We start from the raw sequence: 230,686 nt of genomic DNA on the forward strand, positions 1-230,686 counted from the left end.
AGCAGATCCTCGGCAAGATCGTTCCCGACGACGCCGGTGTGATCATCCGCACGGCGTCCGAAGGTGTCTCGGCCGAAGAGCTGACGGCCGACATCGAACGTCTGCAACAGCAGTGGGAAACCATCAACGCGGCCACCTCGGCGGCCGGTAGCTCGAAATCCGGTGCGCCGCAGACGTTATACGAAGAGCCGGACCTTCTCGTGAAGGTGGTCCGTGACCTCTTCAACGAAGACTTCAAGAAGCTCATCGTCGAGGGCAACGGTGCCTGGAACCAGGTGGAGAACTACGTCCGTGGCGTCGCACCCGACCTGCTCGACCGCACCGAGCGCTTCGAGAAGGCCCACGCCGATGCGCCGGACGTGTTCGACGTGCACCGGATCGACGAGCAGCTGGCAAAGGCATTGGACCGCAAGGTGTGGTTGCCCTCCGGCGGAACGCTGATCATCGAGCACACCGAGGCGATGACCGTCGTCGACGTGAACACCGGCAAGTTCACCGGCTCGGGTGGAAACCTCGAAGAGACGGTGACCCGCAACAACCTCGAGGCTGCCGAAGAGATCGTCCGGCAGATGAGGTTGCGCGACATCGGCGGCATGATTGTCGTCGACTTCATCGACATGGTCCTCGAATCGAATCGTGACCTGGTCTTGCGCAGGCTCACCGAGGCACTGGGCCGCGATCGCACGCGCCATCAGGTGTCCGAGGTGACGTCGCTCGGCTTGGTGCAGATGACGCGAAAGCGCCTCGGAACCGGTTTGCTCGAAGCATTCTCGACCACCTGCACCTGCTGTAACGGTCGCGGCATCGTCGTGCACGCAAACCCGGTCGAGATCTCGTCCGGCGATGATCAGGCGGGCCGCGGAGACAACACCAAGCGGGCGCGGCGCAACCGTCGCAGTGGCAAAGCGGATCAGCCTGCAGCTGTCGAGAGCAAACCGGCTGCCCACAGTCCCGCCGAGCACCCGATGTTCCGGGCGATGGCCAGCCACACCCCCGATTCCGAGACACCCGAAACCGAGACCGATTTCGAGGTCACGGAGACGGGTTCGGAGGAGCCCGGCAACGATGCTGCCCGCAACGTGACCGACACGGAGGACACCACGTCCACGGTGTCCGCGTCTGCGGCCGTCGAGGACACGGCTGCAGGGTCGGCGAAGGTTCACGGTGATCCCGCTCCGGCCATCACGTCATCGGACGCAGACCGGTCGGCGTCGGTTGCCTCCAAGAGATCCCAGAAGTCCGAGAAATTCCAGAAGCCCGAGAAGTCCGGAACATCCGAGACCACGACCCCTGTGGACGACACGGCGCACAGCCCGGCAACCCCGGCGTCCGGCGACACGCAGCAGAGCACCGCTGATGAACCCGGACAAACGCCGCCGAGTGCCCCGCCGAAACGGCGACGCGCAGTGCGGCGCAAGCCGGCGGCTCCCACCACGGCAACCGATCCCGCTGTCATCGCCGAGGTCATCGCCTCGCCGGTGACCACCTCGGGCCCGGTCGGCACCTCCACGTCCACCGAGCCGGCTGTGGCGGTACGACGCACGCCGCGACGGCGCGCAGCCGGGCGACCTGCAGGTCCGCCGGTGGAGGAGTGAGGATCGCTGGTCGTACCGGGTCAGTTTGACCCGGCCCGCCACACTCCCGTAACCTGGATCAGTCGCCATTCGGCGGACGGATTGCGCTGTGCTCGGAAAGACGGCGCCCGGCCGGATCGGCAACGGGCAAGAGCCCGAACAACACACGACAGACAGTAAGAGGTAGCTCTCCGATGGCAACGTACGCGATCGTCAAGACCGGCGGTAAGCAGTACAAGGTCGCTGAAGGCGATCTGGTGAAGGTCGAGAAGATCGACAGTGAACTCGGCGCGACCGTCTCACTTCCCGTGACGCTTGTCGTCGACGGTGCAGATCTGACCACGGACGCCGACAAGTTGGCGAAGATCTCGGTGACCGGTGAGGTCGTCGAGCACGTCAAGGGTCCCAAGATCCGCATCCACAAGTTCAAGAACAAGACCGGCTACCACAAGCGTCAGGGTCACCGTCAGAAGTTGACGGTCCTCAAGGTCACCGGCATCAAGTAAGCACGCCCCCACACTTTTCAGGAGAACTGTCATGGCACATAAGAAGGGTGCATCCAGCTCGCGCAACGGGCGCGACTCGAATGCTCAGCGACTCGGTGTGAAGCGCTTCGGCGGCCAGCAGGTGAGCGCCGGTGAGATCCTGGTCCGCCAGCGCGGCACACACTTTCACCCCGGCGTGAATGTCGGACGTGGCGGCGACGACACGCTGTTCGCTCTGGCTCCCGGTGCTGTGCTGTTCGGCAGCAAGCGTGGCCGCAAGACCGTGAACATCGTTCCGGAGCCTGCGCAGGCCTGATCCGGCGCAATGCAATCCAGCTCCTAAGGGGCGGGCAGGATCACCAGATCCCGCCCGCCCCTTAGAAAATTCCAAACTCTCTCACAGGTGGTTCCATGTCCAGATTTGTTGACCGCGTGACGATTCACGCAACGGCGGGCAACGGTGGTCATGGCTGCTCATCGGTGCACCGCGAGAAGTTCAAACCCCTCGGCGGACCCGACGGCGGCAACGGTGGCAACGGTGGCGATGTCACCCTCGTGGTCGACCCGCAGGTTCACACCCTGCTCGACTTCCACTTCCATCCGCACGCGAAGGCCGGTAACGGCCGGCCCGGTGCGGGTGCCAACCGTGACGGCGCAAACGGGGAACCACTGGTGCTCCCTGTCCCTGACGGCACCATGGTGCTCGACCGCGACGGCCGGCTCCTGGCCGACATGGTCGGTGCGGGAACCACTTTCGCTGCAGCGTCCGGTGGACGCGGTGGTCTCGGCAACGCCTCGCTGGCGTCCAAGGCGCGTAAGGCGCCGGGCTTCGCTCTGCTGGGGGAGGAAGGCGAGGTCCGCGAACTCGTCCTCGAACTCAAATCCGTCGCCGATGTCGGCCTCGTGGGTTTCCCGTCGGCAGGCAAATCGTCACTCGTCTCGGTGCTCTCGGCGGCCAAGCCGAAGATCGCCGATTATCCTTTCACCACTCTCCAGCCGAACCTCGGTGTTGTGAACAGCGGTTCGGACATCTTCACCGTCGCGGACGTACCCGGGCTGATTCCGGGAGCGTCTGCCGGCCGCGGTCTGGGGTTGGAGTTCCTACGTCACCTCGAACGCTGTGCAGTGCTTGCGCACGTGGTCGATTGCGCCACTCTCGAGCCCGGTCGGGACCCGGTGTCGGACATCGATGCGCTGGAGGCCGAGTTGGCCGCCTATCAACCCGCCCTGCAGGCAGACACCGGTCTCGGACATCTCGCCGACCGCCCTCGCGTGGTCATCCTGAACAAGACCGACGTGCCCGATGCGGCCGAACTGGCCGAGATGGTCACCCCTGAACTGCAAGAACGTGGCTGGCCCGTGTACGCGATCTCCGCCGTCTCCCACAAGGGCCTCAAGGAACTCACCTACGCGCTGGCCGACATGGTGCGCCAGTACCGCATCGACCATCCGAAACCGGTTGCCAGGCGCCCGGTGATCCGCCCCATCGCCACCGACGACAACGGTTTCTCGGTAATCGCCGATCCCGATCAACCCGGTGGTTTCATCGTGCGCGGTACGCGGCCGGAGCGCTGGATCAAGCAGACGCAGTTCGAGAACGACGAAGCAGTCGGATATCTCGCCGATCGACTCAACCGGCTCGGTGTCGAGGCGGAACTGGTCAAGCAAGGCGCCGAGCCCGGCTGCCCGGTCACCATCGGTGACGTGTCCTTCGAGTGGGAACCGCAGACGCCTGTCGCGGAGGATTTCCCCATGAGCGGTCGCGGCACCGATATCCGTCTGGATCGGCCGGAGCGTATCGGCGCCTCCGAGCGCAAGATCGCACGACGGCTGCGGCGCGGCCTCGATGTGGATGCCGAGGATCCGGACGAACGTGGCTAGTGTTACCCGGCAACAGATTTCGGGAGCCCGCAGTGTTGTGGTGAAGATCGGCTCCTCGGCTCTGACCGAGTTGGCGACCGGCCTGGACTCAGGTCGTCTCGATGCTCTTGCCGACGCGATCGAAGCGCGGATGCAGGCCGGGTCCGACGTCATCGTGGTGTCGTCCGGCGCAATCGGAGCGGGTATCGCGCCGTTGGGTCTCAAGAGCCGGCCGAAGGATCTGGCCACCAAGCAGGCTGCGGCCAGCGTCGGTCAGCTGGCCCTCGCGCACGCGTGGAACACGTCGTTCGCCCGATACGGTCGCACCGTCGGACAAGTTCTGCTGACGGCCCACGACATCTCGCTGCGAGCACACCACGCCAATGCGCAGCGCACCCTCGATCGATTGCGGTCTCTCGGCGCGGTCGCGATCGTCAACGAGAACGACACCGTGGCAACCAACGAGATCCGCTTCGGCGACAACGATCGGCTCGCGGCTCTGGTCGCCCACCTGGCAGGCGCCGATGCGCTGATCCTTCTGTCCGATGTCGACGGCCTCTACGACGGGGATCCCCGTAAGGGCAACGCCTCCATGATCTCTGAGGTCGACGGCCCCGAGGACCTCGACGGTGTGATCGCCGGCACCGGTGGCGCCCTGGGAACCGGCGGCATGGCATCGAAGTTGTCGGCTGCCCGCCTCGCCGCGGATGCCGGGTTGCCGGTGCTGCTGGCAGCGGCGGCCGACGCTGCCGCAGCGTTGACCGATGCCTCGGTCGGCACTGCGTTTGCGCCTCGACCCCAACGACTTTCGGCGCGCAAGTTCTGGGTGCGGCACGCCGCAGAAGCCAGTGGACGTCTGGTGCTCGACGATGGGGCGGTGCAGGCGGTTGCCACCGCCCGCCGATCGCTGCTGTCGGCAGGTATCACCGCGGTGTCGGGCCGGTTCTACGGTGGCGATGTGGTCGATCTGACGGATCAGTCCGGCCACACGATGGCCAGGGGAGTCGTGGCGTACGACGCCGGCGAGGTGGCCCAGATGGTGGGCAAGTCGAAGGCCGATCTGCCCCCGGATCTACGACGGCCGGTGGTTCACGCCGACGATCTTGTCGCGGTCTGACTCCAGCCACCCGGTCAGCACCTCCGAGCACGAACCGTCGATCTTCATGGTCGCGCACTCGTCGCCGCGGGTGTGTCCGCGGTTGACGATTGCGATCGGTTTGCCGGTACGTCTGGCGTGCCGAACGAATCTCAGCCCACTCATCACCGTCAGGGATGACCCCAGGACGAGTACCGCATCGGCGTCATCAACCATGGAATAGCCCTGCTGCACAACCGTTTTAGGGACGCTTTCGCCGAAGTAGACGATGTCTGGTTTGAGTATTCCACCGCAGTCCGGACAGTCGAGCATCGCGAAGTCGGTGGTGTCCTCGACAACCACATCGGCGTCGGGGGCCACCTCGATGGCGCCGCGGCCGCGAATCCTGCTGACGAACTCGGCGTTTGCCGGCTCCAGGAGTTCGGCAAGCCGGTGCCGGGAGACCCGGTGTTCGCAGTCGAGGCAACGAACACGCCCGTAGCTGCCGTGGAGTTCGAGCACGGCGCGGTTGCCGGCCTTGAGGTGGAGCATGTCGACGTTCTGAGTGATCACGCCGCTCACCTTGCCCTGGCGTTCCAAGGCGGCGAGGGCGCGGTGGCCCGCGTTGGGAACTGCCGCGTCCATGTGGCGCCAGCCGAGGTGATTACGTGCCCAGTAGTGCCGGCGGAAGTCGCTCGAACTCAAGAACATCTCGATGGTCATCGGTGTCCGTGGGGGAGTTCCGGGACTGCGGTAGTCCGGTATCCCTGAATCGGTCGACATGCCGGCCCCGGTCAGCGCGAGCACACGACGTCCCTGGAGCAACTGTGCCAGCTCGTCGATCCGATGGGGCAGATCGGGGTCCGGTGCGGTGGGCTGGGCCGGTGTCCAGCGGATGGGGCGGGTTCGCACCTCGTCCAGAATACCCCGACCGCGACAGCGCCCCGGCGACGAGAACTCGGCACCCCCGTCGGGGTGCCGAGTTTCTTGCTGGTTCGCGTCGGGTGACGGTCGGAGGGCCCGGGCATCTGGCGCAATCGCACAAGCGCCAGCACAACGCTACCCAGCGAAGCCCGGGTTCAGGGCCCGCCATCCGGCGAACCGGTCAGGTGCCGACGGTGACCAGCGGGTAGACGCCGTTCTCGTCGTGGGTTTCGGTTCCGACCACCGGCGGATTGAACACACAGAGCATGCGAAGCTCGGTGTCGGCGGTGACCGTGTGCCGTTCGTGCCCGTTGAGGAGATACATCGTGCCGGGCCCGAGCGGGTAGACCTCGCCGGTCTCGCGATCGGTGAGGGTGCCGGTGCCTTCCACAAGCCACACCGCTTCGACATGATTGGCGTAGTGGAACTCGTTGACCGAACCGGCCTTGATGGTCGTCTCGTGGAACGAGAACCCCACTTTGTCGCCGCCGAGGACGATGCGCTTGGAACGCCAGTTGCCGTTCTCCGCCTCGACATCGCGTTCGGTGCCGGTGATTTCCTTGGTGGTACGTACGATCACGTGTAGTCCTTTCGCGCGCTTGAGTTTTCGTCGAGTCGAGTTTGCTCAGGCGCTGAGCACCTCGGCCGTGGCCTGGCCGAGGATCGCCAGACCCTGATCGAGCTCTTCGACGGTGATGGTCAGCGGCGGCAGCAATTTGACGACCTGGTCTGACGGGCCGGACGTCTCGACGAGCAGTCCGCGATCGTACGCGAGTGCGCACACCTTGCCCGCCTTTTCGGCGTCGTCGAACACCAGTCCCTGGACCATGCCCCGACCGCGGGTCGTGATGCCCTGGTGCGCGCTGCACAGTGAGATGAACGAGTCGCGGATCCGCTCGCCCTTGGCGATGACCTCGTTCTCGAACTTGTCGTCCGACCAGTAGGTGTCGATCGCTTTCTTGGCGGTGACGAAGGCGGGATTGTTACCGCGGAACGTGCCGTTGTGCTCGCCCGGTGCCCACACGTCCAGGTGGGGCTTGAACAGGGTCAGCGCCATGGGCATTCCGTAGCCGCTGATCGACTTCGACATGGTGACGATGTCGGGCTCGATGCCGGCGATCTCGAACGAGAAGAACGGTCCGGTCCGGCCACAGCCCATCTGGACGTCGTCGACGATCAAGAGGATCTCGCGCCGCTTGCAGAGTTCGGCGAGGGCCCTGAGCCATTCTGGCCGGGCCACATTGACGCCGCCTTCACCCTGCACGGTCTCCACGATCACGGCAGCCGGACGGTTGAGACCGCTACCCGAGTCGTCGAGAACGCGCTCGAACCAGCTGAAGTCCTCCACGACACCGTCGAAGTAGTTGTCGAACGGCATGGGAGTGGCGTGCACCAGGGGAATACCGGCGCCCGCCCGCTTCATCGAGTTGCCGGTGACCGACAGTGCTCCCAGCGTCATACCGTGAAATGCGTTGGTGAAGTTGATGATCGACGTACGACCGGTGACCTTGCGGGCGAGCTTGAGGGCGCTCTCCACGGTGTTGGCACCGGTGGGTCCGGGGAACTGGACCTTGTAGTCGAGTCCGCGCGGCAGCAGGATCTTGTCCTGGAACGCCTGCAGGAACTCGCCTTTGGCGACGGTGGACATGTCCAGGCCGTGGGTGATGCCGTCGTTCTCGATGTACTCGAGCAGAGCCGACTTGAGGATGGGGTTGTTGTGCCCGTAGTTCAGTGCACCGGCGCCGGCGAAGAAGTCGAGGTACTGCTTGCCGTCGCGGTCGGTGAGCCATGCGCCCTTGGCCTTGGTGAAGATTGCCGGCCAGCCGCGGCTGTAACTACGAACTTCGGACTCGCGGGTCTCGAAGATGTTGCTGGAAAACGTTTCTTGGATGGATGCAGTCATGTCTGTCGTGTCCTCCGGGTGTGCCTGAAGCACAGTAGGGTGCGAAAAATACAGCTGTATTCCAACTGGTGAAGATGTGGCGGCCGGGTCGGTCCCGGCTCTGCCGTGAAGTGACCACGGGTAGCGGTGGTCAGATGCGGTATTGCTAACCGCGACAGATCATCTCGGGCGTCGCGGTGCGACGGCGTACAGATCTTCTGGTTCGTGGTCGTCCGGGAAGTCGGCGGGGGAGAAGAAGCTCTCCTTGGTGATACTCATGCCGCGACGTTCGGCGAGGGCGGTGAACAGGGCCACCGATGCCTCGTTGTCCGGACTGATCGTTGTGTGCAGGGTGGTGATGCCGCGCGGCTCCAGTCGATCCATCAACTGGGACAGCATTTTTCCGGCCAGACCGAGCCCCCGTTGGTCGGCGTCGACAGCGACCTGCCACACCATCACCACATCGGGGAGTTCGGGGCGGAGATAACCGGTGACAAAGCCGACGACGCGTCCGTCCACTTCGGCGACCACCGATGTCTCGGCGTAATCCTTGCACCACAGGAGGTAGGCGTAACTCGAGTTGAGGTCGAGAACTTGCGAGTCACGGGCGATTTCCCAGAGCCGGACTCCGTCGGAAACCTTTGGCGAACGAAATGCCACCGCGTCCGGCGCGGTGGTTAGGGTAGCGCTGATCTGAGTTGGGCTCATATCGAATTTGAAGTTAACAACGTGTCACACGAAAGTCACCCGGTTGTCGAAATTGGTCGCAAAAGCGCCGGTATAAGCCCTGTTCAACTGTGGTTTGTGAGGTGGCTCACAAAAACTTGCAGGCTGCAAGTAGTTGGGCCGCCGGACCCTGGTCCCAGAGCCGGGCCGGACACCCGAAACAATGGACGCATGACCCGCATCATCGCCGGCTCGGCCCGTGGTCGCCGACTGTCGGTGCCCGCCGCCGGCACCCGGCCGACCACCGACCGGGTGCGGGAATCGATGTTCAACATCTTGGCGGCCCGCATCGACTTCGACGGGCTGATCGTGCTCGATCTATTCGCCGGAAGTGGCGCGCTGGGGCTCGAGGCGTTGTCGCGGGGGGCCGAATCGGTGACGTTCGTGGAGGCCGACGCCAAGGCGGTGAAGATCATCGAGGCGAATGTCAGGGCCTCGGGGTTGTCGGGTGGGCGAGTGATCCGCCGCCGAGCGGCTGAACATCTCGAGCGCAGCGGCGGCGCGTACGACCTCGTGCTCGCCGATCCGCCCTACGATCTGCCCGACGATGAGGTTGCGCACCTGGTTCGGCAGCTCGCGGACGGGGCGGTCTCCGAGGAGGGACTGGTCGTGCTGGAGCGGGCTACGCGCGCGGCCGAAACCCGGTGGCCGGTCGAGTTCGACGACGTCCTGATCCGCCGGTACGGGGAAACCCGGGTCGAGGTTGCTGTGTATCGCCCGCCACATGGGTGAGAGGGCTGCCCGCAGGCTGATAACTTGACTCCCATGTCGGGAGCTGTCTGTCCGGGTTCATTCGACCCGGTGACCTCGGGTCATCTGTTCGTCTTCGAGCGGGCTGCCGCCCGGTTCGATGAATTGGTGATCACCGTGATGGTCAACCCGAAGAAGAGTGGGCTCTTCACGGTCGCCGAACGCATTGCTCTCCTGAAGGAGACCACGTCCCATCTGCCCAACGTTCGGGTCGACAGCTGGCAGGGATTGCTTGTGGACTATGTGCGTTCGCAGGGGATGGACACGATCGTGAAGGGCCTGCGCGGCGCCGTGGACTTCGAATACGAGCTGCCGATGGCGCAGATGAACCGCGATCTGACCGGGGCCGAGACCATTTTCATGCTCACCGACCCGCGTCTGGCCCATGTCTCGAGCTCGCTGGTGAAGGAAGTCGCCACCCTCGGGGGACCGGTCACCGAGTTCCTGCCGCCGGTGGTCCACGAACAACTGCTCGCCAAACTCGCCGCTCGTTGACCGGCCGGTCCGGCAGGCCGCTGCGCGGGACAGATCCTGGTTTGGTATCACGACACGCCCCGCAGGTTGACGAGTCTCAGGCGTACCAGTGGGCACAATAGTCACAGAATTAACACCAACCACTGTTTGCACGCGGGTGGGGACTTGATGGTCACCGGCCGATGTCGCGACGAGGAGTGAGGTAGCTGTGTACCGGGTATTCGAAGCGCTGGATGAATTGGGCGCCATCGTCGAAGAAGCGCGCAGTGTGCCGATGACTGCGGGTTGCGTGGTCCCCAGAGGCGACGTGCTCGAATTGCTCGACGACGTCAAGGACGCCATCCCCGGCGACCTCGACGACGCGCAGGACGTCCTCGATCAGCGCGACAAGTTGATCGGCGACGCGCGAATGCGCGCCGACACCCTCGTCGGTGAGGCCACCGCGGAGTCCGATTCGTTGCTGGCGCATTCGCGTGCAGAGGCCGATCGTCTCCTGTCGGAGGCAAAGGCGCAGGCCGACCGCATGGTTGCCGAGGCACAGTCGCACTCGGGACAACTGCTCGCGGACGCCACTGCCGAAGCCGAACGGGTGGCATCGGCGGCCCATCGTGAATACGAGTCCGTGACCGGGCGTGCGCACGCCGAGGCCGAACGCATGATCGCCTCGGGCAACGCGAACTACGAGCGCTCGGTGGCCGAGGGCATCGCCGAGCAGCAACGGCTCGTCTCCGAGACCGAGGTGGTCCAGGCTGCCCGTGCCGAGTCCGAGCGGGTCATCGACGCGGCACACGTCGAGTCCGATCGTCTGCGCGGCGAATGCGACATCTACGTGGACAACAAATTGGCCGAGTTCGAGGAACTCCTCACCGGGACGATCCGCTCGGTCAACCGTGGTCGGCAACAGCTTCGGACGGGCGCAGGCGTGCACGACTACGCCGAGCATGTTCACCGTGGGGATTTCGGCACCGGAATGGCGGTCTGACCACCGCGTCTTGATCGGGGACACGGCGCGGCGTCAGGATTGTCGCATGCGGTGATCAGGGGCGTATCGTGGTTCCCTGTGTCGCAGCGTGAGAGTAATTCAACCCGCCACGATCGCCCCGCCACCGGCCCGTTCAGTCTGGACATTCGCAGTCTCGGACGACGTGCCGGTTCGATGCAGGAGGTGCATCGTGCCATCACCTCTGCCCCTCGCATCGGGTTGGACATGATCGCAATCCCGGCCGGTAGTGACATCGACCTCGACTTGCGGCTGGAAGCCGTGTCCGAGGGTGTTCTGGTCACCGGGTGCGTGAGTGGAGAAACCGAAGGGCAATGTGTTCGCTGCCTGGAGCCGATCGCGGGAACGTCGAGCGTCTATCTGACCGAACTGTTCGCCTATCCGGACAGTGTGACCGACGAGACCACCGACGCCGACGAGGTACATCGCATCGTCGATGACACCATCGATCTCGAGCAGGCCATCGTCGACGCGGTGGCGCTCGACCTCCCCAATGCGCCGCTGTGCTCACCTGACTGCCCCGGGCTGTGTCCCGAATGCGGTGTACGCCTGGCCGTTGCGGACCCCGGCCACCACCACGACAAGATCGATCCGCGGTGGGCTGGTCTCGCCGCGAAGTTCGCCGAGGAACCCGAGTCGAAGAAGTGACCGAAACCGACCGTGGTGCCGCGCAAGTGCACTCCGATCATGCCGATCTGCTTGCCGCACTGGATATCTCCCTGTCCGATGAGATGCTCACCTTGGCATTGACCCATCGGTCCTATGCGTACGAACACGGGCGCCTGCCGACCAACGAACGGCTGGAGTTCCTCGGCGATTCGGTGTTGGGGGTGGTGATCACCGAGCAGCTGTACCGCACCCATCCCGATCGCCCCGAAGGCGAGCTGGCCAAGATCCGGGCGAGTGTGGTGAACATGCACGCGCTCGCCGATGTCGCGCGTGGACTCGGCCCCGGCGGGCTGGGAGCTCACCTCCGTCTGGGCCGGGGTGAAGAGATGACCGGTGGCCGGAACAAGGCCAGCATCCTTGCCGACGGTATGGAGGCGCTGATCGGTGCGGTCCACCTCGAGCACGGTCTCGAAACCGCTCGCGCAACCGTCCTGAAGCTTTTCGAGCCGGCACTGAACCGGTCTGCCGCCCTGGGCGCCGGACTCGACTGGAAGACCTCCTTGCAGGAATTGACCGCCGAGAAGGGACTGGGGGTGCCTGCCTACCAGATCACCTCGACCGGACCGGACCATTGCAAGGAGTTCACCGCGACGGTGGTGGTTGCGGGTGACCCGATGGGGTCAGGAATCGGGCGGACAAAGAAAGAAGCCGAGCAACTCGCGGCTTCAACGGCCTGGAAGGCGATCTCCGGATCCGGAGACGATGCCTGAACTGCCCGAGGTGGAGGTCGTTCGGCGCGGTCTGCTCGCCCATGTGGTCGGTAGGCGCATCGTCTCCGTCGACGTCCTGCACCCACGGGCGGTCCGACGGCATCTGGGCGGCCCACTCGATTTGACCGGCCTGCTGTCCGGGGCGACCGTCACGGCTGCGCGTCGTCGCGGCAAGTACCTGTGGCTACAAGCGGACCCGGCCGGTGGCGCCGACGCACTGGCTCTTGTCGTGCACCTGGGAATGAGCGGTCAGATGTTGGTGCAGACCGCCGGTGCCGAGGACGAGAAACACCTCCGAATCCGGGCGACACTCGACGACGGCAGGGAACTCCGCTTCGTCGACCAACGCACATTCGGCGGCTGGATGGTCGACGACCTGGTCGAGCTGCCGTCTCATCGTTCGACCATTGACGGCGGCAGGCACGCTCCGCGTGCGACGGGAGGGCCGGGGCCGGCGTCGATCACGCACATCGCGCCCGATCCTTTTGACCCGGACTACGACCCCGATGCCGTTGTCCGGCTGCTCAAGGCCAAACACACCGAGGTCAAACGTGCGCTGCTGGATCAGACCGTGGTGTCGGGTGTGGGCAACATCTATGCCGACGAGGCATTGTGGCTCAGCAAGATTCACGGCGGGCGACTCACCGACAAGTTGACCGCGAAAGCTATACGGTCGGTGCTCGACAACGCCAAGGATGTGATGGAACGCGCACTCGATCAAGGTGGGACGTCATTCGACGCCTTGTACGTGAACGTCAACGGACAGTCGGGCTACTTTGAACGCTCACTGAACGCATATGGGCGTGAAGGGGAGGCCTGTCGTCGTTGCGGCGCGACGATGCGGCGCGAGGCGTTTATGAACCGCAGCTCGTTCAGTTGTCCACGCTGCCAGGTGCGTCCGCGCATCTAGACCGTGATGGCTAGGGCATCATCGGGGCATGACCCTGGATCTGACACCCGATGAATTGCTCACCACCACCCGAACGGTACGTAAACGCCTGGACCTGACGCGGCCGGTGCCCATCGAACTCGTCCGTGAATGTCTGGAGGTCGCGCTGCAGGCGCCGTCGGGTTCCAACCGTCAGGGCTGGCAGTGGCTGGTGATCACCGACCCGGAGCTGCGCGCGGCTGTCGGCCGGATCTACGGCGAATTGACCGAGGAGTACCTGAACTCTCGCCATTCGGCCGCTGCCCTCTTCGCCGATGACCCGAACCGGGCTCCGGTCCAGCAGCGAGTCGGGGGCAGTGTGGCGTGGCTGGGTGAGCATATGGGCGAGGTGCCCGTTCTTGTCATCCCGTGCATCAAGGCGGGCAAGACCTTGCCGCCGGACAATCAGGCCGGATTGTGGGGCTCCCTGCTGCCGGCCGCGTGGAGCTACTGCCTGGCGGCGCGCGCTCGTGGCCTCGGAACAGCCTGGACCACACTGCATCTGCAACGTGAGGAGGAGGTGGCCGACCTGCTGGGTGTGCCGGCGGGGTTTCACCAGGCGGCATTGATCCCGACGGCGTACTACACGGGTGAGACCTTCAAGCCGGCGCCGCGAGAACCACTCGACAACGTGATCCACTTCGACCGGTGGTGATCCGGTGGTCCGGACCATGGAAGGAAGCCCCATGAACCGGATGCCGTAAAGAACTCGTGAAGACCGCAGGTCGCGGCGTCGAAAGACCGTTAACGCCGTCGATCTGAGTGGGCGGCCGGCACATGCTTGCACCACCAGTCGGACTCGTCGGAGTAGTCCGGCACGTGTGCAGGAGTGGGACGTGGCAGATCTTGCCTTCATGGCAGCGGTTTTCGGGAGTTTTGCGGTGTGCCTCGTCGTGGTGCGGGTGGTCGCGGCGCGAGGTGACCGATGACCGCCGAGGGCGTGACCAATGTGGTGCTCGTGGTCGTCGCGATTGCCGTGGTGCTGTACCTGGCTGTCGCTCTCGTGTGTCCCGAGAGGTTCTGACCCGTGAACTCCACAATGGCCGCAGTCGCCCAGGTGGGCATCGTCATCGTCATCTTGGCGGCCGCGTATGTGCCACTCGGTGACTACATGGCGCGGGTGTTCAGGAGCAGCCGCGACCTCGCTCCTGAACGACTCATTTACCGACTGGCGCGGATCGACTCGGCACGTCAGCAGACCTGGGTCGGCTACGCGGTCGCCGTGCTTGCCTTCTCGTTCATCAGCGTTGTGTTCCTCTATGTCCTGCAACGGGTCCAGGGGATCCTGCCGTTCGGAGACGGCCGGCCGGGTGTCAGCCCGGCGATGGCCTTCAACACAGCCATCTCTTTTGTCGCCAACACCAACTGGCAGTCGTATTCGCCTGAAGTGGTGATGGGCAATCTGGCGCAGATGATCGGTCTGGCCGTTCAAAACTTCCTGTCGGCCGCAGTCGGGCTGGCGGTCGCCATCGCGCTGGTACGCGGCATCGTCGCCGCCGGCGGGGGCAAACTGGGCAACTTCTGGGTTGATCTGGTCCGCGGCACGCTACGGATCCTGTTGCCGTTGGCCGCGCTGATGGCCCTTGTGTTGCTGACCCAGGGAGCGGTCCAGTCGCTGCGGAGCGGCATCGACTTCGTGAGTCTCGACGGCACGAACGGCCACAGCGTGATGGGCCCCTTCGCGTCCCAGGAAGCCATCAAGATGCTGGGCACCAACGGCGGCGGAACCCTCGCGGCCAACTCGGCCCATCCGTTCTCCAATCCGACACCCTTGAGCAATGTCGCCGAGGTGATCGCGATGCTGATCATCCCCGTGTGCCTCACCCGCACCTACTCGACTCTCGTCGGCGACCGCAGGCAGGGTTTGACCATCCTGGGTGTCATGTCGGTCATCTGGGCGTCCATGCTCGCACTCGTGTGGTTCTTCGAGTCGAAGACCAACGGCGTTGCAGCACAGGCGGCCGGCGCGATGATGGAAGGCAAAGAGCAGCGGTTCGGCGTCGCCGGCTCGGCACTGTTCGCCGTCTCCACCACCGGAACCTCCACCGGCGCTGTCGATTCGGCACATGACAGCTTTTCGGCAGCCGGTGGTGGCGCACTGATCTGGAACATGTTGCTCGGCGAGGTCGCTCCGGGCGGTGTCGGCTCCGGGCTCTACGGCATGCTGATCCTGGCCATCATCGCGGTGTTCGTCGGTGGCCTACTGGTGGGCCGCGGTCCGGAGTTCCTAGGGAAGAAGATCGGTCAGGGCGAGATCACCATGGCTGCGTTGTACGTGCTGGTGATGCCCGCTCTGGTGCTCGTCGGAACGTCCATCACCGTGATCCTCGAGTCCACCAGCACTTTTCAGGGCAATGCAGGTGACCCCGGCACCCCGGGTTCGGTACACGGCTTCTCCGAGGTGCTGTACGCCTACGCCTCAGCTGCGAACAACAATGGCAGCGCCTTCGGTGGGCTCACGGTCACCAGCGACTGGTTCCAGACTTCCCTGGGGCTGGCCATGCTGCTCGGCCGCTTCCTTCCGATGATCTTTGTGCTCGCACTCGCCGGCCGCTTCGCGGCTCAACGACGGCCTGCGGCACCCGAGTCCTCTTCCGGGGGCGCAGTCGCGGTTCGGACTCGGGACCGGGTGGCGACGCTGCCCACCCACGGGCTGTTGTTCGGCGGATTACTCACCGGCACGGTACTTCTCGTTGCCGGACTCACATTCTTCCCAGCGATGGCGCTGGGACCGATCGCAGAGGCATTGGCATGAGCACAATCCTTGATGAACCCGTGCCGGACACGGTATCCACCGCCACGGCCGATCTGGTCGGCAGCGGAGCGTTCGATGCACGTCAGCTGATCAGTGCGGTGCCACAAGCCATTCGGAAGTTGCACCCCAAGGACCAAACGCGCAACCCGGTGATGTTCGTCGTGTATCTCGGAGCGATCATCACCACTGTTCTGGCGGTGTGGCAGCCGTCCTGGTTCGCCTTCGGCGTGGTCTTCTGGCTGTGGTTCACGGTGCTGTTCGCGGGCCTGGCAGAGGCTGTTGCAGAGGGAAGGGGTCGGGCGCAGGCGGCGAGCCTGCGAAAGGTGAAACAGGACACCATGGCTCGGCAAATCGGGCCTGACGGAGCGATCACCGAGATCTCCGGGGGTTCACTGGTCATCGGCGACCGGATCCTGGTGACCGCAGGCGAGGTGATCGCCGGTGACGGCGACGTCGTGGAGGGTATCGCCACCGTCGACGAGTCGGCCATCACCGGCGAATCAGCGCCTGTGGTAAGGGAATCCGGAGGTGATCGCTGCGCCGTGACCGGTGGCACCGTCGTGCTCTCGGATCGGATTGTCGTGCAGATCACGACGTCGCCGGGGGAGTCCTTCGTCGACCGGATGATCGCCCTGGTCGAAGGTGCCGAGCGTAAGAAGACCCCGAACGAGATCGCGCTCGACATCCTGCTGTCGAGTCTGACCATCATCTTCTTGCTCGCCGTGGTGGCAGCCGGGCCGATGCAGCAGTACGCAGGCCAGTCTCCGGACCCGATCAAACTCATCGCCTTGCTGGTGTGCCTGATCCCGACAACCATCGGTGCATTGCTCTCGTCCATCGGCATCGCGGGCATGGACCGGTTGGTGCAGCGCAATGTGCTCGCGATGTCGGGCCGCGCCGTCGAGGCCGCCGGCGACATCGACACCTTGTTGATGGACAAGACCGGGACCATCACGTTCGGCAACCGCCGGGCCACCGCGCTGATCCCGGCACCCGGGGTCAGCGACGACGAGATGGCGCGAGAGGCCTGCCGATCGAGCCTGTCCGACGACACTCCCGAGGGACGCAGCATCGTCGATCTCTGCCGCGACGACTTCGGCATCGACCCGGTGTCGATCGACGCCGAGACCCGGCACGATCGTGTGGTGGTGCCGTTCACCGCGCACACCCGGATGTCCGGGGTCGATGTGCCGGAGGCGTCGGGTCTACGGAGCATCCGGAAAGGGGCTGCGGACTCACTCCTCGCCTGGGTCGGTGAGAACGGCGGAACCGTACCGGCCGAAGTGGCCCGCGGGGTCGAGGAGATCGCATCGGCGGGAGGAACCCCGTTGGTGGTCGGAACCACCGCGGACGACCAACCCGCCCGCGTCATCGGGGTCATCGCTCTGTCGGACGTTGTCAAACCCGGTATGGCCCAGCGCTTCGAGCAACTCCGGGCGATGGGGATACGGACGGTCATGGTCACCGGTGACAACCCGTTGACCGCACGGGCCATCGCCGACGAGGCGGGTGTCGACGACTTCGTGGCCGAGGCGACCCCGGAAGACAAACTCGCACTGATCCGTCGCGAGCAGGCGGGCGGCAGGCTGGTCGCGATGACCGGTGATGGAACGAATGACGCACCGGCACTTGCCCAGGCGGATGTCGGACTTGCCATGAACACCGGGACCTCTGCGGCGAAGGAGGCAGGCAACATGGTGGATCTGGACTCCGATCCCACCAAGCTGATCGACGTCGTGGCCATCGGCAAGCAGTTGCTCATCACCCGCGGAGCGTTGACCACGTTCTCGCTGGCCAACGATCTCGCCAAGTATTTTGCGATCCTGCCCGCGATGTTCAGTGGCATCTACCCGCAGCTCGACACCCTCAACGTGATGGGGTTGCATTCAGCCCAGTCGGCCATCACCTCCGCGGTGATCTTCAATGCGCTGATCATCGTCGCGCTGATCCCCCTCTCGCTCAAGGGGGTTCGGTATCGGCCCTCGTCGGCCTCGTCATTGCTGGGCCGCAATCTGCTGGTCTACGGGCTCGGCGGTGTCATCACACCGTTTGTCGGTATCTGGCTGATCGACCTGGTCGTCCGTTTTCTCCCGGGAATGGGGTAGTTGTCATGAAGCTCGGTACGACATGGATCAGACAGAGCGTGGTTGCAGTGGCTGTACTGGTGATGATGACGGTGATACTCGGCGTGGTGTATCCGGCAGTGGTGTGGGGCGTCTCGCGTATCGACCGGACGAGCGCCGAGGGGTCGGTGGTCACCGACAGCGCCGGCTGCAGGGTCGGCTCCGCCCTGATCGGGATCGATCCGCAGGCCGAACCCGGTCGGCCCGACGGTTACCTGCATGCGAGGGTGCTGGGCGCGGCCGATGATCCGATGGCCCCGGGCGACCCTGCTGCGTCTGCGGCGACCAACCAGGGGCCGTCCAGCGTCACATTGGCGGGGTGGATCGAGTCACGGCGCGCGATCATCGCCGAACGCGAGGACGTGCGCCCCGATCAGGTGCCGGTCGACGCCGTGACCGGTTCCGGTTCGAGCCTTGACCCGCACATCAGCCCGGCCTATGCCGATATCCAGGTGCCACGCCTGGCGCGCGTGCACGCGATGTCCCTCGAGCAGGTGCGCGAGGTGATCGACAGTCACACCGAGGGCAGACAGCTCGGAGTCCTCGGGGAACCGCGGGTCAACGTGCTGGAGGTCAACCTCGCGCTGGGGCTGACCGCACCGAACTGCCGCTAGGGTCGAACGATGGCGGCCACCACTCGTAGAGGAACCCTGGAGGTGTTCCTGGGATGTGCCCCCGGCGTGGGCAAGACCTACGAGATGCTGGCGCAGGCGCACACGCTCGCAGACGAAGGCGTCGATGTGGTTGTGGCAGTTGTCGAATCGCATGGCCGAACCGCGACAGAAGCGATGGTCGACGGTCTCGAGGTGATCGCGCGCACAGAGTACGAATACCGCCAGACCACGTTGTCCGAGATGGATCTGTCCGCGGTCCTACAGCGCAGGCCCCAGGTGGTGCTCGTCGACGAGCTCGCACACACCAACGCACCGGGATCGGTGAACGGCAAACGATGGCAGGACATCGAGGCGCTGCGGGACGCGGGGATCGACGTGCTCTCCACCATCAACATCCAGCATCTGGAGAGCCTGAACGATGTGGTCGCACAGATCACCGGCGTCGTCCAGCGCGAGACCGTGCCCGACGACGTGGTTCGCGGCGCCGACCAGATCGAACTGGTGGACATCTCGCCACAGGCTCTGCGACAACGACTTTCGGCCGGCAAGGTGTACCCCACCGATCGTGCCGGGGGTGCGCTGGCCAGCTACTTCCGCCAGGGGAACCTGACGGCGCTGCGTGAACTCGCGTTGCTGTGGCTTGCCGACCAGGTCGACGACTCACTGGCCGCCTACCGGGCGGCGCACGCGATCACCGACACCTGGGAGGCCCGCGAGCGGGTCGTGGTGGCCATCACGGGGGGCCCCGAATCGGCGACACTGCTTCGCCGGGCCAGTCGGATCGCGTCACGGTCTAGCGCCGAACTGCTTGTCGTGCACGTGGTGCGCGGCGACGGGCTGGCCGATCCGGCGTCGGTTGACCTGGCCGGGCTGACCGACCTGGCCAAGGGGTTCGGCGCGCAGGTGCACACCGTTGTCGGAGACGATGTACCGGAAACGCTGCTCGAGTTCGCCCGCGGTGTCAACGCGACCCAGCTGGTCCTGGGTACCTCCCGCAGATCCCGGTGGCAGCGTTTGCTCGACGAGGGTGTCGGAAACACTGTCGTCCGCGAATCGGGCAAGATCGACGTGCACATGGTTACCCATGAGGTGGCGGGCACTCGCAACCGGCTCGACATCCGGCAGTCCCGTTTTCACCATCCACTGAGCTGGGTCGCCGCGGTTGTGGTTCCGGCGATGGCTGCCGGGGTGCTCGCGCTGCTCGACCGGTGGCTGGGACTGGCGAGCGATTCGGCGTTGTTCTTCGTGGTGGTGCTCGCGGTCTCGATGCTGGGGGGTATCGGTCCGGCAGCGCTGTCGGCCATCGTCTGCGGCTTGCTCCTGAACTTCCTGTTCACCAGCCCTCGATACAGCTTCACGATCAATGAGACGGACAACCTCATCACCATTGTCGTTATGTTGGTGATCGCGGTTGCCGTTGCTGCCCTTGTGGATTCGTCCACCGTCCGACGGGCCCAAGCCCGACGCGCGGGCCGCGAGGCGGAGTTGCTCGCCACCTTCGCCGGCGCGGTGCTCAGAGGCGAGGAGCCAGACGGACTCCTCGAACGCGTCCGCGAGACCTACGACCAGCGGGCCGTCAGTGTGGTCCGAACAGACGGCCGTGGGCCAGGTGTGGTGGAGGCCGCGGTGGGAGCAGATCCGCCGGCGCACCCCGACGAGGCCGATACCGTCTGCGCTGTGCCCGGGGGAGAGTTCGCCTTGCTGCTACGAGGTCCCACCCTCGGCGGCGGGGACCGTCGGGTACTCGCCGCCGTCGCCATCCAGGCGGCGGGTGTGGTCAGGCAACGCGCGCTGGCCACCGAGGCGGCTGCAGCCAAGGCGCTTTCGGCCACCGACCAGCTTCGGCGCGCGCTCCTGTCGGCGGTCAGCCACGACCTGCGCACCCCGCTCGCCGCGGTGAAGGCGTCGGCGTCGAGTCTCCGGAGCACCGACGTGGCATTCAGCGCGGACGACACAGCGGAACTACTGGCGACCATCGAGGAGTCGACCGACCAGTTGATCGACGTGGTCGACAACCTCCTCGATTCCTCACGACTGGCGGCAGGTGTGGTCAGCCCCGACATGCGGACGGTGTACGTGACCGAGGCCGTCGAACGTGCGATAGCCGGTATCGCACGATCGGACCGTGTGGGCGCCGAGCGGATCACGTTCAGCGACAACGAACTCTCGGCCCATGCCGATCCGGGACTGCTCGAACGAGTACTGGTGAACGTGATGGACAACGCCTTACGCCACAGCGGGCCCACAGCTCCTGTGTCCGTCGAGGCCGCGCTGACGGGAGATGACCCGGCGCGGTGTGAGATCTCTGTGATCGACCGCGGGCCGGGCGTCGCTGCGCACGACAGAGAGAAGATGTTCACCGCGTTCGGGCGCCTCGGCGACCGGAACACCGGGGGTGGAGTCGGACTCGGGCTCTCGGTTGCCCAAGGATTCGTCCAGGCCATGGACGGAACGATAGATGCCGTCGACACCCCTGGTGGGGGACTCACGATGGTGATCGGGTTGCAGACCGGACCGCCCGGGCAGGTGCGGTCATGAGTGACAAGATCCGGGTGCTCGTGGTCGACGACGAGCCGCAGATATTGCGCGCGCTGCGCATCAATCTCAAGGCGCGAGGGTTCGACGTGACCACCGCCGCAAGCGGTGCGGGCGCGTTGACCGCTGCGGCACAGACCAATCCGCAGGTGGTGATCCTCGACCTGGGCCTACCGGACATGGACGGTTTCGAGGTGCTCGCCGGCCTCCGTGGATGGACCGATGTCCCGGTCATCGTGTTGTCGGCGCGTACCGATTCCTCCGAGAAGGTGCAGGCACTGGACGCCGGCGCCGACGACTATGTGACCAAACCCTTTGGTATGGAAGAGTTCCTGGCCAGGCTTCGGGCCGCTGTGCGCCGAGGCACGTCGCCGGCGCGAGAAGCCGAGCACCCTGTGGTGGAAGCGGCATCGTTCACGGTGGACCTGCGTACCAAGCAGGTCACCCGTGCAGGGCAGGCCGTACACCTGACCCCGACGGAATGGGGCATCCTGGAAATGTTGGTGCGCAACGAGGGAAAACTCGTCGGACAGCCCGAGATCCTCAACGAGGTGTGGGGCCCGGCGTACCGAGGCCAGACGCACTACCTGCGGGTGTATCTGGCGGGGCTGAGGAGAAAACTCGAGCCTGATCCCACCCATCCACGCCACCTGCTCACCGAAGCGGGGATGGGTTACCGCTTCGTCCGCTGACCGGGCCTGATCGGTGGGCGGAATTGCGCGCGGGCGCTCCGTGTTTAATTCGTACATGACCGTCACCGAACCAGTCACCACCGACCAGCAGACCACCGAGTTGTGGGTGGAGCGCACCGGAACACGCCGCTACACAGGGCGCAGCAGTCGCGGGGCCGAGGTCCTGATCGGTTCCGCTGATGTCGATGGCGTCTTCACCCCCGGCGAATTACTCAAGATCGCTCTGGCCGCGTGCACTGGGATGAGCTCGGACAAGCCGCTGTCGCGCCGCCTGGGCGACGACTACGACGCGACCGTCCGCGTTTCCGGAGACGCCGACCGTGACAACGAGGTGTACCCCCGCCTCGAGGAGGTCCTCGAAGTGGACCTGTCCGAACTGGAACCCGAGGCCGCGGAGCGACTCCTTGTTGTTGTGCGACGCGCGGTCGATGCGGTGTGCACGGTGGGGCGCACCCTCAAGGCCGGCACCGAGGTCGAGCTGCGCATCGATACGGAGTAGCCGATGGCTACCGATTCGCGCGGCGACACCACTGGCACCATCAGGCTCACCGCGTGGGTGCACGGGCACGTCCAGGGTGTCGGATTTCGTTGGTGGACCCGGGCCCGGGCTCTCGAATTGGGGCTGGTGGGTTCGGCGACCAATCACTCCGACGGCCGGGTGCTCATCGTCGCCGAAGGGCCGGAGGCTGCTTGTGGGCAGTTGATCAACCTCATCGAGGCAGGTCAGAGTCCCGGTCGCGTCGACACCGTCGTGGTGGATCGGAGCGCGCCGCGAGGCGGGTTGTCCGGTTTCGTGGAACGGTGAACCGGCTCGCGGTCGGGCCTGGACCAGTTGTCGCCGGGTACTGGGTACGCTGAAGCGCTGTGCACCTCAAGAGCCTGACCCTGAAGGGCTTCAAGTCCTTTGCGTCGGCAACCACTCTGCGTTTTGAACCGGGGATCACCTGCGTGGTCGGTCCCAACGGTTCGGGCAAGTCGAACGTCGTCGACGCGCTCACGTGGGTGATGGGGGAGCAGGGCGCGAAGGCGCTGCGCGGCGGCAAGATGGAGGACGTCATCTTCGCCGGCACCTCCGGCCGGGCCCCACTCGGGCGGGCCGAGGTGACCCTCACCATCGACAACTCCGATGGTGCACTGCCCATCGACTACTCCGAGGTGTCGGTGACCCGCCGGATGTTCCGCGACGGGGCCGGTGAGTACGAGATCAATGGCAGCTCGTGCCGACTGATGGACGTGCAGGAGCTCCTCAGTGACTCCGGCATCGGTCGCGAGATGCATGTGATCGTCGGACAGGGACGCCTCGCCGCGATTCTCGAGTCGCGACCGGAGGAACGTCGCGCGTTCATCGAAGAAGCTGCCGGCGTTCTCAAACACCGCAAACGCAAGGAAAAGGCCGTCCGCAAGCTCGACGCGATGCAGGCCAACCTGGCACGGCTCGGTGACCTGACGGCGGAATTGCGCCGCCAACTCAAGCCCCTTGGTCGCCAGGCCGAGGTCGCCCGCCGTGCCCAGACAGTTCAGGCAGACCTGCGTGACGCCCAATTGCGGCTTGCGGCAGACGATCTCGTGACCCGACGCTCCGAACTCGCCGAGCAGAGCACCAGTGAAGCCGAACTGCGCCGTCAGCAGGACGAGTACGCGCACCAACTCGATGAACTGAACGCTCAGGTGAGTGAGAACGAGGAACACCTGGCTCAGATCGTGCCCGCGGCAAATGAGGCCGGGCAGGCATGGTTTGCCTTGTCGGCGTTGACCGAACGCGTCGGCGCCACGTGCCGGATCGCCGATGAGCGCAGCCGGTACCTCAGCGAACCCGTGCAGGCGGACTCTGGTCGCGACCCCGATGAACTCGAGCGCCAGGCAGCTGTCGCAGCGGAAGAAGAGGCGGCACTGGCCGACGCGGTCGACGACGCCGCGCTGGTGCTCGACGAAGCGAAAGAGACTCTCACCGACCGGGAGCAGGCCGCGGCCGCAGCGACGCAGGCCCATCTCGCCGCGGTTCGGGCAGTCGCCGACCGACGCGAAGGTCTGGCCCGACTGGAGGGCCAAGTCGACAATCTACGCACGAAGGTCGAGTCGATCGATGCCGAGACCACACGCCTCGGTGCTGCTATCGACAACGCGGCCGCCAGAGCCGAAGCGGCGCAACAGGAGTTCGAGGCCACCCAGGCCACCATCGCCGAACTCGACGCATCCGAACTCGGCCTTGACGAACATCACGAGCGCAGCGTCGCCGCGCTGAACCAGGCCAACGAGCGGGTGGCAGAACTCCAGGCCGCAGAGCGTGCAGCAGAACAGCAGGTCACCTCGCTCAAGGCGCGCATCGATGCCCTCGCCGTAGGACTCGAACGCAAGGACGGCGGAGCCTGGCTACTGGAGAACCGGGGCGGGTCGCTACTCGGCCCCATGTCGTCGCTCCTCAAGGTCGCCGACGGCTACGAAGCTGCGGTCGCCGCGGCGATGGGTCCGGCCGCCGACGCGGTCGCGACCGCCGATCTGCCCGCTGCCCGCACCGCGTTGTCAGCGTTGCGAGAGAACGAAGGCGGCCGGGCCGCGGTGCTCATCGGCGGTCTGGATCCGGCAGGCCGGGGCACCGGATCGCTGCCGCCAGGTGCCACATGGGCGCTCGATGTGGTCTCGGCACCCGCCGAATTGCGCGGCGCACTGGAACTGCTCCTCGGATACACCGTCATCGCCGACACCATCGACACCGCTGAGCTCGTGCTCGACGCTACCAAAGCTGCTGTGCCACATCTTGGTTCGCTACGAGTTGTTACCGCCGACGGCGACCTCATCGGCGCCGGCTGGCGCAGTGGCGGCACCGGCGACCGGCCGTCGACCATCGAGGTGCAGTCGGCGATCGATTCTGCCGCCGCCGAACTCCAGGGTGCCCAGCGGCGCAGCGAGGAACTGGTGGCGGCACTGGCCGGCGCCCTGACGCAGCAAACCGATCGTCGTGAAACGGCTGAACAGGCGCTGGCAGCTCTGCATGAATCCGACGCCCAGCTCGGTGCGGTCTACGAGCAACTCGCCCGGCTCGGTCAGACCGCGCGGGCAGCCCAGGAAGAGACAACCCGCCTCGTCGGTCAGCGAGCCAAGGCCGAGCAGGGGCGAGCCGAGGCGATGGCCAAACTCGCCGAGTCGGAGGAGAGGCTGAGGCTCGCTCGCGACGACAGTGCTGTCGGCGACGAGGGCGACGACCTTCCTGACAGCGACCGCGACACCACGGCGGCCGCAGTCGCGGCGGCCCGCTCGGTGGAGATGGAAGCGCGACTGGCGCTGCGCAGTGCCGAGGAGCGACTGTCGTCGGTGCGAGGCAAAGCGGATTCGCTACGCCGCGCCGCCCGCGCCGAACGCGAGGCGCGGGCCAGGGCCGAACGCCAGAATCGTGCCCGGCGCCACGCCGCCGACGTAGCCGAGGTGGTTCTCGAACAGGGGAAACTGATCGCCGCGCGGCTCGACATCGCTGTGGCGCAAGCTCAGTCCCATCGCGATCGGCTGGAAGCCGAACGAGCGTCGCGAACGCAGGCTCTCGAGGTCGCCAAGAAGGCTGCGGCAGAGGTCGGGACTCAGCTGGCTGCACTGCGGGACGCGGTGCACCGCGACGAGGTGGCCAAGGCCCAGGTGTCGATGCGTATCGAACAGCTCGAAGAGCAGATCATGTCCGACTTCGCCATCAGTCCCGACGACCTGGTCGCCGAGTACGGTCCCGATGTCGCCCTGCCGCCGACTGATCTCGAGATCGCCGAGTACGAACAGGCCAAGGAACGCGGAGAGATCGTCGTGGCTCCGGCCCCCCTCCCGTACGACCGCGCCACCCAGCAGGCCCGTGCCAAGAAAGCCCAGCGAGACCTGAACACGCTGGGCAAGGTCAATCCGCTGGCACTCGAGGAGTTCGCTGCGCTCGAAGAGCGCTACAACTTCCTCTCGACCCAACTCGAGGACGTCAAGAAGGCCCGCCAGGACCTGCTCGATGTGGTGCAGGACGTCGACAACCGCATCCTGCAGGTGTTCAGCGAGGCCTACGCCGATGTCGAGCGGGAGTTCGTCGAAGTCTTCAAAACCCTCTTCCCCGGCGGCGACGGGCGACTCGTGCTGACCGATCCGTCCAACATGCTGACCACCGGAATCGAGGTGGAGGCACGTCCACCGGGCAAGAAGGTCAAGCGTCTGTCGTTGCTGTCCGGTGGGGAGAAGTCGCTGACGGCGGTGGCGATGCTGGTGGCGATCTTCCGCGCCCGACCGTCTCCCTTCTACGTGATGGACGAGGTCGAAGCCGCGCTGGACGACACAAATCTGCGCCGGCTGATCACCCTGTTCGAGCAGCTACGCGAGAAGTCGCAGCTCATCGTGATCACGCACCAGAAGCCCACGATGGAAGTCGCCGATGCTCTCTATGGCGTGAGCATGCAGGGAGACGGCATCACCACCGTGATCTCGCAACGTATGCGTGGGCAAGATGTGGGTGCCCCGGCCGGCTGATTTCCGGTTGGGCCGGGTTCACCCGACCCTGGCCAGCACCACCGAGAAGTCGCCCGCATGGTCGGTCCAGGTGTGAGTGTGCTCGAGTCCTTGGCGCGCCATTTCCTGGTGCAGCACGTCGAGGTCGAACTTGGTGCTGATCTCGGTGAGGATCTCGGCGCCTGCCGGCAACTCCCACGTTCGCTCGATGGCGCTGAAATGGGCCACGACATCCCGGCGGGCACGCAACCACATCTCGATGCGATGTTCGGGGGGATTCCATCGGGCGATGTGCTCGAAGTCGTCCACGTACAGCCCCTGGGCGTCCAACCCGGTGCGCAACACCTCGATGACGTTGCGATTGAAGTCGGCGGTCACCCCGGCTCGGTCGTTGTAGGCGGCGATGAGCCGACCGGTGTCCTTGATGAGGTCGGCGCCCAGGAGGAAGTAGTCGCCGGACTTCAGGGACCGAGCGATTCGACCGAAGAAGCTTGCCCGTTGGGTCTCGTCGAGATTGCCGATGGTCCCGCCGAGGAAGATGGCCATTCGCGGCCCGGGGTACGTGGACAGAGTCAGGTCGGGGTCGTTGAAGTCGCCGTGCAGCGGCTGTACCGAGATGGAGGGGAACTCGGCGGCGATCTGCTGTGCCGACGACGTGAGCATTTCGACGCTGACATCAAGGGGTACGTAGGTGAAGCCGTCCTCGAGAGACGCGGCGTCATGAGCCCCTGCGAAGGATTGCAGAAGTAGCCGCGTCTTCTCGGACGTTCCCGACCCCAGTTCGATCATCGTGCGGGCGCCGGTTGTCGAGACGATCTCCGACCGATGCCGATCGAGGATCTCGGTTTCTCGGCGCGTCGGGTAGTACTCGGGCAGGCGAGTTATCTCGTCGAACAGTTCGCTGCCCCGTTTGTCGTACAACCAGCGCGCGGGCAGCACGGGTGGCTGCTGCCACAGGCCGGCAACGGCATCTTCGACAAGCCGCGGATTGATGGCCTCGCGTGACTCGGACACTGTCATCTCGCCAACCGCAGTCCGCTGAAGGCCCACCGAGACGCGGCGGGGAAGAAATTTCGGTAGGTGGCTCGCTGATGACCCACGGGTGTCACAGCGCTGGCTCCACGCAGCACGTGCTGGTCGCTCATGAACTTCCCGTTGTATTCGCCGACGGCCCCGTTCGCCGGAACGAAACCGGGGTAGGGGAGATACGCGCTCGCTGTCCATTCCCAGACGTCGCCGATCATCGTGGCGCCTGCGGCGCGTGGATGACACCGACCGGGGTCCAACAGCGTGCCCTGCGGGGGAGCGAGCGTCAACGCGGCTGCCTCCCACTCGAACTCGGTGGGCAGGCGTGCTCCTGCCCACCGCGCAAACGCGTCTGCCTCGTAAAAGGAGACGTGCACAACCGGTTCGGCATCGACGACCGGCCTACGCCCCGACAAAGTGAAGGTGGTCCATGTGCCGTCGTCGAGACTCCAGTAGCCGGGCGCGTTCTGGCCGGTGGCCTGGACGTTGGCCCACCCGTCCGACAGCCACAGCTCCGAGCGCCGGTAGCCGTCGTCGGCCATGAACTCCCGCCAGTCGGCATTGGTGACCAGCCGATTGGCGATCTGGAAGTCCTGGAGGAACACGGTATGTCGTGGACCTTCGTTGTCGTACGCGAAGCCGGATCCGGAGGCGCCGATGTCGGTGAGACCCCCGGACACCGAATGCCACTGCAGGGCAGTTGCTTCAGCAGGCTGTGCGTCGGCCGCCCGCTCGACGTATTGCGGCGCGAACGGATGGGTCGAGAACAGATGCTTGATGTCCATCAGCAGAAGTTCCTGATGCTGCTGTTCATGGTTGCAGCCGAGCTCCACCAGCCGCAGCGCTTCCTCATCGAGTCGGCCATCCCTCATCGCCGACACCACCGCGGCGTCGACGTACTCGCGGTATCTGGTCACTTCCTCCACGCCGGGGCGGGTCACCAGACCTCGGTGCGGGCGAGGGTGCCGCGCGCCGACGGCCTCGTAGTAGCTGTTGAACAGATACCGGAACGTCTCGTCGTACACCGTGTAGCCCGGGTCGGTCCGCAGGATGAACTCTTCGAAGAACCAGGTGACGTGCGCCCGATGCCATTTCGCCGGGCTCGCGTCGGTCATCGACTGCGGTACCTGGTCTTCAGGGGACAACGGATCGGTCAACGCATCGGTGAGGCCTCTGACGTCGAGAAAGTGGGAGGTGAGGGCGGATTGGTCGACCGTGATGCTCATGTTCGTCTCCTGGGAAGGGTCAGGGCGCAATGAGTATGGAGGAGGTGTCTGACAATCACGGTACGCGGTGACGGCGTCGTGGCCGTCGCAATTTCGCCCAGAGACGAAGCGGAGCGGAGCCGGGTTTTGTGGCAGAGGGGATGTGAGACAACGTGGCCCGCATTGGGGGGTGCTGGTCGAACCACTCGGCGCGGTGGCCTGGCAGACTGAGCGCGTGAACACCACCGCCGTTATCGCGATCGTCGTTGTCGTAGTCGTGCTGCTGCTCGCCCTGGTGGCGACCGGTCTGGTGCTGTCGCGGCGACGGCGAATCTCGCTGCGCGACAGTGCCGATCGCACCCCCTCGGACGGGTCGCGGCAGGTCGACAAGTCCGGCGGGTACAAGGCCGGGGGAGGTTTCTCCTTCACCCAGGGCGGGGCGACCGCGCTGGCGGAACCGCCGAAGGCCGGTGACACGCCGACCATCGAGCGCACCGACACCGACGGTCAGCCCGGTGTCGGCGACGATGCCGCGATTCCCCGTGACGCGCCCAAGCGGGGTTACACCAACGTCCCACTTCCCGAACCGAAGGTCGACGAACCACAGTCGCCGGCCGTCGACGAACAGCCCGCGACAGAGGTCGGGGCCACGGAACCGACCGTCATCGAGCCCGACATCATCGACCCGGCGATCGTCGAACCGGAGGTCGTGGAACCGGCGATCGTCGAGGATTCGGTGGTCGAGACGCCTCTGCGCGAGCCTCTCGCGCCCGCGGAGCCGATCTCGGACACAACCGTCGAACCCGCCCCGCCAGGCCGGGTGCTCGACGACATCGCTCCCACCGCCGGCCGTCTGGGTCACCTGCGGGGCCGGCTCTCACGGTCACAGAACGCGTTCGGCAAGAGCATGCTGGGCCTGCTCGGTGCAGGCGACCTCGACGAGGACTCCTGGGAGGAGATCGAGGACACGCTGCTTCTCGCGGACATCGGGACGTCGGTGACCATGGCCGTCGTCGAGGAGCTCAGAACTGCACTGGCCGCCAACCCCGTCAACAACGCTGCCGAGGTCCGTGCGTTGCTCCGCCGAGTGCTGATCGGACAGATCGAGCCCGACCTCGACCGGTCCATTCGTGCGCTTCCCCACGCGGGCACCCCGTCGGTGCTGCTGGTCGTCGGTGTGAACGGCACCGGTAAGACCACCACAACCGGAAAACTCGCGCGTGTTCTCGTCGCAGATGGCCGCCGGGTCCTGCTGGGGGCCGCGGATACGTTCCGCGCCGCCGCAGCCGACCAACTGCAGACCTGGGCCGAACGAGTCGGCGCCGAGGTCGTCAGAGGTAAAGAGGGAGCAGATCCGGCGGCGGTGGCGTTTGATGCCGTTGCCAAGGGCGTGGCCGAAGGCGTCGACGTGGTCATGATCGACACTGCCGGCCGCCTGCACACCAAGACCGGCTTGATGGATGAGCTCGGCAAGGTCAAACGGGTCGTGGAGAAGAAGGCCGCCGTCGACGAGGTCCTGCTGGTCCTCGACGCCACGACAGGTCAGAACGGTCTGGCCCAGGCAAAGGTGTTCGCCGACGTCGTCTCCATCACCGGTGTGGTCCTCACGAAGCTGGACGGCACCGCCAAGGGTGGCATCGTCTTCCACGTGCAGCGCGAACTGGGTGTCCCGGTCAAGCTCGTCGGACTCGGGGAGGGCGCAGACGATCTCGCGCCGTTCGAGCCAGAAGCGTTCGTGGACGCCCTGTTGGGCTGATCGACGAATGGTTCCCGCTTCGTAGACGTCGACACAAGGTTGCCGACTTCTCCGATTTGCGTAGATTTCGGTCGCATCGTTCGGAGAGCCACCTGCGACGACATCTGGACGAAACACGGCTCCCAGCTCCGTTAACACAGCGGCAACGTGCTATCGCCACCACGGAAACATGGAGCAAGCAACCTTCTCGACAGGTCAACGGTGCGGCAAGAATGCCGCGGCGGGAACAGCTCGAGGAGGACTGAAGGTGGCGGATTATCCCGTTATGGATTTGCCGGATACAGGTGATACGGCATGGATGTTGGCGAGCTCCGCGCTCGTATTGCTGATGACGCCTGGTTTGGCGTTCTTCTACGGTGGCATGGTCCGTGCGAAGAGCGTTCTCAACATGCTCATGATGAGCGTGATCTCGATGGGCATCGTCACGGTGCTCTGGTCGTTGTACGGCTTCTCGGTCGCATTCGGCGAGGACAAGGGCAACTTCATCGGTGACCCGACGCAGTACTTCGGACTCGATGGGGTCATCAGCGGGAACGCGGCCCCGGAAGTTCTGGCCGACCCGGCCACCGGCACCGAGCCCGCAGCTGAAGTCGCCATCCCGATGTTCGGCACGATCCCCCTCGCACTGTTTGTTGCCTTCCAGCTGATGTTCGCCATCCTCACCGTGGCCCTGGTTTCCGGCGCGGTCGCCGACCGCATGAAGTTCAGCGCCTGGGCCGCCTTCACCGCCCTGTGGTCGACCTTCGTCTACTTCCCGGTGGCCCACTGGGTGTTCGCGTTCGACGGCTACACCGGTGAGACCGGTGGCTGGATCGCCAACAAGCTCAAGGTGATCGACTTCGCCGGTGGCACCGCGGTCCACATCAACGCCGGTATCGCCGGCCTGGTTCTCGCGGTCATCCTCGGCAGGCGTCAAGGCTGGCCCGGTACCCCGATGCGCCCGCACAACCTGCCGTTCGTGATGCTCGGTGCCGGCCTGCTCTGGTTCGGCTGGTACGGATTCAACGCCGGTTCGGCGGTGTCCGCCAACGGAACTGCGGCGAGCACCTTCTTGACCACAACCATCGCCACGGCAGCGGCAATGCTCTGCTGGTTGCTCGTGGAGCGGATCCGTGACGGTCACGCCACCACACTCGGCGCGGCGTCGGGCATCGTTGCCGGCCTCGTTGCCATCACCCCGGCCTGTAGCGCCGTGAACACCTGGGGCGCCTTGATCATCGGCGCGGTCGCCGGCATCCTCTGTGCGCTGGCCGTCGGCCTCAAGTACAAGCTGGGCTACGACGACTCGCTCGACGTCGTCGGTGTCCACCTCGTCGGTGGCCTTGTCGGCACCATCCTGATCGGGTTCGTCGCGGTTGCCGACACCTACTCCGGTGTCGACGGTCTGTTCTTCGGCGGCGGCGTCGACCAGCTCTGGCGCCAGGTCGTCGGTGCGCTCGCAGTGCTCGCCTACTCGGCGGTTGTCACCGCGATCATCGCGCTCATCTTGAAGTTCACCATCGGTCTCAAACTCGACCCCGAAGCCGAGTCCGAGGGTGCCGACGAATCCGAACATGCTGAATCCGCGTACGATTTTGCATCACTGGGCGGGTCCAGCACGCAATTTGGTCACAGCGTTCCAGTGGCCGCAACGGCCAAGGAGGGATGATCTAAGTGAAGCTCATTACCGCAATCGTGAAGCCATTCACGCTTGAAGACGTCAAGGCGGGACTGGAACAAGCCGGTGTCGTAGGAATGACAGTCAGCGAAGTCCAAGGTTATGGACGCCAGAAAGGCCACACCGAGGTGTACCGCGGTGCGGAGTACTCGGTGGACTTCGTCCCCAAGGTTCGCGTGGAGGTCGTCGTCGACGACGCCGCCGTGGACAAGGTGGTCGACGTGATCGTCGAAGCGGCCCGAACCGGCAAGATCGGTGACGGCAAGGTGTGGGTGTCGCCGGTGGAAGCGGTTGTCCGGGTTCGTACCGGAGAACGCGGCGGCGACGCGCTGTAAGAGACAGTGCCATTCGTACGTGGCGGTCGCGGTCCTGCCTCCGAGGATCCCTCGGGTGCAGGACCGCAGCCGTCTCATCTGACACCTGCTGCGGCGACCGATCTGGTGACGGCCCGCAAGCAACTGCTCAGCCGGGTGGACGGGCACAAGCGCGTCGACGCCCCGGCCCTACGCCGGGTCCTGGTGGACCTGCACGACTTCTGGCTGGCCACAAAGGCTGCCGAGATCGGAATCAAACCGGGTAGCGGCTTCGCCATCGTCGCGGTCGGGGGGCTGGGCAGACAAGAACTACTTCCGCACTCGGATCTGGATCTCATCCTGCTCCACGACGAGATGGATCCTGCGCTGGTCGCCGAGACCGCGGATCAGATCTGGTATCCGCTCTGGGACGCCCACATCAAGCTCGACCACAGTGTGCGCACCGTCCCGCAGGCACTACAGGTCGCCGCGAGTGACATGACCGCGGCACTGGGTCTGCTGGAGGCCCGGCACATCGCCGGCGACGAAGAGCTCTCGAAGCTGTTGATCGGCGGAGTGCGACAGCAGTGGCGCACCGACATCCGCTCGCGATTTCCGGCGCTGGTCGACCAGGCGCGGGAACGGTGGCGGCGCAGTGGCGACATCGCGCACCGCGCAGAACCCGACCTCAAATATGGCCGCGGCGGTCTCCGTGATGTGCACATGCTCGACGCATTGGCGATTGCCCAGCTCACCGACGGTATGGCGACGTTGCGCCCGGACTCACCCGGTGGGGGGCTACGCCAGGCGTACACCCGTTTGCTCGACGTGCGCACCGAACTCCACCGGATCACCGGGCGACCCCGTGAACAGCTCCGCGCTCAGGATGCCGACGAGATCGGCGCCGCACTGCGCATCGGGGACCGGTTTGATCTCGCCCGAACCATCAGCGACAGTGCTCGCACCATCAGTTACGCCGTGGACGTCGGTTTGCGCACCTCGTCCAACTCCCTTCCGCGCAAGGGACTTTCCAAACTCCGCCGATCTCCTATCCGTCGTCCGCTGGACGAGGGGGTGGTCGAACACAACGGTGAGGTGGTCCTCGCCCGCAGCGCATTGCCCAGCAAGGACCCGGGCCTGATCTTGCGGGTTGCCGCAGCGTCCGCCCGGACCGGGCTGCCGATGGCTGCATCCACGCTCGCCCGGCTTGCTGATTTCGCGCCCGAGCTGCGTGAACCGTGGCCCGCCGATGCCCTGTCGGACCTGCTCGTCCTGCTCGGCACGGGGCCGCACATGATCGCCCCCATCGAAGCACTCGACCGAACTGGTTTGTGGGGCAGGCTGATTCCCGAATGGGGGGCCGTTCGAGATCTCCCGCCTCGCGATCCCATCCACACCTGGACAGTGGATCGGCATCTCGTCGAGACCGCCGCCAACGCGGGTTCCATGACGACGCGGGTCTCGCGGCCTGACCTTCTTGTCCTCGGGGCGCTCATCCACGACCTCGGCAAGGGACGTGGCGCCGACCACAGCGTTGTCGGCGCCGAGTTGGCCAACCAGGTGGGCAACCGTATCGGCCTGTGGCCCGACGACGTCATGATCCTGTCGAAGATGGTCCGGTACCACCTGTTGCTACCGGAGGTGGCCACCCGTCGAGATCTTGACGACCCGGCGACGGTCCAGGGTGTGGTCGACACCCTCGGCGGATCGAAGGTGCTGCTGGAATTGCTCGCCGCCCTCGCCGAGGCCGACTCGCTGGCCACCGGACCCGGCGTCTGGGGGGACTGGAAGTCCTCACTCATCGGGGAACTCGTGCGCCGATGCCTGCGCCTGCTCGACCGGGGTGAGCTGCCGGTTCCCGAACCGCTCACCGCCGAGTTGACCGAGCTCGCCGAGGCGGGCGGTGTCAGTGTCGAACTGGTGTCCACCGACAATCCGCACACGTTCTCGGTCACGATGATCGCACCGGAGCAGCCGGGATTGCTGTCGCGGATGTCCGGCGTGCTGGCGTTGCGGGGTCTGCGGCTGCTGAGTGCCTCGGTACAGACCCATGCGGGCAGTGCCGTCAACACCTTCCTGGTGTCACCGCTGTTCGGTGAGCCGCCCGAGGTCGGTCTGTTGCGACAGCAGCTCATCCAGGCGGTCGACGGTGGCATCGACGTGATCGCCCGGCTCGATGTGCGTGAGCGTGAGACACCCGTGCCGACCCCGCCCGAGCAGGTGGGCGGGTCCGAGGACGCATCCGTTCCGGCCGTGCCCGCGCTCTTTGCCCAAGCCCCTCCGAAGGTGCTCTGGTTCGACGGATACGACGACAACAGCGTGATCCTGGAACTGAGGGCCAGTGACCGGCTCGGCCTGCTCGCGCGGGTGAGCGCTGTGCTCGAACACCACGGTGCGAACATCACCTGGGCCAAGGTCGCGACCCTCGGCGGTTCGGTGGTCGACTCGTTCTGCATACGGCTGCCGGGCGACGGACCCACCACACGGGATCGCCTCGAGGAGTCGATCATGGCGGTGGTACCGCCGCCGGCGCCGCCACGCGAACCAGAGGAGGACTCCGGTAAATCCGGGGTGCCGATAGGCTAGGGGGATGTTCGACTCCCTCTCCGGCCGGTTGGCCGATGTACTGACCGATCTGCGCGGCAAGGGCAAGCTGTCCGACGCGGACATCGACCGTACTTGTCGCGAGATCCGTCTCGCCCTGCTCGAAGCAGACGTCTCGCTCCCGGTGGTCCGCGGATTCATCAGCCGCATCAAGGAACGCGCGAAGGGCGCCGAGGTCTCGGGTGCCCTGAACCCGGCACAGCAGGTCGTCAAGATCGTCAACGAGGAACTCGTCACCATCCTCGGCGGCGAGACCCGCCGGATCCGGTACGCGAAGACACCGCCGACGGTCATCATGCTGGCAGGTCTGCAGGGTGCCGGTAAGACGACGCTCGCGGGCAAACTGGCGTCCTGGCTCAAGAAGCAAGGGCACACGCCCATGCTCGTGGCCTGTGACCTCCAACGTCCCGGCGCCGTCACCCAGCTGCAGATCGTCGGTGAGCGGGCCGGGGTACCGGTGTTCGCGCCGCACCCCGGCACCAGTGTCGGCGGTACCGGCGAGCTGGGTGTCTCGTCGGGCGACACGTTGTCCGAGCCGGTCGAGGTGGCCCGCGCGGGTGTCGCGGAGGCCAAGACCAAACTTCACGACGTCGTGATCGTCGACACCGCGGGCCGGCTCGGCATAGACGAAGAGCTGATGCGTCAGGCCAAGGGAATCCGGGACGCCGTACAGCCCGACGAGGTGCTGTTCGTCCTCGACGCGATGATCGGTCAGGACGCGGTGGCGACCGCAGAGGCGTTCGCCGAAGGCGTCGACTTCACCGGCGTGGTGTTGACCAAACTCGACGGCGACGCGCGCGGCGGTGCCGCTCTGTCGGTCCGCGAGATGACCGGCCGCCCCATCATGTTCGCCTCGTCCGGCGAGAAACTCGAAGACTTCGACGTCTTCCATCCCGACCGCATGTCGAGCCGGATCCTCGGCATGGGCGACGTGCTCAGTCTCATCGAGCAGGCCGAAGAGCACTGGGATGCGCAGCAGGCCGAGGCCGCTGCCACCAAGATCACGCAGGGCGAGCTCACGCTCGAGGACTTCCTCGAGCAGATGCTGATGATCCGGAAGATGGGGCCGATCGGCAACCTGCTGGGCATGCTGCCCGGCGCCGGGCAGATGAAAGACGTGTTGTCGCAGGTCGATGACAAACAGCTCGACAAGGTGCAGGCCATCATCCGGGGCATGACGCCCGCCGAGCGCGAGAACCCCAAGATCATCAACGGGTCCCGGCGCGCCCGGATCGCCAACGGTTCGGGTGTCACCGTCAGTGATGTGAACCAACTCGTCGACCGCTTCTTCGATGCACGAAAGATGATGTCGCAGATGGCTGGCCGGATGGGCGGGATGCCGGGCGGGAACCGGAAGGTCAACCGGAAAAAGGGTAAGAAAGGCAAGAAGGGCGGACGGGGCCCGACACCTCCCAAGGTCCGCGGCGGTATGCCCGGGATGGGTGGCATGCCGGCCGGGTTCCCGGACCTGTCGAACATGCCCGCCGGACTTGATCAGTTGCCGCCCGGACTCGAGGGGATCGACGTCAGTCAGTTCCAGCGGCCGAAGAAGAAGTAGCGGTAGCGGGCGCGATGTCATTGCCGCAGTTGCACTTTCGCGGACTTAGCGTCGGCTCGGGCGAGCCCGTCGAGTTCTGGGCCGATGGCGGGGTGATCACACGAACTCCCGTCGCCGGGGCCACCACGATCACCGATGGCGGCTGGATCATGCCGGGGCTCGTGGATGCGCACAACCACGTGGGGATCGCGCCCGGGCTGGGCGTCACCATCGAGCAGGCCCGGTCATTTGCTCACCAGGATCTGCGGGCGGGGGCAACGCTGATCCGGGAGGTCGGCTCGCCGCTGGACACCCACCCACTCGATGACGATCCGACCTGCCCCCGATTCATCCGCGCCGGCAAACACATCGCGCGACCGAAACGGTATCTGCGCGACTACGGCGTCGACCTCGACGACGTGACAGACCTGCCGGCGGAGGTCGCTCGTCAAGCCCGCGCGGGCGATGGGTGGGTCAAACTCGTCGGTGATTGGATCGACCGGGACCTCGGCGACCTCGCGCCGCTGTGGCCCGATGAAGTGCTTCTCGAAGCCGTCTCGGTTGCTCACGATCTCGGCGCGAAGGTCACCGCCCACGTCTTCGGCGCACAGGCGTTGCACGGGTTGATCGATGCCGGGATCGACTGCATCGAACACGGCACAGGACTCGACGACGACCTCATCGCACGCATGGCCGAACGCAACATCGCCTTGGTGCCGACCATGATCCAGGTGGAGAACTTCCCGTCGATCGCCGACGGGGCAGATCGGTTCCCGGCCTATCAGAAGCACATGCGAAAGCTGTACGCCGACGCCCCGGCGACCTTTGCCAAGGCCATCGAGGCCGGGGTTGCCGTGTACGCCGGCACCGATGCAGGCGGGTTTGTCGAACACGGTCGTATCGTCGACGAGATCGTGGCTCTGTCGAAGGTGGGCCTGAGTCCGGCACAGGCCGTCGACGCCGCGTGTTCGGCGGCGCGCACCTGGCTCGATGCCGGCACACTCGCCGATGGTGATCGCGCAGATGTCCTTGTGCTAGAAGCGGATCCGCTCGCCGATCTCGCCGCGCTGCGTGCGCCCGCGGCCATCGTCTGCGGTGGGCACGTGGTCTGATCTCAGGGTTTGCGACCGGGTCACGACGTGGCGCGGACGTGCGCTCGCTCGCCTTGTGTGCCGAAGAGGCACAGCATCTCGGCGGCCTCGGTCCCCGCGGCTCCCATCCAGTGCGGAACGTGGGTGTCGAACTCGGCCGCTTCACCGGCCTTGAGCTCGAGGTCCTGCTCTCCCAGGATCAGCCGGACCCGTCCGGACAACACATATAGCCACTCGTACCCCTCGTGCGTTTGCGGAGTGGGAACCTGGGGGCCGCTAGCCGGCGGGATGATCTGTTTGAAGGCCTGGATACCGCCGGCCCGCCGGGTCAGCGGAATGAAGGTGCGACCATGCCGCTTGATCGGACGCAGATGGATGCGGGGATCACCGGTCGCCGGCGCCCCGACGAGTTCGTCCAGCGGAATGCCGTGGACCTTTGCCAACGGAAGCAGCAACTCGAGTGTGGGCTTGCGGCCGCCGGATTCGAGCCGTGACAGGGTGCTCTCCGAGATGCCGGTGGCCTCGGACAGATCGGCGAGGGTGATGTCACGTTCCTTGCGCAGTGCTCGCAACCGTGGGCCGACTGTTGTGAGGGCTTGTTGGAGTTCGTCTTCCATGCCTCGACATCGTCGTCCTCGTTTGCCGATTCGGCAAGGATTATTGCCGGACGATTCGGGGTAGTCACGGGGCATGAGTACTGGGGAGCGGCTTCTCGACGAATACGAGGTTGTCGTCGTGGGCGGCGGAGCAGCCGGACTGAGTGCCGCGCTGGTGCTGGGTCGCTCCCGGCGGTCGGTCCTCGTCCTCGACTCGGGCCAACCCAGGAATGCTCCCGCTGCCGGGGTGCACGGGCTGCTGACCCGAGACGGGATCTCGCCGGAAGAGTATGTGGCGATCGGGCGGGAAGAGGTCCGGAGCTATGGCGGGCATGTGGTGGATGCGGAGGCACGGGCCGTCAGAGGCGACGTCGATCACGGCTTCGTGGTCGTTCTGGGCGACGGTCGAGAGGTCCGAGCCCGTCGGATGCTCGTCACCACGGGCCTCATCGACGAACTGCCGGACATCCCGGGTGTGTCCGAGCAATGGGGGAGAGGCGTTCTGCACTGTCCCTACTGCCACGGGTGGGAGGTTCGTGACCAGGCGCTCGGCGTGCTGGCGGTCACCGAGCAGGCCGCGCACCAGGCGTTGTTGTTCCGGCAGTGGAGCGCCGACGTCATCTTGTTCGTCAACGAGTCGGTGCGACCGACCGATGAGGAATCGGCGCAGCTCGCAGCGCGGGGGGTGCGCGTGGTCGAGGGCCGGGTTGCGGCCGTCGAGTCGTCCGACGGACGGTTGACCGGGGTGCGGATGGCGGACGGAACTGTCTGGGAGCGGGAGGTGATCGTGGTGATGCCTCGGTTCATCGCCCGTGCCGACTTCCTCGTCGACCTGGGTCTGACTCTGACGGACCACCCCAAGGGGGCCGGGCGGTACATCGAGGCGGATGAGACCGGTCTGACCAACGTCCCCGGGGTGTATGTCGCGGGTAACGTGGCGAACCTGATGGCTCAGGTCGGTGGTGCGGCGGCCGACGGTGCGGTTGCGGCGTCCGCGATCAACATGGAACTCGTCACCGACGACGCTCGCGCAGCCGTCGCGGCTGCGGGCTAGATGACTCACCGTCCGCGTCTTGCCCTGACGGATTTCTTCTGGGGGCCATACCTCTGGCAGAATGGGACGCTGGTTCGCCGGACCCGGCTAGACACCGACCGGCGGTCACACCACCGAACAGCAAAACCGGGCGCCCCAACGAGGGGGCGTCGCCGAATTGCACTGTGACCATAGAAGGAAGTAACTCGTGTCTGTCAAGATCAAGCTCACCCGCCTCGGCAAGATTCGCAATCCCCAGTACCGCATCGTCGTCGCCGACGCCCGCACCCGTCGCAACGGCCGGGCCATCGAGACCATCGGTCGTTACCACCCGAAGGAAGAGCCGAGCCTCATCGAGGTCGACTCCGAGCGTGCGCAGTACTGGCTGGGAGTCGGCGCGCAGCCGACCGAGCCCGTTGCAGCACTGCTGAAGATCACCGGTGACTGGCAGAAGCACAAGGGACTGCCGGGCGCCGAGGGCACGCTTCGTGTTGCCGAGCCCAAGCCCAGCAAGCAGGACCTGTTCAACGCCGCACTCGCCGCCGCTGACAGCGGACCGTCCGCCGAGGCCACCACACCGAAGAAGAAGGCCGCCAAGAAGGCCGACGATTCCTCGAAGGCCGACGCCCCCAAGGCAGAGGCAGCCGCTGCCGACGAGGCCCCAGCCGAGGCCGCTGACAAGTGAGTGTTGTCGTCGCCGACGCCGTCGAACACCTCGTTCGCGGCATCGTTGCCAACCCTGACGACGTCCGCGTCGAACTGGTCACCGGACGGCGAGGACGTTTTGTCGAGGTTCATGTGAACCCCGAGGACCTCGGTAAGGTCATCGGTCGCAATGGCCGCACGGCCACTGCTCTGCGCACTCTGGTCACCGGAATCGGTGGCCGGGGCGTTCGTGTCGACATCGTCGACACCGACCGCTGACGCAGACACCGAAAGCGACGACGATGGACCTGGTAATCGGCCGCGTCACTAAAACGCACGGCGTGCGCGGTGAACTGGTGGTCGACGTCCGCACCGACGATCCGGAAGAGCGCTTTGCCATCGGGCAGAAGCTGCGAGGCCGTCTGTCCACCGGTAAGAACACCTTCGTCGAGAACAGCTATACGGTGACAGCCGCCCGGAACCACTCCGGGCGGCTGTTGCTGTCTGTTGCCGAGGTCGGGGACCGCGACTCGGCCATGGCGCTACGCGGACTGCTGTTCTTGATCGACGCCGACGAGGTTTCGTCCGGTGACGATCCGGACGAGTTCTATGACCATGAACTGCAGGGGGTTCCGGTGCGCACTGTCGATGGCGACGACGTCGGTGTGGTCGCCGATGTGCTGCATCTGCCCGCCGGTGACCTGCTGTCGGTGACCACTGACGAAGGCCGCGAGATCCTGATCCCGTTCGTGACCGCGATCGTGCCGACGGTGAGCCGGAGCCTGATCGAAATCGACCCACCCGACGGTCTGCTGGATCCGGAATGACCGACGAGGCGGGGCCTGCCATCCGTATCGGGGTGGTCTCGATCTTCCCCGACTATCTCGAGCCCATGCGAATGGCATTGCTGGGCAAGGCGATCGACAAAGGGATCGTCGCACTCGACACCTACGATCTGCGCGACTGGACGCACGACGTGCACCGCGCCGTCGACGATTCCCCCTATGGGGGCGGGCCTGGAATGGTCATGAAGCCCACGGTGTGGGGACCGTGTCTCGACGAAGTGTGTCCTGACGACGCGCTTCTCGTGGTGCCCACTCCCGCAGGAGTCCCTTTCACCCAGGGAACCGCGCAGGCGTGGAGTCGCGAGAAGCACATCGTCTTCGCCTGTGGCCGGTATGAGGGCATCGACCAACGGGTGATCGACGACGCCGCCAAACGCGTTCGAGTACAAGAAGTCTCGATCGGCGACTTCGTCCTCATCGGCGGTGAGGTGGCTGTCATGGCGATGGTCGAGGCCACCGTTCGCCTGATCGACGGCGTGCTGGGAAACGCGTCCTCGCATCAGCAGGACTCGTTCTCCGACGGCCTCCTGGAAGGGCCCAGTTACACCAGGCCGCCGGTGTGGCGCGGGCTCGAGGTCCCCAACGTCCTCCGCGGCGGTGACCACGCAAAACAGCAACAGTGGCGCCGCGAACAATCCCTCGCCCGCACAAGGGAACGTCGACCCGATCTCCTACCTCCTGAGCAGTAGGACCACACCGCACTGCCGCCGATCGAGCGTGGGCAACCCGACTCGGGTTAACATCTCCGTCGCGAGGGGGGACGTTGATGGGGATCGAGCCCGGACGGGTGGATATCGGCAACAGCGCGTTGGCGGCTGTACTGATCGAGGTGGATGAGCAGCGCGATCGTCTGCGTGTGCTGGCCGAGGAGATGCGCGGGACAACCGTCGAGGCGACGTCGAAGGACCGCCTCATCACGGTGGTGATCAACGCGCGGGGATTGCTCACCGGGCTTTCGATCGACCCTTTGGCGATGCGACGTTACCGCGCTGGTCAGCTCGCCGATGAGATCGCTCTCCTGGTGCGGCGCGCCGACGACGAGCTCACCGAACGACGGAACCGGCTGGCCGGGGAACTCGTCCAATACCAAGGCCCAGGGTATTCGGATCTTTACTGACGGCGGCTGGGTTGAGGGATGCGGCAGCGGGGGAGCAGGCCAATGCACGGAACCGGATCGTTTCGGCTCGATGACACAGCGGCGCGTGCAGGTGTTGAAGAGTTCGCTTCGCTGATCAGCGAAATCGACTCCATCCGCGAAGAAGTTGCTGCCGTCGACGCCGAGCTGAGGGCGCGCTGCTCGTCCCACGTCGGTGGCGCCGTCTTCATGCTCGGCGCAGCGCACCTCTCGCACGCGACCGCGTCGGTTCTGGATCAGCTCCGAATGCACCTGGCGGACCATGTCGACGGCATCGGTCGCGCATGCGCCGACCTGCAGTCCGCCGATATCGGCCTGCACCTTCCTGCACCCGGAGCTGAGCGGTGCTGACCACGCCGGGTGAGCAGGTAGAACGGCTCCTGCGCGAGGCCTGGCCGGCAATCGACCCAGACATGATCGGTCGGTCAGTCGAACGGTATCGTGTTGTGGCGCAACGTCTTTTCGCCCTGCAGTCCGCCATCGAGGCGGCTACCGCAGGGGTCGCCGACGCGATGGAGGGCCGGACAGGCAGTGCTTTGGCGGCGAAGGCGACCGCCCTCGCGGACCAAACGGCCAGGGCAGCGCATCTGGTCGGCGCCGAATCAGATCTCGCAGGCCGATTCTCCGACTTGGTGGTACTGACCCACGAGCGACTCACCGTGGCCGCGGCGATGGCGGATCGAGACCTGCAGGCGGCCAAAGTGGTGGATGTGACGACGGGAGACATCACCGCGGCCATGGGCGCCGAACACGCCGCTGCCACCGTGCTGGCCGCCGTCGCCGGCGATTTCGAATCCGGTAGTCGGGAACTCGCTGACACCGCTGCGGCCCACGCAGCCGAGCATCGTGACAGCGAACACGGCCAGACAACGGGCAACGCCGCCGGCGCACCGATGATCCCCGGCGCCATGATGGGGGCAGGGTCGGCAATGGCCGCGGCCGGGAAGATGCGCGGCGGCGACCTGCCCGCTGCCACCGATGTCTCGGCCGCAGATCTCTCGATGTTGCAGACTCGGGCCGCGCATCTGTCTTCGATGCAGCCACCCGAGGTGGCGCCATGGATCCGAATCGCCGTGGGACTCGGGCAAGACCACGACGGACGCCGTGTGGTCGTAGTGGGCACCAGTGAACCCGGCGGCTACCTTCGGCCGGGGACGGTGCCCGAACCGAACGAGGTTGTCGTCGGTGACGGCAGATTCCCTGAACTGGTGATCGTCGACTATCTCGCCGCCCGGGACCTCGTGCCGTTGGCGGTCTGCGCCACCACGCCTCCCACTCCCGAGGTCCGCTCCCAGCTCGCGGATGCCGGTGTCACCACATCGTCGGGCGACGAGGGTAACGGCCAGGGGGATGGACAATGAGCCCTCACCGCATCGATGTCCTGGCGTCGGGGGTTGCCGGACTCGTGGATCGGGTGAACCCCCGGCACATCAGTCGAACCGGCCTACTCGCTGCGGTGATGGCCCTCGACGCTGCGTCGGTACGCACCGAGGGTCCGGTCACCGACGCGCTGAGCTGCTGGAGAAACGGCAGACCGCTCAGCCCCGCACAGAAGCTGGCCATCGCATCTCTTCGAGGGCGGTTTGATGCGGCGGCTTTTGCCGCGTCTCATGCAGGCCGGCCAGCCGAGTACCGGACAGAGTTCGCCCGGGCGCGTGCACTGGCAGCAGTGGAGTTCGGCGCCGCGGGCACGGGGCGGGAAGGGCTCCGCGAAGTTGTGTGTGAGGCGGCCGCAGCGATGGGGTCGACATCTTTGGTCGCAAACCTCCTGCGCGACCACGTCGGCGACTAATCTCAGCGGATGGGCCATTGGTTCCAAGAATCGATCATCGACAACGGCCGATTGCCGCTCTTCATGGCGTACATCGGCTTCATCCTCGGGTTTCTCGGAATCCGGATCAGCGTCCGACTGATCCGTGCCGAGGTCAGCTGGTGGTTCAACAACGTCACCCCCGGTGGCATGCACATCCACCACGTCGTCTTCGGGACCGTGCTGACGATGCTGTCGGGGCTCGGGCTGATAGCGCTCGCCATCAACGGGTCACAGACCACTCTTTCCATCTTCGCCGCGCTGTTCGGTGTCGGTGCTGCGCTGGTTCTCGACGAGTTCGCGCTCATCTTCTATCTGCGGGATGTCTACTGGGCCGAAGAGGGCCGCGCATCGATCGACGCGGTCTTCGTGGCGGTCGCGGTGATGGGGCTGGTTCTCCTGGGGTTCCACCCGCTCGACTGGGCGGGTGTGGACACTGCGGACGTGGTGTCGATCGTGGTGGCCGTCCTCTATTCCGCGTTTGTGCTCCTGCTGGCAGGGGTCGTGCTGCTCAAGGGCAAGATCTGGACCGGGCTGATCGGACTGTTCATCTTCCCGCTTCTTCTGGTGGCGTCGATACGACTCGCACGCCCGACGTCGCCGTGGGCACGTTGGCGTTACACAAAACGCCCGAAGAAGATGAACGCCGCGGTGAAACGCGAGCGGCGGGTGCGCAGACCCTTGATCCGCGCGAAAATCTTTCTTCAGGACCTCATGGCAGGCAAACCCGACGTTGCGCACGCGAAGTCCGGCGCCGAGGCGGAACTGGACGCCACCGTGCACGCGGCACCGGCCCCGGGCGAATCGGGGGAGCTGGTGCTCGCCGCCGCGATTTCGTCCGTCGGGGGTGGTTCTGGCACAATTGACCAGTTGCCGTTTGACGGTCAGACGCCGGGCCCGCCCGAGTCGGCTGATTCGTCGCGGAGACCACACGAATCGGAGCACGAACCGGTCGAGCCGCACACCTGAATTGTCCAGGACGAAAGCCGCCAGGTTCCTCTACTCACGCCAACAGCAAGATTGGAACCGACATCATGAACACACTGGATTTCTTGGACAACAAGTCCTTGCGCGACGACATCCCCGACTTCCGCGCCGGAGACACCCTCAACGTCCACGTCAAGGTCATCGAGGGCTCCAAGGAACGTGTCCAGGTGTTCAAGGGCGTTGTGATCCGTCGTCAGGGTGGCGGCGTCCGTGAGACCTTCACCGTTCGCAAGGTGTCGTTCGGTGTCGGTGTGGAGCGCACCTTCCCCGTGCACAGCCCGAACATTGCCAAGCTCGAGGTCGTCACCCGCGGCGATGTCCGCCGGGCGAAGCTGTACTACCTGCGCGACCTGCGCGGCAAGGCAGCCAAGATCAAAGAAAAGCGCTGACCTACTAGGCTTGCGGCGTGGTAAACACCCCCCGCAATCCTGAGGGTTCAGACCCTTACAGCGACGAGCCGTACGACAGTCGGCCTGCAGACCCGGACCGTGCGGCCGACCCCGATCGGCAAGCACGTCCGTGGCGCCGGATAGACGGAACCGCCGATGCTGCACCCAAAAAGAAGGCGTCGCTGCTACGCGAGACCGCGATCATCCTGATCTGTGTGCTCGCGCTGACGTGGGTTCTCCAGACGTTCATCGGTCGGCAGTACGTGATCCCCTCTGAATCGATGGAGAACACGCTGCACGGCTGCACCGGATGCACCAATGACCGGATCGTCATCGACAAGTTGGTGTACCGCTGGAGCGACCCCGAGGCCGGCGACGTCGTGGTGTTCAAAGCGCCCACGTCATCGTGGGACCAGGGCTGGAAATCGCCGCGGTCATCCAACACGGTCATCCGCGGCGCCCAGAATGCCATGTCGTGGTTCGGGTTCGCCCCGCCGGACGAGAACAACCTCGTCAAGCGGATCATCGCCACGGGCGGTCAGCGGGTGGAATGCCGCAACGCAGATCGCACCGGGGTCAAGGTGAACGGTCAGCCCCTCGACGAGCCGTACATCGACCTGAAGCTTCAGGAAGAGAACGCTCAGATGCGTCCCGGCGACCTCAAAGACGATACTGGCCAGCTCAATTCGTGCTTCGGCGCTGACTTCGGCCCGATCGATGTTCCCGAGGGTTTCGTCTGGGTGATGGGTGACAACCGCGGTAATTCGGCGGACTCCCGGTACCACCAGGACGACGAACTGCGGGGCATGGTGCCTGTCGATGACATACGCGGCAAGGTTCGCTACATCATCTACCCGTTCTCGCGTATCGGCGGTGTCGACTCCGTCGACCCCCAGAAGTAGGCAACCGGTGGCGACCACCTGGCCACCTCGTGTGGTGATACGGCGATCCGCCGGCTTGCGAACCCTGGAAGCAGCGCTGTACCGCAGCGGTCTCGGGCCAGTCGCCGGTGTGGACGAGGCAGGGCGTGGAGCGTGTGCCGGACCACTGGTGGTCGCCGCGTGCATCCTCAAGCCGACGCAGCTGATCTCCCTCGCCGATCTCGACGACTCGAAGAAGCTGACTGCGAAGACCCGCGACAAGTTGTACAAGTCCGTGACCCGGCACGCTGTTGCCTGGAGTGCGGTGGTCATCGACGCAGACGAAGTCGACCGGCTGGGTATTCATGTCGTCAACATCGAGGGAATGCGGCGAGCCGTCGCGGGGCTCGGTGTCCAACCGGGCTACGTGCTGTCGGATGGTTTCCGGGTTCCAGGCCTCACCGCGCCCTCCCTGCCGGTGATCGGAGGCGACGGCGCAGCCGCGTGTATCGCCGCCGCCAGCATCATTGCGAAGGTCACCAGGGACAGGATCATGGTCGACATGGACACGTCGCTGCCCGGATATGGGTTCGCCGTCCACAAGGGCTACAGCACCGAGATGCACATGCAGTGTCTCGACGAACTCGGCCCGTCCCCACAGCACAGGATGTCCTATCGCAATGTGCGGCTACGGGTGCGCGTGGGCGAGACCGCAGGACGTTAGGCTGAGGGAATGAGCGCCGAAGATCTCGAGAAGTACGAAACCGAGATGGAACTGTCCCTGTACCGCGAGTACAAGGACATCGTCGGTCAATTCACCTACGTGGTCGAGACAGAACGTCGGTTCTATCTGGCCAACGCGGTCGAGATGGTGCCCCGTAATGCGGACGGCGAGGTCTACTTCGAGGTCCGGATGAGTGACGCGTGGGTCTGGGACATGTATCGCCCTGCTCGGTTCGTGAAACAGGTACGGGTGATCACGTTCAAGGACGTCAACATCGAGGAACTGGAAAAACAGGATCTGCGTCTGCCCGAGGACGGCGTGCTCGGCGACTAGCGGGGGACGGCTACGGCTTCGGTTCGTCGGAGTAGCAGGCTGATCATCGCGAGGGCAAGAGCCGTTGCGGCGATCGCCCACAAGATGATCGACAGTGCAGCGAGAAACGAATGCGCGGCGGCTTCCCGTGCGGCGATCTTGAGTTCTGGTGCGGCAGCAGCGGCCACCGTTGCCCGCATATCGCCCGGTGTCGCCGGCTTCTGAGCGTCGGCTGTGCCGCACCCAGGTGGGGTCTGTTCCGGATGTGCCGATGACAGCTGCAGATTCGCGCACCGAGAGAACTCATCGACGACCACTGGCCGGAACGGGGGAGCCACCGAGGTGGTGTCCAATCCCCGCGACAGCGAGGAGGCGGCCTGATCCACCGCCGACGGCGACTGTGCGGCAACCTGATTGAAGAACGCGATGCTGATCACGGCGAGCCCGATCGAGCACCCGATCTGCTGGATGGTGGGAATGGAACCGGATGCCGAGCCCACATTGGATTCGGTGGTCCCGGACAAGATGGTCGCCTGCAGCGGCGCGACGAACAAACCGGTGCCCACGCCGCCGATCAACAGTGGCGTCACGAGCACCGCGATGTCCAGGGAGCCACCGGCAGGATCGATGATGGTGGCGGTCCAGCCTAGACACACTGCGAACGCGACCATTCCCAGCGCGAGGGTGCGGGCACCGATGCGCCCGACCAAGATGGGGGAGATCAGCGAACCTATTGCGGCACCAACCGCGAATGGGAAGGTCAATACGCCTGTTCGAAGCGCCGAGTAGCCGAGACCGAATTGGGCTGCGATGGACACGGTGAAAAAGAATGCGGCGAAGACGCTGAAGAATGCCAGCGACAACACGGCGCCGACCGTGAAGTTCCGGTTGTGGAACAGATCGAGTCGCAGCAGGGGGCTTCCGCCGCGGCGCTGGAGTCGGCGCTCGTAGAAGACAAACGCCGTCAGGAGCACGATCGATACGACAAGCATCGCGAGAAGCCATATCGGCCAGTCTTTCTCGCGTCCGAGCGCCAAGGGATAGATGAGCAGGAAGAGCCCTGCGCTCGAGAGCACCATCCCCGTGACGTCCAACGGCTCCCGTTCGCCGGTTTTGACATCCGGTAGATAGCGATAGGCGAGGACGCAGGCGATCATGCCGAGCGGGAGGTTGACGAGGAAAATGGTTCGCCAGCCCAGATCGAAGATGTCGGCGGCGATGAGACCGCCCCCGAGCATGGGGCCCAGCATCGCTGCCACCCCCGCGGTGGCGCCGTACATCCCGAACACCACGCCGTGTTTGACGCGCGGGAACAACACGGAGATGATCGCGATCGTCTGTGCCGACGCCGCCGCGGCGCTGACGCCTTGTGCGCCGCGCAGCGCAATCAACTCGGTTGCCCCGGTGGCGGTTCCGCACAGTACCGACGTCACGGTGAAGCCGGCGAGTGCGATCAGGAACACCCGGCGCCTGCCGAACATCTCACCCAGACGCGAACTCGTCATCAGGGTGCAGGCGAACGCAAGCGTGTACACCGTGGCGACGAGGAGTTGCGCCGAATAGGACGCGTCGAGGTCGGTGGCCAGACTCGGCAGCGCGATGTTGACGATGGTGGTGTCGACCATCTGCATGAACACCGCGATCAGGCAGGCTGCAAATGCCAGCCAGGCCCGCCGCGGCGCGATCTCGGCCTGTTGTGGCTGTACCGCAAGAGATTCCGGTAGGGACACTGCTATGTCGCCAGGGCCGCCACCGACGGGCTGTAGTCGCCGTGCGCAGCGATGGTGGTGAAGATCTCCGACAGCCGGTCGACGTACAACTTGATGGAAGCCTGTGCCTCATCGGTGTCCGGGAAGAGCAGACTGATCGTCGTCGCATCGTTGAAGCGGTTGATCCAGAGGAAGACTTCTTCTGAACTTCCCCGGTTACCGAACAGCCCGGTGTTGATGGCGTCGAACAGATCGACGCCCGGCAGCTTCCGGACGTCGATGTACGACACCATCGGCACCGACCACCCAGGGTCGACATTGACCCCGTGGTCTGGTCCGGCAAGTTGCAGCACACGGTGGAACGAGACGTCGGTGAGCTCTTTGCCCGAGTCGTACGAAGCTTGAGCGGCTCCGACGATGGACGTGAAGGTCGAGGACTCGTCCACGGTGACCGGCACTGGGATGAGACTGGTGAACCAGCCGATCGAGCTGAATTCGGCGGGGGTGGAGCGAGTGCTCTTGGGGGTCAGGCCGAAATAGTTCGACGCTCCGGTGAACTCATAGCTGGCCAGTGCGGCAACCGCGAGCACTCCGGGGGTGAACGCGGCGCCGTGGTCACGGCACACCGTGGCGAACTTCTCGGCGTCGGCTTCGCTGAACAACGTCGTCGACAGGTGCGCGGTGCGCGCATAGCCGGCACTGGCGACGCCCAGGTCGAGAGGGAAGGTGGGGAGCCGACCCGCGTTCGAGTGGACCAGATCGATCCAGCGCTGGACGTGAGGCGACTCCAGCGTCAACGAGGCAGAACCCGCGCGTTCTCTGGCGCAATATTCGACATAACTGCCGACGTCGGCCAGACCGCTCGGTGTTCCCTGGCTCTCACTCGAATACAGCTGCAGGAGTTCGACAACGGTGAGTGCGGATGAGATGCCGTCGGTCACCAGGTGGTCGAACGCCGCGTACAAAGTGAAACCGGTCGCGTGTTCGATTGTGCCGAATGTGAGGCAATCCCAGTTGAACGGTCCGGGGGTCTCGGTCTCGACGTGCGCGCGAATTGCGTCGGGGGAGTCGAACTCGCCGTGTGGGGTGGGTCGGAAGTCGATGACGCTGGGGTCGACCACATGCCGAACGATCGATCCGTCGGCTTCGCAGGAGAACCAGCTGTGGAAGGTGTCGTGCCGGCGGAGGAACGTGTTGATCGTCCGGGTCATGGCATCGACGTCAAGCGGAGTCTGAAAGTCGAACGCCACCAGGCACAATCGGGAGAACCGGAAGCCGACCGTCTCGTTCCGGGCGGCGGTCAGCAGATACTCTTCCTGCTGATGTGAGGCCGGGGTGGGATGCACCGGAGCGCCCTTCGCCTCATCCAGCGAGGCAGGGGACGCAACCCAGCTCGTGAGTTGGCCCGTGGCTGGTTCCCACTCGTTGATCAGACCGAAATTGACCATGTTCAGCTCCTGTCGAAGTAGCGCAAAAGCGCACTGGTGGCCGGGGCGAATGGTGAAACGCTGCACTGACTGCGAGCAGGCGGCTTTGTGTGTGCGGCAATTCGCAACACAAATGCCAAATGCATTTCAAGTAATTTGTTCGACATCCGCGCTACGACGTCTAAAAGACGCCTCGGCCCGACCCTTCGTCGCGTTGTCGTGCACCCGTGAAACTACAGCGAAGATTAACGGATGACAACAGCTGTTGAGAAATAAAGATCTAACACAACAAAAAATCTTCCTTAAGATCTAGGCGGGTTGTACCGTCTGCGACCCGTGGCGCAGTGGCGCCGTGGTTGGATGTGCCAAAGTCGTGGCGGCGCCATGGGTTCTGACGTGCCCAACTGTCGGGTGAACCCTGTGATGCCGCACCAGAGAGGATTCTCGTGAAGTGGCGCATCGGTGGTACACCTCGTCTCACACATCGAAATGTAGAAACCACTGTTGTCACATTTGTGGCGGCCGTATTGGTCCTGACAGTATTCGGCTCGGGATCGGCAATTGCCGAGCCTGACGGGCAACCAATTGTCGGCGATACGACCTCGGCCGACGGTTCTCGTGTGGTGAACGTCGTCGAACAGCTCGACGGGGTCGTGGACGTGACCGTGAGGTCGGCCGCGATGCGGGCGGACCTGATGGTCAAGGTGCTTCCGGCGCAGGACCGGTCGACTCCTGCGCCCACGATGTACCTGCTCAACGGAGCAGCTGGTGGCGACGGCGGAAGCAGCTGGTTCGATCAGACCGATATCGCATCCTTCTTCAAGGGCCGCAACGTGAATGTGGTGGTTCCGATGGGTGGAGCGGCGAGTTACTTCGCGGACTGGCGCAATAACGACCCGAAACTCGGTCGCCAGAAGTGGGCCACCTATCTGACCGAGGAGCTACCGCCGCTGATGGATGCGCTCCTGAACGGCAACGGGCGCAACGCCATCGCGGGTATCTCGATGGCCGGGACCTCGGTGTTCCAGCTGGCCCTGAAGTCCCCTGATCTGTACCGCGCCGTCGGCTCGTACAGCGGTTGCGCAATGACCAGCGACCCCGAAGGGCAGGCCTACGTCCGATTGACCGTCGAGATCCGTGGCGGTGGGAACACGGTGAACATGTGGGGCCCGCCGACCGATCCCGAATGGGTTCGCAACGACCCATATGTGAACGCCGAGAAGTTGCGCGGCAAAGCCATCTACATCTCGAACGGTACGGGTCTGCCCGGCCAGTACGACGTGATCGACGGACCCGGCATCAATGGAAACGGATCCAAGCTCGCCGAGCAGATCGCGGTAGGTGCGGTCATCGAGACGGCTACCAACCGCTGCACACTCAAGATGCGGGACCGGTTGCAGCAGTTGGGGATTCCCGCCACAGTCGATCTGCGATCAACCGGTACCCACAGCTGGGGTTACTGGCAGGACGATCTTCACAAGTCCTGGCCGATGATCAACGCGGCCCTGACCCGCTAGCCGGCGTCGGGGCTGACTGTGCGGCCGACTGGCGGTCGACCCGACGTCGTCCATGGTTGCGCAGGGCGAGGGTCAGACCGGCGAGTGCCGCCGAGATCGCCGCCAGGGTCCACAGAACGGCCGTGAAGGCCGCCAGGAAGGTGTGCGAGGCGGCCTGGCGGGCCGCTGCGCTGACGTCAGGTTCGGCTTGGGCTGCGACGGCGGAACGAGGCCCGTCCGCGTACGGCTGGATGACATCGTCTGCGCCGGGGCACCCTGGGCCGGGCGCGTCCGGGTGTGCTGAACCCAGCTGGGCAGCGGCGCAGCGACCGAACTCCTGAACGACGAACGGCCTGGCGGGTGGAGCCACCTGGGACGCACTGAGACTCTGCGAAAGACTGCTTTGCGCCTCGTGCACAGCCCGTTCCGATTGTGCGACAACTGCGGCGAAGAAAAGCAGGCTGATCACCGCCATCCCCACGGATGCTCCGATCTGCTGGACGGTGGGGATGGTCCCCGAAGCGGAGCCGACGGTCCGCTCGGAGGTGTCCGATAGCATCGTCGCCTGTAACGGCGCGACGAAGAGTCCCATGGCCACGCCGCCGACGGCCAACGGGAGCATGATCGACGACACCTCGATGCCGGCGGCGGGGTCGATGATCACGGCGGTGTAGATGAGTGACCCGCTGAACAAGACGGCTCCCGTCGTCAGTGTCAGTGCCCCGATTCTTCTGACGAGCAGCGGAGAGACAACCGAACCGACCGCGGCGCCGATCGCAAAAGGGAGGGTGAGCAGGCCGGTTCGCAACGGTGAGAATCCGAGGCCGAATTGTGCGGTCACCGAGACGGTGAAGAAGAATGCGGCAAACACACCGAAGAACAGCAGCGACAGGACTGATCCGACGGCGAACGACTTGAGGGTGAACAGTTGAAGGTCGAGCAGGGGATGGCCACCCCGTCTGCCGAGGCGGTGCTGGTGAACGATGAAGAGGCATAGCACCACCACCGACCCCACCAGCATCGCCAATTGCCAGGTGGGCCAACCCCGCTCGCGCCCCGTGGCCAGTGGAAGAACGAGCAGGAACAACCCGGTGGTCGACAGCGCGACTCCCGGGAGATCGAGGCCCGGACGGGTGGTGGCATGAAGGGCCGGAAGACATTGATGGCCCACGACGCAGGCGATCAGGCCGAGGGGAAGGTTGACGAGGAAGATCATGCGCCAGCCGAGCCCCCACACGTCTGCTGAGATGAGGAGGCCCCCGAGCGTCGGTCCGAGCATGGCGGCGACTCCGGCCGTCGCGCCATAGATGCCGAACACCGCTGGATGCCGGGACTTGGGAAACGAGGCCGAGATGATCGCGATGGTCTGCGCCGATGCCAGTGCCGCGCAAACGCCCTGAACAGCTCTCAACACTATGAGTTCTGTTGCGCCGGTGGCGGTCCCGCACAGCACGGATGCCACCGTGAACCCCGCGAGAGCTCCGATGAACAGTCGTCGACGGCCCCACCGTTCGCCCAGGCGGGAAGCGGTCAGCAGAAAGCACGCGAAAGCCAGTGTGTACGCGCTGAGTACAAGCAATTGTTCGCCGGAAGAGGCGTGGAGTCCGGACCCGAGGCTGGGTAGGGCAATGTTCACGATCGTCATGTCGACCATCTGCATGGACACTGCGATGAGACAGCAGGCCAGAGCCGGCCACGATGCTCTCCGTGCAGACGCCACCGGTGGATCTTCCCGGGGACAAGAAGTCGTGGTGGGAGCGAGGAGCGGAGCCCGTGGCCTCAAGCTGTCACCTGACGAACACCTGGGCTGGGTGCGTAGTCGCCCTCGGAGATGATCGTCTTGAAGATCTGCCGTACCCGGTCCACGTAGATGTCCACCGATGCCCGGGCCTGCGCGGTGTCAGGGAACAACAGGCTCATCGATGTCTCATCGGCGAATCGGTTGACCCACGTGTACACCTCGTCCGACGTACCGCGGTTACCGTAGAACCTTGCGTTGATGGACTCGAACTCGGAAACGCCCGGTAGTCGACGTGCGTCCATGATCGAGACCATCGGCACCGACCATCCGGGTTCGGTTCTGATGCCGAGGTCTGGTTCGCCGGAGGCGAGTTCGAGCACTCGATGGAACGAGACGTCGGACAGTTTGCGTCCGGCCAGGTAGGCAACCTGTGTTTGGCGAACCAGAGTGCGGAACGTCGACGACTCATCGATGTCGATCGGCACCGGAATCAGACTGGTGAACCAACCGACCGCGCTGAACTCCGCAGGAGTTGTCCGTGTGCTCTTGGGCGTGATCGCCAGATAACGAGGATTGCCGGTGAACTCGTGCGCAGCGAGTCCGGCGACGGCGAGTACCGCCGCGATGAACCCTGCACGACTGTCCCGGCAGATCCGGACCAGTGTCTTCGCGTCCTGTTCGTCGAACAATGTGACCGTCAGGTGTGCGCTCCGCGCGTTTTCTGTACTTTCCTGGCCGAGGTCCAGTGGAAAGGTCGGGAGGCGGCCGCCATTGGCCTGGACGAGTTCGATCCATCGCTGCACAGGCGGGGAGTCCAGTGACAGCTGAGCCGAGGCTGTTCGTTCCCGATGGCAGTATTCGATGTAGCTGCCGGGCGGAGCGAGATCGTTGTCGCGGCCGAGCCGCGCATTGTCATAGAGCGCAATGGCGTCGACAAGTGAGATCGCCTGTGAAATCGGGTCGGAGTGCAGGTGGTCGATGGCGGCGTACATGGTGAAGCCGCAGTCGTGTTCGATGGTGCCGAATGTGAAGCAATCCCACTCGAATGGGCCCGGCGTCTCACGTTGTACCAGTTCCCTTATCTCGTCGGGGTCGCCGATGACATCGTGGTGATGCGGAATGAAATCAATTGTCGCGGGATCGATGACGCGACGGGCGACGGACTCATCGGGTTCGATGGAGAACCAACTGAGGTGAGTGTCGTGCCGCCGCAGGAAGGCGTTGACGGCTGTGGTCATGGCGGCGTGATCAAGCGCGTGATCTTGATCGAAGGTGCCGACATACAGCCGCGACGACCTGATCTGCGAGTTCTGCCGACAAGCTGCAGTCCGCAGATACTCTTCCTGCTGGTGTGAGGGTGGCGTGGGGTGAATGGGCGCCTGCTGTGCCTGTGTGATCGATGCCAAAGACGCCGACCAAATGGTCACTCTGCCGGCAGGCGGCTTCCAATCATCGATGAGACCGAAATTGACCATGTCATCTCCTGGACGTCCTGGGCCGAAAACGCGGAGGCAATCAAAACGGCGCCGACAAATATTGTCGGCTGTAGTGCTGCGTTTTTGGCTCGAGACGTCGTATTGTCCGTAATGTCTACGCCCCCGAAGACAATTCGATGTCATTGTGCTCTGAGTGCCGAACAACGATGCGGCTCTCGTCGATGACGGTACAGATTCCCTGGTGGTCGGGCAACCGGAATGCTCAGAAACTATTGCGTGTGAACGATCCTTTTCTCGCGAATGCATTTTCCAAAAGCGCCGATCTGTTCGAAATTGAACCCGATGGGAATGTTGGGTTCGCTGCCATTCGGTCGGTATTCACGATGCGAAATTGCCTATTCCATTCATGAATTGTCCACAGTGTGTGGGTTGTGCACAGGCTGGTGGTGGTCGGCGTGTTCTGGGGTCTGTGGGTGTGTGTGGGTTTGGGATGTTTTCGGTATGGATCAGTCAGGTGGGGGTGTGCGTCGTTCGCGGCGTGAGGTGGGTCAGTTGGGGGAGGACGCTGCGGCGGAGTATCTCGTGGGTTTGGGGTGGGCCCTCGTGCAGCGGAATTGGCGTTGTCGTTATGGGGAGTTGGATGTGATCGCGGTTGATGGTGATGCGTTGGTGGTGGTGGAGGTCAAGACGCGGACCGGGTCGTTGTACGGCGATGTGGCGGAGGCGGTGACGGTGGCCAAGTATCAGCGGATGCGCCGGTTGGCCGGGGTGTGGCTGCGTGAGCAGGGGCGGCGTTGGCCGGTTGTGCGTTTTGATGTGGTTGCTGTGCAACTCGATTCGAAGGACTGTGTGTCGATTTCGCATTTGCGAGGGGTGTTCTGAGGTGAAGTTGGGGCGGGTGCGGTCGGTGGCGATCAATGGTGTCGAGGGTGTGGTGGTGGAGATCGAGGCGTCGATCGGTCAGGGCCTGCCGGGTGTGCATCTGGTGGGGCTGGGGGATGCGGCGTTGAAGGAGGCGAAAGATCGCGTGCGCGCGGCGATCACCAACACTGCCGCGGCGAGTAAGGGTCCTGACGGGGACGAAAGTGCTGTTGCGAAGTGGCCGGAGGGTCGTATCACGTTGGCGTTGTCGCCTGCGACGTTGCCCAAGTCGGGGTCGATGTACGACTTGGCGTTGGCTTTGGCGGTGCTGGCTGCGGGAAATGATTATGCGCCTAAGTATTTGGAGAAGTCTGTGTTCTTGGGTGAGTTGGCGCTCGATGGGCGGGTTCGGCCGGTGCGTGGGGTGTTGCCTGCGGTGGTGGCGGCTCGGCAGGCGGGTTTCACTCATGCGGTGGTGCCGTTGGGCAATGTTGCCGAGGCGGGGTTGGTGTCGGGGGTAGAGGTGGGTGGGGCGAGTCATCTGCGGGAGGTGCTTGCCTGGCTCAAGGGAACGTTTGTGCTGGACACGGTGGGTCCGCGGGAGCCGGTCCGGTCGGTGGCGGCGGGGCCGGATCTATGTGATGTCGTGGGTCAGGATGAGGCGCGGTATGCGATGGAGGTTGCTGCTGCGGGGGCGCATCATCTGTTGTTGACGGGGCCGCCGGGGATTGGGAAGACGATGTTGGCGCGGCGGTTGCCGGGGATCTTGCCGCCGTTGAACGAGGCTGAGGCGTTGGAGGTCACGGCGATTCATTCGATTGCGGGTGGGTTGCCGGCTGACCAACCGTTGATTCGTGATGCGCCGTTCATCGCTCCGCATCACTCGACGACGGTGACTGCGATGATCGGCGGGGGTACGGGGATGGCCAAACCCGGTGCGGTGTCGCGGGCGCACCGCGGCGTCCTGTTCCTCGACGAGTGCGCGGAGCTTGGTGTCAAGGTGCTCGAGACGCTGCGAACTCCGTTGGAGGACGGCGAAGTTCGAGTGGCGCGACGCGACGGGGTGGCTCGATTCCCTGCTCGCTTCCAGCTGATACTGGCGGCCAACCCATGCCCGTGCGCTCCGGCGAACGACGTGGATTGTGTGTGCTCACCCACTGCACGTCGTCGTTATCTCGGCAAGCTGTCGGGGCCACTCATGGATCGGGTGGACATCCGGGTTCGGATGGATCCTCCCGGGACAGCGGCGCTGGCGGGCGGGCCCGCGGAATCGAGTGCTGTTGTCCGCGAGCGTGTGATGGCGGCGCGGGCCGCTGCTCGCGAGCGCTGGCTGGCACACGGGTGGCAGACGAATGCCGAGGTGCCGGGGTCGGTACTGCGGCGGGGTGACTTTCGCTTGCCGGGTTCGGTGGTCAGGCCGATCGAATTGTTCCTGCGAGACGGGCGGGTGACGGCACGCGGAGCGGACCGGGCACTTCGCCTGGCGTGGACGCTCGCCGATCTCTCCGGAGCCGACCAGCCGACCGAAAACCATGTGGCGCAGGCATTGATGTTCCGCGATCGCGGATACAACTGAGGGGACAACATGCTCGACGACAAGACACGACTCGACTGGGCATACCTCGCCGGTGTGGCCGAGCCACCGAACGCCGCTCTGCACAGGTTGATTGCGGAGGCGGGGGTCACCGAGGCGGCGCGCGCGGTGTCACGGCAGTCGGTGCCGCCCGGGCACGAAGAAGTGCTGCGGGCGACGGCCGCTCGCCACCAGGTCAACACCGCCGAGGAAGATTTGTCCGCGATCGCCCGACTCGGAGGCAGGCTCGTGACCCCCGCGGACGACGAATGGCCCGGCTGGCAGCTTCTCGCCCTGGGCCGGGCGGACACCGCGGCCAAAGGCGGTGAGCCCTTGGCGCTGTGGGCTCGTGGCCCGGCAAGGCTTGATAGCGCCGTCGACCGCTCGGTGGCGTTGGTCGGCTCCCGAGCGGCGTCTGGCTACGGCGAGCACGTCACCTCGTCACTCACCGGCGGTCTCGTCGGCGAAGGGTGGTCGGTGATCTCCGGCGGTGCCTACGGCATCGATGGCGTGGCGCACCGGTGTGCGTTGGCCGCAGACGGGACCACGGTGGCCGTACTCGCATGCGGACTCGACCGTGACTACCCGGCCGGTCACGCCAGGCTGATCGCAGAGATCGCTCGCACCGGAGTGGTGATCAGCGAATACCGCCCGGGCACAACGGCGGCCAAGCATCGCTTCTTGACCCGGAACCGACTGGTGGCGGCATTGTCGCGGGCTGTCGTCGTGGTGGAGGCAGGCGGGCGCAGCGGCGCGGCAAACACAGCCGCGTGGACTCGGAAGCTGGGGCTGCCTCTGGGTGCGGTCCCAGGGCCGGTCACGTCCGCGACGTCGATCGGATGCCACCGGATGATTGCCGACGGTGTGGCGCAACTGGTGACCAGCTCAGACGACATCATCCGGCTGGCCGAGCCCGACGGTGTGACCGGTCCGGAGGCTCGCACGCCAGCGATGCGAGCGACCGACGGCCTCGACGACACCCAGCAACGAACCTATGACGCGGTGCCTGCGCGTGGATCACTGACCATCGGCGAGATCGCTTTCGCCAGTGGACTCGACGTACGCGAGGTGCGCTCTGCGCTGGCCATCCTGGAAACGCGAGGCCTGCTGAGCACCAACGGATCCGGGTGGAGACTGGCCAGATCGCGGTGAGTGCCTCAGGGCCGCCGGGGAACGCCGACGACGGTTCGTAAGAGCAGATCGACGACCGGGGTCGGTAGGGCGCCCACCATCGTCGCCTGAACCTTGTTCGCGGCACCGACGACGTAACGGGCCCGCGGCCGCCGCGCCGTCAAGGCGGATTCGATGGTAGCGGCGACAGCGTCTGCAGGAACCGCCACCTTCTGCGAAAGGGGAATTGACTTGCGGTATCCGGCAATGTGTTTGGCGTAGAGAGCACGGTGTTCGCGCGACATGTCACTCACCAGGTCTTCGAGAGTGGATTCGGCGTCGCGCCAGATGTCGGTGTCCGTCTGGCCTGGTTCGATCAGCACGACGGGAATCTTCCACGGCCGCAGTTCTATTCGCAGCGCGTCGGCCATGCCCTCGAGAGCGAACTTCGACGCGTTGTAGGCACCTGTCATCGGGGTGGCGATCCGGCCGCTGACCGACGACACGAACAGCACTCGTCCACGGGAGGCCCGGAGCCGGGGCAGCACCGCGCGGGTGACGGCATGCTGACCGATGACATTGACATCGAGTTGGTGTCGGAGCTGTTCGGGTGACACGGCTTCCACCGGACCGCCGACCACGATGCCGGCATTGTTGACAACCGCGTCCAGCTCGGCAGGCAACACGCGGTCCAGGTCTGCCACGTGGTCGGCGTCGGTGATGTCGAGGACCACGGGTGTGATCAGTCCGGGGGCCAGCGCGCGTAACTCGGCGCCGGAGGCGTCGTCGCGCACTCCCGCGAATACGTTCCAGCCCGCATTCGCGAGGCGCTGCGTGGTCGCGCGTCCGATACCGCGGGAGGCGCCGGTGATCAATATGGTGGGCATGGCAGCGACGGTATATCGGATCGCCGAAGTTAGGGTCACCTACCTTTCCGGTACCGTGGGTTCGAATGCGATGAGAGGAACCAACGCGTGGCCAAGAAGCTCAACACCATGACGGTGCAACGGACCGAACAACTCACCCCTCACATGGTGAGGGTGTATCTCGGCGGTCCCGGGTTCGACGAGTTCACACCGGTGGACGACACCGACATGTACGTCAAGATCCTGTTTCCGCCTGAGGGCGTCCGGTATCCCGAACCGTTCGACCTCGAGCGGATCCGGGAGGAGTTCGAGCCAGGTCAACAACCGGTCCTGCGGACTTACACGGTACGAAGGGTCGACACGGTGGCCCGCGAGGTGGCCATCGATTTCGTGGTGCACGGCACCGAAGGACTCGCGGGGCCATGGGCGGCATCCACACAGCCAGGCGATGTGGTGCGGTTCTTGGGCCCCGGCAGTGGATACCGCCCCAGAACCGACGTCGACTGGCATCTGCTCGCTTCCGATGAAGCAGGATTGCCGGCGCTTGCCGCGGCCCTGGAATCGATGCCCGACGGCGCCGTCGTGAAGGCCTTCATCGAGGTCGCCGGGCCGGACGATCACGTCGACATCGCAGCCCCCGACACCGCGGAGATCACCTGGTTGCACCGGGACGGCTCGTCGGATGAGGTGGGGGATGACAAAGCCGGCGCCAACGCTCCCATTGTCGCGGCCGTCAAACAGGCAGAGTGGCTGCCGGGCACGGTTCAGGTCTTCATCCACGGCGAAGCAGAGGCGGTCATGCACAATCTGCGCGCCTATGTCAGGAAAGAGCGCGGCGTCCCGGCATCGCACGCTTCCATCTCGGGGTATTGGCGTCGTGGCCGGACAGAAGAAGGTTTCCGGCAATGGAAAGCCGAACTGAAGAAGCAGGAAGAGGCGGCAGGCAGCGCAGTCTGACCCGTTGATGCCCGCGCACGGGTGCGATCGGGACACAAAAGCCGCACGGTCGGGTGTGGCGTCTTGCAGTAGAGGTCCGAGATCGCTTGGCTGAGTCGGTGAGTGCCGCGATCATCGACGAGTACGAGAGCTATCTGCGCCTCGAATGCGGGCACAGCGACCACACCGTGCGCGCCTACCTCGGTGACATCCGGTCGCTGATCAGCTTCGCGGGTGCCCGCGGCATCGCTCCGACGGCGATCGACCTGGGTCTGCTGCGCGCCTGGCTCGCGGCGCACAGCAAGGCGGGAGCAGCCCGCACCACCATCGCGCGCCAGGCGTCGTCGGCTAAACGCTTCACGGCCTGGGCAACCCGCGAGGGCATCCTCGCCGTAGACCCGGGCACCCGACTGCAGGCACCCCGGGCTCATCGCACCCTTCCGGGGGTGTTGAGCACAGAGCAGGCGGAAGCGGCCATGCAACCGGCGTCTGCCGGCGATTCGCAGAACCCGTCCGACCCGGCTGACCCCATCGGCCAGCGGAACCAACTGATCGTTGAATTGTTGTACGCCACGGGCATTCGGGTGGGGGAGCTGTGCGGATTGGATATCGGGGACGTCGACACGGGACGCAACGTCGTCAGGGTCATCGGTAAGGGCAACAAGGAACGGACGGTGCCGTTCGGCGGCCCCGCAGCCGCTGCGTTGGACACGTGGCTGAGATCAGGGCGGCCGGCGCTGGCGAAACCCAAGGCGGGCAACGCGTTGCTGGTCGGGGCCAAAGGCGGACGGCTCGATCAGCGGATGGCCCGCACGGTGGTCCACCAGATACTGCGGAGCCTGCCCGACACCCCTGACCTCGGTCCGCACGGATTGCGCCACAGTGCGGCGACCCATCTACTCGAAGGAGGCGCCGACCTTCGCGTGGTGCAGGAACTGCTGGGCCACGCGAGCCTTGCGACCACGCAGCTGTACACCCACGTCAGCGTCGAACGTCTCCGGAAGGTCCACGATCAGGCGCACCCCAGGGCTTGACGGCGGCCCGGCCTCACGCGTCGCCTGTCTCGAGGGGCTTCAGACGCACCCGCAGAACACCGAGCAAGGCCAGCGGATCGAGGTATGTCGCCGACGCGCCGGCTCCGCGACGGGCTCCCCAATGCAGACACGGACGAGCGCAGCCCTCATGGCCGGGCTCGAGCACCCCCATCGGCGAGCCGCGGGCCACCGGCGTACCGGCGTGCACCGAGGACTTCACCGGTTCATACGTGGTCAACAACCCGTCCGGGTGCCGAATCGACACCACCGACTTTCCTGCGACGGAGCCCGCGAAATGCACCACCCCGTCGCCTGCCGAATAAACGGTGGCGCCTGACGTCGCAGCAAGGTCGACACCGCGGTGGCCGGGCAGCCAGCGCTGCGTGGGCGGCTCGAAGGTGCGAAGAACGTGGGGAGTCGGGATCAGAGGCCAGGTGAACCCACGCGCCGGAGCCGAGGCGGGTGCGGCGCGTGCTGTCGGCTGGGACTGCAGCGCGAGCAGCGGTACGGCGGCAACGATCACGCCCAACAGCGCTGTCACGCGACACAGTGCCCACCAGAAAGCCATGGGTCCGAGACTGCTGGATCTGTGGGCCAATCACGCGATGACCTGCGTAGATGTGCATGAATGATCTCTTTGTCCCCAATATTCTCCGAGGCCTTGACATCGGGCCCGCTTCGGTCCGGGAAGCGATTTCGTGTCGGGCCCTCACGCGCGTAGACTCATATGGCGCTCTCGCTGCGGCGGGAGTGACTTCGCGCGTCTGCAGTCGGTCAGCGTCATGCCGGCCGAGACAGCGTGTGGGCAGTCCTCGTCGGTGATCGTTCTTCACCGGGGGTTCCACACGTGCCAGGCGCCAGGGCCGACGACCAACCGGGCGCCGGCGTGAACTGCAATGAAAGTGAATTATGGCTGTCGTAACCATGAAGCAGCTGCTGGACAGCGGCGCTCATTTCGGGCATCAGACCCGTCGTTGGAATCCGAAGATGAAGCGATTCATCTTCACCGATCGCAACGGCATCTACATCATCGACCTGCAGCAGACGCTGACGTACATCGACAAGGCGTACGAGTTCGTCAAGGAGACGGTTGCCCACGGCGGCACCATCCTCTTCGTCGGAACCAAGAAGCAGGCTCAGGAATCCATCGCCTCCGAATCGCTGCGCGTCGGCATGCCCTACGTGAACCAGCGCTGGCTCGGCGGCATGCTCACCAACTTCTCCACCGTGCACAAGCGTCTCCAGCGCCTCAAGGAGCTCGAGGCCATGGAGCAGACCGGCGGTTTCGAAGGTCGCACCAAGAAGGAAATCCTCATGCTCACGCGTGAGATGACCAAGCTGGATCGCACCCTCGGTGGTATCCGAGACATGTCGAAGGTCCCTTCGGCCATCTGGGTTGTCGACACCAACAAGGAGCACCTCGCGGTCTCCGAGGCTCGCAAGCTGAACATCCCGGTGATCGCCATCCTCGACACCAACTGCGATCCCGACCTCGTCGACTACCCGATCCCGGGTAACGATGACGCCATCCGCAGCGCCGCACTCCTCACCCGCGTCGTCGCTTCGGCGGTTGCCGAGGGCTTGCAGGCTCGCGCCGGCCAGAGTGCCGATGCCGACGCCAAGCCCGAAGGTGGCGCCACCGAGCCGCTGGCCGAATGGGAGCAGGAACTGCTCACCCAGGCGACCACACCGGCCGCAGGCACCGAGGAAGCTGCCCCGGCGCAGGCCGAAACCCCAGCGCAGGCCTGATCCCTCGGGCTTTCGCATCACCCCCGACACAATCGACAGGAGGCTCGCCCACCCATGGCGAATTACACCGCCGCTGACGTCAAGCGGCTCCGTGACCTCACCGGCGCGGGCATGCTCGACTGCAAGAACGCGCTGGCCAACAACGACGGCGATTTCGACAAGGCCGTCGAAGAACTGCGGATCAAGGGCGCCAAGGACGTCGGCAAGCGTGCCGAGCGGTCCACCGCTGAAGGTCTGATCGCCGCCAAAGACGGCGCGATGATCGAGATCAACTCCGAGACGGACTTCGTGGCCAAGAACGACGAGTTCCAGGCGCTGGCCGCTCAGGTTCTCGACGCTGCTGTCGCCGCCAAGACGTCCGACGTGGAGGCCCTCAAGGCCACCAGCGTCGGGGACAAGACGGTCGACGAGCTGATCCAGGAGCTCTCCGCCAAGATCGGCGAGAAGCTGGTCTTGAACCGGGTCTCGTACCACGAGGGCAATGTGGCGTCCTACCTGCACAAGCGGGCTTCGGATCTGCCGCCTGCCGTCGGCGTCCTGGTGGAGTACACCGGCGACACCCCCGAGGCTGCGGAAGCTGCTCGTGGAGCAGCCATGCAGGTTGCTGCGTTGCGCGCCAAGTACGCCTCGCGTGACGAGGTGCCCGAGGACGTGGTCGCTTCCGAGCGTCGCATCGCCGAGCAGACCGCTCGCGAGGAGGGCAAGCCCGAACAGGCACTGCCCAAGATCGTCGAAGGTCGGCTCAACGGGTTCTTCAAGGACGTCGTGCTGGTCGACCAGCCGTCGGTCCAGGAATCCAAGAAGACGGTCAAGGCCGTCCTCGACGAGGCAGGGGCACAGGTTGTGTCCTTCACTCGTTTCGAGGTCGGACAGGCCTGAGTTTTCATGAGAGAACCCCGTGCGAATCAATCGATTCGCCGGGGTTCTTTTGTGCTCGTTTAGGATTGGGCCGGACCCGGGACGCATCCCGGACCCGCCGGCACCAGCAGCCCGCCGCGCCCACAATCGCTCCATGGAGGAACGCCACATGACCGACGACGCCACAGCTCAACGCGCCGGGTTCAAACGGGTTGTCCTGAAGCTGGGCGGCGAGATGTTCGGCGGCGGCAAGGTCGGTCTCGACCCCGACGTCGTGTCCACCGTCGCCGACCAGATCGCCGAGGTGGTCGACACCGGTGTACAGGTGGCCGTGGTGATCGGCGGCGGAAACTTCTTCCGTGGCGCCGAACTACAGCAGCGGGGCCTCGAGCGCGCCCGGTCCGACTACATGGGCATGCTCGGCACCGTCATGAATTGCCTTGCGCTACAAGACTTCTTGGAGAAGCGCGGCGTCGTCACCCGAGTGCAGACAGCCATCACGATGGGGCAGGTCGCCGAACCGTACATTCCGTTGCGTGCCCAGCGGCACCTGGAGAAGGGCCGTGTCGTCATCTTCGGTGCCGGCATGGGAATGCCGTACTTCTCCACGGACACCACCGCTGCCCAACGCGCCCTCGAGATCAAGGCCGAGGTGGTTCTCATGGCCAAGGGCGTCGACGGCGTGTACTCCGCCGACCCCAGGATCGACCCGGACGCCACCCTGTACCGCGAGATCACCCACCGCGAGGTGCTCGAACAGGGCCTCAAGGTCGCCGACGCCACCGCATTCAGTCTCTGCATGGACAACCAGATGCCCATCCTGGTCTTCAACCTGCTCGAGCAGGGCAACATCGCCCGTGCGGTCGCAGGTGAGAAGATCGGAACACTGGTCAGCACCTGACCCGCGACTCGGCCCGCCCGTCGTCGCGGAGACGGGCCGGCCGCGGCACCACCACCACACGACAACGGAGGACACCATGATCGACGACGCGCTGCTCGACGCCGAGGAAAAAATGGAGAAGGCCGTCATTGTGGCCCGCGACGACATGGGTTCGGTCCGAACCGGTCGAGCGAACCCGGCGATGTTCAACCGCGTCACCATCGACTACTACGGTGCGCCCACCCCCATCACCCAGGTGTCGTCCATCAACACCCCGGAGCCGCGCATGGTGGTGATCAAGCCGTACGAGCAGTCGTCGCTGGGCCTGATCGAAACAGCGATCCGCAACTCCGACCTCGGTGTCAACCCGACCAACGACGGCAACATCATCCGGGTCGCCATTCCCCAGCTCACCGAGGAACGACGCCGTGAACTGGTCAAACAGGTCAAGTCCAAGGGTGAGGACGCCAAGGTGTCCATCCGTAACGTGCGCCGCAAAGCAGTCGATGAACTCAAACGCATCCAAAAAGACGGCGAAGCCGGTGAGGATGAGGTGACCCGGGCCGAAAAGGATCTGGACAAGACCACGTCGACGTACGTCGCGCAGGTCGACGAATTGGTCAAACACAAGGAAAGCGAACTGCTCGAGGTCTAGTCATCCGATGACGACTTCACGCAGTTCCAGGGGAGCAGGGCAGACGGTGACCGACACAGATCGGCCGCAGGACACACCAGGACCGCAGCCCAAGGGCTCCAGCTCGCGGGCCGGCCGGAACCTTCCGGCTGCCATCGGGGTCGGGGGCGCTCTGGGTGTGTCGCTGATCCTGATCCTCACCTTCGTCCCCGAGGTCTGGTTCCCGGTCGTGGCGGTGGCCATCGCGGTCGCCAGCTGGGAGGTCACCAAACGATTCCGAGATGCCGGTATCAAGGTCGCGCTGATCCCGATCCTCGTGGGCGGACAGGCGATCATCTGGGTGAGCTGGCCCTGGGGGATCACCGGATCAGTGGTGGCCTTCGCCGCGACGGTCCTGGTCTCGATGATCTGGAAACTGCTCTCGCAGGGATTACAGGCGGCGCCTCAGAACTACCTCCAGGACCTCGCCGGCACCACGTTGGTGCTCGCCTGGCTGCCGCTGATGGGTGCCTTCGGTGCCTCGATGGTGCTCGAAGAGCACGGTGCGGCAAGAGTCTTCACGCTGATGATCGTCGTCGCCTGTTCCGACATCGGCGGGTACGTGGCGGGAGTGACCTTCGGCCGGCACGCCATGGTTCCCGCAATCAGCCCGAAGAAGTCGTGGGAGGGCATGGCCGGGTCCATGCTGTTCGGCATCGTCGGTGCCGTCCTCACCGTCACCTACCTCGTCGACTCCCACTGGTGGATCGGACTGATCCTCGGGCCGGTGCTGGTCGTGTGCGCCACACTCGGCGACCTCGTGGAGTCACAGGTGAAGCGGGATCTCGGTATCAAGGACATGGGCACGCTGCTGCCAGGACACGGCGGGATCATGGACCGACTCGACTCGGTGCTGCCGTCGGCCTTCGTGGTGTGGGCCGTGCTGGGCGCGCTACTCTGACCGGTCACCGACCGCGGACTCAGCCGCGGTCGGTGGAATCCGGGTTCAGGGCCGAGCCTTCTTCACCGCCCGGCGAACCTGCAACATCCGAAGACTGCCGATGATCGCGGTGATGACGGCGCCGAGGATCGCCGCGACGAGCAGGCTCACACCGAGCGGCAGGTTCACACTCCAGAAGAAGAGATCGACCTGCTGTTTGTCGAGGTTCTGCAAGATGAAGATCAGCAGGACAAGAGTCACCAGGACACCGATGATGAGCCCGACCCAGGCTGCGCGGGTACGGGTGTGCTTCACGTCGTCGAGCGCTTTGCGCCGCTCTTCCTCACGGTGGTCGGCGGCGGGGACATCGCTGCCGGTGTAGTCCGGGGGAGGCGCGCTGCCGGTGGTTGCCGGGTCGTACGCGGGTTCCTGCGGGTAACCCTCGGGCTGTTGGTAAGTCATGTGTTCCATGGTGCGTCAGCGCGCACCGAACGACAATGACGGTGATCGAATTGGCATCATCACCGGGCCGAATTGGCTTCTGTGGCCCCAGTCCGTCACCCTTGTGTTATGACAAGTCCGCTGCCGCTGGTGTTCGACGCGCCCAAACGGGGCAAGCCGCCACAGCATCTGGCCGACCTCGATGCCGCCGGCCGGGTCGCAGCAGTGACAAAACTCGGCCTACCCAAGTTCCGGGCGGATCAGTTGGCTCGCCAGTACTACGCCCGCCTCAACGCCGACCCGGCCGAGATGACGGATCTGCCTGCGGCCATGCGTGAATCCGTCGGTCAGGCCTTGTTCCCGCAGCTGATGACAGTGGTTCGCCATATCGCCTGTGACGACAACACCACCCGCAAGACCCTGTGGCGACTTCATGACGGCACACTGCTCGAGTCGGTGTTGATGCGGTATTCCGATCGCACCACACTGTGCATCTCGAGTCAGGCCGGCTGTGGCATGGCCTGCCCGTTCTGTGCGACGGGTCAGGGCGGCCTCGACCGCAATCTCTCCACCGCAGAGATCGTCGACCAGGTGCGCGCCGCCGCCCGGTCCATGCGCGACGGGGAGCTCGGTGACCCCGGGCGTCTCTCCAACGTTGTCTTCATGGGAATGGGCGAACCGCTCGCGAACTACAAGCGGGTCATCGACGCCGTCCGGCGCATCACGTCACCGGCTCCCGAAGGCCTCGGGATCTCGCAGCGGTCGGTCACGGTGTCGACCGTGGGCCTTGCGCCCGCCATCCGGCGGATGGCCGACGAAGGACTGACCGTGACCCTCGCGGTGTCACTGCACACTCCCGACGACGAACTGCGCGACACCCTGGTTCCGGTGAACAACCGGTGGTCGGTGCGCGAGGTGCTCGACGCCGCCCGCTACTACGCGGACTCCACCGGTCGGCGGGTCTCGATCGAATACGCCCTCATCCGCGACATCAACGATCAGCCGTGGCGTGCCGACTTGCTCGGGGAGAAGCTGCGCAAGGCACTCGGACCCCTGGTACACGTCAATCTGATCCCCCTCAACCCGACGCCGGGCTCGAAGTGGGACGCGAGCCCCAAGCCCGTCGAGCGCGAGTTCGTGAGACGCGTGATCGCGCAGGGTGTTTCGTGTACGGTCCGCGACACCCGTGGCCAGGAGATCGCCGCGGCCTGCGGACAACTCGCCGCCGAAGAGCGCTGAGGCGCCGTTCACCCGGCCCGGTCTTCGGCCGGCGTCACGCACCATGTGTGCGGCATTCGCACGACAAGTGGCCCGCCGTACATCGGTCAGATGCTGTACTCGTCATACACGCCCGAACAAGTGAGACGAGACCATGACTTCCCAGGCGCCCATGACCACGGACCAATTCGCCGACCACGTGTTCGGTGCTCTACTCGGCGCCCAGCAGGTGCAGGCACTGTATCTGGGTGACCGGCTCGGCTGGTACGAACTGCTCGCGAAGGAAGGCCCGCTGACTCCGGCCGAATTGGCACAGCGATCCGGGACAGCCGAACGCTACGCCCGAGAGTGGCTCGAGCATCAGGCGGTGTCGGGCTACGTTGTCGTCGACATCGGGCCCGAGGTCACCCGATTCGCGCTGCCCGCAGAGTATTCCGAGGTTCTGGTGAACGGCGACAGCCTGTCGTACCTCGCCCCGCTGGCGCGGTTGTCGGTCGCCACGGGTAGTCAGATGTCGGAACTGCTGCAGGCCTATCGCAGTGGCGGCGGTGTGTCGTGGCAGCAACTCGGCGCCGATGCCCGCGAGGCGCAGTCGTACGCCAACCGACCGATGTACATGGGGCAGTTGACTTCTGAGTTCCTTCCGCAAATCCCCGATCTGCATGCGTTGTTGACCTCGGGTGCGCGTATCGCCGACCTGGGATGCGGTGAGGGATGGTCGTCGATCGCCCTCGCGGTGGGATATCCGAACGTCACAGTCGACGGCTACGACATCGACATGGACTCCGTGGCCGCCGCGCAGCGCAACGCTGCCGAGTACGGTGTGTCGGACCGCGTCACGGTGACCGTGGCCGATGCTCAGTCAGAACTGGATTCCGACAGCCACGATGCGGTCTTCGCCTTCGAGTGCGTGCACGACCTCTCGGACCCGGTGTCGTTCCTCGCGACGATGCGTCGAATAGCGAAACCCGGCGCGCCGATCATCGTGATGGATGAACGAACTGCTGACTCCTTCACCCCTGATGCCGGGCCGGTGGAACAACTGCTGTACGGGTTCTCGATCGGTTGCTGCCTCCCCGACAGCATGTCCGGCGGGGACAGCGCGGCCACCGGAACTGTGATGCGGACGTCCACGCTTGATGCCTACGCGCGGTCGGCAGGACTGGACGGGGCCTCCGTGCTCGACATCGACCATGACATCTTCCGGTTCTACCGGCTCCAATGACTTCAATCGGGTGATGCCACGGGACCACGCCGGCCGCGGTCAACCACCCAAGAGTCGCACGATGTCGGTCTGACCGAGGTTGCGTGCATTGGCCAGGGCAGTTCGTCCGTGCGCGTCCCGGATGTCGCGGTCCGCGCCCGCCGCGAGCAGGCGCGCCACGATGTCCTGGTACGGCGCCGAACCATCTCCGTAGACAACGGCTTCGAGAAGTGCAGTCCAGCCGGAGTAGTTGACGTGGTCGAGCGGAACCCCGGCGTCGATCAGCAACTGCACGGTGGTCGGATGCCCTTTCTCCGCTGCCGGGATCAGGGCGGTGCCCCCGAATCGGTTGAGCGACCGCACATCTGCGCCGTGGTCGAGGGTGAGGACGAGTATCTCGTCGAGGCCTTCGGCGCCCGCGTAGAGATACGCGGAATCGTCGAGATCGTCCTTGGCGTTGACGTCGGCGCCGGCGAGGATCAGTCGTCGCGCGGTCTCGACATCACCAGCCTTGGTGGCCGCGACCAAGGGTGTGCGTCCGTCGGCATCCCTGATCTCCAGTGCGGGATCGGGGCTGGGTGTCGACGCCGGCGGTGCCGTCGGGGGCGTTGTGGAGGTGACCGATGTACGTATGGTCGACGGCTCGGTGATGTCGGCGCGAGGGGGCTCGGACGTGGCGGTGCACGCAGCGCAAAGGAGGATCAGGCATCCCGCTGTGGCGGACAGTGTCCGTCGCAGGCGGGAGGGCGAGGACTCGACCGCGCCTACTTCTTGATCGCCCATTTTCTGCGGCTGAGGATCTCGCCGCGGATCAGGATGAAGGCAAGGAGCAAGGCGAAGCCGAGTAGGAAGAGGTCTTCGACGTGGCCTTCGTGATTTCCGATCATCATGACCAGCAGCGCCACGATCGAGACCCATCCGGCGATCTTGAAAGTCTTGAGACCTTCGCCGTGCCAGCCGAATCGGGCCGACGGCGCATCCGCGGGCTCGCGCTTGTACTCGACCTCAGTGCTGGCCACGGCTACTCCTGATGGTTGGGACCGACAGTTATTCCGCGTCAGCATATCGTGGGCGGTAGGGCCTCGGCCGACGTGGGGTTGGTCGCGTCGTGCCCCATCCCGGCGCCGTGTCCGCTGCGCCTCCGGTGACCCGGTGCCAGAATGAACGCCGTGCCGCTGGAAAATCATGTAAGCGCCGACTATCCGCGTGATCTGGTCGGATACGGCCGCACCCCACCGCATCCGCAGTGGCCAGGTGAGGCCAACATCGCCGTGCAATTTGTCCTCAATTATGAGGAGGGTTCGGAGAACAACGTCCTCGAGGGCGACCGTGGGAGTGAGACGTTCCTGTCGGAAATGGTTGGCGCGGAATCGTTTCCCAACCGGCACATGAGCATGGAGTCGTTGTACGAGTACGGTTCGCGGGCCGGCCTGTGGCGAATACTCCGCGTATTCGACCGCCGCGAACTGCCCCTGACCATCTTCGCCGTCGCACAAGCCATGGCGCGCAATCCCGAGGCCGTCGCTGCTTTTCTCGAACGGGGCGACGAGATCGCTTCACACGGCTTGCGCTGGCTCAGCTATCAGATGGTCGACCCCGACATCGAACGTGCCCACATGGCCGAAGCCGTCGAGATCCTCACGGAACTGACCGGGACCGCGCCGCTCGGCTGGTACACCGGCCGTGATTCGCCCAACACCCGTCGGCTGGTCGTCGAGCACGGCGGCTTCCTGTACGACTCCGACAGTTATGCCGATGACCTCCCGTACTGGGACAAGGTGACCGTCCCGGGTCGCGACCCCGGTACCGGAGACCGCACCGTTGATCATCTTGTTGTGCCGTACACCCTCGACACCAACGACATGAAGTTCTCCTCACCCGCCGGCTTTCCCTCGGGCGACCAGTTCTTCGCCCACCTGCGCGATGCTTTCGACGTTCTCTACGCCGAGGGTGAGGCGGGGGCCCCGAAGATGTTGTCGATCGGGTTGCACTGCCGCTTGGCGGGCCGCCCGGCTCGCACGGCAGCCCTGGAGCGTTTTCTCGACCACGTGCAGTCGCATGACAAGGTGTGGATCGCCCGGCGGGTCGACATCGCTCGCCACTGGGCCGAGCGACATCCGGCGCCGGGAGCCGGCGGGTGACAGGTCCCCGCTCGTCGAGGTGGTCGCGCGGGTAGTAGGGGATCGATCACACTGGGTGGGTGACCACACGCGTTCTCATCCTCGGTAGCACCGGATCGATCGGTACGCAGGCGCTGGAGGTGATCTCAGCCAACCGGGACCGATTCGCGGTGGCCGGCCTCGGCGCCGGTGGCGGCAACGTCGACCTGCTCGCGAAGCAGATCAGTCAGTGGCAGCTCCCCGGCTCGGCGGTTGCCGTCGCCGATCCCGATGCGGCCGCACGCGTCGAGTCCGTCACCGGGACGACCGGCGTGCTGTCGGGGCCCGATGCCATGAGCGACCTGGTCGAGGCCACCGGGGCAGACGTGGTGCTCAACGCCGTGGTCGGATCACTCGGACTCAGGCCGACGCTGACGGCGCTGCGATCCGGTGCCCGATTGGCGCTGGCCAACAAGGAGTCGCTCGTCGCCGGGGGAGCGTTGGTGCTGGCCGCGGCCGGGCCGGATCAGATCGTGCCCGTCGACAGCGAACACTCCGCCATCGCGCAATGCCTACGGGCCGGTACGGCTGCCGAGGTCGACCGACTGGTGCTCACCGCGTCCGGCGGGCCGTTCTTCGGCTGGGACGCCGCAGCACTGGAGGACGTGACCCCCGAGCAGGCCGGTAAGCATCCGACCTGGTCGATGGGACCGATGATCACCCTCAACTCGGCGACCCTGGTGAACAAGGCGCTGGAGGTGATCGAGGCCCATCTGCTGTTCGGGGTTCCATACGAACGCATCGACGTGACGGTTCACCGCCAGTCGATCGTGCATTCCATGGTCACGTTCATCGACGGCGCCACGGTCGCCAAGGCGTCACCTCCGTCGATGAAGCTGCCGATCGCCCTCGCCCTGGGCTGGCCGGACCGCATCGCGGGGGCGTCGACGCCGTGCGACTTCTCATCCGCCGCGACGTGGACCTTCGAACCGGTCGACAACGCGGTGTTCCCGGCCATCGATCTCGCCCGTCACGCCGGAACGCGTGGGGGATCGCTGACGGCGGTGTTCAACGCCGCCAATGAAGCAGCTGCCGACGGGTTCTTCGCAGGTGCCATCACCTTCCCCCGGATAGTGGGGATCATCGAGGAGGTGCTTGCAGCTGCGGATCAGTGGACCGAGGACCCAGGTACGGTGGATGACGTCCTGGCGGCCGATGCCTGGGCGCGTGAACGCGCTCGTGTGCTCGTCGCCGGTGTGCACCGTTAGCAGGGTTCTGAGAAGGGTAAGTAGCGGCCGATGATGTTTGCTCTGGGCGTGGTGCTCTTTGCACTCGGGTTGCTGGCGTCGATCGCCTGGCACGAGTGCGGTCACATGTGGGCTGCACAGCGCACCGGAATGTATGTTCGGCGCTACTTCGTCGGTTTCGGCCCGACCCTCTGGTCGACGCGACGGGGCGAGACCGAATACGGGATCAAGGCGATACCGAATACGGGATCAAGGCGATACCCCTCGGCGGCTTCTGTGACATCGCGGGCATGACCACCCACGATGAACTCGCACCCAAGGACGAACCCCGTGCGATGTACCGCCAGAAGTCGTGGAAGCGGGTTGTGGTGCTGCTCGCCGGTCCGGTGCAGAACCTGATCCTGGGGTTTGTGCTGATCGTGATCATGGCGCTCGCCTGGGGGCTGCCCAACCTCGCCGAAAACGCGCCGGCCAAGGTCGGGGCTGTGACCTGCGTCGCTGATGTGTTGCCGAATGGAGACACCGGATCGTGCGACGGCAAGCCCGCGGGTCCCGCTCAGCAGGCCGGTCTCGTGCCCGGCGACGTGATCGTGGCCGCCAACGGTGAGAAGATCGCCGACTACTCCGACTTGAGCGTGATCCTGCAGAAGGCGACCGAACCCGTCACGTTGATCGTGGATCGCGCGGGCCAGGAAGTCGAAATCGCCGTCACACCGCAGCCCGTTCAGGTTCCGGTGTCGGATGGAAACGGTGCAACGCGAACGGAAACCGTTGGCAGAGTGGGGATCACCTACGATCTCCCTCCCGCCTTCGAACATCCGTCGGTCGCGGGCGCCGTCCCGGCATCCCTGGAGTTCACCGGCGATCTGATGGCGAGGACCTGGGATTCGCTGCTGTCGCTGCCCTCGAAGGTGGGTGCTCTGTGGACCTCGGTGACCGGAGGGGAACGAGCCGCCGACACCCCCGTCAGCGTCTACGGCGCCTCGGTCATCGGCGGGGATGCGGCCGACCAGGGTTACTGGTGGTTCTTCATCTTCTTGTTGGCAAGTATCAACTTCTTCTTGGCCCTGTTCAATTTGGTTCCGCTATTACCCTTGGATGGTGGGCACATCGCGATAGTGGGCTACGAGAAGGTGCGTGACTTGCTGCGCCGCTCTCGTGGACTCGCCGCCGGTGCGCCTGTGGACTACTTGAAGCTCATGCCCGCGACGTATGTGGTGCTGGTGATCATGGGCGGATACATGGCGCTCACCCTGACCGCCGACATCATCAATCCGATCAAGGCGTTCTAGACCATCCGAAAACAGTTACAGATCAGGAAGTGACCCCGATGAGTGCAGATGCAACCGCGATCGGTCTGGGAATGCCTGCCGCACCGCCGCCGGTTCTCGCACCGCGCCGCAAGACGCGGCAGCTACAGGTGGGCACGGTGCCCGTCGGCAGCGACCACCCCGTGTCGGTGCAGTCTATGACCACCACCAAGACCCACGACATCAATGCGACTCTGCAGCAGATCGCCGAACTGACCGCGTCGGGGTGTGACATCGTCCGGGTGGCGTGCCCGCGTCCCGAGGATGCCGAGGCGCTGCCGGCCATCGCCAGGAAGTCGCAGATCCCGGTGATCGCCGATATCCACTTCCAGCCCAAGTACATCTTCGCCGCGATCGACGCCGGGTGTGCTGCGGTGCGGGTCAACCCGGGCAACATCAAGGAGTTCGACGGCCGGGTCAAGGAGGTCGCGAAGGCTGCCGGAGATGCCGGGATCCCGATCCGTATCGGCGTCAACGCCGGATCACTCGACCCGCGCCTGCTCCAGAAGTACGGCAAGGCGACGCCGGAGGCGCTGGTGGAATCAGCGCTCTGGGAGGCGAGCCTCTTCGAAGAGCACGGCTTCGGCGACATCAAGATTTCGGTCAAGCACAACGACCCGGTGATCATGGTGGAGGCCTACCGCCAGCTGGCCGCCGCCTGCGACTACCCCCTCCATCTCGGTGTCACCGAGGCCGGACCGGCTTTCCAGGGCACGATCAAGTCGGCCGTGGCCTTCGGCGCCCTGCTCGCCGAAGGGATCGGCGACACGATCCGGGTGTCGCTGTCGGCGCCACCGGTCGAGGAGATCAAGGTCGGCAACCAGATCCTGCAATCGCTCAACCTGCGCCCTCGCAAGCTCGAGATCGTCTCCTGCCCGTCCTGTGGACGTGCGCAGGTCGACGTGTACAAACTCGCCGACGAAGTGAGTGCCGGACTCGAAGGTATGGAGATCCCACTGCGGGTGGCCGTCATGGGCTGCGTGGTGAACGGTCCGGGAGAAGCACGCGAGGCCGATCTCGGCGTCGCTTCCGGAAACGGTCGCGGCCAGATCTTCGTCAAGGGTGAGGTCATCAAGACCGTTCCCGAGGCCCAGATCGTGGAAACGCTCATCGAAGAAGCGATGCGAATCGCCGAAGCGGCAGGCGAATCCGGTGACGCGGCAGGTGCCGGCGCACCGATTGTCACGGTGAGCTGACTTGGCACCGAGCGGGCTGGCAGAATGGCGACGTACGCTCTCGTACGCCCGTTACTAACCTGGGAGCCGCGGTGCTGAAGCTGTTGGGTGACCGTCCGCTCGGCGAGCGGGACTTCGACGCGGTCAGCCAGGCTCTCGCCCTCGATCCGGTGTCGTCGTGCATGGTCGCGGCACGGGTGGAAGACCACGGCATCAATCCGCGAGCGTTGGGCGGGGAGCTGTGGAGCAACGGACAGCCGGTCGACTCGTTGTGTTTCTCCGGAGCCAATCTCGTTCCGCTGCTCGGTACCGCCGACGATGTGCGCACCTTCGCCGAGCGGGCCATCCGCAATCCGCGGGCCTGTTCATCGATCGTCGGACCGGCCGAGCTCGTGATGCCCTTCTGGGAAATCGCCCGTGAACACTGGGGTCCCGCCCGCGAAATCCGTTGCAGCCAGCCGCTTCTGGCTCTGGGCACCGAGCCTGCGATCCGTGCGGACCCCTTCGTGCGACGGGTGCGACTGGACGAGATCGATGCATACCTACCTGCCGCGGTCGAGATGTTCGTGGGCGAAGTGGGCATCGACCCCTGCGCGGGAGACGGCGGACGGTCCTACCGCCGCCGCATCGCCGGCCTGATCAACGCAGGCCGCGCATACGCGAAGTTCGAACGCGGCGAAGTCGTCTTCAAGGCCGAGGTCGGTGCGATGTCACGTCGGGTCGGGCAGATCCAAGGTGTGTGGGTTGCCCCCCACCGTCGGGGTACTGGTCTCGGAGCTACGGGCACCGCTGCCGTTGTCGAAGCCATCGTGGCTGCCGGCCGGACCGCCAGCTTGTACGTCAACTCGTTCAACACGCCTGCGCGCGAGGCGTATCGGAAAGTCGGCATGCACGAGGTGGGGACGTTCGCGACAGTGTTGGTGGACTGACCGACCGCAATCGGTGGGGTCGTTCATGTCTCGCCTGCGTGGCAACCGGGTTGCAGAGCCGCGCGCAAATACGATGACCGGTGATGATCCGATCAATTCACCTGTGGCCCGTTCGACTCCTCGGGATCGCCCTTGTGGTGGTCTTCGGGGTCGCGTCGGCAGGTTGTGCAGGTGATGACAACGGACCGGGCGCTGCAGCGCAACGATTCCTGAATGCTTTCGCCGATCACGACGGCAGCCGCGCCGGAGCCCTGACCGACGATCCCGAGTCGGCGGTGTCCGCGATCGACGCGACCTGGAAGGGCTTGTCCGCCACCGAGATGTCGGCCGACACCGGGCAGGTGAAGGTCACCGGGGACACGGCCACGGTCGCAACCGATTACACGTGGGAACTGCCCGGCGGGCGCACCTGGGAGTACCGGGCCACCGTTCAGATGTCCCGCAGTGATGCGGGCTGGCAGGTTCGCTGGGTGCCGTCGAACGTTCATCCGAAACTCGGTGGGAATCAGACGATGCAACTGCGCACGCTCGAGGCCCAGCGCGCAGCGGTCCGCGAGAGCGACGGCACCAATGTGCTGGTACCCGGCACTGTGTACGACGTCCGGTTCGATGCCGCGGTGGCCGCTGATTCCGGCGCGGTCGTGTCCACCGCGACGGCGTTGGCGACTGTCCTCGGTCGGTTTGCTCCGATGTCCGCGCAGGCCATCGCCGAGCAGGCAACCGGGCTGGGTGGTGAATACTCGGTGATCACGCTGAGTCAGCGTGATTTCGATCAAGTCCGTGACCAGCTCGCGGGTCTGCCCGGGGTGTCGACGGTCGACCAGGCAGACCTCGTCGCCTCGGACCCGAAGTTCGCCCCGGCGCTGCTCACCCAGGTGAAGAAAGAAGTGTCCAAGGATCTCGAGGGCAAGGCCGGCTGGCGTGTGGTGTCGGTCAACCCGAACGGACTCGATGCCGATGTGCTGGCCGAGACCGCCCCGGCCCCGGCTCCGTCGGTGCAGATCAGCTTGTCCCGCGAAGTGCAGGAAGCGGCGCAGCGCGCGGTGGACCAGCGCACAGATTTCCAGGTGGCCATGGTCGCCATCCAGCCGTCCACGGGGCGCATTCTTGCGATCGCCCAGAACGAGCTGGCCGACCAGGACGGCCAGATCGCGACCATCGGCCTCTATCCGCCCGGCTCGACGTTCAAGGTGGTCACCTCCGCAGCTGCGATCAGCACCGGGCTCGCCCAGCCATCGACCATGGTCGGGTGCCCCAGTGAGGTCACCATCGGCGAACGCAGCGTTCCGAACTACAACGGTTTCGGTCTCGGCACGGTCCCGATGCAAACCGCTTTTGCCCGGTCGTGCAACACCACCTTCGCCAAACTGGCCAGCGAGATGGGTCCCTCTGATCTGACGCGGACCGCCGCATCTCTCGGTATCGGTCCCGAGTATCACGTGGTCGGCCTGCCGACGGAGAGCGGGTCGGTCCCGATCGCGCCCGAACTCGTGCAGCGCACGGAAGACGGGTTCGGCCAGGGCAAGGTGCTCACCAGTCCGTTCGGCCTGGCGATGGTGGCAGCCACGGTGGCACGCGGTTCGACACCGATCCCGTCGCTGATCGTCGGCCGCGACACCACCATCTCGGGGCCTCACCCGGCAATGGACCCCGCCGTGGTCACGAAGTTGCGCCCGATGATGCGCGAAGTGATCTCGTCAGGCACCGCATTGCGCATGCAGGATCTCGGTGAGGTGTTCGGCAAGACCGGTGAAGCCGAGGTCGCGGCGGGTTCGCACGCCTGGTTCGCCGGCTACCGCGGTGACCTGGCCTGGGCCACATTGGTGGTGCTCGGCGGCAGCTCGGACAACGCGGTGGCCGTCACGCACGAGTTCTTGGCGGCACTGCAGCCCCGTTGAACGGCTCGAGCTGGTCCGGGCGGTAGTGAGCCTTGTAAAAGACATCGTGCCAATATTTTTTGCCGATTCCGGCACGTGGTGGAACCAAAACTGAGAAGCTCTCGTCAGATTCCTAGTCGGATCGGCGGGGCACTTGAGGGGGGTACCCCGCCGATCCGTTTGTTCGACCCAGTGTGGCCCGATCTGGGGCAGTTCGATCCGGGACCACGAGGAATTGGCCGGTGTCGGGGTGGATCCATGTCAGCACCGGATGTTCGTACACCTCACTGAGCAGGGCGGCCGTCATCACCTCGCGTGTTGGCCCGGCGGCCACCATCGTGCCGCCCTTCATCACGAGCACCCGGTCCGCATACGCCGCCGCAAGCGACAGGTCGTGCACCACGATCAGGACTGCGCCGCCGTCATGGCGCCGTTCGCTCAGTATCGTTAGCAACCGTTCCTGGTGATGGATGTCCAAGGCCGCGGTCGGTTCGTCGAGCATCAAGATCGGTGTCTGCTGAGCCAGTGCGCGAGCCAGCGCAACCCGGGCCTGCTGCCCACCGGACAGTTGGCTGAACGGCCGATCGCGCACCTTCAGCAGGTCGCACTGCGTCAGTGCCGCCTCCACCACTGCTGCGGACTGCGCCGCCCGTTCGGTCCTGGACCACGGAAAACGGCCCATCTCAACCACTTCGTGCACCAGAAACGGGTTGTCTTCACGGTGTGACTGCGTCACCAGGGCCCGCCGTCGCGCCAGCTCGACGGGGGAGAGTGACCCGAGGTCAGCGCCTGCCACCGTGACCGACCCCGCGGCCAGGGGACGCAGACCCGCCAGGCCCGACAACAGTGTCGACTTCCCGCAGCCGTTCGGGCCCACCAGCGCAACGATTTCGCCCGTGCCGAGTTCGAGGTCCACATCGGTCACGATGGGACGGCCACCGATGGCGACGTGTACGTCGCGTGCGATGAGAGCCTGCCCGGGCGTCGACTCCGTCACCAGCCGACTCCGGTGTGACGGCTGCGACGCAGCAGCAGAAAGAACACAGGCCCACCGATCAGGGACGTGAGCATCCCCAGCGGAAGGTCGGCGCCGGTCATCAGTGTCCGGGCGCCCAGATCGGCGGCGCACACGACGATCGCCCCGCCGATGACGCTGGCGGGGAGCAGGATCACGTGCCGCGGCCCGACGATCAACCGCATCAGGTGGGGCACAACCAATCCGACGAACATCACGATCCCGGTGAAAGCGACGGCCGCAGCGGTGAGCACCGCGACCAGCAGGATGGCAATGCGCCGAACGGTTTCCACCCGGACGCCCAGGGCGGCGGCCTGAATCTCGCCCAGCGACAACAGGTCCAGCCTGCGGACCAGCAGCAGGCTCACGGCGATGGCAGCAGTCGCCACCGGCAACACCACCCACACCGGACGCCAGCCGACACCTTGGAGCGACCCCAGCTGCCAGAAGACGATCTGTTCGCGGTCGTTGGTATCGGCGAGGAAGGTCAGGAAGGCGATGATCCCCGAGGCGAACGCGTTGACGGCAATGCCGATGAGTATCAACATGATCGGCGACGACGATCCATCTCGCATCGACAGGGTGTAGACCACGGCCACGGTGATCAATGCGCTGATGAACGCGGCGCCGGCCAGCCCCCACACACTCGCCCAGACCCCGCCCGACACGATGGCCAGGCAGGCGCCGACCGCGGCGCCGGCCGACACCCCGATGACGCCGGGCTCGGCGAGTGGGTTGGCCAGGACGCCCTGGAGTAGACAGCCTGCGCAGGCGAGGGTCGCCCCGACGAGCAGACCCATCACGATGCGGGGAAACCGTACGGTCCACAAGGTTTCTTCCCCATTGGGGGAACTCGGCATCGGCCCGATGTCGAGGCCCAGGTGATGCATCACCGAGCCGAACACCTCGGCGGGCGGGATGTACACCTGGCCACTGGCAGCCGACCACCCGACCAAGACGACAAGCAGCGCCAGCATGAGGGCGATCACGAGGGAATTGCGGGAGAAGACAACCCGTTTGGTGCTGCTGGCGGTCGGTATCTGCTCGCGAAGTGCCTTCACACGTAGATCGCTTCGGCCAGTGCCGCGAGCACCCGCCCGGTGTCGGGACCGAAGGTCAGGATCTCGGCCTGGTCCATCTGCACCACACGCCGATTGCGCCCGGCGTCGGTCTGGGCGAGGCCCGGCAACTGCAGCACCTTGTCGATACCGCCGACCGATTCCGCTCCCTGCGTCATCACCAGGATGACCGCGGGATCGGCGTTGATCATCGCCTCCGCGTCGACGGTGGTGAAAGAGGAGGTCAACCCGGCCGCAGTGCCGGCATCGACGCCACCGATCGCCTCGATCAGATCGTCGGCGCCCGAGCCGGGTCCGGCCAGGAGCTTGAACCTCTCACCGCGCAGGTACAGAAACGCCATCTTCGACCCATGCGCCCGTTCGGGCACCGACGCCCGTGCCGACTCGATCTCCGCGTCGGTGCGGGCGGCAAGGGCCCGCCCCTGATCGGGCACGCCCAGCGCTCCGGCCACCGCATTGATGAGCGGGCCGGTCGAGGCGATGGTGCGGTCCTTGGCGAACACCACGACCGTGATCCCCGCGGCGCGCAGTTGATCGATGGTCCCCGGCGGATTCACCGACTCGTCGATGAGCACCACACTGGGATCGGCGGCCAAGACCGCTTCGATGTTGACCGAGTGTCCGCTGTCGGTGATGAGAGGAAGCTGCCCCGCCCCGGGGATGACGGTGGACCGGTCACGTGCGACCACTCGTTCACCGAGCCCGAGGGAGAACACGATGTTCGCCAGGGTGCCCGAGCGATCGATCGCGATGATGCGGCTCGCGTCGGCGACCGTGACCCGTCCGCCGCCCACCGAATCCACGGTCACCGGCAACACGGGAACGGGGTTGTCGGCAATCGGTTCGACGTCCGGGCCCTCGAGTGCGGCCGTCTGCGGACCGGACCGCAGGATGTCGTCCTGCACCGTCGAACTGTTCGCCGAGTCGGTGATCGGCGCCGTGGAACAAGCTCCCATCAGCACGCCGACGATCATGATCAGCGCAGCGACGACAGGTGCAGTTCTTCCACCGGAAGACCGGTTGTTGACCATCGTCGCACTCCATCCCAACACAGTGTGAGCCTTACCTTACTTAGGGCGATACGGCTGTGATCGTGCGGGGGACAGCCGCAGGTTAGGCTGGATACATGCCAGTTCGTGCCGCCCTGACCCCCGGCGAGATCTCGCCCACTCTGTCCGTGCCGTCGTTCATCCCGCGCCCTGAGTATGTGTGGAAATCGACCGTGAACGAAGGCCAGGAGCCGTGGGTTCAGACACCCGAGACCATCGAGAAGATGCGGGTCGCGAGCAAGATCGCGGCCAACGCTCTGGCCGAGGCGGGTAAGGCCGTGGCCCCCGGGGTCACCACGGATGAGCTGGACCGGATCGCCCACGCGTACATGATCGACCACGGCGCGTACCCGTCGACGCTGGGCTACAAGGGTTTTCCCAAGTCGTGCTGCACCTCGCTCAACGAGGTGATCTGCCACGGGATCCCGGACTCGACCGTCGTCCAGGACGGCGACATCGTCAACATCGACGTCACGGCCTACATCGACGGGGTGCACGGCGACACCAATGCCACGTTCCTCGCCGGTGATGTCGCTCCGGAGGTGGTCGATCTCGTCGACCGCACCCGCGAGGCGACGAACAGGGCGATCAAGGCAGTGCGTCCGGGCCGGGAACTGAACGTGATCGGGCGGGTCATCGAATCGTACGCAAACCGCTTCGGCTACAACGTGGTCCGCGACTTCACCGGCCACGGGATCGGTGAGACGTTCCACAACGGTCTGGTGATCCTGCACTACGACCAGCCCAACATCGAGACGCTGATCGAACCCGGGATGGTGTTCACCATCGAGCCGATGATCAATCTCGGCGCCCTCGAATACGAGATCTGGGACGACGGCTGGACCGTCGCCACGGCAGACCGCAAATGGACCGCGCAGTTCGAGCACACCCTGGTGGTCACCGACACCGGGACGGAGATCTTGACCCTCCCGGACGCCTGACCTGTGGCGCACCCGGACCTTCGTCCATGAAAGGCGCCCTGCTGGTCGCGGGCACCAGTTCCGACGCCGGTAAGAGTCTGATCGTCGCCGGGTTGTGTCGTGCGCTTCATCGTTCGGGTGTGTCGGTGGCGCCGTTCAAGGCGCAGAACATGTCGAACAACTCGGTTGTCACGCTCGACGGGGGTGAGATCGGGCGAGCACAGGCAATGCAGGCTGCGGCCTGCGGGCTGGCACCGTCGGTGCGTTTCAACCCGGTTCTCCTCAAGCCCGGTAGCGACCGGCGCTCGCAGGTTGTGGTCCGTGGACAGGCAGACGGGTTCGTCGGTGCCGTGGACTACCACAGTCGCAGAGCTGCTCTGGCCGGTGTCGTGGGGAACGAATTGCGTTCACTGCGCGACGATTTCGATGTCGTGATCTGTGAGGGCGCGGGGTCACCCGCCGAAATCAACCTTCGTGAATCCGACATCGCCAACATGGGTCTGGCCGAGATGGGTGACCTGCCGGTGATCGTGGTCGGCGACATCGATCGCGGTGGTGTCCTGGCTCATCTGCTCGGAACGCTGGCGTCGCTCGGGGCGGCCGACCAGGCGCGCATCGCAGGGTTCGTGATCAACAAGTTCCGCGGCGACCGATCGATATTGGAGCCGGGTCTCGAGCAACTCCACGCCCTCACCGGCCGGCCGACCATCGGCGTCATCCCGTTCGCCGAGGGTCTGTGGCTCGACGCCGAGGACTCGCTGGCCAGCGTGGTCGGGCACCCCGTGGGGCGATCTGCTCCGGCTGTGGGCACGGACCGGTTGTCGGTGGCGGCGATACGTCTGCCCCGGATATCCAACTCCACCGACGTCGAGGCACTGGCGTGCGAGCCGGGAGTGGACGTGCGGTGGGTGGACGACCCCGCGAGCGTTGCCGTTGCCGATCTCGTGGTGATCCCCGGCAGCAAGGCAACGGTGTCTGATCTGAAGTGGTTGCGTGCCAGAGGAATCGACTCGGCGTTGATCGCCCGCGCCAGCGCTGGACGGCCCGTCCTGGGGATCTGCGGCGGCTATCAGATGCTGGGCAGATCGATCACCGACGACGTGGAAGGTCACGCGGGAGAAGTCGCCGGCCTGGGAATCTTCACCCTCGACATCGTCTTCGGCGAGCACAAGGTGCTCCGACAGGTGAGGGGCTCGGCATGGGGACATCCGGTGACCGGCTATGAGATACACCACGGGCGAGTGGTCGCCTCCGGAGATGACGCATTGCTGATCGATGCGGAGGGGGGCGGTGAGGGCAGTGTGCGTGGAGCTGTTGTGGGCACCCACTGGCACGGGTTGCTGGCATCGGACGAGTTCCGACGTGACTATCTCCGCCGGGTGGCCGGGCACGTCGGACGTTCCGGCTTTGTGGCCGGGGAGGTGTCCTTCGAACAGGCCAGGATGTCGCAGCTCGATCTGATCGCCGACCTGGTGGAAACCGAACTCGACATGGAGTTCATCGCCGACGTGGTCACCGCTGGGCCGACGCCGGGGTTGCCGACGCTCACGGCCACGCTGAGTTGACCCGATCGTCGTACCCGGACACGTAGGCTGACCGGGTGAGTATCGAACACCGCACCCTCACCGTGGGCGACCTGCAGTTCGACGTCAGGATCGGTGGGCCGGACAAGGCGCCGTCAGTGCTGTTGCTGCACGGATTCCCCACCACCGGAGCCTGTTTCGACGGCGTCGTCGGACGGCTGCACGATTCGGGCCTGCGCACGATCGTGCCGGACCAACGCGGGTACAGCCCCGGAGCCCGGCCCGACGACATCGCAGCCTACGAACTACGGCACCTGGCCGCCGACGCCATCGGCATCCTCGACGCCCTGGGCATCGGGTACACGATGGTGGTGGGACACGACTTCGGGTCGCTCGTGGCGTGGCATCTGGCCGGACACCATCCGGATCGGGTGACCGGGCTCGTCGCGGTCAGCGTGGGCCACCCGTCGGCGATCTCGACGTCCCTGGCCGCGAGCGATCAGCGTGAACGGTCGTCGTACATCCTGGACTTCGTCAAGCCCGACGCAGAGGACACCATGCTCGCCGACGACGCGAGAATGCTGCGAGAGCTGGTTCCCGACGACAGCGTGCTGCCCCTGACCGAGCGTCCCGCGCTGACAGCGGCGCTGAATTGGTACCGCGCGAACTTCACCGGCGACATCAAGGCGCACCTGTCGTGCCCGCCGATCGAAGCCCCCACGACGATGCTCTGGGGCGACCAGGATTTCGCGCTGGGGCGCGAGCAGGCAGAGGGGAGTGGTCGATACGTCTACTCCGACTACCGGTTCGCTGCTCTCGAAGGCGTCGACCACTGGGTGCCGCAGAACGCGGCGGCCGCGCTCGCGAGCGAGGTCGCGTTGCGTTCAGCGGTGTGGTGATCTTCCTCGTCTGGTGACCGGGCCCAGACCCCTCAGACCTCGAGACCGAGGAGTGCGTTCTCGAGGACTTCCGGCATGGCGGGGTGGATCCAGTACTGACCGCGGGCCATGTTCTTGACGTCGAGACCGAACGACATGGCCTGGATGACGGGCTGGATGACCGACGGCGCCTGCGGGCCGATGATATGCGCGCCCAGGATGCGTCCGGTGCCCTTCTCGGCGATCACCTTGCACAGACCGGTGAGGTCCTCCATCGCCCAGCCGTACGCCACATCGCCGTAGTTCTGCACCTTGACGGTGATGTCGAGGCCGGCCTGTACCGCGTCGTCCTCGGTCAATCCGACCGACGCGATCTGCGGGTGGGTGAACACCGCGGCCGGCACGAACCGGTGATCGAAGGATTCGAGTTCGGTGCCGTCCCAGTCGCGCAGGAGGTTGGCCTGCACCACCCGACCTTCGTGGTTGGCGACGTGCTTGAGCTGGTACTTCGAGGTGACGTCGCCCACAGCCCACACGTTCCGGGCCGCGGTGCGCCCGTAGGCGTCTCGGCAGACGCGGCCCTCGGAGTCGATGTCGACGCCGATCGTGTCAAGCGCCAGCCTGTCGCCGTTGGGAATTCGGCCGACAGCGACCAAGAGGGCATCTCCGGTGATGACGGTGTCGTCGGCGAGCTGCACCCGGACGTCGCCGGAATCCGCCTGCTCGACACTGTGGATCGCGGACTCGAAGTGCACATCCCATGCAGCCGAGGCGATTTCGGTGAACCTGCGGGAGATGTCGGCGTCCTGCGCGCGCAGGAGAGCGTTACTGCGGGCGATGATCGACACCTTCGAACCCAGCGCGCCGAACACGTGGGCGAACTCGGCCGCGATGTACCCACTGCCGATGATGATGAGGTGCCTGGGCAGCTCGGGTAGACGCATCACGTCTTCGTTGGTGTGGAAGTTCACCCCGCTCTCGGCGACCACGTCCGGGATGGCCGGCCTCGATCCGGCGGCCAGCACCACCTTGGTTGCGACGACCTCGTCTCCGGCAGCTGTGCGCAGCCGATACCGGCCGTCGTTGGTGACCCCGTCGAACTCGACGTGAGTGGTGTAGACGGTGATGTTGGAGCAGTCCTCGACGCGGTAGCGCTTACCGCCCGCCGAGATCGGATCGATTCTTCCGAAGACGCGATTCACGATGCCCGGCCAGTCGACCTTCTCCACCGAGCCCGTGACACCGAGACGCTCCCCCTCCCGGATGGTCTGGGCGATCTCCGCGGCGTAGACGAACATCTTGGTGGGGATGCAGCCGACGTTCAGGCAGGTTCCGCCGTAGATGCTCTCCTCGAAGATCGCGATCTCCTGATCGGCGAACCTCTCGTCGGGGATCGAGTTGCCGGTTCCCGAACCGATGATCGCCAGGTCCACCTCGTGCACGCGTGGATGGCCGTTGGTCGTTGTCGATTCAGCCATGGATGACACCTCGTATCCGGTCGTTGTTGCTCGAAAGCCAGTGGTCGAGTTCGGAATAGGCGGTGTCGCGTACCCCGGTGCGCGACAGGAAGACGTCGTGGCGGGCGCCCTCGACGGGGACAACGCTCACCCGGCCACCGAGGCAACCGGACCATTTGGCGATCTGACGGACGTCGAGGACTCCGTCTGCCGAGTCGATGTCTGCGACACTGCCGTCGGCCTCGGGCCCGCTGAGGGTCGTCTTGGTCGAGTGCAGTACCAGCGAGGGAACGCCGATGTCGAGTCCGCGGTGCAATCTGGCCTGCCCCTGACGGACCGCGCTGAGGAAACCGAACGTGACCGGATAGCCCTGCAGGGGTTTGTAATTGAGGTCGTACTCCCACTCGCCGTGCACGCTGTGGTGCAGACTCTCGCCGTAGGCGCCGGAGATGTTGCGGGGTATGGCAGCCAGGGGGCGTACCCGGGCGACGCCGTTGATCAGCGCGGTCCCGGCCGTCCGAAGGATCGGTGCGCCTTGCAGGTCGAACCACGGCGAGTTCAGTACAAGCCCGCGTGGGCGAGCCGAAACCAGGGGATCGAGGGCCGTCGGCCTGTCGAGTGCTCGCAGCCGATCGAGCCATAGCGCGGTGATCAGGCCTCCGGTGGAGTGCGCGGCCACCAGGAGCGGAACCCCGTCGGTGTCGGCGTTGATCTCCGCGACGGCGAGGTCGAGCTCGAAGTCGTAGGCGGCCAGGTCGGTGATGTGATGAGGGGTCTGCCCCGGTCGCTGCGAACGTCCGCACTTGCGCAGATCCAACGCGTAGAAGGCGTACCCGCGCTGAGCGAAGAACTCGGCTAGCGGTCGTTGGAAGAAGTAATCGGTGAAGCCGTGGACGTACAGCACCGCACCGGTCACCGGACCGGACGGCTCGTGGCGGACGAGGGTGGCGGTTATCTCACCTTCACCGTCGGGGTCGTTGCCGAGGTCGAAGGTCGATGCCGAGAAGTCGGGGCCGAGTACATCGGGCTGCCAGCGGGAAGGGGCCACAATCGTTCACTGTAGATGTGCGCGCGGCCATGGGGAGTGTGCCCGAGGCAACTGCCGACCGCGTTGCAATGACCGCACCCGCATGAGAGACAATGGAACACATCCGAAAGTTCGCCGAATCAGGAAGTTGAGCCGGAGTGTCTGAGTCAGCAAACCCGCGCGACGGCGGAGTCATCACAACCGACATCGTGCTGGTGGGCGCCGGAATCATGAGCGCCACGCTGGGCGCGTTGATCCACCGGCTGCAGCCGGACTGGTCGATCAGTGTGTTCGAGCGCCTCGACGCGGCTGCCGCCGAGAGCAGCGATCCGTGGAACAACGCCGGTACCGGACACTCCGCGCTCTGTGAATTGAATTACACGCCGCAGACAGCTGATGGCGACGTCGACATCACCAAGGCACTGCACATCAACGAGCAGTTTCAGGTCTCGCGCCAATTCTGGGCGAACTCGGTGGAATCAGGTGTGCTGCGGCGCCCCGAGGAGTTCATCAACCCGATCCCGCACGTGAGCTTCGTGCACGGTGAATCGAACATCGACTACCTGCGTAAGCGCTACGACAAGCTGGCGGGCGAGACCCTGTTCAAGGGGATGGAGTACATCACCGACCCCGTGGAGTTCACCAAGCGTCTGCCGCTGATGTCGGCAGGTCGCGATTTCGCGGATCCGGTAGCGCTCAACTGGTTCGACGGCGGAACCGACGTCGACTTCGGCGCTCTCACCCAGCAGTTGCTCGGCTACATCGGTCACGCCGGCACGGTGAACTTCGGTCACGCGGTCACCAACCTGAAGAAGCAATCCGACGGCACCTGGATCCTGAAGGTCAAGAACCTCCGGACCAAGGAAACCAGCACGGTCAAAGCAGGTTTCGTTTTCATCGGTGCGGGCGGCGGCGCCCTGCATCTGCTGCAGAAGTCGGGAATCAAGGAAGCAAAGGGATTCGGCGGCTTCCCAGTGAGCGGCGCGTTCTTCCGCTGCACCAACCCCGATCTGATCGACGACCACGGCGCGAAGGTGTACGGCAAGGCAGCAGTCGGTGCGCCACCGATGTCGGTGCCCCACCTCGACACCCGCGTGATCAACGGCAAGGCAGGACTGCTCTTCGGACCGTATGCCGGGTGGTCACCCAAGTTCCTCAAGGAGGGCAAGATCACCGATCTGCCCGCCTCGATCAAACCGGGCAACCTCCTGCCGATGATGTCGATCGCGCCGAAGGAGTTCGGCCTGCTGAAGTACCTGATCAGTGAGCTCGCCGCCGGGCCGGGGGATCGGGTCGAGACGTTGTCCGAGTTCGTGCCGAGGGCCCAGGGCGAAGACTGGGAGCTCATCGTCGCCGGCCAGCGCGTGCAGGTCATCCGCAAGCAGGGGCGCGGCGGAGTGCTCGAGTTCGGGACCGCGGTCATCGCGGCCGAGGACGGAAGCATCGCAGGCTTGCTGGGCGCGTCGCCCGGTGCGTCCACCGCAGTCCCGGCGATGCTTGATGTGTTGCAGCGTTGCTTCCCGAAGCACTACGAGGCGTGGCAGCCGCAGCTGTCCGACATGATCCCTTCGCTGGGCCACAAACTGAACGACAATCCCCGTCTCTTCGAGCAGATCTGGGACCACACGTCCAAGGTTCTCGGACTGCAGAACACGGTCGAGACGACGCCGAATGAGCGTGGCGCTCATCTGGCGACACCGAGCACCGTGTGATAGGCACTTGCATATGACCGCCACCGCGAGCCTGCACCGCAGCTGGGCCCAAGACATCGAGATGTCGACCCTCTACAAGATCCTGCAGCTGCGAGTGGAGGTGTTCGTCGTCGAGCAGTCGTGCCCGTATCTCGACCTCGACGGGCGTGATCTCGATCCGGACACGAGGCATCTGTGGCTCGAAGAAGACGGCGAGATCATCAGCACCCTGCGACTGCTCGAAGAGCACGAAGGCGGCAAGTCCTACCGGATCGGCCGCCTGTGCACCGACCGCGCGCACCGAGGTCAGGGCCACACCACCCGCCTGCTGCAGACGGCTCTGGCAGACGTCGGTTCGGACCTCTGCCGCATCCATGCGCAGACCTACCTCATCGACATGTACGCCAAGCACGGATTCGTCGTCGACGGCGAGGAGCATCTGCTCGACGGCGTCCCACACGTGCCGATGGTTCGTGGCGGCGGACATCGCTGACGGTGTGAAAGACCCGCTCTCCCGAGAGACAGCCTTCGGCGGGGGCCCCGGGCACGACAGCGATGCCGGGCTGGACCTCGCCTTCCCGTTCAGTGCTGTTGTCGGACAAGAACAGCTCAAGCTGGCGCTCATCCTCGCCGCCATAGCGCCGTCGATCGGCGGCGTGCTGATCCGGGGCGAAAAGGGCACGGCCAAGACCACCGTGGTCAGAGCGCTCGGTCCGCTGCTGCCTGCTCGCGCCGACACCGGGGCATCGGTGGTGGAATTGCCGATCGGTGCCACCGAAGATCGGGTGGTCGGTTCACTCGACCTGCAGAAAATTCTGTCCGAGGGTGAAAAAGCCTTCACGCCAGGGCTGTTGGCAAACGCCGATGGCGGAGTGCTCTACATCGACGAGGTCAACCTGCTCGCCGACCACCTCGTCGACGTGCTGCTGGACGCAGCGGCGACGGGCCGGGTGGTCATCGAGCGTGACGGCGTCTCGCACACTCAGTCGGCCCGTTTTGTCCTCGTGGGGACGATGAACCCCGAAGAGGGTGAGCTCCGCCCGCAGCTGCTGGATCGATTCGGTCTGGCGGTGGATGTCGCCGCGCCGCAGGAGATCGCGACGCGCGTCCAGGTGATGGAACGCCGACTTGCGTATGAAGACGACCCGGCCGGTTTCGCGGCCCAGTTCACCGACCAGGACGCCCAGGTCGCCGCAGCCATCGCGCGGGCACGCTCGGTGCTCGGATCGGTACGGCTGCCGTCGGCCCAACTCCGACGCATCGCGGCGATCTGCATGGAGCTCCAGGTGGACGGTCTGCGTGGTGACCTCGTGGTCGCCCGTGCCGCCCGGGCTCACGCCGCATGGCGTGGATCGGACCTCGTCGAGGACATCGACGTCCGGCGCGCGGTGGAACTCGCGTTACCGCACCGGCGTCGCCGCGACCCCTTTGATGAGCCCGGTCTCACCGAGGACCAACTCGACGACGCCCTGCAGAAGGCGGACGAGCAGTCGCACGAGCCGGACAGTCAGAACTCGGAAGAACAAGCGCCCGGGCCAGAGCCCGAGTCACCGCCGCCCGGCGATCCGGCGGACACCGACCCCGACCCCGACGACCCCGGTCCGGACGGCCCGAAGGGCGGGGGAGCAACGCCGCCGAGCGGCGGATTCTCGCCGACCCGGGCGTCCGGCAAGGTCAAACCGATCAGTGCCGTGGGTGTCGGCGCCGGGGAGCCGGGTCGACGTTCGCAATCGCTGAGCGTACGGGGGCAGGCAGTTCGAGCGGTCACCGAAGGCGGAAGTGGCGTGCACTTGATCGGCACGGTTCTGGCCGCTGCGGAAGGCCACCTCGAGCGGGGCAACACGCGACTGCAGGTACTACCGCAAGACGTCCGGGGTGCGCTGCGCCGCGGCAAAGAAGGCAACCTGGTGGTTTTTGTCCTCGACCTGTCGGGATCCATGGCGGCGCGTAAGCGGCTGGACGCAGTGTCCGGCGCAGTGGTGTCCATGCTGCGCGATTCGTACCAGCGACGTGATCGTGTCGCCGTGGTGACGGTGCGCGGTGACGGCGCAGAGGTCGCGGTTCCGCCGACCCGGTCGGTGGACGCCGCGGTACGGAGGCTGACCGGTCTGCGCACCGGCGGACGGACGCCGCTGGCCGAAGGCCTGCTCACGGCCCGCGAGGTGATCCGCCGGAACGCATTCAAAGAGCCGCATCGACGGCCACTGGTGGTGGTTCTCACCGATGGCCGGGCCACAGCCGGTGCGGGCGCCTTGCCCAGGGCCGCTGCGGCGGCCGACCGGCTTCGTCGCGACGGGACCACGTCCATCGTGATCGACTGTGAGCACGGCATGATCCGTCTCGGGCTTGCGGCAACGCTCGCCCACGGCCTCGGTGGTCAGTGTGTGCAACTCGCCGACCTCACCGCCGGTGGTGTCGCCGGCGTCATCCGCGCGGCTGCTTGAGCACGGATGGGTAGACGCCGAGACACTCACAGACCACCACACCGAGAGAGGAAGAGCTGTGCCACAGGGAGTTCCATCGGTCATCCCCGACGACGGTCTGACCACCCGGGCGCGCCGTAACCTGCCGGTGCTGGCTGTTCACACCGGTGACGGCAAGGGCAAGTCCACGGCAGCATTCGGGATGGCCATGCGTGCCTGGAATGCCGGCCTCGACATCGGCGTGTTCCAGTTCGTCAAGAGTGCCAAGTGGAAGGTCGGCGAAGAGTCCGCACTGACCGCGCTCGGTGAGCTCCACGCCCAGACAGGCCAGGGTGGTCCGGTGCAGTGGCACAAGATGGGCGAGGGCTGGTCGTGGATCCGCCACTCGGGCAAGGAATCCGACCACGCCGAGCAGGCTGCCCAGGGGTGGCTCGAGATCCGTCGCCGCATCCTCGAGAGGACCCACGAGTTCTATGTCCTCGACGAGTTCACCTATCCACTCAACTGGGGGTGGGTGGACGTCGACGACGTCATCGAGGTGCTGAGGTCCCGGGAAGGAAAACAGCACGTGGTGATCACCGGTCGTCGCGCTCCGGCCGCGCTGGTCGACGCCGCCGACCTCGTCACGGAGATGGTCAAGACCCGACACCCGATGGATGCCGGTCGCAAGGGTCAGAAGGGGATCGAATGGTGACGGCTCCACCGGCACTCGTCATCGCCGCTCCGGCATCCGGAAGCGGTAAGACCACTGTCACAACCGGTTTGATCGGCGCTTTGGCCCGGGCCGGGCACCGGGTCGCGCCCTTCAAGGTCGGCCCCGACTACATCGACCCCGGTTACCACGGCTTGGCGGCGGGCCGGCCGGGCCGCAATCTCGATCCCGTGCTCGTCGGCGAGGACCGCATCGGTCCGTTGTATCGAGCCGGATCCGCGGGCTGCGACATCGCCGTCGTCGAAGGCGTCATGGGGTTGTTCGACGGCCGCATCACCGAAGACCACATGCCGGCGATCGCGCCCGGATCCACCGCTCAGGTCGCGTCTCTACTCGGTGCGCCGGTGGTGCTGGTGATCGACGCATCCGGACACAGTCAGAGCCTCGCCGCGATCCTGCACGGGTTCGTCAGCTTCGATCCCGGCATCGACATCCGGGGTGTGATCCTCAACCGGGTGGGTTCGCCCCGTCACGAATTCGTGCTTCGCCAGGCCTGTGCCCGCGCCGGGCTCGAGGTGTTCGGCGCCGTTCCCCGCAACGCGAAAATGGCCGTGCCCTCGCGCCACCTGGGATTGATACCCGCGGCCGAACGTGGGCCCGAAGCGGTCGCCGCGATCGATGCCATGACCGAATTGATCGGCGGCGCAGTCGATCTGGCCGCCCTGGTCGCCGCCGCCGACATCGGCGCGGGTGCCGTCGGCCCGATGTGGTCACCGGAACTGGAGGTGGGGGTCGACGAATCTGTGTCAGCGGACAGCAGGCCGGTCATCGCGCTCGCGTCCGGTGCGGCCTTCACATTCGGGTACGCCGAACACTCCGAGCTCCTGGCCGCGGCCGGTGCCTCGGTGGTGCCGTTCGACCCCCTCACCGATCTGTTGCCCGATAGGTGTTCCGGCGTTGTCATCGGTGGTGGATTCCCCGAGGAACACGCCGCCGCGCTTGCCGCCAACCGGCGGCTGCTGACCCAGCTGCGCACAGTCGCACATTCCGGGATCCCCATCCACGCCGAATGCGCGGGACTGCTCTACCTGGCTCAGAGCCTCGATGACCATGTCATGGCCGGAGTGCTCCCGTTGCGCGGAACCTTCGGCAAGACACTGACACTCGGCTACCGGGACGCCGTCGCCCTGACGGATTCGGTGCTGTTCGATGCCGGTTCCCGGATGCGGGGGCACGAGTTCCACCGCACCACGATCACGGCTCTCGACGGCTCGAAGCCGAGCGCCTGGGGGTGGCGGCGCGATGGTGTGGCCCATGTCGAGGGTTGGGTACAGGGCAATGTGCACGCGTCGTATCTGCACACTCATCCGGCAGGCCGGCCGGAGGTCGTCGCGCGCCTGGTGAAGGCGGCGAGAACCGCGTTCGACAGCGTTTCGCAGTACTGACGAGCGCGACGCCCTAGGTGCCGACCGTGCACACGAAGTGCGCTGGGTACGGTTTATCGCATGTCGGACAAGGAACTCGAAGGCCAGCAGGCCGATCACTACCTGGTGGGGCTCAGTTTGTCCGGACGTCGGGTGGTGATCATCGGTGCGGGTTCGGTGGTGCAGAGACGATTGGGCACCCTCGCCGACAGCGGCGCGGACATTCACGTCATCGCCCCCGAGGCAACCCCGACCGTCGAGTCGTTTCCGGGCATCACGTTGTCGCTGAGGGAGTACCGCGACGGCGATCTCGCAGATGCCTGGTATGCGCTCGCGTGCACCGACGACCCCGAGGTCAACGCCGCGGTGGTGGCCGAGGCCGAATCACGGCGCATCTTCTGTGTTCGCGCCGACGATGCGCGGCACGGTACCGCCGTGACCCCTGCCTCGTTGCGGCACGACCATCTGAGCATCGGTGTGCTGGCCGGTGGGGACCATCGACGGTCTGCCGCGGTCCGGACCGCGATCGGTCAGGCGCTGGGCGGCGGGGAGTTGGGCGCTGCCGGTCTGGAGGCGGCGGCACATGGTTCACAGCCGCCCGGGGTGGCGCTCGTCGGAGGTGGCCCGGGTGACCCGGATCTGATCACGGTGCGTGGCCGGCGGTTGCTCGCCGCTGCCGATGTGGTCGTCGCCGATCGCCTCGCGCCGCCGGCGCTGCTCGCCGAGCTGGGGCCGCACGTGGAGATCATCGATGCCGCGAAGGTCCCCTACGGGCGGGCGATGAAGCAGGAGTCGATCAACGAGGTCCTCATCGACCGCGCCAAGGCTGGCAAGTTCGTGGTCCGCTTCAAGGGCGGGGATCCGTACGTCTACGGCCGCGGATTCGAAGAACTCGCGGCGTGTGTGGCCGCGGGTGTACCGGTGACGGTGGTCCCCGGGATCACCAGCGCCATCGCCGGTCCGTCGGCCGCAGGCATCCCGGTGACGCACCGGGGGATGACCCACGAAGTGGTGGTGGTCTCCGGTCACATCCCGCCCGATCACCCCGACTCCCTCGTCGAATGGCCTGCGCTGGCGAAGATGCGCGGCACCATCGTGCTGATGATGGCCGTCGAGCGACTCGACGTGTTCACCGCGGCGCTCCTGGAAGGCGGCCGCGACGAGGCGACGCCCGTCGCGATCATCGAGAACGCCACACTCAGCAGCCAGCGGGTCGTGCGCTCGACGCTTGCTGCGGCGGCTGCGGACGCACGCTCGCAGAACGTTCGCCCGCCCGCGATCGTGGTGATCGGTCCGGTCGCCGGGTTCGACGCCGAAACCGGCAGCACCGGGACTCCCGCGACCGGACCGTGACAAGCTTGATTGTGAAATGGCGACCAGGCGGCGGTACCGTCGATGCCCATGACCTCATCGACACGCATGTCTGCTGACGTCGGACAGACCCGCGTGTGGGGCCCGCAGATCGTCGTGCTGGGCGGTATGCAGCTGCTCGTGGTGCTCGACGGCACGGTCGCCGCCCTGGCTCTGCCCCGCATACAGACAGCGTTGGAGCTCTCCGACAGCGCCGGAGCCTGGATCATCACCGCGTACGTGCTCGCGTTCGGTGGTCTCATGCTGCTCGGCGGAAGGCTCGGCGACACCTTCGGACGCAAGCGGATGTTCGTCGGGGGTGTGGCGGCCTTCACCGTCACCTCTCTGCTCTGCGGACTCGCCTGGGATCCGTTCAGCTTGATCATCGGGCGCGGACTGCAAGGCGCTTCGGCGGCGGTGGCCGCGCCCACCGCGATGGCCCTGGTGGCAACCACATTCGCGCCGGGCAAACCCCGCAACCAGGCGTTTGCGGTCTACGCCGCGATGACCGGGATCGGTTCGGTGGCAGGTCTGATCGCAGGAGGCGTGCTCACCGAGCTGTCCTGGCGGTTGGTGTTCCTGATCAACGTCCCGATCGGGCTGCTGGTCGCGATAGGCGCCATCTTTGTCCTCCAGGAATCACAGGGTGAGCGACTGCCGCTCGACGTCCGGGGTGCCGTACTCGGCACCGCCGGCTGTTCCCTGGTGGTGCTGGCGGTGAACGAAGGGCCCGGAGGCTGGTTACGTCCGATCGTCGTGGTCCCGCTCATCTTGGGGATCTGTACGCTGATCGCTTTTGTGATGGTCGAGCGTCATGCCGACAACCCCATCCTGCCGTTCAGTCTGTTCGCCAACCACAGCCGTGTCGCAGCGCTGGTCGCGATTCTCTTGGCAGGCGCCATCATCATGTGCATGGCGGTCTTCATCTCGCTGTATCTGCAGGGCATTCTCAAGTACTCACCGATCCAGAGCGGCATGGCCGTGGTGCCGTTCGCGTTCGGTCTCGGGATCGCGGCGGCCGTCGCATCCAAACTGTCGTTGCGTTTCCAGCCGCGATGGTTGGTGATCGCCGGCGGTTCGGTGGTGGTCGCGGGCTGCGCCTACGCTGCCGCGATCGCCCGCGATGCTCCCGCCTACATGCCGCACATCTTCATTCCGGTGATCGTGATCGGTGCCGGCGTGGGAATGGCGGTGATCCCGCTGACGCTGTCTGTGGTCGCCGGGGTTGGGCCCACGGAGATCGGACCGCTGACCGCGCTCGCGCAGGTGGCCCAGAACCTCGGGGGAGCGATTGCCCTGGTCGCAGTCGGGGCGATGGTGACCTCGCGGACATTGTCCGAGGGCGGGGTGACCGGGCCGGTGGAAGAGATGGACGCCGGCCAGCTCGACGCGCTCGCAAGCGGTTATGGGCTGGCGTTCGTCTGCTGCGCCGCGATCGCCGTCCTTGCCGGTGTGGTGGTGATGTTCATGCGTTTCACACCCGAGGACGTCGCAGAGGGGCAAGCGGCTCAGGAGGCCGCTCACACCGATATCGACCCCAACGAACTGACTGCCTGACCCTGAGACCACCGGTCAGTCGGTGAGGACGATCAGCTCCCGCTCCGAGGCCACCTCGGCTCGCTGACCCCCGTCTGCGACGATTGCCGCCAGCGAGTTGATGTCGCGTACCTGTTTGCGAGACCGGATCAGCGAGCGGGCCACGACACCCTTGTGGTGCTTGTTGAAGTGGCTGACAACGGTGCGTGTGCCGTCGGTGCCTTCGGTCAGCACGGTCACCGTGATGGCGTCGGGGACCGGACCCAGTTGCTGGTAACCACCCGACCGCAGGTCGATGACCACGTCCTCGCCCAACGCGGCCAGAGCTTCGGGGAGCGCGGGTTTCCATTCGGCCGCCAGGGTTCTGAACCCCGGAATCTTCGACCCCGCGGACAGTCGGTACGCCGGGATCAGGTCGCCCGCGCGCACGACGCCGAACAGTGCCGAGCCGACAGCGAGACGGTCGATTGCCTTGTTCTTGCCTGCCCGGGTCAGCGACGGGTAGTCGAGTGCGTCGAACAACACACCGGTGTACCGCTCGATCGCCGGACGTGTCGGACTCGTCCACAACTGGGCGTTCCGCTCGATCTCGGGTGTTGCCGACGCCCCCAGGCCCAGTGCCTTGCGGCTTGCGTCGTGGTCGTCGGCGAGGGACACGATGGCCTCGGCCAGCTTACGGCGGATGGGTGTCAGGGTGGGCAACGACAACGCGTCCAGGTCCAGTGGAGCGCCGCGGCCACCTCCGGCCTTGGTCTCCGAGGGGGGTAACACGATCAGCACAGTGCAACACCGTATCGCCGACCGCGCAGCCGCGACCGGGCACCGCTGGGAAGGCGCCCAGACCCCGTTAAGGTGACACCGTGATCACACGCATGTCGACCCTGTTCCTGCGCACGCTGCGCGACGACCCAGCCGACGCCGAGGTACCCAGCCACCGGCTGCTGGTCCGCGGCGGTTACGTCCGTCGGGTCGCCCCAGGCGTGTACAGCTGGCTGCCCCTGGGCCTGAAGGTGCTGCGCAAGGTGGAGACCGTGGTGCGCGAAGAGATGGACAACATCGGAGGCCAGGAGATCTCTCTGCCCGCGCTGCTGCCGCGGGACCCGTACGAGGTCACCGGCCGCTGGACCGAATACGGCGACGCCCTCTTCCGGCTCAAGGACCGCAAGGGCGCCGACATGCTGCTCGGACCGACACACGAGGAGCTGTTCGCGCAGCTGGTGAAGGGGGAGTACTCGTCCTACAAAGACCTCCCGGTCACGCTGTACCAGATCCAAACCAAGTATCGAGATGAAGAACGCCCCCGTGCGGGCATCCTGCGCGGCCGCGAGTTCATCATGAAGGACTCGTATTCCTTCGACCTGGACACCGACGGATCGAAGGCGTCCTACGACGCCCACCGAGAGGCGTATCAGGCGATCTTCCGCAGGCTCCAGGTCAAGTACGTCATCGTGGCCGCCACGTCCGGCGCGATGGGGGGCAGCGCGTCCGAGGAGTTCCTCGCCGAGAGCGAGGTCGGCGAGGACACCTATGTCCGCAGCCCCGAATCCGGATATGCGGCCAACGTCGAGGCGGTCATCACCCCGGCACCGCCGGCGCGACCCATCGAGGGCCTGCCCGACGCGAGCGTGCACGACACCGGCAACACCCCGACCATCGACACTCTCGTGGCATGGGCCCAGGAGACATTCCCCGATCGCGGTTTCACCGCGGCGGACACGCTCAAGAACGTGGTCGTGAAGCTGCGCCATCCCGACGGCACGACCGAATTGCTCGCGGTGGGTGTGCCCGGGGATCGCGAAGTCGACATGAAGCGGCTCGAAGCCGCTGTGGAACCTGCTGCGCCCGAACTCATCACAGACGCCGATTTTGCTGCCAACGCCTTCCTGGTCCGCGGATACATCGGCCCGAAGGCCCTGCAGGACAACGGTGTGCGCTATCTGGTCGACCCCAGGATCGTCGACGGCACCGCGTGGATCACCGGGGCGAACGAGCCGGGCAAGCACGTGGTGGACCTGGTGGTCGGCCGGGACTTCGTGCCCGACGGCACGATCGAGGCCGCCGAGGTGCGCGACGGGGATCCGTCCCCCGACGGCCTGGGCACCCTGGTGACCGCCCGGGGGATCGAGATCGGCCACATCTTCCAGCTCGGTACCAAGTACACCGACGCATTTGATGTGGACGTCCTCGGCGAGAACGGCAAGCCCGTACGGCTCATCCAGGGTTCCTACGGGGTAGGCGTGTCCCGGATGGTCGCCGTGATCGCCGAGCAACACCACGACGAGAAGGGTCTGCGGTGGCCGAAGTCGGTGGCGCCCTTCGACATCCACCTCGTGATCGCGAACAAGGACGAGCAGGCGTGGACCGGGGCGCAGGGTCTGGCCGCCGACCTCGACGCAGCCGGAATGTCGGTGTTGATCGACGACCGCAAGGCGTCGCCCGGAGTGAAGTTCAAGGACGCCGAACTGCTGGGCATGCCGGTGGTCGTGGTGGTCGGTCGTGGCTGGGCGAACGGCACGGTGGAGATCCGGGATCGTTTCACCGGCGAGGCCACCGAGGTCGATTCCGAGGCGGCGGTCGAGACGTTGCTCGCAGGCCGCTGAGTCAGATCGTGCTGCCGGGCAACGCGACGGTCGACGGCGAGATCCGAAGCGCCAGACGCCATGTCGCAGCCCGACGGGCGCTGTCGGTCAATCCACCCAGCGCCAGGCTGCGTACGGCGGCGTCCTCGGCGCGTTCCAGCAGGGCGCGGTAGGCGATCGTGCAGTCCTCTTCGGTGGACAGCGCGACGGTGAGGGCAGAAACCGGGTCGGTGATCGGCTGCGGCAGGTCGTAGCCGGGTGCTGCCTCCGGCACCTCCGTCGCGGCGGTGGTGAGAGCCGCGGTCAACTCTTCTCGGCGTGATCGATGTTCGGCGGTGAACTCGGCGATGGTCTGTGCGCGGGCCGCGGCCGCGTACGCCGCCACCACCCCGTAGGTGAAGATCGTCGCGTTCTCCGCATCCAGGGTCGCAGCGAGGGCGTCGGTGGTCACGGTCACGAGAGTTGCACCGCCACAGCTGTTGTGGTGCCGGCGCTGATCGACCCGAGGAGGCCGGCGACGTACCCCTGGGTCTGCACCGCCAGGTCACCGGCGGACCGGGCGGAGGCGGTCAGCTGTGCACGCAACTGATCAATCGTGGGTGGGGCCGGCGGGTTCGGACTCGGCGCCGCGGAACTCGATGCGCTGTCCGCGCGTCCGCTGTCGAGACGGGTGATCTCGTCGGTCAGCGCCCGCGCATGCGTGCTGCGCTCCTGCGCGATCACGGTCAGTGCGGCGGCCCGGTCGGGATTGGTCGCCACCGCTGCCGTCGCGGCGGTTGCATCGGCGTTCGCCGAGGCGACCTGGGGGAGTAGCTGGTCGGCGAGCTTTTGTTTCGCGGTGACCTCCGCGCTGTCACCACATGCAGCCACCGTCGCCACCGCGGCCGCACCCGCCGACAACACAACTGTCGATCGCAGAAAAACCCGTCGCGTGGGGCTCCAGCCGGTGGAGCCAGAGGATTCCACGGACCTCACCCCGTCCATCGAGTTTCGTACGTCACTGACCGTCACAGGTTCACATAGTGCCAGTCGCGCTGGGCAAGGGAAGACTCTGCCGGTTCGCGGTGGGTCGTGTGCCCTGCCGACCGAGCAGGTGGGCGAAATGGTGTCCGCGGGGCGTTAAGCTGATGGCCACACGCCGCATCGCCGATGCGAAGGCATGCGGCCGACTATGGACCGCTCGACATGCTGGGAACCGACAACTGCACATGGAGGAGACGCCGATGCCCGGGGCAATCGACCACGACCGGATCAGCGCACTGCTCGAGCCGATCGCCGCTCAGAACGGCTACGACGTCGAGGAACTGACGGTGTCCGCCTCCGGTGCGGAAAACGTGGTCAAGGTGGTCGTCGACCGCGACGGTGGCGCCACACTCGACGAACTGGCCGCCCTGAGCAGATCCATCTCCGAAGTGCTCGACGCTCCGGCCGCATCCGACGACTCCGTCGGCGACACGACGTCGGCCGACCCGGTTGCCGCATTCGACACCTATGTGTTGGAAGTGACATCGCCGGGCGTGGACCGCCCGCTCACGGCAGCGCGTCATTGGCGACGCGCCGCCGGCCGCAAGGTTGTGGTCGACCTCGTCGGCGAGCCGCCCGAGCGGGTCGCCGGGCGGGTGGGGCGACTGGCAGACGACGAGAACAGCGTGTCGGTGGTCATCAAGTCCGGCCGGGGACTGACCACCCGGCAAATCGAGCTGGCGGCGGTACGCAAGGCGTTCGTACAGGTGGACTTCGGTGAACCGTCCCCTGCGGAACTAGAGAAGTGCGGCCTCGATCCCGAACAGATCGAGGCAAGACGGAAAGGGAACAAATGAATATCGATATCGCAGCGTTGAGAATGATCGAGGCCGAGAAGGGCATCTCGATCGACACCGTCATCGAGACCATCCAGTCGGCTCTGCTGACCGCGTACCGCCACACCGACGGATTCGCGCCCCACGCGTACATCGACGTGGACCGCAAGTCGGGTCAGGTGCGGGTGATGGCCCAGGAACGTGACGAGGACGGCAACGTCATCTCCGAATGGGACGACACACCCGAGGGATTCGGGCGGATCGCGGCGACCACCGCACGCCAGGTCATCTTGCAGCGTCTCCGAGATGCCGAGCACGACAAGAACTTCGGCGAGTTCTCCACCCACGAGGGCGAGATCGTCGGCGGCGTGGTCCAGCAGGACGCCCGGGCGAACGCACGCGGCATGGTGGTCGTGCGGATCGGCAGCGAGGCAACGGGTCAAGAAGGTGTGCTGCCGCCGGCTGAACAGGTACCGGGAGAGAAGTACGTGCACGGCGAGAGGATCAAGTGTTATGTGGTGGGCGTCACCCGCGGAGCGCGTGGACTCCAGATCACGCTGTCCCGCACCCATCCGAACCTGGTCCGCAAACTCTTCTCGCTCGAGGTCCCGGAAATCGAAGACGGGTCGGTGGAGATCGTCGCCGTGGCCCGCGAGGCCGGGCATCGATCGAAGATCGCGGTGCACACCGGGGTCGCCGGGCTCAACGCCAAGGGCGCCTGCATCGGACCGATGGGGCAGCGGGTCCGCAACGTGATGAGCGAACTGGCCGGAGAGAAGATCGACATCATCGACTACGACAACGATCCCGCGGTGTTCGTCGGCAACGCGCTCTCGCCGTCGAAGGTCATCTCGGTCACGGTGGTCGATCTGGCTGCCAAGGCGGCGCGTGTCGTGGTTCCCGATTACCAGTTGTCGCTGGCCATCGGCAAGGAAGGGCAGAATGCGCGGCTCGCGGCGAGGCTCACCGGATGGCGTATCGACATCCGCAGCGACGCCCAGCCCGATCCCGACCACGTCGAGTCGGCGGCGGGTGCGAGCTGACCGAAAACTCGCCGGAAAGGGTGGCATTGGCATCTGCAGTGCCCAGGACGGTAGACTTTGCGGTGGTCCACAGTGATCCTTCGCCCCACCGCGAGAAAATTCCGATGCGTACCTGCGTCGGATGTCGACAGTGTCGCCCGGCCGCCGAACTCGTTCGGCTGGTCGTCTGCACCGACGACGGTCTCCCGGCTGTTGTGATCGACCATCGAAAGACCATGCCAGGGCGAGGAGCCTGGCTGCATCCCGAACCGGTATGTCTGGTGACGGCGGTGCAGCGCAGAGCCTTCGCAAGGGCATTTCGGCTCGGCGGGTTGACCGTCGACGCCGATCTACTGACCCGAGAGATCGAGTCGGTAGCCACACAGAGAGGCCGGCAGCAGTCGGCCACTAAGGACAGGTAGCAGAAGACATGAGCACACCGTGAAGTTCTTGCGATGAGCACGTTTCGGACGTAGACCGAGGTCGTAGCGGGCAATGCCGCTCGACCTCCAAGTGAGGAGAGCAGTGGCAGGCAAGGCCCGCGTGCACGAATTGGCCAAAGAACTGGGCGTGACGAGTAAAGAAGTACTCGCCCGACTCAGCGAACAAGGCGAGTTCGTCAAATCAGCGTCGTCGACCGTAGAGGCCCCCGTGGCCCGGCGACTTCGCCAGTCCTTCCCCGGGAAGGACGCTCCCGCCGCCAACGGTGGAGCACCGTCATCAAACGCCGGAGGCAGCGCCCCGGCAGCAAAACCATCTGCGGCCAAGCCGGGTGCCGCGCGCACCCCGGCTCCTTCGGCGCCGGCACCGAGCGGTTCGGCTCCGGCCGCGCCGTCGACCGGCGCAAAGCCCGGCGCCCCGCGCCCGGCGGCTCCCGCAGCCAAGGCGGCACCGGCAGCACCCCCGGCGCCCCCGGCGGCAACTCCGGCCCCGCAGAACCGGCCCGCTCCCCAGCGTCCGGCACCGGCGGCTCCTCAGGCTCCCGCAGCATCGGCAGCCTCCGCGACCCCGCCTGCGGCTCCTTCCCGTCCGGCTCCGGCCGCACGGCCGGCCGCTCCGGGCCCCAAGCCCGGTCCGCGTGCGCCGCGGGTCGGTAACAACCCTTATTCGACGGCCGCTCCGGTCGAGCGTCCGGCACCACGTCCGGCACCCGGCGCGGGCGGTCCCCGCCCCGGCGGCGGCCAGCGCCCCGCACCCGGCGGCGCGACGGGCGGACGCCCCGCACCGGGTCAGGGCGGTCCCCGTCCCAGCCCCGGCAGCATGCCTCCTCGCCCCAATCCCGGTGCCATGCCGGCACGTTCGGCCCGCCCAGGCGGTCCGGGCGGACCCGGCGGAGCACGCGGCGGTCCCGGTGGCGCACGTGGCGGACCCGGCGGTGCCAGTGGTGCCCGCGGCGGTCCCGGTGGCGGCGGCGGTGGATACCGCGGCGGTCCCGGCGGCGGTGGCGGCGGAGCCCCGACAGGTGCTCCCGGTGGTCCTCCCGGTGGGTTCCGCGGACGCCCGGGTGGTGGCGGTCGTGGACGCGGCGGCGGCGCAGCCGGTGCCTTCGGTCGCCCCGGCGGTGCAGTCCGTCGTGGTCGCAAGTCGAAGCGGGCGAAACGCGCCGAGTACGAGAGCATGCAGGCTCCCGCAGTCGGCGGCGTGCGGTTGCCACGTGGCAACGGCGAGACCATTCGCCTTGCTCGCGGTGCATCGTTGTCCGACTTCGCCGACAAGATCGACGCGAACCCGGCAGCACTGGTGCAGGCGCTCTTCAATCTCGGTGAGATGGTCACGGCCACCGAATCGGTGAACGACGAGACGCTCGAGCTGCTCGGCGGCGAGATGAACTACGTCGTGCAGGTCGTCAGTCCTGAAGACGAAGATCGCGAGCTGCTCGACTCCTTCGACCTCACCTACGGCGAAGATGCCGGTGGCGAGGAAGATCTCGAGCAACGTCCGCCGGTGGTGACCGTCATGGGTCACGTCGACCACGGTAAGACGCGACTGCTCGACACGATCCGTAACGAGAAGGTCCGCGAAGGCGAGGCCGGCGGCATCACCCAGCACATCGGTGCCTACCAGGTCCTCACCGAACTGGACGGCAACGAGCGTCTGGTCACCTTCATCGACACCCCGGGTCACGAGGCGTTCACCGCCATGCGTGCCCGTGGTGCCAAGGCCACCGACATCGCGATCCTCGTGGTCGCGGCCGACGACGGTGTCATGCCGCAGACGGTCGAGGCGATCAACCACGCACAAGCGGCCGACGTGCCGATTGTCGTGGCGGTCAACAAGATCGACAAGGAAGGTGCTGATCCGCAGAAGATCCGGGCTCAGCTCACCGAATACGGTCTGGTTGCCGAGGACTTCGGCGGCGACACCATGTTCGTCGACATCTCCGCCAAGCAGGGCACCAACATCGACGCGCTGCTCGAAGCAGTTCTGTTGACCGCGGATGCCTCACTCGACCTGCGGGCGAACCCGGACATGGACGCGCAGGGTGTGGCCATCGAGGCCCACCTCGACCGCGGCCGCGGCCCGGTGGCAACCGTGCTCGTGCAGCGCGGAACGCTCAAGGTCGGCGACTCAATCGTCGCCGGAGACGCCTACGGACGTGTCCGACGGATGGTCGACGAGCACGGCGCCGATGTCACGGCGGCTCTCCCGTCGCGCCCGGTCCAGGTCATCGGTTTCACCTCGGTGCCCGGTGCAGGCGACAACCTGCTGGTCGTCGACGAGGACCGCATCGCCCGCCAGATCGCCGATCGCCGCAATGCGCGCAAGCGCAATGCGCTGGCCGCACGCAGCCGCAAGCGGATCAGCCTCGAAGATCTCGATTCGGCTCTGAAGGAGACTTCGCAGCTGAACCTGATCCTCAAGGGTGACAACTCGGGAACCGTGGAAGCGCTCGAAGAGGCGCTGCTCGGTATCGAGATCGACGACGAGGTGCAGTTGCGGGTCATCGACCGCGGTGTCGGTGGCGTCACCGAGACCAACGTGAACCTGGCGTCGGCATCGAACGCGATCATCATCGGGTTCAACGTCCGTGCCGAGGGCAAGGCGACCGAACTCGCGAACCGCGAGGGTGTCGACATCCGGTACTACTCGGTGATCTACCAGGCCATCGACGAGATCCAGAGCGCGCTCAAGGGCATGCTCAAGCCGATCTACGAAGAGGTCGAACTGGGTCGGGCCGACATCCGTGCGATCTTCCGTTCGTCGAAGGTCGGCAACATCGCGGGTTGTCTGGTCACATCGGGCATCATGCGCCGGAACGCCAAGGCACGTCTGCTGCGCGACAACGTCGTGGTTGCCGAGAACCTCACCATCTCCTCACTCAAGCGCGAGAAGGACGATGTCACCGAGGTCCGCGACGGCTACGAATGCGGTCTCACGATCACATTCAACGACATCAAGGTCGACGACGTCATCGAGACCTATGAGTTGCGGGAGAAGGCACGCGAATGACGTCGGCGACGGACATCAAGGTCGACGACGTCATCGAGACCTACGAGTTGCGGGAGAAGGCCCGGGAGTAATCCCGGACCAGGACGTCATGTTTGTCGGCTCCCTGGAGATCGACCTACTGCTCGGAGACGTCCGGTCCCTGAAGCAGAAGCGCTCAGTGGTGCGACCCATCGTCGCATCACTGGCGCGTCTGCGAGTCTCGGTCGCCGAGGTCGACGACCACGATCTGCACCGCAGGGCGCGGATCGGGGTCGCGGCAGTTGCCACCGATTCCCGGCACATCGGTGAAATACTCGATGCCAGTGAAGATCTGGTCATGCAGCGGCCTGAGGTCGAAGTGTTGTCCGTCCGGCGCAGAATTCGCAGCAGCGACGACGATTGACCTCGCAGTCAGCACAATTACTCGAGAAGAACTCGGCTCACGGGCCGGTCTGAGAACAGAAGGAGTGAGGTCCCATGGCAGACCCCGCACGGGCACAGCGGTTGGCGAAGCGGATCTCATCGATTGTCGCCACGGCCATCGCCAAGGAGATCAAGGATCCCCGGCTGGCCTACATCACCGTCACGGACGCGAAGGTGACCGGTGATCTACACGATGCGACAATTTTCTACACTGTGATGGGTCCGTCGCTCGACGAAGAACCCGATTACGCGGCAGCGGCCGCCGGTCTGGCCAAGGCGACCGGCATCCTGCGGTCGAAAGTCGGAGCCGGAACCGGCGTGCGCTTCACCCCGACACTGAGCTTTGTGTTGGACAAGGTGCCCGACACCGCACGTGATCTCGAAGAACTACTCGAGCGCGCCCGCCAGCAGGACGAGGAGGTCGCTCGGCTGGCCCGCGATGCCGCCCCGGCCGGCGACCCGGATCCCTACAAGGAACCGGCCCGCGCCGATAGCGATCCCGGCGACGAAGGTACGGGTACTGCGGGTGCCGGCGAAAGGTGAACACCACCGAAACGGCGGCCACCTCCGCACTACGGTCGATCGTCGACGTGCTGGCAGCTGCCGAGCACGTCACCGTCCTCTGTCACACGCGACCTGACGCCGACACCATCGGTAGTGGTCTTGCCATAGCCGGGGCACTGCGGCGTCGAGGCGCCGTGGTGGAGGTGAGCTTCCCGGATTCGACGACGCTACCTGCGGCGCTGGCCGAATTGCCCGGTGCTGACACGCTTGTCGAGCCGAGCGAGGTGGTCGGCCACCCCGTTGTGGTGACCGTGGACTGCGCCAGCATCCATCGTCTGGAATCGCTGGCCGCCGTCGTGGAGGCGGCTCAGGCATCGGTGATCATCGACCACCACGCGTCCAACGACGGCTTCGGGACAATCAACTTCGTCGATCCCACCGCCGACTGCACGGCCGAACTCGTTCTCGAGATCATCGATGCGCTCGAGGTGCCGCTCGACGTCGAGGTCGCCACCTGTCTCTATGCCGGCGTGGTCACCGACACCGGGTCATTCAAGTGGGCGAGCCCCCGGTCACACCGGATCGCCGCTCGGTTGCTCGAGCTGGGCGTCGACGGCCGAAGATGGACTCGGCGACTTCTCGACACCCACCGGTTCGCGTGGCTGACGATGGTTGCCGCCGCCCTCGGTTCGGCGGAGCTTGTTCCCCACGCCTTTGCCGGACGCGGTCTGGTGTACGCCGTGGTCGATCACGAGTCCACCGCAGCGCTCGGCTGGGAGGAGAGCGAGAGTGTGGTGGACATCGTGCGCACCACCTCCGAAGCCGAGGTCGCGGTTGTGTTCAAGGAGGCCTCGCCGGGTCAGTGGACGGTGTCGATGCGCGCCAAGTCGGACGTCGACCTCGTCCCGCTGGCTCGGATGCACGGCGGCGGCGGTCATCGGCTCGCAGCGGGATACGGCGCCACCGGGACGGCCACGGAGGTCGTCGGGCAGTTGTTGCGCTCGGTGTGACCGAAGCGCCCGTCGGGGAGTTCACTCCCACCAACAGCCGAATCCTGCGGTTGTCGGCCTCGGCTCTGGTTGTTCTCGTGGCCGAGCCGTTGTACCTGATGCTCGATCTGGCCGTTGTCGGCAGGCTTGGTGGTCTCGACCTCGCAGCGCTCGGTGTCGGGGTGCTCGTCTTGTCGGTTGTCAGCACCCAGCTCACGTTCCTGTCGTACGGCACGACGGCCCGGGCTGCGCAGAAGTTCGGCGCAGGCGACCGAGCCGGCGCGGTGGGCGAGGGGTTGCAGGCCACGTGGATCGCGCTCGCGGTGGGTGCGATCATCGTCGCGGTCATGCAGGTGGCCGCCCCCTGGATCCTCGAGGTGCTCACCGGCGGTGGTGAGGTGGCCACCGAGGCGGTCGACTGGCTGCGCATCGCGGTCTGTGGGGTGCCGCTGATCCTGCTGTCGATGGCCGGTAACGGCTGGATGCGCGGCGTGCAGGACACCCGGCGTCCCATTCTGTACGTGGTTGCCGGACTGGGTCTCTCGGCAATCCTGTGCCCGATTCTGGTGCACGGACTGCTCGGTGCGCCGCACCTGGGGCTCGTGGGCAGCGCGATCGCCAACGTCATCGGCCAGAGTCTGGCCGGGCTCCTGTTCGCGATCCGCGTACTCCGCGAGTTCAGTGCGGTGACTCGCCAGAAGCCGGTGGGCGCCGGGCCTGGCGATGTATCGACGGTGTCCAGGCGTCCTCAGTGGACGGTCATCGCAGCGCAGCTGACCCTTGGCCGCGACCTCATCATGCGCAGTCTCGCCTTTCAGGTGTGTTTCCTGTCCGCAGCCGCCGTGGCGAGCCGGTTCGGCGTCGCAGCGGTCGCGTCCCATCAGCTCGTCCTGCAGCTCTGGAACTTCGTCGCCCTCGTCCTCGACTCGTTTGCCATAGCGGCCCAGGCCTTGGTCGGTGCGGCACTGGGTGCCGGTGCGGTCCCGGCAGCATGGAGAGTCGCCCGCCGCGTGATCGCTTGGTCGCTGGGTGTGTCGCTCCTTCTGGCCGCGATGTTTGCCGCAGGCAACGCCGTCTTCCCGCGAGTGTTCACCTCCGACGCCGCGGTACTCGACGAACTGTCCACGCCGTGGTGGTTTTTCGTCGCGATGCTCCCGATCGCGGGAATCGTGTTCGCCCTCGACGGCATCCTCCTCGGCAGCGCAGACGCGGCCTTCCTGCGCACCTCGACCCTGCTGTCGGCGATCATCGGATTCTTGCCGCTCATCTGGTTGTCCCTGGCGTTCGACTGGGGTCTGGCCGGTATCTGGACCGGACTTGTCGTGTTCATGGTGCTGCGGCTGATCACCGGTGCCTGGCGAGTGCGCGGTGGCCGGTGGACCGAGGTCGCAGCCCGGCGACCCCAGCGCCCTGAACCGGGGCCACCCGAACCTTCGACTACCCTCGCGTGACGGGGCGGAAGACGAGACGGGCAGATCTGTGAACATCGGCGAAAGGACGCGACATGGCGACACTGTGGGCGATCAGTGACCTGCATGTCGCGCACCGCGGGAACGAATCGATCATCGACCGGATCCGGCCCGAGGACGACGGCGACTGGCTGATCGTCGCCGGTGACGTCAGCGAACGTACCGACGACATCTCCGACACCCTGCGCCGCCTCAAGGCGCGGTTCGAGACCGTGATTTGGACCCCGGGCAACCACGAGCTGTACACCACCGCCAAGGATCCCATGCAGATCTTCGGCGTCGCACGCTACGACTACCTGGTGCAGATGTGCCGCGATCTGGGCGTGGTCACGCCCGAGGACATCTACCCGCTGTTCGATCCCGGTAACGGGACCGCGCCGGTTCGCGTGGTGCCGATGTTCCTGTTGTACGACTACACCTTTCGACCCAAGGGCACCGTCAACAAGTTGCAGGCCCTGGCTGTCGCCCGGGAGAACAACGTGGTGGCCACGGACGAGTTCCTGTTGTCGCCCGAGCCATTTCAGACGCGCGATGCCTGGAGTCGGGCCCGCATCGAACAGACCCGCCGCCGGCTCGACCGGCTCGACCCCACCGAGCGCACAGTGTTGATCAACCACTGGCCGCTGCGGCGAGAGCCCACCGACGCGTTGATGTACCCCGAGTTCGCCCTGTGGTGCGGCAGCGAACTCACCGACGACTGGCATCTGCGGTACAACGCGATGTGCAGCGTCTACGGACACCTGCACATTCCCCGTACCACCTGGTACGACGGGGTGCGGTTCGAAGAGGTGTCGGTGGGCTACCCGCGCGAGTGGGGCCGCCGTGGCCTGCCGGATCCCTTGCTGCGCAAGATCGTTCCCGATGACGGTTTGCTGCCCGAGCACCTGCCCGAACACGGCGCCCGGTTCGACCTGCCCCCGGATTACAAGGAACGCGCCGAGGAGTTCGCCCAGAAGCTGGCCAAGAAACGTGAGGACGTGAAGGTGCGCCGCGCCGAGCGTGAACAGAAGCGAGACGAGACACCATGATCGAGAAGCTGTTTCCCTCCGGGGTCGCAGTGGCCGAGTCGTTCGGCGAGATGGCCGACGCCGAGCCGATGGCCGCCGAGGCCTCGTTGATCGCCCGTGCCGTGGACAAGCGTCGCCGCGAGTTCGTCACCACGCGCAACTGCGCACGAGAGGCGCTGAGCAGACTCGGTGTCGAGCCGGTGCCCATCCTGCGTGGCGACAACGGTGAACCGCTGTGGCCCCGTCAGATCGTGGGCAGCCTGACCCACTGCGACGGGTACCGGGCGGCTGTCGCGGGCTACGCGATGCAGGTCCGTTCCCTGGGCATCGATGCCGAACCGCACGAGGCCCTGCCCGAGGGTGTTCTCGAGCACGTCAGCATCGAGCCCGAGCGAGAAGTGTTGGCGGCCCGGGATTCGGACGTGCACTGGGACCGACTGCTGTTCTGCGCAAAGGAAGCCACCTACAAGGCGTGGTTCCCGTTGGCCAAACGATGGCTCGGTTTCGAGGATGCGCACATCACGTTCGAGCAGACCGCAGAGGGCTCCGGCACTTTCCGTACCGAACTCCTCGTGGACGGTGCCACCGTGGACGGGGGACAGCCCCTGCTCGGGTTCGATGGGCGCTGGTTGGTCCAAGACGGTCTCATCGTCACCGCGATCGTGCATTGAGGAGTCGACCGTGAGTTCTCGACCACCACATACAGGCCTTGACGGCGCAGGTCTGATGATCATCGACAAAGCCGCCGGCGTCACGAGCCACGACGTCGTCGCCTCGTGCCGCAAGCTGCTCAAGACACGGCGCGTCGGGCACGCCGGGACACTCGATCCCATGGCCACCGGTGTACTGGTCATCGGGGTGGAGCGGGCGACCAAGATGCTCGGCCTCCTGTCGCTGACCACCAAGGCATACGACGCGACGATCCGGCTCGGGGCCACCACCGATACCGACGATGCCGAAGGCACCGTTCTCACCCGCACCGACACGAGCGACCTCGACCACGCGCGCATCCACACCGAGGTCAAGCCGCTGACGGGGGAGATCAGCCAGATCCCGGCCCGCGTGAGCGCCATCAAGGTCGACGGTCAGCGCGCGCACGCGCTGGTCCGTGAAGGCGCCGACTTCGAACTCAAGGCCAGGCAGGTGACGGTGTCGCGTTTCGATGTCGTCGACATCGAGACCGTCCAGGACGGCGAGGTGGTCTACACCGACGTGCGTGTCCAGGTCGAGTGCTCGGCGGGGACCTACATCCGGTCGCTGGCACGGGACCTCGGAGCCGAACTCGGCGTGGGTGGCCACCTCACGGCACTGCGACGCACGAGGGTCGGTCCGTTCGGGCTGGACGTGGCGCGCACGATCACCGAATTGGCCGACGACCCGACGGTGTCGCTCGACATCGATGCGGCAGCGCAATTCGCGTTTGCCCATCGCAACATCACCGCGGAGGAAGCCGAGTCGATCAGTCAGGGGCGCTGGCTCGAGCCGATCGGGATGGCGGGGGTCTACGCAGCCATCGACCCCGAGGGCCACACCATCGCGCTGCTGCAGGAAAAGGGCCGCAGAGCCAGCTCGGTGATGGTGGTCCGGCCGGCGACACTGCGCTGAGAGCAGCCCCGGCCGAGTCCAGCTCGGGTCACTTCAGTCGGCGAGCCAAATAGCCCGTGCGGCAATGTCTCCGAGATCGATCGGGGTTCCGCCGTCGATACAGATCTCGATGGTGCCGGCAAACGGGCGACGTTCCCGGACGGCGATGGTGCGGTCGAGCGCGATGCCCACCGAGTCGAAGTAGCGCAACATCTCTGGGTCGGTGTCGGCGATGCGAGCGATCCGTCCGGCAGTGCCCACGTCCACATCGGCGAGCACCCGGGCCGATGGCGACGGCACCGACCCGTCCACCTGCGGTATCGGGTCACCGTGGGGATCTCGGGTGGGGAAGTCGAGTTTCGCGTCCAGCCTCGACAGAAAGCGATCGGACACGGCGTGCTCGAGTACCTCGGCCTCGTCGTGCACCTCATCCCATCCGTAGCCGAGCTCGCGGACGAGGAATGTCTCCAGCAGACGATGCCGCCGGACCATCAGTACCGCGGCCGTTCTGCCGGCCTCGGTGAGCGTGATCGATCCGTAGCGCTCGTGCACCACGAGATCCTGATCGGCGAGCTTGCGGATCGCCTCGGATGCGGTGGACGGTGACACGCCGAGACGTTCGGCCAACATCTTGGTGGTGATCTTCTCCGGTCGCCATTCTTGGCCGGTCCAGATCACTTTTAGGTAGTCCTGCGTCACCGAGGACAGTTCGGACACGCCCCGCTGGTCGGCGGAGTCGGTGAGATCCTTCCCTGTTTCTTCGGGAGCATCAGATGGAGGCACCAGTCGAGCTTAGGACGCGACAACACGAGATGTCAGATCGCCACGGGGAGTTCGGTGTCGCGGTCCCGCGGGCGGGGTCGTAGGCTTGTGCCGTGTTGCGCTGGCGAGGGCTTGAGGATATCCCCGCGGACTGGGGCAGATGTGTGGTGACGATCGGCGTCTTCGACGGCGTGCACCGAGGTCACGCGCAGTTGATCACGACCGCGACCAAGGCCGCCGAGGAACGTGGTGTGCCCGCGGTACTGATGACGTTCGATCCCCATCCCGCCGAAGTGGTGCGCCCTGGAAGTCACCCTCCCCAGTTGTCCACCCTCACCAGGCGGGCCGAGCTCGCCGAAGAGCTGGGCATAGACGTGTTCTGCGTCATGCCGTTCACTCCCGTGCTCGCTGCCCAGTCCCCGAAGGACTTCGCGCACGAAGTGCTGGTGGAACGCCTGCATGCGCAGGAGGTCGTGGTCGGCGACAACTTCACGTTCGGGAAGAAGGCCGCGGGCAACGTCGAGGTACTCAGAACATTCGGCGAGAAGTTCGGATTCGGTGTGCAAGCGGTGTCACTGCTGGGTGAGCATGCGGTGACGTTCTCCTCGACGTACATCCGTTCCTGTGTCGACGCCGGGGACGTCGCGGCGGCGGCCGAGGCCCTAGGCCGGCCTCATCGGGTGGAGGGCGTGGTCGTCCGTGGTGACGGACGTGGTCGCGAACTGGGTTTCCCCACTGCCAACGTGGCACCGCCGATGTACTCGGCCATTCCTGCGGACGGCGTGTATGCCGCCTGGTTCACCGTTCTGGGAGCGGGTCCGGTCGTCGGGCAGGTCGAACCAGGGGAGAGTTACCAGGCGGCCGTGTCGGTCGGGACCAACCCGACGTTCTCCGGACGTACGCGCACCGTCGAGGCGTTTGTTCTCGACACCAAGGCCGACCTCTACGGCCAGCACGTCGCAGTCGACTTCGTCGGACGCATCCGCGGGCAGGTCAAGTACGAGTCGGTGCAGTCGCTGATCGACCAGATCGCAGCCGATGTCGAAGAGACCCGTGTGGTGCTGGCAGCCGGACCCAATCCAGAGGTCTGACTCGCGCATCGGCCCACTGGAGGGTCCAGGCCTCGATTTGGCCTGGTGACCGCCGCGCCGGTACAGTGGCCAGTCGGTGTGTGCTGCGGTTCGCGGTGGCTGCACCAAGATCTTCGAGGGTGGTGGGTCAAAACCACCCGGAGTTCTCCCATCAACGCGCGGACGGCATTTTCAGGAGTTTTTTGTGGCATTGACCGTTGACCAGAAGAAGACCATTCTCGCCGAGTACGGCTTGCACGAGACCGACACCGGTTCTCCCGAGGCTCAGGTCGCGATGCTGACCAAGCGCATCACCGACCTCACCGAGCACCTCAAAGAGCACAAGCACGACCACCACAGCCGTCGCGGACTCCTGCTGCTCGTCGGCCGCCGTCGTCGTCTGCTCAAGTACGTCGCCAAGGTCGATGTGCAGCGCTACCGCTCGCTCATCGAGCGTCTGGGCCTGCGCCGCTAGTACGGCCCCACCCGGCCGTCGCCGAGGTGCCGAAAGGCGCCCGGCAGGCCACTGCACCACCGAGAGTGCGAACGCCGAGGATATCGAGTGATATCCTCGGCGTTGGCTTTTGTACCAAGAAGATCACGGCCGTTTGCGCGGCAGTACCCGGTCGGCATCTGCGGCCCGGACACACTGCAGTAGGTGAGCGGTCCTCGGTAGTGGCTCCCGGAGACACGATTCTCCGGCGGCTTCGATCGATGGCCGTCACGCGACGTGCAATTGCCTCCTCTTGGTTCAGGGCCTACTCGCGTGTGTTCGCCCGCGAGTCGACCGACCGTAAGCAGGTCGTCATCTCTGACGCCTGACGAGAGGAACCATCAACACATGACTGACGTCACCACCACAGACACCGTCGACTACGACGACGAGATCACCGAAGCCACCGCTGTCATCGACAACGGCACCTTCGGCACCCGCACCATCCGTTTCGAGACCGGCCGGCTCGCGCAGCAGGCCGCAGGCGCCGTTGTCGCCTACCTCGACGAGGAGACGATGCTGCTGTCGGCCACCAGTGCCGGCAAGCACCCCAAAGACCATTTCGACTTCTTCCCGCTGACGGTCGACGTCGAAGAGCGCATGTATGCGGCCGGCCGCATCCCCGGATCGTTCTTCCGTCGCGAGGGCCGTCCGTCCACCGACGCGATCCTGACCTGCCGGCTGATCGACCGGCCGCTGCGCCCGTCGTTCGTCGACGGTCTCCGTAACGAGATCCAGGTCGTCGTCACCATCCTGAGCCTTGATCCCAAGGACCTGTACGACGTGGTGGCCATCAACGCCGCCTCGGCGTCCACCCAGATCGCAGGACTCCCGTTCTCCGGGCCGGTCGGTGGCGTGCGGGTTGCGCTCATCCCGACCGACGAGAACAAGGCCGGCCAGTGGGTCGCCTTCCCGACCGTCGAGCAACTCGAAGGCGCCGTCTTCGACATGGTCGTCGCCGGCCGGATCGTCTCGGGCGAGGGTGACTCCGCCGACGTCGCGATCATGATGGTCGAGGCCGAGGCCACCGACAATGTGATCGAACTGATCGAGGGTGGCGCGCAGGCGCCCACCGAAGCCATCGTGGCCGAGGGACTCGAGGCCGCCAAGCCGTTCATCGCCCGTCTGTGTGAGGCACAGCAGAAGCTCGCCGCCGAGGCAGCCAAGCCCACCGGCGACTTCCCGCTGTTCCCGCCGTACGGGGACGACGTCTTCGCCGCTGTCGAGGCTGCAGGTTCGGCCAAGCTCTCGGAGATCCTGACCATCGCGGCCAAGTCCGAGCGCGACGACAAGACCGATGAACTCAAGAGTGAGATCCTCGAGCAGCTCGCCGGACAGTTCGAAGGCCGCGAGAAGGAAATCGGCGGCGCATACCGGTCGCTGACCAAGAAGCTGGTACGCGGGCGCATCCTCACCGACCACTTCCGGATCGACGGTCGCGGTGTCACCGACATCCGCTCGCTGTCTGCCGAGGTCGCCATCATTCCTCGCGCACACGGCAGTGCCCTGTTCGAGCGCGGCGAAACCCAGATCATGGGTGTCACCACCCTCGACATGGTGAAGATGGCGCAGCAGGTCGACTCCCTCGGGCCCGAGACCAGCAAGCGGTACATGCACCACTACAACTTCCCGCCGTATTCGACCGGTGAAACCGGCCGAGTGGGCTCGCCCAAGCGTCGCGAGATCGGGCACGGCGCACTCGCCGAGCGCGCCCTGATGCCGGTGCTGCCGAGCGTCGCCGAGTTCCCGTACGCGATCCGACAGGTGTCCGAGGCCTTGAGCTCCAACGGCTCGACGTCGATGGGCTCGGTCTGTGCGTCCACGATGTCGCTGCTCAACGCCGGCGTGCCCCTGCGGGCCCCGGTTGCCGGCATCGCGATGGGCCTGGTGTCGGATGAGATCGACGGCCAGACCCGTTACGTCGCCTTGACCGACATCCTCGGAGCCGAGGACGCCTTCGGCGACATGGACTTCAAGGTTGCAGGCACCAAGGACTTCGTGACCGCACTGCAGCTCGACACCAAGCTCGACGGCATCCCGTCGAAGGTTCTGGCTTCGGCGCTCGCGCAGGCCAAGGACGCTCGCATCACCATCCTCGACGTGATGGCCGAGGCCATCGACGAGCCGGATGAGATGAGCCCGTACGCGCCTCGCGTGACCACGGTCAAGGTGCCCGTCGACAAGATCGGTGAGGTCATCGGGCCCAAGGGCAAGATGATCAACTCGATCACCGAGCAGACCGGTGCGAACATCTCCATCGAGGACGACGGCACCGTGTTCGTCGGCGCCACCGATGGCCCGTCTGCGCAGGCCGCGATCGACATGATCAACGCCATCGCCAACCCGCAGCTGCCCAAGGTGGGCGAGCGGTTCCTCGGAACGGTGGTCAAGACCACCACCTTCGGTGCCTTCGTGTCGCTGCTCCCGGGCCGCGACGGTCTGGTGCACATCTCGAAGCTGGGCAAGGGCAAGCGCATCGGCAAGGTCGAGGACGTGGTCAACGTGGGCGAGAAGCTCCGCGTGGAGATCGCCGACATCGATGACCGCGGCAAGATCAGCCTTGTCCCCGTCGACGACGACGCGGCTTCGGCCCCGGCCGAGGCGGAGCCTGTCTCGGAGGCGAACGCCTGAGCAACGCAACAGGTTTGACCTCGTCGCGGCCGAAGTCCGCGTCGACCGCAAGCCACCGGGCAGTACGGAGATCCGTGCTGCCCGGCGGGCTGCGGGTGGTCACCGAACACATTCCGGGGGTCCGGTCCGCATCGGTCGGCCTCTGGGTGGCGGTCGGTTCGCGTGACGAGAAGCCGTCGGTTGCCGGCGCTGCACACTTTCTCGAGCATCTGCTGTTCAAGTCGACGCCGACGCGAACGGCAGCGAGCACGGCGCAGCAAATCGATGCCATCGGCGGCGAGCTCAACGCCTTCACCGGCAAAGAGCACACCTGCTACTACGCGCACGTACTCGACGAGCATCTGGCCACGGCCATCGACATCGTCGGTGACGTCGTCCTGCGCGGTCGTTGCCGCGCCGAGGACGTCGAGGTCGAGAGGACCGTTGTGCTCGAGGAGATCTCGATGCGCGACGACGATCCCGAAGACCTGCTCGCGGATCTGTTCATGACGGCGATGTACGGGGACCATCCGATCGGACGGCCGGTGATCGGGTCGGCAGAATCGATCACCGACATGACCCGAACACAGATCAAGTCGTTTCACGGTCGTCGGTACACACCGGACAAGATGGTGCTGTCGGTCGCCGGAAACGTCTCACACGCCGACGTTCTCGCAGCCGTTCGGTCCACCTTCGCCGGTCATCTCGGCGGCGACGCCGCGCCCGCCCCGATTCGGGTGGGAAGCAAAACGATCGGTGGCATGCCATCGCTCGAGTTGTCCTATCGCGACACCGAACAGGTACACATCCTCCTCGGTGTTCGCGCGCCTGGCAGGGGCAATCCGGATCGATGGGCACTGTCGGTGCTCAACACCGCGCTCGGGGGCGGGCTGAGTTCTCGGCTCTTCCAGGAGATCCGGGAGTCGCGAGGTCTGGCGTATTCGGTCTACTCGTCGGTTGATTCGTTTGCCGACATCGGGGCGTTCTCCGTCTATGCCGGTTGTTCGCCCGACCATCTGGCCGAGGTCGTCACCGTCACCGGAGAGATCCTGTCCCAGGTTGCCCGCGAGGGCATCACCGAGGAAGAACTGGTGCGCGCAAAGGGTTCGTTGATCGGCGGCATGGTGCTGGGGCTCGAGGACTCTCAGTCCCGGATGCATCGCAACGGACGCGGCGAGATCAACTACGGCAAGCAACTCTCCGTCGAACAGACGCTCCGCAAGATCGAACGGGTCACCGTCGCCGACACGAGCCGGGTGGCAGGCGAGTTGCTGAGCCGGCCCATGGGGGCCGCGGTGGTCGGTCCATACCGCTCCCGTCGGCAGTTGCCGAAGTCACTGACCGGCCTGATCTGCTGATCGGGCCCCGGCCTGGCACGATGAGGCAATGGTCCAGATCGCGGAGTTCCTTGCCGCCTACCCGCCGTTCGACTCACTCGACGAGTCGGAGATCGCACGGATCGCTGCGTCGTCGCGGCTCGAGCACCACGAGTCCGGCAGCCAGATCATGGACGGATTCAGTCGGCCGGTCGAGGAACTCGCCGTTGTCGTAGCCGGCCAGGTGGAACTGTGGAACTCGCCCGATCACAAACCCGATGGCCCGGACGAGATCCTCGGGCCAGGCGGGGTGTTCGGCTACTCGGCAATGTTGACCGGATCGTCGATCGGGCCGCTGGCCATCGCGGCGGGCCCGGTCCAGGTCTGTCGCGTCCCCAATCATGCTGTGCGTGCGGTCTTCTCGTCCCTTGCGGGCGCTGAGTTCCTCGCCCGCAAGCTCACCGTCGCGCAACGCACCGACTCGTTGTCGATCAACGACTACGGCACCGTGGACGAGTTGATCCGCACGGCCCCGGTGGTTGGGTCCGGATCGATGACCGTGCGCGAGGCCGCATCCGTCATCACCGAGCACCGCAGCGGATACATTGTGATCCCCTGTGACGACGGGCGTTTCGGTGTTCTGACCGACCGCGACATCCGCGCCCGTGTGGTTGCCGCCGGAGCAGATCTGCGGACCCCGGTGCACGAGGTGATGACCTTCCCCGCGATCACCGCCGTGACCAATGCGCCCGCTTCCGACGTACTCGTCAACATTCTGGAGCACGATCTGACCTGTGTCCCGGTGGTGGATCCGGGCGGAAAACTCCGGGGAGTTGTTCTGCCCGGTGACTTCGTCAACGCCCCTGCGGGTATCAGTGTTGCTCTGCGAGAACAGATCACGCGCGCCGACTCGATCGATACCCTGCAGGACCGGGGCAAGCGGATGCGATATCTGGTGGCCGACCTCTTGCGACGTGGACGGCCGTCCTTCGAGGTCACCGCCGTTCTGTCGGTGGTCACCGATGCCGTGGTGCGCCGTGCCCTCGAAATCGTCTTGAGTGGGCACCCGGAATTGGACCCCGCCGCCCTCACCTGGCTGTCGCTCGGCAGCAATGCGCGCCGGGAACCGGTTCTCAGTTCTGACGTGGACAGTGCGGTCTCGTTCGCCGAATCGGTGAACGACCCGGAGTCGATAGCGGCGTACCGCGCAGCGTTCGCCGAGGTCGGTGACGTCTTGCGCGGCTGCGGTCTCAGCATCGACAGCAACGGCGCGTCGGCAGAGATGCCACTGTTCTCCCGCACCCACAGTCAATGGCAGGAAGCGGCTCAGCAGTGGCTGATATCGCCCCTGGACAACAAGGGCATGATCCTGGCCTCCCTACTACTCGATGGCCGGCCCATCTGGGGTGATCCCGGTGTCACGGCCGTGTCCGAGGTGTTCGGCAACGTGCGGTCGCATCCTGGCACCATGCGACTGCTGCTTGCCGAATCGTTGTCGTACCGAGCGAAACTCCGCTCGATGCGCGACGTGTTGTCGCGGCGCGGTGGAACATTCGACATCAAGTCCCACGCGTTGATCCCCGTGATCAACATCGCCCGGTGGGCTGCGTTGAGCGTGCAGAGTCCGGAGTTGGGTACGCGCGCACGGCTGGGCGCCGCAGCAGGTAGCCCGATGCTGACCGAGGACAACGCCAACACACTCATCGAGGTGTTCGAGGTCTTGCAGAAGATCCGGCTGACCTACCAGGTAGCCCAACTCGACAGAGGGGAGAGGGCCACCGACGTGCTCACCATGTCCAGACTGTCACCGCTGGACCGCAGTCTTGTCGGACAGGCCGTGCGAGAGGTGTCGGCGGTCCAGCGGCGGATGGAGAACATGTCGCACTACTTGTCTGTCCGGGAATTCGTCGACCCCCCTGCGTGAGCGGAATCGTCGAGGGGCGATGTGCCCAGGGCGATCTGGAGATCGGCGGCCACGTGCGGGCAGAGCATCTCACCGCGGTGGGTGCTCAAGCCCTTGGCGAGTGCGGTGTCGCGACGCAGCGCCTCGGTCCATCCGAGGTCGGCCAGCTTCAGCACGTACGGCAGGGTGGCGCCGGTGAGCGCCATCGTCGAGGTCCGGGCGACCGACCCCGGCATGTTGGCCACGCAGTAGAACACCGAGCCGTGCACCATGAACGTCGGGTCGTCGTGTGTGGTCGGTCGTGAGTCCTCGAAGCATCCACCCTGGTCGATCGCGATGTCGACAAGGACCGATCCTTCTCTCATCTCCGACACCAGCGTGTTGGAGACCAGCACAGGGGCTTTCGCGCCGGGGACCAGAACCGCGCCGATCACGAGATCGGCGTTCTTGACCGCCTCACCGAGCGCGAGCGCGGTGCTATACCGAGTGTGTACGCGACCGGAGAAGCGGGCGTCGATCGCGCGGAGCTTGGCGATGTCGAGGTCGAAAACGGTCACCGTCGCCCCCATGCCCATTGCGATGGTTGCGGCGTTCACGCCGCTGACCCCGCCTCCGATCACCACGACGTCGGCGGGGGCGGTACCAGGGACCCCGCCCATCAACACACCACGTCCGCCGGCCGACCGCATCAGGTGATAGGCGCCGACCTGCGGGGCCAGCCGACCGGCGACCTCGCTCATCGGTGCCAGTAGCGGGAGCGAACCGTCCGCGGCCTGCACGGTCTCGTAGGCGATGGCAGTGGTACCGGATTGGAGCAGGGCGTCGGTGCACGCCCTGCTCGCCGCGAGGTGCAGGTAGGTGAAGAGCACCTGACCTTCTCGCATCAGCTCGTATTCGGGTGCGATGGGTTCTTTCACCTTGAGCAGGAGTTCGGCCTGGTCCCATACGGCTTTGGCGGTGCCCAATATCTGTGCGCCTGCCTCTTTGAAATCGGTGTCGGAGATGGCCGAGCCGGCGCCGGCGTTCTGCTCGATGATGACCTCGTGGCCTCGTCGAGTCAGTTCGGCCACTCCTGCCGGGGTCACCGCGACCCGGTATTCGTTGTTCTTGATCTCGCGTGGGATTCCGACACGCATGACGTTCTCCTTGTGATTGAGGTAGGTCCAAGCGTGAAACTTGTTCGATTCCGGCGCAATATATGTGAAGATAATTCTCTGGAGTCGGGGTAGTTCCGACAATTCTTCGATCTTGGAGGTTCGCGTGACACCTGAGCCGAATATTGTTCGACCGCGGGCGGCCGGGCTGGATGACGTCGATCGCAAGATCCTGGCGTTGCTTCAAGCCGATGCGCGTATGTCCAACAGTGCGCTGGCTGCCGAGGTGGGCATCGCCGCTTCGACCTGCCACGGCCGGATTCGCCGGTTGGTCGACATAGGTGTGGTGCGCGGGTTCTTCGCCGACATCGATCCGGCTGCCGTGGGGCGACCGCTGCGGGCGATGGTTGCGGTGAGTCTGCAATCGGACGCGCGCGGCCAGATCCGTCGCTTCGTGGCAGAGATCGGTGTGCACGACGAGGTGATCGACGTCTTCTTCCTCGCAGGTACTGACGACTACTTGCTCCATGTGGCCACCGCCGACACAGAGACGCTCCGTCAGTTCGTGGAGATGCTCAATTCGCGTCCCGAGGTGGCCGGGACGACAACGTCATTGGTGTTCGAGCACCTGCGCGGTTCGGCGCCGATCTTCTGAACGGTCGATCTGTTTGCGTAGCCGGGTGAAGGTGCGACCACCGCCCGCCGCGACCACTCCCACGGGGTCGTCGACGTCGCCGTACACCGCCACGAAGCGATCCGACTCCAGATCGCCTTCGATGATGCTGGGCGATTGCCCTGCGGGGATGGTCCCGCACACCTGAAGCCTCAGATCGTACTGGTCCGACCAGAAGTACGGCGCCGTGTACTTCGGTGGAGGCAGGCGCAGCAGCGATCGCGCCGCTCGTCGTGCATGATCGAGTGCCGCTGCCCAATGTTCCTGTCGCACATGGGCAGCCGTGACGGGGTTGTACACGCGCGCGCAGTCTCCGACCGCGTACACGCCGGCCACTGCGGTGGCGCACTGTGCGTCGGTGAGGAAGCCACGGTCGATCGCAATCCCGGATGCGGCAGCCCACTCGGTGTTGGGGAGGGCTCCGATTCCGATCACCACCGTGTCTGCCGGTAGTTCGGTGCCGTCGGCGAGTGTTACCGACTTCACCCGGGTGGTTCCGTTGATCGTCTCGATCGCCGTCCCGGTACGCAAGGTCACCCCGTGCCTGGCGTGCACGGTGTGTAGCCAGTGCGCCAGGCGCGCACCGAGCAGGGCCGCACCGGGGGCCTCGGACGCCTCGACGATGGTCACCGACATGCCCGCTGCTGTTGCACTCGACGCCGCTTCACATCCGACGAAACCGGCACCGATCACAACCATGCGACCACCGCGCCGCATGGATTCCCGGAGCTCGAGCGCATCGTCGAGGGTTCTGAGGGTGTGTACGCCCGGCATGTCTGCGCCGATCAGGGTGCGCGGCCGAGCGCCGGTCGCCACCACCACGGTGGCTGCGTTGACCGAAGTACCGTCGTCGAGCAGTACATCGTGCCCGGCCGCGTGATGGTCGATGCCGATCGCCGACGATCCCAGGCGCCACCGGAACGCGGTCAGGTCCTCGTCGTCGGTCAGGCCGACGGGTGCGCTGGTCACGCCTTGGCACAGAACAGCTTTCGACAGCGGCGGCCTGTCATAGGGCAGATGGTCCTCCGCCCCGATGAGGGTGATCTCGCCGGTGTGCCCGAGTGCGCGTAATTCCCGGGCGGTCGACAGACCGGCAAGCGAGGCCCCGACGATCGCCACGGAGGCGGTGGACGGGTCTGCGAGCGATGGTTCGGCCGTGGCGTCCGATGGCGTCCCGCTCACGCGCCGTCGTGCCCGGAGAGCTGCAGGTAGATCCGGCCGTCGTCGACCAGGGTCTGATGAGTGCGGACAGCAATCTTCGCCGGTGGTCCCGACGGCAGTCCGGTCCGGAGGTCGAAGCAGGCTTCGTGCAGCGGACACTCCACCGCGCAGCCTTCCACCCAGCCGTCGGCCAGCGACGTCTCCTGGTGGGTGCAGGTGTCGTCGATCGCGAACACCCCGCCTTCGGTGTGGAACACGGCGATGGGTGGTTGACCCGGGGGAGTGACCCGTACGACCTCTCCGGCCGGCAGCGCGTCGAGAGTGGACACAAGATAGTGATGAACGGCCTGGTCAGGAGTGATTGTCATGGCAGCCTCGATGAAGTCGGTATGCAGCTCATACCGAGTAAGTTGCGTTAGACGCAACTGAGTTCGGTATGCGCAACAGCGTCGCATCCGGCGAACCGTCAGTCAAGCCGACCGGCCGGTTCCGGCGGAGTCCCGACAGCGCCGCATTAGGCTGAGCGACGATGACTGAAGCCGAGAGTGAAACCCGTCCCGCATCGATCCAGTCGGTGGACCGCGCCCTCCAGGTGCTGGAGATCCTTGCCCGCCAGGGTCAGGGCGGGGTGTCGGATATCGCCGACACCCTTGGAGTCCACAAGTCGACGGTGTCCCGGATCGTCTCGGTCCTCGAGGCGCGAGGGTTCGTCGAGCAGTTGTCCGATCGTGGCAAGTACCGGCTCGGCTTCACGATCGTGCGGTTGGCCGGGGCGACGATGGCGACCCGCGATCTCGGCAAAGAGAGTCGTGAGATCTGCGAGGCACTTGCCGACGAGGCCGGGGAAACGGTGAATCTGGCGATCCTGGAAGGTGATCGGGCCATCAACATCACCGAGGCGAGCGGTCCGCTCGGGATTGCGCTGCGAACCTGGGTCGGGCAGAGTTCGCCCGCGCACGCGACATCCAGCGGCAAGGTCCTCCTCGCCGCCGTGCCGGAAGGGCGGTTGGGGCAGACTCTCGGTGACGAACTCGAGCGGTTCACCCCTCGCACCATCACCGACCTGACCGAGTTGCGCGAGCAGCTGCAACTGATCTCCGCGCGCGGGTGGTCCTGCGCAGTCGAAGAACTCGAGGACGGCCTCAATGCGATCGCTGCGCCGGTTCGTGACCACACCGGCGATGTCATTGCCGCGCTGAGTATCTCCGGACCCAGCTTTCGGCTCACACCCGAGGTGATGGATGCGTTCTCGGCGCGGTTACGTGGTGCGGCGCTGGACGTGAGCCGGAGGCTCGGCTTCCCGGGCTGAGCTGCCCGATTGGCCTGCCCACTTGACACATGCCTGGGGCGGCTTCACCATTTGTTGCGTAGGGCACGAACGCGTTGCGTAATACGCAACGCTCGGGCCGTCTCGCCGCAAACGTTTGGAGCCCGGGTGGTGCAACCGCGATTTCTGATCATCGGTGCGGGTGTGGTCGGATCGGCCTTGGCCGATGAGCTGACAGCGCTGGGGTACACAGAGGTGACCGTCCTCGACCGCGGCCCACTCGACCCTGGTCAGACACCGATGACAGGTGGGTCCAGTTCGCACGCACCCGGATTGGTGTTCCAGACCAATCCGTCGCGGACCATGGCGGAGTTCGCCCACTACACGGCCACCAAGCTCAGGTCGCTGAACACAGCGGACAGCCTGTGCTTCAACACTGTCGGAGGGCTCGAGGTTGCCACCACGCCGGAGCGACTGGCCGATCTGCACCGGAAGGCGGGCTGGGCGCGGGTCGAGGGAATCGAAGCCACGGTTGTCGATGTCGACGAGTGTGTGCGGCTCCATCCGCTGATCGACCGAGACATCGTTCTGGGCGGCCTGCACACGCCCGCCGATGGTCTGGCCGGTGCCCCCGCCGCGATCGGGATGCAGATGCGGCGGGCAATCGACCGGGGCGCAACGTTCTTCGGTGGCCAGCAGGTGATCGAGATCAGCCAACGGGCTGGTGTGGTCACCGGTGTCCGCACCACCGAGCGCACGTTCGAGGCCGACGTCGTGGTCTCGTGTGCCGGGTTCTGGGGCGCCGAACTCGGGAACCTCGTCGGACTGCGGGTACCTCTGGTCCCGATGGGGCACCAGTACGCGAAAACCACTGCGCTGCCTGTCCTTCGGGATCATCGTGATCAATCGAGAGGCCACGCCGACGCAAGCCTGCCCATTCTGCGGCATCAGGACGCCGACCTCTACTATCGCCAGCACGGCGAGGCGATGGGCATCGGCTATTACGGGCACCGTCCGATGCCGGTGGACATGACCTCTCTCGACGAATTGACCGCGGCCCAGCCGATGCCCTCGATGCTGCCCTTCACCGATACCGACTTCGCTCCTGCCTGGACCGAGTCGATGCGTCTTCTGCCTGCCCTCGCCGATGTCGGCGTGGGCGAGGGGTTCAACGGCATCTTCTCGTTCACCCCGGACGGGGGCCCGATGATGGGCGAACATCCCGAGCTGTCCGGATTCTGGGTGGCGGAGGCGGTGTGGGTGACGCATTCGGCCGGTGTGGCCAGGACGATGGCCCGGTGGATCACAGAAGGAACCCCTGACCTCGATCTCCACGGTTGTGACCTCGCCCGGTTCACCACCGCGCAGCTGTCGGCCGATTACGTGGCCGACACGAGTGCACAAGCTTTCGTCGAGGTGTACGACATCATCCATCCCCGTGACCAACGCTCCGTGCAGCGCGGCATCGCCACGAGCCCGTTCCATGCGAGGCACGTGGAGGCGGGCGCGGTGTTCCACACGGGCCGCGAGTGGGAACGGCCGGCCTGGTTCGAGAGCAACGCGGGCCTGGTCGACGGCGACGTCCCATACCCGCACGACGGTTGGGCCGGCCGGAACTGGTCGCCGATCGTGCAGGCCGAAGCCCTCGCAACCCGCCGCCGGGTGGGCTTGTACGACATGACGTCGCTCATGCGGATCGAGGTCACGGGTGCCGACGCAACGAACTTCCTCGACAAGATGCTGACCCGTACGGTGCGGCGACCGATCGGGACGGTGATCTACGCGCTGCTCTTGGACGAGTCCGGTGGTGTCCGCAGTGATGTGACGGTTGCCCGGTTGGGCGAGAACACCTTTCAACTCGGTATCAATGGACCGATGGACATCGACTGGCTGCAACGGCATCGAGCCGATGCCGACGTCACCGTCACCGACATCACCGCCGCCACCTGTTGCGTGGGTGTCTGGGGGCCGCTGGCCCGTGAACTGGTGGCGCCCCTGTGCTCAATCGATCTGTACGACACCACACTCGGTTACTACCAGGCTGCACGCGCGACCATCGGCGGCATTCCGGTGACCATGATGCGTATCTCCTACGTCGGCGAGCTGGGCTGGGAGATATACGCCGACGCCGCCCACGGCGAATTGTTTTGGGACACATTGGCAGAGGCGGGAGAACCACTCGGTGCGGTGTGGGCAGGGCGCGGGGCGCTCGACGTGTTGCGCCTGGAAAAGGGGTACCGCGCCTGGGGCGCCGACGTGGATGCCGAGATGTCTCCCGAGGAAGCAGGTTTGTCCTTCGCGGTGGGAAAGAAGCACGACTTCCTCGGCAGGCACGCGCTCGAGGTGAGGGTGGTGCGCTCGAAGCTTCACACCCTCGTTGCTCGAGACCCACAGGCGATCGTCATGGGCGGCGAGCCGGTGACCGCGACCGGTCAGGTGGTCGGCTTTGTCACCTCGGCCGCCTTCTCCGCACTGTTGAGCCGGACGATCTGCTATGCCCGACTGGCGCCGCACTTGTCTGCCGGAGACACCGTCGCCGTGGAGTACTTCGGGGAGCTCCTCGACTTCGACATCACCGAACCGGTGCTTGTCGACCCAGAGGGAGCACGTGTCAAAGGTCTGATCGGAGTGAACAATTGAGTGACCGCAGCGCGGGGAGCTACGACGTCATCGTCCTGGGTCTGGGCGGGATGGGATCATCGGCCGCCTATCACCTGGCGCGTCGAGGTATGCGGGTGCTCGGGCTCGAGCGGTTCGCGCCTGCGCACGACAAGGGGTCCAGCCATGGCGGATCCCGGATCATCCGGCAGTCGTATTTCGAGGATCCGGCCTATGTGCCACTGCTGCTGCGATCGTACGAACTGTGGGAGGAGCTCAAGCAGGACAGCGGTATCGACGTCTACTCGATCACCGGTGGTCTGTTCATCGGCCCACCCGACTCGATGACGTTCTCCGGCTCACTGCGGGCATCGGAGCAGTGGGGCCTGGACCACGAGGTACTGACCGATCGTGAGGTGCACCAACGCTTTCCGGCCTTTGAGCCGCCCGCGGGGCAGTACGCACTCTATGAGCGGATGGCGGGTTTTGCACGACCGGAGTTCACCGTCCGAGCGCACATCGGGCTGGCACAGCAGGCGGGTGCCGACCTCCACTTCGGAGAACCGGCGCTCACGTGGACCGACGACGTCGACGGGGTAAGCGTCCACACCGAGGCCGGTACCTATCACGCCGCGCAGCTCGTCGTGTGCCCGGGCGCGTGGGCGCCGAAAATATTGTCGGACATCGGGATCCGGATCAAGATCGAGCGACAGGTCATGTACTGGATCGATCACTCGCCGGGGTCGCCGCCGATGGACGGCGGCCCGATCTACATCCAGGAGAACGACACGGTCGAGCAGATCTACGGATTCCCGCCGATCGACGGTCCTGCAGGCGGAGCAAAGGTGGCGTTCTTCCGCAAGGGAACCGAATGCACACCGGACACGATCGACCGGGAAGTCCACCCGGATGAGCGCAGGGACATGGTGGACCGGGTCGCGCAGCTGCTTCCAGGGTTGAGCGGCCCGGTTCTGGACACGGCCACGTGCATGTACTCGACAACTCCGGACGAGCACTTCGTCATCGCCCGCCACCCGCTGCACACCAACGTCGCGGTCGCCTGCGGATTCTCGGGCCACGGCTTCAAGTTCGTACCAGTGGTCGGGGAGATACTCGCCGATCTGGTCGAGCACGGCACCACCGATCATCCCATCGCCCTGTTCGATCCGGCCAGACTGGCAAGCGCATGACCGTCACCGAGCCGGCGGATTCGCTGGCGTCGGAGCGGCATGCCCCCGACCCCTCGTCTGCGTCTTCGGGACCGGCGTTGATTTCCACGCTGCCAGGCGACGCCTACACCGATCCGGGCTTCTTCGCGGCCGAGCAGGAACGGATCTTCGAGCAGATGTGGTTCTGCGCCGTGCTCGCCGCCGATGTGTCCACCGTCGGTGCGTTCCGCACCGTTGTGGTCGGTCGAGAAAGCGTGTTGGTCGTCCGGGGTCGGGACGGGACACTACGTGCGTTCCTCAACAGTTGCCGCCACCGCGGTGCACTCATCTGTGACCAGCCCGAGGGGCAGGTGCGGCGCAACCTGCAGTGCCCGTATCACGCTTGGACCTACGGGTTGGACGGAAAACTCGTCGCCGCACCCAACCTGGCCGATCTCGGTGACATCGACCGGGCCGCCTACGGTCTGATTCCGGTCGCTGCCACGGAGTGGCTCGGCTACCTGTGGGTCTGTCTGGCCGACAACCCGCCGTCGTTTGCCGACGAGGTCATCGGCGCCGTGACGGACAGGCTCGGGAGCACCGAGTCGATCGAGCGATACGAGGTCGATCAGTTGGTGCTGGGCCGACGTGAGCGGTACGAGGTGGCCGCGAACTGGAAGCTCATCATCGAGAACTTCATGGAGTGCTATCACTGCGCCACCATCCACCCGGAGTTGACCGAGGTGCTGCCGGAGTTCGCCGACGGTCTGGCGGCCCAGTACTACGTGGGCCACGGCGCACTGTTCGGCGAAGATGTCGAAGGATTCACCGTCGACGGTTCGCCCGGCCACGGGACGTTGCCGGCGTTGTCGGCTGGGCAAGATCGCCGGTACTACGCGATCACGGTGCGGCCGCAGGTGTTCATCAACCTCGTCCCCGACCATGTGATCGTGCACCGGATGTACCCGGTGTCGGTCGACGCGACGGTTGTCGAATGCGACTGGCTCTATCGGCGAGAAGTGGTGGATTCAGGTGCGGACCTGGACAAGTCGGTCGAGTTGTTCCATCGGGTCAATCTCCAGGACTTCGCCGCCTGTGAGCGCACTCAGCCGGGCATGTCCTCTCGTGCCTACCGCCGCGGCGGCGTACTGGTTCCCGCCGAGCACCACATCGGCGAGTTTCATGATTGGGTACGTACGGAGGTCGATCCGGCGTCATAGTTGTTCCACGACACACCCGGCCGCGCGAGATCGGCCCAGGGCGAGAGGAGTCCGACCGCGTGGCAGATCTGTTGATCGGAGGCAAGTGGGTCGCCTCGTCCTCGGGCGAGCGACGCGATTGCATCAATCCCGCAGACGGTTCGGTGGTGGCAACGGTCGACGAGGCGAGTGCCGATGATGCTCGTGCTGCCGTCGACGCGGCCCGCGCCGCCTTCCCGGTATGGTCCGCCACTGCTGTCGCCGAGCGTGCCGCTGCTCTGGACAGCATCGCGGACCTCCTCGGCCGCGACCGCGAGCAGCTGGCCCGTATCGAGACCCTCGACACCGGGAAGACCCTGGCAGAGAGCCACATCGACATCGACGATGTGATCTCGGTGTTCCGGTACTACGCGAATCTGGCGCGCACCCAGGCCGACCGGGTCGTCGATGTCGGCAACCCGGAGGTGATCTCGCGGGTGGTGGCCGAACCCGCAGGGGTCTGCGTGATGATCGCCCCGTGGAACTACCCGCTGCTGCAGATCTCCTGGAAGGTGGCTCCGGCGCTCGCGGCAGGTTGCACGATGGTGCTCAAACCCAGTGAAGTGACTCCTCTTTCGACCATCGAGTTCGCGAAGCTGATGTCGGAGGCAGGTGTCCCGGACGGGGTGGTGAACCTGGTCCAGGGGAGCGGCGCCGCGGTCGGCGGGGCGCTCACCGACAACCCCGACGTCGATCTCATCTCGTTCACCGGTGGACTCGCCACCGGTCAGAAGATCTCCGAGGTCGCGGCCAAGCATGTCACCAGGGTTCTCGTCGAACTGGGCGGAAAGAACCCGCACATCGTGTTCGCCGATGCGCTCTCTGACGACCAGGCGTTTGCCAATTCGGTGGACCAGGTGCTCACGGGTGTATTCCTTCATTCCGGCCAGGTGTGCTCGGCCGGAACCCGATTGATCATCGAAGAGTCGGTGGCCGACGACTTCGTCGACGCGCTGGTCACCGCGGCCGAGCAGATCGTGATGGGTCCGGGCCTCGACCCGGCGAGCAAGACCGGCCCCCTGGTGTCCGAAGCGCAGCTGCGCAAGATGCAGGAGTTCGTCCGGGTGGGCGCCGAGGAGGGAGCCACCCTCGTCGCCGGCGGACGACAGCCCGATGACGAGGAACTCGCGTCCGGGTTCTTCTTCCTGCCGACCATCTTCGACCACTGCGATCGGAGCATGCGGCTGATCCGGGAGGAAACATTCGGTCCGATCCTCACCGTCGAGCGATTCAGCTCCGAGGCCGAGGCGCTCGAACTCGGCAACGACACGGAGTACGGCCTCGCTGCAGGTGTCCGCACCTTCGATGCCGCCAAGGCCGAGCGCATGGCCCGCGGGCTGCGTCACGGCACCGTGTGGGTCAACGATTTCGGCTACTACACCCCGGCCGCGGAATGGGGTGGTTTCGGGCGATCCGGCAACGGACGCGAACTCGGACCGACAGGGCTGTCGGAATACCAAGAGCTCAAACACATTTGGAACAACACCGCGGCGCCCGCCGCGGGATGGTTTTCCGGCTAGGCGAGGCGTCCTTCGAAAGGTTATGGCCCAATGACCACAACGCAACCCGGGGGCGCGCCCCCGCCCGGATCGACATCTTCGTCCGCCGACACGGGGATGGAGCATTTCGGTTACAAGCCCAGCCTCGACCGCAGTATCGGCAAGTTCGCCAGTTTCGCGGCCGGCGTGTCCTACATCTCGATCCTGACCGGCACCTTCCAGTTGTTCTACTTCGGTTTCGGTACCGCCGGTCCGGCGTACCTGTGGTCCTGGCCGCTGGTGTTCATCGGGCAGATGGCTGTTGCTCTCTGTTTCATGGAACTCGCCGCCAAGTACCCTGTCGCGGGCTCGGTCTACAACTGGTCAAAACTGTTGGGCAGCAGGATCGTCGGATGGTCATCGGGTTGGCTGATGCTCACGGCGTCGATCGTCACGCTCGCGGCCGTGGTACTCGCACTACAGCTCAACCTGCCCCGTTTGTGGAGCGGCTTTCAGATCATCGGTGACGGCACCGGAGAGTACGACTACGCGGGCAACGCGGTCATCCTCGGCACCATCCTGATCATCATCACCACCGTCATCAACGCGCTCGGCGTGAAGCTGATGGCCAGGATCAACAGCGCGGGTGTGTTCATCGAACTCATCGCGGCTGTTCTGATCGCGATCATCCTGGCGGCCAACATCGAACGTGGCCCCGATGTGTTCTTCTCCACGCACGGCTACGGTGCCGGGGAGAGCGGTGGCTACCTCGGTGCGTTCTTGATCGCCTCGCTTGCCTCGGGGTATGTGATGTACGGATTCGACACGGCCAGCTCGCTCGGCGAGGAGACGATGGAGCCGCGACGCACGGCGCCCAAGGCCATCTTCCGGGCGATCCTGGCGTCCTTTGTCATCGGCGGCGCCATCCTCGTGTTCGCCGTCATGGCTGCGCCCGACCTCGACGATCCGGCGCTCGGCGAGCAATCAGGCAGTCTGCAGGGCATCGTCGAAGCCGTCATGTGGGGACCGCTCGGCGACATCTTCCTGGTGTGCATCGTGATCGCGGTCATCGTGTGTTCGCTTGCCGTGCACACTGCGGCGATCCGGCTCACGTTCGCGATGGCGCGCGACAATGCACTGCCGTTCGGCAATGCCCTGGCCCGCGTCCACCCCAAGACCCAGACCCCGGTGGTGCCGGCCATCGTGATCGGTGTGTTGGCGGTGCTGATCCTGGTCATCAACATCAACCAGCCGAAGATCTTCACGGTCCTGACCTCGATCGCCATCATCATGATCTATCTCGCGTACCTCATGGTGACCGGTCCGTTGCTCAAGAAGCGACTGCAGGGACAGTGGCCGCCGAAGGACCTCAAGGAGGACGGTTATTTCACCATGGGGCGGTGGGGGATGTTCGTCAACATCGTCGCCGTCGTCTGGGGAGCCGCGATGGCGCTGAACCTCGCATGGCCGCGGGAAGCGGTGTACGGCACCCCTTGGTACAACACCTGGGGTGCGTTTGTGTACATCGGCATCATCCTGGCCACCGGATTGCTGTGGTACGGCCTCAAAGGACGTCACCACATCGGGGTGCTCCGATCTCACGCATCGTCCACCAAGGAGTGAATCCCTGTGCCGCAGCAGCATTTCGACTATGTGATCGCCGGGGGAGGCACAGCGGGATGTGTGCTCGCGGCACGGCTGAGCGAGGATCCGTCGGTGACGGTGTGCCTGGTGGAGGCGGGGCCCACTGATGTCGACAACAAGGACATCCTGGAACTCGCGGCGTGGATGCACCTGCTCGACTCGGGCTATGACTGGGACTACCCGGTCGAGCCGCAAGAGATCGGCAACTCGTTCCTGCGGCATGCCCGCGCAAAGGTGTTGGGCGGATGCTCCTCTCACAATTCCTGTATCGCGTTCTGGCCGCCGGCCGAGGGGTTGGCGGAGTGGGAGGCGTCGGGACTGACGGGGTGGGGGCCGGATTCGATCTGGCCGCTGGTGCGCAAGCTCGAACGCAACGACGCCGAGGGCTCGCACGGACACGACGGCCCGGTCCGGTTGCGGGACGTGCCACCGGGCGACCCTTGTGGCGCAGCCGTTCTCGAGGCGGCCGCCCAGGTCGGGCTGCCCACCGTGGGCTTCAACCGCGGTGAGACCGTGCTGAACGGCGCCGGGTGGTTCCAGATCAACGCCGACGAAGACGGCACCAGGATGAGCACCTCACATGCTTATCTGCATCCCATTCTGCGGTCGCGGCCGAACCTCGAGGTGCGCACCGGGTGCTTCGTCAGTGAGGTGGTCTTCGAAGGCACCGCCGCAGTCGGGGTGCGCTATCAGCGGCCGGACCTGACCGGATACGACGTGGTGTCTGCGACGCGCGAGGTGATCGTGACCGCCGGGGCCGTCGACACCCCGAAACTGCTCATGCTCTCGGGGATCGGTCCGGCAGAGCACCTACGGGAGATGGGCATCGAGGTGCGCGTCGACGCGCCCGGTGTGGGTGCAAATCTCGACGATCATGTCGAGGGACTGGTGTTCTGGGAATCCTCGCGTCCGATGGTCACCACGTCGAGCCAGTGGTGGGAGATCGGATTGTTCGCCACCACCGAGCCGGATCTTGTGCTGCCGGACCTGATGATGCACTACGGGAGTGTGCCGTTCGACATGAACACCCTCCGGTGGGGTTATCCGACCACCGACAATGGTTTCTGTCTGACTCCCAATGTCACACAGGGTCTTTCGCGCGGAACCGTGCGGCTGCGCAGTCGCGACTTCCGTGACCGCGCGAAGGTGGACCCGCGGTACTTCACCGATCCGGACGGCCACGACGACCGCGTGATGCTCGCCGGTGTGAAGCTGGCACGCACCATCGCCGAGCAATCACCGCTCAAGCAGTGGATCGCGCGTGAGTTGGCCCCGGGGCCCGACGCCGTCACCGATGACGAACTCCTCGACTACATCCACAAGACGCACAACACGGTCTATCACCCGGCGGCCACCGCGCGGATGGGTCCCGACGGCGACCCGATGGCCGTGCTCGATCCGCAGTTGCGCGTACGCGGCACCCAGCGGCTGCGGGTCGTGGACGCGTCCGCAATGCCCAAGCTCCCCGCGGTGAACCCGAACATCACCGTGATGGCCATGGGAGAGAAGTGCGCCGAGCTGATCAAGGCAACATGAACGGCCTGCGCCACCGTCAGGCCCACTGACTGGGACTCACTGACTAGACTCGGCCGGGTGAATGACCAGATCAATGTCGGCGTACTCGGTTCCGGTGGCAAAGTCGGGCAAGCCATCGTCGATGCGGTCGAGGCCGCCTCGGACCTGACGTTCAGCGCGGGCGTCGACAAAGACGACCCGTTGACGCGTTTCGTCGAGACCGGTACGTCGGTGGTGGTCGACTTCACCCACCCCGACGTCGTGATGGACAACCTGGAGTTCCTGATCCACAGCGGCATTCACGCCGTGGTCGGGACAACGGGTTTCGACGACAACCGGCTCGCCACCGTTCGCGGCTGGCTGGAGAAGAAGCCGGACGTCGGTGTGCTCATCGCACCCAACTTCGCGATCGGCGCCGTGCTGAGCATGCGGTTCGCCCAACAGGCTGCCCGCTTCTTCGACTCGGTCGAGGTCGTCGAGCTACATCACCCACACAAGGCCGATGCCCCGTCCGGGACGGCGTACCGGACCGCACGACTGATCGCCGAAGCCCGAGCGGCGGCGGGCGTGCCGATCAGCCCGGATGCCACCAGTACCGAACTCGAAGGCGCACGTGGGGCCGACGTCGAAGGTGTTCGTGTCCATTCGGTTCGTCTGGCGGGCTTGGTCGCCCACCAGGAGGTGCTCCTCGGGACGCAGGGGGAGACGTTGACCATCAGGCATGACTCGATCGACCGGACATCGTTTGCGCCCGGGGTGCTGCTCGGCGTCCGCCAGATAGCGTCTCGGCCCGGCCTCACCGTGGGTCTCGACGAGTTGATGGACCTGTGAGCTACGCCGGTGAGTGACAAGCGCAAAGATGCCCGGCCCATCGTCCTCGCGATCGCGGCGCTGGTTCTGGTGCTCTGCTTCTACTTCGTTCTGCTGGGCACGCGGGGTGTCGATCTGCTGACCAGTGGCGAGGCCGTCGGTGTCGGTCTCGGAATCGGAGTGCTCATCTTGCCGTTGCTGGGTGTCTGGATGGTGGTCGCAACACTGCGGGCCGGGCTCGCGCATCAGCGGCTCGCCAGACGAATGGCAGAAGAGGGCACCGAGCTGGACGTCTCCGCCTTGCCCAGGCGCCCGTCCGGCCGGATCGAGCGCGAGGCGGCGGACGAGTTGTTCGCGAAGGTCAAGGCCGAATGGGAAGCAGACCCCAGCGATTGGCGCGCCACCTACCGCATCGCCCGGGCCTATGACTACGCCGGTGACCGTTCCCGTGCCCGCGAGATGATGAAACGCGCTGTCGCACAAGAGAAGGAATCGAGTACCGCCGGCGGTCGTGCTGATGGCTGACGCGCGCACATTGCTCGTGGTGCACCACACACCCTCGCCGCCGACCCGTGAGCTGCTGGAGAAGGTGCTCGAAGGCACGGCCGACCCGGAGATCTCCGGTGTGCGAGTGCGACCCATCGCGGCACTCGCGGCCACCGTGCCCGACGTCTTGGCCGCCGACGGTTTCCTGTTCGGCACCCCGGCCAACTTCGGGTACATGTCGGGCGCACTGAAGCACTTCTTCGACACCGTCTACTACCCGGTGCTCGGATCGGTGACCGGCAAACCGTATGGCTTGTGGGTACACGGAAACAACGACACCGCGGGGGCGGTGGCTTCCGTTCAGCGTCTTGCAACGGGGCTGGAACTCGAGCCGGCGGCCGCGCCGCTCGAAATCACGGCAATCGACCCGTCCACGCGTCACGCGTGTTACGAGCTGGGTGCAGTGCTGGCGGCCACAATCGCTTGAGCCGCGTCCTGCTCGTGGGTGGGCGAAGACTGGTTGGCTCGCCGCGGCGACACGCGGGAACGACGACGAGTCCGACGCACCCTAGACTTGACCCCGTGACGGACGCGGCCAAGATCCCAACCCCGTACGAGGACCTGCTTCGGCTTGTGCTCGACACGGGAACGCCCAAAGCCGACCGCACCGGTACCGGCACCCGGAGCCTGTTCGGTCATCAGCTCCGGTACGACCTCGCAGAGGGTTTCCCGCTGATCACCACCAAGCGGGTGCACCTGAAGTCGATCGTCTACGAGCTCCTGTGGTTCCTCCGTGGCGATTCGAACGTGCGGTGGTTGCAGGACCGCGGCGTGACCATCTGGGACGAGTGGGCCGACGCCGATGGCGAGCTCGGGCCGGTGTACGGCGTGCAGTGGCGCAGCTGGCCGACCCCGTCCGGCGAACACATCGACCAGATCTCCGCCGCGCTCGAGCTGCTGCGCAGCGACCCCGACTCCCGGCGCAACATCGTCTCCGCGTGGAACGTGGGCGAGATACCGCAGATGGCCCTGCCTCCCTGTCACGCGTTCTTTCAGTTCTACGTCGCCGACGGCAAACTCTCGTGCCAGCTCTATCAGCGCAGCGCTGACCTGTTTCTCGGGGTGCCGTTCAACATCGCGTCGTATGCGCTGCTGACCCACATGATGGCCGAGCAGGCGGGACTCGATGTCGGCGAGTTCGTCTGGACCGGCGGCGACTGCCACATTTACGACAATCATGTCGAGCAGGTCACCACCCAGCTCCAGCGCGACCCGTATCCCTACCCACGCTTGTCACTGGCGCGGCGGGACTCCATCTTCGACTACGAATACTCCGATATCGAGGTCCTGGATTACCGCTACCACCCGGGCATCAAGGCGCCGGTGGCGGTCTAGTTCGCCGATGACAATCGCACTCATCTGGGCTCAGGCTGCCGACGGGGCAATCGGTCGTGGTGGCGACATCCCGTGGCATCTGCCCGAGGACCAACGGTACTTTCGGCAGATCACCGGTGGGCACCCGGTGGTGATGGGGCGGCGTACCTGGGATTCACTCCCGGCTCGATTCCGTCCTCTGCCGGGTAGGGCCAATCTTGTTGTCACCCGCAATACGCAATGGTCCGCAGACGGGGCGCAGACCCACCCGAACGTGCGCGAGGCCCTTGACGCCGGACTCCATCTCGACGATACGGTCTTTGTCATGGGCGGTGGTGAGATCTACGGCGCCGCAATGGAATCGGCGCACGAGGCGTATGTCACCGAGATCGACCTCGAGGTGCCTGATGCCGATACCTGGGCGCCCGCACTCGATCCCGGCCGGTGGTCGCTGGAATCCGACGGAGGCTGGCTCGAGTCGCCCACCGGTGTCCGCTATCGATTCCTTCGGTACTCGGCATCGCCGTGACAACCGTTCGACGAACCCGGGCTGAATCGCTGTCGGCGACGCAGGCCCGCAGAATCGCCCTTGCCGCACAGGGTTTCGCAGACCGTCGCCCCGCGGGTCCGGTGACCCGCCGGCACATCGAGCGGGTGCTGGGCAGGGTCCGCCTGTTCCAGATGGACTCGGTGAGTGTGGCGGTGCGCGCGCACTACATGCCGCTGTACAGCCGGCTCGGTGAGTACGACCGGACACTCCTGGAGCAGGCCGCGTGGGCCCCGACAACCCGCCGGCCGGCCCTGCTCGCCGAGTACTGGGCGCATGAAGCCGCGTTGATACCCATCGAGCACTGGCCCCTGTTCCATTGGCGGATGGACGATTTCCAGCACGGGCGGTACAAAGAAGCAGCTGGGGACCCACATGCCGCCGCGATGCGCGCACAGATCCGCGAAGCAGTCGCCGAGTTGGGGCCCTGTACGAGTGGGATGCTCGAAGATCATCTCGGCCACGCGAAGCGGACGCGCAAAGGCGCCTGGTGGGACCGCAGCCATGTGAAGTACCTGTGCGAGGTGATGTTCGCTGCCGGTGAGCTGTCCGCGGTGCGACGCAGTGGCTTCGCCAGGTACTACGACCTCACCGAGAACATCGTCGGCGAGTACGCCGCGGTCACCGTGCCCCGCGACGAGGCAATCCGCGAATTGGTCGCCGGTTCGGTGACCGCGCTCGGTGTCGGCACCGAGGTCGACATCCGCGACTACTACCGCCTCAAACCGCAGGCGGCCCGTGAGGCACTGGACGATCTCGTCGCCGCCGGGCGTGTTCAGCAGGTGGAGGTCGAGGGCTGGGCGAAGCCGGCATTCCTCGACCCCGCCGCGCGACTACCGCGGAAAGTCGAACGTACGGCCCTGCTCAGCCCGTTCGATTCGTTGGTGTTCTTTAGGCCCCGTACCGAGCGGCTGTTCGATTTCCACTATCGGATCGAGATCTACGTTCCCGAGGCCAAGCGCGTGCACGGCTATTACGTCTTCCCGTATCTGATGGGCGAGCGGCTCGTGGCCCGGGTGGACCTCAAGACCGACCGGGCAGGCGATCAGTTGCTGGTCCTCGGCGCGTTCTGTGAGAGCCGGGCCGATCCGCTGGAGGTGGCCACCGCGTTGGCCGCGGACCTGCTGGACATGGCACAGTGGCTCGGCGTCAGCAGGGTCGAGGTCGGTTCGCGGGGCGATCTGGCAGCCCCTCTCACAGCCGCCGTGCACGCTCGACTCTGAACCGGCCCTCGGCCCGACCATCGGGTCCGGGGCGGTGAAGGGGACAATCGGTGCTCCAACACGAAGAAAGAGGAATGCGGTGTCCGAACTGGTGCCATTGAAGGTGCAACTGGTGGCGAAGTCGTCGTTCGACCCGCCGACCGATGTGCCGTGGACCACAGACGCGGACGGGGGTGAAGCCCTCGTCGAGTTCGCCGGGCGCGCCTGTTACCAGAGTTGGGACAAGCCCAATCCGCGGACCGCGACCAACGCCGGATATCTGCGTCACATCCTCGAAGTCGGGCATCTGTCGCTGCTCGAACACGCCACGGTCACGTTCTACATCTCGGGGATCTCCCGGTCATGCACGCACGAGCTGATCCGCCACCGGCACTTTTCCTATTCGCAGCTGTCGCAACGCTTTGTGCCCGAACATGATTCGAATGTCGTCTGCCCTCCGGCGATCCGGGGCGACGCCGAACTCGAAGCCCTGTTCGTCTCGGCCACCGATGCCAGCCGCGCGGCCTACGCCGAACTGCTGACGGCACTCGAAGAGAAGTTCTCCGATGTGCCCAACAACATCCTGCGGCGTAAGCAGGCCCGTCAGGCCGCACGTGCGGTCCTGCCGAACGCCACGGAGACCAAGATCGTCGTCACCGGCAACTACCGCGCCTGGCGGCACTTCATCGGTATGCGGGCCACCGAGCACGCCGACGTGGAGATCCGCCAGCTGGCCATCGAGTGCCTGCGTCAACTGCTCGACATCGCCCCAACTGTGTTCGGGGACTTCGAGATCGGGAGGCTCTCCGATGGGTCGGAGGTGGCGACGTCCCCGTTCGTACTGGAGGGGTGAGAGTCGGGCCGGGACCGGCCGACCTCTGACAGCGCCGCGGATGCGGGATCGGCGCAGGGCCTCCGGTAACCTTAGCCACCATGACCACCGGTGAGACGCAACCGCAGAGCTTCCCTTTCGGGACTGTCAGTGTTGCCATGGTTACCCCGTTCACCGTCGATGGAAAGCTCGACCTGGACAGGGCCGGCGAACTCGCCGTGAAGCTCGTGGACGGCGGGTGTGATGGGCTGGTGGTCTCCGGGACCACCGGCGAATCGCCGACGACGACGCCCGCCGAGAAACTCGATCTGCTCAAGACTGTGCTCGCCGCGGTCGGTGACCGGGCCCGCATCGTGCAGGGCGCCGGTAGTTACGACACGCGCGAGAGCGTCTGGTTCGCGAAAGAGGCGGCAGCACTCGGCGCGCACGGCCTCCTGGTGGTGACCCCGTACTACTCGAGGCCGCCGCAGACCGGTCTGCTCGCACACTTCACAGCGGTCGCCGACGCCACCGACCTGCCGGTGATGCTCTACGACATCCCGCCGCGCTCGGTGGTGCCGATCGAACACCGCACACTGCTCGAACTCTCACGCCACCCGAACATCGTCGCTGTCAAGGATGCCAAGGGCGACCTGAACTCGGCGGCGTCGCTGATGACCGACACCGGGCTGCAGTACCTGTCCGGTGAAGACGCACTGAACCTGCCCTGGCTCTCGATCGGCGCGGCGGGGTACGTCAGCGTCATCGGGCACCTCGTACCCGATCGGCTGCGCGACATGCTCGACGCGGTGAACAAAGGCGACCTGGTTCGCGCCCGCGAACTGAATGCGTCGATGATCCCGCTCGTCAACGCGATGGGCCGACTCGGAGGCGTCACGATGGTCAAGGCCGCACTGCGCATCCTCGGTCTCGACGTCGGAGACCCGAGGCTGCCGCAGGTGCCGGCCACCGGCCCCCAGATCGAAGCCCTGATCGCCGATCTGCGCGTAGCGAAGGTGCTGTCATGACCTCACAGTCAGGCGGTGAATCCGTCGAGCCGACCCGCCGCCGGGGACGAGTCATTCGAAAGGCCGGACCGCCGGCAGAGCCCCGTGTAGAGAAAATCGAGTCGAAACCCCCTGTGGCCAAAGCCCAAGAACCCGTGAACACCCCGCAATCCGCTCCTTCTGCCCCGAGGGAACAGTCGTCGCCCGCGACCAAGGCCCCGAAGGCAGCCGGTTCGAACACCTCCGGCAACAAGCGGCCCTCGCGAGACCGCAAAGGCGGCGGACGCAAGGCCGTCGCAGACAAGCGGTCCGAGCCGAAGAGTGTCGATCCCACCGAGAAACTCGGGGCTCCGCGGCGGCTGCCGGCCGGTGGCCTGCGGGTCGTCGCCCTCGGCGGCATCGGTGAAATCGGCAGGAACATGACCGTTTTCGAGTACGACGGTCGTCTGCTCATCGTCGACTGCGGTGTGCTCTTCCCCGAGGACGCCCAGCCCGGTGTCGACCTGATCCTTCCGGACTTCCGGTACATCGAGGACCGCATCGACGACGTCGAGGCGATTATCCTCACGCACGGCCACGAGGACCACATCGGTGCCGTCCCGTTCCTGTTGCGACTGCGTCCGCAGATCCCCGTCATCGGGTCGAAGTTCACCCTCGCCCTGCTCGCTGCCAAGTGCCGCGAACATCGCCAGCGTCCGAAACTGGTCGAGGTCGTCGAGGGCGAGAAGACCACGCACGGACCTTTCGAGTGCGAATATTTCGCGGTCAACCACTCGATCCCCGATGCTCTGGCGGTGGCGATCCGGACCGGCGCAGGGGTTGTCCTGCACACCGGCGACATCAAGCTCGACCAGCTGCCGCTGGACGGCAGGCTCACCGACCTCGCCGGATTCAGTCGCCTGGGCGACGAGGGCGTCGACCTCTTCCTTGTCGACTCGACCAACGCCGAGGTACCCGGGTTCGTCACACCGGAGCGCCAGATCGGTGGAGTGCTCGACCAGGTGATCGGCAAGGCCCGTCAGCGCGTGATCGTCGCTTCGTTCGCCAGCCATGTGCACCGCATCCAGCAGGTCGTCGACGTGGCCCACACACACGGGCGCCGGGTGACGTTCGTCGGACGCTCGATGGTCCGCAACATGCAGATCGCCCAGGAACTCGGCTACCTGCGGGTGCCCGACGGCGTGGTGGTCGATCTCGACACGGCCGCAACACTTCCCGACCACAAGCTGGTGCTCATCTCCACCGGATCGCAGGGCGAACCGCTGTCGGCACTGTCACGGATGGCCCGCGGTGAACATCGGCAGATCAACATTCGCGCGGACGACCTGGTCGTCTTGGCGTCCTCACTCATACCGGGCAACGAGAACTCGGTGTTCGCGGTGGTCAACGGCCTGGCTCGGCGCGGGGCGACGGTGGTCACCCAGCAGAGCGCCAAGGTGCACGTGTCGGGTCACGCATCGGCCGGTGAGCTGCTCTACCTCTACAACGCAGTCCGGCCCTCCAACGTGATGCCCGTGCACGGTGAATGGCGCCACCTTCGCGCCAACGCAGCACTGGCAGTTGCCACCGGCGTCAAGCCGGAGGCCGTTGTCCTCGCCGAGGACGGCGTGGTGGTGGATCTGATCGACGGCCGTGCCCAGATCTCCGGCCGTGTCCCTGTCGGCTACGTCTACGTGGACGGACTCTCGGTGGGCGACGTGGGGGAGTCGACGCTCTCGGAGCGTTTGGTGCTCGGCGAGGGCGGCTTCATCGCCATCGCCGTGGTGATCGACGCCGACAGCGGCCGGGCGATCAATCCGGCCGAGGTATCCGGCCGAGGCTTCTCGGATGATCCGACCGCGCTGAAAGAGGCGGGTGACCTCGTCGATCAGGCGCTGGCACAGATGGCGGTCGAACGCGTCACGGACACTCATCGGATCGCCCAGACGATCCGTCGTGTGGTGGGTCGCTGGGTTGCCGACAAGTACCGGCGGCGCCCCATGATCGTGCCAACCGTGATGACCGTCAGCGAGTCTTCGGCGGACTGACGACGCCGCACCTCATAGGGTGTGTGCATGACCATTGCCCGAGATGAACGCGCCGCGCTGGTGTCCACCCTGCGCAGCGTCGGCCCCGATGCCCCGACGCTGTGCGAAGGGTGGACCACCCGCGACCTGACCGCTCACATGATCGTCCGCGAATACCGGCTCGATGCGATGCCCGGCATCCTCGTCCCGGCGTTGGCCGGCCGAACCAAATCGGCCCAGGACCAGGCCGCGCGCGACGACTGGGACGCGATGCTCGCCAAGTTCGCCGCGGGTCCTCCGCTGTACTCGCCGCTCAAGTTGGTGGACCGCTTCGCAAACGTGACCGAGATGTTCGTCCATCACGAGGACGTCCGGCGTGCGGGCGGACCTTGGGAACCGCGAGTCCTCGACCCGGCCACCGAGAAAGCGATTCGGGTACCGCTCAAGGCGATGGGGAAGCGCGCGATCGCGAAGTCGCCCGCCACCGTCGAGATGATCACCACCGACGGACAGAAAGTGGCCACCGGCGGCCGGGGGCCGCAGGTCACGGTGACCGGTGATCCCCTCGAACTGCTGCTGTTCGCGTTCGGGCGTCACGCGACACTGGTCGAATACGACGGCGACGCCGATGCTGTCGCTGCGGTCAAATCAGCCAAACGCGGACTCTAGCGTTTCGATTTCAACACATAGCCCGATACGCGTGTTGCAGATGAGGTAGCTGTGACAGTTGCCGACTAGGCTGTCAGCCATGGCAACCAAGTCCACCGCCCGTCGTTCCGGTGCGTCGGGTCGTAGTTCCGCGCGCTCCGGCGCCGCCCCGGCCAAGAAGGCCGGTGCCACCAAGGCTGCACCCCGAAAGGCCTCTCCCAAGAAGGGGTCGTCGGCGAGCGCCGGAAGCCGCAAGACACCGGCGAAGAAGGCTGCGAGCCGGCCGTCCACCCGCACGTCGGCCGGTACGAAGCGCGCCTCCACCACGCGTTCCGGCGCAACAGCTCGTGCCTCGGCCCGCCCGCGCAAGTCCGTGGTGAAGTCCGTTGGCAGCGGCGTCGGCGCGGGGTGGGGTCTGCTCGCCAAGGGTGTCGGCGCGATGGCGCGCGCCGGCTCACGCAGTGGCGATCCCGACTACGACGAGCGCGTGTACGGAGCCGACGACGGATGGGACGAGGGCGGGGACGCGGACGGATCGTTCCCCCCGAGACCTGAGCACCCGCACACACAGGGACGCGACGGTGTTGCGCTCGTCATGATCGCCCTGTCGATCGTCGTGGTCGCGTCGGTGTGGTTCAGCGCGGGCGGCCCGGTGGGTGCTTTCGTGGACTCGGCGACTCGCGCGCTGATCGGGTCGGCTGCGGTACTACTCCCGATCGTTCTCTTGGTGGGCGGTTTCATCCTGATGCGTCACGGACCCGATCCCGCGGGTCGCGCTCGGCGCATCGGGGCAGGCCTGCTCATCGCGTTGCCCATCGTCGGGCTGTGGCACATCTTCGCCGGTGCGCCCACGGACTTCTCCGAGCGACAGCACGCCGGCGGATTCTTCGGAATGGCCGCAGGTGGTCCGCTGACCGACGGCCTGACGGCGTGGTTGTCGGTGCCGATCCTCCTGCTGTGCCTGGCCTTCGGGCTCTTGCTCCTGTCCGGTCTCACGGTCCGTGAACTGGTCGACGTCACCCGTGCCTACCTCGGGCTCGGTGTCGACGACCACTGGGACGACGAGGACGTGGACGACGACGAAGACGGTGGTTACGCGGACACAGCCTTCGGCGATCCGTACGACAACTACCCGCCCGACGACAACGCGACCCGGGCGACCGAAGCTCTGCGACGGCCGGCGCGTCGGCGTCAGTCCACCGCGGTCACGGCGGGGGAGGCACTGACCGAACCCATCATCGAAGACGAGCCGGTGCCAGCTGCCGTGACCGAGGCGCTGAGCACACCGCCGGTCGGCGCCCAGCCGGTCCGCAAGCGTCCGGTGCCCAAACCTGCGCCGAAACCGGTGCGGCCCGAGCCCGAGCCCGAACCTGATCTCGATTCCGGCAGTGGCCACGATGCACTGGTCGTGGACAAGGCCGTGGAAGGCGACTACCGGCTTCCGCCGGCCAGCCTGTTGATCGAGGGTGACCCGCCCAAGCTCGGCAGCGCGGCCAACGACGAGATGATCGACCGCATCTCGGCGGTGCTGGAGCAGTTCAAGATCGACGCGGCCGTCACGGGGTTCACCCGGGGCCCAACGGTCACGCGTTACGAGGTGGAACTCGGACCAGGCGTGAAGGTGGAGAAGATCACCGCCTTGCAGCGCAACATCTCGTACGCTGCGGCAACCGACAACGTGCGGCTGCTGGCACCCATCCCGGGTAAGTCCGCAGTGGGTATCGAGGTCCCCAACAGTGACCGCGAGATGGTGCGGCTCGCCGACGTGCTGACCGCCGGGTCGACGCGCAAGGACAAGCACCCGCTGGTCATCGGTCTGGGTAAAGACATCGAAGGTGATTTCGTCACCGCCAACCTCGCGAAGATGCCCCACTTGCTCGTGGCCGGTTCCACCGGTTCCGGTAAGTCGAGCTTCGTCAACTCGATGCTGGTCTCGCTGTTGACCCGGGCCACTCCCGACGAGGTACGGATGATCCTCATCGACCCCAAGATGGTCGAGCTCACCCCTTACGAGGGCATCCCGCACCTGATCACCCCGATCATCACGCAGCCGAAGAAGGCTGCCGCAGCCCTGGCGTGGCTCGTCGAGGAGATGGAGCAGCGCTACCAGGACATGAAGTCCTCGCGCGTTCGTCACATCGACGACTTCAACAGCAAGGTGCGTTCGGGGGAGATCACCACACCGCTGGGATCGGAGCGGGTCTACAAGCCGTATCCGTACATCCTCGCCATCGTGGACGAGCTCGCCGACTTGATGATGACCGCTCCGCGTGATGTGGAGGACGCCATCGTCCGGATCACCCAGAAGGCGCGTGCCGCCGGTATCCACCTCGTGCTGGCCACCCAGCGGCCTTCCGTCGACGTGGTGACCGGTCTGATCAAGACCAACGTCCCGTCGCGGCTCGCGTTCGCCACCTCCTCGCTCACCGATTCCCGGGTCATCCTGGATCAACCGGGCGCCGAGAAACTGATCGGTATGGGCGACGGACTCTTCCTCCCGATGGGCGCGAGTAAACCTGTCCGTATGCAGGGTGCGTTCATCACCGACGAAGAGATCCAGGCCGTTGTCGACTTCGCCAAGGAGCAGAGCGAACCGGACTACACCGAGGGTGTGACGGCTCAGAAGGTCTCGGACAAGAAGGACATCGACTCCGATATCGGCGGCGATCTCGACGACCTGCTGCAGGCGATCGAACTGGTCGTGTCCAGTCAATTCGGCTCGACGTCCATGCTGCAGCGCAAATTGCGCGTCGGATTCGCCAAGGCCGGACGGCTGATGGATCTCATGGAGACCAGGGGAGTGGTCGGGCCGTCCGAGGGTTCGAAGGCACGAGATGTGCTCGTCAAACCCGAAGACCTGGCCGGGGTGATCGCGTCGATCACCGGCGGCGGTGACACGTCGGACGACGCGGACGATTAGCCGTACCCGTCTCGTTGCAGAGGCCGTTTTGTTGTGTTGTCAAAGTCTCACCGGCGAAAAAGTCTGACCGGGTGATGTCACGGGGGTCGCAGCGCATCTGCGCTGTGACCGCCGGAACATCCTCTGCTGCAGGAGAATCCCGGGAGTAGCCGTTCACGCCTCGGGTCTGGTCGACGCTTGCATCGCGATGGGCGGAGTGAGCGACGGTATTCGGGTGTCCGTGGCCGGTTCGATCCTTCGGTAAAGTGGTCTTTACTTTTCCGAAACTGCTGCTGGAGGCTGCGTGGACGTATCACCACTCGTGTGGATTATCACCTGTCTGGTGATCCTGGGACTTTTCATATTCGACTTCTTCGCCCACGTGAGAACCCCACACGCTCCCTCGTTGAAAGAATCCGGCTCCTGGTCGGCCGTCTACATCACCATCGCCCTGATCTTCGGTGGGTTCGTCTGGTGGAAATGGGGTGGTACCTCGGGCACCGAGTACTACGCCGGATTCATCACGGAGAAGGCGTTGTCGGTCGACAACCTCTTCGTTTTTGTCATCATCATGGCGAAGTTCGCCGTGCCGCGTGAGTACCAGCAGAAGGTTCTGCTCCTGGGCATCGTGATGGCCCTGGTGATGCGCGGTGCTTTCATCGCCGTCGGTGCGGCCGCGATCAATGCTTACTCGTGGGTCTTCTACCTTTTCGGTGCATTCCTCATCTACACCGCGGTGAAGCTGCTGCGTGAGTCCGGGCACGAGGAAGAGGTCGAAGAGGAACGGGAAAGCCGTATCCAGCGCTTCGTGAAGAAGGCGCTGCGGACCACGGACAACTACGACCGCGACAAGCTGTTCACCAAGGAGAACGGCAAGCGCCTCGCGACCCCGATGCTCATGGTCCTGATCGTCATCGGGTTCACCGACGTCCTGTTCGCCCTGGATTCGATCCCGGCCATCTACGGCCTCACGGAGGAGCCGTACATCGTCTTCACCGCCAACGCCTTTGCGCTGATGGGTCTACGCCAGCTGTACTTCCTGCTCGGCGGCTTGCTCGACAAGCTGGTGTTCCTGTCGTTCGGCCTGTCGTTCATCCTCGGCTTCATCGGCATCAAGTTGGTGTTGCACGCTCTGCACGAGAACACCCTGTCGTTCATCAACGGCGGCGAACACGTCAAGGTGCCGGAGATCTCGACCCCGCTGTCGCTCGGCGTGATCGTCGGAACCCTCGTGATCACCACCATCGCCAGCCTGGCGAAGACACGATTCGACGAGGGACGCGCCGACAAACAGGCGGTCAGTCAGAAAACGGACCAAAAACACTGACCCACTTGTTGATCCGGACCTCGCCGACGTAACCGGCAACCGCGAACGGGTCGGCGGCCAAGATGTCCTTGGCCGCCTGCTCGTCGGCGCAGTCGAGCAGGATCAGCGCGCCGCTTCCATCGGCGTACGGCCCGGCCATCCGCACAACACCTTCGCTGTTCAGCTTCGACAGCCAGGCGCGGTGGTCGGGCCGAGTGGTGTCGCGACCGTCGGCGAACTCGACGGGGTAGGTGTATTCGACGCTGAACAGCGGCATTGTTCGACCTTTCAGAGGTTGGCGAGCATTCGGGTGTTGCCGAGTGTGTTGGGTTTGACGTAACTGAGGTCCAGGAACTCCGCGACGCCGGCGTCGTAGGAACGGCACATCTCCTCGTACACCTCGGCGGTCACCGGTGTGCCCGCGATCTCGGAGAAGCCGTGTTTGGCGAAGAAGCTGGTCTCGAAGGTGAGGACGAACACCCGGGAAAGCTGCAACTCCCGGGCCATGCCCATCAGTCGGCTGACGATCTGATGGCCGATCCCACGGCCCGCGTAGGACTTGTCGACCGCGACCGTGCGGACCTCACCGAGGTCTGCCCACAAGACATGGAGTGCGCCGCAGCCGACCACCGTGCCATCGATCTCGGCGACCCAGAACTCCTGGACGGCCTCGTAAAGGGTCACGAGATTCTTCTCGAGCAGAATCCGTCCGGCGTACTGATCGATCAGTTCCTTGATGCGAGGTACGTCCGATGTGCGGGCACGGCGCACACTCACGTCGCCTCGCGAAACGGGGGAATCGTGGTGACCGGCTAGGTCGGCCGGTCCAGATGTCGCGGCATGCTCGTGTGCCGAGCTGTCGTGAGGTGCCATGGATGAACAGTAATACGCGGGCACACCCGAGCCGGTGGGCCGCCGTCCGGACCGGGCCGATACCCACGGCCCTGGGTGACGGGGCCTCCGCCTATCCTGTGGTCGTGGGCATTGGGCAATTCTTATCACCGGAACCAGGTGCAGCCCGTGGCTGATCGTTTACGGCGGCAGGTGAACGAGCCGGAGCCTGACCCGATCTCCGATCCGGTCAGCACTGATGTACCCGTGCTGAACCTTGCCAATGTGCTGACGATGTTCCGCATCGTGCTCGTCCCCGTATTCGTCGTGGTCCTGTTCATCGACGACGGCGACAACCCGTGGTGGCGAACGATGGCCTGGGGCGTGTTCGCTCTCGCCGCCGTGACGGATCACTACGACGGTCGTATCGCCCGCCAACGCGGCCTGATCACCGACTTCGGCAAGCTGGCCGACCCGATCGCGGACAAGGCGCTGATCGGTTCGGCACTGATCGGGTTGTCTGTGCTCGGTGAGCTCCCGTGGTGGGTCACCATCGTCATCCTCGCCAGGGAACTGGGCATCACCGTGCTCCGATTCTGGGTGCTGCAACATGGCGTGATCCCGGCGAGCCGGGGCGGGAAACTCAAGACGCTGCTCCAGGCCATCGCAATCGGGCTGTTCATCCTGCCGCTTCCGGGGCCGCTGCACTGGCTGGCGATCGCCGTGATGGCCGCCGCTCTGGTGGCGACCGTAGTCACCGGGGTCGACTATGTCTGGCAAGCGTTGGCGAAGCGGGCTCAGCGTCGCCGTGACGCAGCTGCCGCGCGCCGGACCGACCGGAGCCGGTAAGCAATCCAAGGTTTGTCGTCGTCCGGTCGGCGGATGGGGCATCTCGCTGATCACCCGGAGCTTGGCCGATCGCCGATGTGGCCGGGTGGGAATGGCTCGTTCCGCATCGGGGTTCTACCGGTGTTGCTACGCGGCGATCGCCGGCATCTTCGTCTAGTCTCGACCACACGGTCGACGGACGAAGCGCTCGGAAGGATCTGCTGCACAGCGCTCGGGGGTTCGGGAACGGATTCGGCCCGTGCGGCGTTGGACTGACTGACGTGTTGAGGAGGACTCATATGGCACTGCTCCTGCGGGAAGCACTTGGTGGCAGCCTACGGCGGGTCCGGATGGATCAAGGCCGTACGTTGCGTGAGGTATCAACCAGTGCCCGGGTCAGCCTGGGTTATCTGTCGGAAGTCGAACGCGGCCAGAAGGAAGCGTCCAGCGAACTGCTCGCCGCCATCTGCGATGCGCTGGAAGTGGAGATCGCCGACGTGTTGCTCGATGTCCGCGATACCCTCCGCACCGGCCACGACCAGCCCGCGACCCAGCCCACGCACACGACGATCGCCACCGAGACCAAGGTGGTCATCCCGCAGCCGGCCTCGGCTCTGGCGGCTGCGTGATCGGTGTCTTGTGCCACCGGGCCGGGCCAGACGATAGATTAGATCGAGACTGCTCGGATTCGGACTTCAAGACAAGGCGGGGCAATGGCTAACCCATTCGTGAAGGCGTGGAAGTACCTGATGGCGTTCGGCAACGCCAAGATCGACGAGAACGCCGACCCGAAGATTCAGATCCAGCAGGCGATCGAGGACGCGCAGCGTCAGCACCAGGCGTTGTCGCAGCAGGCTGCGGCGGTCATCGGCAACCAGCGCCAGCTGGAGATGAAGCTGAACCGTCAGCTCGAGGACATCGAACGCCTGCAGGCCAACACCCGTCAGGCATTGACGCTGGCCGACAAGGCTGCCGCTTCCGGCGACGCCGCCAAGGCGACCGAATACACCAACGCCGCAGAGGCTTTCGCTGCCCAGCTGGTCACGGCGGAACAGAGCGTCGAGGACCTCAAGGCGCTGCACGACCAGTCGCTGCAGGCGGCCGAACAGGCCAAGCGTGCGGTGGAACAGAACTCGATGACGCTGCAGCAGAAACTCTCCGAGCGCACCAAGCTGCTCAGTCAGCTCGAGCAGGCCAAGATGCAAGAGCAGGTCTCGGCATCGCTCAACCAGATGAGTGAACTCTCTGCCCCCGGCAACACGCCGAGCCTCGACCAGGTGCGGGACAAGATCGAGCGGCGCTACGCGAATGCACTGGGATCGGCCGAGTTGTCGCGCAATTCGGTTCAGGGCCGGATGCTCGAAGTGCAGCAGGCCAGCGTGCAGATGGCAGGGCACTCACGACTCGAGCAGATCCGCGCGTCCATGGCGGGCGAATCACTCGCTGCCGGAGACTCGGCCGCGACGCCGGCCGTCGACCAGGCGAAGACGAACATCGAGAAGCCGCAAGCCAACTGACGTCCCCGGGGTCAGGGTAGTCCCTGAACTTCCCCCCATCTTGGTCGTTTTCGACTGACAACGGAACCGAGCACTGGCACCGTTGAGGTCACTCGGACGACAGGAGATGTCATGTGGTGGAAAGTTCTTCTAGCGATACTCGTGGTGTGGCTGGCCTTCGGGCTGATCATGGCCGTGGTGAAGGGTCTGCTCACGGTGCTGGTGATCGGACTCGTGGTGATCGGGATCGTCGCAGTGATCAAGTGGGCAGCTACTGACAAGAGTTCGACCAAGATCGGTTCGTGATCGGCGGTACGGGGGACACGCGTGCGGGCAGCTCTGGTTGCAGGCTCTGACGCCGGTCATGCCTTTCCGGTGTTCGCGCTGGCAGAGTTGTTGCAGGACAACAACATCGAAGCAGTGGTGTACACGGGTTCGCAGTGGATCGAGAAGGCAACCGCGCGCGGCCTCGACGTCCGGGAGCTCCCAGGTCTGACGGCGTCGGCGGCTGACGACGACACCGATGCGGGCGACAAACTCAGTGCACGCGCGGCGCGGATGAGCCTGCAACTGGCGCCCGTGCTCGCCGAACTCGATCCCGATCTGGTGGTCGGCGACGTCATCACCGTGTGTGGCGGCTGGGCCGCCGAGACGATCGGTGCCCCATGGGTGGAACTCTCGCCCCATCCGCTGTACCAGCCCTCGGTGGGGCTTCCCCCTGTCGGCAGTGGCCTGGAACCGGGTACGGGCCTGTCCGGAAGGGTGCGTGATGCGCTGATGCGCGCGGCCACCGGCCGATCCATTCGAGTGGGACAACAACAGCGGGCGGCCGCCCGGGTGGGCATCGGACTCGATCCGGCGCAGCCGAATCCGGGAGCGCGCTTGATCGCCACCCTCCCGGCGCTGGAGGTGCCCCGCCCGGACTGGCCCGACGGAGCCGAGGTGGTCGGCCCCCTGCTGTGGGAACCCACCGACACCGTCTTCACACGTCCTCCCGGCGACGCCCCGTTGATTGTCATTGCACCGTCCACCGCGGTGACCGGTTCGGCAGGTCTGGTGGAGGCGGCGCTGGCTGCGCTCGACCCGCACGTCCTGGGACGCCCGGTGCGGGCGGTTGTCTCGGGACTCGATCCCGAGGTCGGTGATCTACCGTCATGGGCCGTGGCCGGACACGGCAGGCAGGACGAGCTCCTCCACGACGCAGCGCTTGTCATCTGCGGTGGAGGGCACGGAATGCTGGCGAAGTCCATGCTGGCCGGCGTGCCTCAGGTGCTCGTTCCCGGCGGCGGCGATCAGTGGGAACTGGCCCAGCGTGCCCGCCGATGGGGCAGTGCCGCGGTGGTCAGGCCCACCACCGTCGAGTCGTTGGCCGCGGCGTGCCGAAAGGTGCTGGACAACAAGTCATTCACCGGAGCCGCCCGCCGCGGCGCCCGGACCGGCGCCGACGTTGTCGACCCGGTGGCGGTATGTGTCGGTGCAGCGCGGTCCTGATGGTTTCGCTACGCTCGGTCACGTGCGATTGACCGAATTCTCCGAACTCATCAGCACCGAGTTCGGGTCCACCACTGCGAATTCGATGCTTGTCGACCACGTCCTCACCGACCTCGGTGGCCGGACGGCTGCCGAAGCGCTTGATGCCGGCATCGATCCCCGGGATGTGTGGACAGCGCTGTGCCGGGACTTCGACGTCCCGCGGGAACGCTGGTAGCAGTACTTCATCTGCCCCGGCGTGTCGGATGTCCGGGTGGTTGACTCGAACAAGCGTTCGCCTAGAGTGGGTGGTGTTCGACGCGAGGACGGGAACGTCGAGATCCGGGATTGTCAGAGGGCTGATCTAGCGTGACGTCAGTGCGCAAAGAGATGCCGAATACGCGAAAGAAAGCCCGATCCCGCCAGACCGGCGGCACCACCACCGCCGACAACTCGGCGCAAACACTAGGGGAAACCATGGCAGCCCAACCAGACCGCGAAAAGGCCCTCGACCTGGCATTGGCCCAGATCGACAAGAACTACGGCAAGGGCTCGGTGATGCGTCTCGGCGAGAACGCCCGCCAGCCGATCGCCACCATCCCGACCGGTTCGATCGCGCTCGATGTCGCACTCGGCATCGGAGGCCTCCCGCGAGGCCGCGTTGTCGAGATCTACGGGCCGGAATCGTCGGGTAAGACCACCGTTGCGCTGCACGCGGTCGCCAATGCACAGGCCGCCGGTGGCATCGCGGCGTTCATCGACGCCGAGCACGCCCTCGACCCCGACTACGCGCAGCGGCTGGGAGTCGACACCGACGCGTTGCTGGTGTCACAGCCGGACACCGGTGAGCAGGCACTCGAGATCGCTGACATGTTGATCCGGTCGGGTGCTCTCGACATCCTGGTCATCGACTCGGTCGCGGCGCTTGTGCCGCGTGCGGAGATCGAGGGCGAGATGGGCGACAGCCACGTCGGTCTGCAGGCGCGGTTGATGAGCCAGGCGCTGCGGAAGATGACCGGCGCCATGAGCAATTCGGGCACCACCGCGATCTTCATCAACCAGCTGCGCGAGAAGATCGGCGTGATGTTCGGGTCTCCCGAGACCACCACCGGTGGTAAGGCGCTGAAGTTCTACGCATCGGTCCGTCTGGATGTGCGCCGGATCGAGACCCTCAAGGACGGTACCGAGGCGGTCGGTAACCGCACTCGCGTCAAGGTCGTCAAGAACAAGGTTGCCCCTCCGTTCAAGCAGGCCGAGTTCGACATCCTGTACGGCCATGGCATCAGCAAAGAGGGTTCGCTGATCGACATGGGCGTATTGCACGGCTTTGTCCGCAAGTCCGGCTCCTGGTTCACCTACGAAGGTGAACAGCTGGGCCAGGGCAAGGAAAACGCTCGTAAGTTCTTGCTCGAGAACACCGAGGTGCGTGACGAGATCGAGAAGAAGATCAAGGAAAAGCTCGGGATCGGCGCTGTCTTGACCGAGGATGCCGTCGCGCCGGCACCGGTCGAGTTCTAGGACGCCGATCAGGTGAACAGGCCTGCGGGAGAGGACGTCCACGAGAGCACCGCTGAACTGCGGTCCGCAATCGCAGACATCCTCTCCCGCAGTTCTGTTCCGGTCGATTCGTCGGCCACGCAGCCTGCTCCAGAGAGTTCCGGCGACCGCACCGCTACCGCCGCATCGGCCTATGACTCCGCATTGCGGCTGCTCGGCGTCCGCGCACGAAGTCAGGCAGAACTGCGCAAACGGTTGCACGACAAAGATTTTGCGCCTACCGATATCGAATCGGTGATGACTCGGCTCATCGCGGCCGGTCTGCTCGACGATGTCGATTTTGCCGAGCAATGGGTGCATTCCCGACACCGCCACAGCGGCAAGGGACGCACTGCTCTACGGCACGAGCTCCGGCAGAAGGGCGTCGCCGACCCCGTGATCGAGCACGCACTCGATCAGATCGACGATGACGCCGAACGTGAGCGGGCAGTAGACCTGTTGCGCCGCAAGACCTCTCGTCTGACGGCCGAAGACATCGCTGACCGGGCCCAGCGGGACAAGCACGTTCGTCGACTGGTCGCGATGCTGGCCAGACGTGGGTACGCACCGTCTCTTGCCATGAGTCTGGTGAACGAGGAACTGAACCAGCTCACTGCCGAGTGAAGATCAGATGGCAGCGGCCTGTTCGTCCACTTTCACATCTGCGACCGGTCCACGATTCTTGCCTTCCCTCAATCTCCGCTCGATGACGGTGGCCAATGTAGAGAGCCCGAAGTTCAGCAGGATCATCACGGCGGCGACCACCACGAGGGCCGGCAGATAGTTGCCGTAGAACGATGCCGACTGGATGCCGGACCGGACCACCTCGACATAACCGATCGCGTATCCGAGAGCACTGTCCTTCAGCGCGATGACCATCTGAGAAATCAGCGCAGGCAACATGGCAGTCACCGCCTGCGGGAGCAACACCAGTCGCATCGTCTGTGATTTGCGTAGGCCGAGCGAGTTCGCCGCCTCGAGCTGGCCACTCGGTAGCGACGTGATGCCTGCCCGCAGGATCTCTGCGATGACCGAGCCGTTGTACAGAGTCAGTCCGGTCACCACGGCAGCGAAGGCCAGGTCCTCGGCTGGGAAGACGGCGTATTCGGCAAACAAGTAGTAGGCGAAGATCATCAGGATGAGCACGGGTATGGCCCGGAAGAACTCGACCACCGCTCCGCTGAGTCCGCGAATCGCGCGGTGATCGGACAGCCGGCCGATACCGAGAACCGCGCCGAGCAGCAGAGCCAACACGATCGACAGAACCGCGGCGGAGAGTGTTCCCCACAAACCGGGCAGCAGGTAGGTGGTCCACGTGTCCGGTTCCAGGAATGGCTTCCACTTCTCGCTGGTGAGCTGCCCGTTGCCGGCCAGTGCCACGATCACGTAGATCGCGATTGCGAGCAGCACCACCGCGAATCCGACAGCGATGACCTGATTGCGACGCCGTCCCCTGGGCCCCGGAGCGTCGTAGAGAACTGTTGCACTGCTCATCGCTTGACCGCCAGACGCTTTGCGAGGAAACCGAAGACATATCCCTCGGTGAGGGTGATCACCATGAACCCGATGGCGATGATGACGAAGATCCCCACCACCTGATCGGCGTGGTTCTCGATCTGTTCTTTCATCAGCAACGAGGCCTCTGCCACGCCGATCGCCGAAGCAATCGTGGTGTTCTTGGTCAACGCGATCAGCACGCTGCCCATCGGACCGATCACCGATCTGACCGCCTGGGGGAGCACGATGATCCCGAACACCTTGCTGAACGGCAGGCCGAGCGAGCGAGCCGCTTCGGCCTGTCCGAGTGGCACGGTGTTGAACCCCGACCGCAGCGTCTCGCACACGAACGTGGACGTGTACAGCACAAAGGCCAGGACGGCGAGCCAGAAGTTGTTGTTGGTGATGAACTCGTCGTTCTCCTGCGCCAGCTTCAGCCCGAGGTTCTGGTAGAGGCCGACCGAGGCGAAGATCACGATGAGGGTCAGCGGAGTGTTCCGGACGATGTTGACGTACCAGGTCCCGAACACACGCATGACGGGGACTGGAGAGACCCGCATGCCGGCAAGAACGGTACCCCAGATGAGAGATCCGATGGCGGAGTAGAAGGTGAGCTTGAGCGTGACCCAGTAGGCAGGCCACAGCTGAGGTCCGATGTCGGACCAGAGTTCACTCATGACAGCCCCGCCGGGCACGGGTCGGATGTCGACTCGAGGAAGTCCAGATCGTCTGGCACGGGGGTGAACTGATATTTGGAATCGGGACCCTGCGCCCGCTCGATCATCGAATCGACTTCGCTGTCGCCGATTTCGTCACGCAACGCGATCTCCCAGGCCGACTCGCCGCCGTCGGCAGGCTTTGCCAGCATCGACTCGAGAGCCTCGTTCACCGCCGTCACGGATTCGGGATAGTCCTTGGGCATCCCGATGCCGTATCGCTCGGTCGAGAACGGTGTGCCGGCCTTCTTGAGCGATTTCTTCCCGCTCGAGGTCACGCACGCGTCCTTGGGGTACGTCATGTCGACGATCTTGAATTCATCGGGGAAGAAGTCGGAGAACCCGGCAAGGATGGCCTCGTCGGTGGTGAGGGCGTCCACCTTGTTGCGGCGCAGAGCTTCCACACAGGACGAGTACGAGTCGTATTCCTGCAGCTGGATTTTCGGCAACTGGTTCTTCACGTTCTGGGCGGAGGTGGAGCCTGTCACCGAACACAGCTTCTTGCCTTTGTTCAGATCCGTGAGCGTGGTGATGCTGTCGTCATCCTCGCGGACCAGCAGCCCCTGGTAGTTGATCAGATAAGGACCGGCGAAACTCACCTTCTTCGAGCGGGCTGCATTGATCGAGTAGGTGGCGGCGATCATGTCGACCTCACCGTTGTCGATGAGCGTCTCGCGTTGCGCCGATGGGGTTTCCCGCCATGTGATCTTCGGCTTCTTCCACCCGTTGTTCTGCGCGATGGTGTTGACCACGTACTCGGACACCGCGACATCGAATCCGGTGAACGACTTGTCGGGGTGTCGCAGACCCAGGCCGGGCTGATCGAACTTGGTGCCGAGGATGACCGAGCCGCTCTCGATCGATTCCATCAGGTTGCGCGGGCTCGTGTTACCGCATGCGGTGAGTGCTGTGCAGAGCACCACGATGGCCAGGGCCGGTAGCAGGATCCAGTGTTTCGAGTTCTCACGCATGGTGCGCTTCCCCGTTGCCGCCGTCTTCAATGGCCGAGGATCTTGCCGAGGAAGTCCCGGGCGCGCCCGGACTCGGGCCGGGTGAAGAACGACTCGGGATCGGTGTCCTCCACGATGGCGCCATCGGCCATGAAGACCACTCGGTCGGCTGCCTTGCGGGCAAACCCCATCTCGTGGGTGACAACCAGCATCGTCATGCCCTCTTTCGCGAGTGAGACCATCACGTCGAGGACTTCGTTGACCATTTCCGGGTCCAGAGCGGATGTCGGCTCGTCGAACAGCATGACCTTGGGGTCCATCGCCAGTGATCGTGCGATGGCAACGCGTTGCTGCTGCCCGCCGGAGAGTTGCGCCGGGTACTTGTCCTTCTGGCTTGCGATGCCGACTCGCTCCAGCAATTCCATCCCGCGCTTGTTCGCCGCAGCCTTGTCCTTGCCACGCACCTTGATCGGTGCCAGCGTCACATTGTCGAGAATTGTCTTGTGCGCGAACAGGTTGAACGACTGGAAGACCATTCCGACGTCGGCGCGCAGGGCGGCGAGCGCCTTGCCTTCGGCGGGCAGCAACTTCCCGTCGATACGAATCTCGCCGCTGTCGATCGGCTCGAGCCGGTTGATCGTGCGGCACAGGGTGGACTTGCCCGATCCCGACGGACCGAGGATGACCACGACCTGGCCGGCGGGCACCTCGAGGTCGATGTCCTTGAGCACGTGGAGGTCGCCGAAGTGCTTCTGCACGTCGCGCAGAGCGATCATCGGTGGGGCGGTCTGTGTGGCGGCCGGCCCGTCGGGATGAGGCGCGGACGAGCCCGCTCGAGGTGCTGTCATAACTGTCGACCTTAAGGTGCCCGTGTCGGCGAGCAGCGGGGGACCGGGAACATAGCGGGCGGGAGGGGTGGATCGCCGCAGCTCAGCCGCCAATTTCACCAGGTCTGATGGGCCAAGTACCCTGGTAGGAGTGACAATCTCGATGACGGATCCGCAGACCGGGCACCCCGACACCATGGGGCGCTCCTACCAGGTCCGCACCTACGGCTGTCAGATGAATGTCCACGACTCCGAGCGTATTTCCGGGCTCCTCGAAGAGGCCGGTTATGTCCGCGCATCCGACGATGGTGATGCCGACCTGGTGGTCTTCAACACCTGCGCCGTCCGGGAGAACGCCGACAACAAGCTGTACGGCAACCTCTCGCACCTGGCACCGGTCAAGGCGAGTCGTCCCGGAATGCAGATCGCTGTCGGCGGCTGTCTTGCCCAAAAGGATCGCGGCACCGTCCTCGAGAAGGCCCCGTGGGTCGACGTCGTGTTCGGAACACACAACCTCGGATCCCTGCCCGTGCTGCTCGAACGCGCTCGCCACAATGCGCAGGCCCAGGTCGAGATCATCGATGCACTGGAAGCCTTTCCGTCCACCTTGCCTGCCAAACGCGAGTCCGCGTATTCGGGGTGGGTGTCGATCTCGGTCGGGTGCAACAACACATGCACGTTCTGCATCGTTCCGGCTCTTCGCGGCAAGGAGGTCGACCGCCGGCCAGGAGACGTCCTCGCCGAGGTGCAGGCGCTGGTGAACGAAGGGGTCGTCGAGGTCACCTTGCTCGGCCAGAACGTGAACGCCTACGGGATGTCGTTCGCCGATCCGGGTCTGGGACGCGATCGGGGAGCATTCGCCGCGTTGCTGCGTGCCTGCGGTGACATCGAGGGTCTCGAACGTGTGCGGTTCACGTCGCCGCACCCCGCCGAGTTCACCGACGACGTGATCGAGGCGATGGCGCAGACCCCGAATGTCTGTCCCCAACTGCACATGCCGTTGCAATCGGGTTCCGACCGGATCCTCAAGGCGATGCGCCGCAGCTACCGCAGCACCAAGTTCCTGGGGATCATCGAGCGGGTGCGGGCGGCGATGCCGCACGCGTCCATCACCACCGACATCATCGTCGGATTCCCCGGTGAGACCGAAGAGGATTTCCAGGCGACCCTCGACGTGGTCGCAGCGGCCAGATTCACCAGTGCGTACACCTTTCAGTATTCGCAGAGGCCGGGGACACCCGCGGCCGACATGGCCGACCAGGTACCCAAGCATGTGGTGAGCGAGCGCTATATGCGGCTGACCGACCTGCAGGACCGGATCTGCCTGGAGGAGAACCAGAAGCTCATCGGGGCGCCGGTAGAGGTCCTGGTGACCGCCGACGGCCGGAAAGATCAGGGCCGGATGACCGGCCGTGCGCGCGACGGCCGGCTCGTCCACTTCGTTACCGAGGGCAACGCCATCCGTCCGGGGGATCTGGTGGACACGGTCGTGACCGGCGCGGCACCGCACTATCTGCTGGCCGATGACGGTATCCGCGGCCATCGGCGTACCCGGGCCGGCGACGCGCACGCGGCCGGTACCACCCCCCAAACCCCGCCGATCGGAGTCGGACTCGGTCTGCCGCCGATCGGGAAGCCTGTCGAAGCGCCGGTTGAATCTGCCTGTGGCGCAGGATGCGAGCTCTGATGACCGAGAAGAACAACGGACCGGACCCAGCGGGTTTTGATCAGTTCAAAGGCGATCTGCGCAAGGCCGAACGCAAGGTCGCCGGCGAGATCGATCCCGGGGCCCGCGCCGTGGTGGTGGCGGTTGCGGTGCTGGTCGCGATCCTGTCGTTCGTCCTGCCCCACACCGGGTCCGTGACCGGTATCGACGTGATCACGTTCAGCTCGGACGCCGCGGCCGAGCGGGTGACCATCACCTCTCGCGTGTTCGTGATCCTGCAGCTGGTCTTCGGTATCGGTTTCTCGGCGCTCGCACTGCTCACGCGCCGATGGGTGTTCGCCTGGATCGCCCTGTGCGGCAGTGCGGTGTCCTGTTTTGCGGGTCTACTGGCGTGGTGGTCGCGCAACACTCCGGGAGTGTCCGGAGAGGAGCCGCCCAGCGGCGTCGGCATCGGCTTGATCATCGGGTGGCTGGCGATGTTCGTCATCACCTTCCACTGGTCGCGGGTGGTGTGGGCCCGTACCAACTACCAGTTGGCACTCGAGGCGCAGCGTCGCGAAGAGGCCGCGGCCGAGGAACAGCGGGCGCTCGCGCTCCAGCGGCGCACATCCGAACGTCGGCGTGACAGCCGTCGCTCAGAGGGCGACGACCTCTAGCAAGCCCCGGCACCCGGCATCCGTGAGGATGCCAGGTCGACGTCAGTCCCCGATGGCGCCTTCGGCCGCACGCGCCCATTCGCGCCACTGTTCGGCCTGTTCGCGTAGCTTGCGCGCATCCTTGCTCTTGCCGTTGGCTTCCGCCTTGGCAGCCTGGTCCTCGAGCTGGGCCACGCGGTCGGCGAATTGCTGTGCGCGCGCCTTCACCGCGGGATCGGTGCGCTGCCACTGAGCGGACTCGGCGTCGCGAATCCGCTTCTCCACCGCCTTGATCCGAGCCTCGAGAGAGTGCATCTGTTCGCGCGGGACCTTGCCGATCTCGTCCCACTGGTCCCGGATGGTGCGGAACTCGCGACGAGCCGCCTCGAGGTCCGCTTGCGGATCGATGGACTTCTCGGCCCGCGCAAGTAGTTCGAGCTTTGCCTTCGCATTGGTCTCGAACTCGGCATCGCGTTGTGACGACGCGGCGTTGCGGGCGCTGAAGAAGACATCCTGAGCGGCCTTGAACCGCGCCCACAGTGCGTCGTCCTGGTCGCGTGGCGCGCGCCCGGCGGCCTTCCACTGGGTCAGCAGGTCGCGGAACTTCGCTGCGGTGTCAGCCCATTCGGTCGACGATGACAGGGCCTCGGCTTCGACGATCAGCTCTTCCTTGCGCGAGCGGGCGCCGGCGCGTTCGCGGTCCATCTCGGCGAAATGTGCGCCGCGACGGCGGTTGAAGGTGTCACGGGCCTTGGAGTAGCGCTTCCACAACTGGTCGTCGGTCTTGCGATCGACGCCCTTGATGGTCTTCCACTCTTCGAGGATGACCCGCATGCGGTCGCCGGCGACTTTCCACTGGGTCGACTCCGAGCCGATCTGCTCTGCTTCGGCGGCGAGCTCTTCTTTGCGGGCGACGGCCTTTGCTCGGGCTTCGTCCCGGTCGTGTTTGACCTTCTCGGCGGCGCCGTCCGCGCCGTCGATGATCAGCTTCAGTCGCGATGCGACGGCATCGACATCTCCGATGACCGCTGCCGTGGGCAACGTGTCGAGCAGTCCGGCCGCTGCGGTCTTGGTCTTGCGGGGATCACCGGTACCGGCCTCAAGGCGTTCCTCGAGCAACTCGACCTCGACCACGAGGTCGTCGAATCGCCGACCGAAGTGCGCCAGACCTTCGGCGGCGGTGCCCGCCTGCCACGAGGCGATCTGGTGTTCGCCCTCGGAGGTTTTGAGCCACACGGCGCCGTCATCGTCGATACGTCCGAACTTCGAGGGATCCGATGCGGGACGTATCACCTCCGCAGGTGCCGGGTGGACCTTGGCCGGGGGGTGCTGACCGGGGCGCGGGCCCGGTCGCGGGCCGGGCCGGGGACCAGGCTTGGGTCCCGGGGCGGGCGCCGGTGTCTCTGGTGCGGCCGGTGCGGGCGTGTGCTGCTCGGTCATCTCAGTACCTAGTTCCTGCCGCGCGACACGGCTGCCAGTTGCGTTTGTCTACCGGCGGTGAACGGTCTTCACACCCGGGTGGCGGCGCACCGCCTCTATCATTGAAGCAGGTCACCGGCTTGTGTGTGGACACTCGTGGACAATCGGCCGGTCGGGCGCATTCTGGGTTCACGCGCGTCGGCTAGCGTGGCGCAGGTGTTGGTTGCCGCTGCATTTGTCCCGGGCGCGCCGGTATTGGTGCCAGAACTGTCCGGGCCGGCGCTCTCGGAAGTCGCGCCTGTGCGGGCCGCGGCATTCGACGTCTGTGGACAACTCGCCGAAATGTGCAGTCGCTGGGTACTTGTCGGTGCCGGAGACCCTCGACGTGAGATGTCCGCGCGGGGAACCCTGGCGGGTTTCGGTGTCGATGTGGCCGTGGAATTGGTCCCGGAATCTGACGAGCCCACTGATCCCGGTATGCCCACAACCATGTTGATCGGGGGATGGCTCCGGACCCGGACGGCTCCACATGTTGAGCTCACGGTGGAGGTCGTCGACCCGGCTGCGCCGGCGCAGTCGTGCCTACGGCAGGGTTCCGAACTGCGATCGCGGCTCGCGTCGACCCCGGAGCCTGTGGGTCTGCTCGTGGTGGCCGACGGCGCGACAACCATCACCGAGAAGTCGCCCGGTGGGCAGAAGCTCGGTGCGGTCGAGTTCCAGGACATGATCGACGGCGCGATTGCAGCGGCCGACCACAACACGATCTCGGGGCTCGACGAAACGCGGTGTACCGAGTTCGGCGTCGAGGGCAGGGCAGCGTGGCAGTTGGCATCCGGAGCTTTTGCCGGACCATCTCTGGCGTCCGAGGTCCGCTACGCGGGGGCGCCGTTCGGTGTGGGGTACACGGTGGCCTGGTGGAACACGTGAGCGCTGGGACGAAGCCCATTGCGGTGATCGGGCCCACGGCCAGTGGCAAGTCCGACCTCGCGCTCGATCTGGCGGTCGAGCTGGGCGGGGACATCGTGAACGTCGACGCGATGCAGCAGTACCGGGGGATGGACATCGGTACGGCCAAGGTTCCGGTGCACGAGCGTCGCGGGATCACTCATCATCAGATCGATGTCCTCGACGTCACCGAGACGGCGACCGTCGCTCGCTATCAGCAGGCCGCCCGCGAGGACATCGAGCGTCTCCTGGCGCAGGGGCAGACGCCGGTGGTGGTGGGTGGATCGATGATGTACATCCAGGCACTCCTCGACGACTGGAACTTCCCGGCCACTGACCCGGCCGTCCGACGGCGCCATGAAGACGAACTGGAGCGAATCGGGACACGGGCGATGCATGACCGGCTGGCGCAGGTGGATCCTGAAGCCGCCCGGCAGATCCTGGACACCGACGGTCGCCGGATCGTCAGGGCGTTGGAAGTGGTGGAGCTGACGGGCCAGCCCTTCGCTGCGTCCGCGCCGACGATCGGTGCCCCCAGGTGGGACACGACGGTGATCGCGCTCGATCGCGACACCGCAGAGCTCGACGAGCGAATCGAGCGACGCACGAGTGAGATGTTCGGTTCGGGTTTTGTCGAGGAGGTGGAGACACTGCTGTCGGCCGGCCTCCGGGACGGTGTCACCGCTGCTCGCGCCATCGGATACGCACAGGTGATGGCGGCCATCGACGGTGAATACGACGTGGCCCGCGCGCAGGAGCTGACCTTCATCGGTACGCGGCGTTACGTACGCAGGCAACGGTCGTGGTTTCGCCGTGACCCTCGCATCCACTGGCTCGACGCGTCGTCGCCGGACCTCACTGGTCAGGCGCTGCGCGCGGCAGGCAGATGAGGAGGTCGGGCGCGTATCGTTGACAGAATGTTCGCACGCGTCGACTTCGTCAAAGGGCACGGCACACAGAACGATTTTGTGCTGTTGCCCGACCCCGGCGTGCAGTTGGACCTCACCCCGGAGTTCGTGTCGGCGCTGTGTGATCGTCACCGTGGCATCGGGGCGGACGGGGTTCTCCGGGTCGCCCAAGCCGGGGCACTTCGCGACGCGGGCGTGCTCACAGCGCTCGGCGCCGGCATAGCCGACGACGATTGGTTCATGGACTACCGCAATGGCGACGGCTCGATCGCGGAGATGTGCGGCAACGGTGTCCGGGTGTTCGCGCATTTCCTTGCCGCGCACGAGCTCGTGTCCGAACGCTCCTTCACCGTCGGGTCGCGCGCAGGTGCGCGACCGGTGACGGTGCACGCTGTGACGGGTTCGTCGGCCGATGTCACCGTGAGCATGGGTCCCGCGCGTCTCGGCGTCGACAGCAAAGCCCAGATCGACGGCCGGCGGTACGCCGGGGTGTCGGTGGATGTCGGCAATCCCCATCTGGCGTGCGTGGTCGACGAGTTGACGCCGGAGGATCTGGCGGACATCGATCTGTGCGGGTCGATCACGTTCGACAAAGCAGTCTTTCCCGATGGTGTGAACATCGAGCTGATCACCGCGCCGTCGTCCGCAGGCGCTGCCGAGGCCGTGGACGCCGAGATCACGATGCGGGTCCATGAACGCGGAGTCGGCGAAACCCGCAGCTGCGGTACCGGAGTCGTCGCCGCCGGCGCCGCTGCCCTGCGGTTCATGGGAAGGTCCGAGGGGACGGTACTCGTCAACGTTCCCGGGGGTCAGATCACGGTGACAGTCGATGACGAGAACACAACGCTGCGCGGCCCGTCGGTACTCGTCGGCGCCGGAGTGCTCAACGAGGGATGGCTCTAAAATCGGTATGCACCACACCTATCCGAGTGTCACCATGGTGATCTCATGACGGAAACCAACAAAGCCGGCAACGATCAGCGCGATGCGCCGACGATCGGCGAACTCCAGCTCGACGAACGCAGTTCGCTGCAACGCGTCGCCGGTTTGTCCACAGAGCTCACCGACGTCACCGAGGTCGAGTACCGCCAGCTGCGACTCGAACGGGTTGTCCTGGTGGGGGTCTGGACGCAGGGCAGCACCACGGCGCAGGCCAATTCGAGTCTCGCCGAGCTCAAGGCCCTAGCCGAGACGGCAGGGTCGGAAGTTCTCGAAGGTCTCATCCAGCGCCGTGAAAAGCCCGACCCGGCAACCTATATCGGGTCCGGTAAAGCTCACGAGCTGCGTGAGATCGTCTTGGCCACCGGCGCCGACACCGTCATCTGCGATGGCGAGCTGACCCCCGCTCAGCTGACCGCTCTGGAAAAAGTGGTCAAGGTCAAGGTGGTCGATCGAACGGCGCTGATCCTCGACATCTTCGCCCAGCACGCGACGTCGAGAGAGGGCAAGGCGCAGGTCGCGCTGGCCCAGATGGAGTACATGCTCCCGCGGCTTCGCGGCTGGGGTGAATCCATGTCCCGGCAGGCAGGTGGTCGCGCCGGCAGCAATGGCGGCGTGGGACTGCGCGGACCCGGTGAGACGAAGATCGAGACCGACCGTCGACGGATCCGCGAACGCACAGCCAAACTGCGGCGCGAGATCCGCGAGATGAAAACGTCACGAACCACCAAGCGCGCCAAGCGAAAGCAGGCTGCCGCGTCAGCGGTGACCATCGTCGGGTACACCAACGCCGGCAAATCGAGTTTGATCAACGCGTTGACCGGCTCTGGCGTGCTCGTCCAGAACGCCTTGTTCGCAACCCTCGATCCGACAACCCGTCAGATGTCGCTCGAGGATGGCCGTGAACTGGTCATCACCGACACCGTCGGATTCGTCCGGCATCTGCCCACCCAGCTGGTCGAGGCCTTCCGTTCGACCCTCGAGGAGGTTGCCGACGCCGATCTGCTCCTGCACATCGTCGATGGTTCGGACCCGGTTCCGACCGACCAGATCATGGCGGTGCGGAAGGTGATCGAATCCGTGCTCGAGGAGGAGAAGGCGACAGCTCCGCCGGAACTGCTCGTGATCAACAAGATCGATGCCGCCGACCCGCTGGTACTGGCGCAGCTCAAAGGGTTGTTCCCGGCAGCCGTGTTCATCTCGGCGGCCACCGGCGAGGGCATCGACATACTCCTCGATCGCATCCGCGAGTCGGTGGCCAGGAATGACGTGCACGTCAGCGTCCGGGTGCCGTATGAGCGTGGCGATCTCGTGTCTCGGATCCATGCCGAGGGTGACGTGTTGACCGAACGTCACGAGCCCGACGGGACCGCGATCACGGCCACGGTGCCTGCCGCGCTGTCGCGCCAGCTGGCATCTCTGGCCATTCCCGAGTCGAGCGAATAGCGGCCTGAACTGCAGCTTTGGGCCAGATGTAGAATCCGGTTACAGTTGGATATCCAACCAATGCCACCTGTAATGGAGACCTGACGATGGAACGCACCCTTTTCGAGCCCGAGCACCTTCTCTTCCGCGATTCGTACCGGAGCTTCCTCGAGCAGCACGTGGCGCCGAACCACGAACGTTGGGAAGAGCAGAACCTGGTGGATCGGGATGTCTGGGTCGAAGCAGGCAAGAACGGATTCCTTGCGGTGGAGGCGCCCGAGGAGTTCGGCGGCGGGGGAGTCGACGACTTCCGTTACAACACCATCATCGACGAAGAGACCGTCCGCGGCGGCTACAGCGGTATCGGCTTCGCGCTGCACAACGACGTGGTGGCGCCGTACCTGCTCGACCTCTGCAACGACGAGCAGAAGGCACGCTGGCTGCCCGGCTTCGTCTCCGGTGAGCTGATCACCGCCATCGCGATGACCGAGCCCGGCACCGGTTCCGATCTTCAGGGCATCAAGACCAACGCCAAGAAGGACGGCGACAACTGGGTGCTGAACGGGTCCAAGACGTTCATCACCAACGGCATCAACGCCGACCTCGTCATCGTGGTGGCCCGCACCGACCCCGAGGCCGGCGCGAAGGGGTTCAGCCTGCTGGTGGTCGAGCGCGGTATGGAGGGATTCGAACGCGGCCGCAACCTCGACAAGGTCGGGATGAAGGCGCAGGACACCGCCGAGCTGAGCTTCGACAGCGTCAAGGTGCCCGCCGAGAACCTGCTGGGCGAGGAGGGCATGGGCTTCATCTACCTGATGCAGAACCTCCCGCGGGAACGCCTGTCGATCGCTGTTGTGGCGGCCGGCGCCATGGAGTCGGTCCTCGAGACGACAATCCAGTACACCAAGGACCGCAAGGCATTTGGCCGACCGATCGGAAGCTTCCAGAACTCGCGGTTCCTGCTGGCCGAACTGGCGACGTCCACCGCGACCACCCGTGTTTTCGTCGATCGGTGTATCGAGCTGCTGAACGAGAAAAAGCTCACCGTTCCGGACGCGGCGATGGCGAAGTACTACGCCACCGAGAACCAGGTCCACCTGATCGATCGCTGCCTGCAGCTGCACGGCGGCTACGGCTACATGCGTGAGTACTCGGTGGCCAAGGCCTTCCTCGATTCACGCGTTCAGACCATCTACGGCGGCACCACCGAGATCATGAAGGAAGTCATCGGCCGAAGCCTCGGCGTCTGAGTACGAGTCACAGAACTACGCGAAGTGGGGTGCACCGAAAGGTGCACCCCACTCGTGTCTGCGTAGTCCCCGCGGCTGTCCGGTCACCGAGGATGTTGCCGGACGCCTCAGAGGCGCCGCATCACCGTGACAACTTTGCCCAGCACAACGGCGTTGTCGCCGGGGATGGGGTCGAACACAGGGTTGTGCGGCATCAGCCACACCGCGTCCTTGGTGCGTTTGAACGTCTTGACGGTCGCTTCCCCGTCGATCATGGCCGCAACGATGTCGCCGTTGTCTGCGACATTCTGCTGCCGGACGACCACCCAGTCGCCGTCACAGATGGCGGCATCGATCATCGACTCGCCGACCACCCGCAGGAGGAACAAAGATCCTTCCCCGACAAGCTCTTTCGGTAGGGGGAACACGTCTTCGACGGCTTCTTCGGCCAAGATCGGCCCACCGGCCGCGATACGGCCCAGGACCGGAACGAACGTGGGCGTCGGCAGGGATTCGTCGGGTACCTGGACCTGGCCGGCAGCCGTGGCCGGATTGAGGTCGGTGTCCTGGATGTTGACCGCCCGGGGACGGTTGTTCTCGCGCTGGAGGAATCCTTTGCGCTCGAGGGTTCGGAGCTGATGAGCGACCGACGACGTGGAGGTGAGGCCGACGGCATCACCGATCTCGCGGATGGACGGGGGATAACCGCGTTCGCGGACCGACGCCCGGATCACCTCCAGTACGGCTTTCTGGCGCGGGGTCAGCGACCCCTCGGCCAGCGGTTCGGAAGTGACCACCGTCGCGGCCGCCGCGTCCGGCGGCGTCCGGGTGTCTGTCGTATCGGCCATCAGGTCCTCCAGTTCGTACGGTGTCCGGCCAAGGTGTCGTAGCTGTCGAGAGAAGAAAACGCACACGTTGTTCGTTGGATTATGGGGATCACGCTAATGCAATCTGTCACAACTCTCAAACATTTGTTCGATTGGGCGTGGCGTGTGTCGGACCCCCGTGATACAACTCGAACATTCGTTCAATCGAACGAGTGATCGAACTGTTGACCCGAGGATCGAACAATGACTGCAGCCACCACCATCAGCCGCCCGGCCGCTGAGCGGCCCCGTCGCCGCCTCGCCCGAGTCGGTGGGCCCGTCGCCTCCGATAAGTACACCCGCACGGCGCGAGCGCGTGTCGACAGTACTCGCCGGCCGGCCGACCGCAGGCTCGCCGCAGACCGCCGTGTTGTGGTGGGCTGCTCCGAACCGGGCAGTTCCGCACCGTCGGCTGCCGTCGTCGAGCGCGATGTGTATTTCCGCCGACGTGCCTGGGCCGGGGCCGCCGTGGTCGGAATCGGCCTGATGATGCTCGTGTTGTTCCTCATGTTCTTCGGCCGGGTTGTCGAGAGCGGTGCCGCTCCGGCGAACACCGGAACGGCGGTCGTCCATGTGCAGTCGGGAGAATCGTTGGGCGACATCGCCTCTCGAATCGCACCCGAGATGCCGACCGAAGCGGTGGTGGAGAAGATCATGGACCTCAACGCGATGAGCAATTCAGCGTTGTCGCCGGGGCAATCCCTGGTGACGCCGATCTACGCGCGGTAGTTGCAGTGCTCGGGCAAGCAATCGGCCGGGCGGTATCCTCTACAACAGAGTGTCCGGTCATTCCGACGGGGCCGCCGACGTCCGAGGAACCCTGCATGCACTGCCCGTTTTGCAAGAACGAGGACACGCGGGTCGTCGACTCACGGGTGGCCGACGAGGGCCAGGCGATTCGTCGTCGGCGGGCCTGCTCGCAATGCGGACGGCGGTTCACCACGGTGGAGAGCGCAGTCCTTGCGGTCGTCAAACGCAACGGTGTCACCGAACCTTTCAGTCGCGAGAAGGTGATGAGGGGCGTGAGGCGGGCCTGCCAGGGCCGCGCGGTAGACGATGACCGTCTGCACCTGCTCGCGCAGCAGGTCGAAGAGGCTGTCCGCGCCTCAGGATCGGCCGAAGTTCCCAGCAACGAAGTGGGCCTGGCAATCCTGGGCCCATTGCGGGATCTCGATGAGGTCGCTTACCTTCGCTTTGCGTCGGTGTATCGCTCGTTCGACTCAGTCGAAGACTTCCAGAAAGAGATCGACGATCTGCGAGCCGCCAAACCCTGACCGGTTTCGTCTGGCATGTAGTGCCGCCGAATCAGCGCAGTTCCCGGATGGCCTTGATCGCCCGTTTCTCCGACACGGGGTACGCAGTACGCAGGTGCTGTGCAAACAATCCGACTCTCAGTTCTTCGACGATCCATCCAGCTTGCTCGTTGACTGCGTCCCGCCGACCAGGCGGAACGTGTCGCAGGTGATCAGTCCACGCCGACACCACCCGGTCGATGGCAGCCATCGACTGGGCATCGCGAGCGGCCCCTGCCGGGAGCTGTTCGAGCCTCGACCGCGCGGCATCGAGGTACCGAGGTATCTCCGCGAGGTGTTCGTCGCGTGTCGCGGAGACAAATCCGTCGAACAACAGCTCGTCCAGCTGGTCCCGCACGTCGTCGGCGGCGATTGATCTGCCGGCCGCAGTGATCGCCGTGCGAAGGGGCGCCACGCGGGTCAGGATCGTTGCCACCCTGCGTAGCTTGTCCGTTGCCCTCTCGGTCGCCTGGCGGGCCACATTCTCGCGAAGAGTCGCGAAACCGCCTGGCGTCCAGACATTCGGCGGGTTGGGTACAAGGTCCACCACGGCAGCCCGCACGCAATCGGCCAGAAGAGCAGCGGTGTCCGGGTAGGGGCTCAGACTGAGGGCGAGTCGCTCGGCGGTGCTCAGTGTCGAGGTCACCGTCGGTCGTAGCGGCGGAACGCTGGAGACGATCATCTCGACAACAGCGTCGTACATGTTCGCAGCCTGCTCGGCCTGGGTGGGCACGGCGACCACCGTGAAACCACCGCCTCGGCGGGTCAATGCGGGATAGCTTGTGATGTCTTGCCCGGCAACAGAACTGCGCAATGTGCGGCTGATGTCTCCGAAGGTGTCCGCGGTCCACGTGGTGGCCACAGGTCGGGATGCGGTGCCGGCTTCACTCTCCAGAGCCGCGCGAGATCTACCGGCCAGTCGATCCTGCAGTTCGCGCAGCGACTTGGAACGTCCGAGAACTTCGCCGTCGGTGGTGACCGCGGTGAAGGTCATCCGCAGGTGGTCGGGGAGTGCGGCCAGTCGTAGATCTGATGCTGCGACGTCAACACCTGTGCGCACACGGATCTCGGCGGCCACCGCCTCTGTGAGAGGCTTGCTCCGCGGTGTAACCGACTCCAGTATTTGCGCGGCCAGGTCGGGGGCCGGTCCCACTTGCCGCCGTAGGGATTTCGGCAGGGTGCGGATAAGCTCGGTGATCAGCTCCGAGCGCATGCCGGGGACCAGCCAGTCGAATCCAGAGGGCCGGGCACGCACGAGCAGCGACAACGGGATGAGCACACTCACGCCGTCGTCGACGGTGCCGGGCTCGAACCGGTATCGCAAGGCATAACTCGTGTCTCCCTGACGCCAGTGGTCGGGAAACCCGGCCGGGTCGGTGGCGGCGGTGTCGGCCACGAGGTCGGCGGGATCCAGATCCAGCAAGGTGGGGTCAGCTTTGCGTGCGGTCTTCCACCACGTGTCGAAGTGTCTGCCCGACACCACTTCTCCGCCGATGTGACGGTCGTAGAAGGCGAAGAGCTGGTCGTCGTCGACGATGACGTCGGTGCGCCTCACCCGGTGCACCGACTCCTCGGCGTCCTCGAGTAACGCGCGATTGCGGTGGAAGAACGGGTGTTGTGTGCGCCAGTCGCCTTCCACGAGCGCGTGGCGGATGAACAGCTCGCGGGCAACCGCGGGATCGATCGAGCCGTAGTTCACCCGTCGTTTGGTGACCAGCGGGACGCCGTAGAGGGTGACCCGCTCGTAGGCCATGGCCGCTGAGTGTTTGCCGGACCAGTGAGGCTCGCTGTACTGACGTTTGACGAGGTGTCCGGCCAGGCGCTCGGCCCATTCCGGTTCGATGCGTGCGGCGGTACGCGCCCAGAGCCGAGAGGTCTCCACGATCTCGGCCGCCATCACGAACCGTGGTGGTTTCGATGAGAGATGAGATCCGGGGAAGATCATGAACTTCGTCCCGCGAGCGCCCAGGAACTCCTTGGCGTCTCCCTCGCGCACGCCGATCTGGCTGAGCAGACCGGACAGGATGGATTGATGAATCGATGCCGCCGTCGGTGATTCATGGTCGGGTGCGGTCACCGTCGCGGGAACCGACCACCCGAGGTCCTTGGCGATCCGGACCAGCTGCGCGTGCAGGTCTCGCCATTCGCGGATTCGCAAGCTGTGCAGATACTCTCGACCGCACCGCTTCCGGAACTGGTTCGACGACAACTCCGAGCGGAGTTCGTCCAGGTAGGTCCACAAATTCAGCAGGGTCAGGAACTCCGACCCCGGAGCGGCGAAGCGCGCATGCGAGGCATCGGCTGCCTGGCGGTGCTCGGCCGGTCGCTCGCGTACGTCCGGAATCGACAGTGCGGCCGCCAACACCAGCATCGGGCCGACCACGCCCTGTTTGTCGGCCTCGACCAGCATGCGCGCCAGCCGCGGATCAACAGGTATGCGAGCGAGTGACCGTCCGATCGGGGTGAGTCGGCGTACGGGGTTGTCGGCCGACGCAGGTTCGAGCGCCCCGAGTTCGTCCAGTAGTTGCTGGCCGTCTCGGATCGCCCGCTGATCCGGCGGCTGGACGAACGGGAACCGACCGACGTCACCGAGCCCCAGTGAGGTCATCGTGAGGATCACCGACGCCAGGTTGGTGCGCAGGATCTCGGGCTCGGTGTACTCGGGCCTGCTCTCGAAGTCCTCTTCGCTGTAGAGCCGGATACACACACCTGCGGCCACGCGGCCACACCGCCCCGCCCGCTGCTGTGCGCTGGCCTGCGAAATCGGCTCGATCGGCAGCCGCTGCACCTTGGTGCGCGTGGAGTAGCGCGACATCCGGGCGGTGCCGGCGTCGATGACGTAGTGGATTCCCGGCACGGTCAGCGATGTCTCGGCGACGTTGGTGGACAGGACGATCCGCCGACCTCGGTGGCTGGAGAACACCTTGTGCTGGTCCGCCGCCGATAGCCGGGCGAACAGCGGGACGATCTCGATGCCACGAGACTCAAGGTGCGCAAGCGATTTCGCGGTATCGGTGATCTCGCGTTCGGTGGGCAGGAACACCAGGATGTCGCCCGGGCCGTGAGAGCAGAGCTCGTCGACGGCTGCCCCGATGGCCTGTAGCTGATCGAGGTCGGCTTCGTCCTCGTCGTCGACCACCAGCGGGCGATAGCGGACCTCCACCGGATAGGTCCGGCCGGACACCTCGATGATCGGCACCGGTGCGTCATCGGTCGCAAAATGGTCGGCGAACCGGCCGGGTTCGATGGTCGCCGAGGTGATGATGATCTTCAGGTCGGGGCGGCGTGGCAGCAGTTGCTTGAGGTAGCCGAGGATGAAGTCGATGTTGAGGCTTCGCTCGTGGGCCTCGTCGATGATCAGGGTGTCGTAGTCACGGAGCATCCGGTCTTGGGACAATTCACGCAGCAGTATGCCGTCGGTCATCACCTTGACCAGCGTGTCGTCGCCTGCCTTGTCGGTGAAGCGCACGGAATACCCGATGACACCGCCGAGTTCGGTCCCGATTTCCTCGGCGATCCGTTCGGCAACCGACCGCGCAGCGAGTCGGCGAGGCTGGGTGTGACCGATCTTGCCGGCCAGTCCGCGCCCCAGCTCGAGACAGATCTTGGGTAGCTGTGTGGTCTTACCGGAACCGGTTTCACCGGCTACGACAACAACTTGATGCTCCGAGATCGCCTCGGCGATGGCATCGCGGGCCTCGGACACCGGTAGTTGCGGCGGGTAGCTGATCGTGGGAACGAGCGCGCGTCGGCGCTCGATCACGGCCGGATCCGGCCGGTCGGTGCGAGTGGAGCGGTTGGTCGGACGTCGTCGCCGTTTACGCCGGGCGGCCTGTTCCGGCTGGTTGGACGAAGTCGACATAACTGATCAAGCCTACCTGAGCGGCGGATCCGGCAATGTCCGGCGGACCCGTGTCCCCGCTCCCGGCGCGCCCGAGCACGGATCGACACGAGAGTGGCTGCGGCCCCGGAGGAAACCAGGGGGACACCAGGCATGATGTTCACATGACAGTCTCAACTTCTGCCGGTCTCTGGCACGGATTCGCCGACATGGGCGCGGTGAGCGCCACGGGACCCTTTGTGGTCACCAAGGGTGAAGGCGTCCACATCTGGGACGACAAGGGAAACAAGTATCTCGACGCCACAGCAGGTCTGTGGTTCACCAACGTCGGACACGGGCGCACGCAGATCGCCGACGCGGTGGCGAACCAGTTGAGCACATTGGCGCACTACTCCGGCTTCGGTGACATCACCTCGGACGTCACGGCGGCATTGGCCGACCGTCTGTCCGGGCTCGCTCCGGTACCGGGGAGCAAGGTGTTCTTCACCTCGGGCGGCAGCGATTCGATCGACTCGGCCGTCAAACTGGCGCGCCGCTACTGGCATGAGATGGGCAGGCCCGACAAGAAGATCGTGGTCGGCCGCACGAAGGCGTATCACGGTATGCACGTCGGCGGCACCGCGCTGTCCGGATTGCCCCCGAACCGCGAGAACTATGGCGATCTCATGGCCGATGCGGCCACCGTCGACTGGGATGACGCCAAAGGGCTGCTGGGATTGATCGAGCGGGTCGGTGCCGATAACATCGCCGCCTTCTTCTGTGAACCGATCATCGGGGCGGGCGGGATCTACCTTCCGCCGGAGGGTTACCTCGCCGAGGTGCGCCAGATCTGCCGTGACCACGATGTGCTGTTCGTCGCCGACGAGGTGGTCACCGGCTTCGGCCGGATCGGCGGATCGTGGTTCGCCTCGAGCCGATTCGACCTGCAACCCGACATGATCGCCACCGCGAAGGGATTGACGTCGGGGTACGTGCCGATGGGAGCGGTGTTCATCGCCCCGAACGTCGCCGAACCGTTCTATTCCGGCGGTGTCTGGTGGCGCCACGGTTACACATACGGAGGTCATGCCGGGGCCGCGGCAGCTGCCATGGCGAATCTCGACATCATCGAGACCGAAGGTCTGCTCGAAGATGCTGCCCGCTTGGAGTCCGATCTGCATGTGGCGCTTGCGCCGCTTGCCGATCTGGATGCGGTCAGCGAGGTACGCAGCGGGCTCGGTGCGGTGAGCGCCGTCCAGCTCGAGGAGCCTTCGCGGGCACCTGCTGCCGTGGCAGCTCTGCGCGCTCACGGCGTCAGCGGACGGGCAGCAGGCCAAGGCGCACTGCAGATCTCGCCGGCTTTTGTGATGACAGGCGCGCAGGTGGCCGAGCTCTCCGAGCGGATCTCCGACGCCCTGAGCTAGTCATTCGACAACAGAACCCACCGGTTCCGGTGAGCCGGCCGACAACGGCGACCGGCTTCGATCGGAACGGGTGGGTTCTGTGTGTTGGGCTTATCCGACGAGTACGTCGGCCGTGCTCAGTGCGGCTGCCACTCCGGCGACGATGGAAGCCACCTTGAGTGCCTCGAGAATGGCCTCGCGGTCGATGCCGGCCTCGCGCAGGGTGTTCTCGTGAGCGGCCACACAGTGACCGCACCCGTTGATGGACGACACCGCGAACGACCACAGCTCGAAATTGGCCTTGTCGACGCCGGGATTGCCGATGATGTTCATCCGCAGCCCGGGTCGCAGGTCGTCGTACTTGCCGTCGAGGAAGCCCCGACCACGGTAGAACACGTTGTTCATGCCCATGATCGACGCGGCGCCGAGTGCGGCGTTGTACGCCTCTGCCGACAGCGTGTCGGCCGCTTCGTCGGCGATCTCCTTGAGCACCACCGCGTTCTTGGTCGCGGCTGCGGTGGACAGGAGGGTGCCCCACAGTTGCTCGTCTTTGAGAACCGTTGTGCGAGCGATCGACCCGAGATTGAGCTTGAGGTCTTTCGCGTACTCGGGCAGGGCGTTCTTCAGGTTGTCGATACTCATGTCTCACCCAATCCTTGTTGCGAGCGTCAGACGCTTGCGGTCAGCAGCTCGCCGGCGTTGATGGTCGGATCGCCCTTCTTCCAGTTGCAGGCGCACAACTCGTCGGACTGCAGTGCATCCAGCACCCGCAAGACCTCGTCGACGTTGCGGCCGACGGAACCGGCCGTCACCGAGACGAACTGGATTTCGTTGTTGGGGTCCACGATGAAGGTCGCACGATCGGCGACACCGTCGGCGTTGAGCACGCCGGCTGCCGATGCGAGCTCACGCTTGAGGTCCGAAAGCATCGGGAAGGGAAGCGTTTTCAGATCTTCGTGCTGCGCACGCCACTGGAAGTGCACGAACTCGTTGTCGACGGACGCTCCGAGCACCTGGGCGTCGCGGTCTGCGAACTCGTCGTTCAACTTGCCGAAGGCGGCGATCTCCGTGGGGCACACGAACGTGAAGTCCTTGGGCCAGAAGAACACGATGCGCCACTTGCCCGGGTGGTCGTCGCTGCTGATGGTGGTGAAGTAGTCATCGGGCTGCTGGGCGTCGACCTTCGAGAGGTCGCCACCGATCACGGCCGTCAGGTTGTAGGAAGGAAATTGGTCGCCGATGGTCAGCAAAGCCATGGTGCTCCTTGGTATTCGACTAGAGATGCGAGATTTTCAGATCTTCGATGTGTGCGGACGCGTCAGTGCGCACTGAACCATCGTGCCCAAAGACGGGCGAAAAGGAAACGTGATGAGTAGCACTAAGGTGATAGGTATGGCCGATCAAAGTTATCAACCGACCATCGCCGGACTCAAGGCCTTTGCGGCCGTCGCCGAGAATCGCCATTTCGGCTCTGCGGCAACCAGTCTCGGTATCAGTCAGCCGTCGCTGTCGCAAGCACTCGCGGCCCTGGAGGCCGGGCTGGGGGTCAAACTGGTCGAGAGGTCAACCCGGCGTGTCTTCTTGACGAACGAGGGAAATACCCTGCTGCCCAAGGCCATGTCCGCCATCGACGCCGTTGACTCGTTCACCCACGCCGCGGCGGGAGTCACCCAGCCGATGACAGGTACTCTCCGACTGGGTCTGATTCCGACTGTCGCGCCGTATGTCTTGCCGACTGTGTTGCGCGGACTGAGTGAACACGTTCCTGCTCTGACGGTGAGGGTGGTCGAAGACCGGACGGGCCCGTTGCTCGAAGCCCTGCGTCACAATTCGATCGACGCGGCGATGATCGCGTTGCCGTCCGAGGTGCCGGGGATGATGGAGATGCCGATGTACGACGAGGATTTTGTCCTCGCTCTGCCGTCGGGCCATCCACTCGCCGGTGCACGTGAGGTCAATCCGGCTGTGCTGGCCGATCTTCCGCTGTTGTTGCTGGACGAAGGGCACTGCCTGCGCGAACAGGCCCTGGAGGTTTGCCGCCTCGCGGGGGTGCGTCCGGATATGGGCCCCACACGGGCGGCGTCGCTGGCCACGGCTGTGCAGTGCGTAGAAGGTGGCTTGGGGGTCACGTTGATACCCGCGACAGCCGAACGTACCGAAGCTGCCCGGGGTTCACTGGCAACGGCACAGTTCGACTCGCCGCGCCCGGGCCGGCGCATCGGTCTGGTGTGGCGCGTCACAAGCGGACGAGAAGCCGAATATCGCACGCTTGCAACACTGATTGCCGACCTGGTCACCGAGTCCGGCGCTGCGCGCCCCGTGTAGTTGCTGCCTGCCGTTCGAGTCCGGTCAGTGCGGCGACTTCGCCGACTCCAGCGACTCCAACGCTTCGGACAGGTCTCGCAGACCGGCGAGCGCAGCCTCCCATCGTTCGACACCCAGGTGGCCACACAACTGCGCGGCGAGGGCTGCATGCCCCGGGTTGATTCGATGCACGGCATCGCGCCCGGCGTCGGTGCCCGCCACGAGCTTGGCCCGACGGTGGGCCGGGTTGTCGTGGTAGGCGACGAGCCCTTGTGCGGCAAGCACATCGGCGGTGCGCTGAACACTCTGTCTTGTGATACCCATCGTCCGTGCGATGTCGGAGACCGTCAACGGCTCACCGAGGATGGCGCCGAGCACTTGCCAACGGGTTGCGGTGAGCCCGGCAGGCTCGGCCAATTGTTCTGCCACGGCCATGAACTGACCGTTGAGCCGAAAAGTGGTGAGGGCCGAATCGCTCAGCAGGTCTTGAGGATCTGTCATGCCTGAAGGGCCATCAGGTCGTGATAGCCGGCGGGGTCGCCGCTGTAGAGCCGGAACCAGGCCGCAAGGACCTCGGGGGTATAGAGGTCGAGCTCGGCGAAGATCTCGCGGGCGAACGCCACCGGCTGCATGGCGGCGGCGGTGATGAGGTGACCGGGCGTGCTGGTGTCGGTGACCGCTGGTTCGTCGACGTAGTCGACCGCACCCGCGTATCCGGTCCACGACAACGCCTCGGCGGCATTGCTGGTGTGTCGACGACCGTCGAGCAACCCGGCTCGGGCCAACCCGACGGTCGCGCCGCAGATCGCGGCGACGGGAACGCCGGCGGACAGGAAGGCGGCGGCGGCGTTCGTGAAGTCGCCGAGGTCGCCGGTCATCCACGCGCCCGCGCCGGGGAGGATCAGCAGTGCGCTGTCATCGGGATCCAGGTCCCCGATCGCGAGGTCGGGCACGATGCGCACGCCGCCCGCGGTGGTCACCACGTCCGTGGTGGGGCCCACCGTACGAATCCGGCAGCGACCAGGTCTCTTCTGATGCTCCGGGTCGTTGATGTGCGCGACGGCATGACCGGCTTCCCAGTCGGCGAGTGTGTTGTAGACGGCGAGGTGGACGACGGAGGTCGATTGATCTGTGGACATGACAACATCCTGTCAATATGACAGTGTGCTGTCAATGGTTCATCCGGCCTGGATGTGCAGGTCGAGCAACTCGGGTTCGTCCTCGGCGGTGTCGGGTTTGCTGTACCGGGCAACGATCGACCATCCGTGGTCACCGTCGGAGTCGTCGAGGACCTGGCGGGCAACCCACTCGTCACCGTCGGCTTCCACCGAGAACAGGGCCGGACTCCTGGCTGCCGGCCCTGCGCCCGGAGCGCCGTACTCATCGAAGAACTCCGCGGTCTCGTCGAACCAGTCGAGATCGGGGTAGGCGGCCTGCAGTGCGGTCCAATTCCGGTTTGCCAACAGGTTGACGAAACGGAACATGTTGTTGCGCAATTCGACTCGGGTGGCCCGGGTGTTCGGCGCCCGGCCCGGTGGCGTCACGACCGCGAGCGGGTCGGCGATCGCCTGGTCCGGGTGTGTCAGCTGCTCCCATTCGTCCAGCAGGCTCGAGTCCACCCGGCGAACCAACTCGCCCAGCCATTCGATCACGTCGTCGAGTTCGTCTGTCCGTGCCGCATTGGGCACACTCTGCCGCAGGGTGCGATAAGCGTCTGTCAGGTACCGCAGCACCACGCCCTCGCTGCGGGCCAGTGCATAGCGCGAGATGAGGTCGCCCCAGTCCATCCCTTGCTCGATCATGTCGCGGAGTATCGACTTCGGGCGTGGGGGAGTGTCGATCACCCACGGGTGGCCCTGCTGGTAAGTGCCGAACGCCTCGAAGATGAACTCGCGCAGCGGTCGTGGCCACGTCACCTCGGTGAGGAGTTCCATCCGCTCCTCGTACTCGATCCCGTCGGCCTTCATCTGCGCGATGGCCGCGTCCCTCGCGACCTTCTGCTGGCCCATCAGCACCGGACGCGGATCTTCCAGTGTCGCCTCGACAATCGAGATCAGGTCGAGGGTGTAGGTTTCGGACTCGGTGTCCAGCAGTTCGAATGCCGCCAGGGAGAAGGGCGACAACGGGTTGTTCAGGGCAAAATTGTTCGGCAGGTCGACAGCCAGCACGGCGTAGCGGCCCAGGTCGTCGGGTTCGTCGAGTCGCAGGACCACGCCGCTGTTGACCAGGGATCGATACAGCGACAACGCCCGCAGGATGTGCCAGCGCTGACGGGCCCGGGTCTCGTGGTTGTCCTCGAGCAGGTGACGCATGGCCGTGAAGCAGTTGCCCGGGCGAGCAATCACTTCCAGCAACATGGACGTGCTGACACCGAACCGGGATCGCAAGGGTTCGGGCGGAGCGTCGATGAGTTTGTCGAACGTCGCCTCACCCCAGGAGACAAACCCCTCCGGCGCCTTCTTGCGCTGGATCTTCTTCAGCTTCTTCGGATCGTCACCGGCTTTGGCGACCAGCCGGGCGTTCTCGACGTCGTGATCGGGCGCTTGGGCGACCACAAAACCGCGGACGTCGTACCCGGCCCGCCCCGCCCTCCCGGCGATCTGGTGGAACTCGCGGGCACGCAGATGACGCTGACGCACGCCGTCGTACTTGGTCAGCCCGGTCAGCAGGACGGTGCGGATCGGCACGTTGATGCCGACACCCAGGGTGTCCGTACCGCACACCACGCGCAGAAGCCCTTGCTGGGCAAGGCGTTCGACAAGGCGCCGATAGCGCGGCAACATGCCGGCATGATGCACGCCGATTCCTGCCCGGACCGTCTTCGACAGGGTTTTGCCGAAGCCCGTGCTGAAGCGGAAATCGCCGATCTCCGTCGCGATCGCATCGCGTTCGGAGCGGCTGCAAATGTTGGCGCTGAGGAGCGACTGTGCGCGTTCCATCGCCGAGACCTGGGTGAAGTGCACCACGTAGACCGGCGCCCGGTCTTTGGCGATCAGTTCCTCGATGGTCTCGTGCACGGGCCGGGTGGAGTACGAATACTCCAGCGGCACCGGGCGAGTCGTGCCGGTGATGTCGGCGGTGTCACGTCCGGTACGACGCCGTAGATCTTCGATGAAGAAGTCGACATTGCCCAGGGTCGCCGACATCAGGACGAATTGGCTTTGCGTCAGCTCGATCAGGGGGACTTGCCACGCCCAGCCACGGTCGGGCTCGGAGTAGTAGTGGAACTCGTCCATCACCACGATGCCGATGGAGGCATCAGAGCCTTCTCGCAGAGCGATGTTCGCCAGCACCTCGGCCGTCGCGCAGATGATGGGGGCACCGGCGTTGACCGAGGCATCCCCGGTCAGCATGCCCACGTTCTCGGCACCGAACTGCGCGCAGAGGTCGAAGAACTTCTCGCTGACCAGCGCTTTGATCGGCGCCGTATAGAAGGCGCGACGGCCTTGTGCGGCAGCGAAATAGAGCCCGCCGCTGGCGATGAGCGATTTACCCGATCCGGTGGGGGTGGAGACGATCACGTTCGACCCGGCGGCGAGCTCGAGCAGCGCCTCGTCCTGGTGTGGATACACCTCGATCCCGCGCGCAGCCCACCAGTCGACGAACGCGGTGTACAGGCCGTCGGGGTCCGCGTCCCCGGGATTCGGGAAGGCAAGCGGCTGAGCCTCTGCGGACTGTGTCACCAATGCAGGTTAGGCCACCGTCGGCGATCAGCCGGCAGTGCCGTCGCCCGCCTGGCCCGGATCATCGTCTGAGTTGCGGTCGCTGCCGACATCCCCGGTCTGGGTGGCGAGGAACCGTTCCAGCTCGGCCCCGAGCTCGTCGCCGGTGGGCAGATCGCCCTCGGCGGCCAGCAGCGATGCCTTCTCCTGTTGCGCCTGGTTGAAGGTGTCGTACTGCGTTTCGAGCGCAGCGACCACAGACTCGACCTCCTGGTTGCCCGACACCTCGGCGTCGACCTGGCTGCGGACCTTCTCCGCCGCGTTGGCCAGTGCGGCCGTCGGCAGATCCAGTCCGGTGATCTCGCCGAGCGACTCGAGCAACTTGTGCGACGCGGCAGGATATTCCGCCTGCGAGAGATAGTGCGGCACATGGACGGAGAGTCCGGCGGTGGTCAGACCGTGCTGTCCCAGACGGAGTTCGAGCAGCATCGACGCGCTGGCGGGAACCTTCAGTTCCGAGCCCCATCGGGGCAGCGAAGCGATCAGGTCCTTGTCGTTCGCGTGGGCGGTGATGGTGGACGGCCGGGTGTGCGGAATCCCCATCGGGATGGCGTTGAGACCGATCACGGTGGACACCCCGAACCGATCCGACAATCCCTGGATGGCAGCGACGAACCGTTCCCAGCGCAAATCCGGCTCGGCGCCGGAGAGCAGCAGGAACGGCGTGCCGTTGTTGTCGCGCACGGCGTGCAGCGTCAGTTCGGGCATCGCCACGTCGGTGAACTGGTCACCGGTGAACGTCATCAAAGGGCGGCGCGATCGGTAGTCCATCAGTTCGTCGGTGGAGAACGTCGCCACCAATTCCGATTCGAGACTTTGTCGCAAGTGGTCCGACGCGAGTTTGATCGCGTGGCCCGCGTCGGCGAAACCCTCCAGTGCGTGGACCAATACCGGTCCGTCACCCTCGTCGCCGGTCACCTGTGGCGCTGGAAACTCGAGCTCGTAGAGCGTGGACTTGTCGTCCATGGCGAACCTCCTCGCTGCCCAGTCCTGCTGTCGTGTGGATAAGTGTTCTCCATTGTCGCCCATGATCGACCGTTCCAACCAATCCCTGGCCGGGAGTCAGCCCTGACCACGGGCTCAATGGCGACTAGTGTTCTCAACGGAGTTCGAACGGTGTCAATTCCCAAAGCGAGTTCGCCGTGAGCGAAAACCAAGCAAACGTTAGGGTTAAGACCTGGGCGGTCAGACCGCCCACAAACACGGTCAGTGCAGCGAAAGGCAGTCATGGCAGAGCAGGTGCGTGGTGTGGTCTCGGCAGGAAAAGGGGCCCCGACCACGATCGAGACGATCACGATCCCCGATCCAGGTCCCCGCGACGTGGTGGTGCGCATCCTTGCCTGCGGCGTGTGCCACACCGACCTGGCCTACCGCGAGGGCGGCATCAACGACGACTACCCGTTCCTGCTGGGTCACGAGGCCTCCGGCATCGTGGAGACCATCGGTGAGCAGGTCACCCATGTCGAACCCGGAGATTTTGTTGTACTGAACTGGCGCGCCGTGTGCGGCGTGTGCCGCGCCTGCAAGCGTGGTCGCCCCTGGTACTGCTTCGACACGTTCAACGCGAGCAAACCGATGACGCTGCAAGACGGCACCGAGCTGACCCCTGCGCTCGGTATCGGTGCGTTCGCGGACAAGACCCTCGTTCATGAGGGGCAGTGCACCAAGGTCGCCCCCGATGCCGATCCGGCCGTGGTCGGATTGCTCGGTTGCGGTGTGATGGCCGGCATCGGAGCCGCGATGAACACCGGTGGTGTCGTCCGCGGCGACAGCGTCGCGGTGATCGGTTGCGGTGGAGTGGGCGATGCCGCCATCGCGGGCGCCAGGCTTGCCGGCGCGACCAAGATCATCGCGGTCGACCGCGATGCCCGCAAACTCGAGTGGGCGACCTCTCTCGGCGCCACCCACACCATCGATGGTTCTGTGACCGACGATGTCGTCACCGCCATCCAGGACATCACCGACGGCAACGGTGCCGACGTGGTCATCGATGCGGTCGGCCGTCCCGAGACGTACAAGACCGCGTTCTATGCGCGCGATCTGGCCGGTGTCGTTGTGCTCGTCGGTGTGCCGACGCCGGAGATGACCCTCGAGATGCCGCTGGTCGACTTCTTCTCTCGCGGCGGGGCCCTCAAGTCGTCCTGGTACGGCGATTGTCTGCCCGAGCGTGACTTCCCGATGCTTGTCGACCTGTACCAGCAGGGCAGGTTGCCACTCGAGCTGTTCGTCACCGAGCGGGTAGGACTGGACGACGTGGAAGCCGCGTTCAGCAAGATGGAGGCCGGCGAGGTCTTGCGTTCGGTGGTGATCCTGTGACCGTTCGCGTCGATCACGTCGTCACGTCGGGCACGTTCAGTCTCGACGGTGGTACCTGGGATGTCGACAACAACATCTGGCTCGTCGGTGACGACTCCGAGGTTGTCATCATCGACGCCGCACATTCGTCGGCGCCGATCATCGAGGCGGTCGCCGGGCGCAGGGTCAAGGCCGTGCTGCTCACCCATGGCCACAACGACCACATCACGGTGGCGCCCGAGTTGTCGCGCACGCTCGACGCCCCGATGAAGATGCACCCGGGTGACCGGATGCTGTGGGACCAGACGCACGCCGATGTCGCTCCCGAGGAACTGGCCGATGGTCAGAAGATCAGTGTCGCAGGCACCGACCTCGTCGTGATCAACACCCCGGGGCACTCACCTGGTTCGTCATGCATCTACGCACCAGAACTCGGGGTGCTGTTCAGCGGCGACACACTGTTCTCGGGCGGGCCCGGCGCCACCGGTCGCTCGTTCTCGGACTTCCCGACGATCATCGAGTCGATTCAGACCAAGATCTTCACGTTGGATCCGGGGACAAAAGTACACACCGGACACGGTGATTCCACTGCGGTGGGTACCGAGTCGCCACACCTCGAAGAGTGGATCAAACGCGGGAGCTGACCTCACGGGAGGTCAAGCATCCAGTGCGGGCGGCGAGCTGATCCTGGTGATCAGCTCGTCGACCCGATCGTGCTGCACTGTTGCCCCACCGGACAATGCGGCCGCCACGTTCTCCAACTCGGTGACCGCGGAGTCGGCGTGAGCAAGCGCGGTCTCTCGCAGCCGCGGGGGACTCTTCGACACCGCTATCAGCCAATTGTCGAGATCTGTTGCGGCCAGCTCGATCCGGACCCTGGCGTCGATACGTTCGCCGTCGTACTCGAGTTTCGGGTCGGCGCGGAGGAGGGCCAGCGCGTCGCGAATGCGCCGGTGCAGCCGCGCTTCCGGGTCATGCGAACCTGCCCATGCCGCAGGCGCATTGGTGGGCTGGCCGGGGATGATCTCGTTCGAGCGCACCGCGCTGTCTCGGATCCGGCGGGTCATGAGGAACACACCCACCGCGGCGGCAACGCACGCGACCAGGACAACGACCACGACCGCGGTGGTCATGAAGGCCTCTCGGTGGATGCGGTCATCGCAGCGCCGCCCACGTGGCGACCACTGCGATGATGACGATCAGGGCCGCGAGCACGGCGAAGGCGATCTTGACCTTGCTCCACGGACGTTGGCCCTGCACCTCGCCGGTCACCCCGTTGATGAAGACCTGGAACGGATTGCCTGCATAGACCACGGTGAGCAGCCAGATCGGCAGCAGGACGTGCTTGAACGTGAGGGCGTTGTACCTGGTGTCCTTGCTGTTGATCCGCTGGTGGTCACCGCCGATGTCGCGACGGATCGCGTGGTCGATCCCGGCGTCGATCCGTGCCTGGGCCACCGGAAAACACTGATCCGCGTCGTGGTCGTAGGTACGGCACAGATGGCCGGCGACGAACTCGGGTGTGAACGGCGTTGCCTGAGCCGTCGGCCAGGGTTCGAGTTCATGCACTTTGTCGGTGTCGAATCCGGTGTTCGCCAGAACCGCCACGTCGTCGAAGTCGACTCCCACGACACCGGAACGGTGACTCCACCGCGTGCGGGTCTCGGTGCGGCGATTGTCGCCGCTGCCGACCGTCACCGTGTAGTTGTCGCCGCGCATTCCGGTGTACGACGTCGTGGTGTCGGCGTCGTAGGTGAAGTAGGCGGCGTACACGCTGCTGAACGCGCCCACCTCGCGGTACTTCTTGAACTCGGTAGGGGCGAACCAGCGACTGTTGATCCACTTCTCGATCACCTCGCGACCCTGCTTGTCGTCGACCTGGAACGGCAGGATTCCGTCGACGGGAAGTCGCGTGGGGGCGTCGTGGATGTCGTCGCGCTGGATCGGGGTGGCACAGTACGGACACCGGGTGGCGGTCAGGGTTCCGCTGAAGGTTGTTCTGCCGCCACAACTCTGGCAGACGATCTCGCGCTCGCTCACCGTCTGACCCGACGAGTTCTCGGCGATCAGCCCGCGCAGCTGGGTCATGGTGGAGGCCAGGTCGTGTTCGACAACCCGCCGGTTCGGATCCAGCACGATCTGATGAGAACGACCGCAACTCGGACACAGCAACTGCTGTGACGCCGGGTCGAACACCAACTGTGCCCCGCAGGTGTCGCAGGGATAGGTACGGGTCCGCTCGGTGATCTGGAACTGCGCTCGCTCGGGGTCCGATGGCCCGGGTACCGGTTGCTGTGGCGCGGCCTGTCGCGGGTCACGCGTCGGCAATGGTGGCGGGTCGAAGGACGACGGCGCGGCGTAGCCCGAAGGCGAGGCGTCCGGCCGAGCATGACCGGGCAGCGGCGGCGGTCCGAAATCGTCGTCGTTCATGGCTACACCGATGGTGTGGTCGTAGGGATGGGTGGCGGGGTCGCGAACAGGCCCGCAAGTGCGGGAACGGTCGCCGCCTGCGCCCATCCAGGCATGCCCTGGGTCCACACCAGAGTCGCCCCGGTGAACTGACCCGACGCGACCGCGCCCTGCAGCTGGGCGACAGTGTAGGGACCCGCCGGCTGACCACCGTTGTCGATGTGGAACGCGGCGGCCCCGGGCAATGGTGGAGGTCCTTGTGGGGCAGCAGCATTCGCCTGCTGCGCCTGCCCGCCGAACTGGCCGGCCATCTGGCTGCCCAACGCCACGCCCATCCCGGCCGACATCATGTCGCCCATCGCACCCCCGCCGGGGTTCTGGGCTGCGGCGAGCATGGCGTCGGCGGCCTTGCCCTGTTGATAGCGGCCCAGGTCGCCGACGTTGTTCAGGAAGCCGCCCTCCTCGACGCCGCGGGCGACACCACGCGTCATCGCCGAGGTGATCTCGTCGGGCAGAGAGATGTTCATCGTGATGGAGTCGATCGACAGCCCGAACTCGTCGTCGACGCGTTCGGCGACGAAGTCCCGGAGTCTCTGCGACAACTCGACCTGGCGCCCCTGGAGGTCGATCACGCCGAGGCGGGTTTCCATGATCATGTCCGAGAACGCCAGTGTGATGACACGCCTCAACAGCTCGGAGATCTCCTCCACGTCCACCTCGCTGTCGGTGCCGATCACCTCGCGAAGAAATATGTCGGGTTCAGCCACCCGAACGACACACAAACCGTTGGCCCGCACCTGAACCATGGTGAAATCCGGGTCCCGCACGGTGACCGGGTTGGCGGTACCCCAGCGAAGGTCGGTGACCGGCCGGGTGTTGATGAAGTACACCTCGGACCGGAAGGGGCTGTTGAACCCGTGCTTCCAGCCCTGCAGGGTGCTCAGGAGCGGGAGGTTCTCGGTGGTGAGCTGGTAGTGGCCCGGACCGAACCGATCGGCGAGCTGCCCGCGGTAGACGAAAACAGCCTGCTGACCTTCGCGGACGATGAGCTCGGCGCCGTTCTTGATCTCGTTGTGGTAGCGGGGAAACCGCCAGGCCAACGTGGAGCGCGAATCATCCATCCATTCGATGATGTCGACGAGTTCACCCTTGATCTTGCCGATGATCCCCATAACCGTTGTTCTCCTCGCGGCGTCGCCTGATCGCTGTCTTCGGTGATGTTCGCGCAGCAGTCGCCCCGGCGGCTGTCACTAGTGGGCAGTCTAATCGTGTCGCGCGCCCCGATGGCCTGCTCGCGGTGGCACAGTGGGTCCGGTGAGTTGGGTGTCGGGGTGAGCCGGGTGGCAGGTTTTCGGGCGGGGCGACGGGGGTTGTCCTTGCTGGCGATGGTCGCTGTCATCGCGGTCGCCGGGTGTACGTCCGCGGTCGACGGTGAACCGACGGCAGCACCGACGGGATCGGCGGAGCCGCGGAGTTCGAGTTCGAGCGTCGACCTCGCGTCTCGGTCCGTCACCGCTGCAGACTTTCCGGCCGGCTACTCGCCGACAGAGGTGACCGGAGACCAATTGGGCGCCGTGCTCGCCGATACGGCGGGAGTTCCCACCGGCGGAGGTGTGAACCCACCGAACTGCGCCCCGAGACCGTTGCCCAGTGGCGGCGGGCAAGCAGTGGCATGGGTGGCAACCGGCGCAGGGCCCAATGCGGGAACCCTCAGCGCCGTCTCGGTTCTGGTGAACTCGCCGCTGGCCGACCTGCAGACCCAGATCCAGAACTGCCCGTCGTACACAACAGACGCATTCGGCGCGACCGCCACCGTGACCACCACGATCCTGCCTCCTTCGCCCGCGGAATCCGACGAGTCGATGGCGTTCCGTCGGGTCACGGTCTCGGGGGCGATGACACAGACGATGACCGCGCTGGTGGCCCAGAACGACGGGGTACGCGTATACGTCACCTCCCTCGTCGCAGGTCCGCGCCCCGGATCGGATGGGTTGGCGCTCGACGAGTTGTACACCAAGGCGGTCTCTCGCTCGCGTGGATGAGTCGGCTGCTGTGGACAACCCGGGAACGGTGGACAACCCGGCCGAATCGGTCCTCGCGCCATCACTTTTGTTGTCGGGTGCCCCGAACATCGGTGCATGACATCTGACAGCTACGCGACATCGGTTTCCGGCCCGGGAGCATTGATCACCGCCATCCCGGCCCTCCTCGGCTTCATCCCGGAGTGTTCCTTGGTCCTCATCACCCTCGACGGGGACGGTGGCGAGATCGGCACCACCATGCGACACGACCTTGTGCTCGATGACAGGGGGCGTCCGACCGCGGAGATGCTCGCACTCATCGAGCACCTCGCGCACGTATGCGAGTCGTACGAAGCACAGCTCGTGATGGGGGTTGTGATCGACGGCGCCCATCCAGCCGACAGCCCCCACTATAGGCGCCTGTTCGCGATCATCGATCGGCATCTGGCCGCGGTCGGCGGACTGTACGGCGGTTTCGTGACGCCTGCCATCGCAGCCGGTTCTCACTGGACAACGATGTGGGACAACAGGTCCGACGCACAACAAGGGAGCGGCCCGGCCACGGGCGTGGTGGGTGACCCGACGATCAGCCCGGTGGCCATCGCACGTGCTGTCAAGAACGGCAGGCGGGTACTGATGACCCGCGTCGAGATGGTGAACAGTTTGTCAGCCCTTCCGCACTGTGCGGATGCGGCCTGTGACGCCCACGCCGTGGCCGCCGACGATGACAGGGCGTACTGGCGGATCCACGACGAACGCGCGGAGAGTGCGCTGTTCGGCATAGGGGAGGACGACGAGCTGGACCCACAGGACTGTGGTCGAGTGGACGACACCGCGCACTGGGCGAACCGGGTCCCGCAGTCACTGGACCAGACGACAGTCGCTCCATCGACACTGCGACAGTGGGCCGAGTCGGCGGCGGAGCAGCGAATTGCGTTGCCGACCTTGGTCGATGGCCTTCGCCGGCTGCAGGAGAGGCTCGACCTCGAGAGCGCCCTGGACGTGCTCGAGGACGGTCGTGAGCTGACGTGTGCTGATCTCCGGTTCTTCGACAAGGCCCTTCGTGAGTTCTACGTGCGCGACTCACTGTTGGCGCTGGCGGTCACCGACCGATGGATGGACGCCGAACGCGCGTGGACGCAGGCTGCTCGTCGGCTCCGCGGTCGCGGACAGGCAGCTGCGGCTACGTTGCTCGGATTCATCTACTACGTGCACGGCAACGGGTCGATGGCAGGCACCGCGTTCGACGTCGCGTTGCGTGCCTGCCCGGACTACTCGATGGCGGTGCTGTACAGCGATGCCCTCGTGCGGGGGATCCCTCCCCACCGGATCAGCGAATGCGCCGAATCAGGATTCATCGTCGCGCGGTCACTGGGTGTGACGCTTCCGGAACCCGTGATGCGGCCTGCGGCCTGAGAACGGACGTCAACGAGCGGCGGCGGCCGCCGAGTGTGCTCGATCACCGAGGGTCCGTGTGAACTCCCAGGCGTCGCGGACAATGACCGGCAGGTCTGTCTTCTCGGGGTACCACCCGAGGTCGGCGATGGCCTTGTCGCTCGAGGCGATCAGGACGGCGGGGTCGCCGGCGCGACGCGGGGCATCGACGACGGGGATGTCGAGACCCGTCACCTCGGCACACGCCGAGATGACCTGCCGCACAGAGAAACCCGTTCCGCTGCCCAGGTTGTAGATCGCGTGACGTCCGGCGATTGCCGATTCGAGCGCCAGCACATGTGCCTGCGCCAGGTCGTACACGTGGATGTAGTCGCGTATCGCCGTGCCGTCATCGGTGTGGTAGTCGGTACCGAAGACCTTGATGTGGTCCCGGTGTCCGAGGGCGACCTGAAGGATCAGCGGGATCAGATGCGTCTCGACCTGACGATTCTCGCCCGCGCCGGCATGTGCGCCCGCAACGTTGAAGTACCGCAAGCTCATCGCGGCCAGGCCGTGGGCCGCCGCGTAGGACGTGATGGCGTGGTCGATCGCGAGTTTTGTTGCGCCATATGGGTTCGTCGGTCGAGTCGGTGAGGACTCGAGAATGGGCACCGACTCAGGTTCCCCGTAGGTGGCGGCGGTGGAGGAGAACACCAGTCGCGGGGTTCCCGAATGCCGAACCGCCTCGAGGAGGGCCAACGACTCGATCACGTTGCCGTACCAGTACTTTTCGGGCGACTCGACCGATTCGCCCACCAACGACTGCGCCGCGAAGTGCAGTACGCCGTCAAACGAGTCGGAGCCGAGTACTCGCGGCGCGACCTCGCTCACGTTGCCTTGGATGAACGCGGCGTGATCGGGCAGTGCGTCGACGTTGCCGGTGGAGAGATTGTCGATGATGGTGACGTCGTGGCCGTGCTCGATCAGCACCCGAGCGCAGACGCTACCCACATAACCGGCTCCGCCGGTGACCAGAAGCTTCATCGCGGTGCGGTCAGACCTTCTCTACCTGCAGCGAGTGGGCCATCTCCTCGGACAGTGTCAGACCTTCGTGTCCCGGGGTGATGATGACGATCGCGCCGGGCTTCACCGACACGGTCACCCGCGCGTTGGGCACCACACCGGCCTCACGGAGCTGGCTGATCAATTCGATGTCCGACTGAGCGTGCTCGGACAACCGCCGGACGATCACGGCAACCGGTTCGCCCTGCGGCAGTTCGGAGATGCGTGTCATGGGACCGGGAGGTGCGATGTCCTCATAGCCCAGCAAGTCCAGGCCCGGGATCGGGTTCCCGTACGGCGAGGTGGTCGGGTGGTCAAGGACCTCGAGCAAACGACGCTCGACGTTCTCGCTCATCACGTGTTCCCAGCGGCATGCCTCGGCGTGCACGTCTTCCCACGGCATGCCGATCACGTCGACCAGCAGACGCTCGGCGAGCCGGTGCTTGCGCATCACCGACACGGCAAGGCTGCGGCCTTTGTCTGTCAGTTCGAGGTGGCGGTCGCCCGCAACCATCACCAGTCCGTCGCGTTCCATCCGCGCGACGGTTTGTGACACCGTCGGGCCGCTCTGTTCCAGCCGCTCGGCGATACGAGCCCGCAGCGGAACAATGCCTTCTTCCTCGAGGTCGTAAATCGTCCGGAGATACATCTCGGTGGTGTCGATCAGTTCGTTCACGATCCCCATCCCTTTCGTCCTCTAGTAAGGTTACCTGTACGAGTGGGTTGTGGCGGTAGCGCGGGGCGACGGGGCGCGATACGTCTGTGCCCTCGTCCGGGTGAACCCGGCCGACAGGGCCCCACTGCGCATCAGTCGAACTAGGCTCGCAGCATGAACAATGCAGTCGACCGAACCGGTGCCGAGCCGGCCGCGGTGATCTGGAGTGAAGACTTCCTCGGATACCGATGGACGGCGGCGCATCCGATGAACCCGGTGCGGCTGGCTCTGACGATGTCTCTGTCGCGGTCGCTCGGCGTGCTCGACGGCGTCGAGACCACCCCGCCGATGAACGTCGACGACCGGCTGCTGCAGACGGTGCACACCTCCGCTTACCTGGACGCGGTGCGCAGCGCCTCCGCGGTCGACGACTATGTCGGTGGCGCAACACATTTGCTGGAGCGGCTGTTCGGGCTGGGTAGCACGGACAACCCGATCTTCGAGGGAATGCACAGTGCGGCCAGCGTTCTCGTCGGCGGCACCATGGCGGCCGCCGCGGCAATCGCGTCCGGCTCGGTACGTCGAGCGGTGAACATCGGTGGGGGCATGCACCACGCGATGCCCGGTCACGCGGCGGGTTTCTGCATCTACAACGACTGCGCTGTCGCGATCAGGTGGCTGCTCGAGCAGGGGTACGACCGCATCGCCTACATCGACATCGACGCGCACCACGGTGACGGCGTGCAAAAGGTTTTCGCCGCGGACCCCCGCGTTCTGACGGTGTCGTTGCACCAGCATCCGGCGACCCTCTGGCCGGGCAGTGGGTGGCCGGAAGAGGTGGGGGAGCAGGACGGCAGGGGCACCGCGGTCAACATCGCGTTGATGCCCGAAACCACGGACAAGCTGTGGCTGCGCGCCTTCCACGCCATCGTGCCCGGGATGCTCGAGAGCTTCCGCCCGCAGATCATCGTCAGCCAGTGCGGAGTGGACAGCCACCGCCGCGATCCGCTGACCGACCTGTCGCTGACGATCGACGGTCAGCGCGCCGCGGTCCTGGCCATGCGTGACCTCGCCGACACCTACGCCGAGGGACGTTGGCTGGCGGTCGGTGGTGGTGGGTACGGCATCGTGGACGTGGTTCCCCGCAGCTGGACCCACCTCATCGCGGCTGTCACCGGACGCGACATCGACCCGGTGACCACCATCGATGAAAGCTGGTGCCGCGCAGCGACAGAGGAAACACAAGCGCTCGACGAAACGCTGCGCGGCGATCCCGTGAACAGCATGACCGACGGGGGCGACATCGACTTCCTCCCGTGGGACGGTGATGGTGGTGGACCGCTGATGGCGGGTGTCACCGATGCCGCCCAAACCCGAACAGACGCCACCATCATGGCCACCCGCCGAGCGGTGTACCCGTTGTGCGGACTCGATCCGGAGGACCCCCGTGACTGACACCGTGCCACCCGATCAGCGGGGCCCTCACGACTATCCGCGTCACTGGATCGCGGACGTTCTCGCCAGCGACGGGGGTGTGGTCCATCTGCGCCCGATCGTGCCCGAGGACGCCGACCGTCTCGTCCGCTTCCACTCACGGCTGTCCGAGCGCACCCGCTACCTGCGCTACTTCGGGCCGTTCCCGCAGATCCCGCCCCGCGAACTCGCGCGGATGACCACCGTGGACCACTACAGCCGCGTGGCGTTTGTCGGCATGCTCGGCGGTGAGATCATCGCCATCGGCATCTACGAGAGCCTGGCCGGCGACGGCAAACCCGGGACGGCAGAGGTCGCGTTCGTGGTTGCCGATGAGCACCAGGGAAGGGGACTGGGCCCGATCCTGCTCGAACACCTCGCCGGGGCCGCTGCCGAATGCGGATTCGAGAAGTTCGAAGCCGAGGTGCTCGCCGAGAACCCCAACATGGTGGCGGTGTTCCGGGACGCGGGATATCAGCTGCGACGCAGCTTCGACGGCAGTACCATCCACGTCGAGTTCACCATCGATCCGACCGAAGCCCTGCTGTCGGTGCGCAACGCGCGCGAGCGCGGGTCAGAGGCCCGCAGTGTGGCAAATCTGTTGCGGCCGACGTCGGTTGCGGTCATCGGCGCTTCCGTGGACCGACTGAAGGTCGGCAATGCGGTGCTGGCGAACGTGATTGCTGCGGGATTCACCGGGCCGGTGTACCCGGTCAATTCCGAGCACCGGGCGGTGCGCGGCATCCGCGCCTACCCGACGGTGCGCGACATCCCGGATCCTGTGGACCTGGCCATCGTCGCGGTTCCGGCCGACGCGGTCGAGGACGTCCTCGACGACTGTCTGTCCAAGGGTGTCAAGACGATGCTCGTGCTGTCGTCCGGATTCAGCGAGACCAGCGATTCCGGGCTCGAATCCGAGCGTCGTCTGGTCGAGTCCGTCCGTGAGCACGGTATGCGACTGGTGGGGCCCAACGCGCTCGGTGTGGCGAACACCGATCCGGCTGTCGGCCTCAACGCCACACTGGCGCCGTTGGTTCCAGGGCGAGGTGCGGTCGGCTTCTTCTGCCAGTCGGGCGCCCTGGGCATCGCGATCCTGGACGCCGCCGCCCGACGGCAACTGGGTCTGTCGACGTTTGTGTCGGCAGGCAACCGCGCCGACGTGTCCGGTAACGACCTGCTCCAGTACTGGGACAGCGATCCGGACACCGAGGTGGTGCTGCTCTATCTGGAGAGCTTCGGTAACCCCAGGAAGTTCACCCGGCTCGCCCGGCGGGTGGCAAGCGGCAAACCGGTTGTCGCGGTCAAGTCCGGCCGCGGTGCCGTGCCACCCGCGATGGCCGCCGCCGACCATTCGCTCGACGACGAGAGCACCCGGGCCATCCTCGCCCAGTCCGGCGTCATCCAGGTGGGCACCATATCGGCACTGTTCGACTGCGCGACGGTCTTTGCCTACCAACCACTTCCGCGTGGTCCCCGGGTCAGCATCGTCGGCAACTCGACGGCGCTGGGAGTGCTGGCACAGGAAGCCGGTAGCCACTTCGGCCTCGAAGCGGTTCAGCGGGTCGATCTCGGACCCGGTGCCTCCCCGGAAGAGTTCGAGGCCGCCGTTCGGACGGCAGCCGCCGATGACGGGGTGGATGCGTTGATAGCCGTCTTCGTCCCACCGGTGGCGGTGAGTGTGGACCGCTACGCCCAGGCGCTGATGACCGGGATGGCCGATTCCGACAAACCCGTGGTGACCACATTCCTCGCGGTGGAGGGCATCCCGCAGAACCTCACCGTCCTCGGACCACACGGAACACCCGCACGCGGATCGATCCCGTCCTATCCAGGACCCGAGCGCGCCGCCGAAGCACTCGGATATTCGTGGCGATACTCGCAGTGGCGGTCGCGGCCACCGTCCCAGGTCCGCCGGCCCGCCGATGTGGACCCCGACACCGCTCGCCGTCTCGTCCGGGAGGCAGTCGACGCACAGGGCGGGGATGTCACCGAGCTCGACGACGCGGCAACCGCCGAGGTGCTCGCCTGCTACGGCATCCGCATCGTTCCCTTCCGGGAGATCAACAGCGTCGAGGAGAGCGTCGCAGCTGCGGACGAACTCGGGTATCCCGTTGCGGTCAAGGCATTCTCGGAAGAATGGCGTGGCCGGGCCGATCGCGAGGGTGTGCGTCTGGATCTACCCGACCAGCATGCGGTGCGGCTCGCGGTGGTGGAACTGGGTGAGGTGACCGGCGAATCCCGTCTGCACGTCCAGCAGATGGCACCCAAGGGCATCAGCACGGTCATCAGGGTGCGCGACGACCCGTCGTTCGGATCGCTCATGTCGTTCGGATTGGCCGGTGTGACAAGTGATCTGCTGGGGGACAGGGCGTATCGGGCCTTACCCCTCACCGAGAGTGACGCCGCCGACCTGATCGAGGCGCCGCGGTCGGCGCCACTGCTGTCGGGCTATGGCGGTTCGGAGCCGGTGGACAAGGATGCGCTCATCGACCTGGTCACCCGCATCTCGGCGCTCGTCGACGACATCCCCGAGGCACGCGAGGTGGTGTGCGACCCGATCCATGCCACGCCGGGTGGGGTGGCCGTGCTCGCAGCACGCATGCACGTGGGGCCCGTTCCCACCAAACACGATTCAGGTCCCCGCCGTCTGGGGTGATTTGAGAATCCACAAAACGAGAAAAGCCGCCACCGACGATTCGGTGGCGGCTTTCCGCTCGAGTGAAGACCTGCGGCGCGATCAGCTCGCGTAGGCGCGAAGCCGCTCCGCGCGTTCGCCCTGGCGCAGCTTCGACATCACTTCGCGCTCGATCTGGCGAACACGTTCCCGCGACAGGCCGAACATCCGCCCGATCTGGTCGAGGGTGCGAGGCTGGCCGTCGTCGAGTCCGAAGCGCAGGCGGATGACCTGCTGCTCACGCTCGTCGAGGGTGGAGAGCACGGTGCGAACGTCGGTGTGCAGGAGACCGGCGATCACGGCATTTTCCGCGGAGGTGGCCTCCGCGTCCTCGATGAAGTCGCCCAGGGGAGCTTCTTCGTCGCTGCCGACCGGCATGTCCAGGCTCACCGGGTCGCGGCTGTGGTCGAGCAGATCGGCGATCTTCTCGGCCGGGATGCCCGACTCCGACGACAACTCCTCGTCGGTGGCCTCACGGCCGAGCTGCTGATGGAGTTCGCGCTTGATGCGGGCCAGCTTGTTGACCTGCTCCACCAGGTGGACAGGGAGCCGGATCGTGCGGCTCTGATCGGCCATGCCGCGGGTGATGGCCTGACGGATCCACCAGGTGGCGTAGGTGGAGAACTTGAAGCCCTTGGCGTAGTCGAACTTCTCCATCGCTCGGATCAGACCCAGGTTGCCTTCCTGGATCAGGTCGAGGAGCGGCATGCCGCGGCCGGTGTAGCGCTTGGCCAGCGAGACCACCAGACGGAGGTTGGCTTCGAGCAGGTGCGAGCGGGCCGACTCACCTTCGCGGACCAGTTGGGCCAGATCGCGCTTCTTCACCGCGGACAGACGCTTGCGGGTGGCCAGAACATGCTTGGCGTAGAGGCCGACCTCGATCTGCTTCGCCAGTTCGACTTCCTGCTCGGCATTCAGGAGGGCGGTGCGGCCGATACCGTTCAAATAGACGCGGACCAGGTCCGCGGCCGGGCTCTGTGCATCCAGGTCCTGTTCGGTCATTGCCGGACGGATGGTGGTGGGGCTGGACATGTCGGCCTCCTCGAGTGCGATTGTCTTCACAGAGTTCAACGGCTGAGCCTCACCAGATAGTTCCGCGACGTGTTCCCGCCCAGGATGCGCTGACCTGCGTCTTTGGGAAGACGGTCTGAGAAGTTACTGAGAGTGAACTGAGCTTTTCCGGCAGAGTTCGCTACATCCCCGCGGGGACGACGATTCCGTGACGCACCAGACCCTCGATCATCGCGTGCACATCGCCGGGATCCAGGGGGTCGGACCCGGTGGCCATGGCGAGCAGCTCGGCCACCTCGTCGAGGCACAAGCCGTCGGGCCGCAGCCCAGCCAGCAGGGATCGGCCGAGTGCATCTATCTCGTGACTCCACCGGGGTCCGTCTCCGCGGTGGATGCGGGTGACGATGTCCTCCCAGCCGTCGTCGCCGGTCAGGGTCGCGACCCGTTCGAGCGCGGCGCCCCCGCGCACGCTGAAGCGTTCCTGGCCCAGATCGTGGTCGCGTAACCACGCGACCCGACGTAGATACTCGGCCGCCTCGGGACCCAGTGGGTCGTCGAATGCCTGACTCATCTCTTCGGCCAGCAGGTCGGTGGGCTCGTCGGTGCGGCGCAGGAAGACGAAGCCGAAACCGATGCCCCGCACACCGGCATCGTCCAGATGGCTCAACCATCGGTCAGCCAACTCCGCAGCCGCAGGATCGCGCAGGTCATGCCCGGCGTCGCGCAGCCACGTGCCGACGTAGAGCGCCGGATCGGCGACGTCGCGCTGGACCACCCACGCGTCCACACCGTGGTCGGGGATCCACTGCGCGACCCTCTCGCGCCAATCGTCACCGCGGATCGTCCACGAAGCCAACATCGACGCGGTGCCGTCCTCGGCGAGGAAGTCCGGTGCTGTTCGGCACATCAACTCGCTCGCTCCGTCGAGGTCGAGGCCAGAATCGCGGTACGAATGCGTCACGGACGGGAGGCCGACCACAAACGGCGGGTTCGCCACGACGTGGTCGAAACGCGATCCCCCGACCGGTCCGAACCAGGCACCACGCGCCACTGTGACCCGTTCGGGCGCGATGTCGTTGATGGCCACGCCGGCGCGGGTCATCGCCAGTGATCGTTCGGTGATGTCGGTGGCGGTGATGTGGCGAGCGAAGTCGGCTGCGTGGATCGCCTGCACACCGCAGCCCGTCCCGATGTCGAGAAGTGTGCCGACCGGCTCGGTTGCCGTTGCCCTGAGCAAGGACAGCGATGCCTGCCCGACGCCGAGGACATGATCGTCGGTGATGGCGATCCGGCGCATGCTGCCGTCGAGGTCGGAGAACAGCCAGCGCGACCCCGTCCCGAAATCGACGGGCCGGACATCGATCGCGGCTCGTACACCGTGATCGTCGTGATCGAGCATCCCGACACGAACGGCCTCGTCGACCGACACGGGCTTGAAGGCAGCGGCTACATCGCCCTCCGGGCACGTGTCCCCCAACAACAGCAGGCGGATGAGGACGCCCAGCTCGCCCCCGTCGGCGCACGCACGCCGTACCGGTACGGGCTCGCCGCGACCGAGCGCATCATGTGCGTCGGTTCCCAATAAGTTCAGGATCCCGTCGGCGGAGTAGTCGGTGCGGAGGAACGCCGAGCGCAGACCGGCCGCGATGGACGCCAGGTCTTCGACGGATCGAGCGGTGCTCACTCGCGTCGTCGGTCGAGCCCGTTGAAGGTGGCCCCGTCGGTGAGCTGCCGGTGACTGTCCGGGCCGTACTTGTACTGGGGCACCTCACCCTTGGCGCGAGGTGGTCGATCGTTGGCGATCAGGACCGCCACCCACGGGATGGGGATGGACAGCACGATGATCCCGAGTGCCAGCAGACCGTTCTGGGTGGCGCCATAGACGAGCCCCGCGATGACAAGCGCCGGAACGCGAAACGCCATCAGCGTCAGGTATTTGCGTACTCGAGTACGGTGCTGCTCCTCCAGGGACGTCTGCGCCTGGGTGATCAGATATGTCTCGGTCGCGTGCTCTTTCGGACCCACGGCTCCACTATCCACCTTTCCCGGCCGGACAGCCACCATGCGCGGTGTGACCCCTACGGCACGCCCATTGGCCGACACCGCCGCAGCGATGCAGAATTGGACCCATGGATACGCAGACCGTCGAACGCCCCGATGTCACCACCGATGAGACCACCGAAGACGACACCCCGAAGTTCTTCCACTATGTGAAAAAAGACAAGATCGTCGAGAGCGCTGTCATGGGCAACATCGTTGTCGCGCTGTGCGGCGAGACCTTTCCCGTCACCAAGTCGGCGAAGCCCGGGTCACCCGTGTGCCCGAAATGCAAGAAGATCTACGCCCGCATGAAAAAGGACTGATCACCGCTCACTGTCGAGGGGACGGTCCGGGCTGTGTCGTGGGAGCGACTCCGGCGGTTCGGTCGCCTCGAGGTCCGGTTTACGGATCGGGCCCGTCGGCAGTCTCTTCGGAACAGTTTTGAGCTGGTCGGTGATGTCGCTGGTCTGCGCCGAGACCCAGTCGCGTACCTGATCGATCTTGCTGGGATTCGCGGGCCACGTCTCCTGCACGATGGCGTTGAACTCCGCACCCATCACGATGGCAAATCCCAGGAAGAACGTGAACAGCAGGAACGCGATCGGCGTCGCCAGCGCCCCGTAGCTGTACCCGGTCTGGGTGATGATCGACAGGTACCAGCGCAGCACCGCGCTGGCGAGCCAGAACACCGCGCCGGCGAGCAGCGCACCGCACAGCAGCCGGTGCCACGGCAGTGGATTGGCCAGGGCAACGCGGTAGAGCGTGGTCAGTCCGATCAAGAGCAGGACGGCCACCGCCGGGAAGTAGCCGTAGTCGACCACCTGTGAGCCGGTCTCGCGCCACGCGTCGGGTACCACCTCACGCACGTACGTGGGGCCCAGGGCCACCAGTGGCAGGGTGAACACCGACAGGACGAGGAAGCAGACGTAGAGCCAGAGCGCGAACAGACGTTGAGTCACCGCGTGCCGGACGTTGTGTTGACCGTGGGCGACCACGATGGAATCGACAAAGCTGGACATCGCCGAGGACCCGGCCCACAGCGACAGCAGGAAGCCGAGCGAGATGACCTCGGCGCGACCGCTGACGAGCACGTTGTCGACGGTGGGGGTGATGATCTCGTCGACAACGTTCTGGCTGAACGTACGCTCCGCGAAGCCGATGATCCGGTCGGAGATTATCTGTTCGGTGTTCGGACCGAACCAGCCTGCGATGTATCCGAGACTGCCGAGAATGCCCAGGAGCAACGGAGGCAAGGACAACGTCTGCCAGAACGCGGCCTGCGCGGACATGGCGAAAATCGAGTCGTCCCACGACTTCGTGATCGTGCGCCAGAGCAGCCGGGGAATCGTTCTGAGGACCGGCGGCCGCGACGTCGGGGCGTCGAGGGGGTCTGCGTGAGCACCGCGCGCCGGCTTCTTCGGGGCGGGTTCGGATTCGGGTTCGGTTGGAGGAGCGATGGTGTCCAGCATTGCCGAAGTTCGGATGCGATGTGTGATGCCGCGCCGCCGCCGCGGTCGCTCGGACGTCTGCGGGCGCGGTAACATTTTGCCGGTGCCCGACGGACCCGTGCAGTGGCCGATCTGCCCCTCGGCAAGGCACCGACCGTCCGACCAGCTCGGACGGGTGGAATCCGATCTCATCGCAGCTAGGAGTTGTGCCCTGTCGTGACCCGACCTATTGCCGCCACCGGATCACAGGTCACGTCCGACCCAGCGCCCGCGCCCGCCGCGTCGTCGCTGCGTACCTGGCAGCGACGCGCGCTGACCAAATATCTGTCCGCGGCACCACGAGACTTCCTGGCGGTCGCGACCCCAGGTGCAGGCAAGACGACGTTCGGTCTGCGGATCGCCACCGAATTGCTGACCGACCGCACCGTGGATCAGGTCACTGTCGTCGCGCCCACCGAGCACCTCAAGCACCAGTGGGCGGCTGCGGCCGCACGCGCAGGTATCGCCCTCGATTCACGTTTCAGCAACAGCACCGGCCAGACCAGTTCGGACTTCCAGGGTGTTGTCGTGACCTACGCGCAGGTCGCGGCGCACCCGGCTCGGCACCGGGTCCGAACCGAGAACCGCCGCACCCTGGTGATCCTGGATGAGATCCATCACGGGGGCGATGCGAAGAGCTGGGGAGATGCGATCCGCGAGGCGTTCTCCGACGCAACCCGCCGTCTGGCGCTGACGGGAACCCCTTTCCGGTCCGACGACAGCCCCATCCCGTTCATCAACTACGAACCCGAGCCGGGCGGTGGAGCCCGTTCGGTCGCCGACTACGTCTACGGGTATTCCGATGCCCTTGCGGACGGCGTGGTCCGGCCGGTTGTTTTCCTCGCCTACTCGGGGGAAGCGAGCTGGCGAAACAACGCGGGCGAGGAGTTCACTGCCCGCCTGGGTGAGCCGCTGTCGGCCGAGCACACCGCTCGCGCATGGCGGACTGCCCTCGACCCACACGGAGACTGGATTCCCGCTGTGCTGCAGGCCGCGCACACCCGGCTGCGGCAACTCCGCAAATCAGGGATGCCGGATGCCGGCGGCCTCGTGATCGCCAGCGATCAGACCGTTGCGCGCGACTATGCCGAGCTGCTCCAGGCCATCACGGGTAAGGCGCCAACGGTTGTCTTGTCGGACGATCCCAAATCGTCGAGCCGAATCGCCGAGTTCGGTGACTCCGACGACGAGTGGATGGTCGCGGTCCGCATGGTGTCGGAGGGCGTCGACGTTCCGCGCCTGGCAGTCGGTGTCTACGCCACCAGTGCATCGACCCCGTTGTATTTCGCTCAGGCGATCGGCCGGTTCGTGCGCTCGCGGCGGCCGGGAGAGAACGCGAGTGTGTTCCTTCCCTCGGTGCCCGTGCTGCTTCAACTGGCCAGCCAGCTCGAGGCCCAACGCGACCACGTGCTCGGCAAACCACACCGCGAGTCCGATGGACTCGACGACGCGCTGCTGAACGACGCCAACAAGACCAAGGACGAGAAGGACGACGAACGGGGATTCGAGTCCCTGCACGCCGACGCCGAGTTGGACCAGGTGATCTTCGACGGATCCTCGTTCGGTACGGCCACGTTCTCCGGCAGCGACGAGGAGGCCGACTATCTAGGCCTCCCGGGGCTGCTCGATGCCGACCAGGTGCGGGACCTGTTGCAGAAGCGGCAGTCCGATCAGATCGAGGCCCGCAGTGCCAGTCCTGCGGCTGAGCCGGCCACACCGCGCGAACCCACCGTGGGCAATCAGCTCAGTGCGTTGCGCCGGGAGCTGAACAGCCTTGTCGCGATGCACCACCATCGGACCGGAAAACCGCACGGGCTGGTCCACAACGAGTTGCGTGCGAAGCTCGGGGGACCGCCCACCGCGATGGCCACGGCAGAACAACTGCAGGCTCGGATCGAGGCGCTGCGCACCTGGCGTTAGGACCTGTGAGAAGGTCCTGCGCCCAGATCGGCCGCACAAACGACACCGCCGCGGTTCACAGAGTGAACCGCGGCGGTGTTGTGTTGTCGGCGTGTCAGACGAGCTCTTCCTCGTTCGTGATCACGGTGGCGCCCATGTCCACCAGCCGGGCTTCGTGCTCGTTGAAGTGGTGGCGGCAGAACAGCAGCTCGCCACCTGTGGAGAGAACAGCGCGTACACGGGCTGCTGCACCACATCGATCACAGCGGTCGGCAGTGGTCAACGGCATGGAGATCGGGGGCGTGGTGATGGTCTCTGACATTTTTTCCTCCGTCCCGGGCCTGCGCTGGCGCGGTCCCTTCGCGAGCTAACACACCGGGGTGGTGCATCCACTCTCACTCTTTCAGACGATCAGGGATTCGGCTTTGTTCCCGGGTGCCTCGGCGTGTGTCGTCACTCACCCGTAACAGCAGGCTGTCGATCGGCAACATCTGCGTATCGCGGCCTATGAAATAGGTCCCAGAACGGCTACCTCGCCGGGTCCTCCCCGCGGTTGTCGTGCCTACAGTGAGCCCATGAGCAGCCGTGTCGAACCCTCTCGGTCGGAACGGATCTCCGCCAATCTACCTCTGCTCTTCATCATCGGGGCGGTGTGCCAGTACGTCGGGGCATCGGTTGCGGTGCCGCTGTTCTCCCAGCTCAATCCGGCCGCGGTGGCCTGGCTTCGGGCCACTGCGGCAGGTCTCGTGCTGTTGGCACTGTGGTGGCCGATCGCAGCGCGGCGATGGCCGAGGGCGCGGGGTTCTTATCCACCTCGCCGGCTTGCGACCGCAGCTGCTTTCGGGCTGATCACCATGGGTATGAACATGGCCTTTTACCTGGCCATCGACCATATCGACCTGGGGGTTGCCGTCGCGATCGAGTTCCTCGGACCGATCGTCGTCGCAGCAGCAGGTTCGCGGAAGATGTCGGACGGGGTTGCGGTGGTGTCGGTGCTGGTGGGCGTCGTCCTGCTCAGCGGGGCGAGTTTCTCCGGTGCGCCGCTCGGGGTGCTGTTCGCCCTGGTGGCCGCGGGATTGTGGGCCGGCTACATCGTGGTCGGCAAGATGGTGTCGACCGGAAACGTACATACCGAGTCTGCGCCGGCCGGGCCTCCGTGGCGCAACGGGATCGACGACCTGGCCATCGGTCTCAGCGTCGCCGGGGCGATCTGCGCCCCGGTGGTGATAGGCATCACGACGACCATCTCGCCCGGAGAACTTTGGAGCTGGCGGGTCTTGTCGCTCGGGGTCGCGGTCGGCGTGTTGTCGAGCGCCGTGCCTTATCTGCTCGACCAGGTGGTGCTAGCCCGGCTCGGACGGTCCCAGTTCGCCCTGCTGCTCGCGCTGCTGCCGCTGACCGCGACGGTGGTGGGTGCCATCGCATTGGCGCAGGTGCCGTCGTGGACCGAAATGTGCGGAATGGTGCTGGTGGTCGCCGCGATCGTCTTCACGGCGCGATCGTCCGAAATTGACTCTGGCGCAGGTACCGGGTGATGCGGCAGGCTGGTAAGGGTGAGTGACGGCGTCCACCTTGTTCATCTGTGCTCGATATCCGACTGGCTCGAGGCGCGTTCGAGTGGCGTCCTGGAACCGGAGTCGCTGACGCAGCAGGGGTTCGTACACCTCTCTGAACGCACCCAAGTCCACATCCCGGCCAATCTGCTCTACCGACAACATTCCGATCTCGTGCTCTTGAGCATCGATCCACAACGCGTGGGCGGCGAGATCGTGTGGGAAGACGGCGACCCGCCGAGTGCTGACGGAATGCAGTTCCCGCATCTCTACGACACACTGCCGACAAGCGCGGTCATCGGAGTGGAACGGTACGAGATGGATGACTCCGGTCGATATCCACAACTCAACTGACTGCCAGGTCTGGAGTTGGTCAACGCGTGCCGTCGGGTCTGACGACACCGTGTTCGCGGGCGATGATCGCGGCCTGCACACGGGACTGGAGCCCGAGTTTGGTCAGCACACGTGACACGTGAGTCTTGACGGTCGTCTCTCCGATGAACAACTCCGAGGCGATCTGCGCGTTCGACAGTCCGCGTCCCAGTGCCGCCAACACGTCGCGTTCGCGTTCGGTCAGCTCGGCCAGCCCTCGTGCCACGACACGATCGGGTTCGGCCGGCGGCCGCGGCGACGGGTGGTCGGTGAACCGTTCGATCACCCGGCGAGTCACTTCGGGGGCAAGGGCAGCGTCCCCGCGCGCCACCGCTGTCACGGCCGACACCAGTTCTGTTGCGGTGGCGGTCTTGAGCATGAACCCGGCCGCTCCGGCGCGCAACGCCGCGAAGAGATAGTCGTCGATGTCGAAGGTGGTGAGGATCAGAACGTTGGCGTCGTGGGTGGCGCCGATGAGAGCGGTGGCCGCGATCCCGTCGGTGCCCGGCATGCGGATGTCCATCAGAACCACGTCTGGGTGGAGTTCCGCGACGAGCCGGACGGCGTCATCTCCGTCGACGGCCTCGCCGACAACCTCGATGTCGTTCACGCCGTCGAGCATGAGGCGTAGCCCCGCGCGGATGGCGGCGTGGTCGTCTGCGATCACGACTCGGATCATCGGGAGCCTGCCGAGGTGGTCGATATGCCGGCGGTGGCGTCGAGGACAATGGTTGGCAACTGCGCGAACACTCGCCATCGTCCCTGTGAGACAGACACTTCGAGCACGCCGCCCACCGACGACGCGCGCATCCTCATGTTCGTGATGCCGTGGCCGGCGTCCGGCGGGGCTGCCGTGGTTCCGTCCGGTACCGGGTTCGTCACCGCGATCGTCAGAGACGAATCATCTTGCTGGACATCGATGTCGATGGCGCTGCCGGGACTGTGGACTGTTGCGTTGGTGATGGCCTGCTGGACGATGCGGAAGGCGGCGATGTCGGTGGCCGGGGCCAGGCGTGAGTGCACGATCGTCGCCCGCACGGGAGAACCGGCGGCCCGTGCGGCGTCGATCAACCGGTCCACCCGGGCCATGGTAGCGGTGGCCGGAGCATCGACATCGTCGCTCCCGGAAAGCAATTCGATCATCGTGCGCATCTCGACGAGTGCGTCGACGCTGCTTGTGCGCACAGTACGCAGCACTGCCTCGCGGGTTGCCGAGTCGGTGGTCTCCAGGGCGGCTGCAGTCTGTAGTGCGATGCCCGACAAGTGGCCCGCGATCACGTCGTGGAGATCGCGCGCCAGCTGTCGGCGTTCCTGGGCTATCGCGGCCTCCTGTTCCCGGACGGCCAGTTCCTCGGTCGCCTGAGCCCTGGCGCGTTCGCTGTCGGCTGCGATCTGATGTTGCCTGATCGCGTGGCCGTAGGAGGCGGGAGAGGCGATCAGTGCGGTCACCAGCAGCATGACCATCAAGGCGACCCGCCAGTCACCGGAACCCGCGATCGCCGTGGTCAGGGCCACCGCGGCGATCAGCCAGTTCGCCAGCAACATGGCCCGCCGCGTCTGGGCGGAACCGTACCTCGCGACGGAGTAGACAACGTCGGAGTACACGATCCACACCGCGATCGTGGGACCCGCGAAAGCGTCGAGCGCCATGACGGCCAGGCATCCGCCAAGAGCGATGTCCGGGCGGGTCGATCGCAGCGATTGGAAAGCGCACGCAAGGGCGAGTGCGACATATGGGACCCACTCCGGAACGACAGAGACCAGTGGCTCACCGCCGAAGAAGTAGCGCAGGTCGCCGACGTAGAGCGCGATGCCCACGACGAAAAATGCCACGGCCACTGCGACATCGCGCCGGTGGTCCGGGTCGATGGGGAGCTTTGTCATCGCGGCGCCTCCTTGCACCCCACCATGACAACACATCGGCCGACCGCGGTCGTCGTCCCAAGTGATGACTCCTTCTCGATCTCGTGGCCGATGTGTCGGGTGCGGCCACCAACCGAGACTCGTCGGTATGAAATCGCCTGTTCTCGCTGTGATCGTCGGTTGTGAAGTCGGTTTCTGGGTGGTCGTCTTCGGTGCACTGGCGGTTCGATATCTCCTGCACCGGCAACGTGCCTCGATCATTGTCTTGACTCTGCTGCCCCTGCTCGACGTGGTTCTGCTCGGTGCGGTCGCGGTGGACTTGCAGCGGGGGAGCGAGGTCGAGACGGTACATCGCCTAGCCGGTATATATCTGGGGGTGACCGTCGCGTTCGCCCACTACCTGATCAGGTGGGCCGATGTCAGGTTCGCGCACTGGTTTGCCGACGGGCCGCCACCCCTGGCACGAGAATCCAAGGGTAGGAACGCCTTTCGGCACGAGGTGGAGATGTTCGGACGGTGGATCTGTGCCGCCGCGGTGTCGATCGCCGCGGTTCTCCTGCTGGCCTGGACCGTAGCCGACGGTGATCAGGCACGTGGCTTGTACGGTGTCTTCCCCACGCTAGGGGTGATCACGGTTGTCTGGCTGCTTGTCGGTCCGCTGTGGTCGTTGGCCGATGTCCGGGCCGGCTGATCAGCAGTCGCAGCAGTCGCAGGCGCTGCAGCAGTCGCATCCGTCGCACGCGGCCTGGTGCCGGCGTCCGTTGCACGGATTGGTGTGATCGGCACAGCAGGCGTAGCCGGTGCAGTACACGCCCATCCACGGCAGGACCCGTTTGTAGAACGGCGGCAGTTGCGGCTGACGACGCTGTCCGGGGCTGGTGAACACGGCATCCGGGCCAGGACCGAAGACGCGTACCAGCGCACGGTTCAAACCGCCGATCAACAACATCCGCAGCAACCGGTCATCGCGCAACCGCACCCCGTCAAGCGCCACCCTGATCGCATCCACCAACCGAACACATTCTGTCCGCGCGAACTCCACGCTGGTCCCCGTTGCGATCAACGGATTGAAATCCCCACCTGCACGATCACGCTCGAGATCCTCCACCGCATCCAGCAGGTGAGCACACCGCCCGAAGTCGCCACCGATGCCCGCCAACAGCTCCCGATTACCCGGCACTCCCGCCAATTCCGCCGTCGCCGCGAACACCGCGGCCCCAGCGGCCGCCGCGTTGTCGGTGATCTCCACCAACGACACCGACCCCGACTCCACCTGCGCTTGAGCGCCCAGCTGAGTCAACAACTCCCCACCGCCCATCGCCGCCGACACCGGCGCATCCGCCAACGCCCGAGTTCGCAGCCGCGGCCCGGCCCACCGCGCACCCCCGGCCCGCACCGCGGACGGCGACGCCACCCCCGCAGCCCGCTCCGCGACCACATCAGCAGCTTTCGCCGAGGCCAACGTCAGCGACGCCGTCGCCCCCAACCGCACACTCACATCACTCGCAGAGACCACCTGCGCCCCCCGCATACCCCGCAACGCACACCGCCCTGCCGACACCATTTCCGGCGCCGACTCACGCTGCGCATCAACAAGAACCGACACCACCACCGCATCGGTATTGGTCGTCAACCGCGACAACTGTCCGTGAGACGACCTCAACGCCAGACACACACCGCACAAGTGCGCGCGCCACTGCGCGCCCAACTCTTCATCCAAATGCGCCACGCATGGGCTCAACACACCGAACATGCGGATATGGAAGCACAGCAGAGGGCGCCGAGCCTCGCAGAAACCCGGATTTACCCCTGATGATCATTCAGACTGCTGACGTGTGCTCTCGACGCGAGCGCGGAAAGCCCCGGCCGGAAGGAACCGAGATGCCGTCTGAATTCGTTGTCGATTCGGCCAACGGCGCAGTGTTGTCCGGCTTGCGGTGGGAGCCTGCCGGAAAGCCGGTGGCCACCGTGTTGCTGGTACACGGCATGGGTGAGCACATTCGCCGGTACGACGACACCGCCCGGGCCTTGACCGCTGACGGCTTTGCCGTGGTCGGCTACGACCATCGTGGGCACGGTTCGTCGGTACTGCCCGGCCGCGTCCCCGGCGATCTCGGACCTGACGGTTGGAATGCCTTGGTGGCCGACGTGGGGCGGTTGATCGATGTGGCGAAGACCGAGTTTCCGGAGTTACCTCTGGTGGTGATCGCTCACAGCATGGGGTCGTTCGCTGCGCAGCAGCACCTACTCGAGCACAGTGACGACGTGGACGCCGTGGTGCTGAGCGGGACTGCGGCCCTGGACGCCCTCGAGCCCGCGCTCGACTTCGACAGCGAATTGGACCTGTCGATGTTCAACGCACCCTTCGCCCCGGCACGAACTGATTTCGACTGGCTGTCGAGGGACACCGACATCGTCGATGACTACGTCGCCGACCCCCTGTGTGGTTTCGGCATCGATGCAGCGGCGACCCGTGGGATGTTCACCGGGGCCCGCAGACTTGCCGACCCGGCCCTCGTGCGAATGATGCGCCGCGACCTACCGATCCTGATCGCGGTGGGCGACCAGGATCCGGTCGGTGGCGGGGGAGCACTGGTGGATCAATTGGCAGCCCATTACCGGTCCGCCGGGCTCATCGACGTCACCGTGCGGGTGTTCACCGGTGCCCGGCACGAGATCCTGAACGAGACCAACCGTACGCAAGTACGCAATGAACTCATCGCCTGGATGATGCGGGCGGTCGGCCCCTAGTCGAGGTAGTCGCGCAGAACCTGCGACCGTGACGGGTGGCGCAGCTTCGACATGGTCTTCGACTCGATCTGGCGGATGCGCTCGCGGGTGACCCCGTAGACCTGGCCGATCTCGTCCAGGGTGCGTGGCTGCCCGTCGGTCAGGCCGAATCGCAGGCGGACCACACCGGCTTCGCGCTCGGACAGTGTCTCGAGCACCGATTGGAGCTGGTCCTGCAGCAAGGTGAACGACACGGCGTCGACGGCCACAACCGCTTCGGAATCCTCGATGAAGTCACCGAGCTGGCTGTCGCCTTCGTCGCCGATGGTCTGATCGAGCGAGATGGGCTCGCGCGCGTACTGCTGGATCTCCAGGACCTTCTCGGGCGTGATGTCCATCTCCTTGGCGAGCTCTTCAGGAGTGGGTTCACGACCCAGGTCTTGCAGGAGCTCGCGCTGGATGCGTCCGAGTTTGTTGATGACCTCGACCATGTGCACCGGGATGCGGATGGTGCGCGCCTGGTCGGCCATGGCGCGGGTGATGGCCTGACGGATCCACCACGTGGCGTACGTCGAGAACTTGTAGCCCTTGGTGTAGTCGAACTTCTCCACCGCACGGATCAGACCGAGGTTGCCCTCCTGGATCAGATCCAGGAATGCCATCCCGCGGCCTGTGTATCGCTTGGCCAGGGAGACGACAAGACGGAGGTTGGCCTCGAGCAGGTGGTTCTTGGCACGGCCACCATCACGCGAGATCCACGACAGATCGCGGCGCTGGGCCACGGTGAGCTTTTCTCCGGAATCGGTGATCCGCCGCATGCGTTCGGTGGCGAACAGGCCGGCCTCGATGCGCTTGGCGAGTTCGACCTCCTCTTCGGCGTTGAGGAGCGCAACCTTGCCAATCTGCTTGAGGTACGCGCGGACCGAGTCGGCGGACGCGGTGAGCTCGGCGTCCTTGCGGGCCTGCCGCAATGCCTCGGACTCGTCCTCGTCCCACACGAAGTCACCGGAGGCCTTGTCGGTCTCGGACGGTTCTTCGACATCTTCGTCGGCCTTCTTGGCCTTGCCCTTACCCGGGGCGACGACTCCGGCCTCGACAGTGTCGTCGTCGACCACGACCACAACATCGTCGTCGGTCAGTTCGCCCTCGGGTACGTCGATGTCATCGATCGAGGGATCCGGTTCGAGACCGTCGCCTTCGATGATGTCGCCATCAGGCGCGCCGTCGACCTTCTTGGTCGCGCGCTTTGCGCCTGCCTTCTTGGCCGGGGCTTTTTTCGCCGGGGCCTTCTTGGCGGCTGTCTTCTTGGCGGCTGCTTTCTTTGCGGGTGCCTTGCGCGCCCGCGACGCGGTCACCGACTCCGATTCCGACTGCTCGGTATCCGGTTCGGTTTGGCGGGTTTTCGTGGCTGCCACGTACGACCTTTCGGGCTATCTCCGTGACACCGAAACCGGTGGGTTTCGCCGCGGAGACGGTGTCCCGCCGAGATGTCACTCGGCGAAGCTGGGGGCTTGGGGGGAACCGGCGTACAGCCAGTCGAATGCCATTGTAACGGCACCTAGGGTCGCAACCCCGCCTCCACCGCCATAGCGGCGCCCACAATCCCGGCGGTGTTCTGCAAAGTGGCCGGTACAACGGGTGTCTGGTTGGTCAGATGAGGGATCCATTTGTGCGCCTTTCGGCTGATCCCGCCGCCCGCGATGAAGACCTCGGGCCAGAACAGTGCCTCGTACGCCGACAGCACGACAGACACTTCCTCGGCCCACTTGGAGTAGGACAGGTCGTTGTCTTCCTTCACCTTCGACGACGCCCGGTGTTCGGCCTCTTTGCCACCGACCTCCATGTGGCCCAGCTCGGTGTTCGGGATGAGTGTGCCGCCGAACATGATCGCCGAGCCGATCCCGGTACCGAACGTCAGCAGCATCACCACGCCCTTGTACTCCTTGCCGGCGCCGTACCGGTCTTCGGCCATACCGGCCGCGTCGGCGTCGTTGAGCACCGACAGCTGTCGATCACCCAGTTCGGCACCGAGCAACTTGTAGACGTCCGTGCCGATCCAGCCCTTGTCGACATTGGCGGCGGTGCGTGCGACGCCGCCGGTGATGACGCAGGGCAGGGTGACGCCGACGGGTCCCTTCCAATCGAAGTGCGCGACGACCTCGCGGATGCCGCCGGCAACGGCCTCAGGGGTGGCCGGCTGCGGGGTCAGGATCTTGAATCGATCGCCGACGAGTTGTCCGGTGGTCAGGTCGACGATCCCGCCCTTGATCCCCGATCCGCCGACATCGACGCCGAACCCCAGCTTGTTCGACTCTGGTAACGACTCGGTGGACACCCCGGGTTCACTGGACACGAGAACGGCTCCTTCGGCTCGACACGGCGGTGACACCAACCGGCCCGCCGTTGTTCAGGCTAGTCAGCACGCAAGGGTTCTGCGCGACGTCGGGCGGATCTGTTCGCGTTCGGTTCACCGGGTCGCCCCGTCGTTTCGGCCAGGGGTGTGCTCACATGTAGCAATGGCGGAACTCGAGCCGGCCGACCTGACCGCGGTGGCGATCCAGGTTGCCGAACAGGCAGCACAGCACGTTCACACCCGAAGGCCCGAGGTCTTCGGGTCTGGTGTCACGAAAACCGATGCACCGCAATCGGTGTCGACAAAGAGTACTGAAACTGATCCGGTCACGATCGTCGACACCGAGTCCGAGAGCCTGGTCCGCGGGCTGCTCGCGTCGCTGCGTCCGGGCGATGCCGTGCTCGGTGAAGAAGAGGGTGGTTCGGTCGAGGTTCCTTCCGGTGTCCGGTGGGTCATCGACCCCATCGACGGCACGGTCAACTTCCTCTACGGCATCCCCGCGTATTCGGTTTCGGTGGGCGCTCAGGTGAACGGGCGCACAGTCGCCGGAGCCGTCGTCGACGTCGTCCGCGGCACCACTTACTCCGCCACCCGCGGGGAGGGCGCGTATTCGGATGATGGCTCGGGTCCGGTCCGGCTTCGGACGAACCCCATCGACAAGGTCGGGCTCGCACTGGTGGCCACCGGTTTCGGCTACGGATCGGCGCGCCGACGCGTCCAGGGCGAGTTGATCTCCGCATTGCTGCCACACATCCGCGATGTCCGCAGGATCGGTTCGGCCGCACTTGATCTCTGCATGGTGGCGAGCGGGGCGGTGGACGCACATTTCGAGCACGGCCTGAGCCCGTGGGACTGGGCGGCCGGGTCGCTGATCGCTGAAGAGGCCGGCGCCGTGGTGACGATCCCCGACGCCACCTCACGGAGCGCAGCGGGCAACGTCACCCTGGCAATGGCTCCGGGTATCGCCGACGAACTGGGCGAGTTGCTGGCGCGGCTGGGTGCCCTGGAGCCGATCCCGGACTAGACCTGGTCGACGGCCACCGGCAGACGGTCGGTGATCAGCAGGGGTCGGTGGTCAGCAGGGGGAGTCGTGCACCGCTGCCACCACTGCAGGGTCGGCGCCGGTGTTCGGGTCCTGGGGATTGGCCACCCGCAGCGTGTCGAGGACGGCGAGCGCGTCCTGATTCTGTTCACTCTCGCCGTAGTGGTTGCCGAGTGCGAGGTCGACGTCGGTTCCTGGGCGCCCGTCGTTGATCAGCTGCGTGCACGGCGCTGCGATCCACAGTGCAGCAGCGGCGGCCTTGCCGCCTTCACCGAATCGGATCTGCCCGAAACAGTCGAGATTGCGATCCGGATACAGGGGATCGTCTCCGTAGGCGTTTTCCGGCGCGGCCTGGAATCCGAGTGCGGTGAGGTCGTCGAGGATGGTCTGGGCCATGCCCTGTTCGTCTGTCGCGTTGAGGACCCGGATCTGAAAACTGCTCAACGCGGCGGGAGGAACCTGCAGCATCTCGTCGGTGGCGGCCGGTGTACCCACCACAGGTGTGGGACCTTCGGGAGCAGCCGACGGGGATTGAGGTTGCGGACAATCGGTCGGGGTCGCCTGCGTGTCGGACGAGGACAGCGCACCGGCCCACACCACCGCAGCGATGAGTGCAAGCACCACCGCAGCGATGATGGCCGGGAGGTAGCGACGTCGCCGGAAGGGACGACCGCGATCATCGGTGGGGTAGCCGTAGGTGATCTGGGAAACCACGGGTTCTCAGGTGCCTTCCGCGCGCAGTTGTGGGGCGAGTCAACTGTAGTCGGTACACACCGTGACGCCGCGCAGCTGGACACGCAGCCGACCCGGCCGCGTCGCGCATGATGTGCGGCACGCGAATTTAGGCGGGAATGTTCTCGTGCGGCCGTTGTTGTTGACTCTGAGCAACGGCTGGGCTAGGCTTCGGCCGCCTCGGTTGGACAGCCCAAAAAGAGGCTATCCACCAACTGTGGCGAAAATCACAGAAATCATGCTCCTGTTCGGCAACGAATACTGATCGATGGCTCGTTGTCCAAGGGGCATCGTCGCGGAACTTTGCAGATGGGGAAGTACGCGGCTTGTTGGGACTTTTGGAACCTGCACACATCGGGAACCTGAAAGTCGCAGGCGCTTCTATTTTAAGGCGGAATGATGGCAACTGATTACGATGCGCCGAGGCGCACTGAATCCGACGAGGTATCCGAGGACTCCCTCGAAGAACTGAAAGCGCGGCGGAGTGAGGCGCAAGCCGCCTCCGTCGACATCGACGAAGGCGACACCGCCGAGTCGTTCGAACTCCCTGGGGCCGACCTGTCGGGTGAAGAACTCTCGGTGCGGGTCATCCCGAAGCAGGCGGACGAGTTCACCTGCACCAGCTGCTTCCTCGTCTACCACCGCAGCCGACTCGCGACCGAGAACGGTAACTCGCGTATCTGCGTCGACTGCGCTTGACACAACGCCGTCCGCGACAACGGTGTGGCGGACGGCGATGATCGCCGGCGGGTTCGACTACCCCGGGTCCGAGGCTTCGGTGGCCGCGTCTGGTAATCCCAGCGCGGCCACCAGCTTTTCGGGGTGTCGCGTACTGACGAGCCAGTAGGGCGTCGGGTCGTCGGGGTCGTCCAGGACCAGCAAGACCATCGTCTTCACCCAGAACTTGTGCACGAGGAACGCGGCCGGATCGAGCTGCCGGCCCAGTGCGGCACTCTTCGCGGCGGCCGGGATCACGGCGGCCCGGTCGATCACCTCGATCGGCAGATGGGCGTTGTGAGCCCACAATTCACCGTCGGCCACCCGTATGCGGGTGCGGCCCATCGACCACAGGCCCCAGAAGATCAGCGGGGTGAGGACCGCGTACGCGATCCAGCTCAGCGAGCTCTGATGCAGGGCCAGTTGCACCTCGTACCCGAGCAATCCGATCAATGCGACGCCCAGCAGCCACCACCAGGCAGGTACGCGCAGCCGCTCGTCATGGGCCCCTTCGGATGGGGTCGGGCGGGTGCCGGCAGCGTCACCGGCAGGGTCGGGTGATGGAAGAGGTGGCACGTCCCCAGCGTAGTCTTCCGGTGTGGCAACCAACGCTGGCAGCACCCCCGCCGATGCACCGTTCGTCGCCGTCAGGCGACTCGATCCGGGCATCGATCTACCCACGCGGGCCCATCCGGGTGATGCCGGTGTGGATCTGTCGAGCACGATCGACGTGGTGCTCGAACCCGGTCATCGGGCCTTGGTACCGACCGGCATCTCGATAGCGTTGCCGATGGGCACGGTGGGGCTGATCCACCCGCGCTCGGGCCTGGCCGCCCGCGCGGGACTGTCGATCGTCAACACACCCGGAACCGTCGACTCGGGATATCGCGGTGAGATCAAGGTGTGCCTGATCAATTTGGATCCGCACGATGCGATCACGATCGCCCGAGGCGACCGGATCGCCCAGCTGCTGGTCCAGAAGGTCGAGTTGCTCGACTTCGTAGAGGTCGACGAGCTGGACGAGACAAGGCGGGGCGCAGGCGGATACGGATCGAGTGGGGGCCACGCGATGTTGGGGGCCTCGCAGCCGAAGGGAGTCTGACCATGGCACGCGACAAGGGAATCGGGCGTGGCCGCCGCGGCCGCGGTGCGGCATCTGAGCCCGATGTCGAGCCGAAGGCGATCGGTAGCGGTGAAGGCCCTTACGACATCGGCGATCTGGCGGCAGACGCCGGCTTCGAGAACTCACATCTCGATCTGGGCTCGGTACTCGTGCCCGTGGTCGAGGGCGGTCAGGTCACCGTGGAGATGTCCGCCGACCACCAGCCCCAGGCCGTGTATCTGGTGACGCCGCATGGGCGGATCACCGTGGCAGCCTTCGCCGCGCCGAAATCGAGTGGGCAGTGGCGTGAGGTCGTCGGCGAACTGACCGAGTCCCTGCGTGCCGAGGGAGCGGAGACCAGCATCGAGACCGGCTTCTGGGGGCGTGAGGTGGTCGCCACCGTGCCCGGCGGAATCCATCGTTTCATCGGCGTCGACGGCCCGCGCTGGATGATCCGCTGTGTTGCCAGTGCGCCGACCGCCAGCGCGGAAAGCCTGTCGAAGGTGGCCCGGGCTGTCGTCAGCGAAACGGTCGTCCGCCGCGGCGACGAACCACATCCACCCCGAACCCCGCTGGCAATCGTGCTTCCGCCCGTGCTGGCCGAGCAGGTCGCGGCCGCACAGCAGCAGATGGCGGCCGGTCAGCAGAACGTCGCGGGTGCCGTACCCGACACAGGGGCCCAGGCCCAGTCGGCGCAGGCGAACGTGATGGTGCAGGGCGCTGCCGAAGCCGCTGCCGCTGCCGCCGAATCGGAGCCGCCTGCCCCGGCCGAACCGGACGTCGAACCGGGTCCGGTGTCTCGGGGTTCGGCCATGCAGCAGCTGCGCAATCAGCCCAAGCGCTAGCCGGGCGCGGCCGTGAGGTCGCGCCAGCCGCGGATCGCAAGTCGGCCCAGGAGCGCCGGGTCCGCACCCCATCGGGCCATCGAGATCTCGGTCGACACCGAGCTGTCGGCGGCATCGTGCCACGCCTTCGCAACGACTGCCGGGTGCACCGGGTCGTCGGACACCGCAACGATCGACAGTGGAACCCGCAGTCCCGCAATCATTTCCGCGGTCGGGGCGACATAGTTGGCGGCCTCGTCCAGTTGCGACAGCAGCTGAGGGCCGGCGGCCCGCCAGGATCTGTCCAATTCGGCGGAGAGCCAGGCCGGACTGCCGGCAGACATCTGCCTGATCGTCTCCTCCAACCCGTGGGCGCGGATCAACGCTGCGGTCCAGGCTGCGCTGTGCGCAGCGGGCGCCGTGCGCGGAGAACCGAGCCACGGGGGCAGGGCCGCGAGCACCCCGGCGCACGCGTCCGGATTCGACAACGCCCACTGCACCGCGACGCACGCACCGATGGAGATGCCCGCCGCCATCACCTGGGTGTGGTCTGCGGCGGCACGGTCCAGAGCGAGCTCGTAGCCCCGGACCAGCCCGATCCCGTCCGGATCCACCGCGACCACCGGCAATCCCGTGGAGGCGAATGCACGTCTGGCGTAGTCGGCATCCGACCCTGTCCCGGGCAGCGCCACGACCACCGGATCGGCGCGTGTAGGGAACGTTCGCGACCCCTCTGAACTGCGCATCTGTTGATCTTCCCGTGGAGGGTGGAAGTCGGGTGTGCGGGGGTCTACTCTGGCGGAGGCACAGCCCCGTGCCCACCAGCCCGATTGTCCCCGAAGGGTGCATAAGCGCAATGACCGCAGGCGGATATCTCAAACGCCTCACCCGCAGGCTCACCGAAGACATCGATCAACTCGATGCCGAGGACATCTCGCAGCAGTCGCAACAAGCAGGTGCACAGCGCGCCTGCGATTGTTCGGCAGGCGACGAGGTGACCATGCAAGGTGAGCTGCGCTCCGTCCAGACCTGCTCGAAGGCCATGAAGACCGGGATCGTCGCCGAGTTCTTCGACGGAACCGACGTGGTGACCCTGAAGTTCATCGGCCGCAATCGCATCCCCGGCATCGAACCCGGACGGACGTTGACGGTGCGCGGCCGAATCGGTGAGCACGACGGCAACAAGGTGATGTTCAACCCGTACTACGAGTTGCTCGGTGAGAGCTGACGGCAGCGCTCATCGGCGGCAGCCAGATGGCGATGAGCGGGTGCCGCCCAACGACATCCCGGGTGACACCGACAAGGCCGACGCTCCCACGGTGACGCTGCTGGAGCAGATGGGCGGCGTATCGGGGCTGATCTACTCGTCGGTGCCGATCCTCGTGTTCGTCCCGGCCAACTCGCTGTGGAATCTGACGGTGGCCATTTACGCCGCCCTGGCCACCGCGCTGGTCATCTTCCTGGTCCGGCTGGTGCGGCGTGAACCCATTCAGCCGGCGATCTCCGGTGTGATCGGCGTGGCGGTGTGCGCGTTCATCGCCCACCGCACGGGCAATGCAAAAGGGTTCTTCCTCTTCGGCATCTGGACGACACTGCTCTACGCCGGTGTCTTCGTCGTCTCCATCATCGTCCGCTGGCCCCTGGTCGGCGTGATCTGGAACACGTTGAACGGCAACGGAACCGACTGGCGTCGTCATCGACGCACCTTGATCGCCTACGACATCGCGACCGCCATCTGGGCAGCCCTCTTCGGTGTGCGCTACCTGGTGCAGTCATTCCTCTACGACCACGACGAAACCGGCGCTCTCGCGATCGCACGGATCGGGATGGGGTGGCCGCTGACAGCGGCCGCAGTTGTTGCCACGTTCTTCTTGGTCCGGTGGGCACACCAGGAAGAGTCTGTGGATCAGGACGCCGTCGCAGGCGAACCCGGTCCCGACGAAGGCACTTCCCGTGACACCGGCGCGCACGCCATCGACGGGGTGTCCGAAGGCAACTCCCCGGAGCAGCCGGACGGGCTCAGCGGGCAGGCCCCGCCGGCTCGATGATCGCTGCGCGCAACTGACCTTCGGCCTCGGCGGGCACGATGAAGATCAGCTCGTCGCCGCCCTCCACGGCGTCGTCGGCGAGCGGCACGATCACGCGTCCGCCCCGCAGGATCGTGACCAGAGCGGCGTCGCGGGGGAGTCGCAGCTTTTTCACGGGCTTGCCCGCCAAGGGCGTGTTGTCGGGAAGCGTCATCTCGACGAGATTGGCCTGCCCTTGCCGGAAGGTCATGAGCCGGACCAGATCACCCACCGATACGGCCTCCTCGACCAGTGAGGCGAGCATCCGCGGTGTCGAGACGGCCACATCCACGCCCCAGTCCTCGTCGAACAACCACTCGTTACGGGGATCGTTGACCCGGGCCACCACACGGTGGACCGCGAACTCGGTTTTCGCGAGCAGGCTGACAACCAGGTTGGCCTTGTCGTCTCCGGTGGCCGCGATCACCACATCGAACCGCTGCAGCTGAACCCGCTCGAGATTGTCCAACTCACACGCATCGCCGCCGACCCACTGTGCCCCCGGTACCGATTCCTCGTCGATGTGCTCGGGATTGCGCTCGAGCAGCGTGACGTCGTGGGCGTTGGCGATCAGCTCCCGCGCGATGGAACGGCCTACTGCGCCGGCTCCGGCGATCGCGACCTTCATGATTTCTCCTACGGGCTGTGGTCGAAAGATCTCGTTCGTGACTGGTGGGCGATGCGGGCAGAACTCAGTCGAACTCCGGAGCCACGCCGGCGGCAACTGTGCGCACTGCCTCGAGGTTGTCGGTGAGGGCGGCGACGAAGACCTGATCATCCTGCTGGAGAACAGATTTCGGGCTGGGTAACACGGGCCTGCCCAATCGGTTGATGAAACTGACCCGCGACCCGGTGTTCTCCTGGAACAGGTTCACCGAGGTACCCACCCACGATTCGTGCACGGTGAGTTGAACGATGGCGACTTCGCCCGACGGTTCCGTCCACGCGACATCGTCGGCACTGCCACTGCCCAGCGCGGAGATGAACCGGTCAGTGGTCCATGGCACCGTCGCCACGGTGGGAATGCCCAGCCGTTCGTAGACCGCGGCGCGCTTGGCGTCGTAGATCCGGGCGACGACCTTGGGCACATTGAAGGTCTCGCGGGCGACACGTGCGGCGATGATGTTCGAGTTGTCACCGGAGGAGACCGCCGCGAAGGCGTCGGCTTCGGCGATTCCTGCGCGGCGCAACACTTCCTGATCGAATCCGACGCCCTTGACCTTGGTTCCGCCGAAATCCTCGGGGAGTCGCCGGAACGCTGTGGCGTCGCGGTCGATGATCGACACATCGTGCCCGGAACCTTGCAGTTCCTGGGCAATGGACGCGCCCACGCGACCGCATCCCATCACCACAACATGCATGAGAACTCCTCGCTCAAATCACCTGAGTGAACTGTTGCTCCGAGCCCGGCTCGGCCGCGTCCACCCACTCTCCCGAACGCTACCGTGACCGACGTAGCTATACGGCAGCACAGGCCCTATTGTTTGCTTGGTGTCCACGGTGTCGAAGACCTCCACCGCAGCCAAACGGCTGCTGCTGGGACGTCCTTTCAGGAGCGACAAACTCGGGCACACCTTGCTGCCCAAGCGGATCGCCCTCCCGGTCTTCGCCTCCGATGCCATGTCATCGGTGGCCTACGCCCCGCAGGAGATCTTCCTCGTCCTCTCGGTCGCGGGGCTGTCCGCGTATACGTACACACCCTGGATCGGTCTCGCGGTTGCCTTGGTGATGGTCGTGGTGGTTGCCAGCTACCGGCAGAACGTCCACGCATACCCCTCGGGTGGCGGAGACTACGAGGTGGCGACGACCAACCTCGGCCCCACTGCGGGCCTGACGGTCGGTAGCGCACTGCTGGTCGACTACGTCTTGACGGTGGCCGTGTCCATCGCATCGGCGGCCGAGAACATCGGCTCGGCCATCCCGCTGGTCCAGGACCACAAGGTGTGGTTCTGCGTGGTGGCGATCGTTCTGCTGACGTCGATCAACCTGCGCGGACTGCGAGAATCGGGCACTGCGTTCGCAATTCCCACCTACGCCTTCATCTTCGGGATGGTGGCGATGCTCGGCTGGGGTTTCCTGCGGGTTCTCGTATTCGGTGATGACCTCACCGCCGAGACCGCAGGCTACGAGATCAAGGCCGAGCAGAGTCACCTCGTCGGTATCGCGTTCGTCTTCCTCATCGCCAGGGCGTTCTCGTCGGGCTGCGCGGCGCTGACCGGGGTGGAGGCGATCAGCAACGGGGTACCCGCATTCAAGAAGCCCAAGTCCCGCAATGCGGCCACCACCCTGCTGCTGCTCGGCGGCATCTCCATCGTCCTGTTGATGGGCATGATCCTGCTGGCCAAGCAGATCGGTGTGAAGTACGTATCGGATCCGGCGAAAGACCTCATCGGCGCCCCCGACGGATACGAACAGAAGTCTTTGATCGCCCAGATCGGACACGCCGTGTTCGGCGGGTTCACGCCCGGCTTCTACTTCGTGACCATCGTCACCGCACTGATCCTGGTACTCGCGGCGAACACGGCGTTCAACGGTTTCCCCGTGCTCGGTTCGGTTCTGGCACAGGATCGCTACCTCCCGCGGCAGCTCCACACCCGTGGTGACCGGCTTGCCTTCTCGAACGGAATCCTCTTTCTCGCTGCGGCGGCGATCGCGTTTGTCGTCGCCTTCGGCGCCGAGGTGACCGCGTTGATCCAGCTCTACATCGTCGGGGTGTTCGTGTCGTTCACCCTCAGCCAGATCGGCATGGTCCGGCACTGGACGCGGCACCTCAAGACAGAGAAGGACCCCAGCGCGAGGTCCCGGATGCAGCGCTCACGGGTGATCAACAGCATCGGTCTGGTGATGACCGGCTCGGTCCTGATGATCGTGCTGGTGACGAAATTCCTTGCCGGAGCATGGATCGCCATCGTGGCGATGGTCGCGATCTTCGGCCTGATGAAGCTGATCCACCGGCACTATGCCTCCGTGCAGGCCGAATTGGACAATTCCGACTACGAGGCGGTGTTGCCGAGCCGTACCCACTCGATCGTGCTCGTGTCCACGCTGCACCTGCCGACCCGCCGGGCGATCGCCTTTGCCAGGGCCACACGTCCGGACACCCTCGAAGCCGTCACCGTGAACGTCGACGACCGCGACACCCGGAAACTGGTGGCGCAGTGGGAAGACAGCGACATCACCGTGCCGCTCAAGGTGATCGCCTCGCCGTATCGAGAGGTCACCCGGCCGGTCATCGAGTACGTGCGCCGACTGCGGCGTGAGTCACCGCGCGATGTGGTGACGGTGTTCATCCCGGAATACGTGGTGGGACACTGGTGGGAGCAGATCTTGCACAACCAGTCGGCCCTGCGCCTCAAGGGTCGTCTGCTGTTCGAGCCGGGTGTGATGGTGACGTCGGTTCCGTGGCAGCTCAGCTCGTCCGACCGCCGTAAACGAGACCGCGTCTACATCGCCCCGGGCGACACCCGGCGCGGCGTCGGCTCCACACCCGGCGAACGCACCGGACGGGGGCCCGAGTGAGCGGCCCCGAGAGCACAGAACGCCACGAAACCGGTTGGCTGGGAACGCAATTCGACATCACCGTCGACCGGCTGGGTCACGGCGGCGTCTGTGTCGGCCGCCATGAGGGCAGGGTTGTCTTCGTCCGGCACGCCCTGCCGGGAGAACGGTTGCGGGTCCAGGTCACCGAGGATCGCGGCAAGGGATTCTGTCGCGCCGAGGTGGTGGACATCCTCACCCCGTCCGATCACCGCATCGACCCGGCCTGCCCGGCGGGAGCCCCCGGTGGCGGCGCCGGATGCTGTGATCTGTCCCATACCACCGGAAGCCATGCGCGCGAGCTGAAGTCGTCCGTGCTCACCGAATTGCTGTCCAGGATGGGTGGGGTCACCTGGGAGGGCCAGGTCACCTCGCTCGACCCGCATGCCGGACCCGAACCGGAGACAGGATGGCGAATCAGGCAACGGCTGTTCGTCGACGACGACGGCAGGCCCGGCCTGGCGGCCTTCGGTTCGCATGCGGTGGTCCCGCGATTGGACTGTGCGCAGCCGGTCGCCGGCATGCTCGGTGGGCTCGACGAGTACACCGGCCTGACACCGGGGGCCGAGCTGGTGATCACGATCGGTGACGACGAACAGCGGCACATCTCGCAGATCGCGCCGCCGGCGCCCGAGCGCGGCCGACCGGCGAAGCGGCGGGCAAACGATCGACGTGGTCAGGCGCAGCGGTCACGCTCGAAACGCTCCGCGCCGCGGATCGAGGAAATCGTCTCGGGCACCGAATCGGTTCAGCGCACGGTCGGCAACCGGACGTGGCTCTTGCCGGTGTCGGGCTTCTGGCAGGCCCACCGGCTGGCTGCGGCCGGGTACGCGAGCACGGTCCGAGATCTGCTCCGGCAGGCCGACCTGGGTCCGTCCGTGGTCGCCTGGGATCTGTACGGGGGAGCCGGAACACTGGCCGGGGCGATCCTCGACGAGTGCGACAGCACCCGCGCGGTGGTGACCGTCCACGTCGTGGAGACGGACCCACAGGCGGTCGCTGCGGGGTCCGAGACGTTCGCCGACGACCCGCGTGTGCACTTCCACCACTCCAGCGTGACCCGGACCGTGGCGGATCTGCCCGCCCCGACCGTTGTCGTCGCCGACCCGCCCCGCGCGGGCGCGGGCAGGGAAGTGGTGGACAAGATCGTTGCCGCAGCACCCTCGGCGATCATCGCCGTCGGTTGCGATCCGGCCACCTTCGCGCGCGACCTGGCGGACTACCGACGCGGCGGCTACGAGGTGCAGTGGTTGCGTGGTTTCGACGCGTTCCCGCTGACCCACCACATCGAAGCGATTGCACTACTGCGGTCCTCGCCACAGTCGGCTGCGGTACGAGCCCGCAGCGGCATACGTCCGTAGACTGGGTGACCACGCGCCGCCACAGCCCGGCGGCGCAGCGACGGTCTCGAACATCTCGCCGTTGCCCATTGCCATGAAAGGACCTGGGATGAGCGTGCTGGATTCGGTCAATTCACCCGCCGACCTGCGCGAGCTCTCTTTGGAGCAGACCCAGGAACTGGCTCAGGACATCCGGCAGTTCCTCATCGCGAAGGTGTCGGCGACCGGGGGCCACCTCGGGCCGAACCTGGGAGTCGTCGAGCTGACCTTGGCGCTGCACCGGGTGTTCGACTCGCCCCAGGACGCGCTGCTCTTCGACACCGGTCACCAGTGTTATGTGCACAAGATCGTCACCGGTCGCAAAGGTGCCTTCGACACCCTGCGTCAGCGTGGCGGGCTCACCGGTTACCAGGAGCGAGCCGAGAGCGAGCACGACTGGATCGAGTCATCGCACGCTTCCGCGGCGTTGTCGTACGCAGATGGGCTGTCCAAGGCGTTTGCACTGACCGGTCAGGACCGGCACGTCGTGCCGATCGTCGGGGATGGCGCCCTCACCGGGGGCATGTGCTGGGAAGCACTCAACAACATCGCCGCCGGCGATCGCAAGATGGTGATCATCGTCAACGACAACGGTCGTTCGTATGCGCCCACGATCGGCGGATTCGCCCAACATCTGTCCGGACTACGGCTACAGCCCGCATACGAGCGAGTCCTCGACGAAGGCCGGCGTGCGGTGTTGCGTCTGCCGCTTTTCGGGCAACTCGCGTACTCCGCTCTGCACGGTCTCAAGACCGGTATCAAAGATGCGCTCACACCACAGGCCATGTTCACCGATCTCGGCCTCAAGTACGTCGGGCCGGTCGACGGCCATGACCAGGACGCGCTCGAAAACGCTCTGCGCCAGGCGAAGGCATTCGGCGGACCGGTCATCGTCCACACCGTGACCCGCAAGGGCATGGGTTATCACCACGCCGAGAACGACATCGCGGACCAGATGCACTCCACCGGGATCATCGATCCGGCCACCGGCAAGGCGACCTCGGTGTCGGCCCCGGACTGGACGTCGGTCTTCTCGGCGGCCCTGGTCGAGGCCGGGGGTCAGCGACGCGACATCGTCGCCATCACCGCGGCGATGGCCGGGCCCACCGGGCTGGCCGCGTTCGGTGAGCGTTTCCCGGACCGGATGTTCGACGTGGGCATCGCCGAACAGCATGCCCTCACCTCGGCGGCGGGACTTGCGCTCGGTGGGATGCATCCGGTTGTCGCGATCTACTCCACGTTCCTCAACCGCGCGTTCGACCAGTTGCTGATGGACGTTGCCCTGCTCGGCCAGCCGGTGACCCTCGTGCTCGACCGCGCCGGCGTCACCGGTCCCGATGGCCCCAGCCACAACGGAATGTGGGACCTGTCCCTGATGTCCATCGTGCCGGGCATGAGGGTCGCCGCGCCCCGCGATTCGGTGCGGCTGCGTGAGGAGCTCGCCGAAGCGCTCGACATCAACGACGGCCCTACGGCGCTGCGTTTTCCGAAAGGTGCCGTGCCCGAGGACATCCGGGCAATCGACCGACTCGCCGACGGCACCGATGTGCTGCACCGGCCTGGTCGCGGCGAGTCCGAAGACGTCCTGATCGTCGCGGTGGGTCCGTTCGCCTCATTGGCCATGGACACTGCGGCCAGGCTGGCGCAACAGGGGATCGGTACCACGGTGGTCGACCCTCGCTGGGTCCTGCCGGTGCCGGAGTCCATTTCCGAACTTGCCGTCGAGCATCGTCTGGTGATCACCGTGGAAGACGGTGGAGTGCACGGTGGTGTCGGGTCATCGGTCTCGGAAAACCTTCGGGCCAAGGGGATCTCGACGCCGGTTCGTGATGTCGGTATCGCTCAGGAGTTCCTGACGCCTGCCTCGCGTGGGCAGCTGCTCGATGAGCTCGGACTCACGGCTCAGGACGTTGCCCGGGCGATCACCGCCATGGTCTCTCGAATGCAACCACAGTTGTCTTCGTCGGACGAGAACGATCTCGATTCCGGATTCGCGGGCAGCGACGATGTGGTACGTCCCGAGAACGGTTCACGCACACGCGAATCCGGCCGGTGACGGGCTCGTCGTCAATCGTCGTCAATCGTCGTCGGTTGACGGCCCGTCGGCGTCCTCGTCATCGAGGGGCCGACCCAGTGCTTCGCTGATCACCGGTGCCGTCAGCTCGATCTGCCATGGACGTGCGCCACCCGCGGCCAGTCGCTGCTCGACTGCCTGCACGGTGGGCGGATCGATTCCCTCCCAGGATATTTGGCGAACCAGCTCGGGGAGCAGCAGATTCTCGACGGGTACCGAGAATTGTTCGGACAGGTCGGTGAGGCCGGCTCGAATCCCGGCCAACCGGGCAGCAGCCTCGGGATCCTTGCCCTCCCATCGATTGACAGGCGGCAGACCCACCGCTGCCGGCCGGCGCGACGGCAGTTCTTTGTCGGTCAGTCGACGCGCGGCATCCAGCGCCGACAGCCAGCGGGAGGCCTGGCGACGCTGGCGAGGGCCGCCGAACACCGGCACTTTGTACAGTTCGTCGAGTGTCTTGGGGTCCGCGGTGGCAGCGGCGATGATGGCCGAGTCGGGGAGGATGCGTCCGGGAGCCACATCACGACGTTGGGCGATCTCTTCACGGGCATTCCAGAGCTGCTGGACGGCTGCGAGGATGCGTGGCGACTTGATCGTGTGGATACGGGACACACGGCGCCACCTGTCGGTGCGTGGCGGTGGATCCGGTCGGGCCAGTACGGCGGCGAACTCCTGTTCGGCCCAGGTCTCCTTGCCCGCATCGACCAGAGCGGCCTGAACCGCATCACGCAGTTCGATCAGGACCTCGACGTCGAGAGCGGCATAGTTGAGCCAGTCGGCCGGTAGAGGGCGTCTCGACCAGTCGGCCGCTCCGTGGCCCTTCACCAGGCCCAGTCCCAAGAAGTGCTCGACCATCGCCGCGAGGTTGACCCGGGCGATCCCGAGCAACCGACCGGCCAGCTCGGTGTCGAAGAGGCGAGCACATCGGAATCCGAGCTCGCGCAGGCACGGCAGGTCCTGGTCGGCTGCGTGGAGGATCCATTCGGGGCCGTCGAGTGCGTCGATCACCGGGGCCAGCGCCTCAGGATGATCGATGGGATCGATGAGGAAGGAACCGCTACCGGTTCGTTTGATCTGGATGAGGTACGCCCGCCCGGAGTAGCGGAAGCCCGAGGCGCGTTCGGTGTCGAGTGCCACCGGACCCGTGCCCTCGGACAGCAGTCGGCCGGCTTCGGCGAACTCGGCTGGGGTGGACAAGACGGGCGGAACGCCATCCGCCGGTTCTGTCAGCGGAATCGGTTCAGGACGGTTGGGCTCGTCCGCGGTGCCGCCGTCCGCCACAGACGGGTCGCCGGAAGACTGATCGCCGGGGCCGATGTCGGCCGTCGGGTCAGTGCTCGTGGGATCGGTCATCGGCGCCCCGGCTCACGCTTTGGTGAAGCCGAGCTGCGTGACGCCTGTCGGCGGCAGCCCGGCCGCGAGCGACAGCACCTCGCAGAAAGCCTCGACGTGTCCGTCGAGGTCACTGTTGGTCGCGGTCCAGGAGGCGCGGAGTTCCAGTTGATGAGCTCGCGGTGGTCCGGAGATGTCGCCGTACCGCACCGATGAGGTGGAGGTGACCGTGCCGCCGAGGGCCGTGATCTCGATGGTGGGTTGCGCCAGCGCCTCGGTGAGCCAGCTCCAGGCGACTTCTGGGAGCAGTGGGTCGGCGGCGAGGACCGCTTCGACCTCTGCCTGGATGAAGGCCACCAACCGCATGGTGCCGTTCCAGGCCTCGTGTCCGTCGGGATCGTAGAGCAGGATCAGCCGGCCGAAAGCGCTGCCGTCGGAGTCCGTGGCGATCTCGCCGTCGTCGGGCTGGGTCACCTCGGCGCCCACGGCATAACTGAAGGGTGCCAGCCGCTGAGGTGGGCGAATGCTGCCGAGCTCGATCTCCGACCGCACCTTGGCCGCATGCATCGATTCGATGGCGCTGCGGAAAACTGCAGGCTCGCTCGAGGCTTCGGATGTGGTCACCCGTCGACCGTAGGTCCAAGCCGGGCGGACCGACGGTAGGCGCGCCGATGGCTTGATCGGCCCCTATTCGGTAGTCCTTGGAGTGCTGGGCGCAGTGCATGGCAGCATGTCAGGTGATGACTCAACAACATGCCCGCGCCCTTTCGCCGCTGGTCGCGGCCGCTCGTGGGCAACAGCCCGACCGCCGACCGGTGTGGTTCATGCGGCAGGCCGGCCGCTCACTGCCCGAGTACCGGGAGATCAGGGTCGGGCGCGGGATGCTCGAATCCTGCTTCGACCCCGAACTGGTCTGTGAGATCACCATGCAGCCTGTTCGCAGGCACGGTGTCGACGCGGCAATCCTGTTCAGCGACATCGTGGTTCCGCTCAAGGCGGCCGGGGTCGACCTCGACATCGTCTCCGGGGTGGGTCCGGTGATCGCGCATCCCATCCGCACGCACGCCGATGTCCGCGCCCTTCCCTTGCTGACGCCCGACGCGGTCGGTGCGGTCTCGGCCGCGGTGAAACTGCTGAAGGCCGAGCTCGGCGAGACCTCACTGATCGGATTTGCGGGCGCCCCGTTCACTCTGGCGTCGTACCTGATCGAAGGTGGCCCCAGCCGCAACTACGAGAACACCAAGGCCCTGATGTACGGGCAGCCGGCCATCTGGCACGAGCTGGTCGGCAAGCTCGCCGACATCACGATCGCCTTCCTGAAGGTCCAGCTCGATGCCGGAGTGGACGCCTTCCAGTTGTTCGACTCGTGGGCGGGCGCGCTCTCGGTGGCCGACTACAACGCCTTTGCCCGGCCCCATTCGGCGCGTGTCTTCGCAGAACTGGCGTCGTACGGCGTTCCCCGGATCCATTTCGGGGTTGGCACCGGCGAGTTGCTCCACGACATGGGAACCGCCGGCGCCGACGTGGTCGGGGTCGACTGGCGGATCCCGCTCGACGAGGCAGCGCGGCGGATCGGGCCCGGCCGCGCTCTGCAGGGAAACCTCGATCCGGCGGTGCTGTTCGCGCCGTGGCCGGTGGTGGAACAAGAGGTCCGTCGCATCGCCGCCGAAGCTGACCGAGCGGTGGCAGAGGGGGCCCTGGGCCACATCTTCAACCTCGGTCACGGGGTTCTGCCCGCCACCGACCCGACCGTGTTGACCCGGGTGGTGGAGTTGGTGCACTCGCTGTGACCCGTGTTGCGGTGCTCGGTGGCGGTATCTCGGGACTGACCGCGGCGTACCGGCTGCGGACGCTACTCGGGCCGGACGCGGTGATCGACCTCTTCGAAGCATCGCCCGTTCTCGGTGGCACGTTGCGCACAGCCGAACTCGATGGACACCATGTGGACGTCGGCGCCGAGGCATTCCTGGTGCGCCGCCCGGAAGTCGCCGCTCTGGTGGACGAACTCGGCTTGACCCCGTCACTCGTGCATCCCGGTGTTCTCGGCCCCAATGTCCTCAGCGGTTCCACCCTCAAGGCGATGGCCCGTCCGACGGTGATGGGAATCCCCGGTGGTCCGGACGCCGTACGCCATCTCGCGGAGGCGGACGACCTTGCGCGCATGGCCGATGAGCCTCAGCGACCCCTCGATTGGCAAGCAGGACAAGACATGTCGATCGGGGCCTTGATAGGGGACCGATTCGGCCGGTCGATCGTGGATCGCAGCGTGGACCCGATGCTCGGCGGTGTGTATTCGGCGCGGGCCGACGACCTGGGAGTGCGGGCCGTGGTTCCCGCCCTGGCAGCGCGACTCGACGCCGGCGCTCCCAGCCTGACCGCGGCGGTGACCGCTCTCCTGGCTGCATCAGGTGGTTCTGGCCCGGTGTTCGGCGCCTTGGCCGGTGGATACCGCCAGCTGGTCGACGAACTCGGCCATCGCTGTGCCGCAGGCATCCATACCGGCGTGGCGATCCGACAGCTGATCCGGGCGGGCTCCGGCTGGATGGTTGACGACGTCCGCTACGACGGTGTGGTGGCTGCGTTGCCGGCTCCCGTCCTGGCCCGCGTGTGCGCAACCGTTCCCGAGGTCGCCGAGCCGCTGACGCAGGTCGACCTGTCGGGGTCGGCGGTGGTGTCGCTGGCGCTCGAGGCGGGTGTCGACTTGCCCCAGCTCTCGGGGGTGCTCGTCGCCAGTGACGAAACACTGGTGCACGCAAAGGCTTTCACCTTCAGTACGCGCAAATGGAATCACCTCGCCGCGGACGCAGTCTTGGTGAGGGTGTCGTTCGGTCGTTACGGGACCGATCTCGAGAGCATCGAGGACAACCAGCTGATCGACTGGGCTGTGGCCGATCTCGCAACGGTCATCGCTCTGGCCGGCGGGGGAGAAGTGCGTGTCGGACCGCGGGACGCCGTGGTCCAGCGGTGGCCCGGCGGACTTCCTCGATACGCGCCCGGGCACGCATCCCTGGTCGCAGAGGTCGACCGCAGTCGTCCGCCTGGTCTGGTGCTCGCCGGGGCCACTTTCGACGGTGTGGGGGTACCGGCATGTGTCGGTCGTGCAGACCGGGCGGCCCGGCAACTCGTCGCCGATCTGGCTGTTGATGGGCCGCGCAGCACGCACCTGCGCTGACATCGCGTTGTCCTGGCAATGGCAGGATGGGTGCCATGACGCGCCTGGACTATGCAGAACTCAACGCCACTGTTCGTTACCTCATGTTCTCGGTCTTCTCGGTTCGGCCGGGCGAGCTGGGCGACGATCGGGACGGGGCGATCAGCGACGCCCGCCAGTTCTTCGACTCCCTCGAGGCCAAAGGTGTTGTGGTCCGCGGTTTGTACGACGTCTCCGGTCTCCGGGCCGACGCGGACTTCATGATCTGGTGGCACTCGGAAGAGGTCGAGCAGATCCAGGCCGCCTACGCCGACTTCCGCCGGACCACCATCCTCGGCCGTGCCAGCAACGCAGTGTGGAGCAACGTGGCGCTACACAGGCCCGCCGAGTTCAACAAGAGCCACATCCCCGCGTTCCTCGCGGGTGAGGAACCGGGCAAGTACATCTGCGTGTACCCGTTTGTCCGCTCGTACGAGTGGTACCTGCTGCCCGATGCCGAACGACGCACCATGCTCGCCGATCACGGCAAGCAGGCACGCGGATACAAGGACGTGCGGGCGAACACCGTGTCGTCGTTTGCCCTCGGCGACTACGAGTGGTTGCTGGCGTTCGAGGCGCCCGAGCTGCATCGCATCGTCGACCTGATGCGCGATCTACGCGCTACCGAGGCGCGAATGCACGTGCGCGAGGAGACCCCGTTCTTCACCGGCCCGCGCGTCGACGTCGACAAGCTCATCACCGCGCTGCCCTGAGCGACGGCTGCCCTCGAGCAGTCCATCGCTCAGCGCTGCCCCGCTGCGCCGTTTCCGGGGTCAGTTCACGCGCCGACGGTGGCTGCGGACCGCGTTCGCGTTCCGGGGATTTCATGGTCCCCGGATTTGCGAAGGTCCAGATACCGGAACAGCAGCGCGCAGAACACCGCGATCATCAGCAGTGACCAGCCCCAGGTCACCTTGTTGTACTCGATCGCCCGCCCGAACGCCTCCCAGCGATCCGAGTAGAACCCGTCGAATGTGAAGCACCCGTAGACACCGAGCCAGGCCGGCCAACTCCGGATGGCCGAGCCCCGCATGAACACCGTCATCAGCAGCGGGAACAGCAGCATCGAGTAGTAACCCTGGCCCAGCGACCCGACGAGCCACGACGTGCACAGCAATACACCGGCCGAAGTGCTCATCCACAGCAGCTCGTCGGTGGTGCGGTAGTAGCGGTACAGGAACCACAGGCTGAACGCGGCCATCAACACAAAGGCGATCCGCAACAACACCACGAGCCAGGTCTGCACGCCGAAGTAGGCGGCATTGCCGACGATCGAACTGTTGTAGTAGTCGCGCGCCTCGAACAGATACGGCGCGGTGCGGCTCACGAACGACCGGGGGTCGGCGGACAGCGGCCACGCGAGCGCGGTCAGCAGCAGCGGGATCCCGATCGCGCCCACGAACACCTTCCACTGACGGTTGAGCAGCGGGAGCAACAGCAGCACGGCAAGAACCGGCTTGACCGCGAGGGTGAGACCGAGAGGGACACCCGCCCACAGGTCTTTCCGTTTGAGCGCCAACATCATGAACAACAGCTCACCGAGCAACACAAAGGCGTTGAAGTTCACGAAGATCAAGGTGTGCGACACCGTCTCGGACAGGAAGAAGACGAACAGCACAACGGGCATCACCCACGACCGGACCGAGTACCCGAACATGCGGGTGATCAGATAGGCGCACAACACGAGCACGGCGGCGGAGACGAAGATGAACAGCCACCGCGCTCGTTCGGGGTCGATGTAACCCAGCGGAGCCATCAACAGCGTTCCCGACGGCGGGTACAGGTAGTGAGGGTCGACGGTGTTGTAGTTCTCGGTGTAGATCGGCTCATTGCGCAGGAACGCCAAAGCGGCGCGATACACCGGAGAGAAGTCGTCCGTGCGGTCGCCGTCCACGCCCAGGATCACCGTGCGCTGGAACACCATCAGAATGGCCACGGGCCAGAGCACCATCGAGATGATGCGGCCTACGTCGACACCCGGGAACAGGACGCGTTCGGTTGTTCCCGAGCGGTTGACCAGGCCGTACCCGGGTCGCTTCCCGTGCTCCCGGCCCACGTCGGCGGCGGTCTTCTGGTGATCTCCGGTGGAAGGGTCATTGATCGACACTGCCGCACCGTACTACGGCAGCGGCCCTGCGCCGTGCCCGACACCACGAACCGATGCCGGTCCCGCTGATCAGGTCAGGCCGGACACGCACCGGGAGCGGGTGGTTCACCCGAGCGGGCGTAGGCGATGGCCGCTTCCCCGGCGCAGTCCGAGTGCGCCAGCACCGAGTAGCCGAGGCCTTCCCACGAGAGAATCGATGACGTGGCACCAGCGCCGATCAGGGCGCCGTTGATGCCGTCGGACGCGGTGGGTCCGTTGATGGTGTCGCCCGAGCCGGTGAACATCAGCACCGGCACCGGGATCTCGCCGATGGTCGGCGGGGCGGCTCCGGCGGGGAAGCCATTGCACCGCAGCAGGCCCAGTGCCGTGCTGGCACCGGTCAGTGGGTATTGGCGTCCCCATTCGGCGATCAGCCCGTCGATCTGGTTGCGCCCGACGGGTTCAGAGGTGTCGTTGCACTGTGACAACAGCTGACCGTCGGTGCCGCGCAGGGCTCGGGCTTGACCGATCGCCGTGCGCAGCGGGCCGAGAGCACCGCCGTCGGCCGCACTGAGCATGTCGGCGGCTGTGGTGATGACGGTGGCCCGGTCGCCGGGCGCGAACGCGATGGTGGTGGTCAGTGCCGCCAGGACGTCGGTGTCGGCGATGCCGTCGAGGCCGCCGGTACGGGCTCGATCGAGCAGGCCGGCGATGACGACGCCGGGGTCGGCGCCGAGGGAGCAGCTGATGGCCCGGCACTGATCGGCGAACAAGCCGAGTGCGGCGCCGGTGCCCTCGGCGATCTGCTGCCCGGTGGTCTGGGCGTTGGTCGAGTACGGCGCCGGCGTGTCGAGGATGAGCCGGGCCAGGTGGTCGGTGTAGAGCCCTGCGTAGGCGAGTGCCACAGCTGCGCCTTCCCCGACGCCCGCGATACCGATCCGCTCCACCTGCCATAACGTGCGCAGCTTCTCGAGATCGGCTGCCGCATTGTTGGCGGTGAACTGCACCTGGTGCGGGCTCAGGATTTCCGTACAACCGTCCGACGCCGACGTCCCTGCGGCGGCCAGTCGCTCCACACGCGCCGGGTAGTCAGCGGATGAGGTGCTGAAGCCGTTGTTCAGCAGGGTGTTTCGTTCCAGGTTCGTCATACAGTCCAGCGGCGTCGACGCGCCGGTCCCGCGCCGGTCGACAGCGACCACGGGATGCGCGGACAACAGATTGCGACCGCCGCCCTGGGCCAGGCTGAGCAGTGTGCGGGTGGACGGTATGTCGGTGCCGGAGGTCAGCACCAACGGTGCAGCGTCGGCGGGCGTGTTGGCCGACCGTGCTCGGACAGCCGAAACCGTCACGGTGTCGATGCTCTGGGTGCCCGGTGTCACCGAGTTCTCGAAATTGCCGCACTCGAACGTGACGCCCTGCGGGAGAGCGGTCCCGGGAAACCGCTCTTGGAGATCGTCGCCGCATTCTCGCCATGCCAGATCCTGTTTGGGGACTTCGAGGCTCGGTGGCGGCGGCGTGGTCGTCGGGGCCTGCCCTCCGCCATTGTTCTCTTCGATGACCAGATCGGGCCCGGGATCGGGGCCGGCGGTACATCCGGCGAGGATGCTCGCCGCCACCATCGCTGCCGCCACCAGGCGCAGCGAGCGTCGACGGGCTGAACGATCCGGGCGGCTGAGCGACCACATCCGGCCGGTGCGGTCGTCTGTGGTCACAAGAGCGCGCTGCATATCGGCGAGGGTACTGGCGAACGACATCACTCCTGATCGCGCACCCAGCGCAGGTACAGGTAGTCCTCGTCGTCGGCGAGGACGTGGGCGCGTCGCATTCCACGTACCGCGTCCGAACCGGCCGTCATGTGTTTGCCGCTACCCGCAGTGACCCCGGGCTGACCGTCACGCAGAGCTCGTCGACCAGATCTCTGTCGAGCAGCGAACCGAGCAGGGCCGGCCCACCCTCGCACAAGATCTGCGTCAGCCCGCGCTCGGCGAGGTACCCGATCGCCTGTGCCGGATCGACTTCTTCGTCGCCGCAGTCGACGACGGTCGCCCCGGCGTCGCGCAGCTGAGCGCGAGCGTCTGCGGGGGCCGAACGGCAGGTGAGGACGATGGTGCTCGGTGCAAGCGTGAAATCACCCTCTCCGGGAACCGGGATGGTGAGTGTGTTGCTCACCAGGGCGAGCGCCGCGGCCGCCGGCCGGCCCTCGGCCGTTCGCAGCTCGCCGAGCGAGGGATGTGGCTGAACCGGCCCGTATCCCTCGGTGACAGCGGTGCGGGCACCTACCACGATGACGTCGGCCAGTGCCCGCAGAACCGAGAACAACCGCTGGTCACCCGACGACCCCAGGGCGCCGGATCGCCCTGCGACCGTTGCCATCCCGTCGATCGACGCGATCATGTTGGCGCGTACCCGGGCGACGCCCGTCTGGCCGACCGGATAGGCGTAGAGGGCGGCGAGCGCCTTGTCGTCGAGGTCACCGGTTGTGAGCTGGGTCGCTTTGCGCAGTGGGTACACACAGCCATTCTCGTCACGTCGCTAGGCTCGGCGCATGCCAGCACGTTTGAGTGACCGCACTCCGCAGGTCGCGCCCGAGGCCCTCGTTGATGAGATGGTGCCCCCCTCGATGTTCGACGAGGTCAGTTTCGACTCGTACATTCCCGACCCGAATGAGCCGAGCCAGGCCGAGGCGGTCAAGGCCGCGCGCAGCTTCGTCGAACGCGCGACCAAGGCAAAAGGCGGCAAGCGTGGCCTCTTCGGGCGCAAGTCCGCGCCGCAGCAAGGGCTGGGCCTGTACCTTGACGGCGGCTTCGGCGTCGGCAAGACCCACCTTCTCGCGTCGATCTATCACGCGATGCCGGGGCCCAAGGCGTTCGCGACCTTCGTGGAGGTCACCCACGTCGTCGGAGCTCTCGGCTTCGCCAATGCCCTCGAGCGGCTCTCGGACCACTCCGTGCTGTGTATCGACGAGTTCGAGCTCGACGACCCGGGCGACACCATGCTGGTGTCGCGACTCCTGACCGAACTGTCGGCCAAGGGCGTCTCCATCGTCGCGACGTCCAACACGCTGCCGGGACAACTCGGCGAGGGGCGTTTCGCCGCGCAGGACTTCTTGCGAGAGATCAAGAAATTGGCGGCGGTGTTCGAGGCCATCCGCGTCGACGGCCCCGACTACCGGCACCGCGACCTGCCGCCGGCCCCGCCACCCCACAGCGACGCAGAACTCGAGAACCTGGCCGAGAGCACTCCC

The 230,686-nt window shown here is 65.6% G+C and carries 218 protein-coding genes and 1 pseudogene (2 of these 219 only partly in view); 151 read left to right on the forward strand and 68 right to left on the reverse strand.

The features are described from left to right. From KXR83_RS08895 to proB, 5 genes are all read left to right on the forward strand, one after another. Positions 1 to 1,595, forward strand: partial view of an Rne/Rng family ribonuclease gene (locus tag KXR83_RS08895; protein WP_437424545.1) — the 3' portion only. 1,852 nt of this gene lie to the left of the window's left edge; 1,595 of the gene's 3,447 nt are visible here — the last part of the coding sequence; the start codon falls outside the window, past its left edge; its stop codon occupies positions 1,593 to 1,595. Between the two features lie 173 nt (positions 1,596 to 1,768). After that, positions 1,769 to 2,080 (forward strand): 50S ribosomal protein L21, encoded by a 312-nt coding sequence (gene rplU / locus KXR83_RS08900; RefSeq protein ID WP_023960383.1) that lies wholly within the window; start codon positions 1,769 to 1,771, stop codon positions 2,078 to 2,080. Positions 2,081 to 2,111: 31 nt separating this feature from the next. Further along, a complete protein-coding gene (gene rpmA, locus KXR83_RS08905) occupies positions 2,112 to 2,375 on the forward strand; it encodes a 50S ribosomal protein L27 (RefSeq protein WP_437424546.1) in 264 nt (87 codons plus the stop codon). A gap of 95 nt (positions 2,376 to 2,470) precedes the next feature. Continuing rightward, a complete protein-coding gene (obgE, locus tag KXR83_RS08910) occupies positions 2,471 to 3,940 on the forward strand; it encodes a GTPase ObgE (RefSeq protein ID WP_437424547.1) in 1,470 nt (489 codons plus the stop codon). Continuing rightward, entirely contained in the window at positions 3,933 to 5,036 is a 1,104-nt protein-coding gene (proB, locus tag KXR83_RS08915; RefSeq protein WP_437424548.1) for a glutamate 5-kinase, read from the forward strand. Before obgE ends, proB begins: the two co-directional genes overlap by 8 nt. On the opposite strand, the gene KXR83_RS08920 is transcribed toward proB, so the two are convergent. From KXR83_RS08920 to ectA, 4 genes are all read right to left on the reverse strand, one after another. Then, positions 4,992 to 5,906 carry a Sir2 family NAD-dependent protein deacetylase gene (locus KXR83_RS08920; protein ID WP_437424549.1) on the reverse strand — a complete coding sequence of 305 codons (915 nt, stop codon included), beginning with the start codon at positions 5,904 to 5,906 and terminating at the stop codon, positions 4,992 to 4,994. The two genes, proB and KXR83_RS08920, sit on opposite strands and share 45 nt — an antisense overlap. 193 nt (positions 5,907 to 6,099) lie before the next feature. Next, positions 6,100 to 6,498: an ectoine synthase gene (locus KXR83_RS08925; RefSeq protein WP_030163704.1), complete on the reverse strand. Its 399-nt coding sequence runs from the start codon at positions 6,496 to 6,498 to the stop codon at positions 6,100 to 6,102. 45 nt (positions 6,499 to 6,543) lie between these two features. Next, the gene (ectB, locus tag KXR83_RS08930; protein ID WP_437424550.1) at positions 6,544 to 7,821 is read right to left on the reverse strand and encodes a diaminobutyrate--2-oxoglutarate transaminase; all 1,278 of its coding nucleotides are present in this window, start codon (positions 7,819 to 7,821) and stop codon (positions 6,544 to 6,546) included. Positions 7,822 to 7,980: 159 nt separating this feature from the next. After that, positions 7,981 to 8,508, reverse strand: coding sequence for a diaminobutyrate acetyltransferase (ectA, locus tag KXR83_RS08935; RefSeq protein WP_099384868.1), 528 nt, complete (start codon positions 8,506 to 8,508; stop codon positions 7,981 to 7,983). Positions 8,509 to 8,697: 189 nt separating this feature from the next. On the opposite strand from ectA, the gene rsmD reads away from it, so the two are divergent. The 16 genes from rsmD (at position 8,698) to smc (ending at position 26,258) form a co-directional block, all read left to right on the forward strand. Beyond that, complete coding sequence (gene rsmD / locus KXR83_RS08940; RefSeq protein ID WP_437424551.1) at positions 8,698 to 9,258, forward strand: 16S rRNA (guanine(966)-N(2))-methyltransferase RsmD; 561 nt, start codon at positions 8,698 to 8,700, stop codon at positions 9,256 to 9,258. A gap of 33 nt (positions 9,259 to 9,291) precedes the next feature. Next, positions 9,292 to 9,771 (forward strand): pantetheine-phosphate adenylyltransferase, encoded by a 480-nt coding sequence (coaD, locus tag KXR83_RS08945; protein WP_437424552.1) that lies wholly within the window; start codon positions 9,292 to 9,294, stop codon positions 9,769 to 9,771. A gap of 187 nt (positions 9,772 to 9,958) precedes the next feature. Then, a complete protein-coding gene (locus KXR83_RS08950) occupies positions 9,959 to 10,732 on the forward strand; it encodes a DivIVA domain-containing protein (protein ID WP_023960366.1) in 774 nt (257 codons plus the stop codon). Between the two features lie 174 nt (positions 10,733 to 10,906). Then, entirely contained in the window at positions 10,907 to 11,398 is a 492-nt protein-coding gene (locus KXR83_RS08955) for a YceD family protein (protein WP_033335028.1), read from the forward strand. Next, positions 11,395 to 12,129, forward strand: a complete 735-nt coding sequence (gene rnc, locus KXR83_RS08960; protein WP_437424553.1) for a ribonuclease III — start codon at positions 11,395 to 11,397, stop codon at positions 12,127 to 12,129. Before KXR83_RS08955 ends, rnc begins: the two co-directional genes overlap by 4 nt. Further along, positions 12,122 to 13,039, forward strand: a complete 918-nt coding sequence (mutM, locus tag KXR83_RS08965; RefSeq protein WP_437424554.1) for a bifunctional DNA-formamidopyrimidine glycosylase/DNA-(apurinic or apyrimidinic site) lyase — start codon at positions 12,122 to 12,124, stop codon at positions 13,037 to 13,039. Before rnc ends, mutM begins: the two co-directional genes overlap by 8 nt. A gap of 28 nt (positions 13,040 to 13,067) precedes the next feature. Continuing rightward, positions 13,068 to 13,712: a nitroreductase family protein gene (locus KXR83_RS08970; RefSeq protein ID WP_437424555.1), complete on the forward strand. Its 645-nt coding sequence runs from the start codon at positions 13,068 to 13,070 to the stop codon at positions 13,710 to 13,712. 270 nt (positions 13,713 to 13,982) lie between these two features. After that, on the forward strand, positions 13,983 to 14,081 hold the full coding sequence (locus KXR83_RS08975) for a potassium-transporting ATPase subunit F (protein WP_023960355.1): 99 nt from the start codon (positions 13,983 to 13,985) through the stop codon (positions 14,079 to 14,081). Between the two features lie 3 nt (positions 14,082 to 14,084). Next, entirely contained in the window at positions 14,085 to 15,812 is a 1,728-nt protein-coding gene (gene kdpA / locus KXR83_RS08980) for a potassium-transporting ATPase subunit KdpA (RefSeq protein WP_437424556.1), read from the forward strand. Next, on the forward strand, positions 15,809 to 17,917 hold the full coding sequence (kdpB, locus tag KXR83_RS08985; protein ID WP_437424557.1) for a potassium-transporting ATPase subunit KdpB: 2,109 nt from the start codon (positions 15,809 to 15,811) through the stop codon (positions 17,915 to 17,917). The genes kdpA and kdpB overlap by 4 nt, the downstream gene beginning before the upstream one ends. 5 nt (positions 17,918 to 17,922) lie before the next feature. Further along, complete coding sequence (locus KXR83_RS08990) at positions 17,923 to 18,549, forward strand: potassium-transporting ATPase subunit C (protein WP_437424558.1); 627 nt, start codon at positions 17,923 to 17,925, stop codon at positions 18,547 to 18,549. A 9-nt stretch (positions 18,550 to 18,558) separates the two neighbouring features. Further along, positions 18,559 to 21,087 (forward strand): DUF4118 domain-containing protein, encoded by a 2,529-nt coding sequence (locus tag KXR83_RS08995; protein WP_437424559.1) that lies wholly within the window; start codon positions 18,559 to 18,561, stop codon positions 21,085 to 21,087. Beyond that, on the forward strand, positions 21,084 to 21,776 hold the full coding sequence (locus KXR83_RS09000; protein WP_437424560.1) for a response regulator: 693 nt from the start codon (positions 21,084 to 21,086) through the stop codon (positions 21,774 to 21,776). The genes KXR83_RS08995 and KXR83_RS09000 overlap by 4 nt, the downstream gene beginning before the upstream one ends. A gap of 55 nt (positions 21,777 to 21,831) precedes the next feature. Further along, positions 21,832 to 22,275 (forward strand): OsmC family protein, encoded by a 444-nt coding sequence (locus KXR83_RS09005; RefSeq protein ID WP_437424561.1) that lies wholly within the window; start codon positions 21,832 to 21,834, stop codon positions 22,273 to 22,275. 3 nt (positions 22,276 to 22,278) lie between these two features. Then, positions 22,279 to 22,581, forward strand: a complete 303-nt coding sequence (locus KXR83_RS09010; protein ID WP_437424562.1) for an acylphosphatase — start codon at positions 22,279 to 22,281, stop codon at positions 22,579 to 22,581. A 59-nt stretch (positions 22,582 to 22,640) separates the two neighbouring features. Continuing rightward, positions 22,641 to 26,258 carry a chromosome segregation protein SMC gene (smc, locus tag KXR83_RS09015; protein WP_437424563.1) on the forward strand — a complete coding sequence of 1,206 codons (3,618 nt, stop codon included), beginning with the start codon at positions 22,641 to 22,643 and terminating at the stop codon, positions 26,256 to 26,258. A gap of 18 nt (positions 26,259 to 26,276) precedes the next feature. On the opposite strand, the gene egtD is transcribed toward smc, so the two are convergent. Together egtD and egtB are read right to left on the reverse strand one after the other, a co-directional pair. Next, entirely contained in the window at positions 26,277 to 27,257 is a 981-nt protein-coding gene (gene egtD / locus KXR83_RS09020) for an L-histidine N(alpha)-methyltransferase (RefSeq protein WP_437424564.1), read from the reverse strand. After that, positions 27,254 to 28,489, reverse strand: a complete 1,236-nt coding sequence (egtB, locus tag KXR83_RS09025; protein ID WP_437424565.1) for an ergothioneine biosynthesis protein EgtB — start codon at positions 28,487 to 28,489, stop codon at positions 27,254 to 27,256. The genes egtD and egtB overlap by 4 nt, the downstream gene beginning before the upstream one ends. Before the next feature lie 214 nt (positions 28,490 to 28,703). On the opposite strand from egtB, the gene ftsY reads away from it, so the two are divergent. The 6 genes from ftsY to KXR83_RS09055 all read left to right on the forward strand — a co-directional run bounded on the left by ftsY (position 28,704) and on the right by KXR83_RS09055 (position 37,427). After that, the gene (ftsY, locus tag KXR83_RS09030) at positions 28,704 to 30,224 is read left to right on the forward strand and encodes a signal recognition particle-docking protein FtsY (protein ID WP_437424566.1); all 1,521 of its coding nucleotides are present in this window, start codon (positions 28,704 to 28,706) and stop codon (positions 30,222 to 30,224) included. A gap of 265 nt (positions 30,225 to 30,489) precedes the next feature. Continuing rightward, entirely contained in the window at positions 30,490 to 31,872 is a 1,383-nt protein-coding gene (locus KXR83_RS09035; protein ID WP_247208501.1) for an ammonium transporter, read from the forward strand. A gap of 5 nt (positions 31,873 to 31,877) precedes the next feature. Beyond that, complete coding sequence (locus KXR83_RS09040) at positions 31,878 to 32,216, forward strand: P-II family nitrogen regulator (protein WP_023960328.1); 339 nt, start codon at positions 31,878 to 31,880, stop codon at positions 32,214 to 32,216. 6 nt (positions 32,217 to 32,222) lie between these two features. Further along, complete coding sequence (locus KXR83_RS09045) at positions 32,223 to 34,760, forward strand: [protein-PII] uridylyltransferase (protein ID WP_437424567.1); 2,538 nt, start codon at positions 32,223 to 32,225, stop codon at positions 34,758 to 34,760. A 4-nt stretch (positions 34,761 to 34,764) separates the two neighbouring features. After that, on the forward strand, positions 34,765 to 36,336 hold the full coding sequence (gene ffh, locus KXR83_RS09050; RefSeq protein WP_437424568.1) for a signal recognition particle protein: 1,572 nt from the start codon (positions 34,765 to 34,767) through the stop codon (positions 36,334 to 36,336). Positions 36,337 to 36,350: 14 nt separating this feature from the next. Next, positions 36,351 to 37,427 (forward strand): amidohydrolase family protein, encoded by a 1,077-nt coding sequence (locus KXR83_RS09055; protein ID WP_437424569.1) that lies wholly within the window; start codon positions 36,351 to 36,353, stop codon positions 37,425 to 37,427. A 20-nt stretch (positions 37,428 to 37,447) separates the two neighbouring features. Here KXR83_RS09055 and KXR83_RS09060 read toward each other — a convergent pair whose 3' ends face one another. After that, positions 37,448 to 38,023, reverse strand: coding sequence for a helix-turn-helix domain-containing protein (locus tag KXR83_RS09060; protein WP_437424570.1), 576 nt, complete (start codon positions 38,021 to 38,023; stop codon positions 37,448 to 37,450). Positions 38,024 to 38,096: 73 nt separating this feature from the next. On the opposite strand from KXR83_RS09060, the gene KXR83_RS09065 reads away from it, so the two are divergent. The 14 genes from KXR83_RS09065 (at position 38,097) to KXR83_RS09130 (ending at position 46,763) form a co-directional block, all read left to right on the forward strand. Next, positions 38,097 to 39,056, forward strand: a complete 960-nt coding sequence (locus KXR83_RS09065) for an NAD(P)/FAD-dependent oxidoreductase (RefSeq protein WP_437424571.1) — start codon at positions 38,097 to 38,099, stop codon at positions 39,054 to 39,056. A gap of 187 nt (positions 39,057 to 39,243) precedes the next feature. Next, a complete protein-coding gene (gene rpsP, locus KXR83_RS09070; protein WP_437424572.1) occupies positions 39,244 to 39,720 on the forward strand; it encodes a 30S ribosomal protein S16 in 477 nt (158 codons plus the stop codon). Then, positions 39,717 to 39,959, forward strand: a complete 243-nt coding sequence (locus KXR83_RS09075) for an RNA-binding protein (protein WP_020107279.1) — start codon at positions 39,717 to 39,719, stop codon at positions 39,957 to 39,959. The genes rpsP and KXR83_RS09075 overlap by 4 nt, the downstream gene beginning before the upstream one ends. 23 nt (positions 39,960 to 39,982) lie before the next feature. Next, positions 39,983 to 40,507: a ribosome maturation factor RimM gene (gene rimM / locus KXR83_RS09080; RefSeq protein ID WP_437424573.1), complete on the forward strand. Its 525-nt coding sequence runs from the start codon at positions 39,983 to 39,985 to the stop codon at positions 40,505 to 40,507. A 20-nt stretch (positions 40,508 to 40,527) separates the two neighbouring features. Beyond that, positions 40,528 to 41,214 carry a tRNA (guanosine(37)-N1)-methyltransferase TrmD gene (gene trmD / locus KXR83_RS09085; RefSeq protein ID WP_437424932.1) on the forward strand — a complete coding sequence of 229 codons (687 nt, stop codon included), beginning with the start codon at positions 40,528 to 40,530 and terminating at the stop codon, positions 41,212 to 41,214. A gap of 77 nt (positions 41,215 to 41,291) precedes the next feature. Continuing rightward, positions 41,292 to 41,642 (forward strand): YbaB/EbfC family nucleoid-associated protein, encoded by a 351-nt coding sequence (locus KXR83_RS09090; RefSeq protein WP_437424574.1) that lies wholly within the window; start codon positions 41,292 to 41,294, stop codon positions 41,640 to 41,642. Between the two features lie 42 nt (positions 41,643 to 41,684). Beyond that, positions 41,685 to 42,011 carry a hypothetical protein gene (locus KXR83_RS09095; protein ID WP_437424575.1) on the forward strand — a complete coding sequence of 109 codons (327 nt, stop codon included), beginning with the start codon at positions 41,685 to 41,687 and terminating at the stop codon, positions 42,009 to 42,011. Next, positions 42,005 to 43,021, forward strand: coding sequence for a hypothetical protein (locus KXR83_RS09100; protein WP_437424576.1), 1,017 nt, complete (start codon positions 42,005 to 42,007; stop codon positions 43,019 to 43,021). Before KXR83_RS09095 ends, KXR83_RS09100 begins: the two co-directional genes overlap by 7 nt. Beyond that, positions 43,018 to 43,452, forward strand: coding sequence for a hypothetical protein (locus KXR83_RS09105; RefSeq protein ID WP_437424577.1), 435 nt, complete (start codon positions 43,018 to 43,020; stop codon positions 43,450 to 43,452). Before KXR83_RS09100 ends, KXR83_RS09105 begins: the two co-directional genes overlap by 4 nt. A gap of 9 nt (positions 43,453 to 43,461) precedes the next feature. Next, positions 43,462 to 44,439 carry a hypothetical protein gene (locus KXR83_RS09110; RefSeq protein WP_437424578.1) on the forward strand — a complete coding sequence of 326 codons (978 nt, stop codon included), beginning with the start codon at positions 43,462 to 43,464 and terminating at the stop codon, positions 44,437 to 44,439. A gap of 65 nt (positions 44,440 to 44,504) precedes the next feature. Next, positions 44,505 to 44,846 (forward strand): 50S ribosomal protein L19, encoded by a 342-nt coding sequence (gene rplS, locus KXR83_RS09115; protein WP_437424579.1) that lies wholly within the window; start codon positions 44,505 to 44,507, stop codon positions 44,844 to 44,846. Between the two features lie 17 nt (positions 44,847 to 44,863). Then, the gene (lepB, locus tag KXR83_RS09120; protein WP_437424580.1) at positions 44,864 to 45,748 is read left to right on the forward strand and encodes a signal peptidase I; all 885 of its coding nucleotides are present in this window, start codon (positions 44,864 to 44,866) and stop codon (positions 45,746 to 45,748) included. 7 nt (positions 45,749 to 45,755) lie between these two features. Continuing rightward, positions 45,756 to 46,430 carry a ribonuclease HII gene (locus KXR83_RS09125; RefSeq protein WP_437424581.1) on the forward strand — a complete coding sequence of 225 codons (675 nt, stop codon included), beginning with the start codon at positions 45,756 to 45,758 and terminating at the stop codon, positions 46,428 to 46,430. A gap of 9 nt (positions 46,431 to 46,439) precedes the next feature. Then, positions 46,440 to 46,763: a DUF2469 domain-containing protein gene (locus KXR83_RS09130; RefSeq protein ID WP_023960295.1), complete on the forward strand. Its 324-nt coding sequence runs from the start codon at positions 46,440 to 46,442 to the stop codon at positions 46,761 to 46,763. Here the strand turns inward: KXR83_RS09130 and KXR83_RS09135 are convergent. Next, the gene (locus tag KXR83_RS09135) at positions 46,760 to 48,472 is read right to left on the reverse strand and encodes a DHA2 family efflux MFS transporter permease subunit (RefSeq protein ID WP_437424582.1); all 1,713 of its coding nucleotides are present in this window, start codon (positions 48,470 to 48,472) and stop codon (positions 46,760 to 46,762) included. The two genes, KXR83_RS09130 and KXR83_RS09135, sit on opposite strands and share 4 nt — an antisense overlap. A gap of 2 nt (positions 48,473 to 48,474) precedes the next feature. Continuing rightward, a complete protein-coding gene (locus KXR83_RS09140) occupies positions 48,475 to 49,899 on the reverse strand; it encodes a condensation domain-containing protein (protein WP_437424583.1) in 1,425 nt (474 codons plus the stop codon). Between the two features lie 506 nt (positions 49,900 to 50,405). Between KXR83_RS09140 and KXR83_RS09145 the strand changes: the two genes are divergently transcribed. Then, positions 50,406 to 51,395, forward strand: a complete 990-nt coding sequence (locus KXR83_RS09145) for an alpha/beta hydrolase (RefSeq protein WP_437424584.1) — start codon at positions 50,406 to 50,408, stop codon at positions 51,393 to 51,395. Here KXR83_RS09145 and KXR83_RS09150 read toward each other — a convergent pair. Then, positions 51,373 to 53,094 carry an MFS transporter gene (locus KXR83_RS09150; protein WP_437424585.1) on the reverse strand — a complete coding sequence of 574 codons (1,722 nt, stop codon included), beginning with the start codon at positions 53,092 to 53,094 and terminating at the stop codon, positions 51,373 to 51,375. The two genes, KXR83_RS09145 and KXR83_RS09150, sit on opposite strands and share 23 nt — an antisense overlap. A gap of 59 nt (positions 53,095 to 53,153) precedes the next feature. Further along, positions 53,154 to 54,590, reverse strand: a complete 1,437-nt coding sequence (locus KXR83_RS09155) for a condensation domain-containing protein (protein ID WP_437424586.1) — start codon at positions 54,588 to 54,590, stop codon at positions 53,154 to 53,156. A 462-nt stretch (positions 54,591 to 55,052) separates the two neighbouring features. Between KXR83_RS09155 and KXR83_RS09160 the strand changes: the two genes are divergently transcribed. The 3 genes from KXR83_RS09160 to dprA are packed head-to-tail and all read left to right on the forward strand — an operon-like array spanning position 55,053 to position 58,137. After that, the gene (locus KXR83_RS09160; RefSeq protein WP_099384902.1) at positions 55,053 to 55,433 is read left to right on the forward strand and encodes a YraN family protein; all 381 of its coding nucleotides are present in this window, start codon (positions 55,053 to 55,055) and stop codon (positions 55,431 to 55,433) included. Between the two features lies 1 nt (position 55,434). After that, the gene (locus tag KXR83_RS09165; RefSeq protein WP_437424587.1) at positions 55,435 to 56,988 is read left to right on the forward strand and encodes a YifB family Mg chelatase-like AAA ATPase; all 1,554 of its coding nucleotides are present in this window, start codon (positions 55,435 to 55,437) and stop codon (positions 56,986 to 56,988) included. A gap of 9 nt (positions 56,989 to 56,997) precedes the next feature. Further along, complete coding sequence (gene dprA / locus KXR83_RS09170; RefSeq protein WP_437424588.1) at positions 56,998 to 58,137, forward strand: DNA-processing protein DprA; 1,140 nt, start codon at positions 56,998 to 57,000, stop codon at positions 58,135 to 58,137. Between the two features lie 5 nt (positions 58,138 to 58,142). Here the strand turns inward: dprA and KXR83_RS09175 are convergent, their stop codons facing one another. Beyond that, positions 58,143 to 58,982, reverse strand: coding sequence for an SDR family NAD(P)-dependent oxidoreductase (locus KXR83_RS09175; RefSeq protein WP_437424589.1), 840 nt, complete (start codon positions 58,980 to 58,982; stop codon positions 58,143 to 58,145). A gap of 87 nt (positions 58,983 to 59,069) precedes the next feature. Between KXR83_RS09175 and KXR83_RS09180 the strand changes: the two genes are divergently transcribed. Continuing rightward, positions 59,070 to 59,918, forward strand: coding sequence for a siderophore-interacting protein (locus KXR83_RS09180; protein WP_437424590.1), 849 nt, complete (start codon positions 59,070 to 59,072; stop codon positions 59,916 to 59,918). 86 nt (positions 59,919 to 60,004) lie between these two features. Then, entirely contained in the window at positions 60,005 to 60,931 is a 927-nt protein-coding gene (locus KXR83_RS09185; protein ID WP_437424591.1) for a tyrosine recombinase XerC, read from the forward strand. 13 nt (positions 60,932 to 60,944) lie between these two features. Here the strand turns inward: KXR83_RS09185 and KXR83_RS09190 are convergent, their stop codons facing one another. Next, entirely contained in the window at positions 60,945 to 61,499 is a 555-nt protein-coding gene (locus KXR83_RS09190; protein ID WP_437424592.1) for a M23 family metallopeptidase, read from the reverse strand. A 341-nt stretch (positions 61,500 to 61,840) separates the two neighbouring features. Between KXR83_RS09190 and rpsB the strand changes: the two genes are divergently transcribed. The 5 genes from rpsB (at position 61,841) to KXR83_RS09215 (ending at position 65,992) form a co-directional block, all read left to right on the forward strand. Continuing rightward, positions 61,841 to 62,680, forward strand: a complete 840-nt coding sequence (gene rpsB / locus KXR83_RS09195; protein WP_030163598.1) for a 30S ribosomal protein S2 — start codon at positions 61,841 to 61,843, stop codon at positions 62,678 to 62,680. Positions 62,681 to 62,734: 54 nt separating this feature from the next. Continuing rightward, entirely contained in the window at positions 62,735 to 63,559 is an 825-nt protein-coding gene (gene tsf, locus KXR83_RS09200) for a translation elongation factor Ts (RefSeq protein WP_023963953.1), read from the forward strand. 148 nt (positions 63,560 to 63,707) lie between these two features. Beyond that, positions 63,708 to 64,439, forward strand: coding sequence for a UMP kinase (gene pyrH, locus KXR83_RS09205; RefSeq protein WP_023963951.1), 732 nt, complete (start codon positions 63,708 to 63,710; stop codon positions 64,437 to 64,439). Positions 64,440 to 64,515: 76 nt separating this feature from the next. Further along, positions 64,516 to 65,073 carry a ribosome recycling factor gene (gene frr / locus KXR83_RS09210; RefSeq protein ID WP_023963949.1) on the forward strand — a complete coding sequence of 186 codons (558 nt, stop codon included), beginning with the start codon at positions 64,516 to 64,518 and terminating at the stop codon, positions 65,071 to 65,073. A gap of 7 nt (positions 65,074 to 65,080) precedes the next feature. Further along, positions 65,081 to 65,992 carry a phosphatidate cytidylyltransferase gene (locus KXR83_RS09215; RefSeq protein WP_437424593.1) on the forward strand — a complete coding sequence of 304 codons (912 nt, stop codon included), beginning with the start codon at positions 65,081 to 65,083 and terminating at the stop codon, positions 65,990 to 65,992. 45 nt (positions 65,993 to 66,037) lie between these two features. On the opposite strand, the gene KXR83_RS09220 is transcribed toward KXR83_RS09215, so the two are convergent. Then, entirely contained in the window at positions 66,038 to 66,433 is a 396-nt protein-coding gene (locus KXR83_RS09220) for a LapA family protein (protein WP_223249449.1), read from the reverse strand. 108 nt (positions 66,434 to 66,541) lie between these two features. Here KXR83_RS09220 and rlmN point away from each other — a divergent pair, with 108 nt between their 5' ends. Next, a complete protein-coding gene (gene rlmN, locus KXR83_RS09225) occupies positions 66,542 to 67,651 on the forward strand; it encodes a 23S rRNA (adenine(2503)-C(2))-methyltransferase RlmN (protein ID WP_062797782.1) in 1,110 nt (369 codons plus the stop codon). Between the two features lie 151 nt (positions 67,652 to 67,802). Beyond that, on the forward strand, positions 67,803 to 68,855 hold the full coding sequence (locus KXR83_RS09230) for a class I SAM-dependent methyltransferase (RefSeq protein WP_437424594.1): 1,053 nt from the start codon (positions 67,803 to 67,805) through the stop codon (positions 68,853 to 68,855). A 39-nt stretch (positions 68,856 to 68,894) separates the two neighbouring features. On the opposite strand, the gene KXR83_RS09235 is transcribed toward KXR83_RS09230, so the two are convergent. Then, entirely contained in the window at positions 68,895 to 69,617 is a 723-nt protein-coding gene (locus tag KXR83_RS09235) for an ankyrin repeat domain-containing protein (RefSeq protein WP_437424595.1), read from the reverse strand. Then, the gene (locus tag KXR83_RS09240; RefSeq protein WP_023963937.1) at positions 69,599 to 69,853 is read right to left on the reverse strand and encodes a DUF2631 domain-containing protein; all 255 of its coding nucleotides are present in this window, start codon (positions 69,851 to 69,853) and stop codon (positions 69,599 to 69,601) included. Before KXR83_RS09240 ends, KXR83_RS09235 begins: the two co-directional genes overlap by 19 nt. 150 nt (positions 69,854 to 70,003) lie before the next feature. On the opposite strand from KXR83_RS09240, the gene puuE reads away from it, so the two are divergent. The 6 genes and pseudogenes from puuE (at position 70,004) to KXR83_RS09270 (ending at position 77,492) form a co-directional block, all read left to right on the forward strand. Then, positions 70,004 to 70,975 (forward strand): allantoinase PuuE, encoded by a 972-nt coding sequence (gene puuE / locus KXR83_RS09245; RefSeq protein WP_437424596.1) that lies wholly within the window; start codon positions 70,004 to 70,006, stop codon positions 70,973 to 70,975. A gap of 59 nt (positions 70,976 to 71,034) precedes the next feature. Continuing rightward, complete coding sequence (gene dxr / locus KXR83_RS09250) at positions 71,035 to 72,201, forward strand: 1-deoxy-D-xylulose-5-phosphate reductoisomerase (RefSeq protein WP_437424597.1); 1,167 nt, start codon at positions 71,035 to 71,037, stop codon at positions 72,199 to 72,201. A 30-nt stretch (positions 72,202 to 72,231) separates the two neighbouring features. Further along, a pseudogene (locus KXR83_RS09255) lies at positions 72,232 to 73,472 on the forward strand (M50 family metallopeptidase). A 38-nt stretch (positions 73,473 to 73,510) separates the two neighbouring features. Beyond that, complete coding sequence (gene ispG, locus KXR83_RS09260; protein ID WP_023963929.1) at positions 73,511 to 74,686, forward strand: flavodoxin-dependent (E)-4-hydroxy-3-methylbut-2-enyl-diphosphate synthase; 1,176 nt, start codon at positions 73,511 to 73,513, stop codon at positions 74,684 to 74,686. A gap of 71 nt (positions 74,687 to 74,757) precedes the next feature. Beyond that, complete coding sequence (locus tag KXR83_RS09265) at positions 74,758 to 75,594, forward strand: GNAT family N-acetyltransferase (RefSeq protein WP_437424598.1); 837 nt, start codon at positions 74,758 to 74,760, stop codon at positions 75,592 to 75,594. A gap of 83 nt (positions 75,595 to 75,677) precedes the next feature. Then, the gene (locus tag KXR83_RS09270; RefSeq protein WP_437424599.1) at positions 75,678 to 77,492 is read left to right on the forward strand and encodes a penicillin-binding transpeptidase domain-containing protein; all 1,815 of its coding nucleotides are present in this window, start codon (positions 75,678 to 75,680) and stop codon (positions 77,490 to 77,492) included. A gap of 112 nt (positions 77,493 to 77,604) precedes the next feature. Here the strand turns inward: KXR83_RS09270 and KXR83_RS09275 are convergent, their stop codons facing one another. The 3 genes from KXR83_RS09275 to KXR83_RS09285 all read right to left on the reverse strand — a co-directional run bounded on the left by KXR83_RS09275 (position 77,605) and on the right by KXR83_RS09285 (position 80,596). Beyond that, positions 77,605 to 78,468, reverse strand: a complete 864-nt coding sequence (locus KXR83_RS09275; protein ID WP_437424600.1) for a heme ABC transporter ATP-binding protein — start codon at positions 78,466 to 78,468, stop codon at positions 77,605 to 77,607. Then, positions 78,465 to 79,463, reverse strand: coding sequence for a FecCD family ABC transporter permease (locus tag KXR83_RS09280; protein WP_437424933.1), 999 nt, complete (start codon positions 79,461 to 79,463; stop codon positions 78,465 to 78,467). The genes KXR83_RS09275 and KXR83_RS09280 overlap by 4 nt, the downstream gene beginning before the upstream one ends. Before the next feature lie 80 nt (positions 79,464 to 79,543). Continuing rightward, on the reverse strand, positions 79,544 to 80,596 hold the full coding sequence (locus KXR83_RS09285) for a heme/hemin ABC transporter substrate-binding protein (RefSeq protein WP_437424601.1): 1,053 nt from the start codon (positions 80,594 to 80,596) through the stop codon (positions 79,544 to 79,546). Positions 80,597 to 80,691: 95 nt separating this feature from the next. On the opposite strand from KXR83_RS09285, the gene map reads away from it, so the two are divergent. Genes map through KXR83_RS09300 form a run of 3 tightly spaced genes read left to right on the forward strand, consistent with a single transcriptional unit; the run spans position 80,692 to position 83,956 of the window. Beyond that, a complete protein-coding gene (gene map / locus KXR83_RS09290; RefSeq protein ID WP_437424602.1) occupies positions 80,692 to 81,555 on the forward strand; it encodes a type I methionyl aminopeptidase in 864 nt (287 codons plus the stop codon). Positions 81,556 to 81,581: 26 nt separating this feature from the next. Beyond that, positions 81,582 to 83,099 (forward strand): cobyric acid synthase, encoded by a 1,518-nt coding sequence (locus KXR83_RS09295; RefSeq protein ID WP_437424603.1) that lies wholly within the window; start codon positions 81,582 to 81,584, stop codon positions 83,097 to 83,099. A gap of 35 nt (positions 83,100 to 83,134) precedes the next feature. Next, the gene (locus KXR83_RS09300; RefSeq protein WP_437424604.1) at positions 83,135 to 83,956 is read left to right on the forward strand and encodes an alpha/beta fold hydrolase; all 822 of its coding nucleotides are present in this window, start codon (positions 83,135 to 83,137) and stop codon (positions 83,954 to 83,956) included. 32 nt (positions 83,957 to 83,988) lie between these two features. Here the strand turns inward: KXR83_RS09300 and mtr are convergent, their stop codons facing one another. Beyond that, entirely contained in the window at positions 83,989 to 85,413 is a 1,425-nt protein-coding gene (gene mtr, locus KXR83_RS09305) for a mycothione reductase (RefSeq protein WP_437424605.1), read from the reverse strand. After that, positions 85,406 to 86,440: an alpha/beta hydrolase gene (locus KXR83_RS09310; RefSeq protein ID WP_437424606.1), complete on the reverse strand. Its 1,035-nt coding sequence runs from the start codon at positions 86,438 to 86,440 to the stop codon at positions 85,406 to 85,408. Before KXR83_RS09310 ends, mtr begins: the two co-directional genes overlap by 8 nt. 137 nt (positions 86,441 to 86,577) lie before the next feature. Here KXR83_RS09310 and mqo point away from each other — a divergent pair, with 137 nt between their 5' ends. The 7 genes from mqo to KXR83_RS09345 all read left to right on the forward strand — a co-directional run bounded on the left by mqo (position 86,578) and on the right by KXR83_RS09345 (position 95,516). After that, complete coding sequence (gene mqo / locus KXR83_RS09315; protein ID WP_437424607.1) at positions 86,578 to 88,131, forward strand: malate dehydrogenase (quinone); 1,554 nt, start codon at positions 86,578 to 86,580, stop codon at positions 88,129 to 88,131. A 13-nt stretch (positions 88,132 to 88,144) separates the two neighbouring features. Further along, positions 88,145 to 88,603, forward strand: a complete 459-nt coding sequence (locus KXR83_RS09320) for a GNAT family N-acetyltransferase (RefSeq protein WP_023963909.1) — start codon at positions 88,145 to 88,147, stop codon at positions 88,601 to 88,603. Between the two features lie 70 nt (positions 88,604 to 88,673). Next, a complete protein-coding gene (locus KXR83_RS09325; RefSeq protein ID WP_437424934.1) occupies positions 88,674 to 90,554 on the forward strand; it encodes a VWA domain-containing protein in 1,881 nt (626 codons plus the stop codon). 58 nt (positions 90,555 to 90,612) lie between these two features. Next, positions 90,613 to 91,227 (forward strand): cob(I)yrinic acid a,c-diamide adenosyltransferase, encoded by a 615-nt coding sequence (gene cobO / locus KXR83_RS09330; RefSeq protein ID WP_031333727.1) that lies wholly within the window; start codon positions 90,613 to 90,615, stop codon positions 91,225 to 91,227. Further along, complete coding sequence (locus KXR83_RS09335; RefSeq protein WP_437424608.1) at positions 91,221 to 92,630, forward strand: cobyrinate a,c-diamide synthase; 1,410 nt, start codon at positions 91,221 to 91,223, stop codon at positions 92,628 to 92,630. The genes cobO and KXR83_RS09335 overlap by 7 nt, the downstream gene beginning before the upstream one ends. A gap of 60 nt (positions 92,631 to 92,690) precedes the next feature. Beyond that, on the forward strand, positions 92,691 to 93,962 hold the full coding sequence (cobA, locus tag KXR83_RS09340) for a uroporphyrinogen-III C-methyltransferase (RefSeq protein WP_437424609.1): 1,272 nt from the start codon (positions 92,691 to 92,693) through the stop codon (positions 93,960 to 93,962). A gap of 48 nt (positions 93,963 to 94,010) precedes the next feature. Beyond that, complete coding sequence (locus KXR83_RS09345) at positions 94,011 to 95,516, forward strand: MFS transporter (RefSeq protein ID WP_437424610.1); 1,506 nt, start codon at positions 94,011 to 94,013, stop codon at positions 95,514 to 95,516. A gap of 15 nt (positions 95,517 to 95,531) precedes the next feature. Here KXR83_RS09345 and yaaA read toward each other — a convergent pair whose 3' ends face one another. Next, entirely contained in the window at positions 95,532 to 96,275 is a 744-nt protein-coding gene (gene yaaA, locus KXR83_RS09350) for a peroxide stress protein YaaA (protein ID WP_437424611.1), read from the reverse strand. A gap of 80 nt (positions 96,276 to 96,355) precedes the next feature. Here yaaA and KXR83_RS09355 point away from each other — a divergent pair, with 80 nt between their 5' ends. Then, positions 96,356 to 98,095 carry a proline--tRNA ligase gene (locus KXR83_RS09355; protein ID WP_437424612.1) on the forward strand — a complete coding sequence of 580 codons (1,740 nt, stop codon included), beginning with the start codon at positions 96,356 to 96,358 and terminating at the stop codon, positions 98,093 to 98,095. Position 98,096: 1 nt separating this feature from the next. On the opposite strand, the gene KXR83_RS09360 is transcribed toward KXR83_RS09355, so the two are convergent. Together KXR83_RS09360 and KXR83_RS09365 are read right to left on the reverse strand one after the other, a co-directional pair. Continuing rightward, the gene (locus KXR83_RS09360) at positions 98,097 to 98,525 is read right to left on the reverse strand and encodes a ferritin-like domain-containing protein (protein WP_437424613.1); all 429 of its coding nucleotides are present in this window, start codon (positions 98,523 to 98,525) and stop codon (positions 98,097 to 98,099) included. 2 nt (positions 98,526 to 98,527) lie between these two features. Further along, the gene (locus KXR83_RS09365; RefSeq protein WP_437424614.1) at positions 98,528 to 99,040 is read right to left on the reverse strand and encodes a hypothetical protein; all 513 of its coding nucleotides are present in this window, start codon (positions 99,038 to 99,040) and stop codon (positions 98,528 to 98,530) included. Positions 99,041 to 99,297: 257 nt separating this feature from the next. Here KXR83_RS09365 and rimP point away from each other — a divergent pair, with 257 nt between their 5' ends. From rimP to truB, 11 genes are all read left to right on the forward strand, one after another. Next, positions 99,298 to 99,894, forward strand: coding sequence for a ribosome maturation factor RimP (gene rimP / locus KXR83_RS09370; protein ID WP_437424615.1), 597 nt, complete (start codon positions 99,298 to 99,300; stop codon positions 99,892 to 99,894). Then, the gene (gene nusA / locus KXR83_RS09375) at positions 99,891 to 100,916 is read left to right on the forward strand and encodes a transcription termination factor NusA (RefSeq protein WP_062797817.1); all 1,026 of its coding nucleotides are present in this window, start codon (positions 99,891 to 99,893) and stop codon (positions 100,914 to 100,916) included. The genes rimP and nusA overlap by 4 nt, the downstream gene beginning before the upstream one ends. Before the next feature lie 104 nt (positions 100,917 to 101,020). Beyond that, positions 101,021 to 101,317 carry a YlxR family protein gene (locus tag KXR83_RS09380; RefSeq protein WP_437424616.1) on the forward strand — a complete coding sequence of 99 codons (297 nt, stop codon included), beginning with the start codon at positions 101,021 to 101,023 and terminating at the stop codon, positions 101,315 to 101,317. Between the two features lie 103 nt (positions 101,318 to 101,420). After that, positions 101,421 to 104,345: a translation initiation factor IF-2 gene (gene infB, locus KXR83_RS09385; RefSeq protein WP_437424617.1), complete on the forward strand. Its 2,925-nt coding sequence runs from the start codon at positions 101,421 to 101,423 to the stop codon at positions 104,343 to 104,345. Between the two features lie 88 nt (positions 104,346 to 104,433). Continuing rightward, entirely contained in the window at positions 104,434 to 104,727 is a 294-nt protein-coding gene (locus KXR83_RS09390; RefSeq protein ID WP_030163524.1) for a DUF503 domain-containing protein, read from the forward strand. A gap of 74 nt (positions 104,728 to 104,801) precedes the next feature. Then, complete coding sequence (gene rbfA, locus KXR83_RS09395) at positions 104,802 to 105,290, forward strand: 30S ribosome-binding factor RbfA (RefSeq protein ID WP_437424618.1); 489 nt, start codon at positions 104,802 to 104,804, stop codon at positions 105,288 to 105,290. Continuing rightward, positions 105,287 to 106,261: a DHH family phosphoesterase gene (locus KXR83_RS09400; protein WP_437424619.1), complete on the forward strand. Its 975-nt coding sequence runs from the start codon at positions 105,287 to 105,289 to the stop codon at positions 106,259 to 106,261. The genes rbfA and KXR83_RS09400 overlap by 4 nt, the downstream gene beginning before the upstream one ends. Beyond that, positions 106,258 to 107,691 carry an MATE family efflux transporter gene (locus KXR83_RS09405; RefSeq protein ID WP_437424620.1) on the forward strand — a complete coding sequence of 478 codons (1,434 nt, stop codon included), beginning with the start codon at positions 106,258 to 106,260 and terminating at the stop codon, positions 107,689 to 107,691. Before KXR83_RS09400 ends, KXR83_RS09405 begins: the two co-directional genes overlap by 4 nt. A 53-nt stretch (positions 107,692 to 107,744) precedes the next feature. Beyond that, on the forward strand, positions 107,745 to 108,737 hold the full coding sequence (locus KXR83_RS09410) for a metallophosphoesterase family protein (RefSeq protein ID WP_437424621.1): 993 nt from the start codon (positions 107,745 to 107,747) through the stop codon (positions 108,735 to 108,737). Continuing rightward, positions 108,734 to 109,387, forward strand: a complete 654-nt coding sequence (locus tag KXR83_RS09415; protein WP_437424622.1) for a 4'-phosphopantetheinyl transferase family protein — start codon at positions 108,734 to 108,736, stop codon at positions 109,385 to 109,387. Before KXR83_RS09410 ends, KXR83_RS09415 begins: the two co-directional genes overlap by 4 nt. Positions 109,388 to 109,397: 10 nt before the next feature. Continuing rightward, the gene (gene truB / locus KXR83_RS09420; RefSeq protein WP_437424623.1) at positions 109,398 to 110,321 is read left to right on the forward strand and encodes a tRNA pseudouridine(55) synthase TruB; all 924 of its coding nucleotides are present in this window, start codon (positions 109,398 to 109,400) and stop codon (positions 110,319 to 110,321) included. Between the two features lie 33 nt (positions 110,322 to 110,354). Here truB and KXR83_RS09425 read toward each other — a convergent pair whose 3' ends face one another. Next, positions 110,355 to 111,017: a metal-dependent transcriptional regulator gene (locus KXR83_RS09425; RefSeq protein WP_030163512.1), complete on the reverse strand. Its 663-nt coding sequence runs from the start codon at positions 111,015 to 111,017 to the stop codon at positions 110,355 to 110,357. A gap of 158 nt (positions 111,018 to 111,175) precedes the next feature. Between KXR83_RS09425 and KXR83_RS09430 the strand changes: the two genes are divergently transcribed. From KXR83_RS09430 to KXR83_RS09450, 5 genes are all read left to right on the forward strand, one after another. Further along, positions 111,176 to 112,153 (forward strand): bifunctional riboflavin kinase/FAD synthetase, encoded by a 978-nt coding sequence (locus tag KXR83_RS09430; RefSeq protein ID WP_437424624.1) that lies wholly within the window; start codon positions 111,176 to 111,178, stop codon positions 112,151 to 112,153. 184 nt (positions 112,154 to 112,337) lie between these two features. Beyond that, positions 112,338 to 112,607 (forward strand): 30S ribosomal protein S15, encoded by a 270-nt coding sequence (gene rpsO, locus KXR83_RS09435; RefSeq protein WP_437424625.1) that lies wholly within the window; start codon positions 112,338 to 112,340, stop codon positions 112,605 to 112,607. A gap of 366 nt (positions 112,608 to 112,973) precedes the next feature. Then, positions 112,974 to 115,256, forward strand: a complete 2,283-nt coding sequence (locus tag KXR83_RS09440; RefSeq protein ID WP_116915484.1) for a polyribonucleotide nucleotidyltransferase — start codon at positions 112,974 to 112,976, stop codon at positions 115,254 to 115,256. Between the two features lie 14 nt (positions 115,257 to 115,270). Beyond that, positions 115,271 to 116,593, forward strand: coding sequence for a M16 family metallopeptidase (locus KXR83_RS09445; RefSeq protein WP_437424626.1), 1,323 nt, complete (start codon positions 115,271 to 115,273; stop codon positions 116,591 to 116,593). Between the two features lie 28 nt (positions 116,594 to 116,621). Next, positions 116,622 to 118,475 carry a putative nucleotidyltransferase substrate binding domain-containing protein gene (locus tag KXR83_RS09450; protein ID WP_437424627.1) on the forward strand — a complete coding sequence of 618 codons (1,854 nt, stop codon included), beginning with the start codon at positions 116,622 to 116,624 and terminating at the stop codon, positions 118,473 to 118,475. On the opposite strand, the gene ald is transcribed toward KXR83_RS09450, so the two are convergent. Further along, a complete protein-coding gene (gene ald, locus KXR83_RS09455; RefSeq protein ID WP_437424628.1) occupies positions 118,436 to 119,590 on the reverse strand; it encodes an alanine dehydrogenase in 1,155 nt (384 codons plus the stop codon). The two genes, KXR83_RS09450 and ald, sit on opposite strands and share 40 nt — an antisense overlap. 124 nt (positions 119,591 to 119,714) lie before the next feature. Here ald and KXR83_RS09460 point away from each other — a divergent pair, with 124 nt between their 5' ends. Then, positions 119,715 to 120,203: an Lrp/AsnC family transcriptional regulator gene (locus KXR83_RS09460; RefSeq protein WP_437424629.1), complete on the forward strand. Its 489-nt coding sequence runs from the start codon at positions 119,715 to 119,717 to the stop codon at positions 120,201 to 120,203. Here the strand turns inward: KXR83_RS09460 and KXR83_RS09465 are convergent. After that, entirely contained in the window at positions 120,159 to 121,403 is a 1,245-nt protein-coding gene (locus tag KXR83_RS09465; RefSeq protein WP_437424630.1) for an NAD(P)/FAD-dependent oxidoreductase, read from the reverse strand. The genes KXR83_RS09460 and KXR83_RS09465 overlap by 45 nt on opposite strands. Then, positions 121,400 to 121,750, reverse strand: a complete 351-nt coding sequence (locus tag KXR83_RS09470) for a bifunctional 3-phenylpropionate/cinnamic acid dioxygenase ferredoxin subunit (protein ID WP_437424631.1) — start codon at positions 121,748 to 121,750, stop codon at positions 121,400 to 121,402. The genes KXR83_RS09465 and KXR83_RS09470 overlap by 4 nt, the downstream gene beginning before the upstream one ends. Positions 121,751 to 121,911: 161 nt before the next feature. Between KXR83_RS09470 and KXR83_RS09475 the strand changes: the two genes are divergently transcribed. The 19 genes from KXR83_RS09475 to KXR83_RS09565 all read left to right on the forward strand — a co-directional run bounded on the left by KXR83_RS09475 (position 121,912) and on the right by KXR83_RS09565 (position 145,387). Continuing rightward, entirely contained in the window at positions 121,912 to 122,691 is a 780-nt protein-coding gene (locus KXR83_RS09475) for an IclR family transcriptional regulator (RefSeq protein ID WP_437424632.1), read from the forward strand. A 126-nt stretch (positions 122,692 to 122,817) separates the two neighbouring features. Further along, positions 122,818 to 125,289: a GcvT family protein gene (locus KXR83_RS09480; protein ID WP_437424633.1), complete on the forward strand. Its 2,472-nt coding sequence runs from the start codon at positions 122,818 to 122,820 to the stop codon at positions 125,287 to 125,289. Positions 125,290 to 125,339: 50 nt separating this feature from the next. Continuing rightward, positions 125,340 to 126,437 carry an N-methyl-L-tryptophan oxidase gene (gene solA / locus KXR83_RS09485; RefSeq protein WP_437424935.1) on the forward strand — a complete coding sequence of 366 codons (1,098 nt, stop codon included), beginning with the start codon at positions 125,340 to 125,342 and terminating at the stop codon, positions 126,435 to 126,437. After that, a complete protein-coding gene (locus tag KXR83_RS09490) occupies positions 126,434 to 127,615 on the forward strand; it encodes an aromatic ring-hydroxylating oxygenase subunit alpha (RefSeq protein ID WP_437424634.1) in 1,182 nt (393 codons plus the stop codon). The genes solA and KXR83_RS09490 overlap by 4 nt, the downstream gene beginning before the upstream one ends. Before the next feature lie 59 nt (positions 127,616 to 127,674). Next, a complete protein-coding gene (locus tag KXR83_RS09495; RefSeq protein WP_437424635.1) occupies positions 127,675 to 129,153 on the forward strand; it encodes an aldehyde dehydrogenase family protein in 1,479 nt (492 codons plus the stop codon). 96 nt (positions 129,154 to 129,249) lie between these two features. After that, on the forward strand, positions 129,250 to 130,734 hold the full coding sequence (locus tag KXR83_RS09500; protein ID WP_437424936.1) for an APC family permease: 1,485 nt from the start codon (positions 129,250 to 129,252) through the stop codon (positions 130,732 to 130,734). Positions 130,735 to 130,740: 6 nt separating this feature from the next. Then, a complete protein-coding gene (locus KXR83_RS09505) occupies positions 130,741 to 132,291 on the forward strand; it encodes a GMC family oxidoreductase (protein ID WP_437424636.1) in 1,551 nt (516 codons plus the stop codon). A 57-nt stretch (positions 132,292 to 132,348) separates the two neighbouring features. Beyond that, a complete protein-coding gene (gene dapB, locus KXR83_RS09510; RefSeq protein ID WP_437424637.1) occupies positions 132,349 to 133,101 on the forward strand; it encodes a 4-hydroxy-tetrahydrodipicolinate reductase in 753 nt (250 codons plus the stop codon). A gap of 9 nt (positions 133,102 to 133,110) precedes the next feature. Then, positions 133,111 to 133,605 carry a hypothetical protein gene (locus tag KXR83_RS09515; RefSeq protein WP_437424638.1) on the forward strand — a complete coding sequence of 165 codons (495 nt, stop codon included), beginning with the start codon at positions 133,111 to 133,113 and terminating at the stop codon, positions 133,603 to 133,605. Further along, positions 133,598 to 134,053 carry a flavodoxin family protein gene (locus KXR83_RS09520; RefSeq protein WP_437424639.1) on the forward strand — a complete coding sequence of 152 codons (456 nt, stop codon included), beginning with the start codon at positions 133,598 to 133,600 and terminating at the stop codon, positions 134,051 to 134,053. Before KXR83_RS09515 ends, KXR83_RS09520 begins: the two co-directional genes overlap by 8 nt. A 95-nt stretch (positions 134,054 to 134,148) precedes the next feature. Beyond that, positions 134,149 to 134,961 carry a thymidylate synthase gene (locus tag KXR83_RS09525; RefSeq protein ID WP_437424640.1) on the forward strand — a complete coding sequence of 271 codons (813 nt, stop codon included), beginning with the start codon at positions 134,149 to 134,151 and terminating at the stop codon, positions 134,959 to 134,961. Positions 134,962 to 134,968: 7 nt separating this feature from the next. Beyond that, a complete protein-coding gene (locus KXR83_RS09530; protein WP_437424641.1) occupies positions 134,969 to 135,469 on the forward strand; it encodes a dihydrofolate reductase in 501 nt (166 codons plus the stop codon). Beyond that, entirely contained in the window at positions 135,466 to 136,710 is a 1,245-nt protein-coding gene (locus KXR83_RS09535; protein WP_437424642.1) for a winged helix-turn-helix domain-containing protein, read from the forward strand. Before KXR83_RS09530 ends, KXR83_RS09535 begins: the two co-directional genes overlap by 4 nt. Positions 136,711 to 136,789: 79 nt before the next feature. Continuing rightward, the gene (thyX, locus tag KXR83_RS09540; protein ID WP_062797859.1) at positions 136,790 to 137,542 is read left to right on the forward strand and encodes an FAD-dependent thymidylate synthase; all 753 of its coding nucleotides are present in this window, start codon (positions 136,790 to 136,792) and stop codon (positions 137,540 to 137,542) included. Between the two features lie 80 nt (positions 137,543 to 137,622). Beyond that, positions 137,623 to 138,528 carry a 4-hydroxy-tetrahydrodipicolinate synthase gene (gene dapA, locus KXR83_RS09545; RefSeq protein WP_023959704.1) on the forward strand — a complete coding sequence of 302 codons (906 nt, stop codon included), beginning with the start codon at positions 137,623 to 137,625 and terminating at the stop codon, positions 138,526 to 138,528. After that, entirely contained in the window at positions 138,525 to 140,534 is a 2,010-nt protein-coding gene (locus tag KXR83_RS09550) for a ribonuclease J (protein WP_437424643.1), read from the forward strand. Before dapA ends, KXR83_RS09550 begins: the two co-directional genes overlap by 4 nt. A 27-nt stretch (positions 140,535 to 140,561) precedes the next feature. Continuing rightward, positions 140,562 to 141,182 (forward strand): TIGR03085 family metal-binding protein, encoded by a 621-nt coding sequence (locus KXR83_RS09555; RefSeq protein WP_437424644.1) that lies wholly within the window; start codon positions 140,562 to 140,564, stop codon positions 141,180 to 141,182. Between the two features lie 79 nt (positions 141,183 to 141,261). Further along, positions 141,262 to 144,081, forward strand: coding sequence for a DNA translocase FtsK 4TM domain-containing protein (locus KXR83_RS09560; RefSeq protein ID WP_437424645.1), 2,820 nt, complete (start codon positions 141,262 to 141,264; stop codon positions 144,079 to 144,081). Between the two features lie 283 nt (positions 144,082 to 144,364). Next, on the forward strand, positions 144,365 to 145,387 hold the full coding sequence (locus KXR83_RS09565) for a TerC family protein (protein WP_437424646.1): 1,023 nt from the start codon (positions 144,365 to 144,367) through the stop codon (positions 145,385 to 145,387). On the opposite strand, the gene KXR83_RS09570 is transcribed toward KXR83_RS09565, so the two are convergent. Both KXR83_RS09570 and KXR83_RS09575 read right to left on the reverse strand, forming a co-directional pair. Further along, positions 145,359 to 145,643 (reverse strand): YciI family protein, encoded by a 285-nt coding sequence (locus tag KXR83_RS09570; protein WP_023959696.1) that lies wholly within the window; start codon positions 145,641 to 145,643, stop codon positions 145,359 to 145,361. The genes KXR83_RS09565 and KXR83_RS09570 overlap by 29 nt on opposite strands. 11 nt (positions 145,644 to 145,654) lie before the next feature. Beyond that, positions 145,655 to 146,239 carry an amino-acid N-acetyltransferase gene (locus KXR83_RS09575; protein WP_084248233.1) on the reverse strand — a complete coding sequence of 195 codons (585 nt, stop codon included), beginning with the start codon at positions 146,237 to 146,239 and terminating at the stop codon, positions 145,655 to 145,657. A 147-nt stretch (positions 146,240 to 146,386) separates the two neighbouring features. Here KXR83_RS09575 and pgsA point away from each other — a divergent pair, with 147 nt between their 5' ends. The 8 genes from pgsA to KXR83_RS09615 all read left to right on the forward strand — a co-directional run bounded on the left by pgsA (position 146,387) and on the right by KXR83_RS09615 (position 152,151). Further along, complete coding sequence (pgsA, locus tag KXR83_RS09580; RefSeq protein ID WP_437424647.1) at positions 146,387 to 147,046, forward strand: CDP-diacylglycerol--glycerol-3-phosphate 3-phosphatidyltransferase; 660 nt, start codon at positions 146,387 to 146,389, stop codon at positions 147,044 to 147,046. Between the two features lie 278 nt (positions 147,047 to 147,324). Further along, entirely contained in the window at positions 147,325 to 147,654 is a 330-nt protein-coding gene (locus tag KXR83_RS09585) for a helix-turn-helix domain-containing protein (protein ID WP_437424648.1), read from the forward strand. 84 nt (positions 147,655 to 147,738) lie between these two features. Next, positions 147,739 to 148,542, forward strand: coding sequence for a phage shock protein PspA (pspA, locus tag KXR83_RS09590; protein ID WP_023959686.1), 804 nt, complete (start codon positions 147,739 to 147,741; stop codon positions 148,540 to 148,542). Positions 148,543 to 148,653: 111 nt separating this feature from the next. Beyond that, the gene (locus KXR83_RS09595) at positions 148,654 to 148,827 is read left to right on the forward strand and encodes a hypothetical protein (protein ID WP_437424649.1); all 174 of its coding nucleotides are present in this window, start codon (positions 148,654 to 148,656) and stop codon (positions 148,825 to 148,827) included. 21 nt (positions 148,828 to 148,848) lie between these two features. Next, a complete protein-coding gene (locus KXR83_RS09600; RefSeq protein WP_437424650.1) occupies positions 148,849 to 150,012 on the forward strand; it encodes a glycosyltransferase in 1,164 nt (387 codons plus the stop codon). Positions 150,013 to 150,034: 22 nt separating this feature from the next. After that, positions 150,035 to 150,229, forward strand: a complete 195-nt coding sequence (locus KXR83_RS09605; protein ID WP_023959680.1) for a DUF3046 domain-containing protein — start codon at positions 150,035 to 150,037, stop codon at positions 150,227 to 150,229. Positions 150,230 to 150,468: 239 nt separating this feature from the next. Continuing rightward, the gene (gene recA / locus KXR83_RS09610; RefSeq protein ID WP_030163447.1) at positions 150,469 to 151,509 is read left to right on the forward strand and encodes a recombinase RecA; all 1,041 of its coding nucleotides are present in this window, start codon (positions 150,469 to 150,471) and stop codon (positions 151,507 to 151,509) included. 12 nt (positions 151,510 to 151,521) lie between these two features. Beyond that, the gene (locus tag KXR83_RS09615; RefSeq protein WP_437424651.1) at positions 151,522 to 152,151 is read left to right on the forward strand and encodes a regulatory protein RecX; all 630 of its coding nucleotides are present in this window, start codon (positions 151,522 to 151,524) and stop codon (positions 152,149 to 152,151) included. A 3-nt stretch (positions 152,152 to 152,154) separates the two neighbouring features. Here the strand turns inward: KXR83_RS09615 and KXR83_RS09620 are convergent, their stop codons facing one another. From KXR83_RS09620 to KXR83_RS09635, 4 genes are read right to left on the reverse strand one after another with little or no spacing between them, the layout of a single operon-like run. After that, complete coding sequence (locus KXR83_RS09620; RefSeq protein ID WP_437424652.1) at positions 152,155 to 153,021, reverse strand: amino acid ABC transporter permease; 867 nt, start codon at positions 153,019 to 153,021, stop codon at positions 152,155 to 152,157. Beyond that, a complete protein-coding gene (locus tag KXR83_RS09625) occupies positions 153,018 to 153,701 on the reverse strand; it encodes an amino acid ABC transporter permease (protein ID WP_030163440.1) in 684 nt (227 codons plus the stop codon). Before KXR83_RS09625 ends, KXR83_RS09620 begins: the two co-directional genes overlap by 4 nt. Continuing rightward, complete coding sequence (locus tag KXR83_RS09630) at positions 153,698 to 154,711, reverse strand: glutamate ABC transporter substrate-binding protein (RefSeq protein WP_437424653.1); 1,014 nt, start codon at positions 154,709 to 154,711, stop codon at positions 153,698 to 153,700. Before KXR83_RS09630 ends, KXR83_RS09625 begins: the two co-directional genes overlap by 4 nt. 26 nt (positions 154,712 to 154,737) lie before the next feature. Beyond that, complete coding sequence (locus tag KXR83_RS09635) at positions 154,738 to 155,466, reverse strand: amino acid ABC transporter ATP-binding protein (RefSeq protein ID WP_062797874.1); 729 nt, start codon at positions 155,464 to 155,466, stop codon at positions 154,738 to 154,740. Positions 155,467 to 155,680: 214 nt separating this feature from the next. Here KXR83_RS09635 and miaB point away from each other — a divergent pair, with 214 nt between their 5' ends. Beyond that, complete coding sequence (miaB, locus tag KXR83_RS09640) at positions 155,681 to 157,204, forward strand: tRNA (N6-isopentenyl adenosine(37)-C2)-methylthiotransferase MiaB (RefSeq protein ID WP_437424937.1); 1,524 nt, start codon at positions 155,681 to 155,683, stop codon at positions 157,202 to 157,204. Continuing rightward, a complete protein-coding gene (locus KXR83_RS09645) occupies positions 157,204 to 157,839 on the forward strand; it encodes an Rv2732c family membrane protein (protein ID WP_437424654.1) in 636 nt (211 codons plus the stop codon). The genes miaB and KXR83_RS09645 overlap by 1 nt, the downstream gene beginning before the upstream one ends. Positions 157,840 to 157,881: 42 nt before the next feature. Here KXR83_RS09645 and KXR83_RS09650 read toward each other — a convergent pair whose 3' ends face one another. After that, positions 157,882 to 159,258: a DUF349 domain-containing protein gene (locus tag KXR83_RS09650; protein WP_437424655.1), complete on the reverse strand. Its 1,377-nt coding sequence runs from the start codon at positions 159,256 to 159,258 to the stop codon at positions 157,882 to 157,884. Between the two features lie 195 nt (positions 159,259 to 159,453). Here KXR83_RS09650 and KXR83_RS09655 point away from each other — a divergent pair, with 195 nt between their 5' ends. From KXR83_RS09655 to KXR83_RS09675, 5 genes are all read left to right on the forward strand, one after another. Then, a complete protein-coding gene (locus tag KXR83_RS09655) occupies positions 159,454 to 160,164 on the forward strand; it encodes a hypothetical protein (protein WP_437424656.1) in 711 nt (236 codons plus the stop codon). Further along, complete coding sequence (gene miaA, locus KXR83_RS09660) at positions 160,161 to 161,072, forward strand: tRNA (adenosine(37)-N6)-dimethylallyltransferase MiaA (protein ID WP_437424657.1); 912 nt, start codon at positions 160,161 to 160,163, stop codon at positions 161,070 to 161,072. Before KXR83_RS09655 ends, miaA begins: the two co-directional genes overlap by 4 nt. Positions 161,073 to 161,099: 27 nt before the next feature. After that, positions 161,100 to 161,993, forward strand: a complete 894-nt coding sequence (gene dapF, locus KXR83_RS09665) for a diaminopimelate epimerase (protein WP_437424658.1) — start codon at positions 161,100 to 161,102, stop codon at positions 161,991 to 161,993. A 45-nt stretch (positions 161,994 to 162,038) separates the two neighbouring features. Next, entirely contained in the window at positions 162,039 to 163,475 is a 1,437-nt protein-coding gene (gene hflX, locus KXR83_RS09670) for a GTPase HflX (protein WP_437424659.1), read from the forward strand. Positions 163,476 to 163,561: 86 nt separating this feature from the next. Then, positions 163,562 to 164,704, forward strand: a complete 1,143-nt coding sequence (locus KXR83_RS09675; protein WP_437424660.1) for an acyl-CoA dehydrogenase family protein — start codon at positions 163,562 to 163,564, stop codon at positions 164,702 to 164,704. Positions 164,705 to 164,811: 107 nt separating this feature from the next. Here KXR83_RS09675 and lexA read toward each other — a convergent pair whose 3' ends face one another. Next, positions 164,812 to 165,531 carry a transcriptional repressor LexA gene (lexA, locus tag KXR83_RS09680; protein WP_023959664.1) on the reverse strand — a complete coding sequence of 240 codons (720 nt, stop codon included), beginning with the start codon at positions 165,529 to 165,531 and terminating at the stop codon, positions 164,812 to 164,814. Positions 165,532 to 165,753: 222 nt separating this feature from the next. On the opposite strand from lexA, the gene KXR83_RS09685 reads away from it, so the two are divergent. Both KXR83_RS09685 and nrdR read left to right on the forward strand, forming a co-directional pair. Next, entirely contained in the window at positions 165,754 to 166,278 is a 525-nt protein-coding gene (locus tag KXR83_RS09685; RefSeq protein ID WP_437424661.1) for a LysM peptidoglycan-binding domain-containing protein, read from the forward strand. Positions 166,279 to 166,373: 95 nt separating this feature from the next. Beyond that, positions 166,374 to 166,823: a transcriptional regulator NrdR gene (gene nrdR / locus KXR83_RS09690; RefSeq protein ID WP_023959662.1), complete on the forward strand. Its 450-nt coding sequence runs from the start codon at positions 166,374 to 166,376 to the stop codon at positions 166,821 to 166,823. A 31-nt stretch (positions 166,824 to 166,854) separates the two neighbouring features. Here nrdR and hrpA read toward each other — a convergent pair whose 3' ends face one another. Then, complete coding sequence (gene hrpA, locus KXR83_RS09695; RefSeq protein ID WP_437424662.1) at positions 166,855 to 170,703, reverse strand: ATP-dependent RNA helicase HrpA; 3,849 nt, start codon at positions 170,701 to 170,703, stop codon at positions 166,855 to 166,857. Between the two features lie 143 nt (positions 170,704 to 170,846). On the opposite strand from hrpA, the gene KXR83_RS09700 reads away from it, so the two are divergent. Further along, complete coding sequence (locus tag KXR83_RS09700) at positions 170,847 to 172,085, forward strand: aminotransferase family protein (protein ID WP_437424663.1); 1,239 nt, start codon at positions 170,847 to 170,849, stop codon at positions 172,083 to 172,085. A 90-nt stretch (positions 172,086 to 172,175) separates the two neighbouring features. Here KXR83_RS09700 and KXR83_RS09705 read toward each other — a convergent pair whose 3' ends face one another. Both KXR83_RS09705 and KXR83_RS09710 read right to left on the reverse strand, forming a co-directional pair. After that, on the reverse strand, positions 172,176 to 172,706 hold the full coding sequence (locus KXR83_RS09705) for an alkyl hydroperoxide reductase (RefSeq protein WP_030163411.1): 531 nt from the start codon (positions 172,704 to 172,706) through the stop codon (positions 172,176 to 172,178). Positions 172,707 to 172,732: 26 nt separating this feature from the next. Beyond that, positions 172,733 to 173,320 (reverse strand): peroxiredoxin, encoded by a 588-nt coding sequence (locus KXR83_RS09710; protein ID WP_030163409.1) that lies wholly within the window; start codon positions 173,318 to 173,320, stop codon positions 172,733 to 172,735. A gap of 136 nt (positions 173,321 to 173,456) precedes the next feature. On the opposite strand from KXR83_RS09710, the gene KXR83_RS09715 reads away from it, so the two are divergent. After that, positions 173,457 to 174,389, forward strand: a complete 933-nt coding sequence (locus KXR83_RS09715; RefSeq protein WP_437424938.1) for a hydrogen peroxide-inducible genes activator — start codon at positions 173,457 to 173,459, stop codon at positions 174,387 to 174,389. A gap of 24 nt (positions 174,390 to 174,413) precedes the next feature. Here KXR83_RS09715 and KXR83_RS09720 read toward each other — a convergent pair whose 3' ends face one another. Genes KXR83_RS09720 through KXR83_RS09735 form a run of 4 tightly spaced genes read right to left on the reverse strand, consistent with a single transcriptional unit; the run spans position 174,414 to position 179,056 of the window. After that, on the reverse strand, positions 174,414 to 174,869 hold the full coding sequence (locus KXR83_RS09720; protein ID WP_437424664.1) for a MarR family winged helix-turn-helix transcriptional regulator: 456 nt from the start codon (positions 174,867 to 174,869) through the stop codon (positions 174,414 to 174,416). After that, positions 174,866 to 175,507, reverse strand: coding sequence for a DJ-1/PfpI family protein (locus KXR83_RS09725; RefSeq protein WP_437424665.1), 642 nt, complete (start codon positions 175,505 to 175,507; stop codon positions 174,866 to 174,868). Before KXR83_RS09725 ends, KXR83_RS09720 begins: the two co-directional genes overlap by 4 nt. 39 nt (positions 175,508 to 175,546) lie before the next feature. Next, positions 175,547 to 178,051, reverse strand: a complete 2,505-nt coding sequence (locus tag KXR83_RS09730) for a DEAD/DEAH box helicase (protein WP_437424666.1) — start codon at positions 178,049 to 178,051, stop codon at positions 175,547 to 175,549. Between the two features lie 27 nt (positions 178,052 to 178,078). After that, positions 178,079 to 179,056 (reverse strand): proteasome assembly chaperone family protein, encoded by a 978-nt coding sequence (locus KXR83_RS09735; RefSeq protein ID WP_437424667.1) that lies wholly within the window; start codon positions 179,054 to 179,056, stop codon positions 178,079 to 178,081. A 261-nt stretch (positions 179,057 to 179,317) separates the two neighbouring features. Between KXR83_RS09735 and KXR83_RS09740 the strand changes: the two genes are divergently transcribed. After that, positions 179,318 to 180,406, forward strand: a complete 1,089-nt coding sequence (locus KXR83_RS09740) for an S-(hydroxymethyl)mycothiol dehydrogenase (RefSeq protein ID WP_437424668.1) — start codon at positions 179,318 to 179,320, stop codon at positions 180,404 to 180,406. After that, complete coding sequence (locus KXR83_RS09745) at positions 180,403 to 181,029, forward strand: MBL fold metallo-hydrolase (RefSeq protein WP_437424669.1); 627 nt, start codon at positions 180,403 to 180,405, stop codon at positions 181,027 to 181,029. Before KXR83_RS09740 ends, KXR83_RS09745 begins: the two co-directional genes overlap by 4 nt. Positions 181,030 to 181,041: 12 nt before the next feature. Here the strand turns inward: KXR83_RS09745 and KXR83_RS09750 are convergent, their stop codons facing one another. Genes KXR83_RS09750 through KXR83_RS09760 form a run of 3 tightly spaced genes read right to left on the reverse strand, consistent with a single transcriptional unit; the run spans position 181,042 to position 183,966 of the window. Then, a complete protein-coding gene (locus KXR83_RS09750; RefSeq protein WP_437424670.1) occupies positions 181,042 to 181,518 on the reverse strand; it encodes a hypothetical protein in 477 nt (158 codons plus the stop codon). A 22-nt stretch (positions 181,519 to 181,540) separates the two neighbouring features. Beyond that, positions 181,541 to 182,815, reverse strand: coding sequence for a hypothetical protein (locus KXR83_RS09755; RefSeq protein ID WP_437424671.1), 1,275 nt, complete (start codon positions 182,813 to 182,815; stop codon positions 181,541 to 181,543). A gap of 2 nt (positions 182,816 to 182,817) precedes the next feature. Further along, on the reverse strand, positions 182,818 to 183,966 hold the full coding sequence (locus KXR83_RS09760) for an SPFH domain-containing protein (protein ID WP_437424672.1): 1,149 nt from the start codon (positions 183,964 to 183,966) through the stop codon (positions 182,818 to 182,820). Between the two features lie 96 nt (positions 183,967 to 184,062). Between KXR83_RS09760 and KXR83_RS09765 the strand changes: the two genes are divergently transcribed. Beyond that, a complete protein-coding gene (locus KXR83_RS09765) occupies positions 184,063 to 184,836 on the forward strand; it encodes a hypothetical protein (protein WP_437424673.1) in 774 nt (257 codons plus the stop codon). A gap of 96 nt (positions 184,837 to 184,932) precedes the next feature. Beyond that, positions 184,933 to 186,231, forward strand: a complete 1,299-nt coding sequence (locus KXR83_RS09770) for a DUF4192 domain-containing protein (protein WP_437424674.1) — start codon at positions 184,933 to 184,935, stop codon at positions 186,229 to 186,231. 9 nt (positions 186,232 to 186,240) lie between these two features. On the opposite strand, the gene galE is transcribed toward KXR83_RS09770, so the two are convergent. Together galE and KXR83_RS09780 are read right to left on the reverse strand one after the other, a co-directional pair. Continuing rightward, complete coding sequence (galE, locus tag KXR83_RS09775) at positions 186,241 to 187,233, reverse strand: UDP-glucose 4-epimerase GalE (protein ID WP_437424675.1); 993 nt, start codon at positions 187,231 to 187,233, stop codon at positions 186,241 to 186,243. A 10-nt stretch (positions 187,234 to 187,243) separates the two neighbouring features. Continuing rightward, positions 187,244 to 187,927 carry an iron dependent repressor, metal binding and dimerization domain protein gene (locus KXR83_RS09780; RefSeq protein ID WP_437424939.1) on the reverse strand — a complete coding sequence of 228 codons (684 nt, stop codon included), beginning with the start codon at positions 187,925 to 187,927 and terminating at the stop codon, positions 187,244 to 187,246. A gap of 153 nt (positions 187,928 to 188,080) precedes the next feature. On the opposite strand from KXR83_RS09780, the gene KXR83_RS09785 reads away from it, so the two are divergent. Together KXR83_RS09785 and KXR83_RS09790 are read left to right on the forward strand one after the other, a co-directional pair. Beyond that, entirely contained in the window at positions 188,081 to 189,361 is a 1,281-nt protein-coding gene (locus tag KXR83_RS09785) for an acetoin utilization protein AcuC (protein ID WP_437424676.1), read from the forward strand. After that, entirely contained in the window at positions 189,267 to 192,035 is a 2,769-nt protein-coding gene (locus tag KXR83_RS09790; RefSeq protein ID WP_437424677.1) for a bifunctional acetate--CoA ligase family protein/GNAT family N-acetyltransferase, read from the forward strand. The genes KXR83_RS09785 and KXR83_RS09790 overlap by 95 nt, the downstream gene beginning before the upstream one ends. 81 nt (positions 192,036 to 192,116) lie before the next feature. Here KXR83_RS09790 and KXR83_RS09795 read toward each other — a convergent pair whose 3' ends face one another. From KXR83_RS09795 to KXR83_RS09805, 3 genes are all read right to left on the reverse strand, one after another. Then, complete coding sequence (locus KXR83_RS09795) at positions 192,117 to 193,085, reverse strand: sigma-70 family RNA polymerase sigma factor (RefSeq protein ID WP_051406577.1); 969 nt, start codon at positions 193,083 to 193,085, stop codon at positions 192,117 to 192,119. A gap of 160 nt (positions 193,086 to 193,245) precedes the next feature. After that, positions 193,246 to 194,748, reverse strand: coding sequence for a DUF7782 domain-containing protein (locus KXR83_RS09800; RefSeq protein ID WP_437424678.1), 1,503 nt, complete (start codon positions 194,746 to 194,748; stop codon positions 193,246 to 193,248). Further along, positions 194,745 to 195,128 carry a DUF3099 domain-containing protein gene (locus KXR83_RS09805; RefSeq protein WP_437424679.1) on the reverse strand — a complete coding sequence of 128 codons (384 nt, stop codon included), beginning with the start codon at positions 195,126 to 195,128 and terminating at the stop codon, positions 194,745 to 194,747. The genes KXR83_RS09800 and KXR83_RS09805 overlap by 4 nt, the downstream gene beginning before the upstream one ends. Positions 195,129 to 195,193: 65 nt before the next feature. Here KXR83_RS09805 and KXR83_RS09810 point away from each other — a divergent pair, with 65 nt between their 5' ends. After that, on the forward strand, positions 195,194 to 195,427 hold the full coding sequence (locus KXR83_RS09810) for a DUF3039 domain-containing protein (RefSeq protein ID WP_062797911.1): 234 nt from the start codon (positions 195,194 to 195,196) through the stop codon (positions 195,425 to 195,427). Here KXR83_RS09810 and KXR83_RS09815 read toward each other — a convergent pair whose 3' ends face one another. After that, positions 195,428 to 196,573 carry a YihY/virulence factor BrkB family protein gene (locus KXR83_RS09815; RefSeq protein WP_437424680.1) on the reverse strand — a complete coding sequence of 382 codons (1,146 nt, stop codon included), beginning with the start codon at positions 196,571 to 196,573 and terminating at the stop codon, positions 195,428 to 195,430. Between the two features lie 207 nt (positions 196,574 to 196,780). On the opposite strand from KXR83_RS09815, the gene KXR83_RS09820 reads away from it, so the two are divergent. Next, on the forward strand, positions 196,781 to 198,511 hold the full coding sequence (locus tag KXR83_RS09820) for a DEAD/DEAH box helicase (RefSeq protein ID WP_437424940.1): 1,731 nt from the start codon (positions 196,781 to 196,783) through the stop codon (positions 198,509 to 198,511). 94 nt (positions 198,512 to 198,605) lie between these two features. Here KXR83_RS09820 and KXR83_RS09825 read toward each other — a convergent pair whose 3' ends face one another. After that, positions 198,606 to 198,812 carry a DUF7455 domain-containing protein gene (locus tag KXR83_RS09825; protein WP_030163359.1) on the reverse strand — a complete coding sequence of 69 codons (207 nt, stop codon included), beginning with the start codon at positions 198,810 to 198,812 and terminating at the stop codon, positions 198,606 to 198,608. A gap of 253 nt (positions 198,813 to 199,065) precedes the next feature. Between KXR83_RS09825 and KXR83_RS09830 the strand changes: the two genes are divergently transcribed. Both KXR83_RS09830 and KXR83_RS09835 read left to right on the forward strand, forming a co-directional pair. Continuing rightward, on the forward strand, positions 199,066 to 200,025 hold the full coding sequence (locus tag KXR83_RS09830; protein ID WP_437424681.1) for an EamA family transporter: 960 nt from the start codon (positions 199,066 to 199,068) through the stop codon (positions 200,023 to 200,025). An 18-nt stretch (positions 200,026 to 200,043) separates the two neighbouring features. Beyond that, positions 200,044 to 200,397: a DUF952 domain-containing protein gene (locus KXR83_RS09835; RefSeq protein ID WP_437424682.1), complete on the forward strand. Its 354-nt coding sequence runs from the start codon at positions 200,044 to 200,046 to the stop codon at positions 200,395 to 200,397. 19 nt (positions 200,398 to 200,416) lie between these two features. Here KXR83_RS09835 and KXR83_RS09840 read toward each other — a convergent pair whose 3' ends face one another. Together KXR83_RS09840 and KXR83_RS09845 are read right to left on the reverse strand one after the other, a co-directional pair. Then, positions 200,417 to 201,094 (reverse strand): response regulator, encoded by a 678-nt coding sequence (locus KXR83_RS09840; protein WP_062797915.1) that lies wholly within the window; start codon positions 201,092 to 201,094, stop codon positions 200,417 to 200,419. Beyond that, a complete protein-coding gene (locus KXR83_RS09845; protein ID WP_437424683.1) occupies positions 201,091 to 202,299 on the reverse strand; it encodes a sensor histidine kinase in 1,209 nt (402 codons plus the stop codon). Before KXR83_RS09845 ends, KXR83_RS09840 begins: the two co-directional genes overlap by 4 nt. Positions 202,300 to 202,426: 127 nt before the next feature. Between KXR83_RS09845 and KXR83_RS09850 the strand changes: the two genes are divergently transcribed. Then, entirely contained in the window at positions 202,427 to 202,969 is a 543-nt protein-coding gene (locus tag KXR83_RS09850) for a hypothetical protein (protein WP_437424684.1), read from the forward strand. Here the strand turns inward: KXR83_RS09850 and KXR83_RS09855 are convergent, their stop codons facing one another. After that, positions 202,970 to 204,031, reverse strand: a complete 1,062-nt coding sequence (locus KXR83_RS09855) for a DUF5685 family protein (protein WP_437424685.1) — start codon at positions 204,029 to 204,031, stop codon at positions 202,970 to 202,972. It abuts the gene before it with no gap. A 128-nt stretch (positions 204,032 to 204,159) separates the two neighbouring features. On the opposite strand from KXR83_RS09855, the gene KXR83_RS09860 reads away from it, so the two are divergent. Beyond that, on the forward strand, positions 204,160 to 205,029 hold the full coding sequence (locus KXR83_RS09860; protein ID WP_437424686.1) for a lysophospholipase: 870 nt from the start codon (positions 204,160 to 204,162) through the stop codon (positions 205,027 to 205,029). Here the strand turns inward: KXR83_RS09860 and KXR83_RS09865 are convergent. Next, on the reverse strand, positions 205,026 to 206,423 hold the full coding sequence (locus KXR83_RS09865; RefSeq protein WP_437424687.1) for an RNA polymerase sigma factor: 1,398 nt from the start codon (positions 206,421 to 206,423) through the stop codon (positions 205,026 to 205,028). The genes KXR83_RS09860 and KXR83_RS09865 overlap by 4 nt on opposite strands. 143 nt (positions 206,424 to 206,566) lie before the next feature. After that, complete coding sequence (gene ppgK / locus KXR83_RS09870; protein ID WP_437424688.1) at positions 206,567 to 207,361, reverse strand: polyphosphate--glucose phosphotransferase; 795 nt, start codon at positions 207,359 to 207,361, stop codon at positions 206,567 to 206,569. Between the two features lie 163 nt (positions 207,362 to 207,524). Between ppgK and KXR83_RS09875 the strand changes: the two genes are divergently transcribed. Further along, positions 207,525 to 208,385, forward strand: coding sequence for an inositol monophosphatase family protein (locus tag KXR83_RS09875; protein ID WP_437424689.1), 861 nt, complete (start codon positions 207,525 to 207,527; stop codon positions 208,383 to 208,385). A gap of 51 nt (positions 208,386 to 208,436) precedes the next feature. On the opposite strand, the gene cei is transcribed toward KXR83_RS09875, so the two are convergent. Continuing rightward, a complete protein-coding gene (cei, locus tag KXR83_RS09880; protein ID WP_062797926.1) occupies positions 208,437 to 209,117 on the reverse strand; it encodes an envelope integrity protein Cei in 681 nt (226 codons plus the stop codon). Between the two features lie 417 nt (positions 209,118 to 209,534). Here cei and KXR83_RS09885 point away from each other — a divergent pair, with 417 nt between their 5' ends. Next, complete coding sequence (locus KXR83_RS09885) at positions 209,535 to 209,834, forward strand: DUF4193 domain-containing protein (RefSeq protein ID WP_030163338.1); 300 nt, start codon at positions 209,535 to 209,537, stop codon at positions 209,832 to 209,834. Positions 209,835 to 209,891: 57 nt separating this feature from the next. On the opposite strand, the gene KXR83_RS09890 is transcribed toward KXR83_RS09885, so the two are convergent. Then, a complete protein-coding gene (locus KXR83_RS09890; protein ID WP_437424690.1) occupies positions 209,892 to 210,428 on the reverse strand; it encodes a DUF3093 domain-containing protein in 537 nt (178 codons plus the stop codon). A gap of 22 nt (positions 210,429 to 210,450) precedes the next feature. Between KXR83_RS09890 and dut the strand changes: the two genes are divergently transcribed. Both dut and KXR83_RS09900 read left to right on the forward strand, forming a co-directional pair. Then, positions 210,451 to 210,954: a dUTP diphosphatase gene (dut, locus tag KXR83_RS09895; protein ID WP_437424691.1), complete on the forward strand. Its 504-nt coding sequence runs from the start codon at positions 210,451 to 210,453 to the stop codon at positions 210,952 to 210,954. 2 nt (positions 210,955 to 210,956) lie between these two features. Next, the gene (locus tag KXR83_RS09900; protein WP_437424692.1) at positions 210,957 to 211,799 is read left to right on the forward strand and encodes a DUF3710 domain-containing protein; all 843 of its coding nucleotides are present in this window, start codon (positions 210,957 to 210,959) and stop codon (positions 211,797 to 211,799) included. On the opposite strand, the gene KXR83_RS09905 is transcribed toward KXR83_RS09900, so the two are convergent. Further along, a complete protein-coding gene (locus tag KXR83_RS09905) occupies positions 211,796 to 212,524 on the reverse strand; it encodes an alpha/beta hydrolase (protein ID WP_437424693.1) in 729 nt (242 codons plus the stop codon). The two genes, KXR83_RS09900 and KXR83_RS09905, sit on opposite strands and share 4 nt — an antisense overlap. Before the next feature lie 110 nt (positions 212,525 to 212,634). Between KXR83_RS09905 and KXR83_RS09910 the strand changes: the two genes are divergently transcribed. Together KXR83_RS09910 and KXR83_RS09915 are read left to right on the forward strand one after the other, a co-directional pair. Next, complete coding sequence (locus KXR83_RS09910) at positions 212,635 to 213,006, forward strand: OB-fold nucleic acid binding domain-containing protein (protein WP_023959592.1); 372 nt, start codon at positions 212,635 to 212,637, stop codon at positions 213,004 to 213,006. Positions 213,007 to 213,115: 109 nt separating this feature from the next. Next, complete coding sequence (locus KXR83_RS09915; RefSeq protein ID WP_437424941.1) at positions 213,116 to 213,826, forward strand: DUF3159 domain-containing protein; 711 nt, start codon at positions 213,116 to 213,118, stop codon at positions 213,824 to 213,826. Here the strand turns inward: KXR83_RS09915 and KXR83_RS09920 are convergent. Together KXR83_RS09920 and KXR83_RS09925 are read right to left on the reverse strand one after the other, a co-directional pair. Next, entirely contained in the window at positions 213,798 to 214,472 is a 675-nt protein-coding gene (locus KXR83_RS09920) for a potassium channel family protein (RefSeq protein ID WP_030163327.1), read from the reverse strand. The two genes, KXR83_RS09915 and KXR83_RS09920, sit on opposite strands and share 29 nt — an antisense overlap. Before the next feature lie 64 nt (positions 214,473 to 214,536). Further along, positions 214,537 to 215,205 carry a potassium channel family protein gene (locus KXR83_RS09925; RefSeq protein ID WP_437424694.1) on the reverse strand — a complete coding sequence of 223 codons (669 nt, stop codon included), beginning with the start codon at positions 215,203 to 215,205 and terminating at the stop codon, positions 214,537 to 214,539. 130 nt (positions 215,206 to 215,335) lie between these two features. On the opposite strand from KXR83_RS09925, the gene KXR83_RS09930 reads away from it, so the two are divergent. The 3 genes from KXR83_RS09930 to dxs all read left to right on the forward strand — a co-directional run bounded on the left by KXR83_RS09930 (position 215,336) and on the right by dxs (position 220,816). Continuing rightward, positions 215,336 to 217,363, forward strand: a complete 2,028-nt coding sequence (locus KXR83_RS09930; protein WP_437424695.1) for an APC family permease — start codon at positions 215,336 to 215,338, stop codon at positions 217,361 to 217,363. Beyond that, positions 217,360 to 218,742, forward strand: coding sequence for a class I SAM-dependent RNA methyltransferase (locus KXR83_RS09935; RefSeq protein WP_437424696.1), 1,383 nt, complete (start codon positions 217,360 to 217,362; stop codon positions 218,740 to 218,742). The genes KXR83_RS09930 and KXR83_RS09935 overlap by 4 nt, the downstream gene beginning before the upstream one ends. Positions 218,743 to 218,830: 88 nt before the next feature. Then, positions 218,831 to 220,816, forward strand: a complete 1,986-nt coding sequence (dxs, locus tag KXR83_RS09940; RefSeq protein WP_437424697.1) for a 1-deoxy-D-xylulose-5-phosphate synthase — start codon at positions 218,831 to 218,833, stop codon at positions 220,814 to 220,816. 21 nt (positions 220,817 to 220,837) lie between these two features. Here dxs and KXR83_RS09945 read toward each other — a convergent pair whose 3' ends face one another. Together KXR83_RS09945 and KXR83_RS09950 are read right to left on the reverse strand one after the other, a co-directional pair. Then, on the reverse strand, positions 220,838 to 222,187 hold the full coding sequence (locus tag KXR83_RS09945) for an HRDC domain-containing protein (RefSeq protein WP_437424698.1): 1,350 nt from the start codon (positions 222,185 to 222,187) through the stop codon (positions 220,838 to 220,840). Positions 222,188 to 222,199: 12 nt separating this feature from the next. Then, positions 222,200 to 222,790: a DUF3000 domain-containing protein gene (locus KXR83_RS09950; protein ID WP_030163311.1), complete on the reverse strand. Its 591-nt coding sequence runs from the start codon at positions 222,788 to 222,790 to the stop codon at positions 222,200 to 222,202. Between the two features lie 116 nt (positions 222,791 to 222,906). Here KXR83_RS09950 and hemE point away from each other — a divergent pair, with 116 nt between their 5' ends. Genes hemE through hemQ form a run of 3 tightly spaced genes read left to right on the forward strand, consistent with a single transcriptional unit; the run spans position 222,907 to position 226,069 of the window. Next, the gene (gene hemE, locus KXR83_RS09955) at positions 222,907 to 223,956 is read left to right on the forward strand and encodes a uroporphyrinogen decarboxylase (protein WP_437424699.1); all 1,050 of its coding nucleotides are present in this window, start codon (positions 222,907 to 222,909) and stop codon (positions 223,954 to 223,956) included. Continuing rightward, the gene (gene hemG / locus KXR83_RS09960) at positions 223,953 to 225,338 is read left to right on the forward strand and encodes a protoporphyrinogen oxidase (protein ID WP_437424700.1); all 1,386 of its coding nucleotides are present in this window, start codon (positions 223,953 to 223,955) and stop codon (positions 225,336 to 225,338) included. Before hemE ends, hemG begins: the two co-directional genes overlap by 4 nt. 35 nt (positions 225,339 to 225,373) lie before the next feature. Further along, positions 225,374 to 226,069 carry a hydrogen peroxide-dependent heme synthase gene (hemQ, locus tag KXR83_RS09965; RefSeq protein ID WP_437424701.1) on the forward strand — a complete coding sequence of 232 codons (696 nt, stop codon included), beginning with the start codon at positions 225,374 to 225,376 and terminating at the stop codon, positions 226,067 to 226,069. 65 nt (positions 226,070 to 226,134) lie between these two features. On the opposite strand, the gene KXR83_RS09970 is transcribed toward hemQ, so the two are convergent. From KXR83_RS09970 to KXR83_RS09980, 3 genes are all read right to left on the reverse strand, one after another. Beyond that, a complete protein-coding gene (locus KXR83_RS09970; protein ID WP_437424942.1) occupies positions 226,135 to 227,307 on the reverse strand; it encodes a glycosyltransferase family 87 protein in 1,173 nt (390 codons plus the stop codon). 230 nt (positions 227,308 to 227,537) lie between these two features. After that, complete coding sequence (locus tag KXR83_RS09975) at positions 227,538 to 229,196, reverse strand: alpha/beta hydrolase (protein ID WP_437424702.1); 1,659 nt, start codon at positions 229,194 to 229,196, stop codon at positions 227,538 to 227,540. A 97-nt stretch (positions 229,197 to 229,293) separates the two neighbouring features. Then, the gene (locus KXR83_RS09980; protein ID WP_437424703.1) at positions 229,294 to 229,953 is read right to left on the reverse strand and encodes a dihydrofolate reductase family protein; all 660 of its coding nucleotides are present in this window, start codon (positions 229,951 to 229,953) and stop codon (positions 229,294 to 229,296) included. 34 nt (positions 229,954 to 229,987) lie between these two features. On the opposite strand from KXR83_RS09980, the gene zapE reads away from it, so the two are divergent. Continuing rightward, positions 229,988 to 230,686, forward strand: partial view of a cell division protein ZapE gene (gene zapE, locus KXR83_RS09985; RefSeq protein ID WP_437424704.1) — the 5' portion only. It continues 315 nt past the right edge of the window; the window shows 699 of its 1,014 coding nt (coding positions 1-699); it begins with the start codon at positions 229,988 to 229,990; its stop codon lies beyond the right edge, outside the window.

The organism is Williamsia muralis (genome assembly GCF_051487485.1).
Lineage (GTDB): Bacteria > Actinomycetota > Actinomycetes > Mycobacteriales > Mycobacteriaceae > Williamsia > Williamsia muralis_B.

Excerpts from the sequence above, each read along its gene's own strand:
- KXR83_RS09595 (WP_437424649.1), top strand. The coding sequence starts at position 148,654 with ATGTGGTGGAAAGTTCTTCTAGCGATACTCGTGGTGTGGCTGGCCTTC.
- KXR83_RS09160 (WP_099384902.1), top strand. The coding sequence starts at position 55,053 with ATGGATCAGTCAGGTGGGGGTGTGCGTCGTTCGCGGCGTGAGGTGGGT.
- KXR83_RS09795 (WP_051406577.1), bottom strand. The coding sequence starts at position 193,085 with ATGTCCAGCCCCACCACCATCCGTCCGGCAATGACCGAACAGGACCTG.
- KXR83_RS09090 (WP_437424574.1), top strand. The coding sequence starts at position 41,292 with ATGGGGATCGAGCCCGGACGGGTGGATATCGGCAACAGCGCGTTGGCG.
- KXR83_RS09750 (WP_437424670.1), bottom strand. The coding sequence starts at position 181,518 with ATGACCACCGCGGTCGTGGTCGTTGTCCTGGTCGCGTGCGTTGCCGCC.
- pyrH (WP_023963951.1), top strand. The coding sequence starts at position 63,708 with ATGACCGACGACGCCACAGCTCAACGCGCCGGGTTCAAACGGGTTGTC.
- KXR83_RS08970 (WP_437424555.1), top strand. The coding sequence starts at position 13,068 with ATGACCCTGGATCTGACACCCGATGAATTGCTCACCACCACCCGAACG.
- KXR83_RS09500 (WP_437424936.1), top strand. The coding sequence starts at position 129,250 with ATGGAGCATTTCGGTTACAAGCCCAGCCTCGACCGCAGTATCGGCAAG.
- KXR83_RS09740 (WP_437424668.1), top strand. The coding sequence starts at position 179,318 with ATGGCAGAGCAGGTGCGTGGTGTGGTCTCGGCAGGAAAAGGGGCCCCG.
- KXR83_RS09095 (WP_437424575.1), top strand. The coding sequence starts at position 41,685 with ATGCACGGAACCGGATCGTTTCGGCTCGATGACACAGCGGCGCGTGCA.
- KXR83_RS09235 (WP_437424595.1), bottom strand. The coding sequence starts at position 69,617 with ATGGGCGATCAAGAAGTAGGCGCGGTCGAGTCCTCGCCCTCCCGCCTG.
- KXR83_RS09215 (WP_437424593.1), top strand. The coding sequence starts at position 65,081 with ATGACGACTTCACGCAGTTCCAGGGGAGCAGGGCAGACGGTGACCGAC.
- cobA (WP_437424609.1), top strand. The coding sequence starts at position 92,691 with ATGTCGGACAAGGAACTCGAAGGCCAGCAGGCCGATCACTACCTGGTG.
- KXR83_RS09270 (WP_437424599.1), top strand. The coding sequence starts at position 75,678 with ATGATCCGATCAATTCACCTGTGGCCCGTTCGACTCCTCGGGATCGCC.
- KXR83_RS09410 (WP_437424621.1), top strand. The coding sequence starts at position 107,745 with ATGGCGACACTGTGGGCGATCAGTGACCTGCATGTCGCGCACCGCGGG.
- hemE (WP_437424699.1), top strand. The coding sequence starts at position 222,907 with ATGACTCAACAACATGCCCGCGCCCTTTCGCCGCTGGTCGCGGCCGCT.
- rpmA (WP_437424546.1), top strand. The coding sequence starts at position 2,112 with ATGGCACATAAGAAGGGTGCATCCAGCTCGCGCAACGGGCGCGACTCG.
- KXR83_RS09520 (WP_437424639.1), top strand. The coding sequence starts at position 133,598 with ATGGCTGACGCGCGCACATTGCTCGTGGTGCACCACACACCCTCGCCG.
- recA (WP_030163447.1), top strand. The coding sequence starts at position 150,469 with ATGGCAGCCCAACCAGACCGCGAAAAGGCCCTCGACCTGGCATTGGCC.
- KXR83_RS09630 (WP_437424653.1), bottom strand. The coding sequence starts at position 154,711 with ATGCGTGAGAACTCGAAACACTGGATCCTGCTACCGGCCCTGGCCATC.
- KXR83_RS09720 (WP_437424664.1), bottom strand. The coding sequence starts at position 174,869 with ATGACAGATCCTCAAGACCTGCTGAGCGATTCGGCCCTCACCACTTTT.
- KXR83_RS09110 (WP_437424578.1), top strand. The coding sequence starts at position 43,462 with ATGGGCCATTGGTTCCAAGAATCGATCATCGACAACGGCCGATTGCCG.
- KXR83_RS09915 (WP_437424941.1), top strand. The coding sequence starts at position 213,116 with ATGGGCGGCGTATCGGGGCTGATCTACTCGTCGGTGCCGATCCTCGTG.
- KXR83_RS09585 (WP_437424648.1), top strand. The coding sequence starts at position 147,325 with ATGGCACTGCTCCTGCGGGAAGCACTTGGTGGCAGCCTACGGCGGGTC.
- KXR83_RS09790 (WP_437424677.1), top strand. The coding sequence starts at position 189,267 with ATGCCGCCCAAACCCGAACAGACGCCACCATCATGGCCACCCGCCGAG.
- KXR83_RS09850 (WP_437424684.1), top strand. The coding sequence starts at position 202,427 with ATGAAATCGCCTGTTCTCGCTGTGATCGTCGGTTGTGAAGTCGGTTTC.
- nusA (WP_062797817.1), top strand. The coding sequence starts at position 99,891 with ATGAATATCGATATCGCAGCGTTGAGAATGATCGAGGCCGAGAAGGGC.
- KXR83_RS09845 (WP_437424683.1), bottom strand. The coding sequence starts at position 202,299 with ATGACAAAGCTCCCCATCGACCCGGACCACCGGCGCGATGTCGCAGTG.
- ald (WP_437424628.1), bottom strand. The coding sequence starts at position 119,590 with ATGCGTGTCGGAATCCCACGCGAGATCAAGAACAACGAATACCGGGTC.
- KXR83_RS09230 (WP_437424594.1), top strand. The coding sequence starts at position 67,803 with ATGACCACGGACCAATTCGCCGACCACGTGTTCGGTGCTCTACTCGGC.
- KXR83_RS09885 (WP_030163338.1), top strand. The coding sequence starts at position 209,535 with ATGGCAACTGATTACGATGCGCCGAGGCGCACTGAATCCGACGAGGTA.
- KXR83_RS09550 (WP_437424643.1), top strand. The coding sequence starts at position 138,525 with ATGACCTCACAGTCAGGCGGTGAATCCGTCGAGCCGACCCGCCGCCGG.
- KXR83_RS09055 (WP_437424569.1), top strand. The coding sequence starts at position 36,351 with ATGTCATTGCCGCAGTTGCACTTTCGCGGACTTAGCGTCGGCTCGGGC.
- ectA (WP_099384868.1), bottom strand. The coding sequence starts at position 8,508 with ATGAGCCCAACTCAGATCAGCGCTACCCTAACCACCGCGCCGGACGCG.
- KXR83_RS09345 (WP_437424610.1), top strand. The coding sequence starts at position 94,011 with ATGACCTCATCGACACGCATGTCTGCTGACGTCGGACAGACCCGCGTG.
- rimM (WP_437424573.1), top strand. The coding sequence starts at position 39,983 with ATGGACCTGGTAATCGGCCGCGTCACTAAAACGCACGGCGTGCGCGGT.
- KXR83_RS09415 (WP_437424622.1), top strand. The coding sequence starts at position 108,734 with ATGATCGAGAAGCTGTTTCCCTCCGGGGTCGCAGTGGCCGAGTCGTTC.
- KXR83_RS09635 (WP_062797874.1), bottom strand. The coding sequence starts at position 155,466 with ATGATCGCTCTGCGCGACGTGCAGAAGCACTTCGGCGACCTCCACGTG.
- KXR83_RS09970 (WP_437424942.1), bottom strand. The coding sequence starts at position 227,307 with ATGGTGCTCTGGCCCGTGGCCATTCTGATGGTGTTCCAGCGCACGGTG.
- KXR83_RS09035 (WP_247208501.1), top strand. The coding sequence starts at position 30,490 with ATGGATTTGCCGGATACAGGTGATACGGCATGGATGTTGGCGAGCTCC.
- solA (WP_437424935.1), top strand. The coding sequence starts at position 125,340 with ATGGGATCATCGGCCGCCTATCACCTGGCGCGTCGAGGTATGCGGGTG.
- KXR83_RS09570 (WP_023959696.1), bottom strand. The coding sequence starts at position 145,643 with ATGCCGCTGTTCAGCGTCGAATACACCTACCCCGTCGAGTTCGCCGAC.
- rimP (WP_437424615.1), top strand. The coding sequence starts at position 99,298 with ATGCCCGGGGCAATCGACCACGACCGGATCAGCGCACTGCTCGAGCCG.
- KXR83_RS09065 (WP_437424571.1), top strand. The coding sequence starts at position 38,097 with ATGAGTACTGGGGAGCGGCTTCTCGACGAATACGAGGTTGTCGTCGTG.
- KXR83_RS09490 (WP_437424634.1), top strand. The coding sequence starts at position 126,434 with ATGACCGTCACCGAGCCGGCGGATTCGCTGGCGTCGGAGCGGCATGCC.
- KXR83_RS09010 (WP_437424562.1), top strand. The coding sequence starts at position 22,279 with ATGGCTACCGATTCGCGCGGCGACACCACTGGCACCATCAGGCTCACC.
- KXR83_RS09155 (WP_437424586.1), bottom strand. The coding sequence starts at position 54,590 with ATGGTCAATTTCGGTCTCATCGATGATTGGAAGCCGCCTGCCGGCAGA.
- KXR83_RS09295 (WP_437424603.1), top strand. The coding sequence starts at position 81,582 with ATGAAAGGCGCCCTGCTGGTCGCGGGCACCAGTTCCGACGCCGGTAAG.
- KXR83_RS09805 (WP_437424679.1), bottom strand. The coding sequence starts at position 195,128 with ATGGTGGCTGTCCGGCCGGGAAAGGTGGATAGTGGAGCCGTGGGTCCG.
- mutM (WP_437424554.1), top strand. The coding sequence starts at position 12,122 with ATGCCTGAACTGCCCGAGGTGGAGGTCGTTCGGCGCGGTCTGCTCGCC.
- KXR83_RS09220 (WP_223249449.1), bottom strand. The coding sequence starts at position 66,433 with ATGACTTACCAACAGCCCGAGGGTTACCCGCAGGAACCCGCGTACGAC.
- KXR83_RS09440 (WP_116915484.1), top strand. The coding sequence starts at position 112,974 with ATGACTGACGTCACCACCACAGACACCGTCGACTACGACGACGAGATC.
- hflX (WP_437424659.1), top strand. The coding sequence starts at position 162,039 with ATGACGGAAACCAACAAAGCCGGCAACGATCAGCGCGATGCGCCGACG.
- KXR83_RS09900 (WP_437424692.1), top strand. The coding sequence starts at position 210,957 with ATGGCACGCGACAAGGGAATCGGGCGTGGCCGCCGCGGCCGCGGTGCG.
- mtr (WP_437424605.1), bottom strand. The coding sequence starts at position 85,413 with ATGGCTGAATCGACAACGACCAACGGCCATCCACGCGTGCACGAGGTG.
- KXR83_RS09830 (WP_437424681.1), top strand. The coding sequence starts at position 199,066 with ATGAGCAGCCGTGTCGAACCCTCTCGGTCGGAACGGATCTCCGCCAAT.
- galE (WP_437424675.1), bottom strand. The coding sequence starts at position 187,233 with ATGAAGCTTCTGGTCACCGGCGGAGCCGGTTATGTGGGTAGCGTCTGC.
- KXR83_RS09840 (WP_062797915.1), bottom strand. The coding sequence starts at position 201,094 with ATGATCCGAGTCGTGATCGCAGACGACCACGCCGCCATCCGCGCGGGG.
- KXR83_RS09060 (WP_437424570.1), bottom strand. The coding sequence starts at position 38,023 with ATGGAAGACGAACTCCAACAAGCCCTCACAACAGTCGGCCCACGGTTG.
- KXR83_RS09875 (WP_437424689.1), top strand. The coding sequence starts at position 207,525 with ATGGCGGAACTCGAGCCGGCCGACCTGACCGCGGTGGCGATCCAGGTT.
- KXR83_RS09810 (WP_062797911.1), top strand. The coding sequence starts at position 195,194 with ATGGATACGCAGACCGTCGAACGCCCCGATGTCACCACCGATGAGACC.
- frr (WP_023963949.1), top strand. The coding sequence starts at position 64,516 with ATGATCGACGACGCGCTGCTCGACGCCGAGGAAAAAATGGAGAAGGCC.
- KXR83_RS09650 (WP_437424655.1), bottom strand. The coding sequence starts at position 159,258 with ATGACCGAGCAGCACACGCCCGCACCGGCCGCACCAGAGACACCGGCG.
- KXR83_RS09280 (WP_437424933.1), bottom strand. The coding sequence starts at position 79,463 with ATGCTGGCGCTGCTTGTCGTCTTGGTCGGGTGGTCGGCTGCCAGTGGC.
- KXR83_RS09390 (WP_030163524.1), top strand. The coding sequence starts at position 104,434 with ATGTTTGTCGGCTCCCTGGAGATCGACCTACTGCTCGGAGACGTCCGG.
- KXR83_RS09190 (WP_437424592.1), bottom strand. The coding sequence starts at position 61,499 with ATGGCTTTCTGGTGGGCACTGTGTCGCGTGACAGCGCTGTTGGGCGTG.
- KXR83_RS08975 (WP_023960355.1), top strand. The coding sequence starts at position 13,983 with ATGACCGCCGAGGGCGTGACCAATGTGGTGCTCGTGGTCGTCGCGATT.
- miaB (WP_437424937.1), top strand. The coding sequence starts at position 155,681 with ATGACGGATCCGCAGACCGGGCACCCCGACACCATGGGGCGCTCCTAC.
- dprA (WP_437424588.1), top strand. The coding sequence starts at position 56,998 with ATGCTCGACGACAAGACACGACTCGACTGGGCATACCTCGCCGGTGTG.
- egtD (WP_437424564.1), bottom strand. The coding sequence starts at position 27,257 with ATGACAGTGTCCGAGTCACGCGAGGCCATCAATCCGCGGCTTGTCGAA.
- KXR83_RS09975 (WP_437424702.1), bottom strand. The coding sequence starts at position 229,196 with ATGTCGTTCGCCAGTACCCTCGCCGATATGCAGCGCGCTCTTGTGACC.
- KXR83_RS09785 (WP_437424676.1), top strand. The coding sequence starts at position 188,081 with ATGAACAATGCAGTCGACCGAACCGGTGCCGAGCCGGCCGCGGTGATC.
- KXR83_RS09920 (WP_030163327.1), bottom strand. The coding sequence starts at position 214,472 with ATGAAGGTCGCGATCGCCGGAGCCGGCGCAGTAGGCCGTTCCATCGCG.
- KXR83_RS09555 (WP_437424644.1), top strand. The coding sequence starts at position 140,562 with ATGACCATTGCCCGAGATGAACGCGCCGCGCTGGTGTCCACCCTGCGC.
- KXR83_RS09450 (WP_437424627.1), top strand. The coding sequence starts at position 116,622 with ATGGTCCAGATCGCGGAGTTCCTTGCCGCCTACCCGCCGTTCGACTCA.
- KXR83_RS09925 (WP_437424694.1), bottom strand. The coding sequence starts at position 215,205 with ATGCATGTTGTGGTGATGGGATGCGGTCGCGTGGGCGCGTCCATTGCC.
- KXR83_RS09530 (WP_437424641.1), top strand. The coding sequence starts at position 134,969 with ATGACAATCGCACTCATCTGGGCTCAGGCTGCCGACGGGGCAATCGGT.
- coaD (WP_437424552.1), top strand. The coding sequence starts at position 9,292 with ATGTCGGGAGCTGTCTGTCCGGGTTCATTCGACCCGGTGACCTCGGGT.
- dapA (WP_023959704.1), top strand. The coding sequence starts at position 137,623 with ATGACCACCGGTGAGACGCAACCGCAGAGCTTCCCTTTCGGGACTGTC.
- KXR83_RS09735 (WP_437424667.1), bottom strand. The coding sequence starts at position 179,056 with ATGGACGACAAGTCCACGCTCTACGAGCTCGAGTTTCCAGCGCCACAG.
- KXR83_RS09910 (WP_023959592.1), top strand. The coding sequence starts at position 212,635 with ATGACCGCAGGCGGATATCTCAAACGCCTCACCCGCAGGCTCACCGAA.
- nrdR (WP_023959662.1), top strand. The coding sequence starts at position 166,374 with ATGCACTGCCCGTTTTGCAAGAACGAGGACACGCGGGTCGTCGACTCA.
- ffh (WP_437424568.1), top strand. The coding sequence starts at position 34,765 with ATGTTCGACTCCCTCTCCGGCCGGTTGGCCGATGTACTGACCGATCTG.
- KXR83_RS09285 (WP_437424601.1), bottom strand. The coding sequence starts at position 80,596 with ATGGTCAACAACCGGTCTTCCGGTGGAAGAACTGCACCTGTCGTCGCT.
- KXR83_RS09620 (WP_437424652.1), bottom strand. The coding sequence starts at position 153,021 with ATGAGCAGTGCAACAGTTCTCTACGACGCTCCGGGGCCCAGGGGACGG.
- dapF (WP_437424658.1), top strand. The coding sequence starts at position 161,100 with ATGTTCGCACGCGTCGACTTCGTCAAAGGGCACGGCACACAGAACGAT.
- dxs (WP_437424697.1), top strand. The coding sequence starts at position 218,831 with ATGAGCGTGCTGGATTCGGTCAATTCACCCGCCGACCTGCGCGAGCTC.
- KXR83_RS09755 (WP_437424671.1), bottom strand. The coding sequence starts at position 182,815 with ATGAACGACGACGATTTCGGACCGCCGCCGCTGCCCGGTCATGCTCGG.
- KXR83_RS09470 (WP_437424631.1), bottom strand. The coding sequence starts at position 121,750 with ATGACAATCACTCCTGACCAGGCCGTTCATCACTATCTTGTGTCCACT.
- KXR83_RS08995 (WP_437424559.1), top strand. The coding sequence starts at position 18,559 with ATGGCGGCCACCACTCGTAGAGGAACCCTGGAGGTGTTCCTGGGATGT.
- KXR83_RS09005 (WP_437424561.1), top strand. The coding sequence starts at position 21,832 with ATGACCGTCACCGAACCAGTCACCACCGACCAGCAGACCACCGAGTTG.
- lexA (WP_023959664.1), bottom strand. The coding sequence starts at position 165,531 with ATGGCCGATACGACAGACACCCGGACGCCGCCGGACGCGGCGGCCGCG.
- pspA (WP_023959686.1), top strand. The coding sequence starts at position 147,739 with ATGGCTAACCCATTCGTGAAGGCGTGGAAGTACCTGATGGCGTTCGGC.
- rbfA (WP_437424618.1), top strand. The coding sequence starts at position 104,802 with ATGGCAGACCCCGCACGGGCACAGCGGTTGGCGAAGCGGATCTCATCG.
- KXR83_RS09705 (WP_030163411.1), bottom strand. The coding sequence starts at position 172,706 with ATGAGTATCGACAACCTGAAGAACGCCCTGCCCGAGTACGCGAAAGAC.
- KXR83_RS09860 (WP_437424686.1), top strand. The coding sequence starts at position 204,160 with ATGCCGTCTGAATTCGTTGTCGATTCGGCCAACGGCGCAGTGTTGTCC.
- rlmN (WP_062797782.1), top strand. The coding sequence starts at position 66,542 with ATGACAAGTCCGCTGCCGCTGGTGTTCGACGCGCCCAAACGGGGCAAG.
- KXR83_RS09945 (WP_437424698.1), bottom strand. The coding sequence starts at position 222,187 with ATGACCGATCCCACGAGCACTGACCCGACGGCCGACATCGGCCCCGGC.
- rsmD (WP_437424551.1), top strand. The coding sequence starts at position 8,698 with ATGACCCGCATCATCGCCGGCTCGGCCCGTGGTCGCCGACTGTCGGTG.
- hrpA (WP_437424662.1), bottom strand. The coding sequence starts at position 170,703 with ATGTCGACTTCGTCCAACCAGCCGGAACAGGCCGCCCGGCGTAAACGG.
- KXR83_RS08990 (WP_437424558.1), top strand. The coding sequence starts at position 17,923 with ATGAAGCTCGGTACGACATGGATCAGACAGAGCGTGGTTGCAGTGGCT.
- KXR83_RS09130 (WP_023960295.1), top strand. The coding sequence starts at position 46,440 with ATGAGCGCCGAAGATCTCGAGAAGTACGAAACCGAGATGGAACTGTCC.
- kdpB (WP_437424557.1), top strand. The coding sequence starts at position 15,809 with ATGAGCACAATCCTTGATGAACCCGTGCCGGACACGGTATCCACCGCC.
- KXR83_RS09320 (WP_023963909.1), top strand. The coding sequence starts at position 88,145 with ATGACCGCCACCGCGAGCCTGCACCGCAGCTGGGCCCAAGACATCGAG.
- KXR83_RS09725 (WP_437424665.1), bottom strand. The coding sequence starts at position 175,507 with ATGTCCACAGATCAATCGACCTCCGTCGTCCACCTCGCCGTCTACAAC.
- KXR83_RS09905 (WP_437424693.1), bottom strand. The coding sequence starts at position 212,524 with ATGCGCAGTTCAGAGGGGTCGCGAACGTTCCCTACACGCGCCGATCCG.
- KXR83_RS09700 (WP_437424663.1), top strand. The coding sequence starts at position 170,847 with ATGACAGTCTCAACTTCTGCCGGTCTCTGGCACGGATTCGCCGACATG.
- map (WP_437424602.1), top strand. The coding sequence starts at position 80,692 with ATGCCAGTTCGTGCCGCCCTGACCCCCGGCGAGATCTCGCCCACTCTG.
- KXR83_RS09560 (WP_437424645.1), top strand. The coding sequence starts at position 141,262 with ATGGCAACCAAGTCCACCGCCCGTCGTTCCGGTGCGTCGGGTCGTAGT.
- rpsB (WP_030163598.1), top strand. The coding sequence starts at position 61,841 with ATGGCTGTCGTAACCATGAAGCAGCTGCTGGACAGCGGCGCTCATTTC.
- KXR83_RS09815 (WP_437424680.1), bottom strand. The coding sequence starts at position 196,573 with ATGCTGGACACCATCGCTCCTCCAACCGAACCCGAATCCGAACCCGCC.
- ectB (WP_437424550.1), bottom strand. The coding sequence starts at position 7,821 with ATGACTGCATCCATCCAAGAAACGTTTTCCAGCAACATCTTCGAGACC.
- KXR83_RS09175 (WP_437424589.1), bottom strand. The coding sequence starts at position 58,982 with ATGCCCACCATATTGATCACCGGCGCCTCCCGCGGTATCGGACGCGCG.
- KXR83_RS09760 (WP_437424672.1), bottom strand. The coding sequence starts at position 183,966 with ATGGGGATCATCGGCAAGATCAAGGGTGAACTCGTCGACATCATCGAA.
- KXR83_RS09575 (WP_084248233.1), bottom strand. The coding sequence starts at position 146,239 with ATGGCACCTCACGACAGCTCGGCACACGAGCATGCCGCGACATCTGGA.
- tsf (WP_023963953.1), top strand. The coding sequence starts at position 62,735 with ATGGCGAATTACACCGCCGCTGACGTCAAGCGGCTCCGTGACCTCACC.
- egtB (WP_437424565.1), bottom strand. The coding sequence starts at position 28,489 with ATGAGCATCACGGTCGACCAATCCGCCCTCACCTCCCACTTTCTCGAC.
- obgE (WP_437424547.1), top strand. The coding sequence starts at position 2,471 with ATGTCCAGATTTGTTGACCGCGTGACGATTCACGCAACGGCGGGCAAC.
- KXR83_RS09625 (WP_030163440.1), bottom strand. The coding sequence starts at position 153,701 with ATGAGTGAACTCTGGTCCGACATCGGACCTCAGCTGTGGCCTGCCTAC.
- KXR83_RS09855 (WP_437424685.1), bottom strand. The coding sequence starts at position 204,031 with ATGTTCGGTGTGTTGAGCCCATGCGTGGCGCATTTGGATGAAGAGTTG.
- KXR83_RS08955 (WP_033335028.1), top strand. The coding sequence starts at position 10,907 with ATGCAGGAGGTGCATCGTGCCATCACCTCTGCCCCTCGCATCGGGTTG.
- KXR83_RS09645 (WP_437424654.1), top strand. The coding sequence starts at position 157,204 with ATGACCGAGAAGAACAACGGACCGGACCCAGCGGGTTTTGATCAGTTC.
- rplS (WP_437424579.1), top strand. The coding sequence starts at position 44,505 with ATGAACACACTGGATTTCTTGGACAACAAGTCCTTGCGCGACGACATC.
- KXR83_RS09475 (WP_437424632.1), top strand. The coding sequence starts at position 121,912 with ATGACTGAAGCCGAGAGTGAAACCCGTCCCGCATCGATCCAGTCGGTG.
- KXR83_RS09710 (WP_030163409.1), bottom strand. The coding sequence starts at position 173,320 with ATGGCTTTGCTGACCATCGGCGACCAATTTCCTTCCTACAACCTGACG.
- rplU (WP_023960383.1), top strand. The coding sequence starts at position 1,769 with ATGGCAACGTACGCGATCGTCAAGACCGGCGGTAAGCAGTACAAGGTC.
- KXR83_RS09675 (WP_437424660.1), top strand. The coding sequence starts at position 163,562 with ATGGAACGCACCCTTTTCGAGCCCGAGCACCTTCTCTTCCGCGATTCG.
- KXR83_RS09770 (WP_437424674.1), top strand. The coding sequence starts at position 184,933 with ATGACATCTGACAGCTACGCGACATCGGTTTCCGGCCCGGGAGCATTG.
- ispG (WP_023963929.1), top strand. The coding sequence starts at position 73,511 with ATGAGTGCAGATGCAACCGCGATCGGTCTGGGAATGCCTGCCGCACCG.
- KXR83_RS09335 (WP_437424608.1), top strand. The coding sequence starts at position 91,221 with ATGGTGACGGCTCCACCGGCACTCGTCATCGCCGCTCCGGCATCCGGA.
- KXR83_RS09715 (WP_437424938.1), top strand. The coding sequence starts at position 173,457 with ATGGCCGATCAAAGTTATCAACCGACCATCGCCGGACTCAAGGCCTTT.
- KXR83_RS09685 (WP_437424661.1), top strand. The coding sequence starts at position 165,754 with ATGACTGCAGCCACCACCATCAGCCGCCCGGCCGCTGAGCGGCCCCGT.
- KXR83_RS09000 (WP_437424560.1), top strand. The coding sequence starts at position 21,084 with ATGAGTGACAAGATCCGGGTGCTCGTGGTCGACGACGAGCCGCAGATA.
- KXR83_RS09380 (WP_437424616.1), top strand. The coding sequence starts at position 101,021 with ATGCGTACCTGCGTCGGATGTCGACAGTGTCGCCCGGCCGCCGAACTC.
- KXR83_RS09825 (WP_030163359.1), bottom strand. The coding sequence starts at position 198,812 with ATGTCAGAGACCATCACCACGCCCCCGATCTCCATGCCGTTGACCACT.
- KXR83_RS09140 (WP_437424583.1), bottom strand. The coding sequence starts at position 49,899 with ATGGTCAATTTCGGTCTGATCAACGAGTGGGAACCAGCCACGGGCCAA.
- KXR83_RS09105 (WP_437424577.1), top strand. The coding sequence starts at position 43,018 with ATGAGCCCTCACCGCATCGATGTCCTGGCGTCGGGGGTTGCCGGACTC.
- hemQ (WP_437424701.1), top strand. The coding sequence starts at position 225,374 with ATGACGCGCCTGGACTATGCAGAACTCAACGCCACTGTTCGTTACCTC.